This window comes from Ferdinandcohnia sp. GQ5 (genome assembly GCF_059759275.1).
In genome coordinates, this window is record NZ_JCAXEW010000002.1 from 230,686 (window position 1) to 420,855 (window position 190,170).

Annotated in this window: 191 protein-coding genes, 8 pseudogenes and 3 riboswitches (1 of these 202 only partly in view); of the genes and pseudogenes, 43 read left to right on the forward strand and 156 right to left on the reverse strand. The window is 35.1% G+C overall.

Annotation, left to right across the window (positions count from 1 at the left end; genetic code table 11):
- The 4 genes and pseudogenes from queC to AC6CHV_RS03145 all read right to left on the reverse strand — a co-directional run.
- Positions 1–6, reverse strand: partial view of a 7-cyano-7-deazaguanine synthase QueC gene (gene queC, locus AC6CHV_RS03130; RefSeq protein ID WP_498078097.1) — the beginning only. It extends 657 nt beyond the left edge of the window; the window shows 6 of its 663 coding nt (coding positions 1–6); the start codon lies at positions 4–6; its stop codon lies off the left edge, out of view.
- A 329-nt stretch (positions 7–335) separates the two neighbouring features.
- Positions 336–1,769 carry a MocR-like pyridoxine biosynthesis transcription factor PdxR gene (gene pdxR, locus AC6CHV_RS03135; protein ID WP_498078098.1) on the reverse strand — a complete coding sequence of 478 codons (1,434 nt, stop codon included), beginning with the start codon at positions 1,767–1,769 and terminating at the stop codon, positions 336–338.
- 96 nt (positions 1,770–1,865) lie between these two features.
- Positions 1,866–2,045 carry a hypothetical protein gene (locus AC6CHV_RS03140; protein WP_498078099.1) on the reverse strand — a complete coding sequence of 60 codons (180 nt, stop codon included), beginning with the start codon at positions 2,043–2,045 and terminating at the stop codon, positions 1,866–1,868.
- Positions 2,046–2,585: 540 nt separating this feature from the next.
- Positions 2,586–2,906: pseudogene (locus AC6CHV_RS03145) on the reverse strand (DUF1657 domain-containing protein); the annotation flags it as partial.
- Positions 2,907–3,123: 217 nt separating this feature from the next.
- Between AC6CHV_RS03145 and AC6CHV_RS03150 the strand changes: the two are divergent.
- The 3 genes from AC6CHV_RS03150 to AC6CHV_RS03160 all read left to right on the forward strand — a co-directional run bounded on the left by AC6CHV_RS03150 (position 3,124) and on the right by AC6CHV_RS03160 (position 6,161).
- Complete coding sequence (locus tag AC6CHV_RS03150; protein ID WP_498078100.1) at positions 3,124–4,641, forward strand: phospholipase D-like domain-containing protein; 1,518 nt, start codon at positions 3,124–3,126, stop codon at positions 4,639–4,641.
- 231 nt (positions 4,642–4,872) lie between these two features.
- Entirely contained in the window at positions 4,873–5,454 is a 582-nt protein-coding gene (locus tag AC6CHV_RS03155; protein WP_498078101.1) for a CBO0543 family protein, read from the forward strand.
- A gap of 23 nt (positions 5,455–5,477) precedes the next feature.
- Positions 5,478–6,161: a YetF domain-containing protein gene (locus AC6CHV_RS03160; RefSeq protein ID WP_498078102.1), complete on the forward strand. Its 684-nt coding sequence runs from the start codon at positions 5,478–5,480 to the stop codon at positions 6,159–6,161.
- A 464-nt stretch (positions 6,162–6,625) separates the two neighbouring features.
- Here the strand turns inward: AC6CHV_RS03160 and thiC are convergent, their stop codons facing one another.
- From thiC to AC6CHV_RS03210, 10 genes and pseudogenes are all read right to left on the reverse strand, one after another.
- Entirely contained in the window at positions 6,626–8,410 is a 1,785-nt protein-coding gene (gene thiC / locus AC6CHV_RS03165) for a phosphomethylpyrimidine synthase ThiC (RefSeq protein WP_498078103.1), read from the reverse strand.
- 140 nt (positions 8,411–8,550) lie between these two features.
- A riboswitch (TPP riboswitch) is annotated at positions 8,551–8,665 on the reverse strand.
- Positions 8,666–9,115: 450 nt separating this feature from the next.
- On the reverse strand, positions 9,116–10,213 hold the full coding sequence (locus AC6CHV_RS03170; protein WP_498078104.1) for an endospore germination permease: 1,098 nt from the start codon (positions 10,211–10,213) through the stop codon (positions 9,116–9,118).
- Positions 10,210–11,388: a Ger(x)C family spore germination protein gene (locus AC6CHV_RS03175; protein ID WP_498078105.1), complete on the reverse strand. Its 1,179-nt coding sequence runs from the start codon at positions 11,386–11,388 to the stop codon at positions 10,210–10,212. The genes AC6CHV_RS03170 and AC6CHV_RS03175 overlap by 4 nt, the downstream gene beginning before the upstream one ends.
- A gap of 20 nt (positions 11,389–11,408) precedes the next feature.
- Entirely contained in the window at positions 11,409–12,950 is a 1,542-nt protein-coding gene (locus AC6CHV_RS03180) for a spore germination protein (RefSeq protein WP_498078106.1), read from the reverse strand.
- 118 nt (positions 12,951–13,068) lie between these two features.
- Positions 13,069–13,257, reverse strand: a pseudogene (locus AC6CHV_RS03185) (hypothetical protein); the annotation flags it as partial.
- 228 nt (positions 13,258–13,485) lie between these two features.
- Positions 13,486–16,593 (reverse strand): EAL domain-containing protein, encoded by a 3,108-nt coding sequence (locus tag AC6CHV_RS03190; protein WP_498078107.1) that lies wholly within the window; start codon positions 16,591–16,593, stop codon positions 13,486–13,488.
- A 390-nt stretch (positions 16,594–16,983) separates the two neighbouring features.
- Positions 16,984–19,164, reverse strand: coding sequence for an EAL domain-containing protein (locus AC6CHV_RS03195; protein WP_498078108.1), 2,181 nt, complete (start codon positions 19,162–19,164; stop codon positions 16,984–16,986).
- Between the two features lie 705 nt (positions 19,165–19,869).
- Positions 19,870–20,577, reverse strand: coding sequence for a dihydropteridine reductase (locus tag AC6CHV_RS03200; RefSeq protein WP_498078109.1), 708 nt, complete (start codon positions 20,575–20,577; stop codon positions 19,870–19,872).
- A 328-nt stretch (positions 20,578–20,905) separates the two neighbouring features.
- The gene (locus AC6CHV_RS03205; RefSeq protein ID WP_498078110.1) at positions 20,906–21,340 is read right to left on the reverse strand and encodes a VOC family protein; all 435 of its coding nucleotides are present in this window, start codon (positions 21,338–21,340) and stop codon (positions 20,906–20,908) included.
- 88 nt (positions 21,341–21,428) lie between these two features.
- Entirely contained in the window at positions 21,429–22,340 is a 912-nt protein-coding gene (locus AC6CHV_RS03210) for an MBL fold metallo-hydrolase (RefSeq protein ID WP_498078111.1), read from the reverse strand.
- 792 nt (positions 22,341–23,132) lie between these two features.
- On the opposite strand from AC6CHV_RS03210, the gene AC6CHV_RS03215 reads away from it, so the two are divergent.
- Both AC6CHV_RS03215 and AC6CHV_RS03220 read left to right on the forward strand, forming a co-directional pair.
- On the forward strand, positions 23,133–24,281 hold the full coding sequence (locus tag AC6CHV_RS03215; protein WP_498078112.1) for a hypothetical protein: 1,149 nt from the start codon (positions 23,133–23,135) through the stop codon (positions 24,279–24,281).
- Between the two features lie 476 nt (positions 24,282–24,757).
- A pseudogene (locus AC6CHV_RS03220) lies at positions 24,758–25,021 on the forward strand (hypothetical protein); the annotation flags it as partial.
- Here AC6CHV_RS03220 and AC6CHV_RS03225 read toward each other — a convergent pair.
- The 14 genes and pseudogenes from AC6CHV_RS03225 to AC6CHV_RS03290 form a co-directional block, all read right to left on the reverse strand.
- Positions 24,957–26,927, reverse strand: coding sequence for an FUSC family protein (locus AC6CHV_RS03225; protein WP_498078113.1), 1,971 nt, complete (start codon positions 26,925–26,927; stop codon positions 24,957–24,959). The pseudogene AC6CHV_RS03220 and the gene AC6CHV_RS03225 overlap by 65 nt on opposite strands.
- Before the next feature lie 280 nt (positions 26,928–27,207).
- Positions 27,208–27,549, reverse strand: a complete 342-nt coding sequence (locus tag AC6CHV_RS03230; RefSeq protein WP_341331325.1) for a DUF1048 domain-containing protein — start codon at positions 27,547–27,549, stop codon at positions 27,208–27,210.
- Positions 27,550–27,570: 21 nt separating this feature from the next.
- Positions 27,571–27,891, reverse strand: a complete 321-nt coding sequence (locus AC6CHV_RS03235) for a helix-turn-helix transcriptional regulator (RefSeq protein ID WP_498078114.1) — start codon at positions 27,889–27,891, stop codon at positions 27,571–27,573.
- 451 nt (positions 27,892–28,342) lie between these two features.
- The gene (locus AC6CHV_RS03240; protein WP_498078115.1) at positions 28,343–28,480 is read right to left on the reverse strand and encodes a DUF3934 family protein; all 138 of its coding nucleotides are present in this window, start codon (positions 28,478–28,480) and stop codon (positions 28,343–28,345) included.
- Positions 28,481–28,634: 154 nt separating this feature from the next.
- Positions 28,635–29,084, reverse strand: coding sequence for a GNAT family N-acetyltransferase (locus AC6CHV_RS03245; RefSeq protein WP_498078116.1), 450 nt, complete (start codon positions 29,082–29,084; stop codon positions 28,635–28,637).
- Positions 29,085–29,340: 256 nt separating this feature from the next.
- Positions 29,341–29,907 carry a DJ-1/PfpI family protein gene (locus AC6CHV_RS03250; RefSeq protein WP_498078117.1) on the reverse strand — a complete coding sequence of 189 codons (567 nt, stop codon included), beginning with the start codon at positions 29,905–29,907 and terminating at the stop codon, positions 29,341–29,343.
- A 420-nt stretch (positions 29,908–30,327) separates the two neighbouring features.
- A pseudogene (locus tag AC6CHV_RS03255) lies at positions 30,328–31,024 on the reverse strand (ABC transporter ATP-binding protein).
- Positions 31,025–32,146 carry an FtsX-like permease family protein gene (locus AC6CHV_RS03260; RefSeq protein WP_498078118.1) on the reverse strand — a complete coding sequence of 374 codons (1,122 nt, stop codon included), beginning with the start codon at positions 32,144–32,146 and terminating at the stop codon, positions 31,025–31,027.
- A 104-nt stretch (positions 32,147–32,250) separates the two neighbouring features.
- Positions 32,251–32,826, reverse strand: a complete 576-nt coding sequence (locus AC6CHV_RS03265; protein ID WP_498078119.1) for a TetR family transcriptional regulator — start codon at positions 32,824–32,826, stop codon at positions 32,251–32,253.
- A 348-nt stretch (positions 32,827–33,174) separates the two neighbouring features.
- Entirely contained in the window at positions 33,175–33,324 is a 150-nt protein-coding gene (locus tag AC6CHV_RS03270) for a hypothetical protein (protein ID WP_498078120.1), read from the reverse strand.
- Positions 33,325–33,479: 155 nt separating this feature from the next.
- On the reverse strand, positions 33,480–34,178 hold the full coding sequence (locus AC6CHV_RS03275) for an MBL fold metallo-hydrolase (RefSeq protein WP_498078121.1): 699 nt from the start codon (positions 34,176–34,178) through the stop codon (positions 33,480–33,482).
- 161 nt (positions 34,179–34,339) lie between these two features.
- Entirely contained in the window at positions 34,340–34,648 is a 309-nt protein-coding gene (locus AC6CHV_RS03280; protein ID WP_440274068.1) for a hypothetical protein, read from the reverse strand.
- Between the two features lie 152 nt (positions 34,649–34,800).
- Positions 34,801–35,616: a lipid II flippase family protein gene (locus AC6CHV_RS03285; protein WP_498078122.1), complete on the reverse strand. Its 816-nt coding sequence runs from the start codon at positions 35,614–35,616 to the stop codon at positions 34,801–34,803.
- 293 nt (positions 35,617–35,909) lie between these two features.
- Positions 35,910–36,737, reverse strand: coding sequence for a nucleotidyltransferase domain-containing protein (locus AC6CHV_RS03290; RefSeq protein ID WP_498078123.1), 828 nt, complete (start codon positions 36,735–36,737; stop codon positions 35,910–35,912).
- Positions 36,738–37,104: 367 nt separating this feature from the next.
- On the opposite strand from AC6CHV_RS03290, the gene AC6CHV_RS03295 reads away from it, so the two are divergent.
- Positions 37,105–37,740 (forward strand): hypothetical protein, encoded by a 636-nt coding sequence (locus AC6CHV_RS03295; protein WP_498078124.1) that lies wholly within the window; start codon positions 37,105–37,107, stop codon positions 37,738–37,740.
- 383 nt (positions 37,741–38,123) lie between these two features.
- On the opposite strand, the gene AC6CHV_RS03300 is transcribed toward AC6CHV_RS03295, so the two are convergent.
- Entirely contained in the window at positions 38,124–38,510 is a 387-nt protein-coding gene (locus AC6CHV_RS03300) for an ACT domain-containing protein (RefSeq protein WP_498078125.1), read from the reverse strand.
- A 180-nt stretch (positions 38,511–38,690) separates the two neighbouring features.
- Positions 38,691–38,912, reverse strand: a complete 222-nt coding sequence (locus AC6CHV_RS03305) for a hypothetical protein (RefSeq protein ID WP_498078126.1) — start codon at positions 38,910–38,912, stop codon at positions 38,691–38,693.
- A 369-nt stretch (positions 38,913–39,281) separates the two neighbouring features.
- On the opposite strand from AC6CHV_RS03305, the gene AC6CHV_RS03310 reads away from it, so the two are divergent.
- The 3 genes from AC6CHV_RS03310 to AC6CHV_RS03320 all read left to right on the forward strand — a co-directional run bounded on the left by AC6CHV_RS03310 (position 39,282) and on the right by AC6CHV_RS03320 (position 41,122).
- Positions 39,282–40,289 carry a DUF2268 domain-containing putative Zn-dependent protease gene (locus tag AC6CHV_RS03310; RefSeq protein WP_498078178.1) on the forward strand — a complete coding sequence of 336 codons (1,008 nt, stop codon included), beginning with the start codon at positions 39,282–39,284 and terminating at the stop codon, positions 40,287–40,289.
- A 49-nt stretch (positions 40,290–40,338) separates the two neighbouring features.
- The gene (locus tag AC6CHV_RS03315; protein WP_498078127.1) at positions 40,339–40,614 is read left to right on the forward strand and encodes a hypothetical protein; all 276 of its coding nucleotides are present in this window, start codon (positions 40,339–40,341) and stop codon (positions 40,612–40,614) included.
- A 307-nt stretch (positions 40,615–40,921) separates the two neighbouring features.
- Positions 40,922–41,122: a hypothetical protein gene (locus AC6CHV_RS03320; RefSeq protein WP_498078128.1), complete on the forward strand. Its 201-nt coding sequence runs from the start codon at positions 40,922–40,924 to the stop codon at positions 41,120–41,122.
- A 1,022-nt stretch (positions 41,123–42,144) separates the two neighbouring features.
- Here AC6CHV_RS03320 and AC6CHV_RS03325 read toward each other — a convergent pair.
- The 13 genes from AC6CHV_RS03325 to AC6CHV_RS03385 all read right to left on the reverse strand — a co-directional run bounded on the left by AC6CHV_RS03325 (position 42,145) and on the right by AC6CHV_RS03385 (position 55,842).
- Complete coding sequence (locus AC6CHV_RS03325) at positions 42,145–43,152, reverse strand: asparaginase (protein WP_121445861.1); 1,008 nt, start codon at positions 43,150–43,152, stop codon at positions 42,145–42,147.
- 37 nt (positions 43,153–43,189) lie between these two features.
- A complete protein-coding gene (locus AC6CHV_RS03330) occupies positions 43,190–44,344 on the reverse strand; it encodes an ROK family protein (protein WP_498078129.1) in 1,155 nt (384 codons plus the stop codon).
- Between the two features lie 173 nt (positions 44,345–44,517).
- The gene (locus AC6CHV_RS03335; RefSeq protein WP_498078130.1) at positions 44,518–45,405 is read right to left on the reverse strand and encodes a TIM barrel protein; all 888 of its coding nucleotides are present in this window, start codon (positions 45,403–45,405) and stop codon (positions 44,518–44,520) included.
- Positions 45,406–45,408: 3 nt separating this feature from the next.
- A complete protein-coding gene (locus AC6CHV_RS03340; RefSeq protein WP_498078131.1) occupies positions 45,409–46,467 on the reverse strand; it encodes a Gfo/Idh/MocA family oxidoreductase in 1,059 nt (352 codons plus the stop codon).
- 39 nt (positions 46,468–46,506) lie between these two features.
- On the reverse strand, positions 46,507–47,382 hold the full coding sequence (locus AC6CHV_RS03345; protein WP_121445857.1) for a sugar phosphate isomerase/epimerase family protein: 876 nt from the start codon (positions 47,380–47,382) through the stop codon (positions 46,507–46,509).
- 48 nt (positions 47,383–47,430) lie between these two features.
- A complete protein-coding gene (locus AC6CHV_RS03350; protein WP_341331317.1) occupies positions 47,431–48,399 on the reverse strand; it encodes an ABC transporter ATP-binding protein in 969 nt (322 codons plus the stop codon).
- Entirely contained in the window at positions 48,392–49,381 is a 990-nt protein-coding gene (locus tag AC6CHV_RS03355) for an oligopeptide/dipeptide ABC transporter ATP-binding protein (RefSeq protein ID WP_498078132.1), read from the reverse strand. Before AC6CHV_RS03355 ends, AC6CHV_RS03350 begins: the two co-directional genes overlap by 8 nt.
- A gap of 15 nt (positions 49,382–49,396) precedes the next feature.
- On the reverse strand, positions 49,397–50,293 hold the full coding sequence (locus AC6CHV_RS03360; protein ID WP_121445854.1) for an ABC transporter permease: 897 nt from the start codon (positions 50,291–50,293) through the stop codon (positions 49,397–49,399).
- A gap of 12 nt (positions 50,294–50,305) precedes the next feature.
- Complete coding sequence (gene nikB / locus AC6CHV_RS03365; protein WP_121445853.1) at positions 50,306–51,229, reverse strand: nickel ABC transporter permease; 924 nt, start codon at positions 51,227–51,229, stop codon at positions 50,306–50,308.
- An 83-nt stretch (positions 51,230–51,312) separates the two neighbouring features.
- Complete coding sequence (locus AC6CHV_RS03370; RefSeq protein ID WP_498078133.1) at positions 51,313–52,890, reverse strand: ABC transporter substrate-binding protein; 1,578 nt, start codon at positions 52,888–52,890, stop codon at positions 51,313–51,315.
- Between the two features lie 671 nt (positions 52,891–53,561).
- Entirely contained in the window at positions 53,562–54,011 is a 450-nt protein-coding gene (locus AC6CHV_RS03375; RefSeq protein WP_498078134.1) for a GNAT family N-acetyltransferase, read from the reverse strand.
- Positions 54,012–54,544: 533 nt separating this feature from the next.
- Positions 54,545–55,285, reverse strand: a complete 741-nt coding sequence (gene map, locus AC6CHV_RS03380; protein ID WP_440274125.1) for a type I methionyl aminopeptidase — start codon at positions 55,283–55,285, stop codon at positions 54,545–54,547.
- Positions 55,286–55,386: 101 nt separating this feature from the next.
- Entirely contained in the window at positions 55,387–55,842 is a 456-nt protein-coding gene (locus tag AC6CHV_RS03385; RefSeq protein ID WP_440274124.1) for an NUDIX hydrolase, read from the reverse strand.
- Between the two features lie 312 nt (positions 55,843–56,154).
- Here AC6CHV_RS03385 and AC6CHV_RS03390 point away from each other — a divergent pair, with 312 nt between their 5' ends.
- The gene (locus AC6CHV_RS03390) at positions 56,155–56,751 is read left to right on the forward strand and encodes a hypothetical protein (RefSeq protein WP_440274123.1); all 597 of its coding nucleotides are present in this window, start codon (positions 56,155–56,157) and stop codon (positions 56,749–56,751) included.
- 177 nt (positions 56,752–56,928) lie between these two features.
- Here AC6CHV_RS03390 and AC6CHV_RS03395 read toward each other — a convergent pair whose 3' ends face one another.
- Both AC6CHV_RS03395 and AC6CHV_RS03400 read right to left on the reverse strand, forming a co-directional pair.
- Positions 56,929–57,408 (reverse strand): GNAT family N-acetyltransferase, encoded by a 480-nt coding sequence (locus AC6CHV_RS03395; RefSeq protein ID WP_440274122.1) that lies wholly within the window; start codon positions 57,406–57,408, stop codon positions 56,929–56,931.
- A 30-nt stretch (positions 57,409–57,438) separates the two neighbouring features.
- Positions 57,439–58,243 (reverse strand): annotated as a pseudogene (locus AC6CHV_RS03400) (Cof-type HAD-IIB family hydrolase).
- A 424-nt stretch (positions 58,244–58,667) separates the two neighbouring features.
- Here AC6CHV_RS03400 and AC6CHV_RS03405 point away from each other — a divergent pair.
- Positions 58,668–59,237, forward strand: a complete 570-nt coding sequence (locus AC6CHV_RS03405; protein ID WP_341331308.1) for a hypothetical protein — start codon at positions 58,668–58,670, stop codon at positions 59,235–59,237.
- A gap of 382 nt (positions 59,238–59,619) precedes the next feature.
- Here the strand turns inward: AC6CHV_RS03405 and AC6CHV_RS03410 are convergent, their stop codons facing one another.
- The 5 genes from AC6CHV_RS03410 to AC6CHV_RS03430 form a co-directional block, all read right to left on the reverse strand.
- Positions 59,620–60,051 (reverse strand): GNAT family N-acetyltransferase, encoded by a 432-nt coding sequence (locus AC6CHV_RS03410; RefSeq protein ID WP_121447993.1) that lies wholly within the window; start codon positions 60,049–60,051, stop codon positions 59,620–59,622.
- A gap of 26 nt (positions 60,052–60,077) precedes the next feature.
- The gene (locus tag AC6CHV_RS03415) at positions 60,078–60,308 is read right to left on the reverse strand and encodes a hypothetical protein (protein ID WP_121447994.1); all 231 of its coding nucleotides are present in this window, start codon (positions 60,306–60,308) and stop codon (positions 60,078–60,080) included.
- Between the two features lie 206 nt (positions 60,309–60,514).
- The gene (fosM, locus tag AC6CHV_RS03420) at positions 60,515–60,937 is read right to left on the reverse strand and encodes a FosM family fosfomycin resistance protein (protein WP_121447995.1); all 423 of its coding nucleotides are present in this window, start codon (positions 60,935–60,937) and stop codon (positions 60,515–60,517) included.
- 414 nt (positions 60,938–61,351) lie between these two features.
- Positions 61,352–61,870: a hypothetical protein gene (locus tag AC6CHV_RS03425; protein WP_341331307.1), complete on the reverse strand. Its 519-nt coding sequence runs from the start codon at positions 61,868–61,870 to the stop codon at positions 61,352–61,354.
- Positions 61,871–61,883: 13 nt separating this feature from the next.
- Positions 61,884–62,336 carry a LytTR family DNA-binding domain-containing protein gene (locus AC6CHV_RS03430; protein ID WP_341331306.1) on the reverse strand — a complete coding sequence of 151 codons (453 nt, stop codon included), beginning with the start codon at positions 62,334–62,336 and terminating at the stop codon, positions 61,884–61,886.
- Between the two features lie 351 nt (positions 62,337–62,687).
- Here AC6CHV_RS03430 and AC6CHV_RS03435 point away from each other — a divergent pair, with 351 nt between their 5' ends.
- Positions 62,688–63,266 (forward strand): CBO0543 family protein, encoded by a 579-nt coding sequence (locus tag AC6CHV_RS03435; RefSeq protein ID WP_341331305.1) that lies wholly within the window; start codon positions 62,688–62,690, stop codon positions 63,264–63,266.
- A 195-nt stretch (positions 63,267–63,461) separates the two neighbouring features.
- Here AC6CHV_RS03435 and AC6CHV_RS03440 read toward each other — a convergent pair whose 3' ends face one another.
- The 4 genes from AC6CHV_RS03440 to AC6CHV_RS03455 form a co-directional block, all read right to left on the reverse strand.
- On the reverse strand, positions 63,462–64,292 hold the full coding sequence (locus tag AC6CHV_RS03440; protein WP_341331304.1) for a sugar nucleotide-binding protein: 831 nt from the start codon (positions 64,290–64,292) through the stop codon (positions 63,462–63,464).
- Positions 64,293–64,391: 99 nt separating this feature from the next.
- Positions 64,392–65,192: an aminoglycoside adenylyltransferase domain-containing protein gene (locus tag AC6CHV_RS03445; RefSeq protein ID WP_341331303.1), complete on the reverse strand. Its 801-nt coding sequence runs from the start codon at positions 65,190–65,192 to the stop codon at positions 64,392–64,394.
- Positions 65,193–65,386: 194 nt separating this feature from the next.
- Entirely contained in the window at positions 65,387–65,740 is a 354-nt protein-coding gene (locus tag AC6CHV_RS03450; protein ID WP_121448002.1) for a YjgN family protein, read from the reverse strand.
- 138 nt (positions 65,741–65,878) lie between these two features.
- Positions 65,879–66,109 (reverse strand): hypothetical protein, encoded by a 231-nt coding sequence (locus tag AC6CHV_RS03455; RefSeq protein ID WP_341331302.1) that lies wholly within the window; start codon positions 66,107–66,109, stop codon positions 65,879–65,881.
- A gap of 833 nt (positions 66,110–66,942) precedes the next feature.
- Between AC6CHV_RS03455 and sigJ the strand changes: the two genes are divergently transcribed.
- Positions 66,943–67,806: an RNA polymerase sigma factor SigJ gene (sigJ, locus tag AC6CHV_RS03460; RefSeq protein ID WP_121448004.1), complete on the forward strand. Its 864-nt coding sequence runs from the start codon at positions 66,943–66,945 to the stop codon at positions 67,804–67,806.
- A 207-nt stretch (positions 67,807–68,013) separates the two neighbouring features.
- Here the strand turns inward: sigJ and AC6CHV_RS03465 are convergent, their stop codons facing one another.
- From AC6CHV_RS03465 to AC6CHV_RS03525, 13 genes are all read right to left on the reverse strand, one after another.
- Positions 68,014–68,490 (reverse strand): carboxymuconolactone decarboxylase family protein, encoded by a 477-nt coding sequence (locus AC6CHV_RS03465; protein ID WP_121448005.1) that lies wholly within the window; start codon positions 68,488–68,490, stop codon positions 68,014–68,016.
- A 471-nt stretch (positions 68,491–68,961) separates the two neighbouring features.
- Positions 68,962–70,044 (reverse strand): endospore germination permease, encoded by a 1,083-nt coding sequence (locus AC6CHV_RS03470; protein ID WP_121448006.1) that lies wholly within the window; start codon positions 70,042–70,044, stop codon positions 68,962–68,964.
- A 43-nt stretch (positions 70,045–70,087) separates the two neighbouring features.
- Entirely contained in the window at positions 70,088–71,233 is a 1,146-nt protein-coding gene (locus AC6CHV_RS03475) for a Ger(x)C family spore germination protein (RefSeq protein ID WP_165918228.1), read from the reverse strand.
- A 7-nt stretch (positions 71,234–71,240) separates the two neighbouring features.
- Entirely contained in the window at positions 71,241–72,743 is a 1,503-nt protein-coding gene (locus AC6CHV_RS03480) for a spore germination protein (protein WP_121448008.1), read from the reverse strand.
- Positions 72,744–73,547: 804 nt separating this feature from the next.
- Positions 73,548–74,264: a class I SAM-dependent methyltransferase gene (locus AC6CHV_RS03485; protein WP_341331301.1), complete on the reverse strand. Its 717-nt coding sequence runs from the start codon at positions 74,262–74,264 to the stop codon at positions 73,548–73,550.
- 143 nt (positions 74,265–74,407) lie between these two features.
- The gene (locus AC6CHV_RS03490) at positions 74,408–74,617 is read right to left on the reverse strand and encodes a hypothetical protein (protein ID WP_121448010.1); all 210 of its coding nucleotides are present in this window, start codon (positions 74,615–74,617) and stop codon (positions 74,408–74,410) included.
- A 211-nt stretch (positions 74,618–74,828) separates the two neighbouring features.
- A complete protein-coding gene (locus tag AC6CHV_RS03495; protein ID WP_121448011.1) occupies positions 74,829–75,236 on the reverse strand; it encodes a VOC family protein in 408 nt (135 codons plus the stop codon).
- A 334-nt stretch (positions 75,237–75,570) separates the two neighbouring features.
- The gene (locus tag AC6CHV_RS03500; RefSeq protein WP_341331300.1) at positions 75,571–76,683 is read right to left on the reverse strand and encodes a glycosyl hydrolase family 18 protein; all 1,113 of its coding nucleotides are present in this window, start codon (positions 76,681–76,683) and stop codon (positions 75,571–75,573) included.
- A gap of 479 nt (positions 76,684–77,162) precedes the next feature.
- Positions 77,163–77,774 (reverse strand): hypothetical protein, encoded by a 612-nt coding sequence (locus AC6CHV_RS03505; protein WP_498078135.1) that lies wholly within the window; start codon positions 77,772–77,774, stop codon positions 77,163–77,165.
- A 183-nt stretch (positions 77,775–77,957) separates the two neighbouring features.
- Complete coding sequence (locus AC6CHV_RS03510; protein ID WP_341331298.1) at positions 77,958–78,950, reverse strand: LCP family protein; 993 nt, start codon at positions 78,948–78,950, stop codon at positions 77,958–77,960.
- Positions 78,943–79,467 (reverse strand): sigma-70 family RNA polymerase sigma factor, encoded by a 525-nt coding sequence (locus AC6CHV_RS03515; protein ID WP_341331297.1) that lies wholly within the window; start codon positions 79,465–79,467, stop codon positions 78,943–78,945. Before AC6CHV_RS03515 ends, AC6CHV_RS03510 begins: the two co-directional genes overlap by 8 nt.
- A 413-nt stretch (positions 79,468–79,880) precedes the next feature.
- Positions 79,881–80,210, reverse strand: a complete 330-nt coding sequence (csaA, locus tag AC6CHV_RS03520) for a chaperone CsaA (RefSeq protein WP_341331296.1) — start codon at positions 80,208–80,210, stop codon at positions 79,881–79,883.
- 226 nt (positions 80,211–80,436) lie between these two features.
- A complete protein-coding gene (locus AC6CHV_RS03525; RefSeq protein WP_341331295.1) occupies positions 80,437–81,243 on the reverse strand; it encodes an aldo/keto reductase in 807 nt (268 codons plus the stop codon).
- A 277-nt stretch (positions 81,244–81,520) separates the two neighbouring features.
- Between AC6CHV_RS03525 and AC6CHV_RS03530 the strand changes: the two genes are divergently transcribed.
- Together AC6CHV_RS03530 and AC6CHV_RS03535 are read left to right on the forward strand one after the other, a co-directional pair.
- Positions 81,521–81,916: a hypothetical protein gene (locus tag AC6CHV_RS03530; RefSeq protein WP_498078136.1), complete on the forward strand. Its 396-nt coding sequence runs from the start codon at positions 81,521–81,523 to the stop codon at positions 81,914–81,916.
- The gene (locus AC6CHV_RS03535; protein WP_498078137.1) at positions 81,916–82,122 is read left to right on the forward strand and encodes a helix-turn-helix domain-containing protein; all 207 of its coding nucleotides are present in this window, start codon (positions 81,916–81,918) and stop codon (positions 82,120–82,122) included. The genes AC6CHV_RS03530 and AC6CHV_RS03535 overlap by 1 nt, the downstream gene beginning before the upstream one ends.
- A 382-nt stretch (positions 82,123–82,504) precedes the next feature.
- Here AC6CHV_RS03535 and AC6CHV_RS03540 read toward each other — a convergent pair whose 3' ends face one another.
- Together AC6CHV_RS03540 and AC6CHV_RS03545 are read right to left on the reverse strand one after the other, a co-directional pair.
- Positions 82,505–82,957: a GNAT family N-acetyltransferase gene (locus AC6CHV_RS03540; protein WP_498078138.1), complete on the reverse strand. Its 453-nt coding sequence runs from the start codon at positions 82,955–82,957 to the stop codon at positions 82,505–82,507.
- Between the two features lie 135 nt (positions 82,958–83,092).
- Positions 83,093–83,470: a hypothetical protein gene (locus tag AC6CHV_RS03545; RefSeq protein ID WP_498078139.1), complete on the reverse strand. Its 378-nt coding sequence runs from the start codon at positions 83,468–83,470 to the stop codon at positions 83,093–83,095.
- Positions 83,471–83,695: 225 nt separating this feature from the next.
- On the opposite strand from AC6CHV_RS03545, the gene vanR reads away from it, so the two are divergent.
- The 5 genes from vanR to vanT all read left to right on the forward strand — a co-directional run bounded on the left by vanR (position 83,696) and on the right by vanT (position 89,547).
- Complete coding sequence (vanR, locus tag AC6CHV_RS03550; RefSeq protein ID WP_498078179.1) at positions 83,696–84,403, forward strand: VanR-ABDEGLN family response regulator transcription factor; 708 nt, start codon at positions 83,696–83,698, stop codon at positions 84,401–84,403.
- The gene (vanS, locus tag AC6CHV_RS03555) at positions 84,396–85,490 is read left to right on the forward strand and encodes a vancomycin resistance histidine kinase VanS (protein ID WP_498078140.1); all 1,095 of its coding nucleotides are present in this window, start codon (positions 84,396–84,398) and stop codon (positions 85,488–85,490) included. The genes vanR and vanS overlap by 8 nt, the downstream gene beginning before the upstream one ends.
- A 132-nt stretch (positions 85,491–85,622) precedes the next feature.
- Positions 85,623–86,675: a D-alanine--D-serine ligase VanG gene (gene vanG, locus AC6CHV_RS03560; RefSeq protein WP_498078141.1), complete on the forward strand. Its 1,053-nt coding sequence runs from the start codon at positions 85,623–85,625 to the stop codon at positions 86,673–86,675.
- Positions 86,672–87,439, forward strand: a complete 768-nt coding sequence (locus AC6CHV_RS03565; protein ID WP_498078142.1) for a D-alanyl-D-alanine carboxypeptidase family protein — start codon at positions 86,672–86,674, stop codon at positions 87,437–87,439. The genes vanG and AC6CHV_RS03565 overlap by 4 nt, the downstream gene beginning before the upstream one ends.
- A complete protein-coding gene (vanT, locus tag AC6CHV_RS03570) occupies positions 87,436–89,547 on the forward strand; it encodes a serine racemase VanT catalytic subunit (protein ID WP_498078143.1) in 2,112 nt (703 codons plus the stop codon). The genes AC6CHV_RS03565 and vanT overlap by 4 nt, the downstream gene beginning before the upstream one ends.
- A gap of 207 nt (positions 89,548–89,754) precedes the next feature.
- Here the strand turns inward: vanT and AC6CHV_RS03575 are convergent, their stop codons facing one another.
- Positions 89,755–90,003, reverse strand: coding sequence for a PepSY domain-containing protein (locus tag AC6CHV_RS03575; protein ID WP_341331287.1), 249 nt, complete (start codon positions 90,001–90,003; stop codon positions 89,755–89,757).
- 270 nt (positions 90,004–90,273) lie between these two features.
- Here AC6CHV_RS03575 and AC6CHV_RS03580 point away from each other — a divergent pair, with 270 nt between their 5' ends.
- Positions 90,274–90,696, forward strand: a complete 423-nt coding sequence (locus AC6CHV_RS03580; protein ID WP_498078144.1) for an RDD family protein — start codon at positions 90,274–90,276, stop codon at positions 90,694–90,696.
- 512 nt (positions 90,697–91,208) lie between these two features.
- Here AC6CHV_RS03580 and AC6CHV_RS03585 read toward each other — a convergent pair.
- From AC6CHV_RS03585 to AC6CHV_RS03625, 9 genes are all read right to left on the reverse strand, one after another.
- Complete coding sequence (locus AC6CHV_RS03585) at positions 91,209–91,784, reverse strand: PhzF family phenazine biosynthesis isomerase (protein WP_498078180.1); 576 nt, start codon at positions 91,782–91,784, stop codon at positions 91,209–91,211.
- A complete protein-coding gene (locus AC6CHV_RS03590) occupies positions 91,781–92,068 on the reverse strand; it encodes a PhzF family phenazine biosynthesis isomerase (RefSeq protein ID WP_498078145.1) in 288 nt (95 codons plus the stop codon). The genes AC6CHV_RS03585 and AC6CHV_RS03590 overlap by 4 nt, the downstream gene beginning before the upstream one ends.
- A 198-nt stretch (positions 92,069–92,266) precedes the next feature.
- A complete protein-coding gene (locus AC6CHV_RS03595) occupies positions 92,267–92,734 on the reverse strand; it encodes a GNAT family N-acetyltransferase (protein ID WP_341331284.1) in 468 nt (155 codons plus the stop codon).
- A 42-nt stretch (positions 92,735–92,776) separates the two neighbouring features.
- A complete protein-coding gene (locus AC6CHV_RS03600; protein WP_341333532.1) occupies positions 92,777–93,178 on the reverse strand; it encodes a YhfM domain-containing protein in 402 nt (133 codons plus the stop codon).
- Positions 93,179–93,342: 164 nt separating this feature from the next.
- Entirely contained in the window at positions 93,343–93,882 is a 540-nt protein-coding gene (locus AC6CHV_RS03605) for a DinB family protein (RefSeq protein WP_341331283.1), read from the reverse strand.
- 212 nt (positions 93,883–94,094) lie between these two features.
- Positions 94,095–94,304 (reverse strand): hypothetical protein, encoded by a 210-nt coding sequence (locus AC6CHV_RS03610; RefSeq protein WP_341331282.1) that lies wholly within the window; start codon positions 94,302–94,304, stop codon positions 94,095–94,097.
- 152 nt (positions 94,305–94,456) lie between these two features.
- On the reverse strand, positions 94,457–94,834 hold the full coding sequence (locus tag AC6CHV_RS03615; protein WP_341331281.1) for a hypothetical protein: 378 nt from the start codon (positions 94,832–94,834) through the stop codon (positions 94,457–94,459).
- A gap of 176 nt (positions 94,835–95,010) precedes the next feature.
- Positions 95,011–95,664, reverse strand: coding sequence for a hypothetical protein (locus AC6CHV_RS03620; protein WP_341331280.1), 654 nt, complete (start codon positions 95,662–95,664; stop codon positions 95,011–95,013).
- Positions 95,648–96,175 carry an RNA polymerase sigma factor gene (locus AC6CHV_RS03625; RefSeq protein WP_341331279.1) on the reverse strand — a complete coding sequence of 176 codons (528 nt, stop codon included), beginning with the start codon at positions 96,173–96,175 and terminating at the stop codon, positions 95,648–95,650. The genes AC6CHV_RS03620 and AC6CHV_RS03625 overlap by 17 nt, the downstream gene beginning before the upstream one ends.
- A gap of 343 nt (positions 96,176–96,518) precedes the next feature.
- On the opposite strand from AC6CHV_RS03625, the gene AC6CHV_RS03630 reads away from it, so the two are divergent.
- Positions 96,519–97,010 (forward strand): DinB family protein, encoded by a 492-nt coding sequence (locus AC6CHV_RS03630; protein WP_341331278.1) that lies wholly within the window; start codon positions 96,519–96,521, stop codon positions 97,008–97,010.
- Positions 97,011–97,231: 221 nt separating this feature from the next.
- Here AC6CHV_RS03630 and AC6CHV_RS03635 read toward each other — a convergent pair whose 3' ends face one another.
- From AC6CHV_RS03635 to AC6CHV_RS03645, 3 genes are all read right to left on the reverse strand, one after another.
- A complete protein-coding gene (locus tag AC6CHV_RS03635; protein WP_341331277.1) occupies positions 97,232–98,488 on the reverse strand; it encodes a GNAT family N-acetyltransferase in 1,257 nt (418 codons plus the stop codon).
- 163 nt (positions 98,489–98,651) lie between these two features.
- On the reverse strand, positions 98,652–99,041 hold the full coding sequence (gene blaI, locus AC6CHV_RS03640) for a penicillinase repressor BlaI (protein WP_121448035.1): 390 nt from the start codon (positions 99,039–99,041) through the stop codon (positions 98,652–98,654).
- 60 nt (positions 99,042–99,101) lie between these two features.
- Positions 99,102–100,868: a BlaR1 family beta-lactam sensor/signal transducer gene (locus AC6CHV_RS03645; protein WP_341331276.1), complete on the reverse strand. Its 1,767-nt coding sequence runs from the start codon at positions 100,866–100,868 to the stop codon at positions 99,102–99,104.
- A 400-nt stretch (positions 100,869–101,268) separates the two neighbouring features.
- On the opposite strand from AC6CHV_RS03645, the gene bla reads away from it, so the two are divergent.
- Both bla and AC6CHV_RS03655 read left to right on the forward strand, forming a co-directional pair.
- Complete coding sequence (bla, locus tag AC6CHV_RS03650) at positions 101,269–102,120, forward strand: class A beta-lactamase (protein WP_440272505.1); 852 nt, start codon at positions 101,269–101,271, stop codon at positions 102,118–102,120.
- A gap of 173 nt (positions 102,121–102,293) precedes the next feature.
- On the forward strand, positions 102,294–103,991 hold the full coding sequence (locus AC6CHV_RS03655; RefSeq protein WP_498078146.1) for a M3 family oligoendopeptidase: 1,698 nt from the start codon (positions 102,294–102,296) through the stop codon (positions 103,989–103,991).
- A 113-nt stretch (positions 103,992–104,104) separates the two neighbouring features.
- On the opposite strand, the gene AC6CHV_RS03660 is transcribed toward AC6CHV_RS03655, so the two are convergent.
- Entirely contained in the window at positions 104,105–104,452 is a 348-nt protein-coding gene (locus AC6CHV_RS03660; protein ID WP_341331273.1) for a DUF4260 domain-containing protein, read from the reverse strand.
- Positions 104,453–104,903: 451 nt separating this feature from the next.
- Between AC6CHV_RS03660 and AC6CHV_RS03665 the strand changes: the two genes are divergently transcribed.
- Complete coding sequence (locus tag AC6CHV_RS03665; protein ID WP_341331272.1) at positions 104,904–105,419, forward strand: hypothetical protein; 516 nt, start codon at positions 104,904–104,906, stop codon at positions 105,417–105,419.
- A gap of 283 nt (positions 105,420–105,702) precedes the next feature.
- Here AC6CHV_RS03665 and AC6CHV_RS03670 read toward each other — a convergent pair whose 3' ends face one another.
- The 3 genes from AC6CHV_RS03670 to AC6CHV_RS03680 form a co-directional block, all read right to left on the reverse strand.
- Entirely contained in the window at positions 105,703–106,212 is a 510-nt protein-coding gene (locus tag AC6CHV_RS03670; protein WP_341331271.1) for a GNAT family N-acetyltransferase, read from the reverse strand.
- A gap of 164 nt (positions 106,213–106,376) precedes the next feature.
- Complete coding sequence (locus tag AC6CHV_RS03675) at positions 106,377–106,760, reverse strand: DUF5412 domain-containing protein (protein WP_341331270.1); 384 nt, start codon at positions 106,758–106,760, stop codon at positions 106,377–106,379.
- Between the two features lie 83 nt (positions 106,761–106,843).
- Positions 106,844–107,179, reverse strand: a complete 336-nt coding sequence (locus AC6CHV_RS03680) for a hypothetical protein (protein WP_341331269.1) — start codon at positions 107,177–107,179, stop codon at positions 106,844–106,846.
- A gap of 306 nt (positions 107,180–107,485) precedes the next feature.
- Here AC6CHV_RS03680 and AC6CHV_RS03685 point away from each other — a divergent pair, with 306 nt between their 5' ends.
- Entirely contained in the window at positions 107,486–108,253 is a 768-nt protein-coding gene (locus tag AC6CHV_RS03685; RefSeq protein ID WP_341331268.1) for a SurA N-terminal domain-containing protein, read from the forward strand.
- A 334-nt stretch (positions 108,254–108,587) separates the two neighbouring features.
- Here AC6CHV_RS03685 and AC6CHV_RS03690 read toward each other — a convergent pair whose 3' ends face one another.
- From AC6CHV_RS03690 to AC6CHV_RS03710, 5 genes are all read right to left on the reverse strand, one after another.
- Complete coding sequence (locus AC6CHV_RS03690; protein ID WP_341331267.1) at positions 108,588–109,091, reverse strand: DinB family protein; 504 nt, start codon at positions 109,089–109,091, stop codon at positions 108,588–108,590.
- Positions 109,092–109,465: 374 nt separating this feature from the next.
- Positions 109,466–110,401, reverse strand: a complete 936-nt coding sequence (locus AC6CHV_RS03695; RefSeq protein ID WP_341331266.1) for an NADP-dependent oxidoreductase — start codon at positions 110,399–110,401, stop codon at positions 109,466–109,468.
- A gap of 242 nt (positions 110,402–110,643) precedes the next feature.
- The gene (locus AC6CHV_RS03700; protein WP_341331265.1) at positions 110,644–110,994 is read right to left on the reverse strand and encodes a DUF1428 family protein; all 351 of its coding nucleotides are present in this window, start codon (positions 110,992–110,994) and stop codon (positions 110,644–110,646) included.
- A gap of 62 nt (positions 110,995–111,056) precedes the next feature.
- On the reverse strand, positions 111,057–111,812 hold the full coding sequence (locus AC6CHV_RS03705) for a class I SAM-dependent methyltransferase (RefSeq protein ID WP_341331264.1): 756 nt from the start codon (positions 111,810–111,812) through the stop codon (positions 111,057–111,059).
- Positions 111,813–111,879: 67 nt separating this feature from the next.
- The gene (locus AC6CHV_RS03710) at positions 111,880–112,572 is read right to left on the reverse strand and encodes an SGNH/GDSL hydrolase family protein (protein ID WP_341331263.1); all 693 of its coding nucleotides are present in this window, start codon (positions 112,570–112,572) and stop codon (positions 111,880–111,882) included.
- Positions 112,573–113,049: 477 nt separating this feature from the next.
- On the opposite strand from AC6CHV_RS03710, the gene AC6CHV_RS03715 reads away from it, so the two are divergent.
- On the forward strand, positions 113,050–113,502 hold the full coding sequence (locus tag AC6CHV_RS03715) for a LytTR family DNA-binding domain-containing protein (protein WP_341331262.1): 453 nt from the start codon (positions 113,050–113,052) through the stop codon (positions 113,500–113,502).
- Position 113,503: 1 nt separating this feature from the next.
- Positions 113,504–113,914 (forward strand): DUF3021 domain-containing protein, encoded by a 411-nt coding sequence (locus tag AC6CHV_RS03720; RefSeq protein ID WP_341331261.1) that lies wholly within the window; start codon positions 113,504–113,506, stop codon positions 113,912–113,914.
- Between the two features lie 121 nt (positions 113,915–114,035).
- Here the strand turns inward: AC6CHV_RS03720 and AC6CHV_RS03725 are convergent, their stop codons facing one another.
- The 12 genes from AC6CHV_RS03725 to AC6CHV_RS03780 all read right to left on the reverse strand — a co-directional run bounded on the left by AC6CHV_RS03725 (position 114,036) and on the right by AC6CHV_RS03780 (position 125,416).
- The gene (locus AC6CHV_RS03725) at positions 114,036–114,224 is read right to left on the reverse strand and encodes a hypothetical protein (protein ID WP_341331260.1); all 189 of its coding nucleotides are present in this window, start codon (positions 114,222–114,224) and stop codon (positions 114,036–114,038) included.
- Positions 114,225–114,309: 85 nt separating this feature from the next.
- On the reverse strand, positions 114,310–114,831 hold the full coding sequence (locus AC6CHV_RS03730) for a GNAT family N-acetyltransferase (RefSeq protein ID WP_440272504.1): 522 nt from the start codon (positions 114,829–114,831) through the stop codon (positions 114,310–114,312).
- A gap of 119 nt (positions 114,832–114,950) precedes the next feature.
- Positions 114,951–115,496: a DUF1697 domain-containing protein gene (locus AC6CHV_RS03735; RefSeq protein ID WP_341331258.1), complete on the reverse strand. Its 546-nt coding sequence runs from the start codon at positions 115,494–115,496 to the stop codon at positions 114,951–114,953.
- Between the two features lie 175 nt (positions 115,497–115,671).
- Entirely contained in the window at positions 115,672–116,019 is a 348-nt protein-coding gene (locus AC6CHV_RS03740) for a VOC family protein (RefSeq protein ID WP_341333531.1), read from the reverse strand.
- A 416-nt stretch (positions 116,020–116,435) separates the two neighbouring features.
- Positions 116,436–117,638: a M20 aminoacylase family protein gene (locus tag AC6CHV_RS03745; RefSeq protein WP_341331257.1), complete on the reverse strand. Its 1,203-nt coding sequence runs from the start codon at positions 117,636–117,638 to the stop codon at positions 116,436–116,438.
- Positions 117,639–117,665: 27 nt separating this feature from the next.
- A complete protein-coding gene (gene dpaL, locus AC6CHV_RS03750) occupies positions 117,666–118,907 on the reverse strand; it encodes a diaminopropionate ammonia-lyase (protein WP_341331256.1) in 1,242 nt (413 codons plus the stop codon).
- A 45-nt stretch (positions 118,908–118,952) separates the two neighbouring features.
- Positions 118,953–119,330, reverse strand: coding sequence for a hypothetical protein (locus AC6CHV_RS03755; protein WP_341331255.1), 378 nt, complete (start codon positions 119,328–119,330; stop codon positions 118,953–118,955).
- 6 nt (positions 119,331–119,336) lie between these two features.
- Positions 119,337–120,158: a sugar phosphate isomerase/epimerase family protein gene (locus AC6CHV_RS03760; RefSeq protein WP_341331254.1), complete on the reverse strand. Its 822-nt coding sequence runs from the start codon at positions 120,156–120,158 to the stop codon at positions 119,337–119,339.
- 35 nt (positions 120,159–120,193) lie between these two features.
- Positions 120,194–120,709: a GNAT family N-acetyltransferase gene (locus AC6CHV_RS03765; protein ID WP_341331253.1), complete on the reverse strand. Its 516-nt coding sequence runs from the start codon at positions 120,707–120,709 to the stop codon at positions 120,194–120,196.
- Between the two features lie 69 nt (positions 120,710–120,778).
- Complete coding sequence (locus tag AC6CHV_RS03770; protein WP_341331252.1) at positions 120,779–121,225, reverse strand: GyrI-like domain-containing protein; 447 nt, start codon at positions 121,223–121,225, stop codon at positions 120,779–120,781.
- A gap of 440 nt (positions 121,226–121,665) precedes the next feature.
- Entirely contained in the window at positions 121,666–123,780 is a 2,115-nt protein-coding gene (locus AC6CHV_RS03775) for a glycoside hydrolase family 3 protein (RefSeq protein WP_341331251.1), read from the reverse strand.
- 37 nt (positions 123,781–123,817) lie between these two features.
- Entirely contained in the window at positions 123,818–125,416 is a 1,599-nt protein-coding gene (locus AC6CHV_RS03780) for a glucose PTS transporter subunit IIA (RefSeq protein WP_498078147.1), read from the reverse strand.
- Positions 125,417–125,712: 296 nt separating this feature from the next.
- On the opposite strand from AC6CHV_RS03780, the gene AC6CHV_RS03785 reads away from it, so the two are divergent.
- Both AC6CHV_RS03785 and AC6CHV_RS03790 read left to right on the forward strand, forming a co-directional pair.
- A complete protein-coding gene (locus tag AC6CHV_RS03785; RefSeq protein WP_440272489.1) occupies positions 125,713–126,621 on the forward strand; it encodes a helix-turn-helix domain-containing protein in 909 nt (302 codons plus the stop codon).
- Between the two features lie 163 nt (positions 126,622–126,784).
- Complete coding sequence (locus AC6CHV_RS03790) at positions 126,785–126,955, forward strand: hypothetical protein (RefSeq protein WP_341331248.1); 171 nt, start codon at positions 126,785–126,787, stop codon at positions 126,953–126,955.
- 611 nt (positions 126,956–127,566) lie between these two features.
- On the opposite strand, the gene AC6CHV_RS03795 is transcribed toward AC6CHV_RS03790, so the two are convergent.
- The 3 genes from AC6CHV_RS03795 to AC6CHV_RS03805 all read right to left on the reverse strand — a co-directional run bounded on the left by AC6CHV_RS03795 (position 127,567) and on the right by AC6CHV_RS03805 (position 129,737).
- Positions 127,567–127,872 (reverse strand): DUF5634 family protein, encoded by a 306-nt coding sequence (locus tag AC6CHV_RS03795; RefSeq protein ID WP_341331247.1) that lies wholly within the window; start codon positions 127,870–127,872, stop codon positions 127,567–127,569.
- Between the two features lie 199 nt (positions 127,873–128,071).
- On the reverse strand, positions 128,072–129,088 hold the full coding sequence (locus AC6CHV_RS03800; protein ID WP_341331246.1) for a DUF3231 family protein: 1,017 nt from the start codon (positions 129,086–129,088) through the stop codon (positions 128,072–128,074).
- A gap of 184 nt (positions 129,089–129,272) precedes the next feature.
- Complete coding sequence (locus AC6CHV_RS03805) at positions 129,273–129,737, reverse strand: hypothetical protein (protein WP_341331245.1); 465 nt, start codon at positions 129,735–129,737, stop codon at positions 129,273–129,275.
- 214 nt (positions 129,738–129,951) lie between these two features.
- Between AC6CHV_RS03805 and AC6CHV_RS03810 the strand changes: the two genes are divergently transcribed.
- On the forward strand, positions 129,952–130,245 hold the full coding sequence (locus AC6CHV_RS03810) for an EthD family reductase (RefSeq protein WP_246006479.1): 294 nt from the start codon (positions 129,952–129,954) through the stop codon (positions 130,243–130,245).
- A gap of 224 nt (positions 130,246–130,469) precedes the next feature.
- Here the strand turns inward: AC6CHV_RS03810 and AC6CHV_RS03815 are convergent, their stop codons facing one another.
- On the reverse strand, positions 130,470–130,964 hold the full coding sequence (locus tag AC6CHV_RS03815) for a GNAT family N-acetyltransferase (protein ID WP_341331244.1): 495 nt from the start codon (positions 130,962–130,964) through the stop codon (positions 130,470–130,472).
- Between the two features lie 178 nt (positions 130,965–131,142).
- On the opposite strand from AC6CHV_RS03815, the gene AC6CHV_RS03820 reads away from it, so the two are divergent.
- Positions 131,143–131,922, forward strand: a complete 780-nt coding sequence (locus AC6CHV_RS03820) for an SDR family NAD(P)-dependent oxidoreductase (protein ID WP_498078148.1) — start codon at positions 131,143–131,145, stop codon at positions 131,920–131,922.
- A gap of 61 nt (positions 131,923–131,983) precedes the next feature.
- Here the strand turns inward: AC6CHV_RS03820 and AC6CHV_RS03825 are convergent, their stop codons facing one another.
- Positions 131,984–132,583: a CBO0543 family protein gene (locus AC6CHV_RS03825; protein ID WP_440272485.1), complete on the reverse strand. Its 600-nt coding sequence runs from the start codon at positions 132,581–132,583 to the stop codon at positions 131,984–131,986.
- Positions 132,584–132,741: 158 nt separating this feature from the next.
- Positions 132,742–133,310: pseudogene (locus tag AC6CHV_RS03830) on the reverse strand (class I SAM-dependent methyltransferase).
- A gap of 303 nt (positions 133,311–133,613) precedes the next feature.
- On the opposite strand from AC6CHV_RS03830, the pseudogene AC6CHV_RS03835 reads away from it, so the two are divergent.
- A pseudogene (locus AC6CHV_RS03835) lies at positions 133,614–133,878 on the forward strand (ABC transporter permease); the annotation flags it as partial.
- Positions 133,879–133,987: 109 nt separating this feature from the next.
- Here AC6CHV_RS03835 and AC6CHV_RS03840 read toward each other — a convergent pair.
- The 12 genes from AC6CHV_RS03840 to AC6CHV_RS03895 form a co-directional block, all read right to left on the reverse strand.
- Positions 133,988–134,857, reverse strand: a complete 870-nt coding sequence (locus AC6CHV_RS03840; RefSeq protein ID WP_341331241.1) for a putative RNA methyltransferase — start codon at positions 134,855–134,857, stop codon at positions 133,988–133,990.
- A gap of 344 nt (positions 134,858–135,201) precedes the next feature.
- Positions 135,202–135,246, reverse strand: coding sequence for an erythromycin resistance leader peptide (locus tag AC6CHV_RS03845; protein ID WP_121448126.1), 45 nt, complete (start codon positions 135,244–135,246; stop codon positions 135,202–135,204).
- 220 nt (positions 135,247–135,466) lie between these two features.
- Complete coding sequence (locus AC6CHV_RS03850) at positions 135,467–135,739, reverse strand: hypothetical protein (protein WP_121448068.1); 273 nt, start codon at positions 135,737–135,739, stop codon at positions 135,467–135,469.
- A gap of 81 nt (positions 135,740–135,820) precedes the next feature.
- Positions 135,821–136,231, reverse strand: a complete 411-nt coding sequence (locus tag AC6CHV_RS03855; RefSeq protein ID WP_341331240.1) for an RND transporter — start codon at positions 136,229–136,231, stop codon at positions 135,821–135,823.
- 640 nt (positions 136,232–136,871) lie between these two features.
- Positions 136,872–137,348 carry a CarD family transcriptional regulator gene (locus AC6CHV_RS03860; protein ID WP_341331239.1) on the reverse strand — a complete coding sequence of 159 codons (477 nt, stop codon included), beginning with the start codon at positions 137,346–137,348 and terminating at the stop codon, positions 136,872–136,874.
- Positions 137,349–137,620: 272 nt separating this feature from the next.
- On the reverse strand, positions 137,621–137,977 hold the full coding sequence (locus AC6CHV_RS03865) for a cupin domain-containing protein (RefSeq protein WP_341331238.1): 357 nt from the start codon (positions 137,975–137,977) through the stop codon (positions 137,621–137,623).
- Between the two features lie 106 nt (positions 137,978–138,083).
- Positions 138,084–138,545 carry an NUDIX hydrolase gene (locus tag AC6CHV_RS03870; RefSeq protein ID WP_440272481.1) on the reverse strand — a complete coding sequence of 154 codons (462 nt, stop codon included), beginning with the start codon at positions 138,543–138,545 and terminating at the stop codon, positions 138,084–138,086.
- 28 nt (positions 138,546–138,573) lie between these two features.
- On the reverse strand, positions 138,574–138,933 hold the full coding sequence (locus tag AC6CHV_RS03875; RefSeq protein ID WP_341331236.1) for a VOC family protein: 360 nt from the start codon (positions 138,931–138,933) through the stop codon (positions 138,574–138,576).
- Positions 138,934–139,171: 238 nt separating this feature from the next.
- On the reverse strand, positions 139,172–139,954 hold the full coding sequence (locus AC6CHV_RS03880) for an alpha/beta fold hydrolase (protein ID WP_440272480.1): 783 nt from the start codon (positions 139,952–139,954) through the stop codon (positions 139,172–139,174).
- A 180-nt stretch (positions 139,955–140,134) separates the two neighbouring features.
- Entirely contained in the window at positions 140,135–140,317 is a 183-nt protein-coding gene (locus tag AC6CHV_RS03885) for a DUF2187 family protein (RefSeq protein ID WP_121448074.1), read from the reverse strand.
- A gap of 110 nt (positions 140,318–140,427) precedes the next feature.
- On the reverse strand, positions 140,428–140,751 hold the full coding sequence (locus AC6CHV_RS03890) for an AzlD domain-containing protein (protein WP_121448075.1): 324 nt from the start codon (positions 140,749–140,751) through the stop codon (positions 140,428–140,430).
- Positions 140,748–141,473: an AzlC family ABC transporter permease gene (locus AC6CHV_RS03895; RefSeq protein WP_121448076.1), complete on the reverse strand. Its 726-nt coding sequence runs from the start codon at positions 141,471–141,473 to the stop codon at positions 140,748–140,750. The genes AC6CHV_RS03890 and AC6CHV_RS03895 overlap by 4 nt, the downstream gene beginning before the upstream one ends.
- 98 nt (positions 141,474–141,571) lie before the next feature.
- Between AC6CHV_RS03895 and AC6CHV_RS03900 the strand changes: the two genes are divergently transcribed.
- Positions 141,572–142,123: a helix-turn-helix domain-containing protein gene (locus tag AC6CHV_RS03900; RefSeq protein WP_121448077.1), complete on the forward strand. Its 552-nt coding sequence runs from the start codon at positions 141,572–141,574 to the stop codon at positions 142,121–142,123.
- Positions 142,124–143,022: 899 nt separating this feature from the next.
- Here AC6CHV_RS03900 and AC6CHV_RS03905 read toward each other — a convergent pair.
- A pseudogene (locus tag AC6CHV_RS03905) lies at positions 143,023–143,681 on the reverse strand (HAD family hydrolase).
- Between the two features lie 378 nt (positions 143,682–144,059).
- Positions 144,060–145,745, reverse strand: a complete 1,686-nt coding sequence (locus AC6CHV_RS03910; RefSeq protein WP_498078149.1) for a hypothetical protein — start codon at positions 145,743–145,745, stop codon at positions 144,060–144,062.
- 617 nt (positions 145,746–146,362) lie between these two features.
- On the opposite strand from AC6CHV_RS03910, the gene AC6CHV_RS03915 reads away from it, so the two are divergent.
- The 3 genes from AC6CHV_RS03915 (at position 146,363) to AC6CHV_RS03925 (ending at position 147,450) form a co-directional block, all read left to right on the forward strand.
- Complete coding sequence (locus tag AC6CHV_RS03915; RefSeq protein ID WP_498078150.1) at positions 146,363–146,557, forward strand: hypothetical protein; 195 nt, start codon at positions 146,363–146,365, stop codon at positions 146,555–146,557.
- A gap of 87 nt (positions 146,558–146,644) precedes the next feature.
- Positions 146,645–146,926 (forward strand): hypothetical protein, encoded by a 282-nt coding sequence (locus AC6CHV_RS03920; RefSeq protein WP_341331231.1) that lies wholly within the window; start codon positions 146,645–146,647, stop codon positions 146,924–146,926.
- 11 nt (positions 146,927–146,937) lie between these two features.
- On the forward strand, positions 146,938–147,450 hold the full coding sequence (locus AC6CHV_RS03925; protein ID WP_341331230.1) for a DUF3189 family protein: 513 nt from the start codon (positions 146,938–146,940) through the stop codon (positions 147,448–147,450).
- Positions 147,451–147,520: 70 nt separating this feature from the next.
- Here AC6CHV_RS03925 and AC6CHV_RS03930 read toward each other — a convergent pair whose 3' ends face one another.
- The 11 genes from AC6CHV_RS03930 to AC6CHV_RS03980 all read right to left on the reverse strand — a co-directional run bounded on the left by AC6CHV_RS03930 (position 147,521) and on the right by AC6CHV_RS03980 (position 159,700).
- Positions 147,521–148,633, reverse strand: a complete 1,113-nt coding sequence (locus AC6CHV_RS03930; protein ID WP_440272477.1) for a diguanylate cyclase domain-containing protein — start codon at positions 148,631–148,633, stop codon at positions 147,521–147,523.
- Between the two features lie 506 nt (positions 148,634–149,139).
- A complete protein-coding gene (gene ppsA, locus AC6CHV_RS03935; protein ID WP_498078151.1) occupies positions 149,140–151,740 on the reverse strand; it encodes a phosphoenolpyruvate synthase in 2,601 nt (866 codons plus the stop codon).
- A 347-nt stretch (positions 151,741–152,087) separates the two neighbouring features.
- On the reverse strand, positions 152,088–152,369 hold the full coding sequence (locus AC6CHV_RS03940) for a toxin-antitoxin system YwqK family antitoxin (RefSeq protein WP_440272475.1): 282 nt from the start codon (positions 152,367–152,369) through the stop codon (positions 152,088–152,090).
- A gap of 244 nt (positions 152,370–152,613) precedes the next feature.
- Positions 152,614–153,024 (reverse strand): GNAT family N-acetyltransferase, encoded by a 411-nt coding sequence (locus AC6CHV_RS03945; RefSeq protein WP_440272474.1) that lies wholly within the window; start codon positions 153,022–153,024, stop codon positions 152,614–152,616.
- 188 nt (positions 153,025–153,212) lie between these two features.
- The gene (locus AC6CHV_RS03950; protein ID WP_440272473.1) at positions 153,213–153,611 is read right to left on the reverse strand and encodes a VOC family protein; all 399 of its coding nucleotides are present in this window, start codon (positions 153,609–153,611) and stop codon (positions 153,213–153,215) included.
- A gap of 33 nt (positions 153,612–153,644) precedes the next feature.
- The gene (locus tag AC6CHV_RS03955; RefSeq protein ID WP_440272472.1) at positions 153,645–154,550 is read right to left on the reverse strand and encodes a hypothetical protein; all 906 of its coding nucleotides are present in this window, start codon (positions 154,548–154,550) and stop codon (positions 153,645–153,647) included.
- Positions 154,551–154,858: 308 nt separating this feature from the next.
- Positions 154,859–155,476: an alpha/beta hydrolase gene (locus AC6CHV_RS03960; protein ID WP_440272502.1), complete on the reverse strand. Its 618-nt coding sequence runs from the start codon at positions 155,474–155,476 to the stop codon at positions 154,859–154,861.
- Between the two features lie 79 nt (positions 155,477–155,555).
- Positions 155,556–156,074 (reverse strand): spermidine/spermine N(1)-acetyltransferase, encoded by a 519-nt coding sequence (paiA, locus tag AC6CHV_RS03965; protein WP_440272471.1) that lies wholly within the window; start codon positions 156,072–156,074, stop codon positions 155,556–155,558.
- Positions 156,075–156,340: 266 nt separating this feature from the next.
- Complete coding sequence (locus AC6CHV_RS03970) at positions 156,341–157,744, reverse strand: serine hydrolase (protein ID WP_498078152.1); 1,404 nt, start codon at positions 157,742–157,744, stop codon at positions 156,341–156,343.
- 253 nt (positions 157,745–157,997) lie between these two features.
- Positions 157,998–158,567: a dihydrofolate reductase family protein gene (locus AC6CHV_RS03975; RefSeq protein ID WP_498078153.1), complete on the reverse strand. Its 570-nt coding sequence runs from the start codon at positions 158,565–158,567 to the stop codon at positions 157,998–158,000.
- Between the two features lie 44 nt (positions 158,568–158,611).
- Positions 158,612–159,700 carry a DUF3626 domain-containing protein gene (locus AC6CHV_RS03980; protein WP_498078154.1) on the reverse strand — a complete coding sequence of 363 codons (1,089 nt, stop codon included), beginning with the start codon at positions 159,698–159,700 and terminating at the stop codon, positions 158,612–158,614.
- A gap of 155 nt (positions 159,701–159,855) precedes the next feature.
- Here AC6CHV_RS03980 and AC6CHV_RS03985 point away from each other — a divergent pair, with 155 nt between their 5' ends.
- A complete protein-coding gene (locus AC6CHV_RS03985) occupies positions 159,856–160,281 on the forward strand; it encodes a hypothetical protein (RefSeq protein WP_498078155.1) in 426 nt (141 codons plus the stop codon).
- Positions 160,282–160,348: 67 nt separating this feature from the next.
- The gene (locus AC6CHV_RS03990; protein WP_498078156.1) at positions 160,349–161,353 is read left to right on the forward strand and encodes a DUF3231 family protein; all 1,005 of its coding nucleotides are present in this window, start codon (positions 160,349–160,351) and stop codon (positions 161,351–161,353) included.
- A gap of 841 nt (positions 161,354–162,194) precedes the next feature.
- Here the strand turns inward: AC6CHV_RS03990 and AC6CHV_RS03995 are convergent.
- Complete coding sequence (locus AC6CHV_RS03995) at positions 162,195–163,010, reverse strand: undecaprenyl-diphosphate phosphatase (RefSeq protein WP_498078157.1); 816 nt, start codon at positions 163,008–163,010, stop codon at positions 162,195–162,197.
- A gap of 341 nt (positions 163,011–163,351) precedes the next feature.
- Here AC6CHV_RS03995 and AC6CHV_RS04000 point away from each other — a divergent pair, with 341 nt between their 5' ends.
- Complete coding sequence (locus tag AC6CHV_RS04000) at positions 163,352–163,525, forward strand: aspartyl-phosphate phosphatase Spo0E family protein (protein ID WP_341331216.1); 174 nt, start codon at positions 163,352–163,354, stop codon at positions 163,523–163,525.
- Between the two features lie 247 nt (positions 163,526–163,772).
- Here the strand turns inward: AC6CHV_RS04000 and ehuA are convergent, their stop codons facing one another.
- The 4 genes from ehuA to ehuB all read right to left on the reverse strand — a co-directional run bounded on the left by ehuA (position 163,773) and on the right by ehuB (position 167,027).
- Positions 163,773–164,543: an ectoine/hydroxyectoine ABC transporter ATP-binding protein EhuA gene (ehuA, locus tag AC6CHV_RS04005; protein WP_121448097.1), complete on the reverse strand. Its 771-nt coding sequence runs from the start codon at positions 164,541–164,543 to the stop codon at positions 163,773–163,775.
- A complete protein-coding gene (gene ehuD / locus AC6CHV_RS04010) occupies positions 164,536–165,240 on the reverse strand; it encodes an ectoine/hydroxyectoine ABC transporter permease subunit EhuD (protein ID WP_498078158.1) in 705 nt (234 codons plus the stop codon). Before ehuD ends, ehuA begins: the two co-directional genes overlap by 8 nt.
- A 14-nt stretch (positions 165,241–165,254) precedes the next feature.
- Positions 165,255–165,917 (reverse strand): amino acid ABC transporter permease, encoded by a 663-nt coding sequence (locus AC6CHV_RS04015; RefSeq protein WP_440272501.1) that lies wholly within the window; start codon positions 165,915–165,917, stop codon positions 165,255–165,257.
- A gap of 201 nt (positions 165,918–166,118) precedes the next feature.
- Complete coding sequence (gene ehuB / locus AC6CHV_RS04020; RefSeq protein ID WP_341331213.1) at positions 166,119–167,027, reverse strand: ectoine/hydroxyectoine ABC transporter substrate-binding protein EhuB; 909 nt, start codon at positions 167,025–167,027, stop codon at positions 166,119–166,121.
- Positions 167,028–167,588: 561 nt separating this feature from the next.
- On the opposite strand from ehuB, the gene AC6CHV_RS04025 reads away from it, so the two are divergent.
- A complete protein-coding gene (locus AC6CHV_RS04025) occupies positions 167,589–168,659 on the forward strand; it encodes a metal ABC transporter solute-binding protein, Zn/Mn family (RefSeq protein ID WP_498078159.1) in 1,071 nt (356 codons plus the stop codon).
- A gap of 42 nt (positions 168,660–168,701) precedes the next feature.
- Here the strand turns inward: AC6CHV_RS04025 and AC6CHV_RS04030 are convergent, their stop codons facing one another.
- From AC6CHV_RS04030 to AC6CHV_RS04075, 10 genes are all read right to left on the reverse strand, one after another.
- Positions 168,702–169,169 (reverse strand): CBO0543 family protein, encoded by a 468-nt coding sequence (locus AC6CHV_RS04030; RefSeq protein ID WP_498078160.1) that lies wholly within the window; start codon positions 169,167–169,169, stop codon positions 168,702–168,704.
- 469 nt (positions 169,170–169,638) lie between these two features.
- Positions 169,639–171,015: a D-serine ammonia-lyase gene (gene dsdA / locus AC6CHV_RS04035; protein WP_498078161.1), complete on the reverse strand. Its 1,377-nt coding sequence runs from the start codon at positions 171,013–171,015 to the stop codon at positions 169,639–169,641.
- 151 nt (positions 171,016–171,166) lie between these two features.
- Positions 171,167–172,033 (reverse strand): ABC transporter permease subunit, encoded by an 867-nt coding sequence (locus AC6CHV_RS04040; protein ID WP_440272459.1) that lies wholly within the window; start codon positions 172,031–172,033, stop codon positions 171,167–171,169.
- Complete coding sequence (locus AC6CHV_RS04045) at positions 172,017–172,952, reverse strand: ATP-binding cassette domain-containing protein (protein WP_498078162.1); 936 nt, start codon at positions 172,950–172,952, stop codon at positions 172,017–172,019. Before AC6CHV_RS04045 ends, AC6CHV_RS04040 begins: the two co-directional genes overlap by 17 nt.
- Before the next feature lie 71 nt (positions 172,953–173,023).
- Complete coding sequence (locus tag AC6CHV_RS04050) at positions 173,024–173,872, reverse strand: hypothetical protein (RefSeq protein ID WP_498078163.1); 849 nt, start codon at positions 173,870–173,872, stop codon at positions 173,024–173,026.
- A gap of 201 nt (positions 173,873–174,073) precedes the next feature.
- Positions 174,074–174,472: a methylglyoxalase gene (gene glxB, locus AC6CHV_RS04055; RefSeq protein WP_498078164.1), complete on the reverse strand. Its 399-nt coding sequence runs from the start codon at positions 174,470–174,472 to the stop codon at positions 174,074–174,076.
- A gap of 188 nt (positions 174,473–174,660) precedes the next feature.
- Positions 174,661–176,739 (reverse strand): histidine kinase dimerization/phospho-acceptor domain-containing protein, encoded by a 2,079-nt coding sequence (locus AC6CHV_RS04060; RefSeq protein ID WP_498078165.1) that lies wholly within the window; start codon positions 176,737–176,739, stop codon positions 174,661–174,663.
- On the reverse strand, positions 176,714–177,400 hold the full coding sequence (locus AC6CHV_RS04065) for a response regulator transcription factor (protein WP_121448108.1): 687 nt from the start codon (positions 177,398–177,400) through the stop codon (positions 176,714–176,716). Before AC6CHV_RS04065 ends, AC6CHV_RS04060 begins: the two co-directional genes overlap by 26 nt.
- A 240-nt stretch (positions 177,401–177,640) precedes the next feature.
- A complete protein-coding gene (locus tag AC6CHV_RS04070) occupies positions 177,641–178,291 on the reverse strand; it encodes a carboxymuconolactone decarboxylase family protein (RefSeq protein ID WP_498078166.1) in 651 nt (216 codons plus the stop codon).
- Between the two features lie 144 nt (positions 178,292–178,435).
- Positions 178,436–178,544, reverse strand: a riboswitch (SAM riboswitch).
- A 220-nt stretch (positions 178,545–178,764) separates the two neighbouring features.
- Positions 178,765–179,628 carry a helix-turn-helix domain-containing protein gene (locus tag AC6CHV_RS04075; protein WP_498078167.1) on the reverse strand — a complete coding sequence of 288 codons (864 nt, stop codon included), beginning with the start codon at positions 179,626–179,628 and terminating at the stop codon, positions 178,765–178,767.
- Positions 179,629–180,055: 427 nt separating this feature from the next.
- Here AC6CHV_RS04075 and AC6CHV_RS04080 point away from each other — a divergent pair, with 427 nt between their 5' ends.
- On the forward strand, positions 180,056–181,726 hold the full coding sequence (locus tag AC6CHV_RS04080; protein WP_498078168.1) for a pectate lyase family protein: 1,671 nt from the start codon (positions 180,056–180,058) through the stop codon (positions 181,724–181,726).
- Between the two features lie 42 nt (positions 181,727–181,768).
- Here the strand turns inward: AC6CHV_RS04080 and tenA are convergent, their stop codons facing one another.
- The 6 genes from tenA to AC6CHV_RS04110 all read right to left on the reverse strand — a co-directional run bounded on the left by tenA (position 181,769) and on the right by AC6CHV_RS04110 (position 187,559).
- Entirely contained in the window at positions 181,769–182,449 is a 681-nt protein-coding gene (gene tenA, locus AC6CHV_RS04085; RefSeq protein WP_498078169.1) for a thiaminase II, read from the reverse strand.
- Positions 182,450–182,557: 108 nt separating this feature from the next.
- Positions 182,558–182,661, reverse strand: a riboswitch (TPP riboswitch).
- Positions 182,662–182,779: 118 nt separating this feature from the next.
- Positions 182,780–183,427: a lysozyme inhibitor LprI family protein gene (locus AC6CHV_RS04090; protein ID WP_498078170.1), complete on the reverse strand. Its 648-nt coding sequence runs from the start codon at positions 183,425–183,427 to the stop codon at positions 182,780–182,782.
- 132 nt (positions 183,428–183,559) lie between these two features.
- Complete coding sequence (locus AC6CHV_RS04095; protein WP_341331190.1) at positions 183,560–184,018, reverse strand: glycine zipper domain-containing protein; 459 nt, start codon at positions 184,016–184,018, stop codon at positions 183,560–183,562.
- Between the two features lie 216 nt (positions 184,019–184,234).
- Positions 184,235–184,732 carry a hypothetical protein gene (locus tag AC6CHV_RS04100; protein WP_341331189.1) on the reverse strand — a complete coding sequence of 166 codons (498 nt, stop codon included), beginning with the start codon at positions 184,730–184,732 and terminating at the stop codon, positions 184,235–184,237.
- Between the two features lie 167 nt (positions 184,733–184,899).
- On the reverse strand, positions 184,900–187,140 hold the full coding sequence (locus tag AC6CHV_RS04105; RefSeq protein WP_498078171.1) for an ATP-binding cassette domain-containing protein: 2,241 nt from the start codon (positions 187,138–187,140) through the stop codon (positions 184,900–184,902).
- 173 nt (positions 187,141–187,313) lie between these two features.
- A complete protein-coding gene (locus AC6CHV_RS04110) occupies positions 187,314–187,559 on the reverse strand; it encodes a hypothetical protein (protein ID WP_498078172.1) in 246 nt (81 codons plus the stop codon).
- A gap of 157 nt (positions 187,560–187,716) precedes the next feature.
- Here AC6CHV_RS04110 and AC6CHV_RS04115 point away from each other — a divergent pair, with 157 nt between their 5' ends.
- Positions 187,717–188,859, forward strand: a complete 1,143-nt coding sequence (locus tag AC6CHV_RS04115; RefSeq protein ID WP_498078173.1) for an oxidoreductase — start codon at positions 187,717–187,719, stop codon at positions 188,857–188,859.
- A gap of 132 nt (positions 188,860–188,991) precedes the next feature.
- Here the strand turns inward: AC6CHV_RS04115 and AC6CHV_RS04120 are convergent, their stop codons facing one another.
- Positions 188,992–189,663 carry a hypothetical protein gene (locus AC6CHV_RS04120; protein ID WP_498078174.1) on the reverse strand — a complete coding sequence of 224 codons (672 nt, stop codon included), beginning with the start codon at positions 189,661–189,663 and terminating at the stop codon, positions 188,992–188,994.
- Positions 189,664–190,170 lie beyond the last annotated feature (507 nt).

Sequence of the window (190,170 nt, forward strand, 5' to 3'; positions counted from 1 at the left end):
TAACATAAAAGACTTCCTTTCAAATGAAAAAACAGTACCCAAGATGAAGTACTGCTTCTTCTTAGTTTTTTTAAAGAGGGGTGCTAGAACCTCTATTTAAATCTATTTTTGCTCTATAGCTATAATACCACAGTTGATTTTTGTCGAAACCCAGGAATGAATTCCCATTATAAAAGTAAGACTTTTACGTTGATCTATATAAATCTGGTAATAGTCTGGATGCAGGTTTACAAAATAACAATGAACATAACATCAAGATTTCTTTTCATAACTTCCTCCCAATCTGTTTGAGCACTTGTCCCAAAATACATTTTTTTCGAAAATTTGCTTAAATGTTAATTAATACCTTTTAGTGCACTTGCAAATCTTCGAATCCCTTCATCAATGTTTTTTTCATTTTCCCTTGCAAATGTAAATCGAACACAATTTTTATTTGAGCCCATCGTGGAACCAGGAAGATAAATAACGCCCTTCTTTATTGACTCTTCTAATAGTTGCATTTCATTAAAACACTTATTAATTTTACACCAAATATGAATTCCGCCTTCAGGGATATAGTATTCAACTTGTTCCCCTAAATACTCTGATAGACTTGAAACAATTTGATCTCTTCTACTTTTTAAATGTACAACTAAGTTTTTTATATGTGAGTCAAATTTGTCCGATTCTAAAAAGTCATTCGCAATCCATTGGGTAAAACTAGCGTGGCCAAAATCAATCTGTTGTTTTGCATCTGATAATCTTTCAATAACGGATTTAGGACCAATTATCCACCCAATCCGTAAACCAGAGGCAACAATTTTTGACAATGAACTAATGTATAAGACATTGCCATTAACATCCATAGATTTTAACGATGAGACGTGTTCACCTGTGAAAGAAGTTAAACTATATGGATCATCTTCAACAACAGGTATTCCGTGTTCAGAAGAAATCTCCAAGATTTTCTTTCTTCTCTTTTCATTTAATAAGGTGCCAGTAGGATTTTGAAAAATTGGATTAAGGAATATCATTCTTATCCGATGCTTTTTATATAGAGTTATGAGATTATCTGGGTTAATTCCATTATTATCTATAGGAAACGAATATGTTCGAATGCCTGCTGATCTAAAGATGGGAAGACTATAATGATAAGATGGCTCTTCTATAGCAACAGCATCCCCTGGCTTTAGGAGGCATTGTACAACTAAATGTAAAGCCTGCTGAGCACCAGATGTGATAAGTATAGACCCCGGACTCGTCTCTATTCTTCTAAATTCTTTAACATGCTTTGAGATTGTTTCCCTTAATATTTTGTTCCCTTGGGGATGGTCGTACCCAATACTGCCAATATAGGATCGTGTGGAAGTGATGCTTCGTAAGTCCTCAATCGGAAAAAGGTCTTCTGACAATTCCCCGCTAGCCAAATTAATCATATTAGATTCCTCGGTTTTTTTCCGTATTTTTTGTGCAACAGGTAAATTTGGTAAAAAGGATCCAGCTTCTACGTATCTATTCCAGCTGGGGATTCTCTTTTTAGAAATACCCCATATATCTTTATTTATAGTTGTACCACTTCCACGCTTTCTCTTGATTAGTCCGTTAGATTCTAGCTCATCATAAGCAGCAACAACCGTACTTCTGTTTACATTTAATTCCTTTGCTAAATATCTTTCCGAAGGCAATGGCTTATCCGGTGAAAATGTACCATCTGCTATCCCATTTTCAATATATTCCGCAAGTTGTTTATAGATTGCCTTCCTTGCATTTCTATCAGGTTTCCAGTCCATATCAAACATTCCCTAAAGTTAATATATATCCTAACAGGAATAATATCTTCATTTACAAATATAATATATAGCTGCCATAAAAAATAGCATTTGCGTCTACAACCTTACTATATAAATCCCTAATGCAATAACTGCTAGAGGTATAATGACAACATAGATTAGAGTTAAATTGGTAGTGTTCTTTTTGGTATCTCTACTATAGTTTGAATCACCTTTTCCTGCAATTAAAAGCGTTCCAATAAGTGATATAATTCCTATGATTATTACTAAAGACATTAATATCTTCATAACACACCTCACAATAAACATATAAAAAACATAAATGGCAATATATAAAGTCATTCAATAAAGGTATTTCCAAATAAAATTATTGTATAACAAGAATTCCACCGTATCACCATCCACTTTATAAACAATTAAACCATCCATTTCTCTCTTTAATAGATTAGTTTCATTTATCCTCTTATTCAAAACCTTATTTATCAACAAATTAAAAAAGAAACCTTTTTGCACTTAAATAGACAAAGAATCATTATACAGTTCTTGGCTAAACAAAGAAGTTTCTGATTAAATTGTAAGAAAATTAACCTTAGTCCAAAATTGACTAAGGCTTTAAACTTTTTACATTTTTTCGATTATGCAACAAAATTAAAAATGATAATTAACCAATATATGTTGTTCATTTTTGTTTACAAAACCTTGATAGATTCGAAAAAAAGATGTTCTCCCAAGGATTTTAAATATCAAGATTCGACTAATAGAGTATAAAAATGGTCTTCCCTTTTTGAAATACCTAATTAGGGAATAATACATACATTAACCTTTTAAAATAGGGGTTACTTTGTCGATAGCTTTTTGTAGCTTTTCGTTATTTAACGCATACATTTGTTTAGCCTCTTTTGATTCCGTTCCAAGAGCAAATAGTTCTAAATCAGCTTGACATTTTTTCATAGTTGAAAGAATTAAAGGTCTTTCTTGAGGAGATGGTACTTGCAACTTATCATCAAAAAGATCAACTGTTAATTCTCCAAAAGAATTAATCTGTCCGAGAAATACATTTTCAATTGTAACACCTAATTTTTCCAACTCAGTGTGTAGCCAAGCACGATTTCGTCCAATTGTAGCTAGCCGTTCGTCACTCTCAAATAAAAGTAGAGAAATAATCTTCTTTAATAAGAACTTTTTGTATTTATGTTGTCATGCAAAGCCAATTGAATATTGTAAAACCTTCTAATTAGATAAATCGGAAGGTTATTTGTTATGCATTTTTTTAGTATATGATTCCTTGTAATCTAAACGTATACTTGCTACATAGTTTGCACATGTTAAGGGAAAAACTAAGGAGGAATTTTAGTTGGAGTGGATTTTTTTTATATACCTTTTAAATACGTTATTTATCTTATTCATAGCAATTTGGGAAGTTCGTCGGCCAGCTAAAGCTTTGAATTGGATAGTAATCGTCCTTGTTTTGCCTGTCATTGGTTTCATATTATACCTTGGCGCATCAAATCCCAAGCTTATTCATCGTAAAAGATTAATCTCTACTCAAAGTGAGTCTGATAAATTACCTGATACATATACTGATACAGCATCGATAATCGCCGATGCTTTACGACCTTTCACTGTGCATGGGCTTCGAGTCGGTAAAGTGCGAGTACTAAACAATGGAATAGCAAAATATGAACAACTTATCGAATCCCTACAAAAAGCTCAAAAAACCATTGACCTGGAATATTTCATTTATCGGAACGACCAAATTGGTAATCGCATCACAGAATTGCTGATTGAAAAAGCAGTAAATGGAGTGCGGGTTCGTTTTATTAGAGATGGTTGGGGGAGTAAAAAATTTCCGCATCAAAAAATTCTTCAGATGGTGGAAGCAGGGATAGAATGTCGGACAATATTTCCTTTAAGCTTTCCCTGGATTTTATCCAATTGGAATTATCGGGATCATTGTAAGATTGTCACGATTGACAGAAAAGAATCCTTTACTGGCGGTATGAACGTTGGGTATGAATATACAGGATTAAAGCCAGACGTAGGATTTTGGAGGGACACTCATTTGCAAATCATTGGGGAAACAACAAGTGATTTGCAGACTATCTTCGACGTTCATTGGAATATCGCTGTACCAGAACGGATAAAGTCTATAACAAAATCTGGTGGTACGAAAAAAGTCACTAATATCCCAAAATATAAATCAAAGGAAACCAATCCAACCGGTAGGATAGATCTTTCAAGATGGTCTGCCGAAATAGGATCTGAGTTATGGCCAATAGAAGGTAAAACAGACAATACCCACAAAATAACAGGCGAATTGCAAAAAGCTTACATCCATACGTTGGAAGGAAACCCTGGGATTCCTACACCAGTTATTCGTCAAGCTTACTTTATTTTTATTACACAAGCGACAAAAACCATTGATATTACAACGCCCTACTTTATACCAGAAACAGATATTATTATGGCATTAAAGACAGCTGTGGCGCGTGGTGTACTCGTAAGATTACTTGTTCCTCGCCATATTGATAAAAAAATCGTGGGCTTTGCAAGTCATACCTATTACGGGGAACTTCTAGAAGCTGGGGTCCAAATCTACCAGTACGATAAAGGAATGTTACATGCGAAACTGATAGTCATTGATGAGGAAATTGCAGAAGTAGGTGCAGCAAACTATGATATGAGAAGTTTTCGCCTAAATTATGAGGTATGTCAAGTCGTGTACAGTGCTGATGTGGCAAGGGAACTCACAGTGCAGTTCGAGAGGGATCTTACTGATTCTGTACCGTTAAGAATTCAAGATTTATTGCAACGATCCCTAACCGAGCGCATTGTTGAACATGGTTCTCGCCTGCTTTCTCCATTATTATAAGTTGATTTATCCTGTTTTTATTTTTCAATCTTGAATCTAGATTTAAAAAGTGTCATTGTATTTAAGATATTCATGATTCATTTGAAAAAAGTTAAAAACCCGTGTTAGAACTTCAATATGGGTTTTTTCTTATTCACGTTGGAAATCCATTACTAAAAAAAGGTCATACTAAAAATGGACCAAAGTGTTTGAATCCAAAATTATCTTGAATCATTTATTTTAAATATAGAGGTGATTCCAATAGATCATATATTTGGTGGAAATCTTAAGGAAATACGCTTATTAGAAGATAAGCTTTATCATTTAGAATTAAATGGTTGGCTAAAGAATGAGTTTTTAACTTGGGAATGGTGGATACTAGTCATTTTTTTAGTTGTGCCTTGGGTTATATGGGCTAAACTTGTTAAACGAGACATTATTTTAGAAATTCTTTTATTTGGTACCATAATTATTTTGACAACAACCTTATTAGATGTAGTTGGTGCACAATATAGTTTTTGGGATTACCCCATCGCATTCCTACCTATTATTCCTCGCGCCTTTCCTTTTGATTTTTCAATGGTACCTGTAGCTTACATGTTGTTATATCAATATTTTAGAACTTGGAAATCTTTTATTTTAGCCCAGATTATTATGGCTCTATCATATGCCTATCTATGTGAACCTTTTTGTGAGTGGATCAAACTTGTTAATTATTTAGAGTGGAGATACTTATATTCGTTTATATATTACATCATTGTTGGTATACTAACTCGAGCTTTAATAATAAAGCTAGCATCTTTATCTATACCTCAAGATCTTATAACGAAGTAAAATTTAAACTGGAGGAAAAAATTTTGGAGGAAGTTAGTATTGGTTTACTCACGCTCAAAACCATTGTTGGTTTTGTCACCTTATTTTTTATCATTATCATAACAGGTAGAACATCCATCTCTCAGTTAACTCCGTTTCACTTAGTTTTTGTATTAGTGCTTGGAGATTTTTTAGGAAATACCATTTATCAAAATAAAGTAGGGATTTTTCACTTTTTATATGCCATCGGATTGTGGACGCTTCTCATGTTAGGGATAGAGTTCTTGACTCTAAAAAATAAATCGATACGTTCTCTCTTATTTGGCGATCATAACATCATTATTCGGGATGGTGTAATGGATAGAAAATTACTTAAAAAGAACAAATTGGATGTAAATCAAGTATTAAGTATACTTCGACAAAATCAGGTTTTTTCTGTTCGCGAAGTCAAATACGGTATATTAGAAACTAATGGGCAAATAAGTATCTTATTACAATCAAAGTATCAAAGACCCGAAAAGAAAGATCTCAATCTTCCAGAAAGTTCAGTAGACCTCCCAACATCGTTAATTATAGATGGGGAAATCTTATGGGAAAATTTACATGAACTCGGATTTGATCAACAGTGGTTAGATAGCCAATTAACTATTAACGGATATAATAATGTAAAGCGAATACTTTACGCAGATTGGCGAGAGAGTGAAGGCATACATGTAAGTCCTAAATAATATTTGTTAGGATAGGAGCACATCAATTTCCTTGGTGAATATAAATTGAATTTTATAAGAGATGAATCAGTAAGGAACATAGGAAAATAGAGATCTACCAGTTATGAATCTACCCTTGGACAGTTTGAAGTTCGTCAGTCAAGTGTCCTCTCGGAGTTCTGATTAAAATTCATTGAGGAATTGTAGGTTCAGCATATCTCCTATCCTTAACTATAAGTTTAAGACTATTATACCTGATGGTAAAGATTCGCAAGGAGTTCAGTGGTAAAAGGAAGTAGTACATCAAAAGCTTGGGGTTAATATCCCCAAGCTTCTTTATTTTATGACATTTATTTCAAGTATTAGCCTTTGATATCTACATTGTTTAAACTCTTTTAAATGTTTCTCCAACAAGCAAGGAGATCCTTTAGTTGATTAATCTCTCATCTTTAGGAACTTCAACGTAAAACTCCTAACTACAAGAGTTATTGATATAATGTACCACCAGATTCCTTAAACTCTTCAGCTTTTTCCTTCATTCCTTTTTCTATTGCTTCTAATGTATCAAGCTTGTTTTCTTTCGCGTAATTACGAATATCTTGAGAAATCCTCATACTACAAAATTTTGGTCCACACATTGAGCAGAAATGGGCTGTTTTTGCACCTTCTGCAGGTAACGTTTCATCATGATATTCTAAAGCGCGTTCAGGATCCAATGATAAATTAAACTGATCTTTCCATCTGAATTCAAAACGGGCTTTTGATAAGGCATCATCTCTTTTGTGCGCGCCTGGATGCCCTTTCGCTAAATCAGCAGCATGGGCAGCTATTTTATAAGTTATAACACCTTCACGTACATCATCTCGGTTTGGTAAACCTAAGTGTTCTTTTGGTGTAACATAACATAGCATAGCCGTACCAAACCAACCAATCATGGCTGCGCCTATTGCAGAAGTAATATGATCATAGCCAGGGGCTATATCAGTTGTAAGTGGACCTAGAGTATAGAACGGAGCTTCCTTACAAACCTCAAGTTGTTTGTCCATGTTTTCTTTAATAAGGTGCATTGGTACGTGACCAGGACCTTCAACCATTACCTGTACATCATGCTCCCAAGCAATTTTTGTTAGTTCTCCAAGAGTTTCTAATTCCGCAAATTGCGCTTCATCATTAGCATCAGCAATTGAACCAGGACGTAGACCATCTCCTAAAGAGAATGCAACATCATAAGTTTTCATGATTTCACAGATTTCATCAAAATGAGTATATAAAAAGTTTTCTTTGTGGTGGTGAAGACACCATTGTGCCATAATAGATCCACCCCGGGATACAATACCTGTTAAACGTTTGGCTGTTAACGGGACATATCGCAAAAGAACACCAGCATGAATGGTGAAGTAATCCACGCCTTGCTCGGCTTGCTCAATCAAAGTATCACGGTAAACCTCCCAAGTAAGGTCTTCGGCAACACCATTTACCTTTTCAAGTGCTTGGTAGATAGGAACGGTTCCTACAGGAACAGCTGAATTGCGAATAATCCATTCCCTTGTTGTATGAATGTTTTTCCCTGTTGATAGGTCCATAATAGTATCAGCACCCCATCGTGTAGCCCATGTCATTTTTTCGACCTCTTCTTCGATGGAGGATGAAACAGCAGAATTCCCAATATTTGCATTGATTTTAACATGGAAATTACGTCCTATAATCATAGGCTCTGCCTCTAGATGATTGATATTAGAAGGGATTATTGCTCGACCTCTTGCAACTTCTTCACGCACAAATTCAGGTTTCATATTTTCCCTTAATGCGATAAATTCCATCTCAGGAGTGATGATGCCCTTCCTTGCATAATGAAGCTGTGTGACATTTCTACCTTTTTTGGCACGTAATGGTTTACGCTTTAAACCTGGGAACACATTATTTTTAGCACGTGGGTCATTCTCGTCCTTATATCCATTGTCTGTAGCCTTAACTTTTCTTCCTTCATATTCCTCAACATCTCCTCGTTCATGGATCCATGTGCTTCGAAGAGGAGGCAGACCTTTTGTAATATCAGCTGAATAATTAGCATCCGTATAAGGTCCGCTTGTATCATAGACACGAACTGGTTGATTTTCTTCTTCACCAAAGGCGCCCGTTGTAGGACTTAGTTTAATTTCACGCATTGGTACCTTGATATCAGGTCTTGAGCCTTCAACATAAACTTTTTTACTACCTGAAAAACTAGACATGATGGAAATGTTTTTTTCGTTTAAAGAAGTTGTTGACATAGAGTAAATCTCTCCCATTTTTTAAATTAAAGGACGAGCTCTAGACAATAAAAGCGGAATTAAAGAAATGAATTAAATAAAAAAAGCCGAATCCAAAAAGGATGGACCGGCTTTGTATGTAGAAGTTTATTCAATACATGAATTATTTTTTCTAACTTCCCCACGCTAGTATTATCTAGATCAGGTCCAAAGGGTCAAGAAACTTCAACGTGTTTCCCTCTCAGCCCAACTTATTGGACTCCCCTAGTTATTTCTATTCAATTTTGTATTAGTATACATGAGATTTAAGTAAAATAAAAGTAGCAATAAATAAATATAAAAATAAAAACCATTTGGTTTAGAGACGGACAGCAATAGGTTTGCTTAGGAAGAAAAAGAAGTATATAAGGTCATTTATCTTAGAAAAGACATCCCGAGATTTTTGTCCTATCCCAGAAAAGAAAATATAATACATAAAATACTAAATGCTGCGCATCATGCTCCCTAATTAGGGTTTATGCAACCATGGAATTTTATTTTAGTTACTTCAAATGAAAATAAAGAAAAGTTAATTTGGGCAGCTGATAAGGAAAGAAAAGCATTGACTATTCATTATGAGTAGAAAAAGAAAGCTACAAGAATCTCCTGGACGTAGATTTATAAGTAAGCGTAAAATAGGTCCCACCTGTTTAGCAGATGGGGCCAATTTTACACTTGCTTGTATTATTACTCATCAATTTGTTTTGAATTTTTACGAATAACTCCAATTCCCCAAAGGAGCAAGGGAATACCTATCATATTTATGGGGAGAACAAATGGAAGCCAATATTTTTCAAGATAAGAAACTGAAGCTGCATTATTATTAGGATAAATCAAAGAAAGTACTATTGAAGCTATTGCTACAAACCAAATAACCTTTCGCCAATCCTTTATATTTAGCCATTGTGCTATACCATAACTAGATACGAATAGGTAAATGGACAATTTTATAAATATACTGAAGATCCATATAACAGTCACAATTATTTCTAAATTTTGTATGAATTGCATAAGCGATATATATCTCGCCATCTCAAAAAATGGATACCATAGTCTTGAAGACAAATCTGCTCCAAATACCATTAGAATTTCTAGCGTTGAAATAGTCACTAAAATAGCTACAACTCCTACACCCCATACAGCCCATGTTACTCCTTTTTTCGGTTCTTCTGTAAAAGAGAGTAGCATCATTATTAAAACCGACTCACCATAAAACGATACAGGCGTTAAAGCTCCTTGTAAAATCGATTTTAGTCCTGAGTCAGTATAAACAGGTAGAATCTTATCCCATTCTATATTATTAAAATTAAGCAACAGAGTAATAATAACCATTACAAATATCAAAGGGCCCATGATTTCACTACACCGGCCAATGCCTTCAATCCCCCCTATGTAATTCACATAAATTACTAAAAGTAATAAAAGTACAATTAAAATAAACAACGGGGTTTTCGTAAATAAAGTCATTTGGATAATTTCAGATGATTGACGAAAAATAACTCCTATTACAGAAAGCCAATGGATAAAATATGGAATTACTATTATTCTCCCTAACCATTTCCCTAATATGCTTTGACTAAACTGAATGAATGTTTGGTTAGGATAGAGAAGACTTAGTTTTCCAGCAGCAAAGGTGATTCCTATTCCTGCTAACCCAGCAAGAACAAATGAAATCCAAGCGTCCTGCTTTGCTTCTTCAATAGCAGGTGATTGTGTTAATAACAAAACCATTCCAATTTCTAGAGATGCAATCATCCAAAATATTTGATACTTGGAAATCTTCATTTCTGGATCTCACTTTCTTTCAAATGTAATGGAGAACCAGTTACCCCAGTTCGATCAATACGTATATCCACTTTAACTGTAATACCTGCATCTGAGAATCTCTTACTCCAATCCTTTTTCCATATTTTCCATTTTTGAGGGTATTTCTTATGAACAGATTGTCCAAAACCCAAAATATCTGTTTTATATTCTTTTTGAACTTTTGTGATGGTACTGATCATATGATCTTGCAAATTCTTATTGAATGAACGTTCTATGATTTGAAGATTCTTCGGCTGCTTTAGGTCTAATACTGTATTATTTTCACGAACAACCCCTGTTCCGGAAAGCGTTATAAGAAATTCCACTCGATCATTTTGTATATTGGGTTGAATCTTACTTTTAAAATTCATACCCAGTATACCTACATTTCCTTTTTCCCCTAATAAATTTGTGGTGAAATTATGAGTATTTAACTTGTTAATTAACCACAATCTATCAACTGCCTCGCGATAGGACAAAAATCCAACTAACTCAAGATCCTGATTAAAAATAGCTCTTCCACCAAGCTGGAAGGTCTCAGTATCCTTTTCTTTCTCCTTTTTAGAACTAATAATTTCAAGAATCGGTACTGTCGGACTAATTCCCTCTGAACTCGCACCTTCCAAAAAATCCTTAAACGTAGTGCTTTCTGGTCCCGCTGTACTTTGGAACATTTTCATTGCAGCAGTAGAAGGCATATTTTCCATCTTGTACTGGACCTCCAGAAAATCCAATGCATCCCCGTTTTTTAAAACAAAAAAGTTTGTTCGTATGGGAAGTTCAGGTTCTCGACTGTATACATCAAGGATGTTCGATACCCCATTTCTGGCTAAGCGTTCCCCAATGATAATGACCTTCTGATGACTTAGAAAAACTTTCCTTGAGAGCTTTCTTTGCAAATTCTGAGTTACATCCAAAAGACTTTTCCCTGTCGCTGTTTCAACTATGTATCCTTTGCCTTGACCACTACTTTTCTCACCAACTTCCCCAGGAACCACAATCTGAGCACTGCCAATATAATCTCCATCTTCATTTTGGTCGAATCCCCACCCCAATATGATTGCCTGATCGTTTATTTCTCTTTCATCCCAGCATCCAGTAGTTAAAAACATACAAACTAGTATAATAAGAATTATTTTTAATCTTTTGATCATCTCATCATTCGTTCCTTCCTTCAGGTTTTCGTCCGTCGCCCTTCAGGAATACGGGTTTTATCTTGACCAGCTACCATTATAGGTCTGCGATGCATGCTCCATCTAGGTGCTCGTACTAAAACATCTTTTAGATATTTTGGATTTTGCGGGGCAATCGGACTTAAATAGGGAACCCCAAAGGATCGAAGATGAACGAGATGAATTAGGATGGCAATCATTCCTAGAATGACCCCATAGAGACCAAACAGTCCTGCCAGGATAAGTATAGGAAAGCGAAGGAGCCTGTATGCAGTGCCGAAATTATAGCGCGGTACCGCGAATGATGCTATTCCTGTGGCTGCTACCACAATAACCATGGGAGCAGAGATAATACCAGCTTGCACAGCAGCTTCCCCTATAACAAGCGCTCCTACAATACTAACAGCTGAACCAATTGACTTAGGAAGCCGTATCCCAGCTTCACGTAAAGCTTCGAACATTAGCTCCATCATAATAGCTTCAAATAACACTGGAAATGGGACATCCTCTCGTGCAGATGCTATACTTATTAACAAATTCGTTGGAATTAACTGTGGGTGAAAAGTTATTACTGCAACATAAATAGAGGGTAGCAGCAATGAAATATTGAATAAAATATAGCGAATCCAGCGAATAAAGGTTACATAAATAAACCTTTCATAGTAGTCTTCAGCGGCCTGCAACCCCGACCAAAAGGTCATGGGAACAATCAGAACAAATGGAGTATTGTCCACCAATATGGATACTTTCCCTTCCAGTAAACTGCCGCAAACGATATCGGGGCGCTCGGTGTTTTGAACTTGCGGAAATGGAGAAAAAGGAAAATCCTCAACAAACTCTTCAATAAAACCAGTCTCGATTACTCCATCAATTTCAATTGACTCTAGTCTCACAGAATCACTTGCAATTTTTTCAATATATACAATTGCTACATCCGTTTTTGAAAGTTTGCCAATTGTAAATGACTCTATTTTCAATCTAGGGCTTCTAATTCGTCTTCGGATTAAGCTCGTATTTACACGTAATGTTTCTGTAAACCCGTCTCTTGGACCACGTATGACGGATTCGGAGGAAGGCTCTTCAATAGACCGTTTTTCGAAACCTTTTAAATCCGCAAGTAAAGCAATTGTTTCTCCCTCGATTAAAATAGCGACATTTGCCGTTAATATCCCATCAATTAATTCATTTACATTCTTGGTTGATTTTATTTGAGCAACCTGGCGAAGCCGATTTTCAACAAATTCTTCAAATATAAATACTTCACATTTTTTGTCAGATGACCTAACAGGATTTAACATCATCTCATCGAGAGGTTTTGTGTCACATAAACCATCAATATAAACAAAAAGGATTTTTGTTTTATCGTTTATAGGTACAACACGAAACACAACATCAGAACATTGATGAAAAATATCTCGCAAAAAACCTTCATTAGCTGAAAGGTCTGAACTTATTAGTTTACCTGGTTCTTCATTAGAAAAGGAATCCATCTTTTCTGAAAACTTATCTTCTTTTCTTTTTCTTAAGTTTTGAAGGAATTTCATGACCAGTCATCTCCTCCTGTGGTATAGTTTTGCAGAAAAGAGATGAATTATACTGGTTTGATTTTGTTCAGTTAAAATATGGTTGAAGTTCATATTTCTCCATTAAAAGCTTTATTTTTTACTTATGGTAAACAGCAAATAACCCCCACCTGTATGTCAGATGGGGATTTAGTGTATATAACTGGTTAAAAGTAATACAAGAAACTGGAAAATTTGTTGACCAAGGTAATAATTGATCTAAGGCATTTTCGTCTGTCATATCCATGTTGGGAAGTTGCTGAAATAGATAGCGAAAATAATAGTATGGATTTAATCCATTTCTAAAGCTGGCTCCACTTTATAAATAATTGCACTTGCCCATGCACCTTGAGGTCTATTACTTTTTACCGGTTTTTCCTTCCAATCACAACTCGTTTGATGAGAGCTCACTTCGATTAATGTGAATCTCTTTCATACCAAATGAATAAGCCATTGTTTAATGGCGTTGCATTTCTTTCCTGCATTCTTTTCCTATCTATAATATGGCTTTAATTTATTAGGTTTCTTTCGATTTACAAGTTTTTACTGGTAACCGAACTTCTACTGTGGTACCTTCATTTTCTTTACTTTTTACTTTTATTGACCCGTTATGTTCCCGAACAATTCTAAAACATATCATTAAACCTAAACCTGTACCCTTTTCTTTATTACTATAGAACGGCTCACCTAATTTCTGAACTCGCTCCTCACTTATCCCAATTCCATTATCGATTATTCTTATAAGGACATTTTTTCCTTCTATACTGCCTTGGATTTTTACAAACCCATTTTTAGGTATTGCTTCAATGCTATTTTTGATTATATTAATGAAAACTTGTTTTATTTGGTTTGAATCACACATAATCTGAGGAAGATTTTGTTTATACTCTGGGAAAATTTCTACGTTTTTCAAATTTGCTTCTGGTTTTAATAAAGTCTCAACTTCATTAAGTACCGTTTTAATATTAACTTTTTTTAATTGAATTTCTTTTGGTTTGGCAAGACTAATAAATTCTTCAAGAATTTTCTCAACTTGTTTAAACTCTCTGGAAATTACTTCAAAAAATTCTTTCTTCATGATTCCTTCCTCTAAAAGTTGAATGAATCCTTTTATTGAAGTTATAGGGTTTCTTACTTCATGTGCAACGCCTGCAGCAAGTTGACCCACAACCGCTAATTTCTCTGATTTTGAGAGTTGTTCTTCCATTTCCCTTTTTTCCGTAATATCTCTTCCCACTAGTATAAAATGTTCTGGAGCGCCATTCTTTCCAAGGACTGGGGTACCTAGTCCTTCAATTAATAACGATTTTCCATCAACGTTCACAAAACGAGCTTCCATCCTTAATGGATTCATAGTGTTTAATACTTTTTCAAATTCCATCATTACGCTTTGCTTGTCATCATGATGTATTAAATCAAACGATCTTTTACCTATATATGATTTTAATGGGTTACCCATTACTTTTCCTAGGGATGGTGATGCATACTGTATCGTTCCATTTATATCTAATAACATTATTATGTCTGTCATGTTTTCAGAAATCAGCCGATATTTAGCCTCGCTTTCTTGTAAAGCTTTCTCCGCTTTTTTACGTTTCGTTATATCTATACATGAACCTATGACTTGTACGACTTCTCCAGCTTTTTTAATAGGACGTAAAGTGGTAAGATAATTAATTCCATTTAACTCTTCCTCATAAGTAACAAATTCCTCTCCTTCCCACGCCTTCTTATAGTAGGCAGTTTTATCGAGGGCTTTTCTATAAGGAAGAAAATCAGCTAATTCTTTTCCGATCACTTGAGAAGGAATCATTCCAAGACGGTATAATAATTCCCCATCACATTGTGTATGAATAAATCGTTCATTCATTTTTTTATACTTAAATATCATCCCTTGCTGCAAACGAATGGTATCCTGTAACTCTCTTTGGGCTGATTCCAATAATTCTTTCAATAACAATTGTTGGTTTAAATCTTTTGGAATTCCATGTTCTTCAACTATTTTTTCGATTTCAATCCGTTTTTCTTGTAATTGGAATGCAGTTAAGGGCTTACTTAAAAAATTTCCTTGTCCTTCTTCACATAAGTGTTGTTGCAGAAAAACCAGTTGTTCTTTTGTTTCTATCCCTTCAGCTACTACAATCAAATTCAAATTATGAGCCATTGAGATAATGGTTCTAACTATGGTTTCATCATTTGGGTTGTTTCGAAGTTCTTTAACGAAAGACTGGTCCATTTTTAATCTATCAACAGGTAAGTTTTTTAAGTAACTTAATGAACTGAAACCTGTACCAAAATCATCGATACTAATATGGACTCCAATCTTTTTAAGCTGTTGTAATATTGAAATTGTACGTTCAATATCAACTGTCATACTTTCAGTAATCTCAATTTCTAAAAAATTTGGTTCTAATCCTGTTTTTTGAAGAATGGATTCAATGCTATCAATAATATTAGTCTGATTAAATTGAATAGCTGATAAATTGACGGAAACAACTGTTGAAAAACCTTGTTGCTGCCAAGTTCTATTTTGTTTACACGCAGCATTCAATACCCATTCTCCAATAGGTAAAATTAATCCTGTCTCTTCAGCAATAGGTATAAATGTTTCTGGCGATACCATTCCCCATTCTGGATGGTCCCAACGAATTAATGCCTCGACACCCACAATTTTCCCTGTATTTAAATTGATTTTAGGTTGATAGTGAAGTAGTAACTGATTATTTTCTATCGCCTTGTGGAGCTCTAACTCGAATGTTAAAGCGTCTACTCTTCCTTCATTCTCATCAAAGGTGTAAAACTTATATCTATTTCTACCCTCTTTTTTTGCCTGATACATTGCACTTTCTGAATGTTTGATTAACAATTCTTCACTTTGTCCATCCTTAGGAAACTGGCTAACCCCAACGCAGATTGAAATTTTTATGTCAAACCCATTTACACAAAATGGACTTGAAAATGATTTAATTATTCGTTCAATCACAGATGAAATTTTATGATCATCTAGGTTTTCCAACGTTAGAAGAAATTTATCACCAGAGTAACGAGCTATGAAACCAAATTGAATTATTATTTCCTCAATTTGTCTGGAGATTTGTTTTAATACCAAATCACCTACTCCATGACCATATGTATCATTTACATTTTTAAAATTATTAATATCAATAAATAAAACAGCAAATGAACCATCAATAGATGATTGTAACTTGCGTTTTAAGTATTTATTAAAGTAAAAACGGTTCGGTATTTCTGTTATAACATCGTAATTAGCTAGAAAATTAATATTTTGAAACTCTATCTTTTTTTCTGTAATATCTCTAAAAAGTACAGACAAGCCTTCCCTAGAAGGAAATACCCTTATTTCATACCATCTATTTTTAAAAAACTCTTCAAATTCTAGAGGTACTTGTTCCGACAATGCCCTTTCATATCGTGATACAAATTTACGCAAGTCACTGTGTGGTAATACTTCATGAATATATTGACCAATTGCATTTTCTCGTTTAATTTGTAAAAGCTTTTCTGTAACATTATTTATATATTCAAATTTCAATTCATTATTTAACGAATAAAATCCATCCGATACTCGCTCCAAAATATCCTTAGTATTAGTTATAGAACTCAACGGTGATCTCCTTTCTTTAGGACCTAAAAAGGAACTAAATTATACACCAATACATTATACAGTTATTTCCATTGCAACGACAAATTTAATATAAAATAACGACATTCGTAAAATACCTCGAGCTTTCATCCATTATTAATCCCTGAAGATTTTACCTAGCATCATAGTTTTTTCGCTCTACAACTAAAAGCTTCGTTAGCCCAACAAGAAAAAGCTGCTCAATTAATGGCAGCTTGATCTTTAACTCTTGCACCAGTTAAGTTAGTTGAATAAGGTAACTGAAGCTCACCAAATTCTTTTCGATTTTTTTTCATTCAGGCTTATTTGATTTTTTACATTGGGCTTGGACTAAGTGTTATGTTTACTAATTTTCTCATCTTTACTGAGATACTAAGAAGTTGTGCTATTCTTTTTTATTTGATTTTTGATATAACTATATTTATTTGATTGAACTAGCCTGCAATTTGGAACAAGAGGACTTTTCCTAATTTGCAATGAGAGATTATTTAATGTTTTCGCTAGAAGTTCCCGTTCCGATTCAGATATAAGAAATTCTACCCCATAACGATATATGCCTTCCTCATTTTCTTCCTTCCATACAATTCGTCCTTTTAAATTAAATACTTCACCAAGAATCTCTATTTCAAATTCAAAAATAATTTCATGATTAACGGAGAGAAGTAGATGGGATATGAACCGAAGTCCACCAAGACCGATATCTTCAACTAAAATCTCGGTACGCCCTAATTCAATATCCTTATCTCTAAACTTTATGATAGTCATTTGTGAACTCATTGGGAAATATAGCTCTACTCTGAAATAATTTCGTTTATTTTCGTAGTAACTTTGTTTTTCGACTTTTGGCTTTAATACTCTATTTCTTATCATTTTTAATAAATCCGAGACTGGAACGGGTCTACTGAAAATATAGCCTTGAATTTCATCACATTCTTGCTGTTTTAAAAACTGTAGTTGTTCAGGAGTCTCAACACCTTCAGCTACTACACTCATACCTAACCCGTGAGCTAATTGAATAATAGACTTTACAACAGTTGAATTAGAACTATTAGCCGATACATCTTGAATAAATGATTTGTCTATTTTTAACACATTTATCTTATATCTAGTTAGATAGGATAAAGAGGAATAACCAGTCCCGAAATCATCCAAAGATACTCTTACGTTCAAATAATTAAGCTCATTTATAGTTTTCTCAACAAGACTTTGGTTAATTAAAATTGAAGTTTCAGTTATTTCAATTTCTAACCATTTTCCTTCTAATTTAGTTTCCTCTAATAGCCTCGTTATGTTCGGAACAAAATCAGCAGAGATAAATCGATCAGCTGATATATTTATTGATATAGGTACTATATTCAAGCCTTCATTTTTCCAGGAATTTAGAACTAGACACACTTTTCTTGTAACCCAATTCGAGAGGGCGTGAATTAATCCTGTTTCTTCCGCAATGGGTATTATATCGGCAGGTGTTAACATCCCCCAATCTGGATGATTCCATCGAATTAACGCTTCAGCGCCTGTTATTTCACCTGTACTCACTTTTACTTTTGGTTGAAAATGTAATTCTAACTTGTTCTCATTAATGGCTTTTCGTAAATCATTTTCTAGCGATAATCTTTTGTAACTATAAATATCCATTATTGGATTATATTCTTCTGCCTTACTTTTCCCCATATCTTTAGCATGATTAACTGCGATATCGGAATTCCTCATTAAGGTTTTGCAATCTTCACCATGTTGAGGAAATACACTCATTCCTAAACTTACAGTTACAAACAATTCATAATCATCGACAATAAAGGGTTCTTCTTTTACTTTTGTGATAATTTTTTCAGAAATAGTATAAATTTGTTCTTTTTCAATCGTATTGTTTAATATAACTGCGAATTCATCCCCACCAAGTCTTGCTATAAAACCCTGATTACTAATGATTCGAACCAATCGTTCAGCAAACTGTAGAATGAGTTTTTCACCAATTATGTGACCTAGACTATCATTTATATATTTAAACCTATCTATATCCATGTAAATCAGAGCGAATGATTGCTTCTTCTCTTTGGATTTATCAATTAATTGATTTAATTTTTTCTCTAATAAAATCCGATTTGGAAGATCTGTTAATTGGTCATGAAATGCCAAATGCTCTATTGTTTGTTCATACAATTTTCGCTCTGTAATATTAATTGCGTATCCAATTATTCCTTCCTCAGTTGGAATAACTCGTACCTCTAGCCATTCATTTGTTGGTTCATAATACTCTTCGAACGTAACTGCAACTCTTTCTTCCATTGCTTTATGGTAAAATTTATAAAAGTCAGTGCCGATTGCTTGCGGGAGTACCTTCCATATATTTTGCCCGATCAATTCTTTTCTTTCTTTATTTACGAACTTCTCCATCTCTTTGTTCGTATATACAATCTTCCAATTACGATCTATTATAAAAAAACCATTTGTTATATTATCCAGAATAGTTTCACTTGGTGGTAAATAAGTAACATTATCCTTGCGCTCTAAATTTTCACTTGTAAGATATGATTTATTAAAAAATTTCATGTATCCACAACCTTTTTCAGATTCATCGACATTGTTCGACAATATTTTACCATAAGCGACAATATATAAAAAGTAACTTTCTCTGAATTAGGCATGAATATTATGAATAATAAATAAATATAAAACAGTGCAGTTTAATTTGTTTTTATCCGATAAGTCAAAAATATGAGTTGACTCAAAACTAGGAAAAAAATTACGATCCTTTTGTATCATTTTTTAGTATTGTCTGTATTATAACTATGTTGATAATTAAATAAAAACCACCTGCGATAACAGGTGGTTTTCTCTGCAGCTGGAAGCCTTTGTTACTGACCTAACCCTAAGGGGCTAGTAAAAGGTTCGCCAATTGTACTACAATTACTGGCCAGACCTCAAAGGCCTTCTAAATTACCTTCTTTTCTTTTTCTTTACCTCTACACCTGTGAAGAATCGATATAAGCATCTTCTTTGAGAAAAAAAGGTGCGCAATCCTTCTTGGATCAAGGCACCAGTTTAGTTTAATATTTACTATTCTTATTAAGAAATGATTATTACTCCATCACTATAAGAAATCGGTCGAAATTTGCGATTACATATACTTTCTAATGCGGTTTTTAATTCATCAAAAACAAAATAAAATTCATCATCTTGCCAGTTTGTAAATTTTTCTTTCTATGAAAATTCAATTTATAGTTTACCTAAAAATATTTGTCTCACTTAAATTGATCAATTAGGTGAAAAAAACTTTGGCAATTCTTTTTCGCGCTTATCGAGGATAATTTGTTCTGGCTTTATGTCATGCTCACGTAGTATTTCAATGTTCTGGACTACGAACTCATCGCTACCAACAATATAGAAGAGTCCATTCTGATCTGCACCAATATTTTGCACTGCTTCATAATAGTCATTACGGTTATCGACGAACTGTGCCGTGAACTTCTTGTCAGGTGCTGATTTAAAAACATCTGTAAATAGGAAATTCTTTGATGAATCGATGTTCAGGGAATAGATTTGATTTACGTTAGCAGCACGTTCGAAATATTCAAGAACAAGCGGTCTAAAAGTTGCCAGACCAACACCTGATGAAAGCAGGTAAATGTTTTTGTCTTCTCTTTTCAGCGGTACATTTGAATGTGTTTTAAATATTGCAACTTCATTTCCGACTTCCAAATTTCTTAAAATCGATTTAAACTCCGAGCACTGCTCTCTGATGCGTGTTGTGATACCGATTGCATTTTCGTACGGTAACGTAGAGATAGACATATGACGAACCAGACTTTTATTTGGTTTATCTCCGGCATTGAAACCTTTCAGTGCAAAGTGAGTGTGGGAACCTTCCTCCCAAGTAAAGTCTTCAGGGCGGTCAAGCAGGTATGTTCTAATCTCAGGAGTTTCCTCAATAATCTTATTTATTTTCGTCCAGTATATTTGCATTATTTAATCCCCTTCATAATTGAATATGTATGCTCCTACCTAATATACAATAAATGATAATAATTCTCAATTAAAAAGATTGATGATTTCAGATAATTTATGAAAAATATTAACTTAAATATTTTTATACTAATAGAGAACACATATGATTCCATTTGAAGTTTAAATACTACTGTCGCCCAATGAGATTAAAAACTTTCTATCATACTCCGTACTTACAACAAAAAAAGGCTGCCTTTATGACAGCTCTGATCTATCAACTATTTCATCCATTTGTTTAAATAGAAATCCTTGAAAGTCGAAGATAAAATCATTTAGGGTTCATTATTTATCTGATTTTCTCCGCCAACTCTAAAATAATTCCCTCTGGACCGCGAACATAACATAGTTTATAACTTTCTTCATACTGCTGTATCTCACTAAAAATTTCCGTACCCTTCTTTTTCAACCTTTCAATAATGGCTTCAATATCTTCAACAGCAAAGCAAATATGTTGTATACCTAGCGTATTTGCTAGGGGTCGCGAAATTTCTTCTGACGGTGGCGAATAAAATTTGACAAGCTCTATCCATGCCTGGCCACCTGGCATTCCCATCCCGACACATGATGTTTTCACATTATTTAGCCCAACTATTCTGTCTAACTGTTCACCATCCAATTCCCATTCCGCTTTCACTTCAAGTCCTAAATCAAGAAAAAACACTTTAGCCGCTGAAAGATCATTTACGTTTATACTCACATGATCTATTTTATTGATTTTCATATTTCGTACCTCCCATGTTCCCATTTCAATTGCTGTATTCGTGTAGGTTCATATACTATAAACTAATTGAACCAGTTTTTCACTTTCGTTACATTACAGTTTCTCCTAGTGATAACACCTTTAATTGCTCCTTCGGCAGTTGACGTTTTTCCCATTCTCGTTGTAATCGCTCTAAAGCTTCGGGACCTGTGTCATCTGCCAATCGATAAGCACCATAGTGCATGGGAACAAACTGCTTCGCTTCCAGTTCGATAAATGCCTTCACACTATCTTCAGGAGAAATATACGAGTCTGCCATAAACCACTCCGGTTCATACGCTCCAATTGGCATAAATACGATATCAATCATAAAACGTGCAGCTATTTCCTTAAAACCGGAGAAATAGCCTGTATCGCCGACAAAATAAAATGTTTCACTTGTCGATTGAAATATCCACCCACCCCAATGGGAAGTATTCATATCGTTAAGCGACCTTCTTGTCCAATGCTGAGCTGGGACAAAATGAATGTTAATGCCTTCATATTCTAGTGATTCCCACCAACTCATTTCTACTACATGTTGATACCCTTTTTTTATAAAAAGAGATTTCAATCCAATCGGAACAAAATAGGTCGGATTTCCTTTTAGTTTTTTCAGCGTTGGAAAGTCAAGATGGTCATAATGACCATGTGAAATAACGACAACATCGATTTCCGGCAAATCTTCCAATGGTATTCCAGGTTTAGTTAATCGTTTCTGAAAACCCATACGTTTCGCCCATACCGGATCAGTAAGTATATTAAGACCACCAAGTTGAAGAAAAAAGGTAGAATGTCCAATCCAGGTATAAGAAGTTCGGCTTCTATTTTCCTTCAATTCTTGGAACCTTTTTTTTGAACATTGCGGTATATTTTCACTTAAATCCTTCACTTTGCTTCGTCTTTCCTTCTGCCACTTTCGCATATCCCGAAACGATTTCTTATTCGACACATCATTCAAATTACGATACCTTGTCCTCATATTCACACCTGTGGAACAGATCCCTTGTCCCAGCCCTTTCTAAATTGGATTCAGGAGATAAACCTCCACTAACGACGACCAATTTTTCGCAACCTTTCGTTACATAAACTCCCTTTGTAATCTCGATTTTCCTTACTTAATACCCAGTTTATTATTTACAAGTATTGATTTCAATCAACTATCCTCATACTTTCATTAATAATGAAAATTTTTTTCGCAAACTTTGCTGTTTTTTATAAAGTTGACTTCCACTTCAGGTGGACGCTTTCCGCGGGCGTGGCTTGAGCCTCCTCAACGAAATGTGGAGGCGGCTTGCACAGAAACGAGAAAATTGGCCGACTAAAGCGCCACGTCCTGTGGCGACGTCGGCACTAGCACATCCTGTGCGTCGGAGACTCCGACAAAGAGGCGTATTTTGCCTCTGAAGGAGGAGTTGAAATTTCTCGAGTTTCTAGCCGCTACAACTGGACAAGTCGCTGCTGCTCCTGCGGGGTCTCAAGTCTCACGCTTTTCCCGCTGGACATTGAATTTGCTTCCTTGAAATAACCCACGCACGAAGAAAATGTGAATACATTTTCGAGGAGTCGCCACCTTACGCTCCAATCAACTAGGTTTGCATTTTATATCAAAAAGCAACAATCTTATAGAAAAGTGCCTTTATTTAAAACCTTAAATTTGAACATCTTCACTTTCAATAAGATAGTAAGAACCCTACCATAGACCTAAACAATATAAGCCCTTTTTCCCACATACATTTTGGTAAAATAAAGAAATGAAAGGGGCTATTGGTTGATGGAATTACAAACAAAAGATAATCGAAATTTTACGAATCAGCTGCCTGAGTGGGCCATGGGGTGCCATATTGGCTTGATCTCCATTTTCTTTATAATGGGAATCAGTATATTTGGTTTTACTATCAAAGAAGTTTCCGAGACAGGATTCGGTTTATCCCTCCTGCTTTTTGCGCTAGGTATTGTCTTTCTTGGGTTTTCATGGTTCAGTTATAAAAATTCACGAAAATACCTTGACCTTGTTATTAACATTCAACTAGGTGATAACGGGTATGATTCCTACGTGAAGGACAAAAAGTTGAATGAAGAACACCACATTTTCATTCCCTTTGAAAATATGAAATATGTATTAATCGGCATGGACTATCGATTAAAAGCAAAGTCAAAGATTCAAAGTGGCGAAAATTATAATTTGAGGACAAAATTTGTTCCAGTACGGTCCGCAAAAGTCTTAATCTATGGTGTCGATACCACCAATCAAGTGAAGGTTACCAGCTTTCCTCATGCGGATGAGAAATCCCTAAATGATTGGATTGGTGTATTTCAAAAGCATGGGGTTGAGATTTACCATACGGATAAAGCTTTAACAGCTACCCCAAGTAATCCTACAGTTATTGAATCGATTCCAATGAAGAAATTTGACGGAAAACTTTCCTTTGATATTGGTTCAGAGGCTGAAGGGTTGGATAATCTCTTTTTTACTGAAGAACAGAAAAAAATCATGGAGAAAAACGAGAAAAAAAACCGGAAGAACGGACTCTTATATACTACCCTTCTCTCTTTTGTACAGCTTCTACTGATTTGTTTTTGGTTTCCGAGTTGGGAGATCGTAGGGGAGTCCTTTAGTGACAGCTCAGGAGAATTCGTTGCACTTTTTTGCACCATTCTTATACAGTTTTTTATCTATATCAAGATGGGACATGTCAAATGGTATGAGCCGTTAAGGGATATGTTCATTCTTTATCTCGGTATTTTCATTGGTTTGCAGCTCTCACCTGACGAGCGAATCACTTTTGAGCCAGCAGTTCAGGGTTATGCTATGATGACGATTGGCGCTTTTTTATTTCTATATTATGCGATGAAGATATCTTCTTGGTTAAAAAAGCTGGGAAAGAAAATAAGGAGAACACAAAAGGATTCACGTTTTTAAGTGATCATGTAAAAAATAGGATTGAATAGATTTAGGCTGATAGTGAGTCTAAATCCTCATTAAAAGGAAATTAGCTCACTATCTATTTCTGATTATTTTTTTCAGTAGAAACCCAACCATAATCCCTGGAATGACACATAACATCGGAAACCAAACTGTTCCTAAATAAATTCCAAATATCTTTACCTTTGCTGAATACATAAGTCCAACTGTAACAAAAAATGCAGACATCACAAATGGTAAATAGGAATATGGTTCTTTTGTGTGTTGTATGGAACTCTATGAAAAATCCTTTAAATGGACAATGTTTTTTGGGATAAATGAGAAACACTATTATTAAGTATCTTTTTGGGGAAAATATCTAATCAAAGAATCAAGTGTGAGAAAATGAGAAGGCTAAGTAATGAGCAAGAGCAACTAGCTTATCACATATTGTTTATTTGAGGTCAAAAATTTAGAAAAAAGGTTAGAAAAAATTGAATCCAAAAGAAAAATTATTATGGAGTATAGCTTTTCCAGGTTTCGGTCAATTACTGAACGGTAAGTATCTAAAAGGGGTCATTTTTATTAGTTTAGAATTTATCATTAATGTTCAATCCAAATTTAATCACATTATTTACTTAAGTTTTAATGGAGAAATAAGTAAAGCCATTGAGCATACCGAATACCAATGGCTTATGTTTTATCCTTGTATTTATTTCTATTCCATGTGGGATGCATACAAGGATGCGGGTGGAGGCGTTCTTTTTGCAGAAATTGAATTTCCTTATGTATACTCGGATAGCCCTCTATTTCTGGTATGGCTATCTGCTTTGGCGAAACATTCCGTGTTGCAGCATTTGCCATTGTTTCAAAGGCAAATAACAGTTGTGCTGATTTCTCATCGGAAAAGTTCGGCCGATTCGTTTCTTTTGAACAATTTTCTAATAAAAACCCCAATTGTTTTGTTGAAAATATGACTGGCCAATAATAGTCTAACGCCTTACGATTAGCCGGAATCTCACCAGATGCTGTATGATACAAAGTTTGTAAATTACTTACGTTTGTTCTCATTTTCAATCTTTCTCTACTCTGTCTCGGATTAAACCCTGCACCCTGATCCGAGAAAAGTACCATTAAAAACTGGGCTTGACTTCGAAGTGTTTTGCTCAGTAAATGCGGAATCCGACTAGAGGCAGATTTCCTGCCCACAAGATAAACCCCTAATAATCCAATCGCACTCCCGATTACAATATCAATAAATCTTGCCTGAGCAAAATAGGAAAAACTAAACATCTCTTGACTCGTACTTTCAGCCATTAACAATGCATTTGGAGTAAAGAAAAGTGCCGCTAATCCATAGTTTTTTACGATAAACAACTCGGTAATAAATGTTAATACAAAAATAAACAACGTAACTACAAAACCAGATGGCTGAAAGGATAAAATGAACCCTGCAATAACTATACCAATTACTGTACCGAAAAATCGTTGAATCGTACGATGAAATGTAGAAACAATGGTTGCGCCTGACATCACCGCTACGCAAGATAAAGGTACCCAATATGATCGCTCAAAACCAAATTGATAGGCAATGATTGCTGCGATGGCCGTTATCACGCCAAAGCGTACGGATGAAATAAACACGATTGAATTTTTATCAAACGCCCCTAAAAAAATTGTTTTTAGAGAGGGTTTATCAATTTGGATCGATTTTTTTACATTGCTTATAGGCTCATTTAGAATGGCTTCTGCATTATAGATAGTTGTGAACAACTGACTAACCTGACTATCCATTTTCTCAGGTTGTAATATATGAGGTTTTTTTCGCTTATCACGGTTGTTCAATGAATGTCCAAGTAGTCGTGTGGATTGCCCTAATTCTTTAGGTAATGTAGCATTTGAATTTGAGAAGTTTTCCACAATATAAATGAACAACTCGTTTGCAAAATTATTTAATAAGTACAATCGATTGAACATGTCAGTGGTTCGCCATCGGAAATAACTCGCTGATAGCGTCTCTTCAGATTCATTTAAAACTTCCATTACTTGATGCTTAGCTTTGGTGAATGTAGGAGTTCCAACAGAATCTAGAAGTTCCGCCAATTGCAAATAAACTCTAGTCACAACATCAGATTCTGGTCCATAGGGATTAAAAAACCACCCGATCATGGCAATAATCCACGATAAACAACCACTAAGAAATACTAGCCCTGCTCGTAAGAATGCTTCATCGGGATTGATTGGCATTCCCGTTGTCATGGCAAAAACTAATACAAAAAAGATGGCGGATGGACCGTTTATTTTTAATGCACCGAACACAAAAATGACGACTGCAGCAATTAATCCCATCAGAATTGCAACAGCTAGCGGATATGGCGCACTAATCGTTCCCAAATAGGTAACAAAGGTCAAACCGAGAACGACCGAAAAGATTTTCTTTGCTCGCTGCGCATATGGGATATTAAATACATATAAATAGGAAAAACCTCCTAAGCCTGCAATTAAACCATATTGCAAATTACCAAAGGCTATTCCTATCATAACCGGCAGGGCAGCAGCTAATCCTGCACTAAAGGCTTTTAACCAAGGAAATGGTTTCTTATTTACTTGTAGTGCTTCTTTAAGCATAGAAGAGACAACCCGATTTAATTGTTTGTCACTCATTCTAATCCTTCTTTACTATTAATTCCTGTCATTATTAGGTTTAACTTTTCTTCTTCAGGTAAGTTATATTCTTTACCTAATTTAAGTCCTTCAGCCCCTGTTTTCAGGTAATCTTTTCATTGCTGCTTTCCAATCCCTCTAACGTACTATTATTCAAAAAAAAACAATACTGCAGATATGGCTTTTAGCGATAGCCACCTAGTTCTTCTTAAAGGAGTTCAAGTCGTCCCAGTAACAACTTACATGGTCAGTGTCGATCTTGGCGATACTCCTCTTGGCGTTAGCCACGGCCAATCGTATCGTTCAACTTCTTGCGATATTTGTCCTTCCAAGTTTGCTCATCCTTCACCAAATCATCGCAGAATGCAGCCACGTCCTCGCCCGTAAGGTCAGTCACTTTCTTTCCTTCAGCTGCTCCTACTTCAAAGAGTTCGAGAATGCCACCAAAGATACGGCTGCTGTCCTTCCAGTCAGTGGGACCACCACCAGCAGTCCACATATATTTTTGGATAGCTTTGTAAGCCGTACGGTACTCACTTGGGAGTGCCTTTGCACGTGCCTCCATGGCCCTCCATTCCCTCTTGTCATCAAGACTTCCGATAATTTTTTCAAAAATATTCATTATATTTCTCTCCTTATGATTTTATTTTGTTTTTAGCTCGTTTATTTTGCTTGCTACAAATTCCCATTTTTCCCAAAAACCTTCAAGTCGCTCTAGACCCGCTGCGTTGAGTTTGTAAAATTTTCTCGGTGGTCCCATTGTGGATGGCTTTTTCTCGATGTCAACAAGATTGTTTTTCTCAAGCCGCATGGTAATTGTATATACTGTGCCTTCAACCACATCTGTGAAACCAAGATCTCGAAGCTGCTGGGTGATTTCATAGCCGTAAGTTTCGCCTCGACTGATGATTTCAAGCACACAACCTTCAAGTACCCCCTTCAACATTTCCGTGATGTTTTCCATATTTACCTCCATTTAAAGATTACTTATATTTTTTCAGTACTAAGTATCACAGGTATTTCGTGTTACTCATATTCAGTATCGCTTACTACTAGTATATAGTATTACTGAATAGCGTTAGTTGTCAATAAATCTTTTCGTCAAAAAGACCCTTATTATGACCTTAAAGGTCCTTTAATCAAATTTGACAGCTTAATACGTTAGCGAGGGACGTGATTATTCTAAAGAAGAGCATTTTTAGACTATAGGGGTAATCTATCATTATAGAGTTCTGATACTTCCGTAAAAAACCTAACTTTAAAAAAACTGTACGTATAATCTGACCACAATTTATAGTCCTTTATCCTTTATATCAATAAAAAATAACTCAGTAGTTTCTGAGCTATTCTTGTTATTATTTATCAAATTACCAATTACTTTAAAAAAGAACTTTCACTATTATAGTGGGGTTACTTTATACATCTGTTTTCTTTATACCCTTACTTTTATATGGTTTTGCACTCTTTTTTTTGTTTGCACTAGCCTGCCACCGATTCCACCCCTTCTTGTCTGTTCCTCTCCCTGTTCCACCTTTTCCTTTAGCTTTACTCATAACATCACCCCGTTATCATTCTAGGTTAAGTTAACCATATGGTTAGTTTTAGTATATTACTCTAATTAATCAAGCATTAACCCTTCTCGAATCCACGCACCCGTTAGTGAAATGTAAAAAACTATTTTCTTTAACTCCGCATCAGTTTACCTCATTATTTTATATTCCATTCATATTGAATATCAGGTAGATTTTCTTCATTTTCACAGCCTCTTCCAATCACTTCAAATCCATTTTTTTCATAAAATCGTTGTGCCTTTTTATTTACTTCAAACGTGTACAACGTTAATTTTCCGCTTGATTGTGCTTTTACTTTATTTAATAATATTTGCCCTATACCAATTCCTTGATAATCTATGTGTACATATAGTTGATTTATTTCCATTTCGTTATATACAATCATTCCAACTATTTTTTCTTCTATTAACGCTAAATCTATATGAAACTGCCCAGGTAATATGTGGTCTAAAAAATAAATGTGACTTTTTAAGCTATGACTTTCTTTCTGCCCAATTGCTCTTTCCTTACTATTCCGCCACATTTCAACTGTTTGTTCAGCATACTTGGGATCATACGGGATAATTATGATTTTGTGTTGGGTCACTACAATTACCTCCTCAAGTTTTTTACTCCCTTTTTTATGAAAATACATAAATTTTTATTCCTTGTTTAATATACCGCTAGTTTGTAAAATTGCTACTTTTCCACTACATTTTCAGAAGAAAAAGACGACCGTTTTGATGATCGCCTTGTATAGTTATTGCACCAGTTAATTCCTCTAAACTACCCGTTAGTTCAACGATTTCTATAAAAATTACGATAATTCCTTCTTAGACTAACGCACCGTTAGCTTAATTACATTACTTTGTAAAAGATAAGCCCTTTCCAACAGGTTGAATTGAATTTATTACTGTTTCTCTTACTTTCTTACTTACCAATCTTTCAATTATCCATCCGACTAAATCTTGTGCGGCTAAGCAACCAGCTGCAGTTGCGATATTATTTTCAGCAATAAATGATTCTTCAACAACGGTAACATTAAATTTTTCTAATTCCTTTTTCGCTGTTGGGTAAGTGGTTGCAGTCATACCGTCTAATAAACCAAGAGCTCCTAAAATAAGAGCTCCAGAACACATAGAACCTACTAACTGTTTCGATGGATTTATTTTTAGTCTTTTAAGATAATTTTCATCTTTATATAGTCTCCTCGTTCCTGGACCACTGGCAAATAAAATTGCATCTGCATTCCTTAGTTCATCAATAGACGAATGGATTGGAACTGTAAGACCAGTAACCGAACGATGAGTTTCTTTAGTACCATAAATTTGAACATTCCAGGCAGGATGTTTAACACGATTCAATATGTCCCAAGGTAAAAAAACATCAATATCCGTAAAATCATCAAATGCAACAATAGCGATTTCCACTATATCCTCTCCCTCTCCTGATAAAAAATGACATTTTTTTGGTCAAACTAACCCTGATGTTTATTGAATAAATTCAACAACAAAAAAGTGCGTTAATCTTCTTAGATCAATGCAAAGCATCATTAAGCAAACCAGTTATTATCTTAGTTAATTATGGTAGGGGAAAATCCATATAAGACTCTCTTTTGCTAGATACCAGTTGAAACAAAGCCTCTCCCTCCAATCATGACAGATGGCTTTTCAATCAACACACCCTTTACTTTAAGTACATTTCTTCACAAACTTTTTATTATTTCAATTGTACTTGGACTGTATCAAATATGGGAAATTGAAACTACAAGCCATCCCATAATTAAAGAAAATAGTAATTTGCAAAACAAAAAGGACTGAAACCAGTCCTTTTAATATTCATCCAGATTCTTAATTGATAGAGGTTTGCACCACATTTAAGTTTAGATTTCCGTCTTCCATGTGGTAGACACGATCGCAATAGGTCAGCATTCGTTCATCGTGGGTAACCAGGATTGCGGCTTTATTTCTTCTTTTTACCACATTAGCAATTAATTTCACGACTTCATGGGCTCGCTTTGAGTCTAAACTAGCTGTTGGTTCGTCTGCAAGAATAACGCTCGGCTCGTTAAATAATGCACGGGCAATCGCTACGCGCTGGCGCTCACCGCCGGATAATTCATTTGGCATTTTTTCAAGCTTATCCCCCAACCCAAGCTCTGTTCAGTAATTCTTTTGCAAATGGGTAATCCCCTCTATCAACCTTTCCGACCATCTTTTTTACTAAAAGTAATTGATCGAGTACAGTTAAATACGGGATTAGGTTAGATGATTGAAAAATAAATCCTATTTCATTCAGGCGGAAGTCTGCTAATTGTTTCTGATTTAACGCTCCTACATCTTTCCCGCCTACGATTACCTTGCCAGACGTTGGTTTGATGAGTGCGCCGATAATGGATAGCAGTGTGCTTTTCCCTGAACCGGAAGGACCGGCAATGGCCACAAGGTCTCCAGGATTCACTGTAATCGAAGCTTCTTTTACTGCTGTTACACTCGAATTTCCTTCGTTATATTGTTTTGTCACTTGCTGTAACTGAATCCCACTCATTTATTCCACTCTCCCTAAAGCTGTCAGCGGATCTATTTTGGTTATTTGCCTAACTGAAATAATTGAACTGCCCAAGCTTATAATCAGTAAGGCAATGGCATAGAGGACGACAAGCTTAATATCAAGATTAAAAGGCATATTTTTTGGAAAAGCAAGAGCTGTTAAATACGTTAACCCAATACCTGCAACTACTCCAAAAAGTGAAAGGATAAAGACTTGGGAGACAATGGCTTTTGAAATAAAGCGGTTGGATGCCCCGATTGCCTTCATAATCCCGAATTGCGATGTTTTCTGAATCGTTATGACATAGAAGAAAACGGCAATTATAAAGGCTGAAATTACAATCAAGAATGCAAGCATCATGAGAATTGTTCCGCTTTCCTCCTTATACCCCGGCATCCCTTTTACTGCCGCTGCTTTTGTTACAGTCTCAATCCCGCTAACTTCTTTATCAAGCTTTGCGGGGTCCAAATCTGGTGCTTTTAACGCAATGGCTTGTACAGGATTTTTTACACCGTTGTCCGCTCCCGGAGCAGCATACTGGAAATTCCTCCAAGTATCCATATCCATAAAAATAGCAGGCAAATGGTTGAATGTTTCATTTTCAACAAAACCAATGATGGTAACTTTCATTGTGGAATTAGAAACTAATAATTCATCACCCATTTTATACCCTGAATTTTTTAAACTCTCATTTGCAAGGATGCCAAGCTTTTCATTTTTTGTTAATTGCTTTCCTTCAATTACGTTTGGTTCTATAAATGAGTCTGCGGTGATTCCGACTAGCGCAACATCTGTTTTCTTGCTGCTATCATCTGTTTCTACTTTAGAAATAGAGGCCATGGATGAGCCGAACCCAGCAGCATCTTTCACAGCTTTATTCTTACCGATTTCGTCAATTAAATCATTCGAAATAAGTGATTTGCTAAATGTTGCCCCAGCGGATTTTTCATACACAACGTAATTCGCATCCAGATTCTTAACTGTGGCTGCACTTAATGTTGAAAGTCCATTCCCAAGACCAGATAATATAAAGACAAGCCATGCAATTAAAACCATGATCATACCCATCATCACATAACGAAATTTCGCATGCTTTAATTCTTTTATTGCCAAAAACAAGATTTACCTCTCCCCTCAGCATTAGTTACATATTTGTAACTAATGACTAAAAAATAACTTATATGATATTACAAAAGTAATTATACATATAAGTTACACCTTTGTCACTTATCTTTCAAAATACCGTTGAGGATTAATTTCTTTGTAAAAACAAACATCGTTTCTGCATTCAAGCCTGAATGGTTAGGAATTGAAATACTTTGAAAAATAAATCCGAGGATGAGTTCATTAGGCATATCCATCTCAATGTAGCCTTCTATCTTCCCCTGTTGTACTAGATGGATAAGAGGCATATATAATTCAAGATGCATGCCAGAAAGCTGTTGTTTCTTTGCTTCTAAGAGAGGGGCATCTCTAGTAGGAATGACCTCTTGCATTCCCAGAATTAAATGTAAATCCTTGTATTCCATTATTTTTTTCAAGAGTAGATCAATTTTTTCTAGGAAAGACAGCTCCTTAGGAATGGAAGAAAAACTCTCCACTGCCTTTTTCATTTCCCCAAGCATAAAATCCAAAAGCAATTCATCCTTGTTTTGATAGTATTTATAAATGGCTGCACGCGAGACATTTAATTGTACCGCTAATTGACCTATTGTAAAACCTTTATATCCGGTTTTTATGATGAGTCTTTTGGTGTAAAGGAATATATCTGCTTCATCAAATCTCCGGTCTCTCCCCATGGTCGCCCCTCCCTACCATTCATTTTTATTTAAGCATTTCTATTGTTCACTATTATTTCTATCTTTTAAAGGGCAAGGTCTATGTTTTAAAAATTGTGTGAACTAGTCGACTTAAACGGAAGTTTTATCCCCTGCTCATTTTATCATAAAAAAAGATGTTTTAAACACCATGCTGAGGTTTGCAAGTAGTCTTTTGGAATTAGCTGGAATAATAAATGCCTTTCTTGTTCAACTAAACTGCCAAGTTAGTTCAATTACTTCAACAAAAAAGGTGCTAAATCCTTCTTGGATCAACGCACCCGTTTGTTTAAGTACATTTTTTTCACAATCTACTAATTGTCTCCTTTTTTACTTTGTTTTTATTTCTAATTCAAAAATTTTATTTTCTAATGAACTTAAATGTGTTTTTATAAGTTTCAAAGAAATACCCATTGCTAACATAATCACCCCACCTAAGATAAAAACATAAGTCCGTACAGTTCGTCTCATTCGTTTCACTTTTGAAATCTCCTGCATTTAATCAGTTAAATGGCACGATTGTGAAACGAGTATATTATTTTTTCTTTAACTAACCTTCACCTTTACTTCAATAAGAAGGAGCTAATCTCCTTCTTAAAGAAAAGCTCCTGTAAATTGAAAAAAATTATTATTAACTATTTAAACTCAAGCAAATCAGAAATAAATTCATTTATTTTACCTTTTAAAACTACACCGTGCCCCGTACATAAATACTCTACATCGTATTTGGTAATTTTTTTTAAGCCTTCGATAAACAAACTAAAATTATGCTGTTCTCTCATTTCCTTGTTTTGAGACCATTCAGAAACAAACTGCTTATATTTTTCCTTCTCACAAACACCTATATCTACAACATTGCCGCTCAATTGTTCTCCAAAAAAACAGATATGGTCTCCGCAAAATAACACTTTGCTTCTACGTTGATATAGTAAAACAGAACCTTTAGTATGGTGTCCAAGGAGAACACATTCTAAATTACTTACAGTTGGACCGATATTTGGAAGTTTCTTATTTAACTTGTTTCTAATATTTTCTGGAATTAATTCTAAATCCTGATTATGAATATAGCCTTCAATTTCACCTAAAAATTGAATTGCTCCAATATGATCTTTGTGACCGTGTGTGGCAATAAAATGAGTTATATCACTTTTAAAAATTCCTTTCTTTTTTAGTGCGGAAAACAGGAAGTGAGAATGTTCTTCCTTCCCTGAATCAATAAGAATAATATTATTGTTCTCGAGCAACAAATAGCAGTTATTATAAGAGTTCCAAGATTCATCCCACACTAAAAAGGCATATACATTTTTATCTACTTCCTCCAAATATGTTTTCATTTTATCCCCCCATAATCTGCAATTTTAATTTATATATTCCGTTCAATTTTTATTAATACCTTCTTTAACTAAACTGCCCGTTAGTACAATGACTTCAACAAAAAGGTGCGTAATCCTTCTTGGATCAACGCACCCGTTAGTTGAAAAAATTTTTTAATATTTTATATCCTTATGTTAAACGTGAATGTGCTAAATGTACCAAGGATTCCTAATCCTTCTATTAAAAGGACACTGCCATCTTCATAATACAGTTTAACACCAATCTTATTAATAAAAAAATAATCGTCTATTGTTCTATCAGCTACTGTTAAATTATCGTTACCATTTATACATTTATCCCCAACGCACTCTATATCATGTTTATTTGATAGCCATTCATTAAAACTTTCTGGAGAAGGTTTTGACAATGTTAGGATTAGAAAAAATATAATTAGAGCTAAAGTAAAGAAAATAATTCGTTTTTTATTCATAAATTCCCTCCCTAAATTGAATATAATTACCAATAATTACATTTTACACTATGATATTTAAGGAATCCTATTAAAACTTTAACTATCTGCTTCGTTAGCACAATTAGCACCCGTACTTATTGTACAATGACACCTGTACCTTTAAAGAACGTTTAAACTATAAACTTTGTAAACCAAGCTATGTATCTTGCTCCCCATACGAACAAAAATTGGGCAAGTATTGTGCCTAATAACCTTGAAGTTACCATCATTAACGACATATTTTTCAACTTATTGTAGCTTCCTCTCTGATTAACCACATCGTCTGCTATTACAGAGATTTTGGGGTCAATAAAAATAACTAAAAGTATGGTTGCTACCCCATTTATTAAACCTGATGCCATAATTGCTGTAGAAGCTCTTTCTGGGGATAGTAAAGCGGCATATAGTGCAGATAATACACCGATTGTATAGATTGCAGTTATTATCATATTTACACAAAATAGATTTATTGGAATATCCTTAACTCTTGTATCCCGAAGGTATGAAAACTTAGGTAGACTAAAATGTGTTACGCCACGCTTTATGTAATGTAAAGAAAATATCCTTTTAATTAAGGAAGGAACAGACCCTTTTTCCTCTGATAAATATATGATCGCCCTTGAAAATAAAGCTATAAAAGTAGGGAGTAGAATTATTCCAAATACTGTTCCAACCGTTGAAGCGCCAATGAGAATTCGAAATTGAGTTTCTACAAACTCCAGAGCGTTTTCCTTTGGTGCAGTGTCAATTAGACTACCAGTAAAAGGTTGTTGCATCATATTCGCAAGTCTAGAAACGATGACCATTATGTTAAACAGAGATAAGGCGGACGCGATCATTTTTACTCTTGCACCTGATAACCTCACAGCATATGCGAGAGTTTCTATCGAATGTATGATAAAAATAAACAAAGCAATAAATAATAATTTTTCAGTTATGAACTCCATACAGTACCTTCTTTATACAAATTTAATACCCTGATTTTACTATAACCTTCCTCATTCTTCTTCCACTAATCTGCTTCGTTACTTGAATAAGGAAAAAGCGATCCTTCGCAATGGAAGACTCGCACTCCGTTAATTGAACAAAAATGTATTTCATAATGTAGTTATTTTTTTAATTTGAACACTATAAAGTCATTCCCTATTTCTATAACCTTCTAAAAGTATCCTGTCCCGTTAGCTTAACAAGGAAAAAGACCGCAGCCGCGATCTTAACTTTAACTATTTCACCTGTTAGTTCAATAAGAAATATTGGCTTCGTGTGAAAAGTTCGCACAAGCCCACTCGCCCTCTCTATTAAACAACTCATATACAGTCTCACGGTCCATTGGTGGTTCCTCTATCCATTTTAGCAGGGTAAGAATAATAGATTTTTTTTCTGGAAAGTGATGGATAAAGACTTCTGATTGCTCGTGAAGTCGTGTCGTCCAAATCTGAGAACGCACCATCACCATTGAATAGAATGTTCGAATGAGTTTACGGGCGAAGCCTTGCGAAATTATTTTAATCTCCTCGTTTGATGCTGTTTTAAACTTATTTAACGTCCGATTAAGACTCTCACAAATATCTCCGTTGAATCGAATGGCTATCTCTGATATAAGTTTGTAGGGACCAAATCGTTCCCCTAAATCCTCTCCATACACACAAATACAGAGTTCCTTAAGAAATGCATTTTCGTAGTAATTTGAGGGGTCAACCGTATAGTCGTAATATGCAACAGCAATACCAACATCACGAACCATAAACCGATACTTTTGTGACAGTTCCCGAGCCAGGTTCTTTAACTCAGCTATATTAACGGCACTAAGTTTGCCATCAAACAGAGCGATAAGGTCTAAATCTGATTTTAAAGCTATGGCTTCACCTCTGGCTACGCTACCGTACACATAAACACTATGCAATTGTTTAGGAAATAAATTTTTAAGACTATCAACTGATTGTCGGATGCAGGGCACATAGACATTATTAATTTTATCTTTACTAACATCGCTTACAATAAATCCATTAGGGTCTAGACCATATCCAGCTTTTAAAATCACTATTTCATCACTCCCCTCTCCTATCATCCTAACATCTTCCTAATTATTCATTCCACCAAGATAATATAAAAAAGCAGCTTCGTTAGCTTAATAAAACTTCAATAAAAAAGTTCACTTATCCTTCTTGAATCAACGCACCCTTTAGTTTAATAAACTAAGTCATTTCTTACTGTAAATATACCGATACCCCAAATATATAATCAATATTGCTATGAAAGTAATAATCAAATTTTCTATTAACACTACCTACTATTTTGACACAGACTAAAGGTAATCAAAGTTTAAGGACATGAATGGTTGCGTAAATCATGCAACTTTACTGAATATTTTTTATATAGTAGGTAAAGATAAAGTTGCTAAAATTAATATAACGTCATATTTGGGAAGGAATTTTATGAACTCGACATTTTGGAGCAGTACGATATGGTATGTACTCCTTGGTATCACTACGTTCCTTGAATTGGTTATTATTTTGATAAAAGTAAAGGACCGTAAACATGTTATATCTCTATTTTTAACGATAAGTGGAATTACTTTTATTTGTTTTGAAATGGCAATATTAATGTGTTTTAAAGCATACGTTTATTATCCAAAAATTTTTTCAAATCAGCATGATGATTCCGTTGTAGGAAATTTATTCTCTCAATTCTCAGTGACCTCATCTGCAATCCTCATCACTCTCTTAAATCTTAGATTTTACTGGTATTTCCTTATCGCTGCAGTTTACGCAGTAATTGAAGAATTGTTTGTACATCTAGGAATATATAAGCAAAACTGGTATCAAACATGGATGACTTTTATTGGTCTTCTTAGTTTATTCTGGATTACCAAAAGAATAAATCACATTATGTTAAAAAACTTTGGTCGTGTTTGGCGCTATCTATTTATTTTCTTAGGGTTGTGCACGTTGCATTTACATACTATTACTTGGGCTTTCAAGGTTATTGGTATTCGCAAATTAAATGAATGTCTGCTTACGGATAATGATTGCAGTATTGTTGTTATCGCTGGGATTATATGTTGGTTCTAGGGATTATTTCACTCATCATTTATTTCACAAACATCAAGTGGAAGTGGAAAATTGGTGGGATATGTATTCTTTATTTGGCTCATTATATTGCAGAGCAATATCAATTGCTAATGAGCGCGAAAGGTTCGTTTTTTATTTCAACTACCATTAGTATTTGGGGTATGTTTCTGTATATTTTTATCCTTGATTGGTTGTATCCAAAGTCTTAATGCACCAATATTCTCTCATACATTAAGAGGAAATTTTAGATTGGAATTTACATAATCAGTCTTAGGGGTAACCGATTTCTATTCAACTATCCTGCTCCTTTAGTTTAATAACTTCAACAAAAAAGGAGGTTAATCCTTCTTGGATCAACGCGCCCGTTAATGTAATAAGCTGCTTTAAATATCGCCAAAAATGTGACCTTCATTCTCTAATACTACTACTGCATTTTCAATTGAATGACTTTTAACAAGTAGGTAATCAGTATTAAAGGTTGAAATAGCAAAGATACTAATATTATTTTCGGCTAATGGATTCGCTAATGAAGATAATATTCCAGTTAAGCTAAAGTCTAAAACTCCCTCTACTTTTATACACTTCCAATCGTTTTCCACATCTTTAAATGCTTCATCCATCGGTATACTTTCAGAGGGACACACGATAGATAGTTCTTCATCTGTTCGTGTAATAGAAAATAATTCGGAGTTTAATGCCCACAATGGTAATGTTTCAGTTGGAGGAAATTTCACAACGGCAAAATTTGAATCTAAAATTTTTAATTTCATAATTTCAGCACTCCTTTTAGATGTTATTTTAACATTTATTCTCTCAAACTGTTATTTCACTAACCTGCTTCATCAGTAGAATAAAGAGACAGTTTTATTTTTTCATTTCCCACTCTAAGTCTTCATTCATAATCACTTTTTCAAGTATGTTCTCATCTATGATTTTAAAAAGTCCATACCCTATTTGTACTTCACCTTCACCGAAAACAATACCATCAACTTTTGAATCGGTATATCTCTTGTTGTCCAAAGGATTTCAATTTTATTTACTTGATCCCCCTCACTTAACATATCCGACACAGCTTCATCATAATTAGTGTATTTCATTCTATCCAAGATAGATATAAGTCCAACAATAATAATAATTACACTTATAACAGCAAAAGTTATTTTTCTATTCAAACCTTCTCCCACCTTTTAAGATTTAATGTTCTATAAATCCACTGAAAATACCTTCATTTAACTATCCTGCTCCTTTAGCTGCCAAAAATGGCAGCTGCTTCATAACTCTTGCACCCAAAAGTTTAAGTACGTTATTTCACAAACTTTAAACACGTTTTTTTCATAAAATGCTTTTTCCAGTGAGCCTAGCATAGTACAGGAAAGGTTAAAGCTAAAGAAATTTATGAAGTGATGGGCTAATTTTATCCACCAGTCTATATTTTTTTCAGAGAGGGTGGTCTAAAGAGTTAACAGTAACAGGAATATAAGTAGGCGATAATTGGAAATAGAGGGAAATTTAGGTTATACTAAAAATAGTTTTTAAATTTGGTGGTGATTAAAATTAATAGACTAATTCCTTTTTTCATATTTTCCGTTATTGCTGTATTACTTATCGGTTGTACTAATAAAACAAGTGAAGTTGAATCACCTAAAGATTTAAATATTAAGAACCCCATCATTGTGAAGAATGGCAATCAGGAATTTAAAATTATACCCTTTTATACTCAAGTATTAGATTACATAGACAGCGTTTCAGAAATTGAACAACACGAGAAGATGGAAGAACATTACTATCAAAAAGTTGTCGAACCATTTCAATTAGATACTTTAGGTAAAGGAGAGGGGTATTGGATAAAGAACCTTTATGCTTTTGCAACTCCTAAAAACACTAAAACTTTAGAGGAATTTGTTTATTCTCTAATTAATAATCAAGATGAAATAAATAAAATAATAGAACAAGCCTTGATTAAATCATCTAATACCCTTCCAGGCGAGAATAAGAGAGTGTATTTATTTCCTCCTAATCCGGATAACATGGATGGTATCAATTTAATGGGTGGCGCTTCTGGGAACGCAGTTAGTAAGGATGTAATCATAATACGGATTGATCCATCTTCATTTAAAGAGGATTTGTTGGAGTATGCTGTTGCACATGAATATCATCATACTATATATATGGAGAGCGGAAATGTAAACTGGAATAACACTTTATTAGATTCAATTATTCTCGAAGGAAAAGCGGACACTTTTGCCAAAAATCTGTACCCCGATATTACTATACCGTGGATAGAACCTCTTTCAGCCCAAAAAGAAAAAGAGGTATGGGAGCATTTGGAAGAAGATTTATGGTCAATTGACCTTGACCAATCATTATATCGCGATTATTTTGGAAATCCAAACAAAGGAATCCCCCGTTGGACTAACTACAAAATTGGATACCAAATCATGAATTCCTTTTTGGAAAATAACCCTTCCGTCTCGGTCCATGACTGGACACTATTATCTGCGGAGGAGATTTTATCAAATAGTAAATATGGAGATAGGATTTCAAAATAAAAGTTTATTCTACGGTATTCATTCTCAAACTCGTTCTTAAGGAGGAAAAATGAATAATAAACTTCATATTCCTAAAGCTTTTATACTCCCCAGTCTACTATTAATTTTACTGACAACTACTTTCTTAGTGATGGGATTACTACAAAATACATTGGAGCAATTTTCGTTTTTTATAGGATTAGCCTTTATTGCTATAGGAGTAGCTAACTTCATGTATTCAATAATTGCAATATCAGATAAAAGAAAAACTAGAACTATCATCTTTCTCTTCCTAGCATTGGCTTTTTTTATTATGTCAGGAATATTTATCACACTAGTTCAATAATCTTCATTGCCGACCATTACTGGTCGGCTTTTTTGTCAAAGTCGATTAGTTTCTCTGGGTTATCCATTAGGAATGTACGATTTTAAACAAATTCACACATTCACCAAAAGCGAAAAATCCACCTATCAAAAGTGGACTAGTCTATTTGTTATTCAATTAAAGCACCCGTTTCTGGAATAAACAAGAGCTCATATTTAATAAATTTAATTAAATAGTAATCTGGTTTATACCTTACCTTGCATCACTTTATAAATTATAATGAAAGTATTAAATCTTAATACCGCTATGGAAGTAGAGGAGAACATCTATGAAAAATAAACATAGATTTGTAATGAATATCATTATAGTAATAACATTTGTTATTGTTTCCAGTTTTGTATTAGTACTTTACGCTAAGAGAGATGCTTTGTCAGAGGTTTATATGGCTTTTCTTCCTCTAGCTATTACAGCTGTAGTTTGTTTTGTATTGAATACAATTAATAAAAAGGAAGATAATAAAGATAAATAGTATTCAAAAAATAATCTTGATATTTAATTTTTACAAAAAAGTCGATTTCCTTTACGTTGGGAAATCGACTTTTTTTGTAATCTTATTCAATTAAATGTCCCGATTGTGGAACAAGTTAAAAATTATTCTTCAACTAACCTGCTTCTTTAGTTGAATATCTTCAACAAATAAGTGCATTAATCATCTTGAAACAACGCACCAGTTACTTTAATAAGTAAAAAGTGTGACTCATTAGGTATCGCTATTAGTTAAACTTTTTGCTTTCATCTTAGACTTTAAATTTAATATAAACTCATACCCAAAAGCTACTAATAATCCAGTCCAAAAAATTACAACTGAATTAAAAGGCTCACTTTCGTATATTAAAAAAAAATATAATTTATTAATAACAGGAGCATGTAAGTGTAAAAACCAACGATTGCTCCTTTTCTCCAATTAATTTGCTCTTTTTTAGACATATTTCTGAAGAACTTCATTTTAACCCTCCACAATATAACTTGTATCTTCACATTTCTATTCATGCACTTTAACCATTCCACTAAATCTGAACATAATAGCATTATTTTACCATAAAAACTATGATATCTTCTTTCGCTAAACTGACCCTTTTGTTTAATCACTTCAACAAAAATAAACGACAATTCTTCTTGGACTATCGAACCGTAAGTTTAAGTGAAAGGCTTTCAAATTTTACCTAAAATTAAAATAAGAAAAAAGAAAGTGCTATTTATAAGGTTTAGTATGCTTACTCCACTTTGGTTTATCTAATGTTAGAGGGGGTTAATGGAAGAACTATAAGCCAATTTATGAGCTATAAGATAAATTACATAGAAAAATGGAAATGAAATAATCGAATTCCATCCGGGATACTTATAGTAGCCCAACCATAAGACACAAACGAATGAAGGCAAAATTAAAAGACCTGAGTCCAGTGGAATATTGAACTCAAGTCTTAAAATTCACTTAACATATTTGCCTAACAAATGGTGCAGTTCACCTACGGTAATCGCTTCGCAAGTTTATTATGCTTTGCTAAGGGTAAACGTTTCATTAACTCTTCCTACTTCGAAACCTGCATCATTCTTTACAATTGATGGTTTTAATTCTCGTAATCTCGTAATGGTTTCTCTATTATAATACCCAATTTGTTCGAGTATGGAGGCTACGATGCTTGGCCAGACATCTTCTGAACCATTTAATACCTTTAGTGCAAAACCGAGTTTTTCTTTTTTCAACCCGAAGCAATAGACTCCTTGTGCGCCTCCTTTGGCAACAATGTTATCATCCTGCAACAAACTAGAACAAATGAATTGATGTGACGCGACCATGTTCGGATGAGTATTCATAATGGCGGTCATTTCTGTAATAGCTTTTTGTAATTGTGGGTCTTCAATTAAATTTGGACATGCTAATTTCAAGTAGGAAATTGCCATGTTTTTTAATGGAATCGCAAAAACAGGTACACCACAGCCATCCAATCCACTCTTAATCTCAAAAACTGGTACTTCAGATAATGTGGAAATGATCTTCAAAATTTGTTGTTGAAGTGGATGACTCACTTTCCAATAACCCTTGACTGGGTAGCCTAATTCACGGCAAACCGCGATAAAACCTATATGTTTACCAGAGCAATTATGGAAGAGCCTTCTTTTTTCGATGCCCTTTCGTATCATGTCCTCTTTCGGTTTTGTATTCAAAGGATAGGAAGGCGGACAAAAAAGTTCGTCTTCATCAACAGGTAGTTTTTGTAACATTGATTCTAGGGCCGTGATATGGTAATCTTCTCCCCTGTGTGAGGCGGTGAACAAAGCAGCCTCTTCTGTTGTCAGACCATATTTCGTGACAATATTAGCCAAAAATACAGGTATCGCTTGTAATGGTTTAGATGCTGACCGATAATACGTGTAATGCTCTTGACTTCCTAAATGATAAGTTGTTTCTAGTCGTTCATTCACACCACAAATAATTCCTGTATGAACATTCTCAGTCAATCCAGCCCTTGTTTCTTCTACTAAAGGTATAAGATCCATTTTTAAGCTCCTTGCATTATAATTTAAAGACAACTACTTACTCTATATCCAGCAACTTATTCTGTGCCTGTATCGCTGCACCAAGGACGACTCCACGATTACTAAACTGTGAATATACAATTTTTGTCTTTTCTTTTAACGGTTCCCAAATGTATAAATCGCACTTTTGTTCAATTGCTTCTTTTATTTCAGGGAATTTTTCTATTGTATTCCCACTCAGAATAATAACCTCTGGGTTGTAAATAGATAATATATTACTTATCGCAAGGGCAATATACATGGACGTTCGATCTAATAAATTTACTGCCCACGATTCTCCATTTCGGTAAGCATCGAATACATCATCGATTGAGTCCAGATCCTTTACCTTCCGACCATCAGCCAAAATTGCACCTTCGGAAATATACGTTGCAAGGCAACCAATTTTCCCACAATTGCACACGTTTCCGGTCGGGTTTACCATTGTATGTCCAATTTCACCTGCATTATTTGATTCTCCCCGGTAAATTTCACCGTTCAAAATAATGGCAGCCCCTATTCCTGAACCAATACCAACTAAGACTGCATTTTGTGAGTCCTTGGCCATTCCCATAAAATTCTCAGCAACCACTTTCATTTTCAACTCATTGTCAACAATTACATTAAATGAGGTGAGCTGTTTTAGGTCTTCAGCTAGTTTTACATTTTTCCATTTCAACTGATCTGACACTTTTACAACCCCATTTTTGTAATCAATATAGCCCGGTAATCCGATGGCTAATCCAATAATTTTCGTAGAGGGTATGTTATTAATGTCTATTAATTCCTCTATATTCTTCTTTAACTTTTTTAGGGTATCTTCATACCTTTCTATGGCATCTCTATAAAAGCTTTCAAATGCAATTATTTCTCCGACATAGTTTACGATACCAATTTTCACGTTAAACTTATCAAGCTCAATCCCAATTGTATAAAGAACGCTTCCACATACATCAAGCAATGTCGCTCTCCTACCAACACCAGAAGTAACGAGTTCTGTCTCCCTGACAAACCCTTGCTCATGTAATTCGTTTACTATCCTAGTGATTGATGTAGGACTCATTCCTGTTATTTTGGCTATTTCCATTCTTGATACAGGAGAGTTTCTTTTTATGATATCTAGCACTAAGTTTTTATTTTGTTTTTTCATTAAAAACTGGTCGTGTTTTTCCATTCAAATACCTTCTTTAACATAATATTGATCCATTTTATATAGCTATTTAAGGAATCATGTTAACTCTTTCATAAAAAGAACTAACATCATTCGTTAAAATAACATCCTAAAGAGAACTCCTCCTCTTTAGGATGTTTAAACTGAGATAGGACTTACTTACTATTGTATCAGTTTTATTTGAATTTTTTAATAAACGTAATAGCCTCAGAGATGTCTTTAACTGGTCTTGTATCGACTTCTCGTTCAATCGTTAAATAACCGTTATAATCTATTTCCCGTAAGGCCGCGAAGTAATTTGGAAAATCAACAGCACCTTTACCTAGTGGCAACTCTCTAAAATACTCACCAGATGCAACCATCTTGGCAATCTTTTCATGGTCTGTACCACATCCATATCCAAGTGCACCATATACATCACGGGGATCAACTGGTTTTATTTGAACTCCATCCTTTACGTGAGTATGTACTATATACTCTTTTAAGAGCTTTACACCCTCAACGGGATCATCACCCGTTACCATGACCATATTTGCAGGGTCAAAATTTACCGAAACTCCATTTGTACTTAAGCTATCCAAAAACATTTTCAATCTTAAAGCTGTTTCTGGACCCGTTTCAATAGCAAAGAAGGCATCCATTCCTTTTGCATAAATCCCTAATTCTTCGCAAGCCTTTTGCATACTTTCATATACATGACTGTCTTTTTCTTCAGGTACAATCCCGATATGTGTTGTCACAATATTTGTACCTAGTTCAACAGCTAGATCCAAAATTCGTTTTGACTTTTCAACTTTCCATTTGTTTTGTTGGTGATCTTGAAAACCAAGACCACCCAAATCTCCACAAAGTGCAGAGATTTCTAGCCCTAATGACTCGATATAGGATTTTAATTCCTTACGTGCGGCTGAATTTAAATTCTCAGGTGCCATTTCACCATCAACAGCATAAATTTGGACACCATCTGCTCCCATTTCTTTTGCTGCTTTTAATCCTTCTAGAAGAGGTAGTTTAAGACTATCGACAATTACCCCAATTTTATTTGCCACTTTTACATTTTGCATCTGTTAAAATGTCACCTCACATTTCTTTTCGGAGGCTTCATAAATTCCAGCAAGTATTTTCATAATTTCAACACCATCTTCCACAGGTGCAATTGGTTTCGTCCCAGATAAACAACTGGTTACAAATGAATCAATTTCATTTTGAAATGCATTTGAGAAATCAAATGTTAGGTGATCAATCTGTGGTTGAACGTTAAGAATTGTATCATTCTCTTCGCTAATTATTACTAACTCTGGTTCGAGTTCAGCCCCGCCTTTTGTACCAAATAACTTCACCTGTATTTCATCCTTTTTAGCATGAAGGGTGAACGATACATCTACAAATAAGGAAGCACCATTCTCAAATGTAATCAAGGCATTCGCCAAATCTTCGACCGTATTTTTTTCTTTATCATAGTCTGCTGCTTTATAAAAACTTAAATTCTCTACATTTCCACGGTTGCCTAGCTGATTATACGTATTTCCAGAGATGGACTTCACTTTTGGACGTCCCATTAGATACCAACATATATCAATAACATGAACACCAAGATCGATTAATGGGCCACCGCCTGAACGTTCTTTATCAGCAAACCATCCACCTGGGTTTCCCAAACGTCGAAGGCATGATGCTTTTGCATAATATATTTCACCTAATTTTCCATTATCAATAAAAGATTTTAATACTTTCGTATTCGTTGCAAATCTTCTTACAAAACCAACTTGAAATGTTTTATTATATTTACGCGTTGCCTCTTCTACCTTTAAAGCCTCTTCAACAGTCATTGACAGTGGTTTTTCAACGAGAACATGTTTGCCACCTTTAAGGGCGCCTATTGAAATTTCGGCATGCGTATTATTCCAGGTACAAATACTTACTGCATCCACATTAGGATCATTAAAAACTTCCTCCAAAGTGTCATAGACATTCCTTATTCCGTACTGCTCAGCTTTTTCTAATGCTCTTTCTTTTGAATAATCGTAAACACCGTACAAAATGACATTTGGGTTGTTCGCATAAGATTGAAAATGCATATTAGAAATTGAACCGGTACCAATCACACATACTCGTAATCTATCCAAATTAATCCACCCTTTCAAGGTTGTTATTGTCTATCATTATCATTCCACTTCATTCCAAAGTCTTCTTACATTATCCATTCCAATTTTAGAACCGATTTTACTATCTTCCATACCTTCAAATTCAACAGTCAAATAGCCATCGTAACCTGATCTTTTAACAATTTTCATAATCTCGCGGATGTTTAAATCTCCATGACCAACAATTGCTCCACGTAAATAGTTTTCATTTACTGTCCTGAACCAAACACCATCTCCGGGGTTTTCATAGTAAGGACGAATATAGAAGTCTTTAAAATGAACAGTTGCAGCGTATTTAATATTTTTCTTAACTCCAACTAGTGGATCTTCATCGATACAAAGGAAATTCCCAACATCAAGTGTTGTTTTGAAATTTTCACGATTCACTGCATGAATGATACGTTGTACACGGTCACTAGTTTGAACATTAAATCCATGGTTTTCAATTGTAGTTGTAATACCAAATTTGGCTGCATAATCAGCAACCAGTTGGCTACCTTCAACTAATTTTGACAAATGCTTATCAAAATAATGAATCGTCATATCTTCTTTTGGTAAGGTAAACGCTGTTACATCGTGCCTCATTATCTTAATTCCTAAACGATTCACAATATCAACATGTGTTTTCAGACGCTCAACTTCCTCCTCAAACGCTTCTTGAGTTTCTTGAACAAAATTTGCGGGTAAAGAATAAGCTGAAAGCTCAATACCTAAGGATGCCGCCTTTTCTTTAATTTGATCTGCTAATTCTACATTATCTACGACAGAGAAACCGTATGGGACGATTTCCATATGCTCTCCACCATTATCAGCGATCCATTGGATTACATCTAATACTGTCATCTTTTCATCTCTTAATTCTCTTACTAAACTGTATGTACTTAAACCAACCTTCATCATTATCACTCCTATTAATTTTTGTTTACTAAAAATAAGTTAAATCTACTATTCTACTAAATGACATGCGATAAAATGATCTGCTTCTGCACCTTTTTTTACTTTAGGTTCCGTAACTTTACAAATATCCATAGCAACTGGGCATCGAGTATGAAACTTGCAACCTGTAGGCGGATTTACCGGACTAGGTATATCACCTTGTAAAATAATTCTTTCTCTCCTTAATCTCGGGTCAGGAATCGGGATTGAGGACAATAATGCTTTTGTATACGGATGTTTTGGCTCAGAAAATATAACCTCTTGCGGTCCAGACTCGACAATCGTTCCTAAATACATAACCCCGATATGGTCGCTAATATGTTCAACAACACTTAGGTCATGTGAAATGAACAAATAGGTTAAGTTATATTCAACCTGTAAATCCTTCAATAAATTTAATATTTGAGATTGTATCGATACGTCTAATGCTGATACTGGTTCATCTGCGATAATGAGTCGCGGTTTCATAATAAGTGCTCGAGCAATACCAATACGTTGGCGTTGGCCACCACTAAACTCATGAGCATAACGATCAGCGTGATAATTGCTTAATCCAACTACTTCTAAAATTTCAGATACTTGCTTATTTCGTTCCTCTTTTGATAGATTTGTATGAATAACAAGAGGCTCAGCTACGATATCCCGTACTTTCATTCTTGGGTTCAGAGAGGCATATGGATCTTGAAATATCATTTGAACCTTTTTTCTCATAGCTTTTAACTGAGCTTCTTTTCTTTTAGAGACTTCTTCTCCATCAATCCAAATTTCACCTTCACTTGGTGAAAGTAACCTTGAAATCAATCTTCCTGTTGTTGACTTACCACACCCACTTTCACCGACAAGGCTAAATGTCTTACCTTCAGGAATCTCGAATGAAACATCATGAACAGCCTTCAACATTTTCTTTTTTCGAAACATGCCATTGGGAATTTCAAAGGACTTTTTTAACCCAGCTACTTTTAAAAGAGTATTAGACAAGAATGTCCCCCCTCTCCTCTTTATATAGCCAACACCTACAGGATCTATTTTTTTCTAGTGTCATAACAGGTGGTTCTTCTTCAAAACAAATTGACATGGCATCGTTACATCTTGGGGCAAATTTGCATCCCTTTGGTAGATTACTAAGATCTGGAACATTCCCTTTAATAGAATCAAGTTTATCCCTTTTTTGACCAAGTTTTGGTATAGAGCCGATTAATCCTTTCGTGTAAGGGTGTCTTGGGCTTTCAAATAAATCAAACACATCCGCCTCTTCCACTACTTTTCCAGCATACATTACAACAACTCGATCACACATCTCTGCCACAACACCTAAGTCATGTGTAATCAGTAGCATGGACATATTTTCTCTTTTTTGGAGCTGTTTCATTAAATCCAATATTTGAGCTTGGATTGTCACATCAAGTGCGGTTGTTGGCTCATCAGCAATTAATAGTTGAGGTTTGCAAGAAATCGCCATTGCTATCATGATTCTTTGTCTCATCCCACCAGATAGCTGATGTGGAAACTCGTAAATGATTTCCTCGGCACGTGGAATACCTACCTTTTGTAAGATCGAGATTGCATGCTCCTTTGCCTGATTTTCCTTATATCCCAAATGAAGTCTAATCGGCTCCATCAATTGTTCCCCGATTTTCATAACAGGATTCAAGGATGTCATCGGCTCTTGGAAAATCATCGCAATTTGTTTCCCGCGAATTTTTCTCATTTCACTTTCAGATTTATTCGTTAAATCTCGGCCATTAAATGTAATATTTCCTCCACTTATTTCACCAGTCGTTCCTTTAAACAGTTTCATGATTGATAGTGATGTTAGGCTTTTTCCACTACCCGATTCACCGACAAGACCAAGAACCTCACCTTTATTTATATGAAAGTTCACGCCATGTAAGATTTTTATTTTTTGTTTTTCCTTCTTGAATTCGGTTTCAAGTCCTTCTACTTGTAGTAACATCTCCATCCTCTTCAAACTCCCTTATTCATTCTTCGTTTTAGGATCTAAAACATCACGTAAACCATCTCCAACAAGGTTGAAAGCCAAAACTGTTAAAAAGATGGCAATTCCAGGCATCATCACCACGTGTGAGGACGTACCTAAATAATCACGCCCGAGACTTAACATCGCTCCCCAATCTGGTGTTTCTGGACTTGCTCCTAAACCAAGGAAGCTTAAACTTGACGCAGCTAATATAGCTGTCCCTATCCTCATTGATATAAAGACTATTAAACTACCAAGAGATTCAGGAAAAATATGTTTGAACATTATCCTAAAATGCGATGCCCCCATCGATTTTGCAGCTTCAACAAAAACGGTTTCTTTCCCCTCTAAGGTTGATCCTCTAACCAATCTTGCAAAGGAAGGGATGCTAAATACGGATACGGCGATCACCACATTCGTTAGTCCTGGACCTAAAATGGCTACAATCGCAATAGCTAATAATAGATCCGGAAATGCGAACATTACATCACTGGATCTCATGATGAGGCGATCTAACCATCCACCGAAATAACCACTTAATAGCCCAAGAATTGTTCCTGCGATAGCCCCTAACAATACAGAAAGAAAGCTAACACTCAACGAAATTCTTGCACCCACTAGTAATCGACTAAAAATATCGCGACCATATTCATCTGTTCCTGCAAAGTGCTCCTTACTGGGGCCTTGTAATGTTTCATTGTAGTTGGGTTCATATGGATCGTATGGAGTAATGTATGGACCAATAATGGCAATTATTATTAACAATAAAATAAAGATACTTGCCCAAAATGCCGTCTTTTGTCTTTTCCAATTATTCCAAAATTCTTTTGTTGGAGAATACTTATTTTCTTTTATCACGATACTGCTATTACTTACTTCCCTAGAAACTTCCATAACTACCCTCCTCTATGCTACATAACGGATTTTCGGATTGAGAAAACTATAAAGAATATCGACAAATAAATTCACAAGAATAAACTCAATGGAAAACAATAATAACTCAGCTTGGATTACTGGGTAATCCCTAAATGAGATAGAATCAATTAGTAACCGTCCCATTCCAGGAAAGCTAAAAACGGTCTCTACTACGACAGATCCCCCTAACAAGAATCCAAATTGTAATCCTGCAATCGTAACCACTGGAATTAGTGAGTTTCGTAACGCGTGTTTTGGAATAACAACTGTCTCTTTTAAGCCTTTTGCACGCCCAGTTCGAATATAGTCTGCCTTAAGTGTTTCAAGCAATGATGATCGAGTAAAGCGTGCGAGCATCGACATTATTCCTGCTCCTAATGTGATAGAGGGTAAAACATAACTTTTCCATCCTTCTGCTCCACCAGTCGGAAACCATCCTAGCTGAACAGAAAAAATCTGAATTAGAATTAGCCCTAACCAAAAACCTGGCAATGAAATCCCAGATACAGCCGTAACCATCCCTAAGTAATCTGGCCATTTATTTTTAAATACAGCTGAAAAGGTACCTATAAGTAATCCGAAAATTAACGCCCATACCATACTAAATAAAGTCAAATAAATGGATGGCATAAAGCGATCAACAAACATATCCATAACTGGTAATCCAGTTTTTAGGGAAGTACCTAGATCACCTTGAAACAAATTGCTCATATATGTAATATATTGTTCCAATATTGGTTTATCGAGGCCTAGCTCGGCTCGAATGATATTCACCTCTTCTAATGAGGCATCTTTACCAGCAACCAATCTTGCAGGATCTCCTGGGATTAAGTGAGTAAAAAAGAAGATTAATATCGAAACAACGAATAGGATAGGAATCATTTCGATGATCCGTTTTAAAATATATTGGAGCACATTTGCTAACCCCTTTCATAAGAAGGAAAGAAGCATTGGGATTACATCCCTCCGCCCCTTTTTTACTATTACTTACTGTTTTTTCACTTTAGATTTGCATCTGTTACATTAATACTGCCTGTCGGAGTAACAAACACACCTTCAATATTCGCTCTTGTCCCTGCTAAGATTTCATCAACTCCAAGGAAAATCCAAGGTGCGTCTTGATAGATTGTTGATTGGATATCACTATAGAATTGTGCCTGTTTGCTCTCATCTGCTGTTACATTAGCTTCTTCAATCCATTTATCCACTTGATCATTTTTATAGTAAGCAGTATTGGCGCCATTCGGAGGGAACGACCCACTGTAGAATAATGGTTTTGTCGCATTTGTAATGTCAGATGGATATGCTGACCAGCTTACATACCACATTTGTACTTTGGCTTCTTCAGGTGTTTGTGGTCCGTAAATCTCGTTTGAAAGTGTTCCTTCTTCCATCGATTTTATTTCTAAATCAACTCCAATTTCTTTTAATTGTTGTTGAACAAATTGCATACCTTTCATTGTATCTGAGTTTGTATTTCCCCATATTTCCGCCTTAAAGCCATCTTCATAACCTGCTTCTTTTAATAATTCTTTTGCTTTCTCAATATTTTGATCGTACACTTCCTGTTTTTGGTAATGTAGTGTCTTGCTAGGAATAACAGAATCTAATGGTAATCCAAATCCTGCGTTTACTACTTTAATAAACGCATCTTTACTTACAGCATAGTTAAGAGCTTGACGAACCCGAGGATCATTAAATGGTTCTTTCATTGTGTTAATTGATACATAACGGGCGATTGTAGAAGGTATTTTATGAATAACTATGTCGTCATTCCCTTCCAACTCTTTCAAGTTTTGATTTGGTAAAGGATAAATTAAGTGAGCTTCACCCGTTTTTAGCATGGCTACACGTGAACCATTTTCCGGCACAGGTTTATACGTAATTGTCTTCACACGATCTGCTTCGCTCCAATATTCGTCAAAACGCTCGACTGTTAAATGATCTCCTTGAACCCATTCAACAAATTTGAAAGGACCTGTACCGACTGGATTTTTACCAATCTCCTCACTTCCCTTTTCTAGGAGCTTAGGGCTCAGCATTTTAGCTGAAATAAATCTTGTTAACATTCCACTATAAGGCTCCTCTAATGTTACTTTAATCTCATAGTCATCTACGACTTCTACATTTGTCACAAGATTAAATCCACGACTACTTAAACGAAGGCTATCATCGTTGATTATTCTTTCAAAGTTGGCCTTTACAACCTCGGCATTGAACACTTCACCATCATGAAACTTTACACCTTCACGAAGCTTAAAAGTGTATGTTAATGCATCATCACTTATGGTATGTTCTTTAGCTAGTAGATTAATAATCTTTCCTTCCTCATCAGTACCTAGTAGACCCTCCAACATTGCAGACTGTACGGATCCTGAATTTGTATCTCCTGTATCATGTGGGTCCATTGAGATGAAGTTTTCATTCACTGCTATTACTAATTCTTTCGCTTCCGATTTGGTGGTATCTCCACCATCATTCTCTTGCCCACCACTTTCTTTACTAGAACATCCTACAAACAATACCGACGAAACTAAAACAATCAACAGCGTCTTCCAAAAATTTTCCTTTCTCAAATGACTTCCCCCTTGTTTGTTTTTTTCAGGTATTTCGTCTAGTTGTAGTTATTTCTCCCCCGTACACCTGACAAATCATGATTATCATTACTTCTATCTCCTCTGTTAATTTCCAGAATCATCGATATGAGTAATCCTAAATTCTTTCTAATTTAGTTCACCATGTTAATAAATAACTAAAAATATCCCCAAACAACTAAATATACAGGCTATATTTAGTTTAATTACTCCACTGGTGAAATTAATTAGGAATTTATTGCTATTATAACCTGAGTTTTATACGTTTACAACGTATTTTTTTGTAAAACGTGAATTTTTTGAATATATTTTATATACAGCCGTATTTTGAATTGTTTCTCTCTTTTTCTCACTCTTGTTTTTATATAACCGACTACCTTCTAACAAACTATATAGACTAAGTGAATTACAATTGAACTATAAATGCTGAAGAACTTTTTTTATTTTTGCCACCCCGTTGCACTATCAGATTTTAACATAATATCCATATTCGATATTCACTTAAACTGCAGCGTTAGTTTAGTAACTTCAACAAAAAAGATGCATTAATCCTTCTTGGATCAACGGACCCATTACTTTAAGTACAATCTTACATTCACAAAAACAGGCGATAACCCTTCTTGGTCTATCGCACAGTTACTTCAATAAGAGGATTATAATTTCTTTTCAAAATAGGATAAGGAGAGTTGTTCATTTACTATGATCTCTTTAATAGTTTGAAATCCATTCTTTTTATAAAAACTAACTGCTGGAATATTTTTAGAACCTGTTGCTACCTTTATTGTTTCAACCTCGAACTTAGTTTCAATGAAATTTAATAGCAACTGTGCAATTCCCTTTCTAAAATGGTTTGAATGTACGATTAACCTATGGATATCAACTTCATCTTCTGCTACTTTTATAGATATTACTCCGCATAGTTTTTCATTTTGATAATAACCAAAGAACGTTTCTCCGCAATGCTGCAAAGTATGAACTGTATCCTTTAATGGTGGTATTTCATATGAACCAATTATTTCTGCCTCTACCTTATATGATGGTATTTGAATGTTTAAAACATCTTCAGCATTTTTTCTATTACTTATGTCAATTATTTTAATCAAGGTACCCCTCATTCCGTTATTTTATTTTTTCACTAAACTGTACCTTTAGTTCAAAAAATATATCTAGTCCAAAATTAACTAGAACTGTTTCTTTCATCGAACCGAACAATATGAAAAATAAATAATGATTGATTCTTCGCAATCCTATGACATATAATTTTTAAAACGCCTCTGTAGCTCTAGAAGGGAAGAGCGCCGGAAAACATTGTAGCCACCGGGTCGCAAGGCAAAGGTTTCAGAAGCACCGAAAAGCAAAAACAGCTGAGACAGGTGAAATTCCTGTCGGTGAAATTCCGTAGGGAAGCGTGTTCTCCCTTAGCCTATGCTTACGAAAGGAGTGCGGGTTCGAATCCCGTCAGAGGCATCACCTTTCTTATGTCCCAATTTATTTTTACTACGAAATTAAAGGAATTAACTTTACTGCTCAAGTGTTAAATTATTTTAACACAAAAGGTGCGTAATCCCTCTTGGATCAACGCACGCACATTCGTAAGTAAACTCTATGTATTTTTCTCTTCCGCGGATTCCTTGAATTAAAGTGTGATAATAATCGGACCATTTTTAGAAAGGATAATCGTATGTTCCAATTGAGCTACATAGCTTTTTTCAGTAGCATAGGTCCATCCATCTTCCATTTGGAATACTTCTTCTTCAAAGGTCGAAATAAATGGTTCGAATGCGATAACCATCCCTTCCTTTAGTAATTCATCATCCCATGTTTCCTTATAATTATAAATATGGTCAGGTGCTTCGTGTATTGTACGTCCAATACCATGTCCTGTAAGGTTTTTGATAACTGTTAAACCATGCTGTTTTGCTGTTTGATAAACTACTTTTCCGATTCCACTTTTTTTGGAACCAGGTTTTGCTCTTTTAAGACCTTCTTCAAATGCTTGTTTAGCAACGTCGCAAATTTTTGTTAACACTTCTTCTCCTTCACCTACTACAAACGAGATTCCTGTATCTGCGAAGTAACCGTTCTTTGAGCCTGATACATCTATATTTACTAGATCCCCTTCATGTATAACCCGATCTCCCGGAATACCATGTGCCACTTCTTCATTAACACTAATACAAGTATAGCCAGGAAAATTATATTCATTTTTTGGAGCTGATAATGCGCCTTCTTTCTCAAAAAGTTCTCCGGCTATATCATCAAGTTCTTTAGTCGTTATTCCAGGAGTTGTTCTTTGTACCAATTCATCTCTAATAAAGGCCACAATTCTGCCAATTTCCTTCAAACCATTAAAATCTTCTTCTGTTTTTGCAATCATCGTATATCCCCACTTTTTAAAGTATCTTATGATTAGTATTCCTGTTGTTCAACTATTGCATTCTTTACATTAAGTACACTTCTTCACAAACTTGTTATTTCTTATAGTGATAAAGACAGCGAATATTGTTTAATAAGATTTTTTATCAAAGGATTTAGCCCTTCCGGTAACTCATTTACTTTAAAGAATTTTACTTCAATAGTTTCTTGACCATCTGCTTCAAGAATTCCACCTTTAATATCTTTTGAAATATATGCGATAGTAACAGGATAGAATTCATCACCGTTTGGTAATTTAACAAAGTGATGTTTCCCTGAAAATACACCTACTAAATCAAGTTTACCAATTTCAATTCCTGTTTCTTCTAAAACTTCTCTTCTCCCTGCTTCTTCAGTAGATTCTCCTAATTCAATAAATCCACCAGGAACTCCCCAAAGTCCATCGCTTCGTTTTTGTAATAAAAATTCTCCTTTTTCGTTTATTACAGCTACGGCAACCCCAACTAATATTAGAGGTTGATTTCCAACAACCTTGCGTAAATCTTCTATATACCCCATTGTCTCCTCCTAAAAAATAACTATATTTTTTCTAAGAAATATATTTGACAACCGCAAACATTTTCCCTTCTTTTTCCACTAAACAGCCCCATTAGTTTAATAACCTCAACAAAAAAGTGACTTAATTCTTCTTGGACAACGCACCCAATAGTGAAAAAACTTATTTAAATTCACTATAAAATGAATTCCTACTACAATAAATCACACTTTTTACCTATATATCTAAAAAAACAATGATAAATTTACCAAATTACAAAATAATTATGTTACTCTTAAATAAGGAAAAATTATGGAAGAAGGGGATTCGAAAAAGTGAAATCGAAAGCAATATTCGTATTGAGTTCGGTCTTCATTGGTGGAGGTTTAGTCGTCGGCTTCGCACAAGCTGACGCACCGACCGAATTGAAGGCGAAAGAACGCGCAACAACGAAAGAAGAAATCATTGAAATGGCTAAGGACTATCCTTTGAATGTACCCTTCACGGAAGTAATGTCGGAAAAGGTGAATAGATACGTTGATTCAATAGAATTAAACGAAGTGCCATCTTTTGAAGTAAACGACCGAAATGTTTCGTTGGCTTTCATTGATTACAAAAGGGAAGACGCTGAAACAAAACAGAAAATACGCTTCGCACTTCCAAAAGGTGATTTGAATTTTTTCGGGACATATGAAAAAGGCGTCTATCCACAAGAACTTCTTAAACAATCAATCGAACGGGATATTCCTATATTAGAGCACGTGAAATCATTGTCGGACAATGCGGCGTTGAATCAATTGGTTGACGAAGCAATCGAAGGGTTATCGGCTGCGGCGTCCCCTTATGAGTATTACGAATCGTGGGCGAAGTTGGACGCCTTCGTTGACCAAATCGGCGAACTATCACGACAAGTATTGAAACCAAAAAACTAATCATTGTTAAACCCAACTAGCTGCTCATATTCATCTTGTCTGGTGCTAGAATGGAGCCAGTCTTTAAGACTGGCGTTTCTTATAATTATTTTTCTTAGGTAATTGAACTAAACTGCTTCGTTAGTTTAATACCTTCAACAAAACAGTGCATTAATCCTACTTGGATCAACACACCCGTTAGTTCAATATTTTTATTAATTCAATTTCATCTCTGATAGGGATACCGTCATCACCAATTAAGGGTATCTCAGGCTTTATTTTTCTAGCCTTCTCAACTGCATTATTTATAATTTGCGACAAAATAAAACCTCTTTTTTGATAAAACTTTAATGCTAATAAATTATCATTTGTTGTTATGAGTTTAACGAACTTACACTTTCTCTTAATAGCAAGGTTTTCTACTGTTTGAACTAATTTAGTACCTATACCTTTACCTTCTTCAACACTATCTAATGAAATTATTTCACATACATCATCTTTAATTATGTAAGTAATTAACCCAATGATTTTACCTTCATCATTAATAATAGTAAAACCATCTAAGGAACTGCAATCATAGACTCCACTTGAAATAACCATTTCTGTACTTCCCCAATGCAACTTAAAAAAGTCTAATATTTTATTTTTCTTTAATTCCTCAATTGCGTAGATATTCATTTTAAATCCCTCTGTTTTAATAAATTCTTGTTAAACTATACTGCCCCGTTTATTCAATAAGAAAAACAGCGATATTCTCAAAAGATAGATTTGCTGAACGGACCGGGTATTTACATGTTTAGTAACAAAATCCGCAACATTCTTCAATTTTAAGTTTCCATTCCCCATTGCTAGACCTAACCCTACTAATTCCAACAAATCAATATCATTCTCACCGTCACCAAATGCGATAGCTTCCGATTTATCAATGCCAAAAAAATTCAAAGTTTTTATTATAGCTAATGACTTTGAAACATCCTCTTGCAAAACATTTAAAACATAGGGATGCCATCTTTTAAATATTAGTTGCGGAAACTTTTGTTTATACCTTTCAACTGTTTCATCATTTGCAAATAAACACAATAAAAATACATCTTCTTTATGAATTAAGTCATTAGTTTTAGGATAATCATTCAGTGACAAGGTTTCCCTTAAGGCCGTTAAGATTTCCTTCTCTGTTACACCGTTCATACTGAATTCCTCTGTATAGTATGACAAACCGGAATTTTCTAATTTGGCAAATTCCATTACTTCTTGAATAATACTTTTATCCATTGGTACTTATGTATAACCTCTTGATTGTGTTTACATATCCACCATTTGCTGTTATAAATGTTTCAATACCTAGTTCTTGTATTTCCTTACACATTGATAACGGTCTTCCTGTTGCTGCTACTACCCTTATCCCTTTGTTCTTCAAAGCTTTTATAGCTTCAATAGTAGAATGGGGAATGCTGCCATCCTCGTGATTTGTTATAGTTCCATCTATATAGAAAAAAGCTATTTTATAACTCATTATAGATCTCCCTAAATTAAACTATAAAACTAAATACCCTTCTTATATTCGACCTACGAACAGATAATCCTTCTTCAGCTAACCTGGCCCGTTAGCTTAATAACTGCAACAAAAAAGGCATTTAATCCTTTTTGGAATAATGCACCGGATAGTTAAACAAGACTGTCATTTAAAAATATCTATACGTTCTCCATTCATACCTAAAATATATAATCACGAATGAATCAAATTTTAAAATTTATTTGTTCTAATAAGAATATAATATATAACTAGGCTTAATGTATTTATAAGTCTACTAAATAAAAAGTAACGAATACTGTTGACATAGCCAATGTAAGATAATACAGAAATAACGATTTATCCGAAACCTCTTCGCGCCTTAATCGTATGTTATATAAAAGTTAAATTTTGGAGGTGGAAGCATATGAAAAACATAACTTATGGTTATGAAAACAGGATTATTTATTTGGTAATTGGAATATGTTTCGCTATATTTGCACCGATATCTCTTCTATTTGTTCCGCAGACAGTTGCTGAAATTGTACACTATAAACCTGGGTTATGGCATATCTTTGTACCAAAAAATATCTTTTACATCTATATAGTCGGTTATCTGTTCTTATTCATATCTATGATGTTACTCTTTTTATTGAACAATAGGAAAGTCTCAATTATATTAAGCATTATTTGTATTATTCTAAGCCTTGTGCCATTTTTTATAGCTTCAAAAGCCAATACTTCAATATCATATAATTCAATTTCACACACTCCCCCTCTAAAACTCCACAGCCATATATATAAATGGAATGAAATTGAAAAAATCAATTACTATAAAAATGAAGATGAAGTTGAAATCAATGAATATGAGATATTTTTTCGAGATGGAACAAGCATAAAGCTACCCGATAATGGTTATTTCGACGATATTAAGCTTGTCTTTTATTCTAAGTTGGACGAGATGAATTTAGAGGTAACAGAAATTGTATTAAATTAACCTTTCATAGAACGTATATATAACTGCTATATTTTTTTGGAAATCGGGCTAATCTTTTGCCAGATAGCAAGGTTTGATACCTTTTTTTCTAAAGCCTATGCGGTTTTATAACCGTATTAACAGTCAATGCTGTTATAACAACGAAAAAAAGAGGTGTGAATTAGTATGCGAATTCCACCTCTAAATGCTATGTTATTTAATGATTTTCTCCCTCTTAACCGTAACCGTTCTCTAACGTTAATTCCAAACATCACATTCACCTAAAATGTCCCGTTAGTTTAATCACTTCAACAAAAAAGTGTCTTATTCCTTCTTGGGATCAACGCATCTTTTGAACAACAAGAAATCATTTTATGTAATATTTTGGTTCAGCCTATGGAACTTAAACTCCTAGCCATTCCATTAAAAACTCTTCCTCATCAGTCTGTTTATCTATTAATTCTTCTTCTATTATTAAACCATTCCTCATGTAAAAATTAACAGCATTCCTATTTTTCTTGTACACTTTCAGTTGAATTTTTTTCCTTCGTTCCTTTATAAAGTTTAATAATCTTTTTCCGTATCCTTCGCCTTGATGCTCAACATCAATAAACAGTGCCGCCAAGTAATCATCTATCATTGAAACAAAGCCCACAACTTCTATTTCATTACATATAACATAGGTTTCAGACATTGGCAGATATTTTCCTTCCATATCCTTCTGTTGTGATTTCCAAAAATCCTTTTCAATAAAGTCATGTGCTATTACGGAACCTTCGTACCAAATTTTTATCAATTTATTAACTTCCGTCTTTTTGTATTTTCTAATGCTCACGTTATCCCCCCTTCAAAAGTACTTTTTCACGATAGGTTATCATCAACAAACCGCAACATTTTTTTTGATACAGAAATAACAGCTTCCTGATTAAAAATCATACAAGCTGTACCTCCGTCATATTTCTCATGTTCAAACTCGCCAAGTACTGTAACATAACCCTTTTTAAAAAAATAAATGAGTTCTCCGTCGTGTTCTTCAACAGCACTTAAATCGTTAAATAAATATGCCTTAAGTGGTCTGTCATAAAATTGCATTGCACTCCCCCCTGGTACTTACGTATTATAACTTTATATGAGACACCACAATCCAAATTATTAGTACAATGTGCATTTCATTTTATATTCCCCTCCTATATTATACTTTTCTACTAACTGCCTCGATACTAGAATAACCTAAAAACCTGGCAAAGAAGCTGCCATTCTTAAACTCTTGCACCCGTATATTGAATAAGAAATCCTTTCTAATCGAAAAATTCCATATGTGTTTTTTCCTGTTTGTAGTATTTCAATCTATCTTGTAGTGTACCTGTATGAAATTCAAATTTATGACCATCTGGGTCCGTAAAATAAATGGACTTCTTATCTCTTTCATCTCTTAGACGACCTGATAAAATGTTTACATTCAATCTCTTTAGTTTCTCGTTCATTTCATCAAACTTTTCTTCTTCAATTGAAAATGCTATATGTGTATAGGATTGGTTTATTTCATTACGAGGTATATTTTTCTCTACATTAAGTGCAAACCACATTCCATCTAAATCAAAGTATGCAGTGTTTCTCCCTTTTACTATCAACTTAGCATCAAAAACATTTTTATAAAACTCAATAGAATCTTCTAAATCAGAAACTGAAAATAAAAAATGATTAAGTCCTTTTATCGACATTTTATCACCTCAATAAAATATACCCTTACTCCACAATGACAGAAATCCTTTTTCAAGTAAATGCACCGTTAGTTCAATAACTTCAACAAAAATAAGCGATAATCCTTCTTGAATCATCGCACCCTTTAATTGAAAAGATTATTACTTTTTTTGGTTTCAATGTATTTTTACGTAAATAATCCAACATTAAACACCGAAAAAATCATAATGAAGAAAAATAATACCCAAACGGACAGAAACTTCTCATCACCAGTAAACTCAATATTAGTCATGACTGAAAGTATTAATTAATTGATCTTCATCTAAATCACTATTTATATTGCACAAATAGCTTGTTAAGATTTTCAATTTCAAAATGAAGGAATGCCCAAAAATTTATTCATTCCTAAATTCTCATTGCCAAGGTTACTTTTGTCAGCCTAATAGCTGAATTTTAAAGATATTTGTAATGCCTGTGCGGTCGGTGAATAGAGTGATCGAAATCAAATTACCTTCTGACAAATCAGAAAGCTGGATAAGAGTATCCTGCCGATATATGCTCACTTCTCCCCATACATCATATTGAAACTCACCTCGAAAATTCTCATCATTGAGGGAAATACCTTCAACTACTAAAGAGTTCTCGCCAATTTCTTTTACTTCTGCATAGAATGTCTGAATATCAGAATGTGACATTACCCATGCGTCTTCTTCATTATCTTTATACGCATTAGCATATCCTGCAAAATAGCTAATAAATAGGCCAATGAGTAAAACTATTATGGTCATTACAATAGCGACTCTATATGGAGGAACCATTGATATTATCTTGCCCTCGGTTGCTCCTAAAGCCCTATTGATATGTCGTTGATAGACTTGAAAATATACAATAACGGTAGCAACAAAAATAATTAATATTACAAACAGTGCGAGAAAATAAATAGGAAAAACCATGTAATTGCCTCCTCTATATTCCGAAATACTCTTTGAAGATGTAGTAATAACTTCTTGTTACATCAACACGTTTACCATTAATCATTTTTAGGATAAACTTTGACGAAAGAGTAGGTGTAATTCGTTTAACCTTATTCCTTGCAATTACAACAGAGTTACTTATACGCAAAAATTTTGTTGGGTCAAGCAAACTGACAATTCGGTATAATCGATCGGTAGCTAGATACTGTGCGTCTTGCGTTTGAACCTCAATTGCATGACCGAACGATTCGATACATACAATGTCCTCTACCGATAATATAATCCGCGCATTTGTTCCTTTTTCTCTCACGGTCAAATTATCAATGTAGCAGTTGGTTTCACTTAATACGAAGTCGGCAGTATCATCTATTTTAATTCCTCGTTCTTCGAGTGCAGATTTGATTTCATCATAACGGTCATTACTAATGTCAAGTTTGATTTTCAATTTGCAACCTCCTTCCGTACATTGCGATACATAGCCATATTTCAAAAATACCATAACAATAGGATTTTCGTATTTCAATATAAGAGGAACACTTTACAGATATATCCACATAGATTACACAAAATGGTTGATATTAATAAAAAAATGGAACTCTCTAATAATTGGAAGTTCCATTTCGTATTATAGTCTTCTTAAACTAAACTGCCTGGTTAGTTTAATAATTTAAAAAGAAAATGCCTAAATCCTACCTGGATCAATGCACACTTTAGCACAATAAGAAATCATTTTATGTAATAATCTGACTCAACCAATGGAAATATATTATTACTTGTTTATGGAGGTGTTTTGGAATTGGCATATGAGAAGGGGATCGCCCAATCAGAAAAAGCTTATAATCAGTTGACTGAGATTAGTTCTTTATTTGCAAAAACAGTAACAGAAGAATTTCTCTTAACATGGGAATGGTGGTTTGGTATCGCACTATTTATTGTTCCATGGATTGTTTGGTTTAGGTTCAGGAAGAAAGATAGCACGGGACGTCTCCTTTTAGGCGGCATACTAACTATTTTATTATCACTTACAGTAGATCTTGCTGCCTTATCTTTAGGACTCTGGTCATACCCTATGATAATCATACCACTTGCACCATTTCTCTTTTTACCCTATCACTTTTCTTTAGCACCCGTTGCAGTAATGTTAGCTCTACAAATTAAACCAAAAATGAATCCCTTGTTAAAGGGGATCTTATTCTCTGCAATTGCCGCATTTGGAGGTATGAATTTCTTTAATGCCATCGATTTTTACAACCCTAAGAATTGGTCCACTTTGTATGATTTTATTATTTTTTTAACTTTTTACTATGCAGCTTATTCGGTTACAAAGATTGAGAGCTATGCTAAATTAGATAAGGATAAATCTAAAAATGTATAATGATTTAAGGAATAAATACAACTTCATATAAATGGTTCCATTATAATGAAGCAAACTTTGTTTCTATTTTATATTTCTTTTAAGAATTCAAACAGGAAAGCTAATTCAACTAAACTGGGCCGTTAATTCAATAAAGTAGTCAACAAAAAAGGTGGGTAATCCTTCTGGGATTAACGCACCCGTTTGTTGTTTACTTCAAACGTTCATTTCCCCTAGTAAGTAAGAAATAATATCTTTATTCTTGCACTGCAGAGAGTCGGGCATATCTTCACGAATTGATTTCAGTGCAAAATAAAGTGTGTCCTCATTACCTTGAAAAAAGCTATATCGCAAAATATTCTTTTCACTTGCAAGTTTACTTATGATTTGTTCAAAGAATTGTCCCTGAGATATCATATCTTCTGAAGCTAAGTGAAAAATGCCTTCTAGCTTATTTTCAATAATGAACCGCAATTGTCTTGCTAACAGAACATCCAAAAGATTGTTGCATACTAAATTACTATACACATCAATCATTTTATTTTGTTTTATGCTATCTATGATTAAGTTCCATCTTGGAGAATCCTTACCCCATATCGCTGGGATTCGGATAATTATCACTCGCTCATTTAAAATCTCTTGTAGCATATTTTCACATTCTATTTTAAATTTCCCATAATCAGATTCGGAAATCGGGATATCTCTTTCAGTATGTGGTTTTGACCAGTCCCCATCAAAAACATTTGTGGTAGAAAAAAAATACAAACGACTACTGCTATTCCTTAACTCCATAGCCAATTCTTTATGAAACTGGAGCTGGTGATTAAAATTTCCTCTTAGGCACGAAATTACTACGTCAGGTTTAATTGAACGTATAATTTGCCTCATCTTGTCGACATGTTGCACTTCCAATTGGAATTGCATATCGTCTGAAAGGCTCGTCAATGAAGAAGAGTATGTTCCATATACTTCAAAGTCCTCTTTAAATTCATCAATTAAAGCTCTTCCTACAAGACCGCTTGCACCAAGAATAAGTACCTTTTCCATTGTAATTCCCCCTTTAGCTAATCTTTTTTTATTAATTAGTCGGTAGTTAGATAAATCCGACAAAAAACTGCCTTAATCCATCTTGGATCAACGCACACATTAGTTCAATAACTCTTGCACTCTATCTGAAATATAATTCCTTAAAAATATAAGTTCTTCTTTATTAAAGAGGTCGGTAGTGTTCTCCCCTACATAACTTTCAATTATCTTTCTAACTGTGCTTCCTAATTCCTTTGGTAAATTTGTTAATCCCCAATTTCCAGCCTCTATTTTTGAAGAAATAACTTCCTCTTTTAAATACCAATAAACCCTGATTAGGTTTAATGAACAATAAATTGGATCTTTTTCGATATTCTTCAAACACTCCCGATAATCACCTATTATGGATGATCTATAATCAGTTTTTGGGACAACAGGAAATACCTCGCTAATTGGCTCTCCCTCTAAACATATACCCCTTTGATTAGTAATGGTTACGTGGGCTGCTAAATCCGTATCTGTGTTACTATTGTCTTCGTTTATATATTTATATGTATTGTGCATCAGTTCATCTTCATACTGTTTTCTCCAAAACTCACTATAATGAAAATCATAGAGGCAGGGGTGCTGCCAGTCCATCAAATGTTCTTTATTTAGGATACTTATTTCGACTGGATATGGAAAATTAGAATAATTTAGAAACAAGTATGCTAGATTTCTTTTTTGCTCTACTATCATTTGTTTGTTAGTTACAACCAAAACATCTATGTCGCTGCATTTTGGATTAAAGCCTCCCATAGCTAAAGAACCGTGTAAATAAAAACCTACGAAGTTGTCATTTACGACTTCTTTAATTCCTTCTTTAAAATTATAGATAAAATTCTTAATATCAGAAGGACACGTTTTCCAATCATACCCCATTTTTTAACTCCTCACTTTGTATTCCACTAAATGCTTCGTTAGTACAATAACTTCAACATAAAGTGCCTTAATCCTTCTTAGATCAAGGCACCCATTTGTTGAATCCCAAGCTGAAATACTAGTTTGTTGAACTAAAAATGGTGATTAATTAATATAGAAAAAGCCCTCTCTTATAGAAGGGGGCTGTTTTGTCATTAATTTTCAAATACAGTATGTTTCGTTTTCCATTTTTCCATAGCAATAAATAACCAAAAACTATATATTCCTAAAGTAATAATCGTTAATATCCACCATTTAATCCAATTCCCAAATAATCCTATTGCTGAACCAGTGAATTTTAACCTTCTTCCATTGATGACAGTATGCCTAGTTTTCCATCCCAAGATCATTGTAATTGCCCAAGGATAGCAAATTCCAAAGGTGCAGACTGTAACTAAGAATCCTAAAATTGACCAACCAATGTACTGAAGCAATCCTCCATCAAAATATGAATTGCTTTCTGTTTGTGCTACATTATTCTGATTAACGTTTACAGTTCCTTCACTCACTAAATCCCCCCCTATCCACCTAGTCCATTAGTATTATATCACTTACGAGAGGAAATTATAGGAAATTTCCAAATCAGAGGAAGATATAGGAAATTTTATGACAAAAAAACCGCTTTTAAGTATATCTGAAACTCACAGTTATCCAAAGTGATTATGAAACCACCAAATAATCAGTATCATACTCACTATTCCCCAAGCTGTGGTACTCATTATCCACCAAATGATGGATTTTGCTTTTTTTGAACTTCCCTCGTCTTCCATATTTGCTGTTATAAAAGCGAGCTTACTTTCCATACCTTTTTTCATAGAAGTGAGAACAACAAATCCGATGATTATGAAACCAATCGTTATCCAGAATAATATGTCCACCTTTTATACCTCCCTTTTTTGTGCATTACAGTCCTTTCAATCTTCTTTATACAATTATCCTGCCTCGAAAGTTATTATGACTATCACGTATTATTCAAGAATAAAAATTCCAGTCACAATTGCTATCCATAGTTTGTCAGAAACTTTATTTTCAAAGACATCGACTTTGTATTTCTTTAAATTTATTATATTTTTTTAAAAAAATGATGATACCGAATTACCTTCTACAAGAACAATTCGTTCAGGATCATATACTTCAAAAGTTTTATTCGCAATTTTAAATTGAAATAACACTTTTCTACAATACTGCCCTGTTAGTTTAAATACTTCAACAAAAAGGTCCGTAATCCTTCTTGGATCAACGCACCCGTTAAGTTAAATTTCTTATTTTCATCCCAACAATCAATCCAAGAATTATAGACAACCTAGGGGAGCTCCAACTAAAACTCCAAACAATAGAAAGTCGGTGAATTGTGACGAGCTATGCAGAAAACCAAAGAGTATTAAAGAATAGCTTTCTTAAGTTCCTCCATCATCCTTATAGGCATCCCCCATCGCATAAAAATATAAACTTGGAAAAAACATTTCCCAGGCTAATTAGCTTGTGCAATCGCATGTTACTTACAAACAATACGATGATAGTTTCAAAACAGGTTGGGTCTTACAAAAATATTTAACTTGAATTCTTTGTGGAGTAATACACATATTAGAAAATGGTAAATACGCATTATTGAGCAACACTAGTCTTTGTCACAAAATTTTCTTTAGCTCGTTTTATTTTTGTAGCCCTTACTATAAATAAGCACTTACAATATGCGAACGGATGTGAAAAGATGCAAGAAATGTACAATCAATATAAGGGATTGCTATTTAAACTCGCTTATCAACTGACAGGTTCAGTTCATGATGCTGAGGATGTTGTGCAAGACGTTTTTTTAAAGTTATATGACGTACCAACAGAGAAGTTGACTCAACCTAAAGCCTATCTTTGTAAAATGGTAACAAATCGTTGTCGGGATTTACTAAAATCGGCGCGAATTAAGCGAGAACAATATTATGGAGAATGGCTACCAGAACCTTTGTATAGTTCTAATGATGATCCAATGGAGCCAGTCTTGCGTGACGATTTATTATCTTATGCCATGATTGTGCTTCTAGAAAGGCTATCACCAACAGAGCGTGTGGTATTTGTCCTTCGTGAGGCACTCGGCTTTAACTATAATGAAATTGCGGTACTCATTGAAAAAAGCGAGGTAAACTGTCGTAAAATTTTTAGTCGTGCGAGTTCAAAAATGGGTATTACCTCTGAGGAACTCGTGCATACAGAAAATACTTCAAAAGAGTTAGTTTATGATTTTGTTATAGCACTCAAACAGGGGAATATGAATCAAATTCTTTCTAAGCTTGATCCAAATGTTGTACTAGTCTCAGATGGTGGAGGTAAAGTAAAGGCCGCGATCGAGCCAATTGTAACAAGAGATCTCGTTGCTCGCTTTCTGCTTGGCCCTGTACGCCAAGCTTCAATTTCTGAGGGAACTCCACATATTGAAATTAGACAAATTAACAATCAACCAGCATTTATTCTTGCTTCAAGTGAAGGTATTCATACGGTAGGTATATTTCATGTAGAGGGAAATTTGATTCGCAACTTATATATTGTCCGAAACCCCGACAAATTAAAGCATTTAGAAATTTAATAAATTTTATGTTTAAAACAAAGACCTGTAAGATGAAACTAAAAAAGTGTAAATCTTACAGGTCTTTATTGTTCATACCAATATATTAGCTTGGACACTTCTTAATCATATAACCTTTGTCCAAAATTGGTAGCTATGATGTCAACAAATTCTAATTAATAAATTTCATATATATAAACGTATGGCAAGGGACCACGCATATTGAGTTCATAGGCCCGCTTTAGTCAATCCAAATGCTTTGTCTGCAGAACCTGGTATTGTTTTGAATGCGACATTAATGCGATTCCAAGCATTGATAGCCATTATTGAGAATGTGAGGTCTGATATTTCTTTTTCTGACAACTGCTCACTAACACGTTCAAAAATGTCATCAGGAACTCCTCCCTCAGGTAGCTTAGTCAAAATCTCGGTCCATGTAAGACAAGCCCGTTCGCGTGGACTAAATAGATTCGATTCACGCCAAATTGGTATATGATAAAGGCGAAGTTCACTCTCACCATGAATCTTGGCCTGTTTAATATGCATATCTAGGCAAAAACCACAGCCATTTATTTGTGAAGCTCTAATGTGAACGAGATGAAGGATATGCTCCTCAATTGAACTTTCCATCTCTGCATTACTAAGTTCCATCATCTTGTGGAAAAATTCTGGTGATTGTTGCATGTAATTTATACGTTGTGTCATAACGATTTTACCTCTCTCCTTTTTTGATTTAAATGCTAGACTATATAACTTATTTGCATAACGAATATTCTATTGGGTCTTTCAATCTTTGTCTCTACCTCTATTCTCGACTCCACCTCCCCTTTTAATCCCACTCAACTATATAACGACACCATGCTTCATTTCGTGACAATCTCTTATTAATTTAAATCCATAACATACTACTCTAATAGTTAACTTGACTGTTCTATACCACCATGAAATATAACGTTGTTTCATATCGATTCGTGCCATACAAGTTACGGTTAAAGAAAAATGGAAATTTGGTCAATCAAAACTCTGCTGACACTAGTTTTACTCAAATAATCTATCACATATTAAGAGATAGGACTTTATATTAACTAGTTGTAAATGCAATGCCTCAAAAAAAAAATGGTGCATGTCACCCCACTGCGTTTAGATTCTTTTGCAGAGAAGGTGAATGCACCAACATCAGGTCTTGCTTTTTTGTTTAATTACAGTAGTAATCCATAAGATAAGTGGGATTAATATGCCACATACAGGAAATGCAACATTTGTCCAAAATTGGTCAAATGATACGATTGTGGTCTCATCTGGTATCAAAATGGCTATTATACAAATTGCGGGTGCCCCGTAAAAAATATTTCTTCGCCAATTTTTCATTTGGAACCAATTTGCAATTTCATAGCTTGCAATAAAAAAATATAATGATAATTGTGCTACCACACCGAAAACCATAATAAACATAATGAATACATCAATGTTTTGAATGAAATCTAAAATATCAGTATTTCTCACGAAAACAAAGTAAGAAAACCGTATTTTTGCTGATAAATTCGGCCCCAAAATCAATAGCACCATTAGTGTAGCAGTTAAAACCATGAAAATGGTAATGACTACTCCCAATAAAGATTTCGAAAATGCTTTTCGAGGCTTCTGAACAAATGAAATAATGACCAATAAGATGAAAGGACCCGGAAACCAAAAAGCAGGACCGAGTGAACCTTTCAAAATATTAACCCATCCTGAATCAAAATAAACAGGTAATAAATGATGCCACTCTATGTCTTGTATATTTAAAATGAAGCTAATCATTAATGTAAAAATTATAAGTGGCCCAACTATTTCGCAAAATCGACCGATTCCCGTAATACCTGCCGAATAGGTCAGATAAGTCATCAGGATAGTTAGTAATAACATGATTATCCAAACTGGTGTTCTATCTAGAAGAATTAGATGAATAAAGTCTGCAAATGAACGGAGTAAAACAGCAGGCAGTATAAACCATGCTACTAGAAATGGGAGAGCAACTAATCTCCCTATGCCTTTGCCTAGCAGTTTTTGGCTAAATTGAATCAATGTTTGGTTTGGATGCAGAGTGCTAAGATGAACAAACAGAAAGGCTAAGATCAGACCAATTAAACCCCCAGCTATCATCGAAAGCCATGCATCTTGTTTAGCAATCTGGATTGTTGGCGTAATTTTTAGCGATATCATTGCAACAATTTCAGTAGTTGCCAAAATCCAAACAATTTGGGTTCCTGTCAACTTCATAAGTCCTTGCCACTCCTTTTTGAAATTAAATGGGCAACCATTTTTAAGGATAAATAGACCAATTAGCTTGCCCTGGATTATTGCATGTAAGGTCTACATTGACAGAAACATGAAGTTGGGAAAAATGTTCACTCCAATTATGCTTTATGGTTTTCCACTGTTTAGGGTATTGTTGATGAACACTTTCTCCAAACCCATAGATGTCCATTTTGTATTTCTTCTGCACCATTTTAATTTGCTTTTCTATCGCTTTCTGAGTTATTTTCTCAAGTTCATCTTCTATAAGTTTAAGGTCAACCCCTTTGGATGGGTCTAAGTTCGTACTGTTTTCGATAATTGTTCCTTTTCCACTAAGACGAAGGTCAATATGTATTTCTTCATCGACCTCTTTCACAGTAATATGTCGTTTGAATGAACCTAAGGTTATACTTATTGTTCCATCCCCTTGGTTTATGAATGAAGTTAGGGTATGACTTGATAGTCTGTCCTTTACCCAATTTGCATAGAATGTTTCCTTTTTATTTAAGAAACCCACCAATTTTACGTTATCCTCTTTATTAAAAATGGCAGATCCGTCGAAATTATAGTGATTTTGAGGATTTAAACTAACCACCGGCATTAGTGGCTGTGTTCCCTCACTTAATACATCTATCACAAATTCACGGGCTAGATAAGGCTTTATCCCTATGGCTGTTTGTTCATCAGAAAGGGATGTTGTTATAAATTGGTCAAAAAACGGTTCAATAGAGAAAATCTCCTCTGGTTTAGCATCTTTCACCAAGTATATTAAAGATCGTAAATCTGAATGTGCATTTCGTAGGAACGGATCGATTGTTTCACCTATTCCCTGATCAGCCAGTCGTTGACCAACAAGAAAAATATCACGATGACCAGGAAACACATGTCGTGAGAGCTTTGACTGTATGTTAGTTATTGCGTCTGAAACGTTTTTTCCAGTAGCACTTACTACTTGGTAACCCTTTTTTTTATCTCCACTACTAAATTGCCCACCACCAATGCCTGCAGGTGTCACTATGAGTACGGTCGCTTCTAGCTTTCCATCTTCGGTTAAATCCAAACCATTCCCTGTAAAAAATGCAAGTTGATTTGGTTCCTTTAGGTTCCAGCAGCCAGTTGTACTAAATAATATTAAGAGTAACACAATAATGCATCTACCTATTCTCTTCATGAGTAATTCACCCCTTATTAACTCGCTCTCGAGGCCATCGCAACAGTACGTCTTTAAGTCCATGTTTATTACGCGGAGACACTGGAGTTAGATAAGGAGTCCCAAATGATTTAAGATTAATTAGGTGAATTAGAACCGCAATAATTCCAACTGCGATCCCAAATAGACCGAAGACTCCTGCAAGTATCATTATTGGATATCTTAACATTCGCATAGGGAACCCGAAGCTGTAACGCGGAATGATAAATGATGCGATTCCTGCAGCTGAAACGATAATGACAACAGGTGCGGAAATAATCCCTGCGCTAACTGCCGCCTCTCCAATTACCAAAGCGCCAACGATGCTTACAAGTGGACCAATTTGTTTGGGTAACCGGATTCCTGCCTCCTGTAACCCTTCAAACATGAACTCCATCAAAAAGACTTCAATTAATGTCGGGAAGGGGGAACGCTCTCGTAAAACTGCAATATTGAGCATCAAATCTGGTGGAACCATTTCCTGATGATAATTGGTTAAGGCTATATATATAGAAGGAAAAATTATCGAAAAGATAGTAAATATATAGCGAACCCAACGAATCATCGTTACAAACAAAAACCGTTCACTATAATCGTCGGTTGCTTGTAATCCATTCCAAAATGTCATCGGAACAATTAGTGAATATGGGGAGCCGTTGGTCAATATCACCACTTTGCCTTCAAGTAATCCGGAAGAAGTAACATCAGGACGCTCACTATTCAGAATTTGTGGAAAAGGTGAGAAATGATTATCTTCTATGGATTCTTCAACATATCCCGATTCTAGAATTTCATCGATTTGTATTTGCTTTAATCTTTTACGAACTTCATTCAGAACAGATATTGAAACAATTCCCTCTATATACATTACAGCTATATCAGTCTTAGTCATTTTACCAATCTTTAATGACTCAACCTTTAGCTTCGGCGATACAATTATCCTTCGCAGTAACATGGTATTTGTCCTCAAGTTCTCTGTGAAACTCTCTTTTGAGCCCCTTAAGGATGCTTCAGTAGAAGGTTCCTCTATACTTCTGGTTTCAAACTTTTTGACATCTGCTAGTAATGCATTGCCTTCTCCATCTACAAATATGGCAAGGTTCCCCTTTAAAATGTACTCCGTTATTTCCTCAACATCAGAAAGCTTTTTTGTTTGTAAAACTGAAAAACGCTCCTGTTCCAGCACTTGTTCAAGACTTTCAATCCCGCCTAACCCCTGAGGTAAGCCATCATATAGCAAAGGTTCCAAAACGTTTGTAGTAATGATCTCCGTATCAACCATACCGTCAACATATATAAATAGTAGTATAACTTGACTATGAATTTTCACTTCACGAAACATGATGTCCGAACAATTATTAAAAATATTTTTAAATAAGTGTTCATTCTCTATTATATTTTTGCTTATAGGTTGGCTATTTTTTGGGGCTGTATGTTTATTATTGGATTGTGAGGTTTTCTTACTTAATTTTTGTTTACCATGTATGTCCATTATTGTACTCCCCTTTATTGGGTAGTCGTATATATGAAATAAGCGTTGTATACCAATGTTTGTTACGTTCACACCTTGTTTTTTACAGTAGCTTATTTTAGGAAATATTGTCTTTCAACCTTTCACTTTGACTCTAGGTGTAAGATTGTTTTCACCATGATATGGTTGATCATCCCTTATAATCTTATAATTACCAAGTATTATTTTATTATTAGTGGAGGATAAGCTCAGCAGTAGAAGAAGTATTATTAGAGCTAATACCAATCGATGAAGAAAGGAAAATTGAAACGAGTGTATGGTGGATCTTAGCACTACGTTCACTTACAAGTGATAAGGCTCTGTTCAATTTTAATGTTGATAAATACTCAAAAATAAGGAAGTCCTCAATGGGGACTTCCTTATTTCTTATTGAACTATCTATTCTTTTTGTTTAATTATTACTTTCCTTCGTTTTCTTATGTTCACGATTTTTATTTTCGTTGTATAGCGAAACTGCTGCTAATATTAGAACCTATAATATATATTTGGTTACTCCAGTTATATAGTAGTCAATAAATACAAATACCAGAATTAAACCAATCACACTTAATAAAATGATCATTTGAAACCCCCTGGTAAATATCAAACACATATATGAAGACTTTCGTCTAATAGATGGCTTAGTACAACAAGAAAGAAATTCCCTTATGCCAGCTTTGATCCTCAACTATTGCACCCTTACTTGAAAATTAACTACTAATTTACTTGAATTTATTGATTATATTTCTTACCAAAACAAAGGTCAAAAAAATGTTTAAGGTTTTTTTATTGGCGACTTGTAATAAAAACATACTCACGTCCTGGGCGGTCAGGAGCTTCTCTAACCTCTTCCACAGATAATCCTACTTCTCTAAGAGTTTGAGAAATTTCCTTAAAACTTCTAAATCGCAAAGTGGAAATTGAAGTAATAATGGCACCATCGTTCTCGAAAATATAAGTCCATTGAAAAGACACCAAGGAGTCTCGCACATCTATAACATCTACCCATCCCTCTACAACACCGCATTTAGGTACATCAACCCTTTGGTATGTGTTCTCCTTGTTCCATTCTAACCAAGCCTGTGACTCAGGTTTCCGTGTTTCAAACACGAATCTTCCACCCGGAAGTAATACCTCTCGAATTACCAGCAGTGTCGCCTTCAACTCTTCATCGGTTAAATAAACCTGAGCAACGTTAGCAGTCATGGTTACAAGGTCAACCTTTAATTCCGGAAGGTCAAGAGCATTACCGTGAATCCATTTAACACGGTCAGACCAACGTTTTGTTTTTGCCACCATTAGTGACGCTTCGGCTGGCTCTAGTCCAATAACCTCTATGCCTTTGGCGGCTAAACGACAAGCAAAAGTTCCTGTTCCACAACCAATGTCAAGTACAGAACTGGCTCCAAACTCATTTATCATAGACTCGTAAGCATCTAAATCAGAACGGTCAGGATCAAATGGGTCATAAATAAGCAAGTCTTGGGTTTTCAAATATTTCATCAGCCATCAAACTTCCCCCTAATTAATCAAATATTCGATAATATATCTCTTTTCCTCTACTTCAAGTAACCTTCCCCCAATAATTGAAAAAGAGTTGGTTCTGAGCTGCTAATGCTACCTGTTACTTGATAAAAAAGTTTAATTTATTGATTTGGCTTTATTGTCCTTTTAATAATAAATAATTCCCTAATAAATGCACCTAAAGATAATGAACTTCCAATAACCACAAATAGCGATACACTTCTAACAAAGTTAAATGGGGAAAAAATAACTTGTATACTTCCCGATATAAGCAAAACTCCAAACAATATAAAGCCCATTATAAGTTGCTTTTTTACTTTATTCCCTTCCATCTCGTATCTCCCCCATTATTAAACAAACCTGCATCTATACTTCAATAAAAAGGGGGTGATCTCCTTCTTTAAGAAACGCACCCGTTACTTTAAATACATTATTTCACCTATTTCTATTCATATATAAATCAAAAAAAGATACCTGGTAAGGTATCTTTCCTTAAAATATAAAACCTAAAAAACTAACTCTTTACCAAAAGTTTACCCCAGATCAAAATGCACTTTCATCCATATAAACGACTTCCCATAAATGACCGTCTAAGTCCTGAAAACCCCATCCATACATAAATCCATGATCTTGAGGCTCGCTATTGGTTTTGCCTCCTGCTGAAAGCGCCTTATTTACCAACTCGTCCACTTGCTCTCGACTTTCAGCCGATAAGCAAAAAATCGCTTCGGAGAAAGTAGTGGTATCCACAATTTCTTTTTTACTAAACTCTCTGAAACGTTCCTCAGTCATGATTAACGCGAAGATATTGTCATTGATGACTATACTGGATGTGTTCTCATCGCTGAATTGTGGATTTAACTCAAAGCCGATCTCCGTCAAAAAGTTGGTAGAATTTTTCACATCTTTTACTGGTAAATTGATAAAAATATTCTTGGATCTAAATCCCATTTTATTCACCTCCTCTTGAAATTAACATAGAACGAAAAATAATCCAATTATTATTTTTATTATTTTAAATATTTTAAAAGTATTACCTATTTGTTTTAAAATATTCATTCCTCAACTTCTGTCCCATTACCCTCCATGTATGTGTTAGGGTTTAATATTGTTCAATGTAAATTGTAAACCCTACTTCAAGTAGCTTGCCCGTTAGCTAAATAAGAAAAGCTGCCAAGAATAATCGGCAGCTTAATCTTTGGTTCTTGTCCTCGTTAGGTCGAATTCGATTCCACCTGAAACATTCCTTGTTTTAGTACGCATATTCAGGAATGGGATAACCACTCTATTCCTTTTTTACTTTTATTTTCTCGGGTATGGTTGTCCAGTACATTGGGTCTTCTAAGCCTAGTCGCCAAATCCCGATTCCCCGTAAATTATATTTTTCAACAAGGTTTAGCTTAAACCTTAGGCTATCGCTATTCTCAAACCATACCTGGTGGTTGTGTTGTTCTTTATCTACGTAACTGAAATAAGGTGTTTGTGAACGAGAGTCCCATAGAATTTTTGCTTTATATTTTTCTTTCAGATCCATAATCTGTACATAGGAGCTATACACGGCTTTGTTTGCTGTTGTATCCCAATCCCATCCATAACCTGCAATCCCCAGTAAAATTTTTGATGGTGGTACTCCCTGTTTCAAAGCATAACGAATTGTTGCTTCGGTCCAATCGACTGATGCTGTTGAACCGGGGTTTGTTCTTGGGTTGTGTTCATCGTATGTCATAATCATTAACGAATCAGAATATAGACCGAGTTTTTCATAATCAAACCACGGTGACCAGGGATTAGCACGGGAATCACCTGTGTTTGCTGGGACTGAAACAGTAACTTCTTTTCCATCACGATGCAGAGCATCAGACAGCTTTTTAATCAGCAGACTAAAGGAATCTCTGTCAGTCAAATTCAAATTTTCCATATCGATATTAATGCCATCATATTTAAACTGATCCATTTCATCTCGTAGGTTCTGAATAAAAACATTCTGGTTTTTATCGTTATTAAGTACATTACTCGCTACCTGCTTGCCCTTCTCCAAAGTTTCATAGAAGAGATTATGTACAACCATATATACCTTCAGGTTTTTATCATGAGCACTCTCAATAACCTTTCTTTTATGATCTGATGTAACGGAATCTAAAAGATTGCCTGGACGTTTATCATCAAGCTTATACCAAAACGGTGCAATGATGCTCAAACTGTCGAATTGAGCGTTAACTGTAGGTTGAGACCCTGGATATGTTCCTTCCTGTTCAGTATAGAAACCTAATACTTCACGAGGAGTTTTCTCATTATTATGTTCCTCTTTTCCTTGTAACTGATTACACGATGACATTAGGATTAAGGCCATGCTTAAAGAAATGATGGTGATTGACCGATAAATATTCTTCGTCGACATAATACACCTTCTTCTAATTTGTATATTACTTAAGTTGATAAGAAAAGTTGAATCTTATACACGAATTGACTATCCACGTTTAAGGATTTCAGAAGGAAGAACATCATTGTATAAAAAACGCTCACAGTTAAAAACCTGTGTTTTTGGTCAGCATTAGAAAATAGTAATAGTCATATTTGGCCAATAGAGCAATAAAAAAAACCGAATCATTGGGGTTTATCCATCAATTCAGGTTATCATTTAAGCAATTCAGCTATTTATACAATTTCTCGCCTTACACCTTTGTGATTCGTGTACTTCAGAACGAGGATTTGCTAAGAGATTCCTTTAGTTCCGAGTTGACAGGGATACCCTTGCCTCTGGCTAATGGTTCGCATATCCCGACGCCCATAGTGGCTCTCACCGCCAAGTTAATGAATTTGCCTGGCACACAAAAGAAGCGTTAATCCTTCTGGATCAACGCACCCGTTAGCAAAACTTTAGAATGACTTATAAGTACCATCTTGATAAACCTTGTAATAACCTAAGGTTCCCGTTTTGCCAGATACACGCGTAGATACTGAAACAAGCTGTATTGTATAGTATGTACCGTTATCATCCGATGCAAGTGTCTCATCTACTCCAAATGAAACATCGTCATCCTTCCCCTCAGGGAGATGCAGTTTTAAATATTCGATAGCTTTTTCCCCACTTGAAATGACAATAGCTGGCTTTCCTTCGCTATTATCAGAATTCGTTTTGCCGTCAGACGACGAATCATTTGAATGAGAAGAACCTGTTTTTTTGGCTGTATTGACTGGTTTTGACTGATTGTTGGTTGATGTATTCGTACAAGGTTCATGTAAATTCTGGGATGGTTTTCCTTCTTCTTTTTCATCGTCAGATTTACTACTATACAGTTCATTATTACCATTATTATGGGACTTATCTATGCTTTCAGCATGCAAATTATTTGTATTTTCTGATATATTATTAGATTCCGAACCCTTTTTGGTTAAAGCCGTATCATCTGATGATTTGCTACAAGCAGACATTCCTACTACTAAAACAAATAATAAAGTTGCTACGATAAGTATTTTACTTTTTTCCATTATTGGGACCCCAATCTCTTCTTTTGAATAATACATTTTAGTTATTCTTTACCATAACTAAAGATTTCCGTTTAAATTTCTGTTTATTGGTATCAGTTCTTAATTTCACAAATCTTCCCCTAAATTTAATAAATGGAACATTGCTCATACCACCATCAGATATAGTGGTTATCATTTTTTTATTTAGTTAAATGTGGTTAACTCTACTGAGACAGAATTCAAAAATTCTTTTTCAAACTTAATATAGTATTTCTCATCGATCATTGTATCTGTCATTCCATCTATTAATGATACTGATTGTATCGTGGTAAGTGCCATTTTACTCTCTAGCAATTGGTCAATTGGAAAATTCCCTTCGATTTGAGTCGTATATTGGCTTTGTGATAATACGTTTCGTGTTTGATTCAACACAGCGTTAATGAGGTTTAATTGGTTTTCCTCATCCAATCTTCTTCCCTCTGTAGCAGCCATCATCAATGCTACAACCTCTTCTCCATTCAGACGATTTGTCCCCTTTTTGAATTCAAATGACACTTTAGATATAGCTCTTACTTGAATATCTTCTTGCAGATTGTAATCTATACCATTCACCGAATCTATCATGCTTGAAAAGGTTTTTAAGTCCATCACAACATAATAATCAATAGGTAAATCAAATAGATTGGAAACTGTAGTTCTTACACTTTCTGCGCCTTCCGAACCGTAAGCATAAGCAAATGTCAATTTATCATGTATAGTCGTTCCATCACTCTTTTCTATCGGAACATACGTATCACGAGGGATAGATAGAACCTTCATCATCTTATTATCTTTACTATAGGTAAGTAAAAGATTAATAGGTATTCTATTATTCTCATCTTTCACCATAAAAAGAGTTGTCAAGTACTCGACTTCTTGAGACCCTACTCCACTTACATTACTTCCGCTGTTTTCGTTCCTAACGTTTTCATGAAAAATCGATGGAATAAACAAAATGATACACAGGCAGACCACTAATATAGAAGCTGTAATGATGGAGAATTGTTTTGGTATAGTACGAAGAGATATCTTCTGCATAAGATTACTTTTTTCCATTTTATTAATTCGTTCAAACACTTTATTACGGTCTTCTTTCGTAAAACTTAAATCATGATCAGACATATTATTAAATTGATCTCTTATTCGTTTATCATCCATAAAATTCTGCCTCCTTAATCAGCGACTCTAATCTTTGTTTTGCTCTTCTTAAGCGAGTTTTCACTGTATTAACTGGAATATCTAAAACGTTTGCAATTTCAACCGTTGTTAATGAATCATAGTAGTATAAATAAATCACTTCCCTATACACTTTCGGAAGAGAAAAGATACTCTCTTTCATTTCTTGATTATTATATTTATCAATCACTGTCCTTTCCGTTGATGGTAACATTGATCTTGTTGTTTCATTTATAAAACTTCTTACTTGCACCATTTTGTAATTCCAACTTTTTAAATAATCTTTACATTCGTTAATTGTAATGCGATAGAGCCATGTTTTTACTTGTGCGTCATATCGAAACGAATCAAGATTTTTATAGCAGTTAATAAATGTATTTTGAACCATATCCTTTGCAATCTCTGTGTCTTTCACATAAGAAAATGCCAATCTAACCAACTCATTACCATATTCAATCATCATTTTTTCTAATATGTAATTTTTTTCTTCTCTATCCAATCTACTACCCTCCCATTTAAACCTATTTCCAATTCTGCAATTAGACGATTTCCAGAACAGAATAGGTTCAATTTATTAAAATTTATTTATCCAATTTTTGCTGTCGTTAATTATGATTAAATTTGATTTGAAAAATGCCATAAAAAAAAGCATCCGTTAAAGATGCATACTTTGCAATTCTTCCATATCTTTGTCGCATAAATAAGTTTAGTAACCTATTATTTAATGTGAATGATAAACCATACACAATGCTTTATTCCATTAAACCGCCCCGTTCGTTTAATAACTTCAACAAAAGTGCGTTATTCATTCTTGGATCAACGCACCCGTAAGCTGAAGTTGTTGTCGACATTTTTTGAAAGATAGCACCGTAACTTTTTTACTGAAAACAAGTAGGATGTTCCTTTAAACTCCTATAATATTGGTGTTCCATTTTTAACAGATTCATCTGGCTTTAAAAGTACCACGTCACCTTCCTCTGGTACACCGCCAATTACCAAAACTTCCGATTTAAAACCTGCGATACGTCTTGGAGGGAAATTTACTACCGCAACCACCTGCCGACCAATAAGTTGTTCTGGTGTATATCTTTGTGTAATTTGTGCCGAAGAATGTTTAATACCAATCTCTCCAAAATCAATTTCTAATTTTATCGCAGGTTTTCGTGCTTCTGGAAAGGGTTCTGCGTTAATAACAGTACCGATCCGGATGTCTAATTTCAAAAAATCCTCTATTGTTGCCAACTAATTTAGCCTCCAATCATTTACATTTAGTACCATTTTACCAAATTGCATTAAAAAATTAAATCATCAAACAATTTGCCTCGATTGTTGACATCAGTTAAACATCTCTCTTTCACTAAACAGCCCGTTAGTTCAACAAAAAAATGCTACTATTGCTATCACATTGTTTGAAAAAATCAAAATCCTAGCGATATTATTCATATCACTAGGATGAAGAACTACCTAATTATAAGTTTTCAATCGTTTCTATATCTCTTTCAGATAATACGAAATCAAAAAGATCTAAATTAGATGCTTGATTTTCACGGTTGTGAGATTTAGGAATAACAATCACACCGCGTTGAATTTGGTATTTTAATAAGACTTGTGCACCAGACTTTTTATAAGCTTTACCGATTTCATCCAAAACTTCTTTTTGATGGGGTTCTACTTTCATAGGTCCCCATGCAACAGGTGTAATGCCCTCGCCTTTTAATACGGCAAGGAGAACTTTGTTAGGTTCTTTTAAGTTAACTTGGATTTGATTGACAGCTGGCTTCACTTTCGCAAACTCTTTCAATTCATCTAGATGATTTTTTCCAAAGTTTGAAACGCCGATTGCTTTTAATTTGCCAGCTTCGTAATATTCCTCAAAGACTTCCCAAGTGTTTTTAAGTTGTACTTTGTCTTCGATAGGGAAGTGAATAAGAAGTAGGTCGAGAAAGTCTGTTTGGAAGTTTTTTAGACTGTTATCGATAGCTGCTCGAGTAGCTTCCTTTGAAGAAATATATTCTTCGTTTCCTGGAACTTTTGTCGTAATGAATAACTCTTCTCGAGGCACTTTGCTTTCTGCTAAAACTCTTCCTACAAGTTCTTCGTTTCGATAAATGATGGCTGCGTCTATTGAACGGTACCCCAACTCAAGTGCTGATACTAATTCAGGAATTTCATTTGTTAACTCCCCGTTATAGTCGTTATTTTCTTTTCCATAAGTATTTGTACCTGTACCTATAATTGGCATTTTTAACCCATTATTAAGTGTTATGTATTCCATATTTTTAAGCACTCCCTCTGTATACGCTAATTACTTTACTAACATAGATCATTATAACAAACTATAGAATTTTCAAATAGCAATATGAGAAATCCTATTTAGATAAACTCACCATTTAGTTTAAGTACATAGTTTCACAAGATCCATTCATCTGCTTTTTAGTACTTTTTAGTATATCTTTATTTTTCACTAAACGAATAAGGTTGATTTATCTCAAATAATGTTATATATTTCTAATATAGTGTTATATATTTCTAACGTTGGGTGGTCATATATTTTGAACATTAAAATATTACTTTTATTAGTTACTTCTCTTGGTGTTGTATTCGGAATGTTATTTCAAATTGGTTCTTTCTTTCGAAATAATGACAGTTTATCAGCATCATTTTTATTAATTGGATTAGTAAGTTTTATTGGATTGATATCAATAATTTTAAAAAGACTTTTCTCTGAACTAAAACAAGGTATCTCATTTGAAGATGAACGTTCTAAAAAAATTAAGTTACATTCAGCAGGAAAAGCATACTTTTATTCCTTATATATATGGATTGCTTTACTTACTTTTCAAAAATACTTCAACAAAGATGACATTTTATTATTAGGATTAATTGGGATGGTATTAACCCTATTTATATCTTGGTTCTTTACCAAGAATAAGAAAGGCTTAGAATAATGAAGACAAAGATTAAAGAATACAGAGCAAAGCATAATATGACTCAATTAGATCTTGCAAAAGCAGTTGGAGTAAGAAGAGAAACCATTAGCTTTTTAGAAAAAGGTGAGTATAATCCTTCCTTAAAATTAGCAGTTAAAATCGCTCACCAGTTTCACATAACGGTAGAAGAATTATTTATTTTTGAAGAAAACGATTTAAAATAACTGCTCGTTTAAGGAAGGAGGTGATATAGATGTTCGTATATTTGTACCGCAAAATGAATAAAACTCAACAAAAAATAACTTTAGGACTAACAATTACTATGTTAATCACTGGTTCGCTAATTCTCTTCATTTAATACTGTCAAATTTTTTGTAACAAATTGTAAATACGAAATATAAAAAGTGACATAAACTTCCTCTAAATACTTTACTAATGAAAAGAAAGTGCTTAGAATTGGAACTACATTCATGCACTTTCTTATTTTTTAGTTTCATCTCTATTCAACATTCCTGCCCCGTTATTTGAATAGTAAGCTGCCTGGATTGGCAGTCGATCCATAACTCAAATAATCCATTAGTTCAACTAAGAATCCCCTTTTTAAACCTACAAATCTTGAGATAATCGCACCATATCCCTACACTTTATACCATTTTCGAAAATTGCTTCCGAATAGTGCCTAATGAAGAAATCTATATCAACACCAGTTATTCTGAAACCACATTTTTGGTAAAGGGCTATTTGTCCGATACTTGAATTTCCTGTACCGACTTCTATAGTTCGATATCCTTTTGACTTAGCTACATTAATTGCATCAATTACTAATTGTTTCCCCAAGCCTTTGCCATGGCGGGTTTTTATTACTGCAATATTCACCAACTCCACCGTTTCATGTCTTGTCGGGAGTAGCACATACACCCCAATGATTTGCCCATCACTTTCGGCTACATAGCACTCTCCCCTTTTTATATATTCCTCAACAAGTATTCTAGAAGGGTCAGCTAATAACAACAAATCCATTGGGGGATCTTCATTGATATGTAGTTTACGAATGACCATATTACTCTCCCACTTATAACTGTATTTTCTTTCACTTTATCATTTCTTTGTTAAACAAACCTGTTCATAGTTTAATAACTTCAACAAAAATAAACGATAATCCTTCTTGGATTATCGCACCCATTAGCGGTATCATTATTTTTTGTTTTTATTTCTACACTGGATAATACTTTCTTTTTCAGAAATACTTTTTTCTACTCTAACTTTATTTATTTCAACACCCTTTTCAGGAGTATCGGTCAATGTGAAATGAATTCTATCAAAGGGAATGTCACCATGATGTGAACCATAATTTAACGCACTTCCATTTACAATATGTCTGCGATTATCACCTTCAATTCTTTCGATTTCTATTCTTGGACACAAAATAAAATCTGAATATTTTTGGTCAAGATAAGAATAGTATCTTGCATATAAAGTTTCTTCGAGCAATTCATTTTTTAATTCTCCTCCTCTCCACCCCACCAAGATTAGTCCAACTAGAACAATAACTAATATGAACATTCCTTTCATGAATTTCTCCCACCTCTGGATAAATTTATATGGGTATTTTTCCATTCAAATTAAATTAAATACATGAAGGAGCTGTCTTTTCGACAGCCCGTTGATCAACGATCCTGCCCCTAGTGAAAATCAACTTCAACATCTTGTTACATCGCTCCCCTTCTATTTCTTGTAAAAATGATTTATTCTATAGAAAGTTAAACAAACAGTTGTATGATGTATTGAGGTGGAAAAATATTGAATCCTATTTTAATAGTCGATGATGAAAAAGAGATTGCCGATTTAGTGAAGTTTTATCTGATGAATGAAGGCTATGAAGTTCAAGTGTTTTATGATGGAAAGCCAGCTTTAGAGTATATTCAGAATCATGAACTCGAGCTTGCCATTTTGGATGTGATGCTCCCCAATGTGGATGGATTTACAATATGCCAGAAGATCCGTGAGAACTATCATTATCCTGTCATTATGCTAACAGCAAAAATTGAAGATATCGACAAAATTACTGGACTTACACTAGGTGCCGATGATTACATTACAAAGCCGTTTAACCCGCTTGAAATGGTGGCAAGAGTGAAAGCCCAACTACGACGCTATAAACGGTATAACTCGAACAATAGTCTTATTACAGAGCCTACACCCACTGCCCAGGAATTCGACTTCTCAGGGTTAATCATCAATCAGGATACCCATAAATGTACACTTTATGGTAAACCTCTCCCCTTAACTCCAATAGAATTCTCGATTCTGTGGCATTTATGTGAAAACAAAGGGAAGGTTGTTTCTTCTGAGGAATTGTTTGAAGCGGTGTGGGGCGAAAAGTATATTGATAATAACAATACCGTTATGGCCCATATTGCACGTTTGAGGGAAAAAATGAAGGAACCTTCGCGAAAACCAAAGTTTATTAAAACGGTGTGGGGGGTTGGCTATACCATTGAATAGAGAGAGTGCCGCAAGCAGCGGTTTGACTAGGCAGATATTCACGAAATTCTTTATCACAATCTTTATTTTTACTGTTAGTTTAGCAGCCGCTATTGTTGTGGGGTATTACATATTGAGGAGTTTTGTGTGGTATTCAACTGATTTGATTTACATTCTGCTCAGCCCCATTCGCAATCACCCCATCCCTTTCATTCTCATAACATGGATGATTGGCTTTATTATCATCTTTATATTTTTTTGGAGAAAAACACTCCATTATGTAGATCAGATTGTGGAAGCAAGCAGAAATCTTGCTACTGACAATAGTGATTACATCCGTCTTCCATCTGAATTAAAACAAGTGGAAGATCGGATGAATGCCATTAAGCAGGAATCCATCCGTAATGCCCGCCTAGCGAAGGAAGCAGAACAGCGGAAAAACGACCTGCTCGTGTACTTGGCTCATGATTTAAAGACACCATTAACTTCTGTAATTGGCTATTTAACCTTACTTCGAGATGAGCAGCAAATTTCGGAGGAACTCCGGGAAAAATACTTATCCATTTCATTGGATAAAGCTGAAAGGCTCGAAGAATTAATTAATGAGTTTTTTGAAATTACACGTTTTAATTTAACTCAGTTAAGTCCTGAGATGAGCCATATTAATCTCACAAGGATGCTCGAGCAGATTACGTTCGAATTTAATCCGCTGTTTGCTGAAAAGAACCTAACCTGCCAGTTAGACATTGAGGACAATCTGGAAATCTCCTTTGACGTGAATAAAATGGAGCGTGTCTTTGACAACTTAATCCGCAATGCCATTAATTACAGCTATGAAAATAGTCCAATCATCATTCGTTCGAAGAAGGACAATAATGATTTACAGCTTTATTTTATAAACAATGGCCCTGTTATTCCAAAAGACAAGCTTAATCGTATCTTTGAACAATTCTATCGATTGGATACATCACGCGGTACGAAAACAGGTGGTGCTGGCCTGGGGCTTGCTATTGCGAAAGAAATCGTAGAATTACACGGAGGCACCATATCCGCTCAAAGCGAAGAAGAGAAAGTCGAATTTATCGTCAGACTCCCTCTTTCACCGTAAGAAAATTGTAAGAATTAAAGAAGAAAAACGTATTATTTCCTTGAGGATAAACGAAAAACTAACACTATTTGTTTTAGTACGATACAAGTACAGAAACAAATAGTGTTTTTTATCTATAAGGAGGAAATAATTATGGAAAAAATGATCGTTGCTGTTATCTTTGGAGGCTGTTCAAATGAATATGAAGTATCACTGCAATCAGCTTACTCTGTTATTACCCATATGGACCAAGATAAATATGAAAAAGTGTTAATTGGCATTACAAAGGAAGGCCACTGGTACCGTTATCAGGGTAGCGTGGAAAATATTCTGAACAATACCTGGTGGTGTGATGAGGTAAACTGCATACCTGCCTTCTTTTCTCCTAATCGCTATGAGAATTATCTACTTGAAAATCGAAATGGACATGTAACCGAAACAATGATTGATATTGTTTTCCCGGTGCTACACGGCAAGAATGGCGAAGACGGAACACTACAGGGATACTTAGAACTAACCGGAATCCCATACGTCGGATGTGACACCTTGTCTTCTGCTTTATGCATGGATAAAGACCGTGCACATAAATTAGTGGAGCTTGAAGGCGTTAAAACACCTGCTTCCATCGTTTTTTCGAGGTCTCAATTAATGGAAGAGATTGTCACACAAACAAGTCACCTCCAGCTGCCGCTTTTTGTTAAGCCAGTCAAATCAGGGTCATCGATTGGAATTACGCTCGTTACAGAAAAGGAAGAACTTCCAAGTGCAGTTGCTGAAGCCTTTTCTCACGATGAGCGGATCATCATTGAAGAATATATTGAGGGATTTGAGGTTGGTTGCGCGATTCTTGGAAATGAGGACCTGATTGTGGGGGAAGTTGATGAAATTGAATTAGAGACTGGGTATTTTGATTTTAATGAAAAATACACCCTTACTACCTCAAACATTCATATGCCAGCCCGTATTGATAAAGATATGAAAGCTAAAGTAAACGATACGGCTATTCAAATTTATCGTGCACTTGGCTGCTCTGGATTGGCAAGAGTGGACATGTTTATTACACCAAAAAGAGACATTGTCTTTAACGAGGTCAATACCTTCCCTGGCTTCACCGATCACAGCCGATATCCAAATATGATGAAAGGCATTGGGGTAACGTTTTCTGAAATCATCGATCGGTTGATCCAATTGGGGTTGGAACGATGAGAAAGATAACATTACACAAAGATGATATTTACAGAGGGTATTTGATATTGGTTAACCGTGATCATGGTCTGAAACAGATACAAACTCAATATTCACCAACACTTGTTCCAAGTCTAGCAAACTATGAAACGATTTTACTTGAAAGAAGAGCCGCAGCATCGTTAACACAGCTTCTAGAAAAAATTGGATCACGAGGAAGAATTATTCCGGTTAGCGGATACCGAAGTAAGGCTGAACAAGAAAAGCTATACCAAGATTCTCTCATTGAAAATGGCAGAAACTTTACAGAACAATATGTAGCCTATCCAGGCTGCAGCGAACATCAGACTGGCCTTGCGATTGATTTGGGAGAAAATCTAGCCGAGATCGATTTCATTCGTCCATCCTTTCCATATACAGGGATCTATTCACATTTTCGTGAGCTTGCCGCAGACTATGGTTTTATTGAACGTTATTCGCGTGGCAAAGAACAGATCACAAGGATCTCACATGAGCCATGGCATTTCCGCTATGTCGGATATCCTCATGCAAGAATTATGGAACGCCACAGTTTCTGTTTAGAAGAATACATTCAGTTTCTTTCCGATTTTCCGAAGAATGGCCAGCACTATATCTTTACGGAAAAGGGTAAAGAATTTGAGGTTTACCATGTAAAGGGAATGGATGAGGAGACTGTAATTGAAATACCTAAAGATTGCTTGTATCAAATTTCAGGGAATAATGTGGACGGCTTTATTGTGACAATATGGAGCAATCCTTTATGAGTAAAACAGGATCATTAGACTCATTCAGATTACTAGCTGCCTTCCTCGTGATAGCTAACCATACCTCCCCTCTTCTTTCTTATGGGGAGGATGCCGATTTCATTTTGACTCGAATCATTGCTAGAATGGCTGTCCCCTTTTTTCTAATGGTTAGCGGATATTTTCTATATCAATATATTGAAAATGGGGACAACTCTTATATTCTAGCTTTTTGTAAGAAAATTGGATTTTTATATGCCCTTTCGATCCTTTTATTTTTACCGCTAAATTTGTATGCAGGGCATTATGAGGTTCCAAATTGGGGATATGAATTAGTAAAAGATATCCTTGTTGACGGGACATTTTATCATTTATGGTATTTTCCTGGGCTTATAGTAGGTGTGATTATTGTTGTCTTTCTCGTTCGAAAAATTGGGCTAAAATTGACAATTATTATATCTGTTATTCTTTATAGTATAGGACTGTTTGGGGATAGCTACTATGGGATTACTGAGCAGTTTCCTAGTTTAGAAGTGTTTTATCAAGCGGTTTTTATTGGAGCGGATTATACGAGGAATGGCGTTTTTATGGTGCCAATCTTTTTAATCCTGGGAATGCTACTTTATAAAGGAAATATAACAGCTTCGTTTTCGGTAAATCTACTATTATTCGTGATCTGTTTCTCTTTCCTTATTGTTGAAGGACTATTACTGCATTATTATCAATTTCAGCGCCATGATAGTATGTATTTTATGCTAATTCCAGCTATGTATTTTCTTTTTCAATGCCTACTGCAGATTCGTGGAAAAAGCAGTAAAAGCATTCGAACTATCTCGACGATTATGTATATCATACACCCGTGGATGATTGTACTTGTTCGCTTTACGGCAGAATTTTTCACACTAGAGAAATGGTTTGTCGAAAATAGTATGGTGCATTTTTTGGCAGTCAGTTTCCTCTCATTTATTTTGGCTTGGGTGCTGATCATTTTTTGGCCAACGCGGAAAAAGTCAACACCATCACCGACTAGCAGAGCCTGGGCAGAGATCGATTTAGTTGCACTACGTGGAAATGTAAAGCAGCTAAAAGGAATTCTTCCGGATAAAACTGATCTCATGGCTGTAGTCAAAGCAAATGCGTATGGCCATGGAGCAGTAAAAATTGCGAAAGAGCTATCGAACCAAGGGGTAAAATCATTTGCCGTTGCTACTCTAGCTGAAGGAATTGAACTTCGGAAAAACGGAGTAAAAGGTGAGATTCTCGTTTTAGGTTATACCCCTGCCCAACATATTGGAGAAATTAAAAAATACAAATTAACGCAAACTGTAATTGGATTGAGTCATGCAAAGCAGTTAAACAAACAGGGTCTTCCTATAAGGGTTCAAATAAAAATAGATACTGGCATGCATCGTTTAGGAACAGACGCCTCACAACTTTCAGATTTGAAAGAAATCTATAACTGCAAACATTTACATGTTGTCGGTGTATTTTCTCACTTAGCGGTCTCTGACAGCGTTAGTTCAGAGGATATAGCATTTACGGAAATGCAGATTGATAGATTTAACCAGATCATTAAGTGGCTAGAATCACAACAGCTGCCAGTCGGACAGCAACATATTCAAGCGAGCTATGGAATCTTGAATTACCCTCAGCTACAGTATGATTATGCTCGTGCGGGAATTGCTCTATATGGTGTTTTAAGCAAAAACGATTCAGTAAGGTCAGATGTGGAACTGAAGCCCATCTTATCCATTAAAGCTAAAGTGGCGATGGTGAAAAATCTACAGCCAGGTGACCAACTCGGCTATGGCAGAGCATATACAGCAACAAGAATGATGAAAACAGCGGTCATTACGATTGGTTATTCAGACGGGATACCAAGAAATATGAAAAACGGGAATGTCCTCATTCGTTCACAAAAAGCTCCTATTATTGGCCGAATTTGCATGGATCAGCTGATGGTTGATGTTACCGCTATTGAGGGTGTACAGGCAGGAGATATTGCAACGCTGATTGGAACAGATGGTTCTGAACAAATTACCGCCGAAGAAGTCGCAGAAAAATGCGGGACTATTACGAACGAATTATGTAGCAGACTAGGATTGCGGCTGGATTACGTTTATAAATAGGATTGAACAGATTCCTCATTGCCCTGTAAGTGTTAGACCTCCACTAACATTTACGGGGTGTTTTATATGTTAAGACTCTTCTCAGCCGAACCCAACAACATTCAAAAAGCAAATTTACATCCTCTAAATACTTCACAAACTACAACGTTAATCAAACAAAAATGCGATGCCTAAACATCGCACCCGTTATTTAAGTTATCAGTCGTATTAATCAAAGTCATTTTCTTGATCGACTTTTAGAATTCTCCCTGTTTTTGCAAGAATCTCAACTTCAAATATTCTGTTATCCGGCGTTAAAATAAACACTTCATAAACTAAAACACCATTTTCCAAATCCATATCTACGTGTAGAACTCTCCCAGGTACACGTTTAAGTGCAATTTCTTGAGCTTGTTGCTTCGTAATTCTTTGTCTATACATTGGTATAGAATTATTTGGATAATAATTTTCATACATTGAAGTTATTCCTCCTCATTAAAAGGTCAACATATTTAACCATATGTAGTAGACAAATTATAGGTGCACATAAGAATCTTTCTAAAAGTAACTTGCTCAATCGATAAATTTCCTTTTTTATGAACAGCAGCATATGGCTTAATCAAAACATTTACAGGGACATATACTCGATGATTTTTACTATTATATGGGTTGATCTTATTTTAAGGATGGTAAAAAAAGGTTATCAGAAGTCATAATAGATGAATACAATCTAATGGAGGTGTTTATATGCATAGTACTTTTGAACCTGCTGGGTTTTGGATTCGTCTTGGTGCTTCAATTATTGATGGTTTTGTTGTATTTCTAGTTGTTTTTCTATTTTCACTCATTTTTAACTTTCCGATATATGATGATTCTTGGCAAGATGGCCTGCTAGAATTCTTATATGCTTTATGCTTACCAGTCTTATGGTACGGGTACACAGTTGGAAAGAGGGTATGTGGGATTCGAATTGTGAGGGTTGATGGTGAAAAACTACACATTGGAAATATGCTACTTCGGATTGTAGTAGCAGGGCTAATATACGCCTTGACTTTAGGAATCGGAGCTATTGTTAGTGTAGTAATGGTGGCCGTCCGAGAAGATAAAAGAGCCATCCATGACTTCGTTGCCGGCACATATGTAACCTATAATCCTCCCGAAAGAAATTAACAGGGGCAGAATATTGCCCCTGTATGAAGTAATTCCTTGTAGTATTTAGATGTCGTTTTTAACTCGTCTTCTCAGAGGTAACATTATCGAAAACCAAACAACAGTCGTAAAATTAATTTAGATAATTATTGACCCGATTCATTTCCTTTTTGAAGTGTTTTTATTAGTTCTACTAAATTATCATTAAATCTAGATATCTCATATTCATTTATTTCATTGTTTTGATTATTGTATGATGTATCTCTGATTGCACTCGAAATATTGAAAAAAGAAAATAATATGCAAATACCTAAAATAACAATTGCACCAGTCAAAGATAATCTTTGTTTTTTTCTGGCTCATCGAATTCCCCCATGGATTACATTCATAGTAATAATTTGTTATTATATTTGATTGTTCTTCTTTTTCCTTCTTAAAACACAATATGCGATTGCCTGTTCAGCAATCGCAACCGGAATTTTATTTTTCTATCAGGTATCGCTATAATTCAATAACATATTAAAGTCTACACATTAAATATTTAGTTTTCCTTCAATACAAGTTACTGCATGACCACCGATTAAGATTTTATCGTTATCCATAAATTGTACTTCAACCCTGCCATTTCTTCCTACACAAAAACCCTGACTTGCTACATAAGTTGGTTCTCCGATAAGTTCATGTTTTTTAACTACTGCTGCCACACAACCATTTCCACTACCGCAAACGGGATCCTCATCTATTCCTTCGTTAGGGGCGAATGAACGAACTTCAACATTAGCTTCAGTATTTCCAGAAGTAAGTCCAAATACAGTTACACCTGTTACACCTGATGGAATTAATGTGGAGAGTTCCGCCATGTCGGGTCGTAAGCTTCTTACTTCTTCTGCATTAGATAATTGTATCGTAATCCAAATTGCGCCAACATCAACCGTTTCACTAACTTTAACACTATTTGAATCGACTCCCAATGCTTTTGCAAGTCTATCTACATCAGCAGATGGTACGCTTTTTAGTTTGGGATTGGGTAATGAGAGAAACAGTTTATCTTCATAAGTAAAAATAGTAACTAACCCGGTCCCACACTCCTGAACTAATCGTCCTTCTATCTTAGTTTAATACCATGTTGAATCACTGCAAAAGCAGAACCTATCGTTGGGTGTCCCGCAAAAGGAAGTTCACTATTAGGGGTGAAAATGCGCAATCTATAGTCAGCCTGTGGGTCCGTTGGCTTGCATACAAAAGTGGTTTCAGATAGGTTCGTCCAGTTTGCGATTGCTTGCATCTGTTCTGTAGAGAGTTCATTGCCATCTAGTATTACGGCAACTGGATTTCCTCTGAATGGAATCTCTGTAAATACATCAACTTGTTGGAATGGAACTTGATGGTTCATCTTTTTTCCCCTTTCAAACATCACTAAAATTGTGCCTTTCAATCTCTAATACAACTTTTGACTTCTCTATTGAAATCTTTTTTACAAACCGCTATTAAAGTTGAAATAGCAAAGTACTGGTATTATTTTCGGCTAATGAATTCGCTGGTGAAGTTAAAAACTCTCTATAATTTTAGTAGACTAACAAAGTATAATGGCCTAGTCTTTTGACGGGACATATTCCATTGGTTCCGTACTAGAAACATAGCCGTTTTTCTTATAATAATGAATAGAATCTTCGCTTGGCCAAACGATCACAAATTCATAATTGTTTTCGTTAATCCACTTGTTTACCGTACGAAGAATGTCACTTCCAATGCCTTTATTCCGATATTCCGGAACTGTGTATACATTTGTCATGTATGCAAATGGGTATGTTATTCTACCAGGACGGGGTACTTTCTGAATCAATTCTATGTATATATGCGATACAATTTGTCCATTTATCTCTGCAACCCATATAAACCACTGATCACTATTCATTGCTTTCTCTAAAAAAGATTGACATTCCTGTTTAAAATCCTCGAATGATGAGTCTTTTTTACTTTCATCATGCTCAACTGTAAAATCCCATCTCATTCTGATTAATTGAGAAATATCTTTTAGTTCAGCAAGTCTTATATCCAACTTTTCTCCCCCCTCCTGTCAGAGATTACTTCTTACATCAACCTATTCTTGGTCAGCTAATTTTTCGCCAGTAAGGGCTTCAAATAGTTCTGCTGACTTATTCCTGTCTAATTGAACATACTTGTTTCCAGCTTTTATGATCTCTACCTTATCTTTATTAGGGCTTATCCAAAGTTCATACAACACGGCTTTTGCTTCATTATGAAATTGAAAGGCAAATCGGTAATCAGGAGGAAGTGCCATTTGTACCTTTGCTGTTTCCCAATCAACATTATTGATGATCTCCCACACGTTTTGAACTTGTTGATTATTCGTAATCATTTTGAATTCTTCATATATATTTTCAATACCAATACGCTTTTGAACTTCAATGCTCTGTTCTTGATTTGAACAACCCGCTATATAGATTGAAACGAATCCTATTAAAGCGATTAAACACATCATTTTCTTCAAGGCATTTTCCCCTTTTTATGATAAGTCGAAAGGTGTTGGGAAAAGTTGCAAATTTCTCCTCTCTATCAATCAACCATACACTTTACGAGAAGAGCCTTGAAGAAAATGAAAAACTCTTCCCTTACAATCTTTCTTTTAACCAAGATGAATAACCACTATTGTTTATTTTCCTGCTCTTTTAAAATACCTAAATATTCTATCCAAGGACCCACGTCGGTCCTGTATCTCTCAGCCATTACCCTTACAATTTGGGCAATGTGTGTTAGATCATGAACTACCCAAGTTGATAGCAACTCTCTTATCTTAACTGTACCAAATGCAGGGTGTGAGCCCTTCAACTCAAGATGAAGATCAGATTCAATATGAGACCTAAGTTTAGTTATATTTTGCATTCTTATAGCTTTAAACTCCTGCAGCTTTTCATTAATTGACTTTTGAGATTTTTCCTCTAAGTGCGAATATCGATCAAATGGAGGAAAAGGTTTATTGCAGCCTTCTTGAAGAATAAACTCTAGTCTCGGTATCCAATTATTTTTCTCACCCTCAATAAGGTGCTCGATCACTTCAACGGCATTCCAAGTTCCTTCACCTTCATTACACTGCAGCCATCCTTCTGATAAACCAGATAAAAAATACGCCAGTGTTTGTGGTGTTCGTTCTAACACCTCAATAGCTTCTTTCATGTTAAAATGCATATAACTCCTCCTTCACAACAATTTGAAACTTCCATTTGCTATGTGATATCTCTTCAAACATTCCCATTCTTTCAAAAAAAATGCTATACCCTTATCAAAGTAAAGCAGCCGTTCCTTTACGTACATTTTTACAAAGATAGCACAAGTAGATATTGCTTATAAGCAATATATTTGTACTTCATATAACATTCTTATATCCAGAATCTTTTAAGTTATAATATCGTTTCCAAATATTCACATCTATCAAGCGCTTGCATTTCTGTTTTAAAGCCATTTTCAAGTATTTCATCACGATAACAGATACACCATTGATTTGAATTATCTACCCATACAACTTTAATGTAATCCCATTTAGAAAGACCTTCCTTGACTGTCATATTATAAAAAATATCATCCCATTCATGAATATCTAATCTTTTCATAATGAAATTTATCCTCCAATTTTTTTATTTTATATAAAGTTCGATAATTTCTTAGTTTTATCCTCCTTCTATCTTGTAGCTATTTCTGTTCACTACCAATCTTAACATTGAGAAATCTTCGATATTGAACATTGGATTCGTTAATGGTCTACTTAACCATTCATCGCAGTTATCAAAAAACAGAGACCCGTAATTAAAGATAATGGTGTCATTACAAGCCTTTCTTTTTTACTCTTTGAAAAAGCATTCATGACTGTATTTAGGAATAAATAAAATGCAAAAAAATAACAGACTCCTTTTGCAAAGGGTGCTATTAAACTTATCGAAATTATTTGACCAACTTGTAGGATAAACATGATTGCAATCAATTGAATAAGAACAGAAATTAAACAAGCAATTCGCATTTGCTTTGGCATTATTTTATATTTTCCGCCCATTGCAAGATCTCCATAAGGCAACCCCAAAGCTAATAATACGTACAAAATAGCCGCTGCCAGAAAAGCAATACTTCCAATCCATGCTGTTAACACAGTATCCCCCCTTCCCCATAACTGCTCCTCACTGCTTCTACTCATATTTATGCATGACTTTTTATCTCATTCCTGCTTCGAAGTTGAAGAAACAAAACTGCGGACCAAGAACTTGCCCCCATTTTTTTGTTTCATTTTCCTCGTCGATCTTTTTTTCGATAAGAACCAATGCTTAACTATAAACTTTCATAATTAAATTGTTCAGCTATTTTGAGTAGTTCATCCCTATCGCCTTTGTCGTTGTGACCTGCAACAAATTGAACATAATAAACATAACTTTCGGTTAATACATATAACTTGTAGCTTCCAACTTTTGCATCAGGTACTGGCTCTTGTAATACAGCCCGCTGATTTGAGATAGTGATTTCTTTTGTAGTATAAGAGAGTGAAGGATATTTCGGATGATTCATAAAGACTGCTATCGCGTTATCTACAGAACCCCACTCATTTTCTTGTGTGTGTATTGTTATTTCTCTCCCACTCGGAGTTTTAAACTGAACTTGATGTAATTGCTCTAATTGACTTTGGAGTTCGGGTATTTCTTCATCAGCAATTGTATGTAATTCTTCGCCTGCAGGTAAAGTAGATAAATCCATAGTATTTAACTTCCCAGTTAACTGCCCGGCCAAAAGAAATACAAACATTGATATCAAAGCAAAAGTAGTGAATAGAACAAATCCCTTTTGAAGCTGTGACCTTCTTTTTCCCTTTTTTATATCCTTGATTATCCTTTGACGGATTTTTAGAGTACGCTCCATCTTCCATTCCATCTCATACTCTAGCTTTTGCAGTGAGCGGTCTAAAGAAATCGTTTCATTTTGTTTGTTCATACACAAACCCCTCCTTAGAAAGTTGTTTTTCCAGTGCTGGGAGTGCTCGATTAAGCGTAGACTTTACTTTACTTTCAGTCCAGTCAAGAATCTTAGACGTTTCCTCAATTGAAAAACCCTTAATCTTTCGTAAAATGATAACCTCTCGATAGGATTCCTTCAGGTTAGCCAAAGCTTCGTAAAGTTCAAGTGAACTCTCCTTCATTTGGACAATTTGTTCTGGTAAGGGATTTGGATCCTTTTTAGAAGTAAATACTTCCTTAAATAATCGAATTGGTTTCTGTTTTCTGATATAATCGATTGTTACATTGTGGGCTACACTAAACAGCCATGTTTTTACGCTGGAGTCCCTTTTGAATGTGTGGTGATACTTATATGCTTTCACAAACGTTTCATGAGTAAGGTCCTCCGCTTGTTGATAGTCCTTCACCATTAATAGGATAAATTTGAAGATCGTTTGATTGAATTGCGTGTACCATTCCACAATTTCATTTTCTCTGTAATCATGCACTGTTCTCTTCCTTTCTACTTCTTTATAAAAATTGACTCAATGTTTAGACGTTTAATACTTTAAAAAGTTGTGAAGTTTTGTAAAATTTTATTAAATCAATTGGATATGCTTAAAAAGTGCCTTACTCCTTCTTGGAATTCAACAAAAAGTTCCTATCTTCCTGCAACATTACTCTTAAACTGAACTGCTTCCTTAACAAAAGGCTGCCGTGGCAACCCAATCTCTAAACAGTTGTTCTTTCCCTGTTAACACAACATATATTAAAATTGGTTTAAGGTTTTACGAATTAGAATTCTGAACACAAGGATCATCAATAATGAGATTAAATTGGAGGGAATACAATATGGATGTACGGACGCTTTTACAACAACAATGGGCAAGCTGTCTGGATAAAGAGGACTGGTTTCCACCACTTGAAAAAGTGCTTGAGAATATTTCTTTCGAACAGGCAATTTGGAAGCCAGTAGAAGGGGCACATTCCATTTGGGAATTACTTAGTCATATACTTTTCTATGAAAAGAGAATTCTGTTGCGATTTCTGGATGAAACAGAGAATGAACCACAGGCTGAAAATAATGAATCAACCTTTCGATTACCAACCGAAACGTTAGACAATTGGAATGAAACAAAACAAGAATATTTTTCCGTTCATCGTGAGCTTGAAAAAATCCTAGCAACATCAGAACAAGAAGATTTGTATAGAGAGATTCCAAGAGAAGATCATTCATTAGTCATTGAACTTAAGAGTTTAGCTATGCACGACGCCTATCATATTGGGCAAATAGTATTCCTAAGTAAATTACAAGGAGCATGGGCTGACAAACGCAGTTTTTAAAATTTCCATTTGCATTACAGCGGCGGCTCTAATGGAATAAGGACGGGAACGCCTAATTTAGGCGTCCCCAATTTCATCCTATAATAAAATATCAAATTCGAGTGTTTGACTCCCTACAGTTCCACCACCATCCATATATCATGGGTATTCTAATTGAAAGAAACACTCTTAGATTCAGACTAAATTACATTTATTTTATAAACTACTTGGGGCACTTCCGATCAAAAAGCCGTGATACATAGAGGTTTTTGCATATTTGCAAATAAATGATCAAGTCGCTTTACCTGGTCCGTATGATTCACAATTACACGGCCAAAGTTGAATAGTTTCTTAAAAGAAACAGCCCCCATTAATAATGAGGACAAATCTGATATTTCAATAGATAGGTCAACTTCTGCCTTTTCTTTAGGAGATAGAGTTGCTTTTCCTTCTCTGAATTTTATTACCACTCGTCTACTATTCTCTTTTATAAAACTATCAATAATGTTTAACCCTACTGTTATCGTTTCATTATTAAAAGGATATGCACCTAAATTTTCGATGAACTTTTCGATATTAATAATTCGGTACATTAAACCTACCCCAGCCCGATTCGTTTCATGATATACACTTGGAATCAAACGATCGGATCCATTTCTAGGATCTTCGACTAGGTATTCTATGTCATCATCTTGCGTAGTTAGCTCAATTCGATGAATTTGATCGCTCTGGCTATTAAAGAACGCAGATAAGCATAATAATGCTTGTGAACTTTGGTAAATCAGTTCTTTTATCACCATATTATTATGAACAAAATTCGTTTCACTCATTTTTTTAAATGAAAATACGGTATAGCCTTCCAGTTTATCTCCATTCATATAACCAATCAATTTATTATCTGGATTTTTGAATATCCCTTCGATTTCATTTGCAGTTTTCAATATCATTCCGTGTGTTTCGCTTGCATATTGATTATAGCAATCTTCTATTAACTCTTTATGTGTCACATCAAGGTTAATAAGACCTTCTTTTGTCCCACTTGCTGGAAAACTAGATGGCTTAATATGGTATTGATTCATCTTCGTTCCATAGCCAAAGCCCATTTTTCTATAAAAATCGGGTCTAAATGGATAAAGTGCAACGAGTGCAACATCTCGCTGAACAAAGTGCTTTATAAAATATTGAATTAATTCTTTAGCAACTTTTTCTTTCTTATGAAGTAAGTCAACGGCCACTAATCCTACTCCGCCTATATCTATTGTTCTGGAGTGTACATTCATCTTAAAATAATGAATTCTCATGCCACCTACTAATTTACACTCACGAAAAATTCCATAAAATTCAATCGAACTTACTTTTTCCTGTTGAGAAATGAGCATGGTGGAATATCGCTCTTTGAACTCGGCCGTATTCTGCATCGTTCCAGGATAAGCATTTACAACGATATCAACAAAAGCTGGAATCTCAGTAAAGTCTAATTTTCTAATTACACTATTCATATGTACACATCCTTATCTACACCTATTATCAAGTTGGAAATTCCTATTTAGTCATAACCACATTTTAATATATTCCAATTATAAAAATAAAATAATAGTAAATTTCTATACGATTTTGACAAAAAATGCATAAAAAAAGAATACCACTATAAAATGGCATTCTTTAATTGGTTTGCTTTTTCTTCTTAGGATCCAAAATGGAACGTAATTCCTGTATATCCTCTTCTGATAATGAGTCTTCCTTTATAAACTGGACCAACATTGATTTCAGTGCCCCACCATAAATTCGTTTAACAAAAGATTCCGCCTCCGCATGCTGGCATTCATCTTGCGAATAAAGTGGGAAAAAGGTATAAATTCTTTTTTCTTTATTTACACCTACTACACTTTTTTTGACAAGTCGATCAAGCAGGGTACGTATGGTTTTTGGTTTCCAATCTGTCCGTTCTTGAAGGCTAGAAATCACTTCATTGGCTGTTAGTGGCGTCTTTTCCCAAAGTACCGTCATAATTTCCCATTCAGACTCTGAGATAGTAGGTATTTTTTTAGACACTCAGTTCCACCTCCTTTGTCGTTCAAAAGATGATACTAACATCTTTTAATCAAGTTTTACTTAATAGATTCCCTTTTCGTGCAAAATGGATAACGTTATTTCTGCCGCCTTTTTTCCGGTGGCATTATCTTCATGTTGTATATTGGTTGCAAAGAAATACGTATTTTGCCCTTTCTCTACATATCCGATGAACCAACCGTTTATTTCATTGCCATTAACAGTTCCTGTTCCCGTTTTACCAGAAAGAATCTCCTTATTTTTTTCCTCAAGCTTAATTGCATCTTTAACAGTCTGGAAGTTTTTTTCCTTAAACCCTAGTTGATTTGTATACAAATCTTTTAATAGCTGGACCTGTTCCACTGGAGAAATTTTTAATGATGATTCTAGCCAGTATTGATTGATTCCCCCAGACATGTCAGCATTCCCATAATTGATCTGCTTAAGATATGAATAGATACTCTCTGCCTGATTTCTTTGATCCAACTCCTGAAAATACCATGTCACTGAATTTTTCATGGCCGTTGTTACAGTTTGTTCTGAATTCCAAGAATCAAAGGGATACTTTGTGCCATCCCATTTTATCGTAGAATTTTCATCAGAAATCAGATTAGACTCCAGTCCAATTAATGCACTATAAATCTTGTAAGTAGAATTCGGTGATACTCTCAAGGTGCTTTTGTCTTTATTATATATTTGATATTGATCAGCCTGGAGATCATATAAGACAAAGCTTCCATCATAGCCAGTAAAATGCTCACTAAGATCCATATAAAGGGTATTTTCATTTTCAAAATCATAATGATTGTTATCTTGAGCCATTGCAGAAATGAATGGAACCTGACTAATAACCAATACTCCTAAAATCGTAATAATCACTGTGCTTTTCAGCTTCAAAATCTTTGATTCTTTTGTAAATGAAGCAATTCGCTTTATGCGACTTTTGATTTGTTTTTTGGAGCCATTAAATTGATTGGCTAACTTAACGGTTCTCTGACTTGAAACTTTATCGATAAAATTGATGATTGTTAGCCCATATTGTCTATGACACTTTTCATCTAAGGAACTTAAAACTGCATGGTCACAAGCAATCTCACGATCTAATCTCATTTTTCGAAACGCAATCCAAATGATTGGATTGAACCAGTAAATGATTTGAAAAATGACAATCAAGTAATTCGTTGCGATATCTTTTGATTTATAGTGGTTAAGCTCATGCAAAAATATATACTTGATTTCGTCTAAAGTCAGCCATTCGTTAAAATTAGCAGGCATTACGACATAATTTCTAAAAAGACCAAATGTCATCGGGGATTTGACATGCCTTGATTCTCCTACAACTACAAGTCCCGTTATATTTAATTGTTTTTTGCACTGTTCAAACAAAAACTGCACATCTTTATTTTTCAAAGAGTCTGTTGTTCTCTTAATCTTCCTTACATCAAGCCATGCTTTTACTGCAAAAAATGTCATGACTAGCATCCCTGCGATCCATATGCTGGCTGTCATGATATTAAGATATTCAAAGTTCGTCCGGTTAACTGATACGGAATAGTCCTGTTTCCAATTTGAGTTTTGAACTTCCTCCGTAATCACAATCGAAGGGATTCTTCCGTTACTCTCGTTGACCTCCAAAGCCATATTGGAAAGTTCAAAAGGTAATAATTGAAACGGAATAAAAGGCAGTAACAATGCAATCAACAATAAAAACCATATACAATATTGCCCTTTTGCAGATAATTGCTTTTTGAATATGCTCCGCACAAACAAGATGCCGATAACCGTTAAGGAAGATACAGTTAAACAGATGATAAAGTATGTAAAAAACATCTTATTTTCATCTCCCTATCTCTGCCCGTTGCTTTCTACCTAAAGGGCAAAATCTTTCATAACTATATCCCTTTTCCCAGAATTACAACTGTAATATTCAAATGATATCACGCTAGTTGAAGTTTATCAATCTCCTCCTTCTAGTTAAATGTTCTACTTCTTGGGAATTTTTATTCTTTTAAAAAATGGGTTGACCACATTTGATTACAATTGTAGTATTGTATTACACGTGTAATCAAAATCACAGAAAGGTGGATGCTCCTTCGAATCAACTCTATTAATTCTTTAGATTTATCATTTATTAGGAAAGAGGTTATTCATTTTGAAGAAAATAACGAATACATTATTCAAACTACATACATTTAAAGGCACTCTACTTCTATCTCTGTTTATTCTAGTCATGTTAGCTGGTTGCTCCGATTCAGCAACTTCTACAGCCTCCCCATCGGAAACAAATAAAGAGAAAGAAACTACTACAGATGAGGAGTTCACACAACTTGAAAGCAAGTTCGACGCCCGCCTCGGGGTTTATGCATATGATACTGAAACAGAAAAGAGTGTCGTCTATCGAGAAGATGAGAAGTTTGCTTTCGCTTCCACTTACAAGGCGCTTGCTGCAGGTGCAATGCTTCAACAGAAATCGATAAACGAACTTGACGAAATTATCACTTACACAAAAGATGAATTAGTCACTTATTCACCAGTCACAGAAAAACATGTGGATACAGGAATGTCATTGAAGGATATTGCGGAGGCTGCTATCCGTTACAGCGACAATACAGCTGGGAATCTACTATTCAATGAAATCGGAGGTCCTGTAGGATTTGAAACAGCGCTAAGGGAGATTGGCGATATGGTTACAGAGTCTGACCGTTTTGAGCCTGATTTGAACTTTACAGTTCCGGGAAACTCTCGTGACACAAGTACACCGAGAGCACTTGCACAAAGTCTACAAACATTCGTGGTTAGTGACATTCTTCCCTCAGAGAAGCGAGCACTCATGACCGATTGGCTAGTCGGGAACACCACTGGAGATACATTAATCCGTGCTGGTGTACCTGAAGGCTGGGTCGTTGGTGATAAAAGCGGGGCAGCAAGTTACGGAACACGTAATGATATTGCCATTGTTTGGCCACCTGAACGTGATCCAATTCTTATCGCCATTCTATCTGACCGTAGTTCAGAGGACGCAACATATGATGATACCCTAATTGCGGAGGCTACGAAAATCGTAGTAGAAGCTTTAAAATAAAATGAATTCAACGGGGCAACTGGTTTAAGTACTGGTTGCTCCATTTTCCTTATTGTAAATACTTTCCCCTTGAATATATTTTTTTTATAAAAAACAAGGTAAGAACAAGGATTCGATACTATATTTATAGAATATACTTATAGATATACATATAAAGGGAAGGTGAATTAACCATGACACAAGATATTCGTCATAGTTATTATAAAGAATTAATTGATTTAAAAGATGTAGAATTGATAGAAGCACAATTTCAAAGTTTACTTGATGTTTCAATCAATTCTGTTTCTGACCTTGTAAAGTGGTTAGAAGATGAAAAGAATTTAACCATTAAGATTGCAGAGGCAATAACAGGTCACCAAGTAGACTTCTACCGAAACACCGAGGATGAAGAAATTAAAGCAACGTATCTTCACGATCAGCAAGTCATTCATCCACTTTTCATGAAATATGAAGCAAAATTAAATGAGAAGGTCTGTGAGTCTCCATTCTTTAATCAATTAGATGATAAGCGCTACGGCTTAATGCGACGAGTTCGCGAATCCAAAGTGAAACTGTTCAGAGAAGAAAATATTCCATTAATGGTAAGAGAACAAGAACTCTGTACAAAGTACAGTGAAATTATGGGAGGATTAACAGTTGAATGGGAGGGTGAAGAAAAGCCTTTTCCATTTATCCAATCCCAGCTCGACTCTCTTGACAGAAGCATTCGAGAAAAAGCGTATTACAAGATAGGTTCTGCATTTCGTCAAATTAAACCGGATATGGATGCCATCATGGACGAACTCATTCAATTGCGCCATCAAATCGCATTAAATGCCGGTTATGTAAATTATCGTGATTATATGTTTGTAGCCAAGAATCGTGAGTATAGTGTCCAAGATTGTTATGACTTTCATGAAAATGTAGAAAAACACATTATCCCAGCTTGGAATCGACTTGCCAATGTATTTAAATCAAAGCTTGGTGTCGATACTTATCGCCCTTGGGATAACACCGCGAAATTGATGAAAAAACCACCATACGCTGAGGTATCGACTCTTATGGATGGTGTTTCTGAAATGTTAGGAAAGACAGATCCCTATTTTTCAGAACGTTTCGATTACATGAGAGAAAATGGATTATTAGATCTTGGAGATCGAAAAGGAAAAAGTCCAGGTGGTTTTTGTACCTCCTTACCTGTTTCAGGAGATACCTTTGTATTTGCGAACTTTAGCCCGTCCTTTTTCTCTTTAATTGCATTAATCCATGAAATGGGACATGCGGTGAATGGGTACCTTCAATTTTCTGAACATGGACCTACTGAAGACTACCAACAGCGAATGGAAGTAGCTGAACTGTATTCTCATGGGATGGAATTGCTCTTATTGGATAAGCTAGATCGTTTTTATCCAGATGAAGAGGATTTTCACAGTGCACAGCGTGAAGAGTTAAGACGCGCATTTACAATGTTATATGGACCATTATCAGGGGACCTCTTCCAGCATTGGATGTATACGAACCCTACCCACACAGCCAAAGAGCGTGACGAAAAATACTTTGAAATCTCAAAAAGTTATGGCTTAAACCCTGTTGATACTTCTGGACTAGAGGAAGAAATTGGGATGAGTTGGATTGGCACCCTTCATTATTTCGAAGTACCTTTCTATAATATTGAATACTCTATCTCGATGTTAGGTGCTTTAGAATTACTTGAGAATTATCAGAAAGACCCTAATCAAACGGTTGAAGCCTTCAAAAAAGGTGCAAGTGCGGACTACAATCAATCAATCGCAGCTATTTATAAAGAAACTGGAGTCAATTTTGACTTTTCAGAGCCGGCAGTTAAACGAATGGGTGAATTCTTAGAAAAAGTCATTCAAGATATTCGTTAACAAAGTGAACCACGTAAACAAACTTCACCCTGCAAAAAGGGCTTAGAGAGAACTTCCTCTCTAAACCCTTTTTTATGAAATGATTGTACTAAAGCTGCCAGTTTATATAACACTTAAACTCTATTTAAATGTGTATCTTTGAAATTAGTTGAATATTTCAAGCCGTACCCAAGTGCTCTATCCATCCCTATATGAGCTGACCAAATTAACCCCACTGCCAACACGAATTGATTCGTTAGGAGTAAACCTACTATTACCATCATAATCGACACACTATAAGTATGAAAAATATTATAACATTTTGCACCAACATTATTGTTAAACATATAGCCGATCATTGAAATATCAGGTGCAAACAATAAAATTAAAAACATCCACCAACTGTACTCATTATACGAATAAAGATATATACTTAACACGAAAACTGCTAGCCCTTCAATGTGTAACATCATTTTATTCATCTCTGTGTATCCCCTCACTCTTTAAAGCAGTCATTTCATATTTTATTAAATAAAGTAATTATTCATTCTCATTACTGCTCGTTACCTCAAGAATATAATTTCATAAAGTATACGTTAAACTGTTCCATTCATAACTCCTTCTTCTATTTTATTATTTAGAGAGCTCCGAGAAAACAGTACATGAGTGCAAAGATAAAAATAAATGTTAATACTGGTCCTAATACATCTTGTCTATGGGTACTTTTTCCGGACTTTAAATTTTTTAAAAAAGTAGTAAAATTAATAAACCACAAAACACCTAATAACGGTATGACAACCAAAAGCGTAATTAACATAGGATTCATTCCCACCTTCCCAAACGGTAAAGCGCTACTTATTATTGTTGAAAGATCTTTGATAGAATGTTAATCTCAAAGCAAAGTATATGTATATTTTATAAGGAGCTAATGCCATGCCTAAAATTTCTCTTGCTGAAGCTGTGAAATTAAAGAGCGTACTATCCAAAAGAATACATGAATTAGAAGAAGAAATGGATCGTCTAGCTTTTATTGACATTGAAAAAGGAAATAAGATTCCAAAACAAGTCCGTACATTAACTGATGTCGAACAAGATATTGAAGAAGTTCGAAAAGACGTTCGATTACTTGACAAACTCATATATAAAGCGAATATTGAAAACGAAATCATTTTTAATGATGAAGAATTAACAATTGTTGAAGCAATAGAACTCGCTACCCAGTTACGTGCAAAAGCTCGTAAATATAAGGTATATGGCACAGCGCCTAAAGAGGAGTTTTCTTATTCTTATAGTGAGGGTGTACCTCTAGTTAAAGTTGCGATGTTTGATCCAGAAGTATACCGGTTAAAAGGTTTAGAAATTGATCGTCAAGCTAATCGACTATCTAATCTAATTAATGCCAAAAACTACTCCATACAATTAAATTTTGATAGTGAAAAGTATTTCTAAACCTTGAAGTGGTGAGACTCCTCTTCAAGGCATAGAAGGAGATGTTCTTGTGAACTCACGTACAATTGTAATGGCAATCGGCAAACCAATAATCCAATTACCATTTACATATTTACCTGTTACCAATTACCCTCTCTAGCAATGGAAGGTCGATGACCAATCCTCCCGATAGATGTAAATCTCCTTCTATGAATCCTTCATCCTTATCGGATGGAGGATTTTTTCGGGTTGGTTAGATTTTTTAATACTAATCTACCAAGCTAATTCCTACAAAAACTCAATATTATGAATAGACGTGGTTAAATACCCAGTTTTTAAAGGATTTATATGCTTGTTCTTGTAGTGGCTTCGGGTAAGACATTAAAACAAGTGAGACGGCGCTTTGCCCTTTTGCTAATGGAGGTTGAACATACCCCCACTCACTAAGGGTAAAGCCATTTCGTTTATAAAAATCAGCTCTTCTTTTTTCGATTTCTCCCTCAGGTGGTTCAATTTCAATCACAACAGGTTTTACCTGCTGCTCGAGAAAGGCTTGAAGGAGTTTCGACCCTAAGCCTCCATTGCGGAATCTTGATTTAACGGCAAAATGCTCTAAGAAGATAAAATCAGGTCCCTCCCATGTGGCAAAAAAAGCAGCAAGCTCATGATCTTTTTCATACACATATATTTGATAATGAGGGGCAGAAAGTAAAGAACGTTGCATGTGGTAAGGCCTATATTCATCACTAGGGAAAGAATCTTCAAATAATTGATAAAGGTTTTCAAATTGGTCTTCTTGTAAAAGTGTTAACATGTGATTCTCCTTGCTGACTTGTCAATTTGTTATTATTCATGATTTTCATGTTACTATTTTAGCATAATGTGCATTGATATTTTTAACATATTAGTCTGAGTTGAATGTCAAGTTGATTCGGTCAAAAACGGGGCACCCCTATTTGTAAAAACATGTATAAACAATTATTGATTTCTAAAGTCGAATTTATCTTTAGGTACATCGAGAGAATGTCCGTTAATAATCACTGTGTCGTTATTAATCCATTCAATATCTGCTGTTTCCTCTCGATAATTCCAGTATATATTTTTTGTTTTTTTATCTTTGTTGTTAAATACTAGTTCTCCTCGTATCGAGTACGAGGTAGTAGCTCCACCGTCTACAAGATATGTCTTTAACGTGTAAGTACCTTCCGGAGAGGTCTTTTCCGTAAGATACTCTCCTGTGGGTAACCGATTCATATCAAAAAATGCCCAATACACCCCATACCCAACTAATGAAATAACTAATAATCCAATGATGATAAATACTTTTTTATATAACTTTCTTTTAACCTTTTTAAGAACCATAGTAATACTCCTCTATTACTCTCTTTTTTTCTATACCCTATTGAAAGAAACTGCCTACTAAGCAATAAATTAGATTCATTAATCTAATATTTGTATATATCTACTACCGGACTATAACCTGGATTGAATGTAAAGGGAACAAAGGTACCAAATATCCCTATACCTTCAATTAATGTTCTAGTACCTCTTTCATCTTCAAGGATTACGCCCATCTTATTTATGAAAAAATAATCGTCTCTCGTTCTATTAACGACTTTTTCCTGCGAATTATTATATAGGCAATTATCTCCAACACACTCTGTATCGTATTTACTCGCTAACCACTTATTAAATGTCTCTGTTGAGGGTTTTGATAATGGTAGAATTAAAAAAAATAGAATAATAGCTAAAGTAAAGTAAATGATTCGTTTTCTATTCATATTTCACACCCTTATTTTTAACAAAATTCCCATTAATTACATTTTACAACATGGTATTTAAGAATCCCATTAAAACTTTCAATGACTCCAATAAATAGAGGCACCCCATTCTAGGACCATAAAATTTACCCCTTTTATGATATTCTTTTTCAGAATTTAATGACTCATTACCAAATGTTTCAATCTTGTTATAAATATTAAGAAAGTGTACATGGGTTTCTTTTCCGTTGGATTAACTTTATAATGGCGGACAAGATGTTTTTTTAGAAAAAAATTATTCTTGTAGCTTTCGGAAGGAGTTTTATTATGAAAAAATTGATGTTTACATTAATAACCGGTCTAATGATTGTTGTTTTAGCAGCATGCGGAGGAAATGACGAAAGTACAGAAGCTAAAAATAATGATAAAACGAAAACAGAGGAAAATGAACAGCAAAAGGAACAGCAGAAAGCAATGGAAGAAATGCAAAAGAAACTAGAAAGACAGAAAATAGATGAAAAGAAAACCGTTGCCATCGTAAATGATACAAAAATTTTAGGAAGCGACTATAATGGCATTTTATCATCTATACAAGGACAAATGCAGCAAATGGGACAAGATCCGACTTCTAAAGAAGCGGCAGAGCAAGTAAAAAACCAAACCATTGACAGTTTAGTCGGACAAACTCTTCTCCTTCAAGAAGCAGATAAAAAAAGCTATAAAGTTTCAGAGGCAGATATTAAAAAGCGACTGGACGAAGTAAAAAAACAGTTTAAAACAGAAAAAGAATTCGAATCCGCTCTTAAAAAAACTGGCATGGATATGAAAACCCTTGAAACTCAAATAGCCGACGGACTTAAACTTAACCAGTACGTTGAGAAAGAAATTTCTGTTGGTAAAATTACCGATGAAGAAATTCAAAAAACGTATGATCAATATGCGGAACAGGGAAAAACAACTGGACAAGAAATTCCAAAGTTTGAAGAAGTAAAACCGCAAATTGAACAATCCCTGCAACAGCAAAAACAGCAAGAAAAACTCGCTCAGCATGTAGAAGAGTTAAAGAAAAATGCAAAGATTGAAATTAAGATTTAAAGGTTACACATAATAACTAAAAGGGCTGTAGTATCCCCCTTCAGACACACAAGAAGATGAATCTCTACAACTATGGAGTGTTCATCTTCTTTTTTTAATAGCGTGTTCGTTATGCTGTAGCAGCCCTTTATTTGTCTTTTTTCACTTCGTTCTTGTTATAGTTATTAGTCTTCCACATAACAAAGTGAACCACCACAATTGTAGTAATAAACCTCGGTATGGTTCATTTGTTCCACCAATCAAGAATGCCAAAATAAAGTACGATCCAAATGATATTAATTATTAATAGGAACATGGCTATTTTAAATTGTTCTATATTAGTAACTAGGAAAATTTATAAATGAATAACTTCCATTTCTAGTTCACACTTTTGGCGTAAGTGATGGCGAAAATGCATACCGACAAGTTCGAACCACTCCCTCGCGTTCAGCCAGCCAAAACCTTCATGTTTTACTTTGTAATTGGGATTAATATCATCTACTCTAGATTCCGATTGCCTCAACCTTTCCATCACCTGATCTAACCGACTCATAAGTTCTTCTTTACTATCTGAATTGTTTGGTGGAGTATTTAGTTCGTCCGGCAACTTGATTTTAATGGGTGGAAACCCTCCAATTTTATATAATTCTTCACCAAAATCCGTTTTTCCAAGCATTTGCTCTTCCTTTGATTTTGCACAAGCTTCCACATTGTCAAGGTACTCTATTGCAACTAGAATCACATGATCGTACATTTGACCAATGGACCAAACCCCTTTAGCCGATATATATCTTAGTTGCTCAAGTGTATAATTTTGTAGATCGCTTTTATATGTTTCAATCAGTTTTAAAGCACTCAATCAATCACTCCTCTATCATGTCTTCCATCTTATATTACTTGATTATTAAGAATATTTTCACCCTATATTTTGTTATTCATGAAACTCCTTCTTTAGTACAACAAGAAAAAGCTGCCTTCGTGACAGCTCTAATAATCAACCTTTGTAGTTTAAGAAGAAGCAAGGATTCTATCACTTTATTCAACTAAACTTCTCGGTTGCTTAAAAAAAAGGGCCTTAATCCTTATTGGATCAACGCACCCGATATATTTTTTCTGAAGTATATAGTACTGATTCTTAACATGTAATTCAGTCTTTTTTCTTTTTTTAAAATTAGTTCCATATTATTATTGTTAATCATACTACCTGTTACACGAGTGGGAACTGACCACCAATTATTTAAATTTAATTACAATTTTTCCTTTGGCATGGTTTGTTTCACTTAACTCATGTGCTTTTTGTAGCTCTTCTGCGGAAAAACCAAATACACTACCCACTTGAGGCTTAAGTATTCCTTTCTCAAGTAATTCACCTATTTCACTTAGCTGTTTACCATTTGGAGTTAACCAATAAGAGCTTGCCGTTACTTGGTGCTTTTCTATTAATGCTGAATCGGGTTGTCCGGCAATCGTTACTAGTCTGCCACCAGGTTTTAATATTTTGAAGCTTTTATTCAAAATCTCGCCACCCATTGTATCAATAACTACATCATAATCACTTAATACTTCTTCAAATTGTTGTGTACGGTAATTAATGAATTCATCTGCACCTAGCTTTTTTACATATTCCTCGTTTTTTTCACTCGCTGTTGTAGCAACATAAGCACCTAAATGTTTTGCCATTTGAATGGCCAAACTGCCTACACCACCAGCTCCAGCGTGTATGAGTACTTTATCTCCTTGCTTGACTTTTGTTTTATCCACTAAACACTGCCAAGCGGTTAGGCCAGCTAATGGAATAGAGGCAGCTTCTTCAAATGTCAAGTTACCTGGCTTTTTGGCAAGCAATTCTTCATCCACAATTGTATATTCCGCATATGTACCTCTAGGGGTTGTATCCGGTCTCGCGAACACTTCATCCCCGACTTGAAATACCTTCACTTCATCTCCAACTTCAACTATCTTACCAGCCACATCCCAGCCAAGAATTATAGGGAATGGCCAATCAAGCATCTCCTTCAAATAACCTGCACGTAGCTTCCAATCAATTGGATTAATGGAAGTTGCATAAGCCTCAACAAGTACTTGGTTTGGTTTTATTTCTGGTTTCGGTAGCTCCTGCTCTACTAGCACATCTTTACTACCATATTCATTTATGACAACCGCACGCATGAACAGCACTCCTTTTTACAAAATATAATCCAGCTTATTATTTGTTTCCTCCTGGAAAGTCATTCCTTCACGTCAGAGTCTGATTTCTGACGATTATAGATACTAATTTTATACCAGACAATTAAATATGTTTATGGATTCTAAAGTTTAATTAACCCGGTTTGTTCAAAAAAAATAGGAAGTGCCGCAGCTCCTTCCTTTGTTAAGTAAAGCATCTATTAATGAAATACAAAATATTTATATTAAACTTTTTCAAATTCACCACGAACAACCCGGCTCATATCAATAACTTTAATCATTTCATGATATAATTCTTCAATTCGCATATCCGAGTCAACTTTTCTCATAACTGTATCGTGGTGATGTTTATTATTAAAAGTAGAAACTGAGCACATCAAGGTTTCATTTTCATGCAACTCCACCGATGCCTCCATCCCTTTACAACCATAGATACCATCAATAAAAGTGCTCTGGAACGTATCATCTTCAAGAGCTCCATATTCCTTGTAAATAAGAGCTGCTTTTTTGTTAATTTCTATAAATCTATCCTTTTTAAGGTTCAGAACTGGGTATAAATATAATACATTGTACATAAAAATCATCCTTTCTGCTCTTAAATTCTTACTTAGGTTCCACTTTCCTATATGATTAATGATTACACATGCCCCAAATAGCTCCTTGTTATGTTCGGCATAATGATGGTACCGTTTTTGCTATGTTTTTCAAATAGTTTCGTTAATGCCGTAATGAAAGGATCATACTCCTTGTCAGACCTCTTTGGAGAATAGGAAGCAGATAAGTACCTACCCAGAAACCCATCTAAAGTAATGTGTAAGTCATTGTGAAAGTAGTTAAGATCATAATTACCATCTTTAAAAAATTGATGAAAAGGAATCGGAGCTTCTTCCGTACCACCACTAAATCCATTAAAATTCGGACAATACTTTTTACAAACATCAGCGCATTCCTTGTTTATATCACTTGACCCATCCCGGCTATTCCAAACAAGGGCCACTTTAGCGCCCTCTTTCAAAATCCGCTGACACTCCAATCTGAACTGCTCAAACTGAAACCAGTGAAAAGCCTGTGCGACCGTCACTAAATCTACACTCTTCTCATCTAAAGTTGTGTTTTCAGCCGTGGCTTTAACCGAAGTAAAACGGGAAGTAGGCTCTACCATTTGTTCCGCCACTTTTCTCATGTCATCATTGGGTTCCACTCCGATTACCGTGTATCCCCTTCCGAGTAACTGCCTGCTTAATATTCCAGTTCCCGATCCAATATCTGCAATTATACTTTCCTCATTCAAGCCAGCTTCAGAGACTAAATATTCAATATACTCACGTGGGTAGCTGGGACGATATCTCGCATATATCTCAGCTTTATCAGTGAATTTATCAGTCGATTCCATCAAACATCTTCTCCTTTTGGAAATTTATGCCTTACAAATAATACTTCCTATTCAATAAGTATAAAGATTACTGAATGGATTTATGGTCGTTGAATAAATGTTGATCTATCATGTTTGAATATTGGGCCGCAACGAGGGATGAACCCGTACTATTTAAATGAACGCCGTCTAACGTTAGGTGAAGTCCTCGTTTTTTTGATAACCGGTCGATGCTAGTTGGATTTTTATAAAAGAGAACATCCATCATCACTCTCATAACGTTGATACTGAGGTAATCTGAACTAGTAACATTAGAAAGGTGTTTCGAGAATACGGAATGAAAATCTAAGAAATTTACATTTGAACGATCTCTTGAGAGGGATTGGATGATGGAGGTTAAACTTTTTATTTCTTTATCATTTTGTGAAGTTTCACCCACTAAAGCTGGCGAAACCGTAATTACGCGTTTTGAAAATGAAATAACCATGTCTAATACTTTACTGTAATACTCTCTAAATTCCTCAGGATCTTTTTCAACAGGCTGTGCTTGGAACTTCAACAATTTAGAATAAACATCATTGACTCCAATCCAAAGGAAAATAAGATCATAATTTGTATCTAAATTTAATTTGGTTAGACGTGTATGCAAACTTTTAACTGTTTCCCCTGGTTTACCAAGATTATCAAAAGAAATACTTGGATAGTTTTCTTTTAAACTATTCACAAAAGACACACCTGGACGACCTTCTGTTAAACTATCACCTATTAGTCCGATTTTCATTGTTTAATGCCTCCTTTTTGGGCATAACATCCGTCATAATTCTATTTCTAGCGTTCCCTTTCACCTGCCTTTTCCGGGAGTCGGGTACGATTAAGTACGCTTGCGTTCCCCTTTTACCTGCATCTCCCCAGAATCGGGCACGATTCGAACGCTTGCGTTTCCCTTTTACCTGCATCTTCCCAGAATCGGGTACGATTCATACGCTTGCGTTCCTCTTTTCCCTATCCTAGAATCGGGCACCAGAGGAACAGTCATTGTAATTCTACAAATATCGTTAATCCTTCTGAATGTATGTCACCAACTAATTTCCACAAGTTACCCTTCATTTCCTTCCACTTACTGTAATTTTACAGACTGGAAAGGAAATTCAACATACAATTAGTTAAGAAAGTCACAGGGAGGAGGTAATAAAACATATATTGACAGACATCAAGAGCTGAATCGAATATACTTTAAGTGAAAAGAGGTGTCTGAAATTTGAAACTTATTCTAAATATTGATAAAGCATTTGAAGAAACAAGAATTACCATTGAAGGGCCAGAGTTAGATGAAAATATTCAGGAACTGATTGATTTCATCTCTGGAAGGGAGCAACAATTTCTTGTAGGAAAAAAGGGAGACATGCAGCATATTCTCAAACCGGATGACGTTCACTATTTTCATACTGTAAATGAAAATGTTATCGCTGTCACACAAGCAGATTCTTTTATATTAAAAGAAAAATTATATGAACTCGAGGCCATGCTACCTACTAAAAAGTTTATCCGCATATCAAAATCGGTAATCGCTAATCTGAATCAATTGAGTCGTTTTGAAGCATCGTTCAACGGTACACTCTGTGTTTACTTCAAATCAGGAAAGAAAGAATATGTGTCTCGCACCTATGTCCCCACGATTAAGGAAGTTCTACAATTGAATAGGAGGAAGTAGTATGAAAACTTTTATAATCCGTAGTTTCATCGGTATTTTCTTCGGAGGATTTATAGCGGTATTAACCACCGATCTTTTTATCCTTTTTGGAGGAAACGAAACGATAGATGGAACGTTATTTCTTAAAAACTCAGTAGGTTCTGTACTCTGTGGGTGGTTATTTACAGTGAGTTCCATGTACTTTGAAAATAGGTATTTGAAGCTTTTCCAACAGACCATTCTTCATTTCTTAACCGTCACGATCCTATACCTCATCTTAGCTCTCACAATCGGATGGATCCCATTTACTATTGAAAATATCTTACTAGCAGTCTTAATTGCCATTGTCGTCTATACAATTTTCTGGATTGCATTTTACCTTTACTTCAAAAACCAAGCGCGGAAATTAAATGAAGATTTAAGGAAACTATGAGATTTAATACAAAAAGTACCTTTTATTAAAAGAGCAACTTCTAAATAGTTGCTCTTTCACATTTATTTTAACTAATCTATATTGCGTCATATTCTAGCCTTCGGAATGATATAAGTTTTTGTTAGCTAAAAAACATCATCAAGACAGAAGGAAATAATGTTGCAACAATCAATAGTAGCACTAAACCAGTAAACATATATGTAACATATTTCTTTCTATCTACACCCTCTCTTAATTCCCACAATCCTATTGTAATAAAATATAAACCTATCATAGAAATTATTACGGGTAACAGAACAAAAATATTCATCTATCAATCCCCTTTTTATTTATGTATATCCTCACAAATCATATTTAATATTAACACTCTCCCCTGGTTTTTTAATAGAATTTTATTAGACATTTATCGGATCATCTGGAGTATAGGCGACTTGCGCAATCTGTTTTTCGCCATTTTTTTCAAATACCTTATATTCCTTCATCCCAATTTTCTCAGCTACCTTTTGTGAGGGTATATTTTTAACTGTGGTATACGAAAAAACCTTGGGATAATGTAAAACCCTAAATGCATAATCCTTGCATGCAAGTGCGGCTTCTGTTGCATACCCTTTATTCCAATAGTCCTTAATAATATGAAATCCAATCTCTGGAACCGTTTCGTTGTCAATTTTTTGCATGGTGATTCCACAATCTCCAATAAACTTTTCTCCATCTTTTAAAATTACGGCCCATAATCCATGGTTATACTTTTCATAGTTATCCATATTCCATTGAATCCACTTTTCCACCTTTTCTAAGCTAAAAGGCTCTGGATAGTATTTCATAGATTCTGGGTCAGTAAGAACCTTCGATAACTCATCAATATCTTTTAAGACCAGTTCTCTTAAGTACAATCGCTTCGTTTCCATTATTTTCAATATGATCATCCCTTGTTTTTCTACCATTTGCGTTTACCTATTTATAATAGAATGTTACAATATTATTCTTACAAATCGCCCGTTAGATCGTAATCTATTATAAAAATTTCATCGGTATCCTACAGGTTTTGGGCTTCCATGAGTTCATATATCTTACGAGTTGTGTTGACATTTCTTACTGTTATTTGCTTGTATATCTTTGTTCCAATGATCTTTGACATTCCACTTTTGTTTGCATTTTTCTTTTCAATAGACCATAGAATCGCACCGGGGACATATTTCACCGTGTCAATCGTTGGTTTAATCACCAAATTCTCAAGGACAGTTTCATCATCAATTTCATCCCATAAAAACATAACATCACTTTTCATGTCTTTGTCATTTTTCCATGTGTCAGGGATTGCATGAATGATTCCTCTGACATCATCGATACTTCGAACTACTACCTTTATACGTAATCCAAAATCATCATGGATTGCTTCTTCCAAAATACGTGATAGAATTGTTTTGGATGAGTCATTAGATGAAAAAATAATATTACCAGTATTGATGTAGGTTACTACATCCTTCATCCCGACTTGTTCGAAGGTTTGTTTAAGCAACTTCATATCAATTTTATTGTTTCCACCCACATTAATTCCACGAAGAAGAGCGATATAAACCATAGCCATCTTCCTTTCGACTTTTATTTTGTTTACTATTTCTCTAAGCGTCTCCAAGTTTGAATGAGCCAATCTGCCAAAACAGTCTCCTCTTCGAATTGCGGATAATGTGCAGATTTTTCAATAACCATAAAATCATTACTTGAGGTTTTAACCCTCCGTTTGTTCAATCAACCCTTTATTTTTCCCAAAGCTCAATCAGTCTGCCTTCAGGATCTTTAATCCAAATAAACGCACCATAATCACTCGTCTCTTTTTCCTTTTCAAGTGGTACACCCATTTGATTAAGATGCTTAATCGCCTCGTCTAAATTATCGACTTGGAAATTTAACATTACTTGCTGTTCTAGTGGAAAGTAAGCGTCATCTTCAGTAAAGAAAGAAAAAATCGTTTCATTACCTGGTTCCGGTTTAATTATTGTCCCATTCCAACCTTCAAAATCTAAATTCAAGACCTCACTGTACCACTTTTTGATTGCATCTACATTTTTAGTTCTCCAAAAGATTCCCCCGAAACCCTTTATCATCATAATAAAATTGCTCCCTTCCATAACCTATTTCTTTTATCAGTTAGTTTCAACATACTGGTGAATTAATTCTTCTTGAATAATCCTACCACTTCCAATAGGCATAATAAAATCCCGTTAACAACAATGGATTAATGGGAAATTAAACTTACAAAAAGAGTCTTGCAGTCCAATTCTAAACAGGTTGTGCGCTAAAACCTAGACTTCGGCTATGGGGTATAGACAAATTGGTTTTGCCTCTCCTACTTGTGTGGACAAAGTTGCAACCAAATTTTAGTTATCGGCCATAAATTTGAATTATCGGCCATGAATATTATTTATTAGCCGTATTTTTGGTTTATCAGCCATATTTTTGGATTATCGGCCATAAATCGATTCGATGATATGTTTTTTAAGAATCATTCTTTCATTTGTGCTTATACATTTTGGTTATACCTTGCATCTAAAACAGAGGAATCCTTTGGTAAACGGACCTTAACTAATTCTGCAAAATATTCGGCTCCAATCGATAAGATCTTATCATTAAAGTCATAGCGTGAATTATGAAGTGGAATATTGCCGACTCCATCGGCATCATCACCATTCCCTATAAATACAAAACACCCAGGAATCTTTTCTAAAAATGCACCGAAGTCTTCAGAAACCATCCACGGTTGACAATTTCCATCCACATTCTTTTCATCAACTACATTTTTGGCTGCTTGTACCGCAATCTCAACACATTTTTCCCAGTTAACGGTTGGTGCGAATTCATGCGTATATTCAAATTGACACTCCGCTCCATTTAGTTTGCAAATTCCTTCACTGATCGTTCGCATTCGTTCCTCAAGTAACTTTTGAACCTCTGGCGTATAACTTCTCGTATCCCCTTTAATCACAACATTTGTTGGAATCGCATTGCGAATTCCATCTGTGATGAATTCAGTACACGAAATGACCGCTGGAACATTTGGATTCATATTACGAGAAATAATGGTTTGCAAAGCAAGAACAATTTCAGATGCAATCACGATTGGATCTTTCCCCATATGAGGACTTGATGCATGTGAGCCTTGACCTTTAATACGGATCACAAAGTTATCTTCGCTTGCCATTATTCCTCCAGCTCGAGTTGAGATGGAACCAGCTGGCATTCCTGGCATATTGTGCATGCCATAGATCTCATCTACTGGAAAACGATCGAATAATCCATCTTTCATCATGGCAAAAGCACCTTTACCCGTTTCTTCTGCGGGTTGAAAAATAAATCGAACGGTCCCATTGAAATTTTTGCGCTCCGTTAATAGCTTGGCAGCACCCAAAACTGTTGCCATATGTCCATCATGACCACACGCATGCATTTTGCCTGGATTTTTAGAGGAGTATGGATGTTGTCCTACCTCTGTTAGATTAATCGCATCTATATCTGATCGAATCCCAATGATTCCTTTCCCAGCACCAACTGTAAGATTAGCAACGATCCCAGTACCTCCAATATTCCTGTGAACCTCTAATCCCATTTCTGTTAGGACTTTAGCAAGAAAATCAGACGTGTTTTTTTCTTCAAATGCACTTTCAGGATGAGAATGAAGATAGTGCCTCCACTCAATAAGCTGTTTTTCAAAATCTTCGCTTTTCAACGTAACCGCACTCCTTTTCAAAAATAATTAGAAAGATGGATATGCCCCATCCCATACTACTTTTCGATAATGATCGGGATCCGTGTCACCTTCCGTGCTGATAATTAAAATTTTTGAATCTTGATTTAGATTCAATGCATTTTTCATATCAATGAGCCTACTATTTTGTACTACTAAACTAACGAATCCTATACCCACTGCTGCACCGGATTCACCCGATACAATACGTGGGTCATTACCTAGTGGGGTTGCAAGAATTCGCATTCCTCGTGATGCGGCATAGTCTGGGCAAGAAACAAACACTTCTGCATAATCTTTTAAAATACCCCAAGACGTTTTACTTGGTTCTCCACATGCTAAACCCGCCATAATCGTATCCAATGCACCTGTTACGGCATGAGGCTTCCCGTCTCCCACTCTCATCGATTGGTATAAACAATCCGCTTTATCTGGCTCCAGGATAACTGTCATAGGGCGCTCATCTCCAAATTTCTCTACGAGATATCCGAGCATGCTACCTGCAAAAGAACCTACACCAGCTTGTAAAAATACATGTGTTGGTCGATCAGCATAAGCTTCAGCAATCTGCTCCATTGCTTCATCTATGATTGTTAAATAGCCTTGCATAATCCACGCAGGAATTTCTTCATATCCATCCCAGGCTGTATCCTGTACCAAGACCCAGCCATTTTCTTTAGCCTGTTGGTTTGCCAATCTGACCGTATCATCATAGTTTAAATCTGTAATAAAAGCATCTGCTCCTTCTTTGCGAATATTAGTGAGCCTGATTTCCGAAGAACCTTTTGGCATATATACAACAGATTTTTGACCTAGCTGGTTTGCAGCCCATGCAATTCCTCTACCATGATTTCCATCTGTTGCTGTTACAAAAGTAATATCACCCAATTTTTCTTTTACTTTTTTACTTCTTAATTGTTCAAAAGATAGCTCTGAGATATCTATGTTTAATTGTTCTGCTAGATAGTTACCAACCGCATAGGAACCACCTAATACTTTAAAAGCATTCAATCCAAATCGGTAAGATTCATCTTTAACCCAAATATGACGTACTCCAAATTGTTTAGACAACCCATCTAAGCTGTGAAGCGGAGTTACTTGATATTCTGGAAAGCTCTTATGAAAATTTCGTACCTTTTCAATGACTTCCCGACTCATAAATGTTGCAGATGCTTTCTCTGAATCTGTTTTTCTTGTATTATCATTTACTAAATATTGAATTTCGGATTTGCTATCTGTTACATTAGTCATTTTTAATCTCCTTTCAACGTGGTGCCTGCTAGTTTACTAACTACATCAAGTAATACATTGGCTCCCGCTGCCAAGTCTGTATCTTGTGTAAATTCTTTGGATTGTGACTAATCCCATCGATACTTGAAACGAAAAACATTGCAGTAGGGTACACACTGCCATCATTTGAGCATCAGGTCCCGCTCCAGATGTCATTCGTTTTGATTGGAGTCCACGACCTTTCGTAGCTTTTTCTATGAGTGTAACGATTGTTTCATCGAAAGTGACTGGCTGAACACGTACTAGTCGTTCTGTTGTACTAGAAACTCCTTTAGATGCTGCTAGCTCTTTAAGATAGTTTGCAAGTGCTTGCTCTTCCAGTCTCTGCTCGTCTGGATCACGCAAAACAGCAGTGAATGTCGCAAGAGATGGAATTAAGTTCACTTAGGTTTAGCCTCGAATTATTTCCTTCACCCAGCTTATTCCCTCATTAACAAATGCTTCTGTTGGATTTGAATGGGGCGTATGTTCAAATATAAAATACACACCCGAGCTTTTTGACAGCTTATAAATTAAATCACTTACTTTAAAATGTGTATTGTCTATTTCATGAGATGGATGAACGGGTACCCATATGTATTTATGATAATGAAACTCTACATTATGTAAATGAACGACCTTTATATGCTTTTTCCACTTCCCTATATAATCTAACACCTTATCACCAGTGGCTAATAAGTAATCCCCAATATCTATGCAAAGTTTGATTCCATACTTTTCCCAAACCTCAATTGGAAAATGATCAAGAGCTTTTATCCCAAACGCAGACCGATTAAAACCTAGTTTTGGTTCGCATACGATCGTTATAGAATACTTTTCCTGCAGGAAATGTAATCTTTTTAATCCATTTTCAATAATCTCAGTCGTATCTAGGTCTTTTTCTTCTTTAAAATAAGGAAAGTGAACTAATATATATTCAGCTCCTAATTGGGACATATATTTAACTTCGGATTCAAACTGTTCCCAGGCATTTTCCGGTTCATAATGTACTTTTTCCAGCAAATCATATTTACTTTGATTTCTATACAAAGGAGAATGAAGCCCAAATGTAACATTATTCTTATGTAAGAGTTCTAAGAAATGATGTAAAGACTCTTCGCTCGGAAACTCACCAATTTCAATATGACTAATATTCTTATTTTTAAATAATTGAGGGAATTTATCCGTTTCTGTCATAATGACACTTCCTGAAAGTCCTATACAGCTATTCATTTTTTCACTATTCCCTCCTCCAGTAGTTAAGTCATTTAGTACTGATTTATTTTCTTTTGATATTTACTATGTCCATCGGTAATACCAATTAGTTCAAAACCATTGTTCTTGTAAAAGTAATTAAGTCTACTATTTTCTGCAACACAATCTAACTTAAGGTGTTCTTTATCAATTGCATTGTCTTGTATCCAAGTCAATATACTTTTACCTACACCTTTCTTCATATATTCTGGAATAACTGCAATTCTATGTAGATAAAGAGATTCTGAAGAATGATCACTTCCCCAAATATGTCTATCCCATTCACTTTGTTTAGCTAATAATGTGAAGGTAGCCACAATTTCCTTATCTTTCAATACAATGTATGTTTCTTGATTATGAATAGCTTGTATAATCTCTTCATCATCACCACCATCTAATAGATACCTCCATTGGTTTATTTCATTATCTTTCATCCACTGAGCTACCTGTTTTAACATTTTAATAATCTCACTACTATCGTCATTTGTAGCCATTTTTATCATAAAACCATCGAAGTTTTCCAATCTCATTGTTACCTCCGTATAAATTTCTTTTTTTATCTATACCTTATAAAATTAGTAGATCCTTGATTTGTACTTTTAATCGTTGATTGGTAAATAAATCTGTACTTCTTCTTCACCTTCACCCATAGGGTGATAAGTCTCGATTATATAAGAATGGCTGTCTCTTTGATAACCTTGTTCTGCTGCCCAATTCAATAAATTCAAATGCAGTTCTCCCAATTTTGTGATATTCCCCCGTGTGGTTATGTACCGATTATTTGTCTCAATATATTCCATTCCTGTTGGTATTTCATCTGATTTCTCACGTACTATTAATCCTACATAATAATGGCCAATCTTATGATCCTCGTCCTTTTTAGGCTCAAATAAAGCAATTTCTGTCTCCGTTAGATTTTGAATTTCGTTTGAGCGATTTAATAGTTTTTTTGCAAGTAAAGGTACTTCGTTTCCAAAGTTAATAAACTCCCCACAACCTTTTAATCCAACAAGCTTAAATTCCTTCCTAACCATCGTAAACGACATTGTAATCTCTCCTATCCCTGGTTAAATTCCAGATTATCCTAATTTTACATATTCAATAAAAACTCCTTACTTCCTGCATTGAAGTAAGGAGTTTATACTGATTTATATCACTTGTCTGATTCTTGGAAGGTCGGGGATATTGCACGCGCTTTGGAATAACATCACTTGGCTGTTATTAGTTGGTTGGGGGTACTCCAGATGCTTTGGAATTACACCACTTTCTTGATATTAGGAGGTTGATAGTACTCCAGGCGCTTTGGAACATCTACACTTTCCTGTTTTCAGGAGATTGTTGATACTCCAGGCTATTCCTCGTACTTTGAAAAATCAACACTAACCAGTAACTGTGCTTTTCACGTTTTCATTGTAACCATCACTCTAATCCACTCAACAAAAAAAATCACAGGCTTCCATCTCACCTGTGATGTTCAATCTAAAAATTAATACTTCAACCCATGCCCTAGCTTGTAAACATTACCGTCACTGTCTTTATATGCGTAAGTCATTCCGGCTGGCATGTATTTGTCTTTGTCATATCCTGGTACGTCATTAGGGGAAACACATTCGCCATTTTGGTAAACAGCAATGACTTCCTCACTTGCCGGTAACGTTAATGGTAAGATACCAGATGGCTTATGATTGCCTGCAATCACTTCAAGTTGTGCATTGTAGAATGTATCGTATCCAGCAACTAGTGCGTCTGCCATTGGTTCTACATTTCCTAAAATCCAAGGAAGAATAATATTTACGCTCATCACTACTTTACCGCCGCGGCGATGCACACTGTCAACTACTTCTTTTAGATGGTCTAATCCACTTAAAGTAGTTTCCTGATATAATGTACCATCAATCGCAGAGTTTACTTTATCCTCACATATCTCAAGCTCTAGTAAGCCAGGTGTTGCATTAAAATAGGAACCGGATTTTGGTTGTAAGAACAGAATGGCTGTGTCAGCTTCTTCATAGCTGTTTGTTAGCGTAAATAGTCCAAAATCATTCGCTTCTTTTCTCGCTTTTTCGGTATAAGAAGTTGCTCTTTCTTGCTCTTTATGGAACACTTCAATATACACTTTTTTACCTTCCAGCTTGTCCGTTGTGAGTGGCAAGGTTTCGTTAGAATTTTTCAGTACGGTTACTGATTTTTTATGCGCTTCGTATGCAGTATCCCAATGTGCTTTTGTGCTGACAACCTTAGTTGCAATTGCTGGGTCATTGTATGTGCGGTCATCAAATAGACCTAAAGCAAACATTTCTGTTAAGAGACGTTCATTTGACTCATTGATTCGTTTTTCACTGATCCAACCCTTACTAATCGCTAATTTCAGATTTTCAATATCGTTCGTATCAGCAATCAAATCGGTACCTGCATTGATCGCTTTAGCAAAGCGCTCTCCTTCACTGCTCTTTTCCATTCCCCAACTCATGTTATTAATAATTCCACTATCACTATTCACATAGCCCTTAAATCCAAGCTTTCCACGAAGGATATGGTCAATGAAATAACGATTAAACGTAAATCCAACTTCTTCGAATGGGATTTCCTCCCCTTCAAACTCCTGAACCACACTCTTCTTTATACTCGGAATCGAGTAATACGGCATAATGGATGATGTTCCATGTTCTGCTGCTGCTCTAAATGGCGGAAGATGGTATTTTTCTAAACTGCCCGGAGTTGGGTATAGATTCCATTTCCCTTCCTCATAGTGAGGGTCAAAGCCATTTTCTCTCGCTCCCCCGCCAGGGAAATGCTTAGTTGTCATTGCTATACTATCTTTTCCTAACGTTTCTCCTTGGAACTCGTCAAGGATACGCCCAATTACATCAGCAATAAACTCTGGATCTTCTCCAAACGTTCCATACGTACGTTGCCATCTCGGATCGGTCACCACATCTGCCATATACATATAGCCTTTTCTTAAGCCAGTGGCATTCCATTCTTTTCGGGCTATACTCGCAAATTCACTAATAAGGGAAGCATCTCCACCATTTTCAATATCGCCCTTTGCGGCTGCTGCCAATCCTAATGTTCCGGGCCATGTAGAAAAGATACCAATCGCATCATTCATACCGAAGACGGCTTCACCATTCTCATTTCTTGAGTTCGATGCAACAAGTACAGGAATCCCTAAGCGTGTTCCTTCTGCTACTTCATTCATCGAGTTAACCCATTCTGCCATTTCTGCTGGACTGAAGTTATCTCTTAAAATGAAATGTCTTAGATGTCTGTTTTCGATCGTATGAGTCGTTCCGTATACCTTGCTCGTAGCGAAAATCGTTTCTCCTCTTTCGATAATACTTTCATCTAGAACGCCATCATGACTAGTCTTGCTTTTATCCTCCTGGGCAAGTCCCATTTTCCTAGAATTGATCAGCATCATACCGATTTTTTCATCGATGTTCATCAACGAAACAAGATTTTCCGCACGCTCTTTAGGGGTTAAACGCCAATCTTCATATGGATCAAGCTTGCCATTATTATTTAAATCTTTAAATTTCAAACCCTCATGTTCAATTAGTTTCTTCGTTCTAACTTGTAATTCAGGTTGTTTTTGCATGTAAATTCCTCCTCATAGGGGTCAATCGATTTTTTTGCTATGCATCTAGTTTCATAACAGCATCATCATTTGCCTCAACATTCCCCGTTTTGATTGGTTTCACTTCTACATACTCCTGTGTGTTGGTAATCACGATAGGTGTTTTCAAATCATATCCAGCTGCTTTGATCTGTTCGATGTCAAATTCAATAAGTATGTCTCCTTTTTTCACTTCATCCCACTGCTTTACATGGGAAGTAAAATACTTGCCTTTCAGCTGGACCGTATTTACACCAATATAGATTAAGATCTCAGCCCCATCATTCGATGTAATTCCAATCGCATGTTTGCTTGCGAATAATGTGGTTACAACTCCATCCACTGGAGAAATGATTGCCCCTTTTGTTGGTTCAATGGCAATCCCTTTTCCTACAACTTCTGTTGAAAAAAGTGGATCCGCTAATTGATTTAATGGAACGATTCTACCTGTTAATGGACTTGCAATGATTTCTTTTTTTACATCGCTTAGTCCAAATACTTTATTTGTCTTTTCAGCAACTGCTAAGTCATGCTTGCCTTCATAACCAAATACAAGAGTTAGCATCATTGCGATCAATAAGGAAGCGAACACACCTATTGTGAAAATCCCGATTGGCGAAAATACAGGAATGGATAAAAAACTTGGGAGTGCAAATGCCGTTGCAGATACGCCTAGTGCTCCGTTGATTGCCCCACCAACTGCCCCAGCTATCCCAACGTATAACATGGTTCGTTTATAACGGACGAGAATGCCATATGTGATAATTTCTGTTGTCCCTGCTAAAGCACTTGGCAAAAGCCCTGACCCAGCAAGTGTTTTCAATTTTTTATCTTTCGTTTTAAAGAATACGCCAAGCCCCATACCGATTTGGGCAAATGGTGCCGCTGCTGCCATCGCGATAATTGGATCAAGACCTGATGCACCAAGATTAGCAATGGCAATTGGAATCACTGCCCAATGAAGCCCCAATATCGTAAGGAAAGACCATGCTGCTCCTAACACAGCTCCTGTAACTAATCCACTTTGACCACTTAAAAATTGAATAATGAATGCTAAGCCCTGACCAACATATGTCCCAAATGGACCAAAAATAAGGATCGTTAATGGTACGATAATCAGTAAAGAAATCATCGGATTGATAAACATCTGTAAGTCTTTATAAATCACTTCTTTCAAAAGCTTATCTAAAAACGCATATATCGATGCAGCGATTAAAATGGGAAACACGGTTGAAGAATAACTGGCCAATAAAACCGGAATCCCTAAAAATGAAACATCCTGTGCCTGTGAAGTGACTAAACTCACATAATTGGGTTCCAATAATGCTGCCCCAATTGCTGCTCCCACAAATCCATTCGCCCCGAGTTTGTTTGCCATTGTAAATCCGAGGAATATAGGAAAAAAGTAAAAAACAGCATGTCCAGCAGCAGAAAGAATTGCGTAGGTACCGCTTTCAGCGGAAACCCAACCTAATGACTTTAAAATAGACAATAAAGCCGAGATTAAACCCGAACCGGCTAGCACACCTAAAATGAGTGCAAAACTTCCACTTATTGCCCCTAATAGTTTATTCACAACTGTTTCCTTACTCTCTGCAGTAGTATCATTGTTTTTCAAGGTTATGTCCTCCTAGTGTGATTTCATTACTGGGTAGTACTTTGATTTAAAATTCATCATAGAGGAAAAAAAGACGTAGATTCAGACTAACTTCATAAGATGTCAAATACCCCTATTAAAATCTCCAAAGACAGGGCTTTCATTTACAAAAATTTTGTGCTTAGATAAGGCTTTCATTTCCTCTAAGACTTCTTGTTTCTTAGATTATAGTGATATAATATCAAGGAATTATATGAAATAAATTGGTTATTTTGCTGATAATATTGTATATCTTGCTGTTATAAAAGGAGCAAATTATGAGAGAATCGACATTTATGCCAGTATTGAATGAGAATTTTGAGGTTTATTATTGGAGTAAAAAATATAAATCCCATGATTGGGGGAGAAAGCCTGATAAGTCATTAGAGAATTATTCTGAAATAGAACCTTTATTCCGCTTGCATAGTCATGACTCCATGGAGATTCTTGTTTTCTTAGGTGGTGAATGTAAATTTTTTTGTGAAGGACAAACTTATTCACTAACCAAAGGGGATGTTGTCATCATTCCCCCTTACGCTGTGCATAAAGCAGAAGTAAGTGATTTCGACAACTATGAAAGAATTGTATCGACCATCAGCAAATCATTATTGGCTGATTTCTTATCGGTTTCTCCTTTCATGAGTGATAGCATTATCCATCATAAAACGCAGGGTTCTTATGTTGTCCATTTCCACACCAAAAGTTTGAAGGAAATACTCTCGCTTTTCCAAGAGATTAGTGATCGTATAAAACACAATCGTGAATCTTATTCATTTGCATCACATTATTTATTATTCCGAGCGATGGAAATTATCTTAAATCCAGCTAGTAGTAAGCCTACGAATAGTTTAGACGGTGGTGAGGATCAACGTATAACCTCCATAATTAAATACATAGAGGAACATTTGACGGATACAGAACTGAATTTAGACAACGTCTCAAGTCATTTTCATTTAAACAAGTATTATTTTTCCCATTATTTTAAAGAAAACATGAAAGTACCGTTTTATCGTTATGTATTATTGAAACGACTTGCTACCGCTGTTGCCTTAATTAAACAAAATGAGCTCTCAATCGAAGAAATTGCTACCAAATGCGGTTTTCAAGACTACTCTAGCTTTTATCGACTTTTTAAAAAGGAATATAATGTATCACCAAAAAACTTACAAAAGGAGTTTAGGAAGTAGTTGTATTTCACTTTAGGTTTGAACGCTATTTAGGAAATGAGAAACCCTCAAAAGTCTGAGCATTTTTTGCAGAGGCTTAATTTAATGAGTTTCTTACCGATTATTACATGAAAAATAAAAAGCTTGGCATGATAAAAATGCATTTGAAATGGAGGTGTAAATGATGACAAAGCGTGTTAATAAAGGTAGTCAAAATCAAAATTCACCGAGAAACGGTGGGAATTTAGACACAGAATTTGGTCAAGATATGGCTAGCGGAGACAATAATAAAGGAACTGAATATAACTCCAAACGTGGAAGTAAATCTCAACTTAAAAACCCAAATAATCATTAAATTTTAAAGGAACCACGCTGGTTCCTTTTTTCTCCTTTTTAGTCTTTTACCTTGGTTGTTTTCGCAAACTTTGTTGTTTTTTATATCGTTGACTTCCGCTTCAGGTGGACGCTTTCCGCGGGCCTGGCTTGAGCCTCCTCAACGAAATGTGGAGGCGGCTTGCACAGAAACGAGAAAATTTGGCCACTCCGACAAAGAGGCGTAATTTGCCTCTGAAGGAGGAGTTGAAATTTCTCGAGTTTCTAGCCGCTGAAACTGGAAAAGTCGCTGCCGCTCCTGCGGGGTCTCAAGTCTCACGCTTTTCCCGCTGGACATTGAATTTGCTTTATTGAAATAACCCACGCACGAAGAAAATGTGAATACATTTTCGAGGAGTCGCCACCTTACTCTCCAATCAACTAGTTTTGCCTTTATTATCAGAAAGCGACAATCTTTTAGAAAAGAGGCTTTACCTTTGAAGGCTTATTAGTTTTAAATATGGACCACATCTTGAAAAAAAAGCGTCCTTCAATTTTGAAGAAACGCTTGCTTAGCTGGAATATTTACGAATCAGCTAATCCTAGAGTCACTTTATTATTCTCAAATTTTCTAGATTGAGAAATCAGTTTTCGTTAATAAAGTTCACTGAATACATGATCAAGATTGTTAAATTCTTTAAGATCTGATTCTTGTGGATTGTCTGATTCTACCGTCCACTTATTATCTACTGGAGCTAACTCACCCTCATTATTTTTTTGAAAAGGCAGGTGAACATGATAGGTTTTACCAGCTTTTCGAGTTGTATATCCAAGATAGTAGCGATTATCTTGTCCTTCTTCTTCGAAAATACCTATATTTTCAATTTCATACTTATCTAAATATGGTTGGAAGGATTGCTGTAATTCGTTTATTATTTTTTCACGAGATAGATAATCCACTTAATTTCTCCCTTTCAACTGTTTTTTCCGTAATGTCACACACTTTCTCTCATGTAATTGCTCTATGACTTATTCTTTTTTGATAAATGAAGTGATTTTGTATTTTTCACCTATGCTTTCATAGTTAACACATGGACCAACTAATTCAATGATATAAAAAATGTCCTTATGCCTCTTGGGACTTTAAATGTTTTTATCATTATTTCTTTCTTCTTATTAATTCATCTCTATCTGAAGCCATTGGGGGCTGTTCTAACCATCCATTTTTAATCATGATATTAGCTCCATCCTCAGCATATAATTGAACTTCTAAGGAAAGCCTGTTATACATGGTGCTAAGATCACCTCTAGGGCTTTGACTTATAGCTGTACCGTAATAGCCTACACTCAAAGTAATTAATCCGGATGTTAAAAACATCATTAATTTATCAGAAAATGTATGTGCAGTACTATTTGTTATTTCTGAATCCCATCCCATTGGTGCAGGAAGCTTACTTTCCTCTAACTTACTTCTAAATAATTTAATATGTTTATTCCCAATTTCTAATCCTTTTAGAAAGAATTGTTTGACGTCCTTATTTTCTGCAACTTGACTAAATCCAGTAAGTGTTGCAACTCCCAAAGCGTTTCTTTGAAGATTCGAGAATAAATTGGCTACTTCAGCAGCGGTTAATGGTCTTTTCTCGCCAACCACATCTAACATAAACCATTGCTTTTTCACAAATTCAACCTTCTCCAAATTAGGCAAGCTTGGAGGCCTGACCATCAATCCTTTTGACAATAATAGATCAGTTGACCTTTTATATAATTGCATCGTTTCACTTAAGCAATCCATATAGTAGGTTTTAATGTCATCTCTTACAGATGCTGCCAAACTACCGGCATAGGATGTAAGTCCAACCTTTGACATTTGGTTTATAAAATTAAGTACAAAACTATCTGAATAAAGTCTAGGAGCAGTTAAGTCCACATCCTCTTTTATACTAAAACCATATGGTACAGCATTTTTTTCTTCCGTTAAAATGGCGGTGATTTTTTGAATATGTGCTTGAGATAACTCTAGAGCAAATTTAATAAGAGGCTTAATTTCATCATCTTCTGCTTTTTCTAAAAAATGCGATAGAACACACACGCTTGCGCTATCATTTAAATACTGAATCCATATTTGAGCAATTTCACCTGCTGTTAGCCTGATCTGACTTCCCTTTCCCTCCATAAGTAACCTCCAAAAAAGTTATACTAAACACTAACTTCCCCATAAATTACTAGTCGTATGTATACATCCTACATATAAAAAAAACACTGGATGATTGATTTTAACCATTAGTCCAGTGTTTTTTCTAAACGCTATAAATAATATCCTACATCACTAAATACATTCAGTTTTCCATTGTAATCTATTATTTAACCGATACATTTTCTAATTTACAAATTAACTTATAATATCCCAATAAAACAAAGATTAGTATAGGAACAACAATGGAATCATACCACAACTTCCACCATCCAAGATGGAAATATCCCCAAGGTTCCGGAAGTAGTGTAAGTCCTTCGTAAATGAGAACACCTATTGTCCAACAAGTTATATAAATAACCTTTTTGAAAAGATTAGAGTTAAATGGAAACCAACTTAGAAGCAATATGTTTATTGGAGGAATTAATACAATATGAGGAAGAACTCCTAACCAATCTACACCTTTATCAAAATACCAGTACCCTTTGTACTTAAATTCAATAATCACATCAAAGGTAACCTGAAAGGCAATTGTAAATGACCATATACTAATACTTCGGTGCAACGGAATTTTATTTTTTTTATAGGCAGCATAATTAAAGGTGAGAATCGAAATAAAAAGTAAAAACATACATTTTTTCCTTTTTTATTTTTTATTAGATTATCCAGTACAAACTTATATATACATATCCGACTCCTACTCAACTATTTTCCTATTATCCAATGAAATGCCTACAAATGATTGTGTTGGATACTGTAATTAATCACTTTAGGTCGTATGGTATATAAGAATGTAAAAATGAATATAGTCTACTAGAATGGAGGAGTGATGAATTGTGGCAAAGATGATCATTATGTATGAGGAACCAAAGGATAAAGAGAAATTTGATAAACATTATTTTGATGTTCATGTTCCATTAGGCAGGAAAATACCAAATATCATTAAAGATTCCGTGCATCGTGTAATGAATTCACAAGGGAGTGATTTAAATCTCTATCTGGTTACCATACTAGAATTTGAAAACATGGAAAAATTAATGGAAGCCTTTAACAGCCCAGAAGCAAAACTAGCCGAACAAGACGGTGCAAACTTCTTCCAATACCTACACAAACCACCCATCATCACTATCGTGGAATAGGGTCGCAGGGACAGGTCCCTCCTCCCAGTCCGACGGTCAATCGATGGTAGAGGTTCATTATTTTTAATACAAATATGAGCCCACCGTAGGAAAAATTCAATCTGTGGGCTCAACATTGATTGTTTTTTCATTTCTTAAATCATTTCATACCAATATAATACCTTGTACTTGGTTCCTCCTAAATGTTCAAGAATATTTTTCTAACATGAGACCTAGTACAAGTTCTAAGCGTCCTTGCTTAATTTCACCATGTTATACCAGTTCACTCCACCATGTTTTGATTCGGACAAGCCATGGTTAACAAGTCCTAGTTTTTCATAAAACGAAACTAATTCCTGTTTACAGGTCAAAGTAATACCTTCTCTTTCGTTCTTTTTTACTAACTCTTGCATTTTTTCTAGTAAACTCTTTGCAATTCCTTGATTTCTATTCTTTCTGGATACTGCTAATCCGAGAACACTCTGATATCCTCCACTTTCTGGGTTCGGCCTGATTTCGGTAAAAAGATCATCAGTTATATACGGTTGGTCAATAACAGGTCCATTAATATAGCCAAGTATCTCTCCTTCCTGTTCTGCCACAATAAAGCTATCCGCTATCAACCGAATTCTCTCTATAAATGCTTCTCTTGTTGCTGCCTCCTCAACAGAAAAGCCTTCATTCTCAATATGTAACAACTGTTCTAAATCTGTAGCCTGCACATTTCTCATAGTAAACATCTTGTTTGTTTCCCCTCTCCTCCATTGAAGATTCTTACATTTATTGTATACCATTCTTGAAATTTTTCATTAACCACCCAAGTAAACTATCCAAATTATTATTGTTTCACTTTGTCATTAAGAATTGCAATCTACATATGATATGGAGTGTTTATTTTTATACGAAGGGGGTTTTTAGATGAAAGTATCTGATAAGGTCATTGTTGTTACAGGTGCAGGGGGTGGGATTGGACGTGAGCTTGTTCGCCAGCTGTTAGAAAAAGGCGCAAATGTCGCAGCAATCATCCACAGAAATGGGCTCGAGAAAATACAGGCATATAAGGATATGTATGGAGACAGAATTTCAATTCACACAGCAAATATCGCAAACAGAGAGGATGTACAAAAGCTTCTCGATGAAGTCATTGCAAGTCACGGTTGCGTAGACGCGATAATTAATAATGCAGGCATCATTCAACCATTCATGAGTGTGCATGATCTTGAGTATGAACAAATCCAATGGGTAATGGATGTCAATTTTTATGGAACGCTCTATATGTGTAAATCGTTTTTACCACATCTGTTAACTAGGCCCGAAGCCCATATTGCAAATGTAGCGAGTATGGGTGGATCCCTACCGATTCCGCAACAAACAATCTATTGCGCTTCAAAAGCAGCTGTTAAGATGTTAACCGAATCCCTTCACTCGGAGCTTCGTAAAACCAATGTTGGTGTGACCCTTGTGATTCCTGGCGCGGTTGATACAGACCTCGTGGAAAAAGCCAAAGTGGAAAAAGAAGGTGCCGAAAGTTCTACCTATAAACTACTAAGCCCCATCGTCGCAGCTGCCGTCATTATTGAAGGAATGGAAACTAGAAAATACCGTGTTTTAGCCGGAAACGATTCGAAAATCATGGACATTTTATACCGCCTTAATCCGAAAAAAGCAACTGAATTGATTGCTAAAAAGATTTTATAACATAACTTCACACTAGTGTTAGTTAGCATAAGCCACTTCAACTTACGCTAAAATTTTTTTGTTACATCCTTGTTTTTCTATGCAAGAGGCTCCATTTATTTGATTTACTTAAAAATAAAAATACATCTGTTATCCATTTTGAGATAAGCCCAACGGCTATATATAGAATAAATAATAGGAAAAAATTCTCCTTTCCACCAAAACGAAACAAACCAATCCCCTGTAAGATAGGTTTTATGAAAAATCCAAATACAAGACAAAGAAGAAGTAGCCAAATATAATAATTTTTATTTTTATTAAGCGTATATTGGTACAGTAGGATATACGATACTGGTACGAAAGATGCATCTAGAGCAAAGTTTGCCGGAAGCCCAGGTAATAATTTATATGGGTAGATCCACCACCCTCTTGATACTCCAATTACATCCGTGAATGCAAAAAAGATATGTACCCCATATCCGTAAAAACCTAGTTGAAAGATTTTTCTTCGGTCTATAAAAAGAAGTAAAGCAATGAGTGGAATAATTAACATTGCCAAAACAACCCAAAACTGCCATGTATGAAAATTGGAGTAATCGTTCCAATAATTGACCCATCTTTCACTTTGTTGAACTTCTGCTTTTCTTATTTTCTCTATCAATTCAAATTGGTTTTTGTTCACAAAGAGGCCTCCTGTTTTTGATAGTATTTTTCTATTTATATTCGTTTATTCCACCTCTAATTTAATATATTGGTGCATTTTTTCAAAGAACATACAAAACACCCGTCATCCTCTACAAGAAATGACGGGTGTAAATATTGTATTCAGATCTGTGACCCTTACTTTATACTACTAGTAATAAACATTGAGGCGTCTTGCCTCATAAAAATACGATGTCCGTGGTAGAATGTCTTCATTTCAGATGAAGTAAATCCAACTTCGGATAATAATCTTTTCAGTTCATCATGCAAAAAGCCGTTATGTACTTTCGGGTGAGATATCTGATCGTTTTTGTCAAAATCGATGATAATGAGCTTGCCGCCCTTGTTTAAAATAGTGAACAATTCTTGTAAGATTTTTTTCGTATCAACACGATGTCCGCCTTAAGTTCAGGCGTTTCTTGAGTTAAATCCGCATACAATACTTTTGCATTCGATAGACCACGCTTAGCTATTTTAACTTCAGCCACGTCCAACATTTGTTTTGATGAATCTACCAACAATATCGATTCCACTAATTCTGATAGTTCTAAGCTAACTAGCCCCGTCCCGCTTCCATAGTCAATTAGTGATTTATCTTGAGCACTTAGTAATTGCGGTATTACTTCCTTCACAATTACTTTCGCTAATTCCATTCTTTCCTCTGTATCATATCTTTTTGCCATTTCTTCAAAAACGTTATTTTCCATATTCGACTCCTCTATTATAAAGTGCTAGCTACTTAGTGGCATTATAGCAAAATCAACAACTAAAGGCTCGTTTCCAACTTCGCTCGTTCAAAAAGGAACTGCTGTAGTAGTTCTTCCGTTTGTCCAAACTCATTCCCAATTCATTCAACACCCTTTACTTATCCATTTTGAATATCAATAGAATTTTTGTTTGTCTTCCTCTAAATTCGCATAAAGTCTGAATTAGAGGAAACTTCCAACCGAAACAAAGAACACAATCCCAATAAACGATCCTACAAACAAGATGAACCTCTATTGTTTATTAAATTCAAATCGATTGCAAAAATGGGCTTAACCGAGAAAGAATTGAAAAAGGGACTAACGAGACAAACTGCCCTTCTATTCTTCACACCGATTTTTGTGGCACTCATTCACGGAGCAAAGTAGCTCTAAGCGCATTGTCTCACCTTTTCTTTTATGACTTAACCATCGTATCCCTAACGGTATTGGTGTATTTTTATTCATCCAAGTCCTGTACTTTTCAATCTTCCGCTTTTTCTACACAAAGCAGATCAAAACTGTTCCTTAAACTAAACATTATAGTTGATTACACGAATTAAGTCCCCACAACCTTTGGTGAGGACCTTTTCATTTTCCTAAATAAAATAGGGTCCTATTAGATATGGATTAACTTTTGATTATTTCTTAAATCCCACTAGTATATCTAAATCAACCGTAATCTCTGAAATGCTATTTATAGATGCCCCAACATCTGTTTTTTTCGAATTCCATGAAAGTGGTGTCATATGCATTACATTATTTACTTCTTTTTGGTCCAACGTTTGTTGATAACTTAGATTAATAACTTCTTTTAAATAAAAGTGTTTCTTAAATAGCTCGACTATCTCTACATTTTTATTAGAATTATTTTCTGTGTCACCGTAAAGTGCTTTCCTTAGTTCTTTTAGATAATTTGGACGAGGGACCACTTTAATGACAAGACCGTCAGGAACCAATATTCTTTTAAACTCTTTATAATTTGAAGGGGATAAGATATTAAGAACTACATGAAAAGTTTGAGCTGCTATTGGTGAATTTGCTAAATCACCAACAATCCAGCTTTGTTCTTTATATTTCTTAGCGGCCATTATTATACCTTCCTTTGAAATATCCAGACCCACCCCTTTTAAAGCTGAAGTATTACATTCATTTAAAATCTTTTGTAAATGAGATCCTTCACCACATCCGGCATCAAAAAGTAATAATGGATAAATTGTAGAATTCATGTATGTGTTTATCACTTTTGAGATTTCTTTATGAATTGGTGTGTACAACTCACTTTCCATAATGATGTTCTGCCTTGCTTCAAATAAACTCTGATCATAATGACTATTTGTGGAACGCGTCATAAAGTTAACATATCCTTGTTTAGCAAAGTCGAAAGTATGCTTATTTGCACATTTTAGGCTTTTTTCATCAACCACTTTTAACGAACCTTTACAATGCGGGCATCTAAATACTTCAATCATATCACGAAACCGGTTTACACTTTTTGTTTTGTTATTCATGTTACTCTTCCTTTCAAAAATAAAAATCACAGGCAATCTGCCTGTGATTCAGAGTAAACGGAAGAAACCGATCCTTATTTGTCTTAGGTCAATAAGAAGTCGTCGCTAAATAAACCTCTTTAATCCTAAAGAAGATAGATAATTAGACATAAATAAAGAAAGGCAGAACAATCTGCCTTTCTCCATTACATAATATCTATTTCAGCCCTACATAGGCTAAAGTAAAAGTAAATACATCGATATCAGCAAAACATGTATTTACTTATAAAATGAAGATTATTAAAAAAGGACAGACTTATCCCGTGTACTCTGGTTTCACAAACAGAGCCTTTGAACGTATTAAATTACTGGTTCAAAGATGGGAATCGAAGTCTCATATAATGTGTCATTTTTTAATAATCCTCCTAAACTTTAAATTACATTACTAATTATAGATAATTAGTACATAGAAGTCAAAAATATGATAGTTTAATAACTTCTAAAAACAAGGGATAATCAATCCCTTCTTGCTTGTTTCGGCGTGTTAAAAATATATCGACATAACAGTAGAGATGTTGAAAGTAATATAAAAACCACCTTAATTTCTTAAAGGTGGCTAATACTCTTAATCTATTTACCGCTATTTTTTATTGGAGACTCGACTTTCTCCCAATTTGTAGGACCTTCACCACTTGGTAAATATTTTTTCCAATATTCACCAGTCTTCTTATCGAAAATGATGATATTATTCTCGTTTGCAGGCACAAGTTCATATCTATATTCATTGTTAGTACTATCTACATTTGAAGTTTCCTTACCAAATGCAGACATAAAAAATAAGCCTAATATTGTGAAACCTACTATAATTGCTAAACCAATAATTATGGATGAACTATTTTTCATCTTCTACCTCCATTTCCAGTTTATACGATTTATAATATACCTTTTAGAAACAACAAACTTTGCGAAAACAGCCTTTATTTATTACCTTCGTCGTTCAATCCGATTAAAAATTGAATAAGAAATACCTAAAATCATACCTATTAGGAAAGCGATAAAGAAACCAAATATGCCTTGAAAACCAACCCAACCAGTTGTAAATGTCAGAAAAAATAATACATAACAAAAACCTAGCAGGATGATGGCAATAGGAACGTTAAATGGAAACAAACGCTTCCACCCTTTTGCTAATAATACAGAACTGATTAGTAAAGCAATTACGGTGAACATTTGTATGGATCCCCATCGGAATTCTACACGAGACTGCGCCTCCTCACCAAATGCAGGTATATTTAGAAGCTTATACATTGAGAAAGATGCAGTAATAATTCCTGTCAAAACTACAAGTATGAAAATCGTCCAGTTTATTGCTTTAAGGTAATTATTGCTGTTCATTTAATCCCTCCTTATTTATTTTATTAGACATTGCATGAAAAAATATCGGTTCTTTTACTAATAATTGATGAATGCTCTAATCGTTATTTGAAATATCTGTAATTGTTTGATAACTTCTATAACAAAGCCCTTAATCCTTTTTAAATCAATACTCTTTAAATATAATTAAAAATCTTTATAATGAATGATTTGGGAGAGAAAATACCTAATTCCTTTTGTGATGTAAAATAAATAAAAAAATGATTTCCAAACTAGGAAACCATTTTTGTAGTTGACCATATTGTGTTACCAAATCGTTTTTCTCTTTTATGAAAAGAAGAGAAGCAATATTATTTGCTTACCTAAAACAATGAAAGCCCTACCTCTCTTTCATCCTTACGGCTCCTTGTCCGTGCCAGTGTGAATCAGGATCGCAAAAAAATCGAGTGCAGTATTATCGAGTTATTTGTAGCATTATAGTTCGTAAAAGTAATTTAAATAATAAAAATGGATTAAATTGCAGAAATAAAAAAAGAGGTTAATGCTCTAAAGGTGAGTTGGAGAAGTTGAATGTCTTTGAAAGATTTACTTTCAAAAGGAAACATATTCCCAAAAAAACAGGATATTTTCGGGAGTTGTAATACATTATTTTAATTAAACATTAACAGAAACTTTTTATTTGTTTTTCAGTAATTCCTTTAATTAATTCCAATTCGTTCATCAAAAATTCACGTGCGTTTAGTAACATCTTTTTTTCACTTGCATTTAGTTCTTTTTCTTTCTTCATACGCATTAAATCACGTACGACTTCAGCACATTCTTCTATTTTACCCGTTTTTATTTTGTCCGTGTTCACTTTATACCTTTGCTTCCACATTTGAAATCTGTCTGTTTCTCCATGCTGAAAAATGTGTATGATGTGTGTTAATGCATTTATGTCAGTAACATGGCGTATTTTTAAATTCAAGGTCTTACCTGTTGGAATCATGACTTGCATATTACCTATTAACATTTTTATAACATAATACTGTTGTTTTTCCCCTGAGATTTCCTTATCTTCTATGGCTTTAATTATACCTACTCCGTGCATTGGATAAACTATTTTATCGCCAATTTGAAACAAATAACCCACCTCCATATATGGTAACCTTCTTAACCTTAACACACATAGATTTTTTAATCAAATTTTTAATAATATCATAATTTTATTTTACCTGTCAACTGATTCTCCTTAAAAAAATCACAAAAAAAGACACAATACGATCGTGTCGAATTACCAATTGAGGGAAGGTTAATTTTCTCGCATTTATTCTGAAACTCTATTAACCCAAATATTCTTAATCTATAAAAACCTTACTGCGCAAGTAACAGAAAAAGCGACTGCCTAATTCAGTAATGGCAACCATTAGTTTATTTTTTAAATGGCATAAATAATGAAGGATTTAATTCTTCACTTTCAATAGCAATAGCGGTTAATCCTGTATCCGTTTTGGTTTCATGCCATTCATCTTTCTCCCAAAAAACAGCGTCTCCCGCTTGAACTTTGATATATTCTTCTTTTTCACCACGTACATCCCCTTCCCCATTTAAGATTAAAAGAAGTTGAGGTACTACTGCTTGATGATAGCCTATAATTCCGTTTTCTTCTAAGTACATGTAACCTACATGAGTTGCTTTTTCAGTTTGAATAATACGGGACATCACAAAATCCGAATTGAACTTTGATATTTTCATACCACTATCTTTACTAAACTTAAAAATTTCCATTATGTACCTCCAGAATTTATTTTCCCATTCAATAAATGTTACATATAGTAAGTACTGTTATATTAACCTCAAAATAAGCAATAATCCTTTAGTATGATCACTATGTTTACTTAAAATCTACCTTTACACAATTTATGTATTGCTCAATATATCCTCTATACTCAACTGTTAATCTACTTGGTAGATTATTAAGTGAAAAATATTGCATTTCTTCAGATTCGCTATAATCTATCTTCAATTCTCCACTGCTATCTTTCGTATAATAAACAGCTGTTACTGAATATAATTCATCCCCATTTGACACTTTAAAATAATGGTCAGAACCAGAGAAAACATTAAGTAATTTTAGGTTTTCAACTACTAAGCCTGTTTCTTCGAAAACCTCTCTTTTTGCCACTTCTTCAAAACTTTCACCTAAATCCATTAGGCCTCCTGGTAATCCCCAATATCCATCTTTTCTTTTTTGCAATAACACTTCATTCTGTTGATTTATAATGATAACAACCGAACCAGGTAAAATAATAGGTTTATGGCCTACATACAGTCTCAGATATTTATAATATTCCATATCATAATCCTCCAAAAGACTGGTTGAATTAATCAAATTGCAGATACTCTAATACATTACCAAATGGGTCTCTGAAACTAATATATTTTCCCGGAGGACATTTTGTTGGTTCTTCAACAATGAAATCAACTTTATGTTCTTTTAACAGATCAACTGTATGATGAATGTCTTCCGTTTTTAATCCTAAAACTACTCCTGAAGGTTTAGGATTATTAATATATGATGCCTCTTCTGATTCTTCTAATACGATGGGTAGATCTCCTTGAACGAGTGTTACAATTTTAGGACCATATTTTTTATTAACTTCAAAGCCTAAAACTATGGTGTAAAAGTCAATTGCCTCCTGAATATTAGGAACATAAATCCCAATAACACAAACCTGACTCATCATTACTCCTCCATTTATTCTCGATTTATTTATTCATTAACAATAATTCCACCTAGTACCATAATTCACCTGCTATATTACTAATTTTTCTTTTTTCAACTAAACTCACCCCATTTATTAAAAAAGAACGACAAAAATTTCAAAAAAATAGTGCCTTAATCCTTCTCGGATTAACGCACCTATTCGTTTAAAATTCGACTTCAAGTAAACTTACATTTGTAAGTTAAATAAGGATGAATCAACCAATAAATTGCCTTAATAGCTGGTTAAACTTTTCACGTTCTTCCCAGAAAGCACCATGACCACTGTAATGAAACGGAACAAGCTGTGCGTTTTTTATTTTTTGACTTAGTTCCTGAGCTTGTGCAAATGGAATCACTTTGTCATGAACACCATGAACAATTAAAGTAGGGACAAATATTTTTTTTAAGTCTGCATAAAGCGTTTCATCTCTTAATGTAATAATGATCGCTGCTGTTGACCAGCCTGCTGCTTCTAAGCCCATTTGAAAAAACCACTCAGAGAATGGACTTGTTATATATTGAAAGAAAAAGCTTTCTGTCACTTCTCTCATCATCTTAGGACGGTCATTTAGCCCTTGAGTAAGGAATTTTGTCGCAGTTTCTGTGGTAAAGCCTACAGGAGCTGCAGCATCAACTAGGACAAGCTTAGATACCCCGTTACCATTATGTCGGGATATATACCGAATCGCAATTGCTCCGCCCGTAGAATGACCAACAAGAGTAAAATTGTCTAATTGAAGGACATCAACTACTGTACGTATGTCATCGGCCAAACGGTCAAAATTGTATCCACTTATTGGCTTATCCGACTTTCCGAAACCTCTCCAGTCAATTCCGATACAGCGGTAACCCATGAAAGGCAGAACATCAAATTGATACTCAAACTGTCTATGGCTTAACGGCCAACCATGCAGAAATACGATTGTCTTGCTGCCTTCAGGATTAATATCTTCAATATATAATTTTACACCTGATTCCACAGTAACGTAATAACCCACACTTGATTCCCCCTAAAAAAGCTATACGAATAAGATATTCATCTGGGTAAACATAGGTGAATACCTACCTATTCGCTATTCGCTTGTCAATCGTCGGAGATAAATGAAGAGTATAATTGAAAAAAAATAAGCGATAATCCTTTTGGACTATCGCTACCCGTTACTCTATACAATTGTTTACTACGTTGCCTTCGTAATTTTATAATTTTTATGATTGACTATAGTTGAAATTGGTTCGTCTTTTTCTTCATTGTAACCATACTCAACAATAACAGAATTTTCTCGTACAACCGTAACTGTTCCTTTATAACTTTGCCCATCACGATTAAATGAAATATTGTCCCCGATTTTAGCAGTTGCCATATTAACACCTCCGAACTTATTATTTTCAGTAAGGATAAAAAAATGCAGCAACAATTAAGAATAAGTTTTATCAATTATAGCAATACCCTGATTCAAAAAACTCAGCTTCATTAAAACACAAATCTTATTGTAGCCATACAGACAACTCCTACAATAACTGTAACTGATAAGCTCTTTGTCCATATAGCTACAATGAGAGTTGGTATAATTGCTGCAAGAACTCTCCAGTCAATTGAAAGTAATGATTCATCTTCAATAATAAAGCTATCAACGATCAGTGCGGTAAAAATACAAATAGGGATAAATGAAAGCCATTTGATTACAACTTTGGGAAGTCCTATTTTCCTTATAACAATGAATGGAACAACTCTCGGAATAAAAGTGACAATCGCACTACCTAATATGATTAATAATATCGATACATTCAAACTCATTTGTCCTTCACCACCCCAATCGTCGCAACAATTATGGTCGATAATAGAATCGCAATGTAGGAAGGCATAAACATACAGAGTACCAACATCGAGAGTACAACATAGGTAATAAGCAATAGATAAAACTTCAATTTACTATGTTCCATACTCTCTAATTGTAAAACAAGTAATGCTAGAAACATCGCCGTTAATGAAAAATCCAATCCTAAAACTTCCGGATTTGAAATCCATTTTCCGAAAACAGCACCTAATGTACATGACAAAATCCAGAAAAAATAAGCTGTTAGATTCAATCCATTCATCCAACTTGCATTAATCATTTCTCTTTTTGCAATCTTATTGGCCGCAACTCCGAATGATTCATCTGTTAAAAGGGTTCCAATCCCAATATTTTTTAAAAGAGAATAATTTTTAAAGCTCGGTGCTATCGTCATACTTAATAAAAAATGACGTAAATTCACAATAAAAGTTGTAAATACAATGACTGAAAAAGGGCTTCCTGATACAAGTAGAGCACAAATGATAAATTGTGCTGCACCAGCGTAGACTAAGATCGATAATAAAGCAACTTCTAATATACTTAGATTGGACGCTGCCCCAACTATGCCCATCGCAATTCCTATACTGATGTACCCAATTAAAGTTGGAACGCAGTCTTTTACTCCTTGAGAAAATGATGGGAGATTTTTTTCAAACGTTATTTCATTTGCTAATTGGTTCAACGTTACACCACCTTATGTATGCTATAGTAAACACGTGTCTGTTATGATGTTTAAATGTATGTTATAATGAATAGAAAAAAGAGTCAAGGAGTTTTTTAATGGAATTCATTCAAGAGGTTATTGCGAATAATCTTGCCAATTTGAGAAAAAAGCGAGGACTGAGCTTAGATAACGTGTCAGAACTAACTGGGGTTAGCAAAGCAATGTTAGCCCAAATTGAAAATGGAAAATCAAATCCAACTGTCACCACTCTTTGGAAAATTGCAAACGGATTGCAAGTTTCTTTTTCAGGATTTTTAAAGGAAAATGAAAAACCACAAATTGAAAAAATAAAATTGAATGAACTTAATCCAGTCATTGATGATGATGGAAATTATTTCGTGTATTCAATCTTCCCTTTTCATCCAGAAAAAAAGTTTGAAATATTCGCTGTAGACTTAAAACCTGGTTTTAAACATGTAGCTGAAAAGCATACAGGTGAGGAGTATGTACTATTACAACGTGGAACGCTTACTCTGGAAATTCATGGGGAGAAGTTTGAGTTAAATCCTGACGAAACAATTAAATTTAATGCGAATACTGAACACATTTATATTAATTCTTCAGAAGAACTGGTCCGATTCTATACAATTATCTATTATCCCGACTGACTTGGATGTAATTCTGGTTAAAATTGATAAAAGTTGCGTATCGTCTACGCAACTCTATTTCAACTGGTGCTTCGATAGTTTAAAAATTCAACAAAAAAGGCACTTTTCCTTTTGAAGGATCCGTACCCGCTAGTTAAAATGTGCTGTTACAAAAAAGCAAAACCATCGCACAATTAGAATAGTTTTTTCTTTGTCAATAAACCCTGTAAAGTTGTATGGTAAAATAGATCAACTAATGGTTCAAAGAAACTTGAGAGGTGTTTCATTTTTAAAGGAACTTTGAATTTAATAATAAAAAAAATAGTTGAAAACAAAGATAGGAATAACGTAAATAAAGGGCGTGTCGTAAATAAATGACTGTACAAATACATCTTAACGTACAAGAATCCTGACCAAAAAACATTCCAGCCGTGTCCATAAAGAATTAGGTGTTTTTTCTGAATACAGTATTCAACCGCAAAGCTTACTGTAATCCATCGTAAATAGTAGATTAATTGCTCAAACCGCCCACTAGGCATCTTGCTCAAAAATACAAGTACTACTAACGGAGTTACAATAATTATATGTACCATTCTTATTAAGAACCAGTTTATGCCGTTAGGAATAAATTCCCAAACAAGATGTCTTCTACATAGAAAATAATATAGTGCATTAAGTGAACTAACATATACCATATTTTTATAGTACTTTGGAATATCACGCCAAGATTTACTAAAGATAGTTAACAATATTATGCTAAACACCAAAATGACGTGCATATTTGTATTTTTTCGTTTCTTTCGCATTTTACCCCTCACTCAATGATTAATCTCAGTAAGAGTTTATCCCAAAATTTTACATTTTATTTGTTATTTCTTTAAATCCAGAGTTGCTAAGTCCTTGATTACCATAACAATCCATTAAAATAAACCTTTAACAAAATAATTTAATAATCTATCAAGAGAAGTAATTTCGGCAAATGGTTCTATTTCAGTTTCATTTTTAGCCATTAAAGGATTAAACCATATTCCCTTTAAATGAGCATTTTGACACCCACCAATATCTTTTTTTATATCATCACCATGCGGCTTCTGGAGGCACATTAAGCTTATTTAATGCTAACTCAAATATGCGCTTGTCTGGTTTACTCAATCCCACTTCTTCAGAAATAATGATCATATCAAAACAACTATTTAAATGAGTGTTCATTATTTTAGCTTTTTGTCTCTGAGTTGAGCCGTTAGTTATAATTCCAACGTTAACATAATCTTTTATACGTTATGATATTTATCGTATTTTGATTTAAAGTAAAACATTGAGGAAAATGATGATTCCAAAAATCTTGAATTTCGTTACGTGGTAATCTATATTTTGGTGTAAATTCATCAAAAAATGATTCAAAAACAATAGTTTTATCACCATAGCCATAACTTCTTTTATCATATTCTTTAAATTTTGTTAACATTTCGTTTCGGGCAATATTTTTAACATCCTCATAATACTTTTCTAAGATCAGTAAAAACATGTTATCTACAGCTTTATCCCTATTAAGTAAGGTATCATCTAAATCAAAAAGCATTGCCTGATAACGTGTCAAACCTATTTACATCTTCCCCTTTATATATAAATAAGACAACTACAACAAACTTTTAAACCTTTAATTTTGGCATCTATAGCTATTTGTTTAGCTAAACTTCATATCTTTCGTCTTATATTTTGAATCAATAGATAACCTCATTATGTAAAACACTATAAAGTAAGACAAAAGTTCACAGAAACTAGGTTTCGTTTATGTGCCTCAATTCTATTAATATCAAATTTTAAATAGTGCTCACCTTTTTAAGTCATATTGCTCCGTTCTTTTTATAATTTCAACAAAAAATGCATTAATCCTTCTAGAAGCACAAACAACAAAAAGCGCCGGCCATCAATGACCGACACTATTTTCACATCAATATTAATTTAATCCTTGTATCACAAGAGTTTTTGCTGGTAAAAAGTCTTCACCTGTATCAAGGTATGTCACATTCACGGTATCATCTGCCTGTAAATAGATCGCCTTTGGGCTATTTTCAGATGAGATCACGTAACTTTTGTTATTATCTAATAAAAAGTAAACAATCGTAGCATTTTCTCCCTTTTCCTTATAAACCCGGACAACTTTCCCGCTCACTTGTTTTTCTGCTGCTTCCGATGTTCCGTCAACCGTTCCTCCGCCACGTTGTAAGGCTGTTTTATACAGCTTTAACGCTTCATTTGGCGTATTACCGTACACGGAAATTTCCGGATTAGCAGCTGAAACGATAAAATAGTTCTGTAAAAATCCATTCGCATCCAGTACTGGAGTTAACCAGCTTGCCTCTCCATAAAAGTTATAGAGAATAGGCATTTCACCGTCCCATTTCTTTTCTATGAATTTCTTTTCAATAATTTGAAGAGCACCTTGTGAATCCATATATGATTCTTGTAAGTTACCCGTATAATAAGTGGCCTCTCCCGTTCTTGAATTCGTGAGGGAGTAACCAAGCATCGAGTCAACGCCTTCTTTCGGACTAGTAAAATCAGTGAAATAATACATATCCCCATTTTCATCAAAAATCGGACTTACATTTGCTTCCGTCCCCTCATCTGATGGAAGTTTTACGTCAGATTTTCCAAACTTGCTGTTCCAAAAACCATTCACATAATTTCCATAATAGCTATTTTGCAAGCTAACCACTTCTGGAGACACAGCTCCATCAATAAATGAAGGAACATCAGCTAAAGCATACATGTCTGTTTTACCTGAAGCTGGGTCTACGAGGACGATTCCTTCTACTTCAAAACCATTTCGTGCCGAAATAAATTCCCCATATGAGCGAATATAAAAGGGCTTCCCTTCCTCGTCGATTTCCAATTGAGGTTCCCCATAAAAGATCATATTTGGATATTTCATTCGCATATGGCGTTCAAGATTTTTATGAAAATAAGAAGATGGCGTATAAGACATTTCTGTCTTCACAAACTTTGGATTATCAGTAGAATCCGTAGCACTAATCGTGAAGTATCCAGGTGTCGTATCCCCTTTCCACCACTTGAAAAAGCCCGAAAATTCGATAGGCGCTATATACACATACTTGTTGTTTACCTTTTGGATTTGCAAGTTTCCTAACTCATAATAACTTGTATCTGGAACTTGACCAAAGGCCTTTTTCATTTTATTTCGCGCAAACTGTGGTGGCACACTTGCCGGTGTTTTTGTTTCATCAAACACTTCAATCTCCGTTTCCTGCGCCATGCTGGCAATTTCATATTTCTCATCCGCATTAATGAGGAAAGCCGTTCCTAAATAAATACAAAAGAGAAGACTGCCTACAAATAATGCTCCCTTTACAACTCTTTCAATCCCGGTTGCAAAGAATGCGCCAGCAGCGGTAACAAGAAGGGCTAATAGCCAAACTGAAGAAAAATTACGATCAAGATTCGTCAAATAGAAATAAAGAAATATAAGAGTGGTAAATAAAACCGAGCTTAACACGAGAAGGCCAGTTTGGGGTTTAGCCTTTTTCTCCTTTTCCTTCGTGTTCGTATTTCTTAAAAATGGAAAGAGGATAAGTGTTGAAGCCAATCCTATAATAACTGAAAATAATAATATTGATTCCATATAGACTCCTTTCAAATATTCATTACTATCTATACGAATAACTAAATAAAAAGTTTCTTTTTTCCACTCACTTAAAATGGTTTACGTATGCTTTTAGATAGATGCGCAGTATGATGTCTTTCACAAAATATTAAAAGAGACCAAAAGTGTTATTAATATCTATTTGCATATGGTTTATTAATAAAAGTTCGACAAAAACATACGCAAAATAGAATTGCGTATGCTTTTTCATAGATTGGCAATATGATTCCATTCATGACATCCAAAAAAAGGTAAAAATGATATTAAAAGAGGCCAAAAATGTAATTAGTATCCATTTATGTATTTTTTTTTATTAAAAATGCGATAAAGACATACGTAAAAATGAAATGCGTATGCTTTTTCATAGATTGTCAGTATGAAACAATTCGCAAACTCCAAAAAAAGGAAACGCAATCTATATTTCCTTAATACAATACGGTGGTTAACCGACCTCCCTCTTTCATAAACGTTAAAGAATTCAACTTATTTTTCTTCACACCTGATTTTTTCATACTGAAGTTTATTTATTCTTCTTTTGGATACTGTATTTAATAGGATTTGATTAAACCTATTTAATATCCTCTGGGGGAATTATCATGAAAAAGAAATTTTTACTTTTTATTAATGTGATTATTACAGTTCTATTGCTTATTGGATGTGCTCCGCCCAAAGAAGAATCCGATAATAAATCAAAGATTCACACTCAAAATGATAAAAACAGTGAAAAGAATATCAAATTAAAAGTGGGTGATGAAGAAGACGATAAGAAAGAAAAGGAAAAAAAGAAGTAGACTAGGCTAGGGGAATTTTCCCCTCATTTTTTCAACGCTATCAATAGTATCAAGAAATGTTCATTATAAAAGAGGTGCAATTAGATATTGGAGAACTTTCCTACTATCCATACAAACGTTTGGGATGCTCTTATTTCAGTACCATTAGTCGTTATCTTGACTCAAATTTGTAAGTGGCTTCTACCAATTCGTAAGGCTTTTATTCCTACTGTTGCAAATGTGATCGGCTTAATTATTTCGATTTTTTTCGCTCATCGCCATCACCTTTTGGAGGGAATATTTATGGGCTTTTTCTATGGTAATGCAGCTGTCGGGGTTTATGCCTCTTTAAAAACCCAAATAAAAGCTTACAGACAAACAGAAAAATAGGGTGATATTATATGCTATTTATTTATCATGATTTCGGTGGTACCCATTCCACATCGCTAGCAGCTGCTTATCATCTTAAAATCTTCAATGACCCTACGAGGATTTTAGAAAAAGATGAGATATTAGCAGTCCCTTATTTTAACAAACTTAAGAAAAAAGATGCAGGAAAATTCATTTTCCATGGTGAAGATGATGAGGGGAATCGTGTGTATACACTTGGAAGACGTTCATCAAAACTCGTCCTCCCTTCTCTTTATCACTTCAGTGAGATCATCGTAAATCGCTATAATACTAATGAGGAAATTATTTTTTCGAATACTTCACCCGTTGTCCCTTTTGCGATGACAATGGGCGGTTTTTTCTCGAGAGGACTAGGAATTAACTCGATAGGTGTTCCACTCCTAGTCAAAGGGGCGCAACAAAGTTGTCTTCATATTTCACAACTAGTTGAAGAAACAAAAGAAATCGCAAAACATGCAAACGAACAAATTATTTCAATTGACAACAAAAAGTTTCAGGCGTAAGAAACACCTCTTTTTCTTCGGAAATATACATTATTAAAACCATACGCTGATGTAGCGTATGGTTTGTTTTTCAATACAAATCAATCTCATTTAAACTATATGGATTATATAGTTGATATTTATTTTTCCCTTGTTGTTTTGCCTGGTACATAGCCATATCAGCACGGTTAATTAATTCGGTAGCATTTAGACCGTGTTGTGGATATAGGGCTATTCCTATACTTGATGTGACTCTAACTCTTTTTCCAAGTATAATGATTGGAGAATTGAAACTCTCAATGATACGATTTGCAACCAATGTACTCTCTTCTTGATTTGCACTATCCAGCAAGACCATAAACTCGTCTCCAGCTAACCTTGCCACAATACCTTTATCTGCTACACATTTCTTAAAATAATCACTAACTTGTTTTAAAAGGATATCCCCTCCATCGTGACCAAGGGTGTCATTCACTTGCTTAAAGCCATCCAAGTCAATAAACATTACCCCAAACATTTTATTCTCTTTTTCAGAAGACTTTAACAATCGGGTGAGTTGATCCATGAAGGCTCTTCGATTAGGTAAACCCGTTAATGCATCTTCATATGCTAATCGCGTTACATTTTCAATTTCGCTCTTCTGTATCGTTATATCTCTTGCTATTAGTTCTCGTGCCAAATGTCCTTTAAAATCAATCATAGTCGATTTAAATTCTAAATCCACTACGGCCCCATCCACTCTCTTTATTTTCACTTGCTCATTAAATTCACTATTGGGGAATTGATCTAAGTGCTTTTTTAGATTTATTATGAGTTCTTTTGAATCCTGATGAACAAACTCACTTATGTCCCGATTGATTAGTTCATTTGTTGAATTCGAACCAAGTAAGTTTGCACCACTTTCATTAATAAAGAGGATTTCCCCTTTATCATGAATTATGATAGCTTCAGGAGATAATTGGACTAAACGTTTATACTGTTCTTCTTCCTCTTGTGTTTTACTAATAATTTTCTTACCTGTTAACAAAGCCCAAAACATTAACGAAACTTCTAATATAGGGCTGAAAAAATCCACCATTAATTCAAATATTCCCTCATCTTCAAGATGTAATATACTTATGATTGTATTATCCAAAAAATCAAATATTGAAATTAACATAATTAATATTGAGATTATAATGATCCTTTTAGCAAACAGTTCCATTTATTAACTCCCTTCGATTGTCGGGCCAATAGAAAAAACACCATTCATTAATCAGCATTTTTCCATTGAAGTCTTATGTGAAGTACTAACATTATAACCTCAGTAATAAAAACGAGTCGACTACCAATGATTCCTATATTTATTCCTAATTTCATATTTAAACTAGGAATAGCTTCCTACTTTTTCGATGAACTGTTCCTTTTATAATTTAGCTTTAACAAAATGATAATCCTACATAATAATAGAGAAGGAATGTTATATACTTTAACTTTTTATACCTAAATGAGGATGGATAACTTTTCTAATTATTCTACGGAAAGTCATTCTAGTACTGCGATACGTTTCCTATTTCTCTAGGAAACAGGTGTTAGGGTAAGGGTTGGTCTAACAATGGATTAGAAAAAAATTTGTGAAAACATAGTCAAAAAAAACCGATTTCCACATTGGAAAATCGGCCGTTTGATTGTATAAAGTTGTATGTGTGCTGCAAAATTCAACTAAAACGATTATAGTATTTCGATATATCCCTCTGTTCCATGCACGCGAATTCGTTGCCCATCTTTAATTCTATTAGTAGCATTCTCAACTCCTACCACTGCTGGTAATCCGTATTCTCGTGCAATAACGGCTCCATGTGTCATCAACCCACCGACTTCAGTTACTAGGCCTTTGATGGATACAAACAAAGGTGTCCAGCTAGGGTCCGTAAAAGCTGTGACTAATATATCTCCATCTTCTAAATTGGCATCTTCCATATTAAGAATGACACGAGCGCGACCTTCTATTACACCTGCAGATACTGGTAAACCGATAATTGCCTTAGCTGGCAGATTCTCTCGTTTGTACTTCCCTGCTATGATTTCACCATCAGATGTAATAACACGAGGTGGTGTTAGCTTTTCATATAATTTGTACTCACCCTTTCGCTTGCTGATGATTTGGTAATCTAGTGTATTCGTGCGTACAACCTCTTGTAGTTCTTCAAAACTGAGGTAGTAGATATCTTCTTCTTCATAAATGACACCCTTTTGCACAAGTTGTTTTGCTTCTTTCATTAGAGCTTGCTTATATATGAAATAACGATTTACCATAAAATATTTTGGATATTCCCGATAACCAATAAAATTACGAATTAGGTCGATCATTCGTTTTGTTTCTTTAACCTTTTGTTCACCATCCGGTAATTGCTTCAATCGTTCTACTAATTCTTGTTCTTTTTTTAGGGCTTCCTGTTGCCCTTTTTCAAATCTCCGCTTGCCAGCTTTAGCTTCAAAGTTTTTGATATTACTTAGAATCATAGGGACTATTGTAAGTGGCTTTTCAGTCCACCTTGTCTTCGTAATATCAATTTCTCCGGCACATCGCATACCGTATTTGTTGAGAAAAGCATAGATAGCTTCTCTAGCTTTCTGTCCACCATCAAACCTTTCCAGTTCATCCATAAAGTGATTATCTTTTACATGTTGTAAATATTCAACTACTTCTGGATAAGGGCGAATCACATCTGCAACATCCATTAATGCCAAACCCATTTCCGAAGTAATGTTGTTTTGTACCGATCGAGAAAGTGTGTCTGCTACGTTTTTTTCACCTAACCACTCGTTCATTTTAGCATTGATCCATGATGATGCATGTATAGCAGTCATAAATACAGATGAACTTTGTGGGTCGAATAAAAGTTTCTTTAATTCATCAATATCACTTAAAATAAAATCAAATAAATCTGATCCTGATTTCGTTTGGATGTTTTGTTTTAACTCTTCTATGGATGTTTGTCTGCGCATAATCAAATCAGAAACGATGGAAGGATTGTTTCCAACTTGTGCGTGCCTATCTGATTTGCCTTTAGTGGGACTCGGTGCATGATTATCATCTGGCAACGTTTTGATAAAATCGCCACGCTCAATAATGGTCATAATTGCGTCTTTCATGAGCGGATCGTGTTGACCCATCGCATTTAATAAATTGTTTCTACTTACAGGAGTTGCAAGTTGATGTGTGATATCAACAAACAATCTTCCACCAGCTACACGCATTGGGGCAAAAGTCGTTAATAGAAAAAAAGACAATCCCAATGGTTTAATCGGGTCGGTCATCATTTGTTGATGACCAACAGATATATAGACATGATTTTCCTCATCATTTGAACTAGGGATCGGATATAAAGTAGTGATTGGACGACTTTGCAAGATATAAAAGGTATTCTCAACTATACACCACTCAATATCTTGTGGACTTCCAAAATAAGCTTCAATCCTTCGTCCAATGCGCGCTAGTTGTAAAATCTGTTGATCAGTAAGTGTTTGTGCTTTTTGCTTTTCTGGATCGATTTGCTGAATCTCTGTTCCGCCTCCGTTTAAGACATTGCAGGACACTTTCTTCGTTGCAATCATCTTATCAACGATTTTTTCATCCTTTACTTTATAACAATCCGCAGAAACCAATCCTGAAACCAGAGCATCTCCAAGGCCAAAACTGGCATCAATTGAAAGTATCTTACGGTTAAAAGTTATGGGGTCAGCGGTAAATAATATTCCGGATGCTTGAGGGAAAACCATTCGTTGTATGATCACTGCTAGTCTCACCTGGCTGTGGTCAAATCCGTTTTGCATTCGGTAGATAACTGCACGAGTGGTAAATAAAGAGGCCCAACACTTGCTGATATAATGCAGGATTGCATCTTTGCCAATGACATTTAAATAAGTGTCTTGTTGACCTGCAAAAGAGGCATGTGGTAAATCTTCAGCAGTCGCACTAGAACGTACTGCATAAGCATGTTCATCTCCATGCTTAGAGAGATAATGAGTAACATCTTCTACAAGATTGAGTGGAATCTCGACTTCCATGATAACTTGGCGAATTTTCCTGCTAACTTCAGCAATTTGATCTCGATCATCAATTTCAAGTTTTGCAAGTTTCTCTAACAAAACCCGGTATTTATTGTTTTGCTCAATGATCTGTTGATATGCCACAGTGGAGACACAAAACCCTTCTGGCACTTGTATTCCTTCCATTTTTGATAATTCACCTAAATTAAAACCTTTTCCACCAACGAGCATAAACTGTGTTTTATTCATTTCCTGAAAATCGAGAACCAATGAACTCATACAACATCTCTCCTTACTTTTCATGTCTATTGATTGTAGCAGTAGTATATGTAAAGAAAAAGTCTATAATAAAGGTTTTATAAATGTTATAATTAAAGTAGGGAGAGTACATAAAAATGCAATTAACCCTTCATTGTTGGTAAACAATCTAAAAAACGTTGCACCATTTTATGATGCAACGCTAACTATCTTTAATAATCCCCTAATTCATCTTAGCAAATGCAACCAAAAAACCCTTATCGCAAGATTAGTTGTGATATCTTCTTAAAGAAACCTACCCTTTAACTGTTTTAGGCTATTCAAATTAACAGCAAGATAACTATGAAAAAAGAACATAATTTACTTTTTTATTTTTTATTACGATTGGTGGTTTTGTATTTTTCACCTTTGCTATCATAGGTGACCCATTCACCAACTGGATCACCTTTTTCAAAATACCCTGAACGCTTTATTGTTCCATCTGAACGATACCATTCCCAATAGCCTTCAGGCGTATCTTCATTCATTTTACCCTTTGACCATATTGTTTTTCCGTTTGCATGATACTTTATTGTGTATCCATCAATTACTTCCAGTTTCTTTTCCTTTACACCATTTGGTTTTTTTAAATCACAATCTTCATTTTTCATGTCTTTCCTCCAATCATATAAAAGGCTTTTTTCTAAAAAAATGATGTAAAATCATTTAAACAGTAGCCTTTTTTCTTCTATAGTTATCCTTCCCCCACAAATACTTGATATAAATAAAAGTGAGTATTTTTTTATATTAAAAGCACCTCCTTCTGAAAGGAAAAAACGCTGCACCAAAATATGATGCAACGTTTAATTGTATTTTATTTGTATACAAGATTATACAAATCTCTGAATTAATCACCTAATTTAACTTAGCAAATGCCACTAAAGATCCCTTATCGCAAGATTGGAAACCATTTTTCTCATAAAAATGTCTTACATCTGGAGCTTCTTCAGTTAATAATACTTTTTGACGAACACTTTTATATTTCTCCAGAATCTGTTGTACCAATTGAGTAGCTATTCCTCGATTTTGATAAGCATTTAACACCAGAATATCTTGAATGTAGATAATTGTTAATCCATCCCCAATTATACGAATTAATCCAACTAAATCTTCGCCATCCCAAGCAGATACTACTTCTAACGATTGTTCAATTGCCTGTTGAAGAACATCTAAATCTTGTGTATAAGCATACCATTCTACATCATTATATAAACGTTCAACTTGTTCTCTATTTATATTTTTATTATTCTTAAAAATTATCGTCATTCATTTTTCCTCCTCAAAAATTTATTATTTTGAAGAGTTGATCCATAATTTATCCACTGTCTTATGCCTCCTTATGGAATGTTACCGGATGTTGTCATATTACTACTTCGACATTGCTTACACTATTCCTGCTTACTATTCCATTTTTAGAGTATATCCTCTTGAAACAATACACCTTGTTTAAATCACTATCTTGGAGCCACAAGTTCTACCTTAATTCGGTCAGGATCTTCAAAATAAACAGCATAGTGATCCTTTCCTCCAGCTAAAGGGTGATTTTCAGGATAAAGAATAGTTATTCCTTTTTCTTTTAATTTGTTTGTCATTTCATCTATGTGCTCCCGTGAACTTGCATGAAATGCCAGATGATTAAGTCCTACTCGGCATCGATGATACGGAATATCTAAAAATCTGTCCTCAGCTTGGACAAAAACTATGTATGTCTCATCCATTTTCCAGCTTCGTCCATTTTCCCAGTCTTGAAAAGATGAGTATCCTAATTCTTCTAGAAACCATCCCCAAAAGTCTACTGTCCTACTTAAATCTGAAACATATATTTCAATATGATGAAGTAACCCCTTTGCCATATATAGCTCCCCTTATGCGTCTTCTAGTTTTTATCATTCCTCACGAAACTTTACATCAAATAGATAATCAGATGAGATGGTACCTTCGAAACTTTCTTCTCTTAGATTTCCTTGATCATCTCTTTTTTCTCCCGTTTTCTTCATTGCAAATGTTGAGATATAATAGGCTTCAACTGGTAACCTTTCATCATCTAATACTTGTATTTCTCCATTTAATAAGAAATAATGAGTGCCGTTTTCTACTGCAAAATTCGTTCGTTCTCCTGTACTTCGGATCACATAGGAGGAAAAGTCACCCTTTAAATGAGTAATATCTTTAATATCAAGAACATCCAAATTTTCAAAGAAATGTTCAGCATCAATCAATCGATTGTATTGGAGCCAGGTATCAAGCTTACTATTCGTAACTTGATACCTACTCTTATTAATATCGTATCGAATTTGATAAAGGACAAAACTATTGCCATTTTGTCTGGGTAGCTGCCAGCTTAAGTCTGTGATCCTACCATCTTTAAGATACTCTACTCTAAAATCCTCAAGCCTGAAATTTTGGTTCTCTAGCTTTAATTTTTGCTTAATAAGTTCATATTCATTTTTAAAGTTCATCGTATACACTGAACCAAGTTTATGTTCGATAAATAGTGGGCGGCTTTGCCATTCTTGATTGGCAATTGGCAATATCCAATGGACCAGGATAAATGAGAGTACACCGAATATAGCTGCCAATCGTTTTATATCTATGTTTAACGAAGGTCGAAAAAATATCAGGTACACGATAAACCCTAGAGGAAGTGGAATTTGATTGAAATTAAAAGCAAATGAACCTAATATAAAGTATCCAATTATTTTCAACGGAAAATAGGATTCTGCTTCACTCTTTTTCAGTACTAAAAATATAAAACTAACAACTAATAGAACTGAGTATACAATAGATGCCATTTTGCCCCCCTCTCTAGTAGGAAAACTCTTTGATCGAAATCCGATCTGTAAAACTATTTTTTATCTCGGTGTATTAAGTTTTATTGAAAAAAACCGCACTTAATAATTATACTATCATTCCTAACATTACAGCATAGCCTGAAAATACTTCATTCCCGTCAAAACTACTACAAATTGCTATGCCAGCAATTCCACCCACAACCAGCTTATCGTTTTAATCTTTTTGTAGTTTGATTAATATATTTCAAGACATTTTAATTACTTCTTCGTTTATCCACCCACATTACTCGCAAAGATGAGGTAATTTTTTAAAAATCATTTATTGTGGAAATGATATTTTTTAATATTTCTATAGATTTAATTGGTTCGTTATCAAGCTCTAAACTGTGATTTCCACCTTCCACTACATTTAATATAAGATTTTGGTTGTTTTTCAATTTTTTAAAGCGTTCTTCAATGTAACAACTATCCTTATCTCCAATCATACACAGTCCTTTATTTTCACTTCTAACCATTGCATTAAATACGTCGCTTCTTTGTAGTAATGGCGTCAACCACACTAGTTTTGCTTCTTTTAACGTTGGATGATCCTGCAAATTGCTCAACGCAATCGTACCTATTGATTTTGCCACAACATAATATTTACTGTATTTTTTGCCCTTGGTTGCGTTTTCAATTGTTTGTTGTACATCATTTGCGAAATCCTTTTCATTTAGAGCAGCCATTTCTTGCCTGCTAAATTGATAGTTAATGTGTAATACATCAAAGCCTTTCGAGTAAAATACCCCTGTTGTAAAGTGTAACAATGGAGCTTGTGTTGTGTAACCAGCCCCTGGTAAGACAATAACTAAACGATCTGTTTCATCACTTTGTTCTATTAATCTATAAGGAATATTTTTAGAACCACTTATTTTATTAGTCATCATTTCCACACTCCCAAAGTTTTTTATATACTCATTGCCCAATTTTTCTTTTTATGTATCTCATCTCACTTCGCTGACCCCACTACATGAGTGTTTTTGTCATAATATAGTCCGTTTGTTCCTCATCACCCATGTAAAAAGAGTGAGCGCCAGTTTGAACAAACCCTAATTTCTTATAAAAAGCAATCGCATTTTCATTCTTTTCCCAAACGCCTAGCCATATTTTCTTTTTATTCGTTTCCTGCGTAATTTCAATCGCTTTACTATATAGATATTTACCCAGACCGTGTTTTTGAAATTTGTTCTTTATATAAATCCGCTCGATTTCAAGTGAGTCATTCCCCATTTCTTCCGACTGAGCATCATTAGTATTGACCTTCAAGTATCCAGCGAGTTCATTTTGAAAATAGACAAAATAGAATTGCGATGACATGTTGGATAATTCTTGTTCCAATTGTTTTAGGTTAAAGGCCTTTTCCAAATAAGCATTCATATTTTCGGGTGAATTTTGATCCTTAAACGTCTCATTAAATGTTTCACAACTAATTTCTTGAAGTGTCTGTAAGTCTTCTAGGTTACATTGTTTAATATGAATTGACATTAAGTTATTTCTCCCCTTTTAAAAAATCAATCACTCTTCCATACTAACATAATATTCCAAAAATACGATTGAAAATTCCCACATAAAAAGACGACCATCAGGGGTCGTCCTTTGTTTTAATTTCTTCTTTCATAAAAAGATTTTCGATACTCCATGTATATAAGTATTGCGGTAAACCTTTTATCATTTCTCAAATTTTGTGATATCAGTTTAGGCTCTTTCTCATATATCATTTATCATTTTACGAGTTCGCGATATAGCTATCATCAATTAAGTATCCTAAATCGATAGTAAATTCTCAAAATTGTAAGTATCAATCCAATGATAAAAGTGATTACCAAAAAGATCATCCCTGAAGGAAACAGACCGAATGCATCCATAATCGTGGAACTGTTATACTTTAAAGTTGGGACAATAAATAATAACCAGCCAATTCCTACAACAGGTATCAATTGAGGAATCAACCGGAAATAGAATCGCCATGCTCCATGTTTATTACGCTTTTCTGACCATTTTTTACTTCTTAGAATTCCTCTAATTCCTAAAATCAAATAAACGAGTGTCAGCACACCCAGTGAATAATCAATGATTTTAGGTGTTGGGGCTTTTAAAACTGGTGCATGTCCTTCCGTCAATTGTATGATACCAGAACTTATCTCATACGAGTGTTCGAAAGTAGTTGTGAAACTATTAAGTAATACAGCAACTGCGTAGCCACTACTCGGCACGATATCTTGTTGAGATTGGAAAGTAGATATGGATCCGCTATGTGATATACGTGCTGGTTTAATACTGGGTGAGCTAATCGACCAACCAAGCCCATATTTTTCACTTCCAGGTTGTGGTGAATACGATGCTTTTAGTAACTTTTGCGATAATAAAGGCTCCCCATTCTCATTTTTCCCTTCACTCGTATGTATTGAGAGCCATTTCCCCATATCACTAGCTGTTGTAAAGATACTTCCCGAACCGCTGAACATTTTTTCGAGCTCCGTCCAAGGTATTGCAGTGCCATATAAGGTGACAAATCCACGAGGTATTCCATATTCTTCAATTTCTCCTGAATTTACTAATGAGATTGAATTGGTCATTCCAAGCGGTAAGAATACCCTTTGTGTTAAATAATCATTAAATGTCAATCCGCTTATTTTTTCTACTAGAAATGCCAAGGTCCAGTAGTTTGCATTACTGTATGCATATTGCTTTCCTGGTTCCGATTGTAGCTTCCAATCATGGAAACGTTCTACTCCCTCTTTTAATGTATTCGCCGGGGCTACAATGGTCGGGTTCGGCACCCCAGAGGTGTGACTTAATAATTGTCGTACTGTTACCTGCTTCCATCTTGCGTCATCAAATGTAAGCTCTGGTAGGTATTGTACGATTGGGTCGTCCAGCTTTATTTTCCCTTCATCAACCAATTGTAAAACAGCAAATGCAGTAAATGGCTTAGTACCAGAAGCAATCCCCATTTTGGACTTTGCTGTCAATGGGTTGCCTTCAGAATCATGCCCATATCCTTTTTCGTATAGCACTTTCCCATCCTTAACGATTACGATGGCTGCACCAGGCAGTCCATTTTTTTCTACATAATTTGAAACGTATTCGTCAACATCGGCTGTATCAAGTGATGGAGCTGCCTGAGTTGATACAGGTACGAAAAGAAAACTCATGATTACAAGAATCAATCCTATTTTTTTTACACATAATCATCCTCCAAATTATTGAATTCGTTATGGTTGGATTGGTCGAGTTACATTCATTCATAATTACTACATAGTATCCAATGTCCAAAAATAAAAAGACCATCCGTTCGATGATCCTCCCTTGTAGCAGTGTGTTAAATTGGCTCTCTTTATACTTTTTCCCTAAATTTCTTCCTAATCATATCTATTTTTCGTTTCTTACATTCTTCAATAAGAGATATTATGATTCTCCATTCAAATGATAGATTATTTGCACAACGCCAGATGAAAACGATCTTGTATGAACCATTTTTAAATTTATCCTATGTTTTAGATCAGTAAACAAAGGTTTTCCTTCTCCCAATACAACTGGGTGAATCGATAACCTAAATTCATCAACAAGTCCTAAATTAATAAATGTTGTAATGAGATTTGCTCCACCATATAACCAGATGTCTTTACCAGGTTTTTTCTTCAATTCATTTATTTCTTCAACAATCTTTTCATTTATAAATTTCGCTTGATCATCCGTCTTTTTTGTTCGGGAAAACACGTATTTCTCTTTACTATGAACCAATTTCCAAATTTCCTTTTCAGAATCAGACTCTTCATTTTGCGGAGTATACTGCCCCCATAAATCATAGCTTTTTCTACCATATAAAATAGTATCAATTTGATTTAAGAAATCAGTAAATTTCATATCAGGGTCCATAATGCACCAATCTATTTCTCCGTTTTTCCCCTCAATAAATCCATCTAACGTAACTGCTAAATCTAGAATGATTCTTCTCTGTTTAATGTTATTCGTCATAGTTCTCGGTCCTTTCATTTCAAATAAACAATTTCCCTGATTATCTATAGCTCATAAGGCTTTCCATACCTAACTAGCACATGCCATAAAAGTTTTAATTCCTGAAGTACCTCCCTGAAACTGCCACGGTCAATCCAATTTTGAGGATTACGGTATAGGTCCATGACGGCACAACCAATTATAGCCGCATTGATACAATTATTTTGTGCAATCCGGGCTGCTAGTGAAGGCATGGTTGGGCCTCTGAAGTTAGAAGGAACTTCAACTGCCTGAAGTACAAATCCTCTATGCCACAATAATTCAATCGAATATTTAAGACATAGTTCTTCTAAGGTGGTTCCGATATTTGTCTCTTTAAAAGAAGGGTCCGCAACAAGAACTTCCACGTCTTCCTTAAGTGAAATATCTCCATGGACTTGGGCTTCTATGTAATGATTAAGGTTACGTTTTGGTTCCTTTTTTTCGTCGGTTGTTACGCCTTTTTGAAGATTCACCAATAAATGATCGATTAATTTTGTTGGTGTTAGATCTCTTTCTCCGATTGCAAATTCCCTAGAGAATGTCTCCTCTAAGAGTGCTGCAAGAATCAAATTAAACTCTTCATATGTCCCCTTTTCCTTAGGTTCTTGGTGAGAATCTAAGTACGTAAACGTAGAGCGAGTTGATACTTTGGGGTATAGAAGAAAGTAGCATGAGCCAAAACGTGGAGCTGGCCCGTCTGAATGTAACATTATATTCAATGCACCATATTTTGGACGTTGATGACTGGTGGTACCCTCTGTTTGATAGGCTCCTCCAAACATTCGCTTTTCCCAAAGATCACGTTCGCCACCTGGAAGAGCTGATACACTCCCATTTGATATTAGGGTTTCGAATTGGCTTTTATATATTCCCTGTTCTAGAAGTGCTTCTGCAACATTCTTCATCGTTGAAACTGGCCGATCGGGATGAAAATGGATTCCAATTCGTGCATAATTTTTTAAATTTAAAACTGCTGTTCTGAAAACAGTGCTTGGGATATTCGACATTTTTAGTATATGGTTTATTAATTCATTAGCTTCACGTTTATGGTTCTTTGCATAATTAGTAATATAGTCCAAAGCTAGTTGCTGAGCCCTCGTTAGTTTCCCCACTTGAAGTTCCTCCTTCCATTATAGAGATTCACTTATATGCAATTTAATTCCAAAAAAGAACCTCTCCCCATCCTACTGTACATACTATTAACTATTCTCGAAAATTTAGTTGTTTAACTTCTTTATTGGGGAACAATACATTAGAGGTGGTTAATTTGATAAAAAAGGTACTCGTTTTTCTCTTTATTTTTCAATTACTATCAACAAGTGGTATTGCTCAAACAAATCAGCAAATACAAATATTCGATATAGATCAAGACAAAGTTATAAAAACTGTACAACTAACCAACGCAGATGTACAGCAAGAAGTAGAGAAATTTCTTAAGGGAATAACAGGCGTATATGCGAAATATAATCCTATTCCCTCTAACGGATACATGGTAAGAATTCCATTAGAACCAACTATTATGATAAGAAATAAATGGTTTGATGACCTTGTCGATGAAGTAACCATTATTCTACCTAGTCAAGAGGATCCATATTTAATGCTGTTTAATGACGAGAACCAACCATTTTTCTTAACCTTCGAAGGTAACACAGAAAAACTCTTGGAAATATTGGACTTTAATCCAGAACAGTAATTCCGCTTTAATCATGTACATTATAAAAACATCTTACTCAGGGAAAGATTAGCAAGAGGTGATTGGAATGGATAAAGAGGAATTAAAACTCACGTCGGCTGAAATAGGAACGCTATGGGGAGAATATGTAAACGGAACTGCTGTTAATACTGTAAATAAATATATGTTATCCATTATTGAAGATGAGAAAATTAAAGAGGTATTCGAAGATGCCATAAAGATTTTTGCATCACAAAAAAGTCAAATAAAAACATTCATTGAAAATCAAGAATTTCCTGTTCCGATAGGATTTACTGATTCTGACCTTAATAAGACCACCAAAAGATTATTCTCTGACATCTTCTGTTTGCACTATCTACATATAATGACCCTTCATGGTATATTAGGTCATTCTACTGCCCTTAGTTCTTCCGTAAGAAAAGACCTAAGACACTTTTATCAATCATGTTGTAATGATGGAATGAATATGTACAATAGAACAATTGAATTACTATTGGAAAAGGGACATTTTCAAAGAGACCCCTATTTTTATCCGGCAAAAGGACCGGAATATGTTTCAGGTCAAAAATTCTTAGGTGATTTTTTCGGAGATCAACGGCCATTAGCCGCTACAGAAATAGTTGCTTTATCACTTAATATAAAAAAGAAAATACTGGAAAAGTCACTTTCTATTGGATTTAGCCAAGTAACCCAATCACAGGAAGTTAGAAAATTTTTGGAGAAAGCCGAAAGGGCATCAGATCAACAAATTCAAGCACTGAGTAAATTACTTAAAGATGATAATTTGCCTGTTCCCATGTCCTGGGAAACAGAAGTCACGAACTCTCAAGATTCACCTTTTTCCGATAAATTAATGATGTTTCATATAGGTTTCTTACTACAATCAGCCCAATCATATCACGGTGCAGGTCTTGCTTCTGCCATGAGATTTGACCTCGTAGCAACTTATGAGAAAATCATATTAAAAAATCTAATGATAACCAAAGAGTGGTTTAATATCATGTCTAAAAATAAATGGATCGAACAACCACCACTTGCTCCAAATCGAAAAGATATTGCAAAAAATAAGTAAAGATGTCCTTGAGTTGGGACATCTTATTTTCTTTGGGTCATTGTACTCATAATAGGTATGTAATATCCTTTCAATGATAACCAAACGACCAGATAATAAGCACGATACTCGCTATCCCCCAAGCTGTTGTTCCACCTACAACCAAATCTGAGATTGAGTAGAAGCGCGTTTCCCCATTTCTATATTTCTTTTAATTATTGCCAAGACAACAAATCCGATTATCATAATACAAATCGTTATCCCAAGAAAAACATCCATTTCACCCCCTCTTTCTTAAGAACTTTATGGTTCTTCCAATAATATGTAACAAATAGATCATTAGTGAATATATCACTATCCCGAATGTGAAATTTATGGGGTGAGTTTGCAAATTAAATCCGTGTATTTCGTTATACAATTCTTTTTGTTGTTGAGACCATAAAGTGATAAATATAGTAATCACCATTAATATTAATGCTATAATTGCTTTTTTATGAAAGGTTACGTTAACAAAACTGTGTTTTAACGCATTTGCCAACTTTCCTTTTCTATGAGCTACTGTTTCCGATTTTCTTTGGATGGGAGCTAAAAATTAAAATAATAAACCTCCCCATACAATAGCCATCACGACCAAACTTGTATAATCCATGTAAAGTGAAACCCCTTCCTATAAATTGACTCGGAAATTCCCCTTTTAGTCTTTAATGATTTATGCTTTACTAATTCTACTTATTTTAGCGAATTTCCTTTTTTTTAAGATGAATAAGAAAACTGTTTGCATCAATCCAAACGGTCTCCTTGTACAAAAAAAGCGATAACCCTTCAATGGATTATCGCACCTTTCGTTCAAATAAGATAAACGTTAGAAGAAAATGAGAAGTAATGCCCCTACTAAGAAACAATAATATGTAAAATAAGATAGTTTCCCACTTTTCATGATTCCCATAAACCACTTCAACGCAATATAGGTCATTAACAGTGTTGCGATAAATGCAGCTAAATACGGAATGGCTAAGTCTGCTTTATTTGGTTCGTTTAAAAAATCAGAAATGCCAAGAATAACTCCCCCGAGGCTCACGGGAATATACAACATAAATGAAAATCGAAGAGCCGTATCTGATTTCATTCCAACAGCAACGGCAGAAATAATGGTTGCACCTGAACGACTGATACCTGGTGTTAATGCGACAGCCTGCCCCAGTCCAACAATTAATGCATCCTTCATTGTTAAATCACTCTCGCCTTTATTCCCTTTCATATTGCGTATTAACCACAAGGCAATCCCTGTGATGAAAAGCATCAGTGCAATCGTCGTCATACTAACATTTTCTGCTATAAAGTCACTTAATAATATCCCAAGAACACCTGCCGGGATAGTGCCTATTACAATAAAGAAAACAAACCGAAAGTCACTCTTATAACAAAAATCTTTCGTTTTTACATAAAGAATTGAATTTACTGCAAGTCTTGCGATATCTTTTCGATAAATAAAAAGTATCGCAAATAGTGAAGCTGTATTTGTTAAGATAGCAAAAGTAAATCCTTGTTCACCAAGCCCCAAAATTTCACTAGCAATCATGACGTGCCCACTTGATGACACCGGAATTGGTTCTGTAAAGCCTTGTACTAACCCAACAATAATCATTTTGATTATTAATATGATATCTAGATCCCCCATTGTTACCTCCTCATAAAACAAATAATAGGTCGACGCAATCGGACCTATTCTTAAATATAATATACTTAAATGAGAATAACCATCGATTAATCTTACAATTAAGCGGACTAATCTAACATTATTGTCACGAAAGTTAATGAATTAAAATGAACTCCCTTCACAACTCTATCAACCTGAAAAAATTCATTATGTAAAGTGGAGTTTTTCACATTTTTGTCACATACTGTTTTATCTTCTTTTGACTTATTTTGTCGAAGGGCTTTTCATTATGTAAAAAAATTTGCATAATAGTGTTTGTATTTGTTTTTTTGAAGCGTTAAATAAATAAAGAGGTGTAGAAATTGTTACAGGAAAATACGCAGTTTAATAGGGAATCTATTATTATATCAATCGTTCGAAAAAGAGATGAAATGATCCGCCTTGCTAGTTCAAATGGACTTTTAAATACAGAGACAATTAAATGCAGTCAAGAACTTGATAAACTATTAAATGTTTTTAATAACTATAAAAATTAATATCCGCATGGTGTCCAACTTCAACTACCAAATGTCATTCAATCGTGACACCAATTTATTTTTCCAACTATTCCTATTAGCTAAAGTCTTCTATTATAAAACTTCAATTCACCTTCTGCGATAATTACTCAAATAAGAAAAAGAGTTGCCTATCATCTCGGATCTACAACTCTAACTCTTTTCCTATTATTTTTAATAGATTGGTCCTATATGGTGTGGGACGAGGGACCTGTCCCCGTGCCCCATTTCAAGATCGGAAGCGACTTAGGAATTGTTGAAGGCGTTCGCTTTCGGTATTTTCTAGGACTTCTTCGGGTGTTCCCTGTTCGGCGATTACGCCGTTTTCTAAGAAAATAATTCGGTCGGCGACGTCACGTGCGAAATCCATTTCATGTGTGACCAGGACCATTGCCATTTCTCCTTCTTTGGCGATTTCACGGATCACTTCCAGTACTTCACCTACTAGCTCTGGGTCAAGGGCTGAGGTTACTTCATCAAAAAGCATCACTTTCGGACGCATGACAAGTGCGCGTGCCATCGCTACCCGTTGTTTTTGACCGCCTGAAAGCTGATTTGGATAGTTTTCTAATTTATCACCTAAACCAACTTTTTCTAACATTTCGATTGAATTCTTCTTCGCCTCTTCCTTGGATTCTCCCTTCACATTAATAGGACCCGTCATACAATTTTCTAAGATTGTCATATGCGGAAACAAATTAAAGTGCTGGAATACCATTCCGATATCTCCTCTAATCTGCCTTAAGTGCTTTTCATTAGCTCTAACTAATTCACCTTTTTTCTCCATCTGCCAGAGGTTTTGGCCATTTACCTCAATGACCCCTGAAGTCGGTTCTTCCAATGTCATCAATAACCGAATAATCGTCGTTTTACCAGACCCGCTCGGTCCAATCAATGCAATCTTTTCAGCAGGTGCGATATCTAAGTTAATTCCTTTTAAGACATCGACCTCATCGAAAGATTTAGTCACATTTTTATAGGTTACAATCGGCTCAGCCATCGATAGCCACTCCCTTTTTTACATTTTTAGCTCCTGTTGGATCTTTCTTATCAAATCGTCGGTTCATCTTGTTTTCTAATTTTTTGATTAAGATTGCTGATGGATAACTTAATAGCAGGAAGAAAATAGCCACTAATGTATATGGTTCTAAATACGCCCAATTTCTTGCACCAAATTTATCCGCCATAAGCAACATGCCTGCAACCCCAACTGTCGATGTCAATGGGATCTCCTTGAACATGATGATTAAATAATTCCCCAGCATTGGGATGATCGGAGGAATGGCTTGTGGAAGGATGACCTTTGTCCATCTATCCCTCACAGACATATTTAAAGCAATTGAGGCTTCCCATTGCCCTTTATCAACAGATTGAATACCAGAACGATAGATTTCAGAGATGTATGTACTGTAGTGAACCCCTAGTCCTAACACCGCAACAGTAAATGGACTTAAACTCACGCCTACATATGGAACCATCGGTAACCCAAAAAACAAGAAAAACAATTGCACAAGTGGCGGTGTCGAACGAATAAACTCAAGCACAAATGACACAACCCACTGAAAGGGTTTAAACGGGATTCGTTTAAGAGTAACCCAAACAAAACCAAACACCATCGCAAAAAGATAACAGGCAATTGTTACCCCAAGGGTCACCCACAACCCTTTAAAAATCATCGGAAGTGATCCAAAAAACATATTCCAATCCCACATTATTCACTTGCCACTCCCTTCGATGATTGTTTTTCCGCCCACTTCGTTAAACCAATTAAAGGTAAGGCGATAATAAAATAGAATACTAGAATTAGTAAGTAGACAGTAGGCGTAGAAGAAAGATTGGTATTTGTATAAAGTTGGCCTTTATACACAATATCAGCCAAGCCTACGAGTGATATGAGAGAGGTTGCCTTTAACATTTGTATCAAATAATTGCCGAATTCCGGAAGCATCATCCGTACCGCTTGCGGCAAAATGACAATTCTCATCCTCTGAAAGCGTGACATATTCAGAGCAATCGCTGCCTCTGTTTGTCCGTGTGCAACGGATAGAATTGAGCCACGAACAGTTTCTGACATATAGGCACCATAATTCATTGAAATGGCAATCACACAAGCCCAAAATTCAGAACCTAAATCAATCCCAAACAAAATTGGCAACGCATAGAAAAACCAAAACAATTGAATGATTAAAGAAGTGCCACGGAAAATTTCGACGAAAAAACCTGAAAACTTTCGGATAAAGATATTCTTCGATAATCGACCAAACCCTGCTAAAAAAGCAACTAGAAAGGAGAAAAATGCAGATGTAACTAATATCGTAATCGTAATATTTAAACCTTGAAGTAAAATTGAAAAGATCTCACCTATTTGACTAATTTGAATCACCTCGTTTTTGATTAAACCGATGGAATTGCGCGTTAATCCTCGGAATTGCGTTTTATTTCTAACAATTGCGCTATAACAACGGAATTGCATTTTGTATCGCAATATCCTGCTATAACTATCCAAATCTTGATTCAAACCAAACCCACTAAAAAACAGATCCCCCATTGGGAGACCTGTCGACTTTTCCCCGTGTTATTTTAAACTTTCAATCACTTGTTCCGTTGTTAAATCGTTTGGAACAAGGTTGCCTTCACCAAAACCAGATGGGGTAATGAGATCAAGAATCTCTCCACTTTCTTTAAGCTTCTTCAGTTCTGCATTGTATGCCTCTACGAGTTCATCGTTACCTTTTGCAAAGCCAGCTGCACCATAACTTGGTACACCCTTGATATCAGGTTGCTCAAAATCTTCCACAAATTCTAATGCATCTTGATCAGAAGATTCTAAGGCCATTTTCACCGTCATTTCTGTCCCTGTTGTCGCTTGAGCACGACCTGATTGCACAGCTGAGAATGTAGCTGGAATGTCAGCAACCTCAAGAATCTGGTCTTCACTAACACCCATTTCAGTTAAAAACTCTATTTCAGTTGTCCCAGACATGACCGCCACAACTACATCAGGATTATTAGCAATATCCGTGTAACTATGAAGATCTAATGGATTTCCTTTTTCAACAATTAAACCTTCGCCATATTGAATTTCCGGTTCACCAAATTGCACTTGTTCTGCACGTTCTGGCAAAATTGCCATTCCTGCTGTGATGACATCAAATTTGCCAGCCTTTACTCCTGGAATGAGTTGATTCCACTCTGCAATTTGACCTTCTACATTTTCAATTCCCATATTGTGAAAAACCTTTGTAGCAATCTCAACGGCTGCTCCTTTTAATTCTCCTGTTTTAGCATCTTGATAAGCATATGGCGGTTCATTTGAAAAACCAATTCTAACGGTTCCTTTTTCTTTCAGCTCTTCTAGTAAACTTGAAGAATCACTACTAGACTTTCCTCCCTCAGTTGATCCACCTGCTTCCTGACCGGTTCCACAAGCTGTCATCATTCCCATGATAAATACTAAAAATAAAATTGATAAGGTTTTTTTCATGTACCTATATACCCCCTGAGTTTTTTATTCTAGAAAAGATTCTGATTGGCAATACTTGTTCAAATTGATTTTTGAAACGAAAGTACCACGAACAATGACGTCATATAAAATTGTATATCTTTTTTGAATACTTGCTCAAATGCCATATTATTGGATAATTCGGGATATATTGGGATTATTCATGTTATGGACTGCTGACTAGAGGATTATGTAAACATGCTCCTTTAGATTCATAAATGGTAACAAATGCTTCAAAATTGAAAGCACCTGCTACAAGCCATGGCCACCAGTCTCTATAAATAATAGAAAAGTAAGAATCTCCTATTCTTGAAAAAATAATAAATCATTTCCACTTCAAAATTTTACTTGAAAGTTTTTAAATTCTATCGTAATATTATTTAAGTAAATCGAAATCATTACGATTTGTTGAAATCAAAGAGCCTAATAAATGCACCAAGTAAAATGAACATTCATTTTTTTAGTTTATTAATCGGAATGATTACGATATACATTTTACATATACCGAGTAAATCGGAATGATTATGATTGAGAGGGAAATTGATGAAAATTAAGCACGGTATTGCATTTTTCGTTTTATTAGCAACCACATTTTTGTTTGGGTGTGTCCAAGAAAACAAAACGGGTATAATTGAAGCAAAAAACACTCCTACACCATCTGAACGTCTTAAAATCTACACTACAGTCTTTCCATTACAGGATTTTACAGAAAAAATTGGTGGTGAATATGTAGAGGTTTTAAGTGTGTTCCCTACAGGTGCTGACGCTCACACATTCGAACCCACTCCAAAAACGATGGTAAGGATTGCGGAAGCTGATGCTCTTATTTATGTTGGTGCAGGTGTAGAAGGCTTCATTGATGCAGCCATTAAAACATTCGAAAATGAAAAGGTGCAATTGGTTAAGGCTACGCAAAATATGGAACTTTCGAAAGCACAAGAAGAATACGAATTACTTAATGATGAGGAGATAACTGAAACTGAACACGACCACCACCAATTTGATTCAAATATTGAAAAAAGCAACAGCCATGATGAACACGAGGTACAAGTTGACAGTGATACTGGTACGGAAGATCACCATCATCATGGAGATGTTGATCCACATGTTTGGTTAGATCCTCTTTTAGCTCGAGAGTTGGCTGAAAATATTCTTCATATACTTGAGGAATTAAAACCAGAGGCTAAAAAAGACTTTGAAAAACATTTTGATGGACTAGTAAAAAACTTGCATTTATTAGACCAAGAATTCATGGAAGTTGTGAACGAGTCTTCTAGGAAAGAAATAGTAGTATCCCATGCAGCTTACGGTTATTGGGAATCAAGGTATGGTATAAAGCAAATTAGTGTTTCCGGATTATCTCCCACAAATGAGCCTACCCAAAAGGATTTAACACGCATTATTAACCTAGCAAAAGAACATAACATCAAGTTTGTGTTATTTGAGCAAAATCTTACTTCAAAAGTTTCTGAAATGGTAAAAAACGAAATCAACGCAGAAGCTCTAACTCTCCATAACCTGGAATCAGCTACAGAAGAGGATATTAAAAACAATGCTGATTATTTTAGCATTATGAGACAAAATCTAGAAACATTGAAAACAGCTTTGCATTAATCAAAAATAGCATAGGTCCTTTGGGACTTATGCTATGTAAATCTACTTGTCAGCGCTTTTTTTGTTAAACCATTTCCATATCCCCAACGAAATATATAATGTAATAAACATGGAAATCGAGCTCCAATACCATCTCCAATTTATATATTCAATAGTATCTGTATATCTTTCAAGTATCACTTCTATACCTGTTAATAAAGAAACTATTATACTTGTAAATAAAAGTCCTCTTAACTTTGATTTTCGTGGATGATATAAATTATATAATGCACTAACGATTGGGAACGCAAAGTATTCAAATGTAAAACTAGTTCGAGCTGCATCATCAAAGAGACGAACTGGATAACTGATCAAATTAAACTCGGATACAAGAAAGCCTAATGGCCATGTGATTGTTTGCATAATAAGAAAGCCAATAATGGCTAAGCGAAGTTTCGAAACTGGTACTAAAAAACAGAATAATAAGATTCCTATTATCCATGAAGATAAAAGGATTATTATTTCTATCAATATATACCTCACCCTTTTCCAGAGCAAGATCATTATAGGTGGGTGCTCTAGGTGTTGTTACTCAAATAATCTCAATCTTCTTTATATTCCATATTTTATATTAGCTATACTTTTTGTGCTTGTCTATAGAAATTAGGCAAAATTACTATATAAAATATAACTTTTTTACTATATTCATATAAAAAGGTAATATATGGGACTTTATTACTATTTTATGTAAAAAAAGAAAGCATTACTTTTTTTGTAATGCTCTTTAATAATTAGAATTTGTTTACTGATTGCTTAAGAAATTTGAATATATTCAATCATAAAAATTCGTAATTAGGATTACAAACTTTAGCATTTTCTGATCCTCTTTTTCATTTTAGGCTACTTATATTCCACAATAAAATCCCCCTAATATTCACTTTATCTACCAAATAGATAAGTGGATATTAAGGGACTTTAAAAAATGCTTTAAAAAAATATTTCATTTATTTTTTTGAGGTTTCGAGTTTAGTACCTTTACCCCTTTTTCTACATAGGAATCCATGATTTCTTTTGGAACCATGCTGCCTCCCGTTGCCCATGATATATGAACAGCATCCTTTATTTTTTCTGTTAAATTATTTTTCTTGATATAAAGTCTTCCTTCTGGTTCAGCAAAGAATCGAGCTGGGCCAGCTATTCCCGCTAATGCAGAGGGTTCCAAGTAGATATTTTCTGTTTGAGACAACATACTGAGATAAGCAAATAACTGATCGTCTTCCACCGTATAGACCCCACTAATTAACTGCTCTAATGTTTTGCCAACAAAGCCCGAAGGCCTGCCAACAGCTAAGCCATCAGCAGCCGTTTTGTTATCGATGCCAAAATCTTGGACTGAAATCTTATCATGTTGCTCGGTTAATAAGCCTAATAACATACAAGGTGAATGCGTCGGTTCGGCAAAAAAACAGTGGACATGATTTTTGAAAAGTAGCTTTAGACCAAAAGCCACACCCCCTGGCCCGCCACCAACTCCACAAGGAAGGTACACAAACAATGGACGATTTTCATCAATGGTAATATTCATCGTTTCCAATTGTTTTTTAAGTCTTGATGCTGCAACGGCATATCCTAAGAATAAATTGGTCGAATTTTCATCATCAATAAAATAACTATTAGGATCTTCCTCAGACTGTTTTCTCCCCTGTTCAACTGCAACACTATAGTCTAATTCATGTTCGACTACTGTTACACCCTTACTCCGGAGCAGAGCTTTTTTCCATTGTTTTGCATCGACTGACATATGAACCGTTACGTTAAAACCTAGCTTTGCACTTATAATTCCAATACTTAATCCTAAATTCCCAGTAGAACCCACAACGATAGAATACTTGGAGAAGAACTGTGTAAAGGTATCACTGTCCAGTTTGCTATAATCATCATCAGTAGATAGAAGATTATTATCTAAGGCTAAATCTTCTGCATGCTTCAAAACCTCATAAATACCGCCCCTTGCTTTAATTGAGCCAGAAATCGGTAGGTGACTATCACATTTTAAGAGCAGTTTTCCTTCTATTTTTTCAGTAAACAAACTCTCAAGGGAACGCTGCATCACAGGAATTTCTTTTATAGGCGATTCGATAATTCCATTCATTTCCCTCGTTTCTGGAAAAGCACTTGCAAGATATGATGAAAATCTCTTTAACCTCTCTTCCGCATCACGGACATCCTCGATTCCTAAAGAAACATGTTGAATCGCTCTTTCAAAATCTATGTACTTTGGATTGTTCCAAAACACTTCCTCAGTTAGCAGGAGTTTTTCTAATAATGGATAAGTTTCTATCCATTCGTCTATTGTTTTTCCTAATATCGTATCCATCTCAACACCCCTTTGAAATTGGTAGCTATATATGTATAGAGTAACAGAATGTATTTACTTTAATTTAGAAGAGGTTGAACAAATCGTCAATAAATAAAACCGATTTCCCGTTTGGAAAATCGGTTTTATATCAATTGTAGTTTATCATTGACTATACATCCCGCTTTTTAAAACTATAAATTGAAAGTACCACAATAAGTACTCCATATAACAATGCATACCAAATCATCACATTACTAGGATTTGAGATACTCGTGAACATCCCACCTTGTGCCATAGACAATGGGTTATCCGTCGTATCAAATAATAAGATTGTCATTTTACGATAGATTGAATCGATTGGAAATACGAGACTCATCACGATCCCGATATTTACAAGTGTCATTTTTTCGATTAGTGCACCAAATTGTTCAATAAAACCTCCTATAAACGCCGCGCCATATAAGATTATGGAAACAATGCCTGCATTCAAGGTAGTCATTCGTGTACTTAAAAATAATCCAAATGCAATCAAGACAAATGGCTGAATCGCAAATACACTCACAGCTTTCAGTATCTGCATTGGCATAAAGTCTAAATCCATCCACTCCGTTCCAATTCCTTGGTGAATGAGGATAATACTAAAAAATAATCCGATAGCGTAAGAGATTAAGAGTAAACCTAATCCTATAAATTTGCCCAAAACAAATCTAGCTCTAGATATTGGGCGCATTAACCAAGTATCAATTTGGTGACTTGCCACTTCGCCTGAAATAGCACTAACACTAGACAATATTGTAAGAAGAGCAATGATAAATGATGAGAAATAAAGTCCGACACCCAAAAATTGTGAAGCTACGAACTGCTGCATTAAGAAGGCTTGTGTTCCAGCGTTATTCCCCGCTCCCGGTGTTTCCTTACCAATAAAATAAATAGCCGTACCGTAAAGAGCCAGAAATATGAGCGTCATAATAATCGTAATTAAAAAGATTCGCTTTGATACCATTTCTTTAAAGGTTAATTTACTGATTGTCCACATAAGCGTTCTCCTTTTTCTGGTTCACCCAATACATGAAAACATCCTCTAAATGAGGAATTATGGGTTTCACTTCAAAGATTGAAACTTGGTTTGAAGCTAAGAATTGAATGAGTCTTGGTATATCGGATTCAAGCTCAAGTTGCAAACCCCATCTTGTTCGACCCTCTTCTACTTTTATTTTCTGATAACGTGTCACAAATGAAGGCATTGAGGCATTTATTGGTTTATCCGTTACAACCTCCACTTTTGCTTCCGTCATCATTAACTCTCTCCATGGTCCCTGTGCAACCATCTCACCTTGATGAACAATCGAAACATGATCACACACTGACTCTACTTCATACAACAAATGACTATTTAAGAACACTGTTTTACCTTGGTCTCGCAGATATACCATAAGGTCTCTGACATCTTTGCGTCCTATTGGGTCAAGTGCAGATGTTGGTTCATCAAGAAAGACTACCTTTGGATCATTTAATATAGCACAAGCAAGGCCAATCCGTTGGGACATTCCCTTTGAGAATCCACTAATCTTACCATTCTCTCTTCCTGTCATTCCAACTAACTCGATGACTTCACCAATTCGTTTGTTTCGCTCACGAACTGGTATCCTACATAATTCAGCATGACTTTGTAACAATTGTCTACCAGTTAACCAATCTGGGTAACGAAATAACTCTGGCAGATATCCTACTTGTTCCCGTGATTTTGTCGTTCCAATCGGTTCTCCAAGAATATAACCTTCACCACTTGTAGGGCGTAGTAACCCAAGAAGTGTACGAACGAACGTGCTTTTCCCAGAACCATTCGGTCCTAAAAAACCGTATACCATTCCTTCCCCTACCGACAAAGTTACATCAGATATCCCACCTTTTCCATTGTACGTTTTCGTTAAAGAACTCGTTTGGATAACGTTCATTCTCTTCCCCCCTTGTTGTTTATTAAGAAAAGTTCAGAGTAACCTAAATCACTCTGAACTCTTCAAATCATTTACTTCATTTTTTTAATTAATTCCATTAGTTCCTCTGCACCCATCTTACTTTGAGTATAGATAACATGGATATTGCTATTTTCCTGCCATACCATATAGGAGTCCTCTTTACTTTCTACTACAAATCCAGGAGCATTTCCTACACGAACTTCAGTCATTGTAGAACCTTCTCTTTCTACAAGAGGAATAGGTAATGTCGTCTCAATATGATCGATGTCTGCAAGCTGTGTCTTCACATTTTCAGGTAAAAATGGTAGAGAAAGCAGTGTAGCTTTTAACTCATCTACCGATACTCCCTCAGGAACTAGGATTTCTGGAGATTTTGTGCGCATATATCTGATATGTTGCTCGTTCTGCGTGTAATCCGTTTCAATTGCATCAAAGGTTGAAACAGAAAACGATTGTTTATCTAAAGCTGCTTCGAATTGTTGTTCTGAACCTAATTGAGTTAATAGTTGATTTGCTTTTTCGACGTTTAAAGTAAAGGTGATGGTTGTTGCTGGAGTCACACTTACTGCTTCAACCTCATATTCCCCTAATTCAGGCACAGAGTAGCCAGCTTCTACAGCTGATTGATACGTATCAAAGAACTTCGGCTCCCCTGCTATCTCTGACATTTCGAGTTTTCCAATTCCCGCCAAGTCTAACGAACCTTCTTTATTTTCACGAACCCAATTATCAATTTCACTAATATCACTTTGCGTCAACTTCACCATCTCAAGTTGATTCACACGAAATAATGATAAAAATTCATTAGCTTCTACTCGAACTTGAGGAATTGCAAATGAGCTAAAAATAGCGGCTGTTGTAACCCCACTAATAAGTAAACGTTTTGTTTTAGTTTTCAATGTACTCCATTCCTTTCAAACTTTGTTTATTCGTTAGATTGATTATAAGATATTATTTATTGTTTTTCAATAAATATTTAATTATCATTAATATATTATTATCGATTCACCAAATAAATTTCAAAAAAAAAGACCAGGAATTTATCTTTTCCTAGTCTTTAGCTATATCTAAAATATACTTCATTGTTCAAATGGTGCTTTTTAGTTATTCAGGTTGTTCTGCTGAGTGATTTGAATAAGGTTTCCGCAAGTGTCATCGAAGACAGCTATTGTTACTGGACCAGCATTTGTCGGTTCCTTTGTAAATTTCACACCAAGCTCCTTTAATCGTTCGTATTCAGTTTGAATATTTTCTACTCCAAACATAGTAGCTGGGATGCCTTCAGCATATAACTTTTGTTGATACTCTTTGGCAGTGGGATTGTTATTTGGTTCGAGCACAAGCTCAGTACCTTGCTGATCTTCGGGAGATACAACTGTGATCCATCTAAATTCTCCCACGGGAACGTCATGCTTTTTTACAAACCCCAGAGTCTCAGAATAGAACTTCAGTGCCTTATCTTGATCCTCTACAAATAAACTAGTCACTATGATTTTCATCCTGTTTACCTCCATCGATATTTCCTATGAAAAAATCTTGGTTATTGTCAACAATCAAAGAATCCTGTTGCCAATATATCATAACATTTTTATCAGAATGGTTGAAATGAGGTCTATCTTCAATATGATGCACACTTTGTAATAGAATCAACCCATAAATAACTTTGTCTATTGTTTGTAACTACCGTTTATTCATTAGGCTCAAATTTAGGTAAATTGATTATCGCCTTAAATAAATCTCCATCAACGTGTATGGTAAATCTGCCTTTTTGAAGTTCAATAAGATTTCTCGCAATCGAGAGTCCTAATCCGCTACCTTGACTGTTTCTGGATTCATCGCCTCTTTTGAAACGCTCCATTAATTCGTCTGCAGTGATATTTAACTCATAGGCTGAGATGTTTTTAAAGCTGATTCGGATTTCATTGTCCATGTCCTCAATATCTATATATACCCTTGATCGTTCAAGTGCATATTTAAAAATATTCGATAAGATGTTCTCGATGGACCTCCATAATAATTTCCCATCAGCAGTAACATATACTTTATAGTCTGGATGATTCAGCTTAATATTTAAGTCCATTGCCTCTATCTTATCATTCACTTCCCCAAGACCTTGGGTAATTAATGACACAATATCAATTTTATCTAGTTGTACTGGAATATTTCCACTAGATGCTTTCGATGCTTCAAATAAATCATCTGTTAGCAGTTTTAACCTTTGTGCTTTCTGATCAAGTACTTCTAAATATTCACTTGCTTTTACTTGATCTTTTTCATGTTTTAATAAATCTACGTACGTGATTATCGAAGTTAACGGATTTCTAATATCATGTGAGACATTGGTAATAAGCTCTGTTTTTAATCGTTCACTTTTCAACTCACTATCTACCGCTTTTTTCAACCCATCCGTAATGCTGTTGACATTTGATGAAAGTTTTGCAAATTCTCCATTTCCGACAACCTCGATTCGATGATGAAGATTACCATCCTTGACAATCTCGATTCCTTTTTGAATGTTTTGGAAGGCCTTGACCTTTTTATAAGCAAACCAAGCGGCAAGCCCAATTGTAATTGGAAACATGAAAAAAGTAATAGCGATCAATAGTGGATAGCCAATTACAACTAATACGGTTTTTACAGCAATGCTTCCGCTTTTATAGACATCACCAAAAAATTTCACAAGTTTGTAGATGATTGTATAGATCAATGTGTGCTTAAGAAGTGTTTTATTTTTTACATGCTTCACAAGGAGCAGTAGCAATATTAATTCCAAAATCGCAAATGGAATGGTGATGATGGTGAACATATTCGTCATATTTTCAAACACGTCATCCACTAACATTATCCATAGTGGAATGAGAAGAATACACATCACAATATTTATGTCATTGTATAGTCTTTCTACCGGACGGAAGGTTAACTCTTGATCGTGAAATGATTTTCTACCAACTACTAGCACTAAATAAATAAATGAAAGAATGAATCCTGCCAAGTATCCTAATATTTGATATAAACTTGTAGTAGCAACTGCTTTTACTTCTTGCCACTTTTGTGCTTTTTCATTTAAAAATTGTTTCGAAAATCCTACAAAAATAACGGTGTTTTCCATATCAATTTCATCGATTTGCTCGGTAATTCGATATAAATGCTCATTTTTCTCTGTTTCCTTTGGATAAAACTCTTGTTTGTATTCCTCAAATATCATGTATGCTGGTGACGTTTCAAACTGCTCTTTATTCGTACTCGAACTATTTGCAAACACATTGGTACCATCACTTGCATAAAAGATTGGCTCATAATCATCAAGATTTTGAATGAGCATATGAAACTCTTTTAAATCTTCTTTGATCATCTGATTTTTTGCTTCAGCGAGCTTATCAGCATACTCTTCTTCAAATTTATCAAAGTTCTTCTCTTCACTTAACTCAGGATTATAAGACCTAGAATATTGAAACTCTGTGTAATATAAATCTTCTTCTGCTTGCTTCCATTCTTCCTGAGTAAGGGTATTGCCACTTAAAATATGTTCCTCACTTTTATATTTCCCTAATAGTCTTGTGAGGTCTCCAATCAACCTTTCACTTTCCTTTACATAGGCCATGCTCTCTATGTAATGCTCTTCGGTTACGCTGCTAAAATTCCCATCATTCACAATCTCCACTTCCACAACGGCTCGAGCTATTCCTGTAAAACACAAGATCGCAATGACAAAAACAATGATTTTCGTTATAATCGAGTGGCTATATTTTTTCCACTTTATATCCAACACCCCACACCACCTTCAAATATTTTGGTTCTTTCGGATTGATTTCGATTTTCTCTCTGATTTTTCGAATATGAACGGTAACGGTATTTTCCGGGTTAAAGGAGGGTTCGTTCCATACCTTTTCATATATCTCCTCGATTGAGAATACTCTACCCGCGTTTTCTGTCAGAAGCCTTACAATCTTATATTGAACGGGTGTAAGATGGACTTCCTCGCCATCAACAGTGACCGTTTTACTTTCATCATCGATAATCAATCCCCCAGTCTGTACTATATTGGTTCTCGTATCAAGGCCACCGAAAGTTGTATATCTTCTCAGTTGGGATTTAACTCTTGCAATAAGTTCCAACGGATTAAAAGGCTTCGTCATGTAATCATCTGCCCCAATATTTAAACCTATTATTTTGTCATGATCCTCTGATTTTGCAGAAAGCATGATTAAAGGAATATTGTTTTCTTTCCGAATTTCCATCGTCGCTCTCATTCCATCCATTTTCGGCATCATCAGATCCATGATGATAAGATGAATTTCCTGACTTTTGATGATCTCGATTGCTTCTAGTCCATTGGAAGCTTTACAAACCGTATAGCCTTCATTCTCTAAGTAAATTCCAATCGCATCGACGATGGCTTGATCATCGTCACAAACCAATATATTCATAACGTTCACTCCTACTTGTGGTGTTCACCATTTCTATCAACTCCTTAGAATTTACTATAAGGAAAGGATATCAATCAAATCTTAACAAACACTGCATGCAAATCTTAAGATTTTCTTATTATTTTGAGATGCAAATCCTAGTCTATCATGAAAATATAGGTGGAAAATAAAAAGAGAACACAGACCTTTGGTTAGGTTTGTGTTCCCCTTCTATTAAAAGATTATGTTTTATATTGTTAATTACTTCTCATCATACGCATTAAGCACATTTACACTGTGTGCCAAAGCAGAACCTGCTTTTAATGCTACTGCCACGAAAATCGCTTCTGAGATTTCTTCTAAATCAGCACCCGCTTTTTTGGCATTTTTCGTATGTAGGTTAATGCAATACGCGCAACCTGTTGTGTGCGCACATGCCACCGCGATTAACTCTTTCTCTTTTTCTGTTAAGTTTTTCGCCTTAAGAGATTTTGTGTCAAAATCAATAAATGCTTTAAAAGCCTCACCATTTAAATCAGCAAATTCTTTTAGTCTTGCAAAATAAGCCTCTTTATATAGATCTTCATCGCCATTTCCATCATAGGCATTGAGTGCATTCACACCATGTGCTAAAGCGGAACCTGCCTTTAATGCTGTTGCAACAAAAATAGCCTCTGCTACTTCTTCTCTAGAAGACTCATTCTTCTTTGCATTCCCAACATGTAAATCAATGCAATAAGGACAACCTGTAATATGGGCTACTGCAACCGCAATCAATTCCTTTTGCTTTACGGAAAGCTTGCCTGCAGCTAGTGCTTGGCTATCAAACTTTATAAATGATTGAAATGCTTCAGGTGCATATTTTTTCAATTCTGGTAGTCTTCCGAAATATTCCTTTTTGTACAAACTCATCGTAAATCTCTCCCTTAGCTATTTTTCACCAAATAAAATACAACTTTTCACATTAATTTACTCACCTTAAAATCAAATATCCTTATTTCCAGTGAATAAAATGTAAAAGCCCCTTCCGATGAGGAAGAGGCAATATGTATCCCACACTCATCTTTCAAGCAAATGCTTGCTGGAATTAGCACCTAGTTACATTCTTTGTAACGGTTGCTGCGGGTTCACTGGACCAGGTTCCTCCCCCGACTCTCGATAAGAGATGTCGTATTTTATTTTTGTAATATTTAACAATATTAGCGTACATGAAGTCACTCGAGGTTGTCAACTGAAATATCAAATTATTTCGAAAATACATCCAAGCCACAAGTATTAGATGAATGTCGTTTTTCGATAAAGTCTATAAACGTGTTAACTAGATTAGCAGCGACTGATTCACGTATTTTATGATCTCTCGAACAACTACCAAGATAGTTACCTTATTAAAGATGATGATCGTTCTGCTTTAGTATCCTAAATTGATTCGGGGACATGCCTGTATTCCTCTTAAACACTCGCCAAAAATGAACATGATTGGAATAACCCACTTTTCCTGCAATTTGATTCACTTTCAAGCTTGTATGTATTAAGTATCTTTTTGCTTCATTTATACGGATTGCGTTCAAGTATTCAATAAAACTGCATCCAGTGTATTTTTTAAAAAGTCTACTTATATACTGCTCATTTACATGAAAATGATAGGATAAAACACCAAGTGAAATATCGCTTGTAAAATTGTTATTAATAAATGTAATAATCTTTTCGATTTCATTTTTACCAGTGTTATCTTGTTGTCCCGAAACTTTCATCTTTTCTAAAGGACACGCATCCTCTATCAGTCTATTACTTTCAATTAATAATTGGGATAGCAAAGATCTAAGGTACATATCCCTTTCCTTTAGATTCTTTTGGTACTCCTCGAATAGCCTCATTATGATAGTGTTAATTAATTCTCTTTTATTTTGAGGAATCGATATAATGTACGGTCCATTTTCAAAGAGCTGCTTCACGATATGTTGTTCGCCTAAACTCAAGAAGCACTCCCTAAAGTTTATCACCATTCGCTCATACACTTGATTGCTTTTCTTGACCGTTTTATGGATCACATTTTTATCAATAAAAACGAGATGCTGATTCTTTACTAGGTACTCTTCCCCATTAATAATGTAAATCCGTTCCCCTTTGGATAAATAATAAATTTCGTAATCTTGGTGCAGATGATGTGTTGCCATTGACGGATGGTATCCACTAAAACGATTTATATAAAAAGGCTGTTCACGAAGAGAAACACTTATTTTTTGCACCACTATTCAACTCCTCTCCAAATGAGCCAACAAAATTCTTTATTCGTGTTCTCATTTTTCACCCGCTTAAAACTTGTACTCTAGTTATGTTCTTTTTATTACATGTTCATCTGCCCATATCCTTCATTTTTTAAGGAATCGCAACTTTACTCCTATTTAACAAACGAGGAACTAGGAAAAAGGAACCCCCTCTCCTGTGTACATGCCTAAACACCTTCGAAAATGTAAACAGAAACGTCTTCTTCTCACAAAATATGTAATGAGAAGCTTGCTAAACTAATATAGAAGTTTTTGAATTCACAAACATGAAAGGGTTTACAAGAATAATCTAATGTTTACCGTTAGACGTTGATTGGAGGTGTAATATAAAGGCTTGTTTGTATTTGGTTTGCATTGAGACTTAGTTAAAAAATTGCAAAGGTGGTATTTTATGAAGTTTAGAAAAGCAATGGTATTGGTTATGGTTTTTTCCTTATTTGCGCCATTTTTCTTGACCGGAAATGGTACGGCTCACGCTGCAGCAATCGATTCGATTCCCAACACTATTAGGTATATGAAAGATTATGACAGTAGTTTTCTATCTGTTTCTGGTTATGCCTCAATAGGGGTGAATGACCGAAGTGAATACATTGATACACCCTATTATCGACAGGTCAAAACAGAAAGAGAGTTTTTACAGGCCATTTTGGATGCACAAGCTGGAAGTGTGAAAGTAATTGAAATCGCTAAGGACTTAAATTTTGGGTGGAAGAATCTAAATCTGAGTTCTGAGGAAACAAAGAAGTTTCGTTTCATTACGAAATATCGAGATCCTATGAACGGATTTACCAATCCAAAAATAGAAGCTTCTGGTGTTTCACAACTAAATATTGATAATATTGAAGGACTCACGATTTTTTCAAAAAAAGGAAAAACGATAAGATCTGTCGAGTTAAAATTACAACGGTCTACGAACGATATCGTCATTCGTAATCTGAACTTTGATGGCATGTGGCAATGGGATGATACAGGAAAACACAAGGAAGTAGGCTGGACTTATATTAAAATAAATGGTGCCAACAATGTATGGATTGACCATTGCAAATTTCCAATTGCAGCGGATGGATTAATTGATACAGAGAACGGTGGCTCCAACATCACCATTTCCTGGTCTGAATTCGGATTACCTGCAGATGAAAATCCCTCAACAGACACTGATATTTATCAAACGATTCAATTTATGGAAGAGAAATATGCTTCAAATGAACTGAATTCCGATAGTGTGTATTACAACATGCGAAATGAAGGTGCCACTAAAGAACAAATCATGGCCTATGCTGCGTATCACAGTAAGGTGCATTTATCAGGTTCAGGTGATAAAGACTATGTGAATTATGTGTCTAGTAGTGGCGATGAGATAAAGGATGGCAATCAAAGAATACGTTTAACACTCGCTTATAATACCTATACCAATGTTGGACAGAGAATTCCTATGATACGCCAAGGTTCTGGTCATGCGTACAACTTGTATTTGGACAATTCCTCTCATCAAGCGATTTTAGAGAATGTCTCGGCAATTGCTGAATTTGGAACAGATACACTTTCACGGGCACTAAATGCTAGAAATGGAGCCTCGATTGCAGCAGATACATCTGTATTCAATGACATTAACGAGCCAATCATTGGTGCAGAGATTCAGGGATTAGATACTAAAAATATGGACGCCCAATGGGCTGAGTTATTCCAAGCAGCTTATAATAGAAACTTAATTGTAAACTCAAAAATTACCAACCAATATGGCACGTATACAGGAAGCAGCTGGGACAATAATGGTGAAAATCTGTTTACAACAGGATTTATATGGTATGACAAATCAACAATCGGAAATTGGGCATGGTCTTCTCATATTGTTGGAAGTGAAAATATGAGTAAAATGAATCCACCTACTGATCCATTTACCTTTGAATATAACTATGACGAGAAACTCCCTTATACGTATACCGTGGTTCCTTTAGACAGCGTTGTTCCAACACTTACAAAATATGCAGGTGCAAACAAGGTAAATATGAGCCCAATTGCATGGTTAAAAACTGACTATAACTCCAACAGTAAAGGTCGATAATATAGGGGGACAGAGGTTCTTTGTCCCTCTGTCCCCATGTCCTTACAGTTTAATTGGCCACTCCTCAAGGTTTTCAGCCATATCCCAGAACATATACTCAAACAAACTGGTTTTGACGACGATTTCTTCAAGTACAGCTAAATCTCGTTCCGGTTTTTCGCTTGCGATTTCATTGATTAGCGTCTTACAATCTTCCGCCAAGGCAGTAAACTCATCGGATGAATACATTTTCACCCATTCACCATAAAATTCATGTTCAACAGCTCCATGCCATGTTACGAGCTCTTTTCCAATAAAGTTATAGCTCCAAGCACAAGCAAGGACTGCTGCGACAACATTATCTACACCACCGAGCTGCGCCACATTCAACATGTAACTTGTGTAAGAAGTTGTAGTTGATGAAGGCTTTGTTGCCTCAAGCTCTTCAGCTGATATTCCAAATTTTGCGGCATATTGGCGGTGAAGATCCATTTCCATCTCTAATGTCCCATGCAAAAGGTTTGCAAATATGGACATCGTTTTTAAATCTGGAGCTTTTGCACTCCCTAATGCAAATAGACGGCAATATTCAATCAGGTACACATAATCCTGCTTCATATAATGCTTAAACTTATCCTTATCCAACCAACCCTCGCCAATCCCTTTCACAAATGGATGCTCCAAATACGAATTCCAGATAGGCTCCACTCGATTCCATAAACGATCTGTAAAAAGACTACTCACTTTCTTGTCCCCTCTCTCCATTTGACCTTGGGGAGATAAAAAAACAAAAACCCATCACTAGTTTGCTAGGAATGGGTTAGGCAATATAAAATCGTTCAGTCTAAACATAACGTGCCAACTCCACTTCCCTACGCTAGTGTTACCTAGATCAGGTTCAAAGGGTCGATATTTCTTCTATCTCTCAGCACAAAAATGCTCCCCTAGTCGAATTGTTAGATTATTAAGTTACTAGATACTAGTTAATCATAGTGGCTATGAAAAGGCAACTATTCATGTCCATTGTCCCGCTTGAGTCATTGTCCTACTCCGAGCTTACCCCAATAAAAACAATCATTTCATATACTTTGCAACCAACGCATAGCATCTTTCCCTAGTTAGACTTGCTTTGGTAGCAACATATTCTAAGGTTTCCGTCGAGCCACCTTTATATTTCAGTGAAGATTCTTTTGCAGTTTCATCTCTATATTTAATCCAATTCCGCTGTTCTTCTCGTAATTGATCCATCTGTTCAGAATCAAGCTGTTCATTCAATACACCATAAATTTCGTTCAATTTCTGATCCCACTTTTTATACCTTGCCGCCTCTTGTTCTTCTAATTCTGCCATTGTTGTTGTATCTTCGGCGTTTCTATCTGCTTCTTCCAATTCATTTAATTCTTTGAGATATGTATCCTTCATACCTTGGTTTATTTCTTTGTTGTCACTAGACTTCGATGACTCTTCATTTTCATTCGTTGATGGTTCTTTAGATGTCACATCTTTGTTTTTAATCTGAGTATGTTCAGGACTCTCAGATTTAACTATTTCACCTGGCTCCTCATCGGTAGCCGGTTTTTCCTCTGTTTTTAGATCGGTGCTAGTTTCTGATTCTTCATTTTCTGGTTTAGCATTTGCCTCATCCGTTGAATTACTACATGCAACCAACGAGAATAATGCTATGATAATTATTACAATTTGTAAACGCTGTTTATTTTTCATTACACTGCCTCCTCTACCAAACTAGTATATCATAAAATTTTCCAGTAACATTTAAGGAAGTTCAAATTCTTTTTTAAGCAATCCTCACCTAATGCAAACAAAAAACACTCACATTTGTAAGTGTTCGATCGACTATATTGTGTTACCTTTTTTCTTAGCATCTGCATCCAAACCAGCACCAATGGCAATACCCATGCTCATACCAAACGATATACCTAACGCAAAGTTGTCAATTATTGTTAATCCAAACACTACACCTAAACTCATACCAATGGACATATATAATGATAGATAAAATCCTTCTGATACCAACTTATGCTTCTTCTGAAGATGTGAAACAATTCCTTGAATGACTTGTTTATGCTGTTTACATTCTTGCTCAATACTATCTATTTTTGCTTCTAACCCCATAAAATGTTTCTTTAAATCAACTAGATGTTCTCGACATTCCTCACAATTCGTCGATAAAGAATCCAGCTTTTCAACCACTCTTTCACATTTATTTAAATCAAGTTTTTTTGCTTGTTCTTTACTTATGTTACTCCTTAGCTTCCTTAAATTTGTTTTTATATCGTCTACAAGATTTTTCAATACACCACCGCCTAATGAAATCTTAATTTGGCAAAGGATCGTTTTTTCTTATACCTTATATACGAATAAAACTCGATTTAGTTTCATTTTTCCATCCACTTTTTACCACTCCTGTTAAAACCGATACAAAAAAAGGAGAGGATTAACAATAATCCTCCCGGTTCCTTTTTTTTAAACTACTCCATATATTAATGAACATTACTCACGAAATTAAGATTAATCAACCATATTGGCGAATGGCCTCTTTCTATGTATTTTTTTAAAACCCTTAATCAGTTGATTTTTTACATCATTAGGATCCTCAACGGTTAGTTCCTTCCAACAAACAATCAAATGATTAATATCCTCTATTTGCCAAATAACCCTACCACCGTAGTGGCTTGCATTTTTCCCACTACCAAATTTTAACAACTGTTTTATTCTTGAATTCAAAGTTGCAGAGCTTTTTCCACCACCGGCTTTCCCGATATAGATTACTTTCGTATTCTTTATCCAACTTTCATTTAATTTTTCTACTGGAACATTCGGATCTTTCCCTTTAAAATAACCACCCGTACCTTCTGTTAAAAACTCTGGTGAATCATCAGGGGTATAAAGCACCATATAAACCCCTTTATTATGTGGAACGATAGAGTGATTTTGCATCAATTCAGTAACCGGAATATAACCTTCGAAGCCATAATCTTTAATTGATTTAAAATTATTATAATCCATAACATCACCTCATTAAATGAGTATGAGTGCAACTTACTTTTATTCAATCTAATTGTATAGAAACAGGATCATTATCCACCTTGGCTACTGATGCGTCCTTTCGTTATTCATTTAAAAAAGGCACATGAACCCTTAAGTATACAGGGTTTAGGCACCTCTTCTTTTCTTTAAATATACTTAGCTGTTATTGATCGTTCACAATTTTTTAGTCCTCCAGGTGGCCCTTCATATAAAATTTCTCCACCACCTGTACCTCCATCTGGACCTAAATCAATAATCCAATCACTATTTCGTATGACGTCTAGGTTATGTTCTATGACAATAACTGTATTACCCTTTTCAACTAATTTTTCGATAATCGCTAGAATATTGGAAACATCGGACAGATGCAGTCCGGTTGTCGGTTCATCTAAAATATAGATATTCCCCTTTTTATTTATCTCTTTTGCGAGCTTCAGTCGTTGACTCTCTCCACCAGATAATGTGTTTAGTGGTTGGCCTAAAGACAAATATCCAAGTCCAACAGTCGCCATACTTGTCAATTGGCGCTTGATATCTTTGGCTTCAAAAAACTCCACAGCTTCTGCTACAGACATATCCATAACCTCTACAATATTTTTTCCTTTGTACAGGTATTGAAGGACCTCCTGTTTGTAACGATCTCCGTGACATTCACTGCATTCCATTTCCATTTTATCCATGAAGGATAAGTTAAGCTCTACCGTTCCTGTTCCACCACATGTTTCACAAGCACCTTTTGAATTATAGCTGAATAATCCACTCTCCACATTGTTCGCTTCTGAAAATGCTTTTCGAATCGAATTCATAATACCGGAGAAGGTTGCCGGATTGGATCGTATGTTACCATGAACCTGGCTTTGGTCTATACGAATGGAATCTGGAAAATCCTTTGCAAAAACCTCGTTTACAAGCGTACTTTTACCAGAACCCGCTACCCCCGTAACAACAGTAAAAACTCCGATTGGCACGCGAATGCTCACATTTTTCAAATTGTGGAGGCTACTTTTTTTACTTTCCAAAAACTCATTAACAGGTCTGGGATTTGTTTTAATTTCCATTTTCTTGTTTAAAAACTGAGCAGTAAGTGTATCAGAAGATAATAACCCCTGATAACTTCCACTATACATGATATGTCCTCCACCAGTACCTGCATTTGGACCAACATCGATGATATGGTCTGCAATTTGAATAACATCAGGGTCATGCTCCACAACTAAAACCGTATTTCCCTTATCTCTTAACTTTACTAGTAATTCATTTAATCGGTAGACATCACGTGGATGTAGTCCTGTACTTGGTTCATCAAATATGTACATTAATCCAGTTAGGTTACTGGACAAATATTTCACCATTTTTACACGCTGAGACTCTCCACCAGATAGAGTAGGTGTTTCCCTTGTTAAGGTCAAATAACTTAGTCCAATGTCGCAAAGATTTTTAACACGTTCTGCAACCCCGTCTACAATTGGTTTCACACTTGGTTCATCAAAGCTTTGAAGAACATCCATTAATTCATCGAGTTGCATGGATGTCAGGTCATAAATGGAATAACCTTTGAAAGTTGAAGACAAGACCTTCTCATTGTACCGTGTCCCTTGGCAGTTAGGGCATTTGCCAGTTGTCGTAAATTCTTTCAGCTTTTTCTCAGCAGCTTTCGATGTATCTTTATCTCGATTCACATTTTGTCTCATAAATTTAACGGCCAAGCCCTCATACGTTGTGTTAATCTCACCATTCATATAATTAACGACGATTTTTTCCTCACCGGCATAAACGAGCTTTTCAAACTCTTCCTTGGTATAATCCTTTATTTTCTTATCGTTGTCGAAGAATCCAGACTCCGCATATGCTTTCCATTGCCATGTCCCTGGACCAAACCCCGGAAGTAAAATCGCTCCTTCATTTAAGGACTTTTCTTTATCTAACGCAGCTTCGAGGTTTAACGTAATCGTTCTACCAATCCCCTCACAATGTGGGCACATCCCAAGTGGATCATTAAAGGAATATGCATTACTCCAGCCAATGCTTGGTTGTGCAAACCGTGAAAAAAGAAGTCGTAACAAAGGATGAATGTCAGTAACCGTCCCAAGAGTTGATCTTGCATTACCACCAAGACGTTTCTGGTCAACTATAATTGCAGTGGAAAGATTATTAATTTCATCCGCCTCAGGCCGGCCGTATTTCGGCAGAAACTGACGGGCAAAACTACTAAAAGTCTCATTTAGCTGACGACCTGCCTCCTGTGCTATCGTATCAAATACAATCGATGACTTCCCAGAACCAGAAACCCCGGTAAAAATCGTAATTTTCCCCTTCGGAATCTGAACATGAACATTTTTCAAATTGTTCTCCCGTCCATTAATAACTTCAATAAACTCCTGCATCATTCAATCATCATCTCCCTTACTTCGTACAATTTAGCTTGTCCATCTTACCACAACTTGGGACAGAGGGACAGGTCCCGCGTCCCACTATTTCTATCTAATCTACCCCACTAAATCACATCATTCCATTTCCTTTTATAAAAATGGTAAAATAATGAGATAATCTTTTTAATTGCCTAATCAAAATGATGGAGAAAAATTTTCATATGACCAGACAAGTTCAACTTGTTAATAAGATCAACAGAAGGATGAAACCAAGCGATTGACCAGATGTTTAAGTAGCATTTACTTTTAAAAGTGACCCCTACATATGGTATAATAAAATTCCTTGGCAGGGGCATTTCATAAAACGAGTTGGCATCTATATGACCAGCTCGTTTTTTCATATAACCACTTAACATGGTGGTACCAATTCCATCCATCGATTATCTCTCCCTCTCCCATCTAAGCAGAAAACTTTAAACTGTTTCTTTTAGAATGTATCATTATTTTTGCACGCTAATAAAGTACCACTGATTAGCTAAGTATATAATGGTACTGTTTTTTTCATAACAATCAACTGTTAAGGAGGCTTCAACAATGAATGTAGACAATCAATTTATGCTATCAACTTACACTCTCCCTAATGGAGTTAAATTAAAAAACAGGCTGGTCATGGCACCAATGACTAACTTTTCATCTAACCCAGATGGAACTGTTTCAGATGCAGAAGTGAGTTACTATGCACGCCGCTCAAGTGGTGTAAGTATGGTAATCACGGCTTGTACATATGTTACACCAAATGGAAAAGGATTCCATGGTGAATTTGCTGGTGACAAAGATGAGATGATTCCGAGCTTATCTCGATTAGCCCAAGGGATTAAAGAACAAGGTGCGAAAGCGATCTTACAAATTTTTCATGGCGGAAGAATGTGCCCTCCTGAATTAGTTCCAAATGGAGAAATTGTGAGCGCAAGTGATGTACCTGCAGTTAGTGGCGGAGCATCAACCGAGGAACCTGATGTAAAACCAAGACCATTAACTGAGGGCGAAGTTGAAGATATTATTAAGGCATTCGGAGATACAACTCGTCGTGCAATTGAAGCAGGCTATGATGGAGTTGAAATACATGGAGCTAACGGCTATCTCATTCAACAGTTCTTCTCTCCTCATTCAAATCGTCGTGAAGACCGATATGGAGGCAATTTAGAAAAAAGTATGACCTTCCCCCTCGCAATTGTGGATGAAGTGCAAAGAGTCGTAAAAGAACATGCAACTCCAGAGTTTATAGTTGGCTATCGTTTTTCACCAGAAGAACCTGAAACACCGGGAATTACAATGGGTGATACACTTAAACTAGTTGATACACTAGCGAATAAAGGCTTAACTTATTTACATGTGTCAATAAGTGAATTTTTCTCAACAGCAAGAAGAGGTGTTGAAGACACAGACAAACCTCGTATCGAATACTTGCTAGAAACGATTAATAATCGGGTTCCTTTGATTGGAGTCGGGTCTATTTATTCAGCAGATGAAGCTCGAAAAGCCTTTAATACAGGAGTACCTTTACTTGCATTAGGTAGAGAATTAATCATTGACCCAGATTGGGTACAAAAAGTAGCAGAAGATAAAGAAAAAGACATCATAACAAAAATAGACAAAACCAAACAAAAAGAATTAGTCATTCCAGATCCACTATGGAATGCAATCATCCACACCCCTGGCTGGTTCCCAGGAGTATAGGTGAGTCAGAGGGACAGGTCCATCGTCCCACCATTTTTTGTGAAAAGGGACACTGAAAAGCCAGTGTCCCTTTTTCATTGCTAAGATACCTTTTACTCCTTTAACTAAGCCTAATCCTCAAATAACTCTATATTAATCTTTTATTGCTGGGTATTCGATATAGGTATCTGCAACTTTTGGAAGGTTGGAAGAGGTAAAGTTTTCCCAATTTATTTTATCTGCGGTGGACTTCGATAGGATAATTGTTACAATCGGTCCAATCTTCGCATTTCCATACGCATCTTGTAATGGAAACACCCAATCAAGTGTAACTTCAGATACGTCATCCCTGCTTGTATAAATCTTTTGTAGGATATCGGTACTATCTCGTTGTATACTTTTGCGAATAGTATTTTTTGTAAAGTTATCGTCAGCTACAGCCTGTACCCACACAACATCTCCATCAACAGAGACTTTTTGCACTCGACTTTTTAGCTTTTCTTCATCGTGATTCGATGTTTCGCCTGCTTCCTTCTTAACTGCGTATTCAACGAAGCCACTTAAATCTTCAGGTACTTTTTCTTTTTCAGCTGTCTGTTCTTTACTAGGCTGCTCTTCTTTTTCCGGAACTTCTTTTTTATTTTCCTCTACTGGTTCTTCTTTTTCTACTGCCGTATCATCCGTTCTATTTTGCTCCTCTTGTGGTGCCGGAGGAGCTTGATCTTCCTCATCCCCACCTAATATGGCAGCGCAAGAACCAATAATGATAATAAGAATGAGTAACCCGAAACAGCCAAGACAACCTTTCTTTTTCCTATCAGCCAAAATGAACACCACCTAATAAATTTGTTCCCTTATTTTTTGAAGACAAATTGTTTTTATACAGTCGTTCAATAAAGAAGCTACGTATAAAGGTTTTCTGAAGTGGAAACATAACAGCATCTAAAGGTGACTTTTATAATTTGGAGGTGAAAAATCATGTTAAAGGATTCAAAAGTGGATGCGAAGGGGCATATTAAAAACAAACAAGACTCTAAAAAGCAAACGAAAAATAAACCTGAAACAAAATAGACTCAAAGGGAAGGGTCCATTGTTCCAAGGTGAATGAACGTATCATCCACTCTTAATATCTTGATTAAAAAGCTATTTTACGTAGAAAAATTTTAGTAAGATATGAAAGATAAAATAAACTACGACATAACATTTTATTTTTTAAAATAAGAAAAGACCAACTATAACGGTTGGTCTCTCAATCGCAAGCGACGTCCTACTCTCACAGGGACAAAGTCCCAACTACCATTGGCGCAAGAGCTTAACTTCCGTGTTCGGTGA

Coding starts and splice junctions, on each gene's coding strand:
- ehuA (WP_121448097.1), bottom strand. CDS start 164,543: ATGGCTGAGCCGATTGTAACCTATAAAAATGTGACTAAATCTTTCGAT.
- AC6CHV_RS03875 (WP_341331236.1), bottom strand. CDS start 138,933: ATGAGTCAGGTTTGTGTTATTGGGATTTATGTTCCTAATATTCAGGAG.
- AC6CHV_RS03485 (WP_341331301.1), bottom strand. CDS start 74,264: ATGAAATATTTGAAAACCCAAGACTTGCTTATTTATGACCCATTTGAT.
- AC6CHV_RS03445 (WP_341331303.1), bottom strand. CDS start 65,192: ATGGGGTATGATTGGAAAACGTGTCCTTCTGATATTAAGAATTTTATC.
- AC6CHV_RS03315 (WP_498078127.1), top strand. CDS start 40,339: ATGAATAATAAACTTCATATTCCTAAAGCTTTTATACTCCCCAGTCTA.
- AC6CHV_RS04105 (WP_498078171.1), bottom strand. CDS start 187,140: ATGATGCAGGAGTTTATTGAAGTTATTAATGGACGGGAGAACAATTTG.
- AC6CHV_RS03170 (WP_498078104.1), bottom strand. CDS start 10,213: ATGAAGATTTCCAAGTATCAAATATTTTGGATGATTGCATCTCTAGAA.
- AC6CHV_RS03225 (WP_498078113.1), bottom strand. CDS start 26,927: ATGAGTGACAAACAATTAAATCGGGTTGTCTCTTCTATGCTTAAAGAA.
- AC6CHV_RS03175 (WP_498078105.1), bottom strand. CDS start 11,388: ATGATCAAAAGATTAAAAATAATTCTTATTATACTAGTTTGTATGTTT.
- AC6CHV_RS03815 (WP_341331244.1), bottom strand. CDS start 130,964: ATGTTTACTATGAGAAATGTGCAGGCTACAGATTTAGAACAGTTGTTA.
- paiA (WP_440272471.1), bottom strand. CDS start 156,074: ATGTCAATTCATATTAAACAATGTAACCTAGAAGACTTACAGACACTT.
- AC6CHV_RS03280 (WP_440274068.1), bottom strand. CDS start 34,648: ATGAATAAAAAACGAATTATTTTCTTTACTTTAGCTCTAATTATATTT.
- AC6CHV_RS03660 (WP_341331273.1), bottom strand. CDS start 104,452: ATGAATAAAATGATGTTACACATTGAAGGGCTAGCAGTTTTCGTGTTA.
- AC6CHV_RS03500 (WP_341331300.1), bottom strand. CDS start 76,683: ATGTCGACGAAGAATATTTATCGGTCAATCACCATCATTTCTTTAAGC.
- fosM (WP_121447995.1), bottom strand. CDS start 60,937: ATGTCGATAAAAGGACTTAATCATTTTTTATTTTCAGTTTCTGATTTA.
- bla (WP_440272505.1), top strand. CDS start 101,269: ATGTTAGCTGGTTGCTCCGATTCAGCAACTTCTACAGCCTCCCCATCG.
- AC6CHV_RS03665 (WP_341331272.1), top strand. CDS start 104,904: ATGCCTAAAATTTCTCTTGCTGAAGCTGTGAAATTAAAGAGCGTACTA.
- AC6CHV_RS03545 (WP_498078139.1), bottom strand. CDS start 83,470: ATGAAAGGAATGTTCATATTAGTTATTGTTCTAGTTGGACTAATCTTG.
- AC6CHV_RS03695 (WP_341331266.1), bottom strand. CDS start 110,401: ATGCGTGCGGTTGTCATAAATGAATATGGTAGTAAAGATGTGCTAGTA.
- AC6CHV_RS04115 (WP_498078173.1), top strand. CDS start 187,717: ATGAATGTAGACAATCAATTTATGCTATCAACTTACACTCTCCCTAAT.
- AC6CHV_RS04100 (WP_341331189.1), bottom strand. CDS start 184,732: ATGGATTATAATAATTTTAAATCAATTAAAGATTATGGCTTCGAAGGT.
- AC6CHV_RS04070 (WP_498078166.1), bottom strand. CDS start 178,291: ATGAGTTTGTACAAAAAGGAATATTTCGGAAGACTACCAGAATTGAAA.
- AC6CHV_RS03355 (WP_498078132.1), bottom strand. CDS start 49,381: ATGGAGATGTTACTACAAGTAGAAGGACTTGAAACCGAATTCAAGAAG.
- AC6CHV_RS03360 (WP_121445854.1), bottom strand. CDS start 50,293: ATGGAAGTTTCTAGGGAAGTAAGTAATAGCAGTATCGTGATAAAAGAA.
- AC6CHV_RS03290 (WP_498078123.1), bottom strand. CDS start 36,737: ATGATAGGAGAGGGGAGTGATGAAATAGTGATTTTAAAAGCTGGATAT.
- AC6CHV_RS03685 (WP_341331268.1), top strand. CDS start 107,486: ATGAAAAAATTGATGTTTACATTAATAACCGGTCTAATGATTGTTGTT.
- AC6CHV_RS03140 (WP_498078099.1), bottom strand. CDS start 2,045: ATGTCTTTAGTAATAATCATAGGAATTATATCACTTATTGGAACGCTT.
- AC6CHV_RS03950 (WP_440272473.1), bottom strand. CDS start 153,611: ATGGCAAAGGGGTTACTTCATCATATTGAAATATATGTTTCAGATTTA.
- AC6CHV_RS03710 (WP_341331263.1), bottom strand. CDS start 112,572: ATGAAAATCGGACTAATAGGTGATAGTTTAACAGAAGGTCGTCCAGGT.
- AC6CHV_RS03565 (WP_498078142.1), top strand. CDS start 86,672: ATGAGAAAGATAACATTACACAAAGATGATATTTACAGAGGGTATTTG.
- AC6CHV_RS03890 (WP_121448075.1), bottom strand. CDS start 140,751: ATGAGTTTGAATGTATCGATATTATTAATCATATTAGGTAGTGCGATT.
- dsdA (WP_498078161.1), bottom strand. CDS start 171,015: ATGGATACGATATTAGGAAAAACAATAGACGAATGGATAGAAACTTAT.
- AC6CHV_RS03235 (WP_498078114.1), bottom strand. CDS start 27,891: ATGGAAAACATCACGGAAATGTTGAAGGGGGTACTTGAAGGTTGTGTG.
- AC6CHV_RS03910 (WP_498078149.1), bottom strand. CDS start 145,745: ATGGAATCAATATTATTATTTTCAGTTATTATAGGATTGGCTTCAACA.
- AC6CHV_RS03705 (WP_341331264.1), bottom strand. CDS start 111,812: ATGGAATCGACTGATAAATTCACTGATAAAGCTGAGATATATGCGAGA.
- AC6CHV_RS03850 (WP_121448068.1), bottom strand. CDS start 135,739: ATGAAAAATAGTTCATCCATAATTATTGGTTTAGCAATTATAGTAGGT.
- AC6CHV_RS03840 (WP_341331241.1), bottom strand. CDS start 134,857: ATGAATAACAAAACAAAAAGTGTAAACCGGTTTCGTGATATGATTGAA.
- AC6CHV_RS03670 (WP_341331271.1), bottom strand. CDS start 106,212: ATGTTAACACTTTTACAAGAAGACCAATTTGAAAACCTTTATCAATTA.
- AC6CHV_RS03785 (WP_440272489.1), top strand. CDS start 125,713: ATGAGAGAATCGACATTTATGCCAGTATTGAATGAGAATTTTGAGGTT.
- sigJ (WP_121448004.1), top strand. CDS start 66,943: ATGCAAGAAATGTACAATCAATATAAGGGATTGCTATTTAAACTCGCT.
- AC6CHV_RS04065 (WP_121448108.1), bottom strand. CDS start 177,400: ATGAATATATTGGTTTGTGACGATGATCAAGCCATCGTCGATGCGATT.
- AC6CHV_RS03345 (WP_121445857.1), bottom strand. CDS start 47,382: ATGAAGGTTGGTTTAAGTACATACAGTTTAGTAAGAGAATTAAGAGAT.
- AC6CHV_RS03735 (WP_341331258.1), bottom strand. CDS start 115,496: ATGGTTTATATCGCTCTTCTTCGTGGAATTAATGTGGGTGGAAACAAT.
- AC6CHV_RS03295 (WP_498078124.1), top strand. CDS start 37,105: ATGAACTCGACATTTTGGAGCAGTACGATATGGTATGTACTCCTTGGT.
- AC6CHV_RS03945 (WP_440272474.1), bottom strand. CDS start 153,024: ATGACGATAATTTTTAAGAATAATAAAAATATAAATAGAGAACAAGTT.
- AC6CHV_RS03425 (WP_341331307.1), bottom strand. CDS start 61,870: ATGGTTTTTCCTATTTATTTTCTCGCACTGTTTGTAATATTAATTATT.
- AC6CHV_RS04090 (WP_498078170.1), bottom strand. CDS start 183,427: ATGAAAAATAAACAGCGTTTACAAATTGTAATAATTATCATAGCATTA.
- AC6CHV_RS03505 (WP_498078135.1), bottom strand. CDS start 77,774: ATGGAAAAAAGTAAAATACTTATCGTAGCAACTTTATTATTTGTTTTA.
- AC6CHV_RS03465 (WP_121448005.1), bottom strand. CDS start 68,490: ATGACACAACGTATAAATTACATGCAACAATCACCAGAATTTTTCCAC.
- AC6CHV_RS03480 (WP_121448008.1), bottom strand. CDS start 72,743: ATGGACATACATGGTAAACAAAAATTAAGTAAGAAAACCTCACAATCC.
- AC6CHV_RS04080 (WP_498078168.1), top strand. CDS start 180,056: ATGAAGTTTAGAAAAGCAATGGTATTGGTTATGGTTTTTTCCTTATTT.
- AC6CHV_RS03725 (WP_341331260.1), bottom strand. CDS start 114,224: ATGAATATTTTTGTTCTGTTACCCGTAATAATTTCTATGATAGGTTTA.
- AC6CHV_RS03385 (WP_440274124.1), bottom strand. CDS start 55,842: ATGGGGTATATAGAAGATTTACGCAAGGTTGTTGGAAATCAACCTCTA.
- pdxR (WP_498078098.1), bottom strand. CDS start 1,769: ATGGACTGGAAACCTGATAGAAATGCAAGGAAGGCAATCTATAAACAA.
- AC6CHV_RS03675 (WP_341331270.1), bottom strand. CDS start 106,760: ATGGTTCTTAAAAAGGTTAAAAGAAAGTTATATAAAAAAGTATTTATC.
- AC6CHV_RS03300 (WP_498078125.1), bottom strand. CDS start 38,510: ATGAAATTAAAAATTTTAGATTCAAATTTTGCCGTTGTGAAATTTCCT.
- AC6CHV_RS03760 (WP_341331254.1), bottom strand. CDS start 120,158: ATGAATAGCTGTATAGGACTTTCAGGAAGTGTCATTATGACAGAAACG.
- AC6CHV_RS03865 (WP_341331238.1), bottom strand. CDS start 137,977: ATGGAAATTTTTAAGTTTAGTAAAGATAGTGGTATGAAAATATCAAAG.
- AC6CHV_RS03855 (WP_341331240.1), bottom strand. CDS start 136,231: ATGAACAGCAATAATTACCTTAAAGCAATAAACTGGACGATTTTCATA.
- AC6CHV_RS03955 (WP_440272472.1), bottom strand. CDS start 154,550: ATGGCATCTATTGTATACTCAGTTCTATTAGTTGTTAGTTTTATATTT.
- AC6CHV_RS03900 (WP_121448077.1), top strand. CDS start 141,572: ATGGAATTCATTCAAGAGGTTATTGCGAATAATCTTGCCAATTTGAGA.
- AC6CHV_RS03590 (WP_498078145.1), bottom strand. CDS start 92,068: ATGAACCATCAAGTTCCATTCCAACAAGTTGATGTATTTACAGAGATT.
- AC6CHV_RS03470 (WP_121448006.1), bottom strand. CDS start 70,044: ATGAAGTTGACAGGAACCCAAATTGTTTGGATTTTGGCAACTACTGAA.
- ehuB (WP_341331213.1), bottom strand. CDS start 167,027: ATGAAAAAAACCTTATCAATTTTATTTTTAGTATTTATCATGGGAATG.
- AC6CHV_RS03990 (WP_498078156.1), top strand. CDS start 160,349: ATGGATAAAGAGGAATTAAAACTCACGTCGGCTGAAATAGGAACGCTA.
- AC6CHV_RS03440 (WP_341331304.1), bottom strand. CDS start 64,292: ATGGAAAAGGTACTTATTCTTGGTGCAAGCGGTCTTGTAGGAAGAGCT.
- AC6CHV_RS03275 (WP_498078121.1), bottom strand. CDS start 34,178: ATGAAAACATATTTGGAGGAAGTAGATAAAAATGTATATGCCTTTTTA.
- AC6CHV_RS03655 (WP_498078146.1), top strand. CDS start 102,294: ATGACACAAGATATTCGTCATAGTTATTATAAAGAATTAATTGATTTA.
- AC6CHV_RS03770 (WP_341331252.1), bottom strand. CDS start 121,225: ATGTCGTTTACGATGGTTAGGAAGGAATTTAAGCTTGTTGGATTAAAA.
- AC6CHV_RS03870 (WP_440272481.1), bottom strand. CDS start 138,545: ATGGAATATTATAAATATCTGAGACTGTATGTAGGCCATAAACCTATT.
- AC6CHV_RS03680 (WP_341331269.1), bottom strand. CDS start 107,179: ATGAATAGAAAACGAATCATTTACTTTACTTTAGCTATTATTCTATTT.
- AC6CHV_RS03885 (WP_121448074.1), bottom strand. CDS start 140,317: ATGGCAACTGCTAAAATCGGGGACAATATTTCATTTAATCGTGATGGG.
- AC6CHV_RS03285 (WP_498078122.1), bottom strand. CDS start 35,616: ATGGAGTTCATAACTGAAAAATTATTATTTATTGCTTTGTTTATTTTT.
- AC6CHV_RS03510 (WP_341331298.1), bottom strand. CDS start 78,950: ATGGATGATAAACGAATAAGAGATCAATTTAATAATATGTCTGATCAT.
- AC6CHV_RS03970 (WP_498078152.1), bottom strand. CDS start 157,744: ATGAGTTTTCTTTTCGTACCTGTATCAACTCAGGCAGCTCCATCACTT.
- AC6CHV_RS03960 (WP_440272502.1), bottom strand. CDS start 155,476: ATGATGACTAATAAAATAAGTGGTTCTAAAAATATTCCTTATAGATTA.
- vanT (WP_498078143.1), top strand. CDS start 87,436: ATGAGTAAAACAGGATCATTAGACTCATTCAGATTACTAGCTGCCTTC.
- AC6CHV_RS03490 (WP_121448010.1), bottom strand. CDS start 74,617: ATGGAAGGGAATAAAGTAAAAAAGCAACTTATAATGGGCTTTATATTG.
- AC6CHV_RS03610 (WP_341331282.1), bottom strand. CDS start 94,304: ATGAAAAGATTAGATATTCATGAATGGGATGATATTTTTTATAATATG.
- AC6CHV_RS03230 (WP_341331325.1), bottom strand. CDS start 27,549: ATGAATATTTTTGAAAAAATTATCGGAAGTCTTGATGACAAGAGGGAA.
- AC6CHV_RS03975 (WP_498078153.1), bottom strand. CDS start 158,567: ATGACGAATAACATTAAACAGAGAAGAATCATTCTAGATTTAGCAGTT.
- AC6CHV_RS03200 (WP_498078109.1), bottom strand. CDS start 20,577: ATGCAAATATACTGGACGAAAATAAATAAGATTATTGAGGAAACTCCT.
- AC6CHV_RS03930 (WP_440272477.1), bottom strand. CDS start 148,633: ATGGAACTGTTTGCTAAAAGGATCATTATAATCTCAATATTAATTATG.
- AC6CHV_RS03810 (WP_246006479.1), top strand. CDS start 129,952: ATGATCATTATGTATGAGGAACCAAAGGATAAAGAGAAATTTGATAAA.
- AC6CHV_RS03765 (WP_341331253.1), bottom strand. CDS start 120,709: ATGAGATTGGAAAACTTCGATGGTTTTATGATAAAAATGGCTACAAAT.
- AC6CHV_RS03415 (WP_121447994.1), bottom strand. CDS start 60,308: ATGCAATTTTATGACAGACCACTTAAGGCATATTTATTTAACGATTTA.
- AC6CHV_RS03600 (WP_341333532.1), bottom strand. CDS start 93,178: ATGATGTGTTTAATCGCTTTAATAGGATTCGTTTCAATCTATATAGCG.
- AC6CHV_RS03860 (WP_341331239.1), bottom strand. CDS start 137,348: ATGGAGGTGGGTTATTTGTTTCAAATTGGCGATAAAATAGTTTATCCA.
- AC6CHV_RS03720 (WP_341331261.1), top strand. CDS start 113,504: ATGAAAACTTTTATAATCCGTAGTTTCATCGGTATTTTCTTCGGAGGA.
- AC6CHV_RS03575 (WP_341331287.1), bottom strand. CDS start 90,003: ATGTATGAAAATTATTATCCAAATAATTCTATACCAATGTATAGACAA.
- AC6CHV_RS03645 (WP_341331276.1), bottom strand. CDS start 100,868: ATGTTTTTTACATACTTTATCATCTGTTTAACTGTATCTTCCTTAACG.
- AC6CHV_RS03915 (WP_498078150.1), top strand. CDS start 146,363: ATGAAAAAGAAATTTTTACTTTTTATTAATGTGATTATTACAGTTCTA.
- AC6CHV_RS03240 (WP_498078115.1), bottom strand. CDS start 28,480: ATGAGTAAAGCTAAAGGAAAAGGTGGAACAGGGAGAGGAACAGACAAG.
- AC6CHV_RS03265 (WP_498078119.1), bottom strand. CDS start 32,826: ATGGGGAGAGACCGGAGATTTGATGAAGCAGATATATTCCTTTACACC.
- AC6CHV_RS03475 (WP_165918228.1), bottom strand. CDS start 71,233: ATGAAGAGAATAGGTAGATGCATTATTGTGTTACTCTTAATATTATTT.
- AC6CHV_RS03535 (WP_498078137.1), top strand. CDS start 81,916: ATGAAGACAAAGATTAAAGAATACAGAGCAAAGCATAATATGACTCAA.
- AC6CHV_RS03635 (WP_341331277.1), bottom strand. CDS start 98,488: ATGAATAGTGTAATTAGAAAATTAGACTTTACTGAGATTCCAGCTTTT.
- AC6CHV_RS03525 (WP_341331295.1), bottom strand. CDS start 81,243: ATGGAATACATAACACTTAATAATGGGTTAAAAATGCCAATTATAGGT.
- glxB (WP_498078164.1), bottom strand. CDS start 174,472: ATGAAAATCATAGTGACTAGTTTATTTGTAGAGGATCAAGATAAGGCA.
- AC6CHV_RS03330 (WP_498078129.1), bottom strand. CDS start 44,344: ATGGAAAAACACGACCAGTTTTTAATGAAAAAACAAAATAAAAACTTA.
- AC6CHV_RS03320 (WP_498078128.1), top strand. CDS start 40,922: ATGAAAAATAAACATAGATTTGTAATGAATATCATTATAGTAATAACA.
- AC6CHV_RS03215 (WP_498078112.1), top strand. CDS start 23,133: ATGGAATTACAAACAAAAGATAATCGAAATTTTACGAATCAGCTGCCT.
- AC6CHV_RS03335 (WP_498078130.1), bottom strand. CDS start 45,405: ATGCAAAATGTAAAAGTGGCAAATAAAATTGGGGTAATTGTCGATAGT.
- AC6CHV_RS03195 (WP_498078108.1), bottom strand. CDS start 19,164: ATGAAATTTTTTAATAAATCATATCTTACAAGTGAAAATTTAGAGCGC.
- AC6CHV_RS03790 (WP_341331248.1), top strand. CDS start 126,785: ATGACAAAGCGTGTTAATAAAGGTAGTCAAAATCAAAATTCACCGAGA.
- ppsA (WP_498078151.1), bottom strand. CDS start 151,740: ATGAGTTCATTGGTTCTCGATTTTCAGGAAATGAATAAAACACAGTTT.
- AC6CHV_RS03775 (WP_341331251.1), bottom strand. CDS start 123,780: ATGCAAAAACAACCTGAATTACAAGTTAGAACGAAGAAACTAATTGAA.
- AC6CHV_RS03210 (WP_498078111.1), bottom strand. CDS start 22,340: ATGAGGACAAGGTATCGTAATTTGAATGATGTGTCGAATAAGAAATCG.
- AC6CHV_RS03995 (WP_498078157.1), bottom strand. CDS start 163,010: ATGGGGGATCTAGATATCATATTAATAATCAAAATGATTATTGTTGGG.
- AC6CHV_RS03630 (WP_341331278.1), top strand. CDS start 96,519: ATGGATGTACGGACGCTTTTACAACAACAATGGGCAAGCTGTCTGGAT.
- AC6CHV_RS03605 (WP_341331283.1), bottom strand. CDS start 93,882: ATGCATTTTAACATGAAAGAAGCTATTGAGGTGTTAGAACGAACACCA.
- AC6CHV_RS04045 (WP_498078162.1), bottom strand. CDS start 172,952: ATGAACGTTATCCAAACGAGTTCTTTAACGAAAACGTACAATGGAAAA.
- AC6CHV_RS03800 (WP_341331246.1), bottom strand. CDS start 129,088: ATGGAGGGAAAGGGAAGTCAGATCAGGCTAACAGCAGGTGAAATTGCT.
- AC6CHV_RS03805 (WP_341331245.1), bottom strand. CDS start 129,737: ATGTTTTTACTTTTTATTTCGATTCTCACCTTTAATTATGCTGCCTAT.
- AC6CHV_RS03205 (WP_498078110.1), bottom strand. CDS start 21,340: ATGAAAATCAATAAAATAGATCATGTGAGTATAAACGTAAATGATCTT.
- ehuD (WP_498078158.1), bottom strand. CDS start 165,240: ATGTTTTTTGGATCACTTCCGATGATTTTTAAAGGGTTGTGGGTGACC.
- AC6CHV_RS04110 (WP_498078172.1), bottom strand. CDS start 187,559: ATGGATGGAATTGGTACCACCATGTTAAGTGGTTATATGAAAAAACGA.
- AC6CHV_RS03740 (WP_341333531.1), bottom strand. CDS start 116,019: ATGATAAAGGGTTTCGGGGGAATCTTTTGGAGAACTAAAAATGTAGAT.
- AC6CHV_RS03405 (WP_341331308.1), top strand. CDS start 58,668: ATGAAAAACATAACTTATGGTTATGAAAACAGGATTATTTATTTGGTA.
- AC6CHV_RS03540 (WP_498078138.1), bottom strand. CDS start 82,957: ATGGTCATTCGTAAACTACATATCAATGAAGATCCCCCAATGGATTTG.
- vanG (WP_498078141.1), top strand. CDS start 85,623: ATGGAAAAAATGATCGTTGCTGTTATCTTTGGAGGCTGTTCAAATGAA.
- AC6CHV_RS03925 (WP_341331230.1), top strand. CDS start 146,938: ATGCTATTTATTTATCATGATTTCGGTGGTACCCATTCCACATCGCTA.
- AC6CHV_RS03820 (WP_498078148.1), top strand. CDS start 131,143: ATGAAAGTATCTGATAAGGTCATTGTTGTTACAGGTGCAGGGGGTGGG.
- thiC (WP_498078103.1), bottom strand. CDS start 8,410: ATGTCAACAACTTCTTTAAACGAAAAAAACATTTCCATCATGTCTAGT.
- AC6CHV_RS03700 (WP_341331265.1), bottom strand. CDS start 110,994: ATGTACAATGTATTATATTTATACCCAGTTCTGAACCTTAAAAAGGAT.
- AC6CHV_RS03395 (WP_440274122.1), bottom strand. CDS start 57,408: ATGAATATCTACGCAATTGAGGAATTAAAGAAAAATAAAATATTAGAC.
- AC6CHV_RS03325 (WP_121445861.1), bottom strand. CDS start 43,152: ATGGATCTTATACCTTTAGTAGAAGAAACAAGGGCTGGATTGACTGAG.
- AC6CHV_RS04025 (WP_498078159.1), top strand. CDS start 167,589: ATGAAAATTAAGCACGGTATTGCATTTTTCGTTTTATTAGCAACCACA.
- map (WP_440274125.1), bottom strand. CDS start 55,285: ATGATTGCAAAAACAGAAGAAGATTTTAATGGTTTGAAGGAAATTGGC.
- AC6CHV_RS03940 (WP_440272475.1), bottom strand. CDS start 152,369: ATGAAAAATGAAGATTGTGATTTAAAAAAACCAAATGGTGTAAAGGAA.
- AC6CHV_RS03620 (WP_341331280.1), bottom strand. CDS start 95,664: ATGAACAAACAAAATGAAACGATTTCTTTAGACCGCTCACTGCAAAAG.
- AC6CHV_RS04040 (WP_440272459.1), bottom strand. CDS start 172,033: ATGTGGACAATCAGTAAATTAACCTTTAAAGAAATGGTATCAAAGCGA.
- dpaL (WP_341331256.1), bottom strand. CDS start 118,907: ATGACTAATGTAACAGATAGCAAATCCGAAATTCAATATTTAGTAAAT.
- AC6CHV_RS03495 (WP_121448011.1), bottom strand. CDS start 75,236: ATGGGATTTAGATCCAAGAATATTTTTATCAATTTACCAGTAAAAGAT.
- AC6CHV_RS03180 (WP_498078106.1), bottom strand. CDS start 12,950: ATGAAATTCCTTCAAAACTTAAGAAAAAGAAAAGAAGATAAGTTTTCA.
- AC6CHV_RS03580 (WP_498078144.1), top strand. CDS start 90,274: ATGCATAGTACTTTTGAACCTGCTGGGTTTTGGATTCGTCTTGGTGCT.